The 182,887-nt window shown below is 65.3% G+C and carries 157 protein-coding genes and 5 tRNA genes (1 of these 162 only partly in view); 103 read left to right on the top strand and 59 right to left on the bottom strand.

Translation table 11 applies throughout. The features are described 5' to 3' along the window. The first annotated feature begins 17 nt into the window (after positions 1-17). A complete protein-coding gene (locus tag ACIGKL_RS21930) occupies positions 18-3,599 on the top strand; it encodes a beta strand repeat-containing protein (RefSeq protein ID WP_397488538.1) in 3,582 nt (1,193 codons plus the stop codon). A 69-nt stretch (positions 3,600-3,668) separates the two neighbouring features. Continuing rightward, entirely contained in the window at positions 3,669-4,010 is a 342-nt protein-coding gene (locus ACIGKL_RS21925; RefSeq protein WP_084341476.1) for a tryptophan synthase subunit beta, read from the top strand. A 114-nt stretch (positions 4,011-4,124) separates the two neighbouring features. On the opposite strand, the gene lapD is transcribed toward ACIGKL_RS21925, so the two are convergent. The 4 genes from lapD to ACIGKL_RS21905 form a co-directional block, all read right to left on the bottom strand. After that, positions 4,125-6,074 (bottom strand): cyclic di-GMP receptor LapD, encoded by a 1,950-nt coding sequence (gene lapD, locus ACIGKL_RS21920; RefSeq protein WP_397488537.1) that lies wholly within the window; start codon positions 6,072-6,074, stop codon positions 4,125-4,127. 12 nt (positions 6,075-6,086) lie between these two features. Next, a complete protein-coding gene (gene lapG, locus ACIGKL_RS21915; RefSeq protein WP_397488536.1) occupies positions 6,087-6,770 on the bottom strand; it encodes a cysteine protease LapG in 684 nt (227 codons plus the stop codon). 163 nt (positions 6,771-6,933) lie between these two features. Beyond that, a complete protein-coding gene (locus ACIGKL_RS21910; protein ID WP_397488535.1) occupies positions 6,934-7,332 on the bottom strand; it encodes a YbaN family protein in 399 nt (132 codons plus the stop codon). Between the two features lie 51 nt (positions 7,333-7,383). Further along, positions 7,384-7,971, bottom strand: a complete 588-nt coding sequence (locus tag ACIGKL_RS21905; protein ID WP_021442245.1) for a YecA family protein — start codon at positions 7,969-7,971, stop codon at positions 7,384-7,386. A gap of 166 nt (positions 7,972-8,137) precedes the next feature. Between ACIGKL_RS21905 and recQ the strand changes: the two genes are divergently transcribed. The 4 genes from recQ to ACIGKL_RS21885 all read left to right on the top strand — a co-directional run bounded on the left by recQ (position 8,138) and on the right by ACIGKL_RS21885 (position 14,422). Beyond that, positions 8,138-10,267 carry a DNA helicase RecQ gene (gene recQ / locus ACIGKL_RS21900; RefSeq protein ID WP_397488534.1) on the top strand — a complete coding sequence of 710 codons (2,130 nt, stop codon included), beginning with the start codon at positions 8,138-8,140 and terminating at the stop codon, positions 10,265-10,267. A 79-nt stretch (positions 10,268-10,346) separates the two neighbouring features. Continuing rightward, a complete protein-coding gene (locus tag ACIGKL_RS21895; protein WP_397488533.1) occupies positions 10,347-11,507 on the top strand; it encodes a diguanylate cyclase domain-containing protein in 1,161 nt (386 codons plus the stop codon). Positions 11,508-11,643: 136 nt separating this feature from the next. Next, a complete protein-coding gene (locus tag ACIGKL_RS21890) occupies positions 11,644-12,075 on the top strand; it encodes a MarR family transcriptional regulator (RefSeq protein WP_021442248.1) in 432 nt (143 codons plus the stop codon). A 277-nt stretch (positions 12,076-12,352) separates the two neighbouring features. Further along, positions 12,353-14,422: a FimV/HubP family polar landmark protein gene (locus ACIGKL_RS21885; RefSeq protein ID WP_397488532.1), complete on the top strand. Its 2,070-nt coding sequence runs from the start codon at positions 12,353-12,355 to the stop codon at positions 14,420-14,422. 187 nt (positions 14,423-14,609) lie between these two features. On the opposite strand, the gene ACIGKL_RS21880 is transcribed toward ACIGKL_RS21885, so the two are convergent. Beyond that, the gene (locus tag ACIGKL_RS21880; RefSeq protein ID WP_397488531.1) at positions 14,610-16,796 is read right to left on the bottom strand and encodes a patatin-like phospholipase family protein; all 2,187 of its coding nucleotides are present in this window, start codon (positions 16,794-16,796) and stop codon (positions 14,610-14,612) included. A 72-nt stretch (positions 16,797-16,868) separates the two neighbouring features. Between ACIGKL_RS21880 and ACIGKL_RS21875 the strand changes: the two genes are divergently transcribed. Continuing rightward, complete coding sequence (locus ACIGKL_RS21875; RefSeq protein ID WP_397488530.1) at positions 16,869-17,150, top strand: SelT/SelW/SelH family protein; 282 nt, start codon at positions 16,869-16,871, stop codon at positions 17,148-17,150. Between the two features lie 64 nt (positions 17,151-17,214). Here ACIGKL_RS21875 and ACIGKL_RS21870 read toward each other — a convergent pair whose 3' ends face one another. From ACIGKL_RS21870 to ACIGKL_RS21860, 3 genes are all read right to left on the bottom strand, one after another. Continuing rightward, complete coding sequence (locus tag ACIGKL_RS21870; RefSeq protein ID WP_397488529.1) at positions 17,215-18,066, bottom strand: DMT family transporter; 852 nt, start codon at positions 18,064-18,066, stop codon at positions 17,215-17,217. Continuing rightward, a complete protein-coding gene (locus tag ACIGKL_RS21865) occupies positions 18,063-18,398 on the bottom strand; it encodes a tRNA-binding protein (RefSeq protein ID WP_397488528.1) in 336 nt (111 codons plus the stop codon). The genes ACIGKL_RS21870 and ACIGKL_RS21865 overlap by 4 nt, the downstream gene beginning before the upstream one ends. A gap of 427 nt (positions 18,399-18,825) precedes the next feature. Further along, positions 18,826-19,572 carry an AraC family transcriptional regulator gene (locus ACIGKL_RS21860; protein WP_397488527.1) on the bottom strand — a complete coding sequence of 249 codons (747 nt, stop codon included), beginning with the start codon at positions 19,570-19,572 and terminating at the stop codon, positions 18,826-18,828. 134 nt (positions 19,573-19,706) lie between these two features. Here ACIGKL_RS21860 and ACIGKL_RS21855 point away from each other — a divergent pair, with 134 nt between their 5' ends. Both ACIGKL_RS21855 and ACIGKL_RS21850 read left to right on the top strand, forming a co-directional pair. Then, complete coding sequence (locus ACIGKL_RS21855; RefSeq protein WP_397488526.1) at positions 19,707-20,528, top strand: UDP-2,3-diacylglucosamine diphosphatase; 822 nt, start codon at positions 19,707-19,709, stop codon at positions 20,526-20,528. Continuing rightward, a complete protein-coding gene (locus tag ACIGKL_RS21850; protein ID WP_397488525.1) occupies positions 20,525-21,565 on the top strand; it encodes a glycosyltransferase family 4 protein in 1,041 nt (346 codons plus the stop codon). The genes ACIGKL_RS21855 and ACIGKL_RS21850 overlap by 4 nt, the downstream gene beginning before the upstream one ends. A gap of 84 nt (positions 21,566-21,649) precedes the next feature. Here the strand turns inward: ACIGKL_RS21850 and ACIGKL_RS21845 are convergent, their stop codons facing one another. From ACIGKL_RS21845 to ACIGKL_RS21835, 3 genes are all read right to left on the bottom strand, one after another. Next, positions 21,650-23,038 carry an adenylate/guanylate cyclase domain-containing protein gene (locus ACIGKL_RS21845; RefSeq protein ID WP_397488524.1) on the bottom strand — a complete coding sequence of 463 codons (1,389 nt, stop codon included), beginning with the start codon at positions 23,036-23,038 and terminating at the stop codon, positions 21,650-21,652. A 159-nt stretch (positions 23,039-23,197) separates the two neighbouring features. Next, on the bottom strand, positions 23,198-23,785 hold the full coding sequence (locus tag ACIGKL_RS21840; protein ID WP_397488523.1) for an HD domain-containing protein: 588 nt from the start codon (positions 23,783-23,785) through the stop codon (positions 23,198-23,200). A gap of 184 nt (positions 23,786-23,969) precedes the next feature. Continuing rightward, on the bottom strand, positions 23,970-24,287 hold the full coding sequence (locus ACIGKL_RS21835; protein ID WP_397488522.1) for an Mpo1-like protein: 318 nt from the start codon (positions 24,285-24,287) through the stop codon (positions 23,970-23,972). Positions 24,288-24,424: 137 nt separating this feature from the next. On the opposite strand from ACIGKL_RS21835, the gene ACIGKL_RS21830 reads away from it, so the two are divergent. Then, positions 24,425-25,426: an AraC family transcriptional regulator gene (locus ACIGKL_RS21830; RefSeq protein WP_397488521.1), complete on the top strand. Its 1,002-nt coding sequence runs from the start codon at positions 24,425-24,427 to the stop codon at positions 25,424-25,426. A gap of 136 nt (positions 25,427-25,562) precedes the next feature. Here the strand turns inward: ACIGKL_RS21830 and ACIGKL_RS21825 are convergent, their stop codons facing one another. Together ACIGKL_RS21825 and ACIGKL_RS21820 are read right to left on the bottom strand one after the other, a co-directional pair. Continuing rightward, on the bottom strand, positions 25,563-27,017 hold the full coding sequence (locus ACIGKL_RS21825; RefSeq protein WP_397488520.1) for a TrkH family potassium uptake protein: 1,455 nt from the start codon (positions 27,015-27,017) through the stop codon (positions 25,563-25,565). A gap of 4 nt (positions 27,018-27,021) precedes the next feature. Continuing rightward, positions 27,022-28,476 carry a TrkH family potassium uptake protein gene (locus ACIGKL_RS21820; RefSeq protein ID WP_397488519.1) on the bottom strand — a complete coding sequence of 485 codons (1,455 nt, stop codon included), beginning with the start codon at positions 28,474-28,476 and terminating at the stop codon, positions 27,022-27,024. Between the two features lie 148 nt (positions 28,477-28,624). Here ACIGKL_RS21820 and ACIGKL_RS21815 point away from each other — a divergent pair, with 148 nt between their 5' ends. Together ACIGKL_RS21815 and ACIGKL_RS21810 are read left to right on the top strand one after the other, a co-directional pair. Beyond that, entirely contained in the window at positions 28,625-28,996 is a 372-nt protein-coding gene (locus tag ACIGKL_RS21815; protein ID WP_397488518.1) for a YkgJ family cysteine cluster protein, read from the top strand. A gap of 146 nt (positions 28,997-29,142) precedes the next feature. Further along, the gene (locus ACIGKL_RS21810; protein WP_397488517.1) at positions 29,143-29,703 is read left to right on the top strand and encodes a nitroreductase; all 561 of its coding nucleotides are present in this window, start codon (positions 29,143-29,145) and stop codon (positions 29,701-29,703) included. A 14-nt stretch (positions 29,704-29,717) separates the two neighbouring features. On the opposite strand, the gene ACIGKL_RS21805 is transcribed toward ACIGKL_RS21810, so the two are convergent. From ACIGKL_RS21805 to ACIGKL_RS21785, 5 genes are all read right to left on the bottom strand, one after another. Continuing rightward, positions 29,718-31,049: a sensor histidine kinase gene (locus tag ACIGKL_RS21805; protein ID WP_397488516.1), complete on the bottom strand. Its 1,332-nt coding sequence runs from the start codon at positions 31,047-31,049 to the stop codon at positions 29,718-29,720. 62 nt (positions 31,050-31,111) lie between these two features. Next, positions 31,112-31,525, bottom strand: coding sequence for a Spy/CpxP family protein refolding chaperone (locus tag ACIGKL_RS21800; RefSeq protein WP_397488515.1), 414 nt, complete (start codon positions 31,523-31,525; stop codon positions 31,112-31,114). A 209-nt stretch (positions 31,526-31,734) separates the two neighbouring features. Then, a complete protein-coding gene (locus ACIGKL_RS21795; RefSeq protein ID WP_397488514.1) occupies positions 31,735-32,412 on the bottom strand; it encodes a response regulator transcription factor in 678 nt (225 codons plus the stop codon). A 5-nt stretch (positions 32,413-32,417) separates the two neighbouring features. Beyond that, positions 32,418-32,798 (bottom strand): translation initiation factor 2 (IF-2, GTPase), encoded by a 381-nt coding sequence (locus ACIGKL_RS21790; RefSeq protein WP_397488513.1) that lies wholly within the window; start codon positions 32,796-32,798, stop codon positions 32,418-32,420. Positions 32,799-32,834: 36 nt separating this feature from the next. After that, the gene (locus tag ACIGKL_RS21785) at positions 32,835-33,134 is read right to left on the bottom strand and encodes a YciI family protein (protein ID WP_397488512.1); all 300 of its coding nucleotides are present in this window, start codon (positions 33,132-33,134) and stop codon (positions 32,835-32,837) included. Between the two features lie 119 nt (positions 33,135-33,253). Between ACIGKL_RS21785 and ACIGKL_RS21780 the strand changes: the two genes are divergently transcribed. Further along, positions 33,254-34,120 carry a PHP domain-containing protein gene (locus ACIGKL_RS21780; RefSeq protein ID WP_397488511.1) on the top strand — a complete coding sequence of 289 codons (867 nt, stop codon included), beginning with the start codon at positions 33,254-33,256 and terminating at the stop codon, positions 34,118-34,120. A gap of 13 nt (positions 34,121-34,133) precedes the next feature. Beyond that, on the top strand, positions 34,134-34,760 hold the full coding sequence (locus ACIGKL_RS21775) for an L-threonylcarbamoyladenylate synthase (protein ID WP_397488510.1): 627 nt from the start codon (positions 34,134-34,136) through the stop codon (positions 34,758-34,760). 194 nt (positions 34,761-34,954) lie between these two features. Here ACIGKL_RS21775 and ACIGKL_RS21770 read toward each other — a convergent pair whose 3' ends face one another. Then, a complete protein-coding gene (locus tag ACIGKL_RS21770; protein WP_397488509.1) occupies positions 34,955-35,308 on the bottom strand; it encodes a PA2779 family protein in 354 nt (117 codons plus the stop codon). Positions 35,309-35,471: 163 nt separating this feature from the next. On the opposite strand from ACIGKL_RS21770, the gene ACIGKL_RS21765 reads away from it, so the two are divergent. The 5 genes from ACIGKL_RS21765 (at position 35,472) to rluB (ending at position 39,821) form a co-directional block, all read left to right on the top strand. Continuing rightward, a complete protein-coding gene (locus tag ACIGKL_RS21765) occupies positions 35,472-36,686 on the top strand; it encodes a tryptophan--tRNA ligase (protein WP_397488508.1) in 1,215 nt (404 codons plus the stop codon). Positions 36,687-36,814: 128 nt separating this feature from the next. Further along, positions 36,815-37,513, top strand: coding sequence for a segregation and condensation protein A (locus ACIGKL_RS21760; RefSeq protein WP_397488546.1), 699 nt, complete (start codon positions 36,815-36,817; stop codon positions 37,511-37,513). Beyond that, on the top strand, positions 37,510-38,301 hold the full coding sequence (gene scpB, locus ACIGKL_RS21755; RefSeq protein ID WP_397488507.1) for an SMC-Scp complex subunit ScpB: 792 nt from the start codon (positions 37,510-37,512) through the stop codon (positions 38,299-38,301). Before ACIGKL_RS21760 ends, scpB begins: the two co-directional genes overlap by 4 nt. A 97-nt stretch (positions 38,302-38,398) precedes the next feature. After that, positions 38,399-38,581, top strand: a complete 183-nt coding sequence (locus tag ACIGKL_RS21750; RefSeq protein ID WP_397488506.1) for a DUF1289 domain-containing protein — start codon at positions 38,399-38,401, stop codon at positions 38,579-38,581. A gap of 82 nt (positions 38,582-38,663) precedes the next feature. Beyond that, positions 38,664-39,821 carry a 23S rRNA pseudouridine(2605) synthase RluB gene (gene rluB, locus ACIGKL_RS21745; protein ID WP_397488505.1) on the top strand — a complete coding sequence of 386 codons (1,158 nt, stop codon included), beginning with the start codon at positions 38,664-38,666 and terminating at the stop codon, positions 39,819-39,821. A 103-nt stretch (positions 39,822-39,924) separates the two neighbouring features. Here rluB and ACIGKL_RS21740 read toward each other — a convergent pair whose 3' ends face one another. The 5 genes from ACIGKL_RS21740 to ACIGKL_RS21720 all read right to left on the bottom strand — a co-directional run bounded on the left by ACIGKL_RS21740 (position 39,925) and on the right by ACIGKL_RS21720 (position 44,737). After that, positions 39,925-40,851: a GGDEF domain-containing protein gene (locus tag ACIGKL_RS21740; protein ID WP_397488504.1), complete on the bottom strand. Its 927-nt coding sequence runs from the start codon at positions 40,849-40,851 to the stop codon at positions 39,925-39,927. A 242-nt stretch (positions 40,852-41,093) separates the two neighbouring features. Beyond that, a complete protein-coding gene (locus tag ACIGKL_RS21735; RefSeq protein WP_397488503.1) occupies positions 41,094-41,834 on the bottom strand; it encodes a YciK family oxidoreductase in 741 nt (246 codons plus the stop codon). Positions 41,835-41,888: 54 nt separating this feature from the next. Beyond that, entirely contained in the window at positions 41,889-42,560 is a 672-nt protein-coding gene (mupP, locus tag ACIGKL_RS21730) for an N-acetylmuramic acid 6-phosphate phosphatase MupP (RefSeq protein ID WP_122108513.1), read from the bottom strand. After that, a complete protein-coding gene (gene ubiG, locus ACIGKL_RS21725) occupies positions 42,560-43,258 on the bottom strand; it encodes a bifunctional 2-polyprenyl-6-hydroxyphenol methylase/3-demethylubiquinol 3-O-methyltransferase UbiG (protein WP_122108512.1) in 699 nt (232 codons plus the stop codon). Before ubiG ends, mupP begins: the two co-directional genes overlap by 1 nt. A 159-nt stretch (positions 43,259-43,417) precedes the next feature. Beyond that, positions 43,418-44,737 carry a TRZ/ATZ family hydrolase gene (locus ACIGKL_RS21720; protein ID WP_397488502.1) on the bottom strand — a complete coding sequence of 440 codons (1,320 nt, stop codon included), beginning with the start codon at positions 44,735-44,737 and terminating at the stop codon, positions 43,418-43,420. A 169-nt stretch (positions 44,738-44,906) separates the two neighbouring features. Between ACIGKL_RS21720 and mtnA the strand changes: the two genes are divergently transcribed. From mtnA to ACIGKL_RS21580, 28 genes are all read left to right on the top strand, one after another. Further along, complete coding sequence (mtnA, locus tag ACIGKL_RS21715) at positions 44,907-45,983, top strand: S-methyl-5-thioribose-1-phosphate isomerase (RefSeq protein ID WP_397488501.1); 1,077 nt, start codon at positions 44,907-44,909, stop codon at positions 45,981-45,983. 224 nt (positions 45,984-46,207) lie between these two features. Continuing rightward, positions 46,208-48,976, top strand: a complete 2,769-nt coding sequence (gyrA, locus tag ACIGKL_RS21710; RefSeq protein ID WP_397488500.1) for a DNA gyrase subunit A — start codon at positions 46,208-46,210, stop codon at positions 48,974-48,976. 128 nt (positions 48,977-49,104) lie between these two features. Further along, positions 49,105-50,190: a 3-phosphoserine/phosphohydroxythreonine transaminase gene (serC, locus tag ACIGKL_RS21705; protein WP_397488499.1), complete on the top strand. Its 1,086-nt coding sequence runs from the start codon at positions 49,105-49,107 to the stop codon at positions 50,188-50,190. After that, complete coding sequence (pheA, locus tag ACIGKL_RS21700) at positions 50,190-51,296, top strand: prephenate dehydratase (RefSeq protein ID WP_397488498.1); 1,107 nt, start codon at positions 50,190-50,192, stop codon at positions 51,294-51,296. The genes serC and pheA overlap by 1 nt, the downstream gene beginning before the upstream one ends. 86 nt (positions 51,297-51,382) lie before the next feature. After that, positions 51,383-52,492 carry a histidinol-phosphate transaminase gene (gene hisC, locus ACIGKL_RS21695; RefSeq protein WP_397488497.1) on the top strand — a complete coding sequence of 370 codons (1,110 nt, stop codon included), beginning with the start codon at positions 51,383-51,385 and terminating at the stop codon, positions 52,490-52,492. After that, positions 52,489-54,729: a bifunctional prephenate dehydrogenase/3-phosphoshikimate 1-carboxyvinyltransferase gene (locus ACIGKL_RS21690; protein WP_397488496.1), complete on the top strand. Its 2,241-nt coding sequence runs from the start codon at positions 52,489-52,491 to the stop codon at positions 54,727-54,729. The genes hisC and ACIGKL_RS21690 overlap by 4 nt, the downstream gene beginning before the upstream one ends. Further along, complete coding sequence (gene cmk / locus ACIGKL_RS21685) at positions 54,726-55,391, top strand: (d)CMP kinase (RefSeq protein ID WP_397488495.1); 666 nt, start codon at positions 54,726-54,728, stop codon at positions 55,389-55,391. Before ACIGKL_RS21690 ends, cmk begins: the two co-directional genes overlap by 4 nt. A gap of 292 nt (positions 55,392-55,683) precedes the next feature. Beyond that, a complete protein-coding gene (gene rpsA, locus ACIGKL_RS21680; RefSeq protein WP_108232817.1) occupies positions 55,684-57,366 on the top strand; it encodes a 30S ribosomal protein S1 in 1,683 nt (560 codons plus the stop codon). 254 nt (positions 57,367-57,620) lie between these two features. After that, complete coding sequence (ihfB, locus tag ACIGKL_RS21675; protein WP_003243558.1) at positions 57,621-57,905, top strand: integration host factor subunit beta; 285 nt, start codon at positions 57,621-57,623, stop codon at positions 57,903-57,905. Positions 57,906-58,242: 337 nt separating this feature from the next. Then, positions 58,243-59,529, top strand: coding sequence for a Wzz/FepE/Etk N-terminal domain-containing protein (locus tag ACIGKL_RS21670; protein ID WP_397488494.1), 1,287 nt, complete (start codon positions 58,243-58,245; stop codon positions 59,527-59,529). A 488-nt stretch (positions 59,530-60,017) separates the two neighbouring features. Further along, complete coding sequence (locus ACIGKL_RS21665) at positions 60,018-61,298, top strand: Wzz/FepE/Etk N-terminal domain-containing protein (protein WP_397488493.1); 1,281 nt, start codon at positions 60,018-60,020, stop codon at positions 61,296-61,298. Positions 61,299-61,488: 190 nt separating this feature from the next. After that, a complete protein-coding gene (locus ACIGKL_RS21660; protein WP_397488492.1) occupies positions 61,489-63,063 on the top strand; it encodes an MBL fold metallo-hydrolase RNA specificity domain-containing protein in 1,575 nt (524 codons plus the stop codon). A 486-nt stretch (positions 63,064-63,549) separates the two neighbouring features. Then, the gene (gene galE / locus ACIGKL_RS21655; protein ID WP_397488545.1) at positions 63,550-64,563 is read left to right on the top strand and encodes a UDP-glucose 4-epimerase GalE; all 1,014 of its coding nucleotides are present in this window, start codon (positions 63,550-63,552) and stop codon (positions 64,561-64,563) included. A gap of 197 nt (positions 64,564-64,760) precedes the next feature. After that, entirely contained in the window at positions 64,761-65,891 is a 1,131-nt protein-coding gene (locus ACIGKL_RS21650) for a hypothetical protein (RefSeq protein WP_397488491.1), read from the top strand. Beyond that, the gene (locus ACIGKL_RS21645) at positions 65,869-66,984 is read left to right on the top strand and encodes a hypothetical protein (RefSeq protein ID WP_397488490.1); all 1,116 of its coding nucleotides are present in this window, start codon (positions 65,869-65,871) and stop codon (positions 66,982-66,984) included. The genes ACIGKL_RS21650 and ACIGKL_RS21645 overlap by 23 nt, the downstream gene beginning before the upstream one ends. Next, on the top strand, positions 66,974-68,170 hold the full coding sequence (locus tag ACIGKL_RS21640; protein ID WP_397488488.1) for a polysaccharide pyruvyl transferase family protein: 1,197 nt from the start codon (positions 66,974-66,976) through the stop codon (positions 68,168-68,170). The genes ACIGKL_RS21645 and ACIGKL_RS21640 overlap by 11 nt, the downstream gene beginning before the upstream one ends. Before the next feature lie 9 nt (positions 68,171-68,179). Beyond that, positions 68,180-69,643, top strand: coding sequence for a hypothetical protein (locus ACIGKL_RS21635; RefSeq protein WP_397488487.1), 1,464 nt, complete (start codon positions 68,180-68,182; stop codon positions 69,641-69,643). 2 nt (positions 69,644-69,645) lie between these two features. After that, a complete protein-coding gene (locus ACIGKL_RS21630; protein WP_397488486.1) occupies positions 69,646-70,704 on the top strand; it encodes a glycosyltransferase family 4 protein in 1,059 nt (352 codons plus the stop codon). After that, positions 70,701-71,822 carry a GDP-mannose 4,6-dehydratase gene (gmd, locus tag ACIGKL_RS21625; RefSeq protein ID WP_397488485.1) on the top strand — a complete coding sequence of 374 codons (1,122 nt, stop codon included), beginning with the start codon at positions 70,701-70,703 and terminating at the stop codon, positions 71,820-71,822. The genes ACIGKL_RS21630 and gmd overlap by 4 nt, the downstream gene beginning before the upstream one ends. A 2-nt stretch (positions 71,823-71,824) precedes the next feature. After that, a complete protein-coding gene (locus ACIGKL_RS21620; protein WP_397488483.1) occupies positions 71,825-72,805 on the top strand; it encodes a GDP-L-fucose synthase family protein in 981 nt (326 codons plus the stop codon). Continuing rightward, positions 72,805-73,290 carry a GDP-mannose mannosyl hydrolase gene (locus ACIGKL_RS21615; RefSeq protein ID WP_397488482.1) on the top strand — a complete coding sequence of 162 codons (486 nt, stop codon included), beginning with the start codon at positions 72,805-72,807 and terminating at the stop codon, positions 73,288-73,290. The genes ACIGKL_RS21620 and ACIGKL_RS21615 overlap by 1 nt, the downstream gene beginning before the upstream one ends. Positions 73,291-73,295: 5 nt before the next feature. Continuing rightward, positions 73,296-74,702: a mannose-1-phosphate guanylyltransferase/mannose-6-phosphate isomerase gene (locus ACIGKL_RS21610; protein WP_397488544.1), complete on the top strand. Its 1,407-nt coding sequence runs from the start codon at positions 73,296-73,298 to the stop codon at positions 74,700-74,702. A gap of 28 nt (positions 74,703-74,730) precedes the next feature. Beyond that, entirely contained in the window at positions 74,731-75,480 is a 750-nt protein-coding gene (locus ACIGKL_RS21605) for a glycosyltransferase family 2 protein (RefSeq protein WP_397488481.1), read from the top strand. Positions 75,481-75,486: 6 nt separating this feature from the next. After that, positions 75,487-76,446, top strand: coding sequence for a UDP-glucose 4-epimerase family protein (locus ACIGKL_RS21600; RefSeq protein WP_397488480.1), 960 nt, complete (start codon positions 75,487-75,489; stop codon positions 76,444-76,446). Next, positions 76,443-77,459 carry a glycosyltransferase family 4 protein gene (locus ACIGKL_RS21595; RefSeq protein ID WP_397488478.1) on the top strand — a complete coding sequence of 339 codons (1,017 nt, stop codon included), beginning with the start codon at positions 76,443-76,445 and terminating at the stop codon, positions 77,457-77,459. The genes ACIGKL_RS21600 and ACIGKL_RS21595 overlap by 4 nt, the downstream gene beginning before the upstream one ends. After that, a complete protein-coding gene (locus ACIGKL_RS21590; RefSeq protein WP_397488477.1) occupies positions 77,456-78,043 on the top strand; it encodes an acetyltransferase in 588 nt (195 codons plus the stop codon). The genes ACIGKL_RS21595 and ACIGKL_RS21590 overlap by 4 nt, the downstream gene beginning before the upstream one ends. Positions 78,044-78,052: 9 nt before the next feature. After that, complete coding sequence (locus ACIGKL_RS21585; RefSeq protein WP_397488476.1) at positions 78,053-80,056, top strand: polysaccharide biosynthesis protein; 2,004 nt, start codon at positions 78,053-78,055, stop codon at positions 80,054-80,056. 93 nt (positions 80,057-80,149) lie between these two features. Continuing rightward, entirely contained in the window at positions 80,150-80,473 is a 324-nt protein-coding gene (locus ACIGKL_RS21580; RefSeq protein WP_397488474.1) for a ComEA family DNA-binding protein, read from the top strand. 485 nt (positions 80,474-80,958) lie between these two features. Here ACIGKL_RS21580 and ACIGKL_RS21575 read toward each other — a convergent pair. Together ACIGKL_RS21575 and ACIGKL_RS21570 are read right to left on the bottom strand one after the other, a co-directional pair. Continuing rightward, positions 80,959-81,034 (bottom strand) — tRNA-Asn (locus tag ACIGKL_RS21575). 158 nt (positions 81,035-81,192) lie between these two features. Then, positions 81,193-82,389, bottom strand: coding sequence for an amino acid aminotransferase (locus ACIGKL_RS21570; protein WP_397488473.1), 1,197 nt, complete (start codon positions 82,387-82,389; stop codon positions 81,193-81,195). Positions 82,390-82,625: 236 nt separating this feature from the next. On the opposite strand from ACIGKL_RS21570, the gene uvrB reads away from it, so the two are divergent. Then, positions 82,626-84,641, top strand: coding sequence for an excinuclease ABC subunit UvrB (uvrB, locus tag ACIGKL_RS21565; protein ID WP_397488472.1), 2,016 nt, complete (start codon positions 82,626-82,628; stop codon positions 84,639-84,641). Between the two features lie 89 nt (positions 84,642-84,730). Here the strand turns inward: uvrB and ACIGKL_RS21560 are convergent, their stop codons facing one another. Genes ACIGKL_RS21560 through ACIGKL_RS21550 form a run of 3 tightly spaced genes read right to left on the bottom strand, consistent with a single transcriptional unit; the run spans position 84,731 to position 88,176 of the window. Next, positions 84,731-85,543, bottom strand: coding sequence for an EamA family transporter (locus tag ACIGKL_RS21560; RefSeq protein ID WP_397488471.1), 813 nt, complete (start codon positions 85,541-85,543; stop codon positions 84,731-84,733). Between the two features lie 43 nt (positions 85,544-85,586). Beyond that, a complete protein-coding gene (locus ACIGKL_RS21555) occupies positions 85,587-87,077 on the bottom strand; it encodes an MDR family MFS transporter (RefSeq protein WP_397488543.1) in 1,491 nt (496 codons plus the stop codon). Positions 87,078-87,126: 49 nt separating this feature from the next. Further along, positions 87,127-88,176: an HlyD family secretion protein gene (locus ACIGKL_RS21550; RefSeq protein ID WP_397488470.1), complete on the bottom strand. Its 1,050-nt coding sequence runs from the start codon at positions 88,174-88,176 to the stop codon at positions 87,127-87,129. A gap of 104 nt (positions 88,177-88,280) precedes the next feature. Between ACIGKL_RS21550 and ACIGKL_RS21545 the strand changes: the two genes are divergently transcribed. From ACIGKL_RS21545 to ACIGKL_RS21510, 8 genes are all read left to right on the top strand, one after another. Further along, complete coding sequence (locus ACIGKL_RS21545; protein WP_122108485.1) at positions 88,281-89,201, top strand: LysR family transcriptional regulator; 921 nt, start codon at positions 88,281-88,283, stop codon at positions 89,199-89,201. Positions 89,202-89,234: 33 nt separating this feature from the next. Beyond that, entirely contained in the window at positions 89,235-90,716 is a 1,482-nt protein-coding gene (gene gltX, locus ACIGKL_RS21540) for a glutamate--tRNA ligase (RefSeq protein WP_397488469.1), read from the top strand. Between the two features lie 196 nt (positions 90,717-90,912). Further along, positions 90,913-90,988, top strand: a tRNA-Ala gene (locus tag ACIGKL_RS21535). 61 nt (positions 90,989-91,049) lie between these two features. Continuing rightward, positions 91,050-91,125: transfer RNA gene (locus ACIGKL_RS21530), tRNA-Glu, on the top strand. Between the two features lie 49 nt (positions 91,126-91,174). Beyond that, positions 91,175-91,250 (top strand) — tRNA-Ala (locus ACIGKL_RS21525). A 48-nt stretch (positions 91,251-91,298) separates the two neighbouring features. Next, positions 91,299-91,374, top strand: a tRNA-Glu gene (locus tag ACIGKL_RS21520). A gap of 231 nt (positions 91,375-91,605) precedes the next feature. Further along, on the top strand, positions 91,606-92,145 hold the full coding sequence (locus ACIGKL_RS21515; protein WP_397488467.1) for a TetR/AcrR family transcriptional regulator: 540 nt from the start codon (positions 91,606-91,608) through the stop codon (positions 92,143-92,145). Between the two features lie 11 nt (positions 92,146-92,156). Beyond that, on the top strand, positions 92,157-92,996 hold the full coding sequence (locus ACIGKL_RS21510; protein WP_397488465.1) for an alpha/beta hydrolase family protein: 840 nt from the start codon (positions 92,157-92,159) through the stop codon (positions 92,994-92,996). Here the strand turns inward: ACIGKL_RS21510 and ACIGKL_RS21505 are convergent. Beyond that, positions 92,966-94,882 (bottom strand): diguanylate cyclase, encoded by a 1,917-nt coding sequence (locus ACIGKL_RS21505; RefSeq protein WP_397488464.1) that lies wholly within the window; start codon positions 94,880-94,882, stop codon positions 92,966-92,968. The two genes, ACIGKL_RS21510 and ACIGKL_RS21505, sit on opposite strands and share 31 nt — an antisense overlap. A gap of 203 nt (positions 94,883-95,085) precedes the next feature. On the opposite strand from ACIGKL_RS21505, the gene ACIGKL_RS21500 reads away from it, so the two are divergent. Further along, positions 95,086-95,535 (top strand): acyl-CoA thioesterase, encoded by a 450-nt coding sequence (locus ACIGKL_RS21500; protein WP_397488463.1) that lies wholly within the window; start codon positions 95,086-95,088, stop codon positions 95,533-95,535. Between the two features lie 7 nt (positions 95,536-95,542). On the opposite strand, the gene ACIGKL_RS21495 is transcribed toward ACIGKL_RS21500, so the two are convergent. Beyond that, the gene (locus ACIGKL_RS21495; protein ID WP_397488462.1) at positions 95,543-95,938 is read right to left on the bottom strand and encodes a hypothetical protein; all 396 of its coding nucleotides are present in this window, start codon (positions 95,936-95,938) and stop codon (positions 95,543-95,545) included. A gap of 93 nt (positions 95,939-96,031) precedes the next feature. On the opposite strand from ACIGKL_RS21495, the gene ACIGKL_RS21490 reads away from it, so the two are divergent. Next, the gene (locus tag ACIGKL_RS21490; RefSeq protein WP_397488461.1) at positions 96,032-96,988 is read left to right on the top strand and encodes a tRNA dihydrouridine synthase; all 957 of its coding nucleotides are present in this window, start codon (positions 96,032-96,034) and stop codon (positions 96,986-96,988) included. A gap of 198 nt (positions 96,989-97,186) precedes the next feature. Further along, the gene (locus tag ACIGKL_RS21485) at positions 97,187-97,636 is read left to right on the top strand and encodes an Hsp20 family protein (RefSeq protein ID WP_397488459.1); all 450 of its coding nucleotides are present in this window, start codon (positions 97,187-97,189) and stop codon (positions 97,634-97,636) included. An 84-nt stretch (positions 97,637-97,720) separates the two neighbouring features. Here ACIGKL_RS21485 and ACIGKL_RS21480 read toward each other — a convergent pair whose 3' ends face one another. After that, a complete protein-coding gene (locus ACIGKL_RS21480; RefSeq protein WP_397488457.1) occupies positions 97,721-101,017 on the bottom strand; it encodes a PAS domain S-box protein in 3,297 nt (1,098 codons plus the stop codon). A 103-nt stretch (positions 101,018-101,120) separates the two neighbouring features. Then, positions 101,121-102,008 carry a LysR family transcriptional regulator gene (locus ACIGKL_RS21475; RefSeq protein WP_021445399.1) on the bottom strand — a complete coding sequence of 296 codons (888 nt, stop codon included), beginning with the start codon at positions 102,006-102,008 and terminating at the stop codon, positions 101,121-101,123. A 438-nt stretch (positions 102,009-102,446) separates the two neighbouring features. Between ACIGKL_RS21475 and leuC the strand changes: the two genes are divergently transcribed. The 17 genes from leuC (at position 102,447) to ACIGKL_RS21390 (ending at position 125,500) form a co-directional block, all read left to right on the top strand. Beyond that, positions 102,447-103,874, top strand: a complete 1,428-nt coding sequence (gene leuC, locus ACIGKL_RS21470) for a 3-isopropylmalate dehydratase large subunit (protein ID WP_397488456.1) — start codon at positions 102,447-102,449, stop codon at positions 103,872-103,874. Positions 103,875-103,885: 11 nt separating this feature from the next. Further along, complete coding sequence (leuD, locus tag ACIGKL_RS21465; protein WP_397488455.1) at positions 103,886-104,533, top strand: 3-isopropylmalate dehydratase small subunit; 648 nt, start codon at positions 103,886-103,888, stop codon at positions 104,531-104,533. Positions 104,534-104,630: 97 nt separating this feature from the next. Beyond that, the gene (leuB, locus tag ACIGKL_RS21460) at positions 104,631-105,710 is read left to right on the top strand and encodes a 3-isopropylmalate dehydrogenase (protein WP_397488454.1); all 1,080 of its coding nucleotides are present in this window, start codon (positions 104,631-104,633) and stop codon (positions 105,708-105,710) included. 55 nt (positions 105,711-105,765) lie between these two features. Next, entirely contained in the window at positions 105,766-106,878 is a 1,113-nt protein-coding gene (asd, locus tag ACIGKL_RS21455; protein ID WP_397488453.1) for an aspartate-semialdehyde dehydrogenase, read from the top strand. Positions 106,879-107,059: 181 nt separating this feature from the next. Beyond that, the gene (locus tag ACIGKL_RS21450; RefSeq protein ID WP_397488452.1) at positions 107,060-108,070 is read left to right on the top strand and encodes an aspartate-semialdehyde dehydrogenase; all 1,011 of its coding nucleotides are present in this window, start codon (positions 107,060-107,062) and stop codon (positions 108,068-108,070) included. Positions 108,071-108,225: 155 nt separating this feature from the next. Then, positions 108,226-111,075, top strand: coding sequence for a FimV/HubP family polar landmark protein (locus ACIGKL_RS21445; protein ID WP_397488451.1), 2,850 nt, complete (start codon positions 108,226-108,228; stop codon positions 111,073-111,075). Positions 111,076-111,083: 8 nt separating this feature from the next. Continuing rightward, positions 111,084-111,947, top strand: coding sequence for a tRNA pseudouridine(38-40) synthase TruA (gene truA, locus ACIGKL_RS21440; protein ID WP_397488450.1), 864 nt, complete (start codon positions 111,084-111,086; stop codon positions 111,945-111,947). Between the two features lie 43 nt (positions 111,948-111,990). Beyond that, positions 111,991-112,626 (top strand): phosphoribosylanthranilate isomerase, encoded by a 636-nt coding sequence (locus tag ACIGKL_RS21435; RefSeq protein ID WP_397488449.1) that lies wholly within the window; start codon positions 111,991-111,993, stop codon positions 112,624-112,626. A gap of 117 nt (positions 112,627-112,743) precedes the next feature. Further along, complete coding sequence (gene accD, locus ACIGKL_RS21430) at positions 112,744-113,628, top strand: acetyl-CoA carboxylase, carboxyltransferase subunit beta (RefSeq protein WP_397488448.1); 885 nt, start codon at positions 112,744-112,746, stop codon at positions 113,626-113,628. Next, a complete protein-coding gene (gene folC / locus ACIGKL_RS21425) occupies positions 113,625-114,902 on the top strand; it encodes a bifunctional tetrahydrofolate synthase/dihydrofolate synthase (protein ID WP_397488447.1) in 1,278 nt (425 codons plus the stop codon). The genes accD and folC overlap by 4 nt, the downstream gene beginning before the upstream one ends. Before the next feature lie 15 nt (positions 114,903-114,917). After that, entirely contained in the window at positions 114,918-115,541 is a 624-nt protein-coding gene (locus ACIGKL_RS21420) for an SPOR domain-containing protein (protein ID WP_397488446.1), read from the top strand. Between the two features lie 82 nt (positions 115,542-115,623). After that, positions 115,624-116,136 (top strand): CvpA family protein, encoded by a 513-nt coding sequence (locus ACIGKL_RS21415; RefSeq protein ID WP_021444698.1) that lies wholly within the window; start codon positions 115,624-115,626, stop codon positions 116,134-116,136. Between the two features lie 87 nt (positions 116,137-116,223). After that, entirely contained in the window at positions 116,224-117,732 is a 1,509-nt protein-coding gene (gene purF / locus ACIGKL_RS21410; protein WP_397488445.1) for an amidophosphoribosyltransferase, read from the top strand. Between the two features lie 138 nt (positions 117,733-117,870). Further along, entirely contained in the window at positions 117,871-119,082 is a 1,212-nt protein-coding gene (locus tag ACIGKL_RS21405) for an O-succinylhomoserine sulfhydrylase (RefSeq protein WP_397488444.1), read from the top strand. A gap of 2 nt (positions 119,083-119,084) precedes the next feature. Further along, positions 119,085-119,861, top strand: coding sequence for an SDR family oxidoreductase (locus ACIGKL_RS21400; RefSeq protein ID WP_397488443.1), 777 nt, complete (start codon positions 119,085-119,087; stop codon positions 119,859-119,861). 141 nt (positions 119,862-120,002) lie between these two features. After that, positions 120,003-122,606, top strand: a complete 2,604-nt coding sequence (locus ACIGKL_RS21395) for a LuxR C-terminal-related transcriptional regulator (RefSeq protein ID WP_397488442.1) — start codon at positions 120,003-120,005, stop codon at positions 122,604-122,606. A 149-nt stretch (positions 122,607-122,755) separates the two neighbouring features. Beyond that, positions 122,756-125,500: a peroxidase family protein gene (locus ACIGKL_RS21390; protein WP_397488441.1), complete on the top strand. Its 2,745-nt coding sequence runs from the start codon at positions 122,756-122,758 to the stop codon at positions 125,498-125,500. 60 nt (positions 125,501-125,560) lie between these two features. On the opposite strand, the gene ACIGKL_RS21385 is transcribed toward ACIGKL_RS21390, so the two are convergent. Continuing rightward, positions 125,561-127,225, bottom strand: a complete 1,665-nt coding sequence (locus ACIGKL_RS21385) for an electron transfer flavoprotein-ubiquinone oxidoreductase (RefSeq protein ID WP_397488440.1) — start codon at positions 127,223-127,225, stop codon at positions 125,561-125,563. 324 nt (positions 127,226-127,549) lie between these two features. Between ACIGKL_RS21385 and ACIGKL_RS21380 the strand changes: the two genes are divergently transcribed. Together ACIGKL_RS21380 and ACIGKL_RS21375 are read left to right on the top strand one after the other, a co-directional pair. Further along, on the top strand, positions 127,550-128,299 hold the full coding sequence (locus tag ACIGKL_RS21380; RefSeq protein ID WP_397488439.1) for an electron transfer flavoprotein subunit beta/FixA family protein: 750 nt from the start codon (positions 127,550-127,552) through the stop codon (positions 128,297-128,299). Next, positions 128,300-129,229 carry an electron transfer flavoprotein subunit alpha/FixB family protein gene (locus tag ACIGKL_RS21375; RefSeq protein WP_397488438.1) on the top strand — a complete coding sequence of 310 codons (930 nt, stop codon included), beginning with the start codon at positions 128,300-128,302 and terminating at the stop codon, positions 129,227-129,229. A gap of 116 nt (positions 129,230-129,345) precedes the next feature. Here ACIGKL_RS21375 and ACIGKL_RS21370 read toward each other — a convergent pair whose 3' ends face one another. After that, complete coding sequence (locus ACIGKL_RS21370; RefSeq protein WP_397488437.1) at positions 129,346-130,278, bottom strand: alpha/beta fold hydrolase; 933 nt, start codon at positions 130,276-130,278, stop codon at positions 129,346-129,348. Positions 130,279-130,394: 116 nt separating this feature from the next. On the opposite strand from ACIGKL_RS21370, the gene ACIGKL_RS21365 reads away from it, so the two are divergent. From ACIGKL_RS21365 to ACIGKL_RS21330, 8 genes are all read left to right on the top strand, one after another. Further along, the gene (locus tag ACIGKL_RS21365) at positions 130,395-131,228 is read left to right on the top strand and encodes a substrate-binding periplasmic protein (protein WP_397488436.1); all 834 of its coding nucleotides are present in this window, start codon (positions 130,395-130,397) and stop codon (positions 131,226-131,228) included. Between the two features lie 9 nt (positions 131,229-131,237). Then, the gene (locus ACIGKL_RS21360; protein ID WP_397488435.1) at positions 131,238-131,591 is read left to right on the top strand and encodes a DUF4398 domain-containing protein; all 354 of its coding nucleotides are present in this window, start codon (positions 131,238-131,240) and stop codon (positions 131,589-131,591) included. Next, on the top strand, positions 131,591-132,403 hold the full coding sequence (locus ACIGKL_RS21355) for an OmpA family protein (RefSeq protein WP_397488434.1): 813 nt from the start codon (positions 131,591-131,593) through the stop codon (positions 132,401-132,403). Before ACIGKL_RS21360 ends, ACIGKL_RS21355 begins: the two co-directional genes overlap by 1 nt. 194 nt (positions 132,404-132,597) lie before the next feature. Beyond that, complete coding sequence (locus tag ACIGKL_RS21350; RefSeq protein WP_397488433.1) at positions 132,598-134,067, top strand: PLP-dependent aminotransferase family protein; 1,470 nt, start codon at positions 132,598-132,600, stop codon at positions 134,065-134,067. Between the two features lie 66 nt (positions 134,068-134,133). After that, positions 134,134-135,852 carry a von Willebrand factor type A domain-containing protein gene (locus tag ACIGKL_RS21345; RefSeq protein ID WP_397488432.1) on the top strand — a complete coding sequence of 573 codons (1,719 nt, stop codon included), beginning with the start codon at positions 134,134-134,136 and terminating at the stop codon, positions 135,850-135,852. Continuing rightward, the gene (locus ACIGKL_RS21340; RefSeq protein WP_397488431.1) at positions 135,849-136,421 is read left to right on the top strand and encodes an RNA polymerase sigma factor; all 573 of its coding nucleotides are present in this window, start codon (positions 135,849-135,851) and stop codon (positions 136,419-136,421) included. Before ACIGKL_RS21345 ends, ACIGKL_RS21340 begins: the two co-directional genes overlap by 4 nt. Further along, complete coding sequence (locus ACIGKL_RS21335) at positions 136,418-137,095, top strand: hypothetical protein (RefSeq protein WP_397488430.1); 678 nt, start codon at positions 136,418-136,420, stop codon at positions 137,093-137,095. Before ACIGKL_RS21340 ends, ACIGKL_RS21335 begins: the two co-directional genes overlap by 4 nt. 93 nt (positions 137,096-137,188) lie before the next feature. Further along, complete coding sequence (locus tag ACIGKL_RS21330; protein WP_397488429.1) at positions 137,189-137,683, top strand: hypothetical protein; 495 nt, start codon at positions 137,189-137,191, stop codon at positions 137,681-137,683. A 43-nt stretch (positions 137,684-137,726) separates the two neighbouring features. Here ACIGKL_RS21330 and ACIGKL_RS21325 read toward each other — a convergent pair whose 3' ends face one another. The 8 genes from ACIGKL_RS21325 to ACIGKL_RS21290 all read right to left on the bottom strand — a co-directional run bounded on the left by ACIGKL_RS21325 (position 137,727) and on the right by ACIGKL_RS21290 (position 149,619). After that, on the bottom strand, positions 137,727-139,553 hold the full coding sequence (locus tag ACIGKL_RS21325) for a long-chain-acyl-CoA synthetase (RefSeq protein ID WP_397488428.1): 1,827 nt from the start codon (positions 139,551-139,553) through the stop codon (positions 137,727-137,729). Between the two features lie 341 nt (positions 139,554-139,894). Then, the gene (locus ACIGKL_RS21320; RefSeq protein ID WP_397488427.1) at positions 139,895-140,719 is read right to left on the bottom strand and encodes an SDR family oxidoreductase; all 825 of its coding nucleotides are present in this window, start codon (positions 140,717-140,719) and stop codon (positions 139,895-139,897) included. Between the two features lie 87 nt (positions 140,720-140,806). Beyond that, a complete protein-coding gene (atuF, locus tag ACIGKL_RS21315; RefSeq protein ID WP_397488426.1) occupies positions 140,807-142,795 on the bottom strand; it encodes a geranyl-CoA carboxylase subunit apha in 1,989 nt (662 codons plus the stop codon). Positions 142,796-142,927: 132 nt separating this feature from the next. Next, positions 142,928-143,728, bottom strand: coding sequence for an isohexenylglutaconyl-CoA hydratase (gene atuE, locus ACIGKL_RS21310; protein ID WP_397488425.1), 801 nt, complete (start codon positions 143,726-143,728; stop codon positions 142,928-142,930). A gap of 196 nt (positions 143,729-143,924) precedes the next feature. Continuing rightward, positions 143,925-145,082 (bottom strand): citronellyl-CoA dehydrogenase, encoded by a 1,158-nt coding sequence (gene atuD, locus ACIGKL_RS21305; protein WP_397488424.1) that lies wholly within the window; start codon positions 145,080-145,082, stop codon positions 143,925-143,927. A gap of 186 nt (positions 145,083-145,268) precedes the next feature. After that, on the bottom strand, positions 145,269-146,885 hold the full coding sequence (atuC, locus tag ACIGKL_RS21300; protein WP_397488423.1) for a geranyl-CoA carboxylase subunit beta: 1,617 nt from the start codon (positions 146,883-146,885) through the stop codon (positions 145,269-145,271). Positions 146,886-146,889: 4 nt separating this feature from the next. After that, on the bottom strand, positions 146,890-147,759 hold the full coding sequence (locus tag ACIGKL_RS21295; RefSeq protein WP_397488421.1) for an SDR family oxidoreductase: 870 nt from the start codon (positions 147,757-147,759) through the stop codon (positions 146,890-146,892). 42 nt (positions 147,760-147,801) lie between these two features. After that, positions 147,802-149,619 (bottom strand): acyclic terpene utilization AtuA family protein, encoded by a 1,818-nt coding sequence (locus ACIGKL_RS21290; protein ID WP_397488420.1) that lies wholly within the window; start codon positions 149,617-149,619, stop codon positions 147,802-147,804. A gap of 240 nt (positions 149,620-149,859) precedes the next feature. On the opposite strand from ACIGKL_RS21290, the gene ACIGKL_RS21285 reads away from it, so the two are divergent. The 3 genes from ACIGKL_RS21285 to ACIGKL_RS21275 all read left to right on the top strand — a co-directional run bounded on the left by ACIGKL_RS21285 (position 149,860) and on the right by ACIGKL_RS21275 (position 152,260). Next, positions 149,860-150,483 carry a TetR/AcrR family transcriptional regulator gene (locus tag ACIGKL_RS21285; RefSeq protein WP_397488418.1) on the top strand — a complete coding sequence of 208 codons (624 nt, stop codon included), beginning with the start codon at positions 149,860-149,862 and terminating at the stop codon, positions 150,481-150,483. Positions 150,484-150,583: 100 nt separating this feature from the next. Continuing rightward, positions 150,584-151,366 carry a substrate-binding periplasmic protein gene (locus ACIGKL_RS21280; protein ID WP_397488416.1) on the top strand — a complete coding sequence of 261 codons (783 nt, stop codon included), beginning with the start codon at positions 150,584-150,586 and terminating at the stop codon, positions 151,364-151,366. 102 nt (positions 151,367-151,468) lie between these two features. Further along, on the top strand, positions 151,469-152,260 hold the full coding sequence (locus ACIGKL_RS21275; RefSeq protein ID WP_397488542.1) for a substrate-binding periplasmic protein: 792 nt from the start codon (positions 151,469-151,471) through the stop codon (positions 152,258-152,260). On the opposite strand, the gene ACIGKL_RS21270 is transcribed toward ACIGKL_RS21275, so the two are convergent. From ACIGKL_RS21270 to ACIGKL_RS21250, 5 genes are read right to left on the bottom strand one after another with little or no spacing between them, the layout of a single operon-like run. Further along, positions 152,211-152,969, bottom strand: a complete 759-nt coding sequence (locus ACIGKL_RS21270) for a lysostaphin resistance A-like protein (RefSeq protein ID WP_397488415.1) — start codon at positions 152,967-152,969, stop codon at positions 152,211-152,213. The two genes, ACIGKL_RS21275 and ACIGKL_RS21270, sit on opposite strands and share 50 nt — an antisense overlap. A gap of 28 nt (positions 152,970-152,997) precedes the next feature. Next, positions 152,998-154,380 (bottom strand): hypothetical protein, encoded by a 1,383-nt coding sequence (locus ACIGKL_RS21265; RefSeq protein ID WP_397488414.1) that lies wholly within the window; start codon positions 154,378-154,380, stop codon positions 152,998-153,000. Beyond that, complete coding sequence (locus ACIGKL_RS21260; protein WP_397488413.1) at positions 154,364-154,531, bottom strand: DUF2897 family protein; 168 nt, start codon at positions 154,529-154,531, stop codon at positions 154,364-154,366. Before ACIGKL_RS21260 ends, ACIGKL_RS21265 begins: the two co-directional genes overlap by 17 nt. Before the next feature lie 55 nt (positions 154,532-154,586). Beyond that, a complete protein-coding gene (gene eutC / locus ACIGKL_RS21255; RefSeq protein WP_397488412.1) occupies positions 154,587-155,348 on the bottom strand; it encodes an ethanolamine ammonia-lyase subunit EutC in 762 nt (253 codons plus the stop codon). Continuing rightward, positions 155,348-156,742 (bottom strand): ethanolamine ammonia-lyase subunit EutB, encoded by a 1,395-nt coding sequence (locus ACIGKL_RS21250; RefSeq protein WP_397488411.1) that lies wholly within the window; start codon positions 156,740-156,742, stop codon positions 155,348-155,350. Before ACIGKL_RS21250 ends, eutC begins: the two co-directional genes overlap by 1 nt. Before the next feature lie 233 nt (positions 156,743-156,975). Between ACIGKL_RS21250 and ACIGKL_RS21245 the strand changes: the two genes are divergently transcribed. The 5 genes from ACIGKL_RS21245 (at position 156,976) to ACIGKL_RS21225 (ending at position 161,987) form a co-directional block, all read left to right on the top strand. Then, positions 156,976-158,277 (top strand): sensor histidine kinase, encoded by a 1,302-nt coding sequence (locus ACIGKL_RS21245; protein WP_397488410.1) that lies wholly within the window; start codon positions 156,976-156,978, stop codon positions 158,275-158,277. Position 158,278: 1 nt separating this feature from the next. Next, positions 158,279-159,193 (top strand): response regulator, encoded by a 915-nt coding sequence (locus ACIGKL_RS21240; RefSeq protein WP_397488409.1) that lies wholly within the window; start codon positions 158,279-158,281, stop codon positions 159,191-159,193. A 159-nt stretch (positions 159,194-159,352) separates the two neighbouring features. Continuing rightward, positions 159,353-160,054, top strand: coding sequence for an orotidine-5'-phosphate decarboxylase (gene pyrF / locus ACIGKL_RS21235; RefSeq protein ID WP_397488407.1), 702 nt, complete (start codon positions 159,353-159,355; stop codon positions 160,052-160,054). Between the two features lie 151 nt (positions 160,055-160,205). Further along, on the top strand, positions 160,206-160,967 hold the full coding sequence (locus ACIGKL_RS21230) for an SDR family oxidoreductase (protein WP_397488406.1): 762 nt from the start codon (positions 160,206-160,208) through the stop codon (positions 160,965-160,967). Between the two features lie 117 nt (positions 160,968-161,084). Continuing rightward, a complete protein-coding gene (locus ACIGKL_RS21225) occupies positions 161,085-161,987 on the top strand; it encodes a bile acid:sodium symporter family protein (protein WP_397488405.1) in 903 nt (300 codons plus the stop codon). Between the two features lie 79 nt (positions 161,988-162,066). Here ACIGKL_RS21225 and ACIGKL_RS21220 read toward each other — a convergent pair whose 3' ends face one another. Then, a complete protein-coding gene (locus tag ACIGKL_RS21220) occupies positions 162,067-163,257 on the bottom strand; it encodes a benzoate/H(+) symporter BenE family transporter (RefSeq protein ID WP_397488404.1) in 1,191 nt (396 codons plus the stop codon). Then, on the bottom strand, positions 163,257-163,868 hold the full coding sequence (locus ACIGKL_RS21215) for a LysE family translocator (RefSeq protein WP_397488403.1): 612 nt from the start codon (positions 163,866-163,868) through the stop codon (positions 163,257-163,259). The genes ACIGKL_RS21220 and ACIGKL_RS21215 overlap by 1 nt, the downstream gene beginning before the upstream one ends. Before the next feature lie 145 nt (positions 163,869-164,013). Between ACIGKL_RS21215 and ACIGKL_RS21210 the strand changes: the two genes are divergently transcribed. After that, positions 164,014-164,664, top strand: coding sequence for a hypothetical protein (locus ACIGKL_RS21210; RefSeq protein ID WP_397488402.1), 651 nt, complete (start codon positions 164,014-164,016; stop codon positions 164,662-164,664). A gap of 5 nt (positions 164,665-164,669) precedes the next feature. On the opposite strand, the gene ACIGKL_RS21205 is transcribed toward ACIGKL_RS21210, so the two are convergent. Beyond that, on the bottom strand, positions 164,670-165,809 hold the full coding sequence (locus ACIGKL_RS21205) for an alkane 1-monooxygenase (protein ID WP_397488401.1): 1,140 nt from the start codon (positions 165,807-165,809) through the stop codon (positions 164,670-164,672). A gap of 233 nt (positions 165,810-166,042) precedes the next feature. On the opposite strand from ACIGKL_RS21205, the gene ACIGKL_RS21200 reads away from it, so the two are divergent. From ACIGKL_RS21200 to ligA, 4 genes are all read left to right on the top strand, one after another. Next, positions 166,043-166,702, top strand: a complete 660-nt coding sequence (locus ACIGKL_RS21200) for a GntR family transcriptional regulator (RefSeq protein ID WP_397488400.1) — start codon at positions 166,043-166,045, stop codon at positions 166,700-166,702. A gap of 6 nt (positions 166,703-166,708) precedes the next feature. Then, positions 166,709-170,197, top strand: coding sequence for a chromosome segregation protein SMC (smc, locus tag ACIGKL_RS21195; protein ID WP_397488398.1), 3,489 nt, complete (start codon positions 166,709-166,711; stop codon positions 170,195-170,197). Positions 170,198-170,401: 204 nt separating this feature from the next. Continuing rightward, on the top strand, positions 170,402-171,229 hold the full coding sequence (gene zipA, locus ACIGKL_RS21190) for a cell division protein ZipA (RefSeq protein WP_397488397.1): 828 nt from the start codon (positions 170,402-170,404) through the stop codon (positions 171,227-171,229). 103 nt (positions 171,230-171,332) lie between these two features. Further along, entirely contained in the window at positions 171,333-173,774 is a 2,442-nt protein-coding gene (ligA, locus tag ACIGKL_RS21185; RefSeq protein WP_397488396.1) for an NAD-dependent DNA ligase LigA, read from the top strand. Between the two features lie 301 nt (positions 173,775-174,075). Here ligA and ACIGKL_RS21180 read toward each other — a convergent pair whose 3' ends face one another. The 5 genes from ACIGKL_RS21180 to ACIGKL_RS21160 form a co-directional block, all read right to left on the bottom strand. Next, entirely contained in the window at positions 174,076-174,444 is a 369-nt protein-coding gene (locus ACIGKL_RS21180) for a glutathione S-transferase N-terminal domain-containing protein (RefSeq protein WP_397488395.1), read from the bottom strand. 69 nt (positions 174,445-174,513) lie between these two features. Then, complete coding sequence (gene folE, locus ACIGKL_RS21175) at positions 174,514-175,059, bottom strand: GTP cyclohydrolase I FolE (protein WP_397488394.1); 546 nt, start codon at positions 175,057-175,059, stop codon at positions 174,514-174,516. A 92-nt stretch (positions 175,060-175,151) separates the two neighbouring features. Beyond that, positions 175,152-175,709 (bottom strand): Smr/MutS family protein, encoded by a 558-nt coding sequence (locus ACIGKL_RS21170; protein WP_397488393.1) that lies wholly within the window; start codon positions 175,707-175,709, stop codon positions 175,152-175,154. 156 nt (positions 175,710-175,865) lie between these two features. After that, complete coding sequence (locus tag ACIGKL_RS21165; RefSeq protein ID WP_397488392.1) at positions 175,866-176,186, bottom strand: hypothetical protein; 321 nt, start codon at positions 176,184-176,186, stop codon at positions 175,866-175,868. A gap of 81 nt (positions 176,187-176,267) precedes the next feature. Next, complete coding sequence (locus ACIGKL_RS21160; RefSeq protein ID WP_122107092.1) at positions 176,268-176,864, bottom strand: cysteine hydrolase family protein; 597 nt, start codon at positions 176,862-176,864, stop codon at positions 176,268-176,270. 155 nt (positions 176,865-177,019) lie between these two features. On the opposite strand from ACIGKL_RS21160, the gene ACIGKL_RS21155 reads away from it, so the two are divergent. Then, a complete protein-coding gene (locus tag ACIGKL_RS21155; protein WP_397488391.1) occupies positions 177,020-177,154 on the top strand; it encodes a hypothetical protein in 135 nt (44 codons plus the stop codon). A 103-nt stretch (positions 177,155-177,257) separates the two neighbouring features. On the opposite strand, the gene nhaD is transcribed toward ACIGKL_RS21155, so the two are convergent. After that, a complete protein-coding gene (gene nhaD, locus ACIGKL_RS21150) occupies positions 177,258-178,490 on the bottom strand; it encodes a sodium:proton antiporter NhaD (protein WP_397488541.1) in 1,233 nt (410 codons plus the stop codon). A 232-nt stretch (positions 178,491-178,722) separates the two neighbouring features. On the opposite strand from nhaD, the gene prmB reads away from it, so the two are divergent. Next, entirely contained in the window at positions 178,723-179,643 is a 921-nt protein-coding gene (gene prmB, locus ACIGKL_RS21145) for a 50S ribosomal protein L3 N(5)-glutamine methyltransferase (RefSeq protein WP_397488390.1), read from the top strand. A 48-nt stretch (positions 179,644-179,691) separates the two neighbouring features. On the opposite strand, the gene ACIGKL_RS21140 is transcribed toward prmB, so the two are convergent. Both ACIGKL_RS21140 and ACIGKL_RS21135 read right to left on the bottom strand, forming a co-directional pair. Beyond that, complete coding sequence (locus ACIGKL_RS21140) at positions 179,692-180,495, bottom strand: hypothetical protein (protein ID WP_397488389.1); 804 nt, start codon at positions 180,493-180,495, stop codon at positions 179,692-179,694. Between the two features lie 41 nt (positions 180,496-180,536). Continuing rightward, the gene (locus ACIGKL_RS21135; RefSeq protein WP_397488388.1) at positions 180,537-181,529 is read right to left on the bottom strand and encodes an alpha/beta hydrolase; all 993 of its coding nucleotides are present in this window, start codon (positions 181,527-181,529) and stop codon (positions 180,537-180,539) included. A gap of 123 nt (positions 181,530-181,652) precedes the next feature. Here ACIGKL_RS21135 and aroC point away from each other — a divergent pair, with 123 nt between their 5' ends. Together aroC and ACIGKL_RS21125 are read left to right on the top strand one after the other, a co-directional pair. Then, positions 181,653-182,744 carry a chorismate synthase gene (aroC, locus tag ACIGKL_RS21130; protein WP_397488387.1) on the top strand — a complete coding sequence of 364 codons (1,092 nt, stop codon included), beginning with the start codon at positions 181,653-181,655 and terminating at the stop codon, positions 182,742-182,744. Between the two features lie 73 nt (positions 182,745-182,817). After that, positions 182,818-182,887: the 5' portion of an MFS transporter gene (locus ACIGKL_RS21125; RefSeq protein WP_397488386.1), read on the top strand. Its footprint extends 1,094 nt past the window's final position; the window shows 70 of its 1,164 coding nt (coding positions 1-70); its start codon is at positions 182,818-182,820; the stop codon falls past the right edge of the window.

Here is a 182,887-nt window from a genome sequence, read left to right as displayed (position 1 = left end):
CCGGCAAGATCGAAGCGGTGCTGAAGGTCACCGATGGCGACAACGACGTGGCCACCTCCAAGGTGGGCATCGGCGGGCAGATCGTCTTCGAGGACGATGGCCCCAGCGTCACGCCGCCGGACTGCGCTGAAATCGAGGAGGTCGATGGGTTCAGCACCCAGGGCGTGATCCAGGCCGACTATGGCAGCGACGGCGGTGGCTTCGATCTCTCCGCCAATGCCGGCCTGACCGCCGACGGGCTGTTCTACACCGTGGTCAAACAGGGCGGGGTATCCACGCTGACCGCTACGGTGGGCGATGCCAGTGGCGAGGTGTTCTTCGTCCTCACCGTCTATGACGACCCCAACGCGCTTGGCAATGGCAACAACTACGAGCTGACCATCGTCAATGCGCGCCCGGTGACCATCGCGGACTTCGATCTGCAGGCCATCGAGGCCGGTCAGCCGCAGGTCTCGTTCTTGGTGCAGAGCGGCGAGGGCTTGTCGGTCACGCTAACCGGCAACGGCCTGGTCAATCCCTCCAATCAGGGCGTCGGCGTCGGCGGCAACAACCTGATCGACGTGGGCGAACAGCTGCACATGGCCTTCAGTGCCACGGTCTACTCGGCCGTGGTGGATGTGCAGAAGTTGTCGTCCGGCGATCAGTTGTACTGGCAGGCCTACGACGGCAGCAACAACCTGGTGGCCGCCGGTACCTACAACGGCCAGGGCTCGGAGAGTTCGCAGTTCGGCTTCAATCTGGCCGATTCGGCGTTCACCACCGGCACTGCGGCCTCGCTGTCCGGCGGTTTCATCAAGCTGACCTTCGGCTCCAACGCTGGCGACTATCGCATCCAGGAAATCACGCTGGAACAGCAGTTCCTGCCGCCTGATCTGGATCTTTCGTTCCAGGTCGATGTCGTCGACGGCGACAACGATGTGGTCAGTACCCAACTGGACGTCTGCTTTGTCGATGACGTGCCCTCCGGCGGCTATGTCTTCGACCTGGTCGACGAAGAAGGCCTGGCCGGCGGGATCATCGGCGGCGTCGAGGACGACGACGGCGCCGCGACAACGGCCAGCGGCAGCCTCGGCTACGACTACGGCAACGATGGTTTCGGCAGCTTCACCTGGCTGACCGACGGGCTGCCCACTATCACCTCCGGCGGCCAGGCCGTCGAATACCAGGTCAGCCCCAATGGTCAGGTGCTGACCGCGCAGATCGTCGGTGGCGGGCAACCGGTCTTTACCGTCACGCTCACCAATCCGGCCACCGGGGCCTTCCAGTTCCAGCTGTTCAAGCCGCTGGATCATGCCGCACCCGTTTCCGGAAGCGTGGAGAACAACCTGAACTTCCAGTTCGACTACGAGATGGTCGATGGCAATGGTTCGACGGCGCAGGGCGTCTTGGAAATTTCCGTGGACGACGATTCGCCACTGGCGCAGGACCTCAGTCAGAGCCGCGAGGCATCGGGCGACGTCAACACCAACCTGCTGATCGTGCTGGATGTGTCCGGCAGCATGAACGACCCGGCTGACTTTGGCGGGCTGTCGCGCCTGGAGGCCTCGAAGTTGGCGGTGCTCGAGCTGCTTGAGCAGTACGAGGCAATGGGCGAGGTGAAGGTACGGCTGGTGACGTTCGCCAATTCCGCCTCCGCGTTCGGCACCCTGTGGCTGACGGTGGATCAGGCCAAGGCGGCGGTGATCGGTTTCCCGGAATCGCCCGACAGCGCTACGACCAACTACGATGCGGCGCTGAGCACTGCGATTTCCGCTTGGGGCTCGGCAGGCAAACTGACGTTACTCAGTAATCCGGGCGAGCCGTTGCAGAACGTCTCGTACTTCCTCTCCGACGGTATCCCCAATCAGCCGAGCGGCAGTGCGGGTATCAATGCCAGCGAGGAGGCCACCTGGGTCAACTTCCTGAATGCCAACAAGGTCAAGTCCTATGCCCTGGGCATGGGGCCGGCGGCAGAGGTCAATGACAACCTGCCCGGCAATTTCAGCAACAACGACCAGCTCGACCCGATTGCCTACGACGGCACCACCGCCAGCAACGCCAATGCCATTGCCGTGAACGATTTCGCCGATCTGGAGAGCGTGCTGGTTCAGACCGCCCAGTCGACACCGATCAGCGGTAGCCTCACCGATGGCGTCAATGGCTTCGGCGCCGATGGCGGGCGGGTCAAGTCGGTGGTGGTCAATGGCGTGACCTACACCTTCAATGTTGGCCCCAACCCCACCATTACCGGGTCGGACGGCAGTACGGTCAATGGCATGATGCTGAGCCTGGCGCTGGCTGCCGGTGCCATGCTGACGGTCAACATGGCCAGCGGCGAATACACCTACGTCTCCGCGGCGAATGTCGGCAGTGGCATGAGCCAGCAGGTCGGCTTCGTGCTGGTCGACAACGACGGCGACCTCAGCAACCTGGCGACCTTGACCATTACGGTCGATCCGGCCGATGGCCCGATGGTGGCGCGCGATGACTTCGTGGTTTCGCGCAGCAACAGTTTCGATATCCCGGACTGGGCCTTGCTGGCTAACGACAGCGGCCCCAACAGCTCGATCCAGGCCATCACCAGCATCGTTTCGGCGGCAGGCCTGACGGCAACGCGAGCCAGTGCCTCGACCTCGATTGCGGGGGCTAACGACGGCGAGTCCTTCGTCTACCAAAGCCAGGCCGGCGGCCAGAGTGCCAATGCCAAGGTTACGGTCGTCGATGTGGACGGCAGCGGTTCGCTGAATGGGAGCTTCCTCGACGAGATACTCATCGACGGCAACAGCGGCACCACCCTCAATGGCAACAGCGGCGACGATATCCTCATCGGCAATGGCGGCGATGACACGCTCAATGGCGGCGAGGGTAACGACATCCTGGTCGGCGGTGCCGGCGGTGACGAGCTGAATGGCGGGAGCGGCAACGACACCGCCAGCTACATCGATGCATCCAGCGGGGTCAGCGTCACGCTCAACAACTCGGGCAATGCCAGTGGCGGCAGTAACGTCGGCGGGGGCGCCGCGGGAGATGTGCTGAGCAGCATCGAGAACCTCATCGGTTCCCAGCATGGCGACATGCTGGCTGGAGGTGGGCAGAACAACGTCCTCAGCGGGTTGCTGGGCAATGACGGCCTTTATGGTGGCGGTGGCAACGATGTGCTGATCGGCGGCCGCGGCAATGACACCATGAGCGGCGGCTCGGCAAGCAACAGCGATGGCAAGGACACCTTCCTCTGGCTCAACGGCGATGCCGATGGTGGCACCGATACCCTGCTCAACTTCACCCGCAACTTCAACGGTGCGAGCAATGGCGACCGGCTGGATCTTTCCGACCTGCTGATCGGGGAGCGCGGCACTGTCGGCGATATCGGCAACCTGTTGAACTATCTGGAGATCACTTCCAGTGCCCTTGGCGGGGTCGGTGGCGCTGCTCTGGATACCACGGTCAAGGTCAGCACCAGCGGGACCGGCGACTTCGCCAATCCGGATCAGACCATCGTGCTGCAGGACGTCAATCTGCTCGGCGGTAGCGGCGTCGGCGGCTACGGTGCCGGCGGCGACACGAGTAGCGTGATCCTGGCCATGCTCAACGACGGCACGTTGAATGTAGATACCGTCTGACCTTCGCTTATATGATCGACCCGCTACCTTTGCCGGTAGCGGGTTTTTTTTGGCCAGGAGAGAGCAGGCATGGTTTATGTACAGCGCGACGCCGCGGGACGGTTGCTGCGGGTCGAATACGAGCCCTTCGAGGGAATGACGGAAAACCTGGCGGTCGAGAGCGACGAGTTGCAGACCTGGTTGGCGGCCAAGGAAGAGGTCAAGGCGCGTCTGGACAGCCTCAAGCAGTCCGACCTGGAGCTGGTGCGCGTACTCGAAGACGTGGTCAGCGTGCTGGTCGAGCGCGGCGTGATCCGCTACACCGACCTGCCCGAAGCGGCGCGGCAGAAGCTCGACCAGCGCGCCATCGCGCGGGCCGAGATCGAAGGCCTGAGCGGCCTGCTCGGCGACGACGAACACAATCTGGTGTGAGACTCACTCGCGACGAGCCACAGGTTTGTAGGAGCCGCGCCCCGCGGCGAATGATGGCGACGCCGCGATAATGGACAACCGAAAAAGCTTCGCCCCGGGGCGGGGCCCCTACGGTCATCCGTCGTTCCAGGGCGCCGGCGCACCGATCAGACGGCCCATGGCGCCATGCACGCCGAGCTCCTCGAGCACGCGCAATTCCCCCTCGGTTTCCACCATCTCGGCGATCAGCGGCAAATCGATGCTGTTGGTGGCGCGGAAGATCGCCTCGATAAACAGGCGCTTGTCGCTTTCCTGGTCGATGGCGCGGATATAGGTGCCGTCGATCTTCAGGTAGGCCAGGCCGAGGTGAGTGAGGTTGCCGATCAGGCTGAAGCGCCCGCCGAAGTGCTGCAGGCCCAGGCTGAAGCCGGCCTCGCGCACGCTTTGGCTCAGCGCTTCCAGCTCCGCCGGCGGCGGCAGGTGGCGTTCGTCCACCTCCAGGGTCATCAGCTGCGCCGCCTCGGGGTGGCTCTTGAGCATGGCCAGCAGCTTGGCCTTGCTCGGGCCGTCGCGCAGGGTTGTGGCGGACAGGCTCAGCGCCAGCGGCTCGGGGTGCTGCGCCAGGTGGGCGAAGCTGTGTTCGAGCATCGCCAGGTCGAAGCGCGCGGCCCAGCCCAGGCGCTCGATCCAGGGCAGGAAGCGCCCGGCGGCGATGGCCTCGCCCTGCGGGTCGAGCAGGCGCGCCAGCACCTTGCGTTGCAGCAGGCGCTCGCGCGCGGCGCACTCGACCACCGGCTGGAAGTACAGCTGCAGCTTGCCCTTGTTCAGCGCATCGTCGATCCAGCTGCGCCAGTCGTGCAGGCCCTGGCCGCCCTGCGCGGTGAAGTCGTCGAGGCGTTCCCAGCATTTGTCCGCATTGCTCTGCGCCTGGGCCAGTGCCTGGTCGGCGCGGCCGATCACCGTGCCGGGTTCCTCGCCCGGGCGAAACGCGGCGACGCCGATATGGGCGACCGGATCGCAGTCGCTGGCACCGGTCTGGCGCAGGTTGTCCAGACTCTGGCCGAGTTCGATGGCCAGCTGGTCGGCGTCTTCGCCGCTCAGACCCGGGGCGAGCAGGGTGAATTCGCCGCCCCGGCTGCGCGCGGCCAGCCACTCGCTGCGCCCCGGAGCCTCCAGCAGGCGCTTGAGCAGCTCGCCGAGGGCGCCGATCAGGGCGTCGGTGCGCTGGCCGCCGAGACGCTGGTTGAGGCCGCCGAGGTCGTTGACCCGCAGCAGCAGCAGGTAGCCGTCGGCATTCTGCTCGCTGAGCGCCAGCTGATTGCTCAGGCGGATATCGAACTGGCGGCGATTGGCCAGGCCGGTGAGGCTGTCCTGGTAGGCCTCCTCGCGCAGCTTCTCGCTGCGCGCGGCTTCTTCGGCGAACAGCGTCTTGAGCTTGTCGACCATCTGGTTCATCGCCAGCACCACGCGCTTGAGCTCGGGGGTGCGCGGCACGCGGGGCAGGGTGAGGAATTCGCGGCGGGTGATGGCCTGGGCCTGCTGCACCATCTTGTCCAGCGGGCGCAGCTGGGTGCGCAGCAGCCAGCCGCCGAGCACCGCGCTGACCAGGCCGCACAGCAGCAGCCAGAGCAGGCTGCCCAGCGCGCTGTCCCACAGCTTGGTCAGGGCGAACTGCGGATGGCTGAGCACCTCGACCCGCGCGGCCTGTTCCCAGCCGCGCATGATCAGCGCGTCGCCGCCCTGCGGGCGCAGGTCGACCAGCTCGACGAACCAGCGCGGCACGTTCTCCGGGGTGACGGTGGTGCGCCGTTCCACCACCAGGCTGTCGTCGGCGATGCGCACCACGCGGATGCTGGCGAAGTAGCCGCTGTCGAAGATCGAGCTGACCATCAGCTCGATCATCGCCGGGTCGTCCACGTGCGGCGTCATCGACAGGCCCAGCGCCGTGGCGGCGTCCTGGGCATGCGAGCGCAGCTGGCCGATCAGCTGTTCGCGCGAGCTCTCCACCCCGGCGACGAAACTGCCGGTGAAGGCCACCACCAGGAACAGGCAGATGGCGAGAAACAGCTGCTTGAGTAGGGACATGGGTCTTTCCTCCTAGCCATCGCCGATGGCGAAGCCCTCCGCACGCATTTTTTTCAGGATGTCCTGCCAGCGCGAGAGCTTCTTGGTGTCGCTCTTGCGGGTGTTGGAACCGGCGAGATAGAGGCCTTCGGCGTTGAAGGCGTAGACCGGCAGCAGGTCCTTGCGCTGCGAGGCAGGGCGGATGTCGTTGATCAGGTTGTCCAGCACCAGCGGCTCGGCGGTGGGGCTGGCGTAGTAGGTCAGCACCATGTGCGCCTGGTTGTAGTTCAGTGCCTTGACGTAGGTGATGCGCAGCTTCTCGCTGGGAATGCCGAGGCGGCGCAGGGTGAAGTACTTGGCGATGGAGTAGTCCTCGCAATCGCCGGCGCCCTTGACCAGCATTTCGACGGGCGTGGCCCAGTAGTCGTTCTGCTGCCACAGGCGGATGTCGTCGGTGAAGCGGATGGTGCGGTTGAAGAAACGGTTGACCTCACCGAGCTTGTCCGCCTCGGGCAGCGCGGCGCTGCTCGTGATCAGCGCGTCCCAGTCGAGGATGCGCTGCTTAGCGGCGCCGAGGCTGCCGTAGCGGCTCTCGGCGTTGCGCAGGATCAGGGCGAAGTCCCAGTTGGCCAGGGCCAGACCGGCCAGCAGCCCGCCGCCGACCCAGAGGATCAGCAGACGCCGTTGCCATCCCTGAATGCGCTGCCGTGGCCGCATGGGGCTGCATCTCCGCTTCGATCGGCTGAAGTCTAGGCGACGCGCTGGCGATCTGCCCCGTGGCCGGGATGAAATTCAGACTGTAGCCCGGATGCAATCCGGGGGGCCTCCCGGATTGCATCCGGGCTACGCCGGGGCACCGGGGCGTGAGAACAGCCTGGCGTCAGGGGTTGGGCAGGGTCTTCTGCTTGAGGATATACAGGCTGACCAGCACCGCGCTGGTGAGCATGAAGGCGCGCGCCCAGGGCAGGGGCACCAGGTAGCAGGAGAAGGCGATGCTCGCCCACATCAGCACCAGCGCGTAGACCTTGCCCTTGAGCGGGATGCCCTGGCCGTCCAGGTAGTCGCGAATCCACGGCCCCAGGCGCGGGTGGGTGACCAGCCAGATGTAGAACCGCCGCGAGCTGCGCACGAAGCAGGCGGCGGCCAGCAGCAGGAAGGGAGTGGTCGGCAGCACCGGCAGGAAGATGCCGATCACCCCCAGCGCCACACTCAGCCAGCCCAGCGCCAGCAGTAGGTAGCGGACGCCGCGGTGACGGCTTTCCTGGATTTCGTGCGGCATCTTCGGGCCTGGACGGACGCCGGCCGGGGCGCCAGGCCCCGACCCGCGGGATCAGTGCTGGCGGGGTTTGAGCAGCGCAGGTTTTTCCTCCGGCGCCTGGCACAGCAGGAAGAGTGCGGTGAGCAGTTCGGGAATCTGGTCGATCATGCTGTCCACCAGGTCGCGGTCGCGGGCGATCTCGGCGAACTCCGCTTGCTCGTCGAACAGACCGGAGCCGACCATGATCGGCAGCAGCAGCTCGCTGACCTCGTCTTCGGCGTCCTCGAACCACACCGCCTCGCGCAGGAACACGCCTTCCATGAAGCCGATGCACCAGCCGCGCAGGTCGGAATCGTCCGGGTCCTCGCCCAGATCCAGCTCGCAAGGCAGCTCTGGCTCTTCCTCGCCGGCCAGTTGGCGAGCGATATGCGCCTTGAGGTGGATCAGGGTGTTCTCGATCTCCTCGCGCTCGGCCTCGCTGCGGTAGTGCGGCGGTTCGGCGAACAGGGCGTCGATCCACTCGCGCTCGGGCACCTGGTCCGGGCAGATCGCCAGGGCGGTCAGGTAGCCATGGGCGGCCACGTAGTCCAACGCCTCTTCGTGCAGCTCATCGGCATCGAGAAAGGCTTGCAGGCGGGACAGTTGCTCGGCGAAGGACATCGTGGGGCTACCTTGAAGGAGTAAACGAGGCTGGATTCTAGTCCACCGCCGCCCCAGCGGCCATAGCGGCGGGGCCTGGCGAGGGCAAAAGCCCGGCTTCGGACAGGCTGGCGTCCTGTTGCCGGCAATCCTGCGGCATAATGCGCGGCTCGATTCGGAGGCCTTCATGCTCGACCACGCCCAGCGCATCCTCAAAGACGTATTCGGTTACGACGCCTTCCGCGGCAATCAGGCCGCGATCATCGAGCGCGTGGCCGGCGGCGGCGATGCCCTGGTGCTGATGCCCACCGGCGGCGGCAAGTCGCTGTGCTACCAGGTACCGGGGCTATTGCGCGACGGCCTGGCGGTGATCGTCTCGCCGCTGATCGCGCTGATGGACGATCAGGTCGCCACCCTCGATGAGCTGGGCGTGGCCGCGGTGGCGCTGAACTCCACCCTGAGCACCGATGAGCAGCGCGAGATCGCCGAGCGCATCCGCCGCGGCGAGATCAAGATGCTCTACCTGGCCCCCGAGCGCCTGGTGCAGCCGCGCATGCTGAGCTTCCTGCAGGGCCTCGACATTGCCCTGTTCGCCATCGACGAGGCGCACTGCGTGTCGCAGTGGGGTCACGATTTCCGCCCCGAGTACCTGCAGCTCGGCCAGCTCGCCGAGCTGTTCCCGCAGGTGCCGCGCATCGCCCTGACCGCCACCGCGGACAAGCGCACCCGCGAGGAAATCGTCCAGCGCCTGCACCTGCAGAACGCCGAGCGCTTTCTGTCGAGCTTCGACCGGCCGAACATCTTCTACCGCATCCTGCCCAAGGATCAGCCGCGCAAGCAGCTGCTCGGCTTTCTCGCCGCGCGTAAGGGCGATGCCGGCATCGTCTACTGCCTGTCGCGCAAGAAGGTCGAGGAGGTCGCCGACTTTCTCAGCGGCCAGGGTTTTCCGGCGCTGCCCTATCACGCCGGCCTGCCCAACGAGTTGCGCGCCTATCACCAGAAGCGCTTCCTCAACGAGGAAGGCTTGATCATGGTGGCGACCATCGCCTTCGGCATGGGCATCGACAAGCCCAACGTGCGCTTCGTCTGCCACCTCGACCTGCCCAAGTCGCTGGAGGCCTACTACCAGGAAACCGGCCGCGCCGGGCGCGACGGCCTGCCCGCCGATGCCTGGATGGCCTACGGCCTGCAGGACGTGATCTTCCTCAAGCAGATGCTCGCCAACTCCGAGGGCGACGAGCGCCACAAGCGCATCGAGCAGCACAAGCTCGACGCCATGCTCGCCCTGTGCGAGGAAACCCGCTGCCGCCGCCAGGTGCTGCTGGGCTATTTCGACGAGGAACTGGCGCAGCCCTGCGGCCATTGCGACAACTGCATCGACGGCGTCGAGACCTGGGACGCCACCGAGCCGGCGCGCCAGGCCCTGTCGGCGATCTACCGCAGCGGTCAGCGCTACGGCGTCGGTCATCTGGTGGACATCCTGCTCGGCCGCGACAACGACAAGATCCGCGCCGTCGGCCACCAGCACCTGACGGTATTCGGCGTCGGCAAGGCGCTCTCCGAGGTCGAGTGGCGCACCCTGTTCCGCCAGTTGGTCGCTCGCGGCCTGGCCGACGTCGACCTGGAGGGCTTCGGCGGCCTGCGTCTGAGCGAGGCCTGCAGGCCGCTGCTGCGCGGCGAGGTCGGCTTGCAGCTGCGCCGCGAACCCAAGCCGGCGCAGACCGCCAAGGCCTCCAGCAGCGCCGCCAGCCAGCTGGTGCGCAGTCACGAACGGGAGATGTGGGAGGCGCTGCGCAGCCTGCGGCGCAAGCTGGCCGAGGAGCACAGCGTGCCGCCCTACGTGATCTTCCCCGACGCCACCTTGCTGGAAATGCTGCGCAGCCAGCCCGGCTCGCTGAGCGAGATGGCCCAGGTCAGCGGCGTCGGCGCACGCAAGCTGGAGCGCTATGGCCAGGCCTTCCTCGAAGTGCTGGGCGGCGCCGTGCAGGAAGCGCCGGCGCCGGTCGCCGACCTGCGTCACGAGTTGGTCAGCCTGGCCCGCGCCGGCATGACCCCGACGCAGATCGCCGGCCAACTCGGCTGCAGCGAGAAGAACGTCTACAGCCTGCTGGCCGAGGCCATCGGCCAGCAGCAGCTGTCGCTGGAGCAGGCGCTGGATCTGCCGGAGGAGCTGCTCGGCGAGATCCAGGAGGCCTTTCTCGATGGCGAGGGCGAGCTGCCGGCGGTGAGCGAGATCGCCCCGCTGTTCGCCGGGCGGGTCGAGGAGGCGGTGCTCTACTGCGTACGGGCCGCGCTGCAGGCCGAGTTCGAGGTCTGACACACGATTGTCGTGATTCTGGCGGCAACTCGATGACACGGCTAAGGTGTGGGGCAAGCCGCCAACAGACGAGGTAACGGTGCCCAGCTATCACGCCTGGCTCGACGACGTCCGCCCCAGCCCCTATGCCGACCAGCTCAGTCTGGGCTTTCGCTGGCTGCGCTTTTCCCCCGTGTTGGAGCGCGAATATCGCGCCTATCTGCTGGACGACAGCTTCGAGCTCAAGCGCATTGCCCTGAGCGTGGCCATGCTGCTCTGGCTGGCGTTCGCCGGGCTCGATCTGCTGATGGTGCAGACGCCGCACCTGTGGTGGATTCTCGCCGTGCGCCTGCTGGTGCTGGCGATCCTGTTGGTCTGCGCCGGCCTGATCCTGCAGCGCCGACACACCCGGTTGCTGCTGCCGCTGAGCATGCTGTGCATCCTCGCCCTCGGCGCGGGCGCGGCGGCGATCGTCGGCATCGCCCACCTCGCCGACCCCAACTATCCCTACGAAGGCCTGTTGCTGGTGAGCATGGCCGCCTATTTCCTGGTCGGCCTGCGCCTGAGCGAGGCGCTCGCCTGTGCCCTGGCGGTGCTGCTGCTGTACGTCGGTGCCGAGTGGCTGGCCGGCTTGCCCTGGCCGCGGCTGATCAACAACATGCTGTTCCTGCTGTTCGGCAACCTGATGGGGGCGGTCGGCTGCTACCTGCTGGAGTACAAGTCGCGCGAGCATTTTCTGGTCAGCCGGCTGATGCGCCTGCTGGCCGACCGCGACAGCCTTACCGGGCTGCACAACCGGCGCAGTTTCAATCGCCAGTTCGAGCGCCTGTGGCGCCAGGCGCAGCGCGACGGCCAGTCGCTGGCGTTGCTGCTGTGCGATATCGACCACTTCAAGGCCTACAACGACCACTACGGCCACCAGGCCGGCGACACCGCGCTGCAGCGCGTCGGCGCCCTGATCGAGCAGGCCGCGCGGCGTCCGCTGGACATGGGCGTGCGCCTGGGCGGCGAGGAGTTCGCCCTGCTGCTGTTCGATATCGGCACCGAGGAAGCCAGGCGTCGTGCCGAGGCGCTGCGCCTGGCGCTGGTGGAGCTGAACATCGCCCATCAGGGGTCGGACAGCGCCAGCATGCTGAGCATGTCCATCGGCGTCGCCTGCCTCAGTCCCAGCGTCGGCGGCGAGCTGAACCAGCTCTACGAGCATGCCGACCGCGCGCTCTACGAGGCCAAGGCCTTCGGCCGCAATCAGGTGGTGGCCTGATCCGCGGCCGAGACTCGTGGCCGCATTCCGGTCGCATCCTGAAACGCTCGGCCACAATCCGGGCTTGCCCTGCGCTCGCGGTTATGGCTAGCTAGCTAATAATTAGTTTTTGACCTTTGTACGAGCCCGCTCCCCCATGTCTTACCCCGATCAACACCGTTTCGCCATGCAAGTTGCCCAATTGTCCCGCGCCTGGCGCTCCGAACTCGACCGCCGTCTGGTCGGCCTCGGCCTGTCCCAGGCGCGCTGGCTGGTGCTGCTGCACCTGGCCCGTTTCACCGAGATGCCGACCCAGCGCGAGCTGGCGCAGAGCGTCGGCGTGGAAGGGCCGACCCTGGCGCGCCTGCTCGACAGCCTGGAGGCCCAGGGGCTGGTGACCCGCGTCGCGGTGCCCGAGGATCGCCGGGCCAAGAAGATCGCCCTGCAGCCCAAGGCGCAGCCGCTGATCGAGAAGATCGAGGCGATTTCCACCCAGCTGCGCCAGGAGGTCTTCGCCGGCATCGACGAAGAGGACCTGCGCCGCTGCCAGCAGGTGCATGCCCGGGTGCTGGGCAACCTGCTGAAGTAGTTCCCCGGTACCGTCAATTTATCGGCCGCCTCGCGGCCGATTGCCTTTATGTGCCCAACTTTTGACTGATCCAGCTTGATGGCAATGTGCTTTCGTCGGCAAACTGGCGGCCAAGCCGCTACTTTGTGAATTAGTAGCCATACTGCAATACGAGCCGGGTTCGACAGGGACAATGTCGTTCGGCCCACTGTTCAGGGCGCCAGCCTCCCGGCCATCGGGACGCTCATACAGGAAGTGGAGGAGGCGGCGTTCGAGCCTGCATAACCCTGGAGGTCATATGGCTCGGGTTCGTCAGTTGATGTTGGGTTTGGCGTCGGGTTCCGCCCTCTATTCGGGCATGGCGCCGGCGCTGGGACTGGGCGAGATCACCCTGCACTCGGCGCTCAATCAGCCGCTGGAGGCGGAGATCGAGCTGCTGGCGGTGGGCGATCTCGGCGCCGAGGATCTACGCGTCGCCCTGGCGCCGGCCGAGGCGTTCAGCCGCTCGGGCGTCGAGCGTTTCTACTTTCTCAACGACCTGCGCTTCACCCCGCTGTTGCGCGGCTCGCGCAGCGTGATCCGGGTGGTGTCGAGCCGGCCGGTGCGCGAACCCTATCTGAATTTCATCGTCGAGGTGGCCCGTCCCGGCGGGCAGCTGCTGCGCGAGTACACCGTGCTGCTCGATCCGCCGGGCTCTGCCGCCTACACCGCGCAGGCCGCCCCCAGCCCAGCCGCCGCCGCGCCAGCACTTAGTGCGCAGCCGCCGGCCGCTCCGGCGCGGCGCAGCGCAGCGCCCAGCGCCGCCTTGGGCCATCGCCAGCCGGTGGTGCGCGGCGACAGCCTGTGGTCGATCGCCGCGCGTCTGCGCGAGCAGGGCAGCCCGCTGTCGCAGCAGGCGCTGATGGACGGCATCCATGCGCTCAACCCGAGCGCCTTTGCCGGCGGCGATGCCAACCGGCTGCTGGCCGGCGTCGAACTGCTGCTGCCCGATGCCGCGCGCCCGGGCACGACCGCCGCAGCGCCGGTCGAGGCGCCGGCAATGCCCGTCGAGGCTGCCGCCGCTGCGCCGCTGAGCGCCGCGCCGCCCGCCGCCGAGCAGGCCGAAAGCCTGCAGCAAGTGCTGGAGAAGCAGCGTCAGGTCGACCAGGAGCTGGCCAGCCAGGCCGCGGAGAACCTGCAGTTGCAACAGGGCCTGGCGCAACTGCAGCTGCAGTTGCAGCAGTTGCAGGAGCAGTTGGCGCTCAAGGATGCGCAACTGGCCGAGTTGATCGACCAGGGCGCTGCCGTCGCGCCCGCTGCAGAGCCGGCCGCCGTGGTCGCCAGCGCACCCCCACCGGCGGCGCAGGAGCCGCCGCTGGCCGCCGAACGTGGCTGGTTCGCCACCCTGCTGGCCGGCGGCGTGGTGCTGCTGTTGCTGCTCGGCGCCCTGGTCTGGGCCGCGCGGCGCCGCGAAAAGGCCGCGCCGGTGGTGCAGGTCGAGCCGCCGGCACAGCGCCCTGTGGCGCCGCTGCAGCCGGCGCTGGTCGCAGTCGCCAAGCCGGCCGTGGCGCCTATTCCGGCGCCGACTCCGCAGCAGCGCCCGGCGGCGCCGGTCGACGCGCTGGAGGCGGCCAACGTCTATATCGCCTACGGCCGGTTCAGCGAGGCCCGCGGCGAGCTGAGCAAGGCCCTGGCGCAGGCGCCGCAACGCAGCGACCTGCGTTTGCGCCTGCTGGAGGTGCTGGCCGAGCTGGGCGACGGCGCCGCCTTCGAACGCGAGGAAGCGGTGCTGCGTGCCGAGGGCTTCGATGCGGCGCGGCTGGATGCGCTCAAGGCCCGCTACCCGGCTCTGCAGCAGGCGCCGCAGCCTGCCCGTGGCGTGCCCCCGGTAACGCCGCCGGCCGCCGAAGCCTCGGCCGAGCCCGACTTCCAGCTCAACCTCGACGACCTGCCGCTGGATGCCGACTGGGAGTCGGTCAGCCCCTTCGAGGCCGCCCGCGGCAAGACCAAGGCGGCCGCCGCGGCGGAGTTCGATGCCGGGTTCTCCAGCAATCTGCAGGAACTGCCGGAGGTGTTCGAACTGGACGAGGCGGGGGAGAGCGCCAGCGCCTTCGGCGAGATGGAAATGGTGGTGGGTGGCGAGGACGAGTTGCTCGACGAGCATTTCCTCGATGCCTTCGCCGGCGAGGCCGATGCCACCGCGGCGCTGCAGGGGGATATCGAGCAACTGGCCGGCAACCCCGAGCACATGGCCAAGCTCAACCAGGCGCTGGCCTATATCGAGCAGGGCAACCTGAGCACCGCCTGCGACATCCTCAACGAGGTGATCGACCAGGGCGACGACCGGCAGAAGCAGGCCGCGCGCCAGTTGCTGGCGGAAATCGCCTGACCCGCCTTGCTCGCCGTCGCCGATAGGGCCGCGCTTACTGCGCGGCCCTGTCTTTTATGGGGTTGGCCTTCGTAGCCCGGATTACCCTGGGCGAGGTGGGGCAGCTTGTAGGAGCCTGGGGACGCCTAGTCCTTGCCGGCGATCCTGGCCTCCGGGACGCCGGGGTGCAGCAAGCGGGCGCCTGTCGTCAGAAGCTCTTGCCCAGGTTCAGGTACAGCGCCTTTTCCCGCTCGTCGTTGAAACCGTAACTGAAGTTCACCGGGCCCAGCGGCGTATCCAGGCCGAGGAAGATGCTGGCGGCGTTGATATAGCCGCTGTCGAAGGTGTTGTCGTTGTTCCAGGCGCGGCCGCGCTCCAGCGACATGCCCAGGTACAGGGGCAGGTCCAGCGGCAGCAGCGAGCGCTGGGTCAGGCGGCGGTAGTAGAGCAGCCGCGCCAGCGCCACGTTCTGCCCGCTCAGGGCGTCCTGGCGGAAGCCGGACAGCTCCTGGGCGCCGCCGAGGATAAAGCCGGAGGTGACCACGTCGGCCTCCTCCAGGGTGCGCCCGTAGCGCCCGCCGAGCACCCAGGTATTGGCCTCGACGCTGAATACCTTGTTCAGCTCCAGCTGCCACTGACGGTACTCCTCGTCCGAGCCCAGGCCGCTGTCGTACTGACGCAGCAGCAGGCCGATGTCTTCGCCGGCGGTCGGGAAGTCGACGTTGTCCAGGGTGTCGAAGGAGTACAGCAGTTCGTAGTAGCCCTCGCTGAAGCTGAAGCTGGGCAGGTCGCGCTCGCCGACGCGCACGTCCGCCTCGCCCCAGGCCTGGCCGAGGCCGAAGCGGATCTCGCCGTTGTTGGCGATCTGCCGGCCGAGGTTGAGGCCGTAGCCGTAGCGCTCCAGGCGGTATTCGGCGATGGGGTCGTTGTCCAGGATCGCCTCGATATTGCGCGCCTCGCCGAACAGGTAGGGAGCGACGAAGTAGCGCGAGCCGGCGTCCAGCGGCTGGTAGAACTCGCTGTACAGTTCCTGGCGGTCGCCCAGTTGCACGCGGGTCAGCCATTCGGCGCCCAGCTGGTTGATGCCGTTGACGCGGTAGCTGGCGCCGATGTTGAAGGCGCTGTCGCCGCGCATGTCGTCGGACAGGTTCAGGCCCAGGCGCAGGTAGTCGGTGCCGCTGCGCTTGCCGCGCGCATCGATCACCAGCGCGCTGCCGCGTTCGTCCAGCGGCGTCACGCGGTACTGCACGCGCTCGAAGTAGTCCAGGCCGTACAGGGTGCCCATGTCCTTCTGCAGGCGGTCCATGTCCAGCGGCTCGCCCAGCGGTTGGCGAATATGCCGGCGGATCACCGCGTCGCCGACCTTGGAATCGTTCTCCACGCGGATCTCGCGGATCAGCGGGGTGCGCTGCTCGCGCGAGCGCGCCATGGCCAGCGCCGGGTTGCCGCCGCCGCTCTGCTGCAGGCGGGCCAGGCGCTCGGCCTGGATCTGCGTGGCGCGGTAGCCGGCGTCGATCATCTGCTCGGCGCGGGCGAAGTCGGTGACGCCGAAGCCGGCCAACGGCGGCTGGATCAGCACGTCGTCGGCCGCCAGGGTGGCCAGCTGCGCCTCGGAGTTCTTGCGCGTCATCAGGGTGATCGACTGGTTCATCACGTCGACCACGGTGCTCAGCTGCTCCACGGGTTTGAGCGGGGTGCCGAGGTCGACCACTATCACCCGCTCGACGCCCATCTGCCGCGCCACGTCCACCGGGATGTTGTTGACCATGCCGCCGTCCACCAGCAGGCGGCCGTCCAGCTCCACCGGGGCGAACACCGCCGGGATCGACATGCTGGCGCGCATCGCCTGGGGCAGGTGGCCGCGGCGCAGGATCACCTGTTCGCCGTTGGCGATATCGGTGGCCACGGCATGGAAGGGGATCGGCAGGCGGTCGAAGTCGCGGGTGTCGCTGCGGTGCACCAGCAGACTCTCCAGCAGCAGCGCCAGGTTCTGCCCCTGGATCACCCCCAGCGGCAGGCCCAGGCTGCCGTCGTCGCGGAAACTGAGTTTCTGCTTGATCAGGAAATCGCGATCGTCCTGCTTGCGCCGGAAGGGCACGTCCTCGCGCGGCGGCGAGTCGGACAGCGCCTGCTGCCAGTCCAGCTCCAGCGCCAGGCGCTGCAGTTCCTCCACCGAGTAGCCGGCGGCGTACAGCCCGCCGACTATGGCACCCATGCTGGTGCCGGCGATGGCGTCGACGCGGATATGCTGCTCCTCCAGCGCCTTGAGCACGCCGATATGCGCCAGGCCGCGGGCGGCGCCGCCGGACAGCACCAGGCCGACGCGCTCGGCGGCGAGAGCGGGCAGGCTGGACAGGGCGAGCAGGCAGAGCAGCGAACGGAGCAGGCGGCGCATGGCGGTTTCCGGCGAGGGCGGGGCGAAAGGCCGCTATTATAGGCGGCAAATTCCCCGTCCCAGAGCCTCGCCATGTCCGATCGCAAGCCGGAAATCGTCATCACCTATTGCACCCAGTGCCAGTGGCTGCTGCGCGCCGCCTGGCTGGCCCAGGAGCTGCTCAGCACCTTCGCCGACGAGCTGGGCAAGGTCAGCCTGGAGCCAGGCAGCGGCGGGGTGTTTCGCATCAGCTGCGACGGCGTGCAGATCTGGGAGCGCAAGGCCGACGGCGGCTTCCCCGAGGCCAAGGTGCTCAAGCAGCGGGTGCGCGACCAGATCGACCCGGGCCGCGACCTGGGGCATAACGACCGGTAACCCTAGGCTGCGCCGTGCCCACCATGGCTCCTGGGGCGCGTAGGTCGGGAGGCGCCCGTCACCCTCAACGCGCCATACGCGCCGATACGAAGATGGCGCTGACGATCAGCGCGCCGCCGGCCAGCATGCGCAGGGTCGGCTGCTCGCTGAACAGCCACCAGGCGAAGAGGATGCCGTAGACCGGCTCCAGGGCGAAGATCACCGCCGTGGTGCGCGCCTTGAGCACGCGCAGGCTGGCGACGAACAGGCTGTGCGCCAGGCCGGTGCAGAAGATGCCGAGCATCGCCAGCCACAGCCAGTCCATCGGCCGCACGCTGGGCAGCAGCGGCCAGGCCAGCGGCATGAAGCAGACGAACACCGTGATGTTCTGGTACAGCGCCGCCTGCACCGGGTCGAGGCCGCGGGTGCTGGCGCGGTTGAGCAGCGACAGCAGGGCGAACAGGAAACCGGACAGCACCGCCCACAGCAGACCGCCGGTGGCGCTGCTGGCCAGGCTGAATTCCGGGGTCACCAGGATCAGTCCGAGGCAGACCACGGCGACCATGGCGAACTCGATGGGGCGGGTGCGTTCGCGAAACAGCAGCCCCTCCAGCAGCACGGTGAAGGCCGGGAAGCTGGCGAAGCCGAGCGTGGCGATGGCCACCCCGGAGACCTTCACCGCCTCGAAGAAGGTCACCCAGTGTCCGCCCAGCAGTAGGCCGCCGAGGCCCAGCAGGGCGAACTGGCGCAGGCTCGGGCGTACCGCGTTGCGGCTGCGCCAGAGCAGGGCGGCCAGGCCCAGGGCGAGGATGGCGAAGATCGCCCGGCCGCCGGCGATCATGTTCGGCGTGGTCGCCGCCAGTTTGCCGAAGATGCCCGACAGGCCGAACAGCAGGGCGCCGAGGTGAATCGCCAGCAGGGCGTTGCGTTCCTTCATGCCAGGCGCGCGCCGTTGGGCAGCGGCTTGTCGAAGCCGGCCAGGACCACGCGGTTGTCGCTGTCGTAGACCCCGGTCACCAGCACCTCGGAGCGCACCCCGGCGATGCGCTTGGGGGCGAAATTGCACACGCACAGCACCTGGCGGCCGAGCAGTTCGTCGCAGCCGTAGTGGGCGGTGAGCTGGGCACTGGACGTCTTGATGCCCAGTTCGCCGAGGTCCACCTCCAGCACGTAGGCGGGTTTCACGGCTTTGTCGTTGGGGCGCGCCGAGCGGATGGTGCCGACGCGCAGCTCCACCTTGTCGAAATCCTGCCAGTCGATATGTTGCATGGGCTACTCCTGGTTACTGCCGCGCAGTCTAGGCGCTGCGCGCAGGGCTGTCTGTCGCAGGAGTTGCGGGTTTTGTCGTCGGACTCTCGTAGGTTGGCGCTGAGCGCAACGAAGCCCAACAGGGAGCGCCTGGCGCTCCGCCCGGCGCCCGGATGGCGCTCCGGCTCGGCGCTCGCATGGCGTTCTGCTCGGCGATCGCCGTTGGGCTTCGGCGCTACGCGCCTCAACCCAACCTACGCGCTGTCGTCGAACTCGCGAGTTTTGTCGTCGGACTCTCGTAGGTTGGCGCTGAGCGCAGCGAAGCCCAACAGGGAGCGCATGGCGCTCCGCCCGGCGCTCGCATGGCACTCGGATGGCGCTTGGCGCACGTATGATGTTCTGCTCGGCGATCGCCGTTGGGCTTCGGCGCTGCGCGCCTCAACCCAACCTACGCGTTGCGGCGCAATTGCCGCGGGGTCATGCCCAGGTGGCGGGAGAGGGCGGCGGTAAAGGCGCTCTGCGAGGCGTAGCCGACCCGTGCGGCCACCTCGCCGACGGCCAGGTCGCTGCCGCGCAGCAGGCGTTCGGCCAGTTGCAGGCGCTTGTCGCGGATGTGCTCCATCGGCGTGCGCCCGGTCTCGGCGAGGAAACGGGCGTGGAAACGCGCCACCGACAGCCCCGCCAGGCGCGCCAGGTCGGCCACCTGCAGCGGGTGCGCGGCGTGTTGCTCGATATGCCGGTCCAGCGCCGCCAGCGGCAGGCCGCCGGGTCGCGCGTGGGGATCGGCGCAGGCCAGGCTGCCGAGCAGCAGCGCGGCGCCCTGGTTGGCGATCACCGCGTCGTTGATCGGGCTGGCGGCGAGCCAGCCGAGCAACTGGCTCTGAACCGGATCGAGCTGCAGCGCTCGCGGACTGTCCAGCAGGCGCTGGATGTTGCCGGCGTGATGGCCGAGCTGACGTTCGAGCCAGTCGTTGGCCGGCAGGTCCAGTACCAGGCACTGGCTGCCCAGCGGGCTGCCGCAGGCGTGACGGGCGCCGGCCGGCACCACCGCCAGTTGATGGCGCCGCACCTGGGTGCCCTGGCCATCGACCTCGAACTGCAGTTCGCCGGCCAGGCCGAAAACCAGCTGGGCATGCTCATGGCTGTGGCACAGCAGTTCATGGCTGTAGTGACGCAGGGACAGGATCGGGGGCATGGCGGCTTCCTCGGCAACGTCGGCAGTGTACCGCCTGTCCGGGCCTGGCGCCTCGTCATCGAACGGTCTTTTGCCTGTCACAAGCCTTTCACCGCCAGCGCTCAAGCTCGTCGAAACCCAGCCGGAGCCCGCCCATGACCAGTGCCCAGCTCGCCAAGCCCAGCCGCAAGCAACGTGTCCGCACCCTGTGGATCTCCGACGTGCACCTAGGCACCCGCGACTGCCAGGCCGAGCACCTGGCGGCCTTCCTCAAGCGTTATTCGGCCGACCGCATCTACCTGGTCGGCGACATCATCGACGGCTGGAAACTGCGCGGCGGCATCTACTGGCCGCAGGCGCACACCAACGTGATCCGCCGCCTGCTGACCATGAGCAAGCGCGGCACCGAGGTGATCTACGTCACCGGCAACCACGACGAATTTCTGCGCCGCTATTCCAGCCTGATGCTGGGCAATATCCAGCTGGTCGACGAGGCCGAACACGTCACCGTCGATGGCCGCCGCCTGCTGGTGATTCACGGCGACCAGTTCGATGTGATTACCCGCTACCACCGCTGGCTGGCCTTTCTCGGCGACTCGGCCTACGAATTCACCCTGACCCTCAATCGCTGGCTCAACCACTGGCGCAGCCGCTGGGGCTACGGCTACTGGTCGCTGTCGGCCTACCTCAAGCACAAGGTCAAGAGCGCGGTAAACTTCATCAGCGACTTCGAGGAGGCCATCGCCCACGAGTGCGTCAAGCGCGGCCTGCAGGGCGTGGTCTGCGGCCATATCCACCACGCCGAGATCCGCCAGGTCGGCGGCGTGGAGTACATGAACTGCGGCGACTGGGTGGAGTCCTGCACCGCGCTGATCGAGCACTGGGACGGGCAGATCGAGCTGTACCGCCTGGCCGAGGCGCAGGCGCGCCTGGCCGAGGAGGAGCAGGCCGCCGCCGCGCTCGAGAGCGGCGCATGAGGATACTGATCGTCTCCGACGCCTGGGTGCCGCAGGTCAACGGTGTGGTCACCAGCCTGCAGGCCCTGGTGCGCGAGCTGCGCGGCCTGGGCCATCAGGTCAAGCTGCTGTCGCCGGCGGACTTTCGCGCCGTGCCCTGTCCGAGCTACCCGGAGATTCCGCTGGTATGGAACCTGTGGCGGGTCGGCGCGGCGATCCGCGACTTCCGTCCCGACTGCGTCCACCTGGCCACCGAGGGGCCGCTGGGCTGGGCGGCGCGGCGCTGGCTGGTCAAGCGCGGCCTGGTCTTTTCCACGGCCATCCACACCCGTTTTCCCGAATACGTCAGCACGCGCTGGCCGTGGATTGCGCCGCGTTGGGGTTATGCCTTCCTGCGCGCCTTCCACCGCCCCAGCCAGGCGGTGCTGGTGACCACCGAGCGCCTGCGCGACGAGTTCGCCGGCTGGCGTCTACGGCGTCTGCAGCTGTGGCGCAAGGGCGTGGACACCCAGCTGTTTCGCCCGGATGCGACGCGCCCGCGGCCGCCGCGACCGATCTTTCTCTACGTCGGGCGCATCGCCCCGGAGAAGAACCTCGAGGCCTTTCTCGATCTGCAGCTACCCGGCGAGCAGCGCGTGGTCGGCGACGGCCCGCAGCGCGAGGCGTTGCAGGCGCGCTATCCCCAGGTGCGCTTTCTCGGCTATCGCCATGGCCGGCAACTGGCCGAGGCCTACCAGGATGCGGCGGTGCTGGTGTTCCCGTCGCGCACCGATACCTACGGTCTGGTGATGCTGGAGGCGCTGGCCTGCGGCACGCCGGTGGCCGCCTACCCGGTGCCCGGGCCGCTGGACGTGCTGCAGCAGGGCATCAGCGGGGCGATGGACGAGGACCTCGGCGCGGCCTGCCTGGCGGCGCTGGAGCTGGATCGGGGACGTTGCGCGGAGCTGGCTGCGGCGCAGTCCTGGCGCGCCTCGGCGCTGGAGTTTCTGGCCTTGCAGCCGCTGGTCGACGGCGAGCCGGTGGGGTTGGATCAGGCGTTGCCGGATACCGCGTTGTAGGTGGCTTTTATCGCGGCTGAAGCCGCTCCCACAAGGGCGGGTCGTAAGCGGCTTCAGCCGCGAATCGACCCTCAGTGGTTTGCTTCAGAGTATGACCTTGTCGCGCAGCTTCTCGGCGGCCTGGTTGAGCGCCTGGATCACCCGCTCCTTGTCGAAGTTCTGGATGCCGTTGGTGTCCAGGTACATGGAGAAGCCCGGCAGTTCGTGCTCGACGTAGCTGGAGGTGGCGCCGAGGTCGCGGCGGAAGTCCACCACCTGGTAGATCTGCACCGGGCGGGTGAAGCCCTTGACCGCAATCTGGCCCTTGTCGCGGCACATGATCACGTCTTTGACCAGCGAATAGGTCTCGTGGGAGATGAGGATCTCGCCGGATTCGGCGGCACTTTCCAGGCGGCTGGCGAGGTTCACGTCGCGGCCGATGATGGTGTAGTCCATGCGCGTGTCGGCGCCGAAGTTGCCCACCGTGCAGTAGCCGGTGTTGAGCCCCATGCGGATTTCCAGCGGCTTGGTGATGCCCTGGGCGCGCCACTGCTGGCGCAGCACCTTCATGTGCTTGCGCATGGCGATGGCCATGGACACCGCCGCCACCGCGTCCTTCTTGGCGCCCTGGCTGCTGGGGTCGCCGAAGAACACCATGACGCAGTCGCCGATGAACTTGTCGATGGTGCCGCCGTATTTCAGGCTGATCTTCGACATTTCGTTGAGGTAGGTGTTGAGCAGGTCGGTCAGTGCTTCGGCCTCCAGCTCTTCCGACAGCTCGGTGAAGCCCTTGATATCGGAGAAGAACACCGTGAGCTTCTTGCGCTGGGTCTCCAGGCGCACGCTCTTCTTGCCGGTGAAGATCGACTCCCACACCTGCGGCGACAGGTATTTGGCCAGGTTGCGCGCCAGCCGCGCGGCCTTTTCCTGCTCGCGCTTGATCTCGCTGCGCACCTGGGCCAGGCGCAGGCCCTGCTGGTTGACGAAGTAGGCGGTGATGCAGATGTACAGGGTGGCGAAGAGGATGCTGACCAGCGCCACCAGGGTCGGCGTCTCGGTGTTGGTTCTGACCTCGAACAGGGCGGCGCACAGCACCAGGCTGCTGCCGGCCACCAGCAGGGCCAGGCCCAGGTAGCGCAGGCCGCCGATGACCAGGGCGCTGAAGCTCAGGGTGAGCAGGAACATCAGGCTGGGCACGCTGGAGAACCCCAGCAGCACCGCGGCCGCGCCGGCGTGCAGGGCGTCGACGAACAGCAGGGCGAGGTCGGTCTGCCCGGGGTGGTCGCGCTTGAAGCGGCGGCTGAGGTTGTGCGCCAGGTGCGGGTAGAGCAGGGCGTAGGGCACCATCCACAGGATGTCGTAGGCGAAGTGGCCGACGACGGTGCCGGCGGCGATGCTGGCGGCCGTGGCGATATAGGCCAGTACGCGCGAATAGTATTCGCGCAACGGCGGCGTCGGCAGCCCGTTGGCACGGCTGGGGGTGACTGACTTCATCTGCTGAAAGGATCCCTGCTGAATTTCTGGCGCCTCTACTGGGCGCCTGGTGCGGTCTGCAAGACCCGAGCCAGGAGCTCGATGGGCGGGGATCATAACCAAGGGGGCGGCGGCCAGCCAAGCACCACCGCCGAACGGCGCCGCGCCGGCGGCCGACGGTCAGGCGTCGGCGGTTTCCATGGCGGCCTGGTAGAGGGAGTGCTTCGGTCGGGCGAAGACCCGCTGCAGCATGGGCTCGAAGAAGCTCAGCGGCAGGCTGTCGTAGGCCGGATCGAAGGCCGCGGCGTCGTACTTGGCGCAGAACTCGATGGTCGCCTGGTACTGCGGGTGGTCCTTGAACTGCTCGCGCAGGTGGCGATCCATGCCCAGGTGGTGGAAGAAGTAGTAGCCCTGGAAGATGCCGTGTTTCTCCACCATCCAGTGGTTCTCGGCGCTGACGAAGGGCTTGAGGATGGCCGCGGCGATATCCGGGTGGTTGTAGCTGCCGAGGGTGTCGCCGATGTCGTGGAGCAGGGCGCAGACCACGTACTCCTCGTCGCGGCCGTCGCGATGGGCGCGGCTGGCGGTCTGCAGCGAGTGAGTCAGGCGGTCGACCGGAAAACCGCCGAAGTCGCCGTCGAGCAGGCGCAGGTGGGCGAGGATGCGCCCCGGCAACTGGCTGGCGTAGGCGGCGAAGTCCTTGGCGATGATCGCCCAGTCCTCGGCGTTGCCGTCCTGCATATGGGTGAAGCGGGCTTGGCTATTCATGGCTTTTCTCGTTCTTGTTGTTCTGTAGAAAGGCGTAAAAACTGCCTGAGAGACTTTGGGGAGACGATAAAACACCGTCATTCCCGCGTAGGCGGGAGCCCAGAAACGCTACACCGCCTGGGTTCCCGCCTGCGCGGAAGTGACGTTAACGGGGGCGCTAGTTGGCAGGGATGCATCCGTTGCGTCAGAAGCGGATACGGCCGGTAAAGGCGTCCTTGAGCATCACCCAGTCGCCCATCAGGCTGTACAGCGGGTATTGGAAGGTGGCCGGGCGGTTCTTCTCGAAGACGAAGTGGCCGACCCAGGCGAAGCCGTAGCCGGCCAGCGGCATGGCCAGCAGCCACAGCCACTGCTGGCTGAGCAGGGCGTAGGCGAGGATTGCCAGCACCAGCAGGCTGCCGACGTAGTGCAGGCGGCGGCAGGTGGGGTGGCTGTGCTCCTGCAGGTAGTAGGGGTAGAACTCGGCGAAGCTCTGGTAGCGTTCGGTGGTCTGGGCGGTCATGGCGCACCTCCTGTCATTGTCGGCGTCAGTCTAGTTTGGCTGTCTCCCTGGGCCACTGACATAAGGTGCCAGTTTAGTATCCTTGCGCCGCCAAGCCGGGCCTTGGCGGCCTGATCGAACCTAATAAGAACAAGAGCATGAGCGAGAGAACCACATCCTCCAACTGGGCCCTGGCCATCGTGCAGGCGCTGGAGCTGGGCGGCGTCGACTGCGCCAGGCTGTTTGCCGAGCTGGGCCTGGATTACGCGGCGTTGAGCGACCCCGACGCGCGCTTTGCGCAGGACGCCATGACCCGCCTGTGGCAGCGCGCGGTGGCGCTGTCCGGCAACCCGGCGATCGGCCTGAACATGGCGCAGGTGGTGCGTCCGGCTTCCTTCCACGTGGTCGGCTACGCGCTGATGTCCAGCCGTAACCTGCGCGACGGCTTCACCCGCCTGGTGCGCTACCAGCGCATCATCGGCGAGGGCGCCGACCTGAGCTTCCTGCCCCAGCCCGACGGCTATGCGCTGACCCTGGCGATCCACGGCGACCGCCTGCCGCCGGCGCGGCAGAGCGCCGAGGCGTCGCTGGCCTACTGCCTGGCGTTCTGCCGCTGGATGACCGGCAAGCCGATCCGTCCGCGCGAGATTCGCCTGCAGGGGCCGCCGCCCGCCGATCTGGCGCCCTACCAGCAGGTATTCCAGGCGCCGCTACGCTTCCATGCCGAGCGCTACGGGCTGATCTTCGAGCGCGGCGACCTGGAGGCGCCGCTGCCCAGCGCCAACGAGGCGCTGGCGCAGTTGCACGACCGCTTCGCCGGCGACTACCTGGCGCGCTTCTGCGGCAGCCGCGTCACCCACCAGGCGCGCCAGGTGCTGTGCCGCCTGCTGCCGCAGGGCGAGCCGCGCCGCGAGGTGGTGGCGCAGGTCCTGCACCTGTCGCAGCGCACCCTGCAGCGGCGCCTGCAGGAGGAGGGCACCAGCTACCAGCAACTGCTCGACGACACCCGCCGCGAGCTGGCCGAGCAGTACCTGGCGCAGCCCAACCTGACCTTGCTGGAGGTCGCCTACCTGCTCGGCTTCGCCGACCCGAGCAATTTCTTCCGCGCCTTCCGCCGCTGGTTCGAGGAAACCCCCGGCGAGTACCGCGCGCGGCTGTGAAGGGACCGTAGCCCGGATGCCATCCGGGGTTGCACCCCTTGCGAATACGGGTTCGGGGGATTTCAGCTCGGCCAGGCAATCCGTTGCCTGCGCGCCTCGGCCCTGGGCGGGCGTCGCCGATCCGAGCGGCTTGTTCTCAGTGGCGCCAGAAGGCGGGCAGCAGCAGCACCAGCACGGTGAGGATCTCCAGGCGGCCCAGCAGCATGCCCAGGGTCAGCAACCACTTGGCCAGATCCGGCAGGCTGGCGTAGTTGCCGGCCGGGCCGACCACTTCGCCCATCCCCGGGCCGACTCCGGAGACCATGGCCGCGGCGCCGGTCAGGGCGGTGATCCAGTCCACCCCGCACATGGCCACCGCCAGCGCCAGGCCGGCGATGGTGATGGTGTAGAAGAAGGCGAAGGCGAGGATCGAGCGGACGATGTCCTCGTCCAGGCGGTGGCGGTTGTACTGCTGCTTGATCACCGCGCGTGGGTGGATCAACTGCTTGAGGTTGGCCTTGAGCAGGATGTAGGCGACCTGGAAGCGGAAGATCTTCAGGCCGCCGGCGGTGGAACCGGAGCAGCCGCCGACGAAGCCCAGGTAGAAGAACATCATGCTGGCGAAGGGGCCCCACAGGTGATAGTCGCCGACGGCGAAGCCGGTGGTGGTCATGATCGAGGTGATGTTCACCGCCACGTGGCGCAGCGCGTCGAGCCAGTGCAGGTCGGTGGAGAGCCATTTCCAGCCGGTCAGCACCAGCCAGCTGCCCAGCAGCAGCACGAGAAAGCCGCGCACCTGCGCGTCGCGCGTCAGGGCCCGGTAGTCGCCGCGCAGGGTGGCGACATAGAGCACGAAGGGCAGGCTGCCGAGCACCATCACCAGCACCGCGACCCAGTGCACCGCCGGCTGCTGCCATTTACCCAGCGAGGCGTCGGAGGTGGAGAAGCCGCCGGTGGCGATGGCCGACATGGCATGGTTGATGGCGTCGAACAGGTTCATGCCGGCCAGCCAGAAGGCCAGCGCGGCGAAGCTGCTGAGGCCGACATAGGCCAGCACCATGTACTTGGCGACCATGTGCGAGCGCGGCATGACCTTGTCCGAACGGTCCGAGGACTCGGTCTGGAACAGGCGCATGCCGCCGATGCGCAGCATCGGCAGGATCGCCACGGCCATGGCGATAAAGCCGATGCCGCCCAGCCAGTGCAGCAGCGAGCGCCAGATCAGGGTGCCCGGCGACATGTCGTCCAGGCCGCTGAACACCGTGGCGCCGGTGGCGGTGATGCCGGACATGCTCTCGAAGTAGGCGTCGGTGATGCTGGCGCGTTCGGCGAAGAGGAACGGCAGGGCGGCGAAGATCGACACCATCACCCAGCTCGACACCGTCAGCATGTACATGTCGCGCGGGCGCAGCTGGGTCTGCTGCGGGCGCCCCTGGGCGACCATGGCCACGCCGACCAGCGCGGTGATCAGGCTGGACCAGAGGAAGGCATTGATGCCCTGCGGCTGCTCGAACGCCAGCAGGGTGCCGATCGGTACCAGCATGCTGACCGCCAGGGTGATCAGGAAGATGCCGTTGATGAAGGCGAGGATACGCAGGCTGGACAGGGACATCGGCTCAGTGCTTCCAGAAACTGCGGGTGACCAGCACCAGCACGGTGAGGATTTCCAGGCGGCCCAGCAGCATGCCGACGGTCAACAGCCACTTGGCCGAGTCCGGCAGGCTGGCGAAGTTGCCGGCCGGGCCGATGGTCGGGCCGAGGCCGGGGCCGACGTTGCACACCGCGGTGGCGGCGCCGGTCAGCGCGGTGACCCAGTCCAGGCCGACCAGGGTCAGGGCCAGGGCCAGCACGCCGATGGTGATGGTGAAGAAGAAGGAGAAGGTGATCAGCGAGCGGACGATCTCCTCGTCCAGGTTGTGGTTGTTGTACTGCTGCTTGATCACCGCGCGTGGGTGCACCAGCTGCATCAGGTTGGCCTTGAGCAGCACGTAGGCGACCTGGAAGCGGAAGATCTTCAGCCCGCCGGAGGTGGAGCCCGAGCAGCCGCCGACGAAGGTCAGGTAGAAGAACAGCAGCACGGCGAAGCCGCCCCAGGTGCTGTAGTCGCCGAGGGCGTAGCCGGTGGTGGTGACCACCGAGGTGACGTTGACCGCGACGATGCGCACGGCGTCCAGCCAGCTGTGCTCGGAGTGCAGCCACAGCCAGGTGCCGAATACCAGCCAGGTCAGCAGCAGAAAACCGATGAAGCCGCGGACCTGATGATCCTTGAACAGCGCCTGGCGGTTGCCGCGCACGAAGGCGACGTAGAGCATGAAGGGCAGGCCGCCGAGGATCATCAGCAGCACGGAGGTCCAGTGCACCGCCGGCTGCTGCCAGTTGGCCAGGGACGAATCGGAGGTGGAATAGCCGCCGGTGGAGATCGAGGTCATCGCATGGTTGATCGCCTCGAAGGGGGCCATGCCGGCGGCCCAGTAGGCCAGGAAGCCGAACCCGGTGAGGGCCAGGTAAATCAGCAGCAGGTACTTGGCGGCCATGTGCGAGCGCGGCATCACCTTCTCGCCCCAGTCCGAGGACTCGGTCTGGAACAGGCGCATGCCGCCGACCCGCAGCAGCGGCAGGATGGCCACGGCCATGCCGATGAAGCCGATGCCGCCCAGCCACTGCAGCATCGAACGCCAGATCAGGATGCCCGGCGACATGTCGTCCAGGCCGACCAGCACGGTGGAGCCGGTGGTGGTGACGCCGCTCATGGTCTCGAAGAAGGCGTCGGTGTAGCTGATATGGGCGATGAGCATCATCGGCAGGGCGGCGAAGCAGCACACCACGCTCCAGCTGCCGGTGGTCAGCAGGTACATGTCGCGCGGGCGCAGCTGGGCGTTCTGCGGGCGCCCGGGAATCACCAGGGCCAGGCCGACGATCAGGGTGATCAGGCTCGACCAGAGGAAGGCGTTGAGGTCTTCGGGCTGCTCGAAGATCGCCAGGGTCAGCATGGGGATGACCATGCTCACCGCCAGAGTAATGAGAAAGATGCCGATGATGAAACCGATGATGCGCAGCGTCGGCAAGGCCATGGAGTGGGCTCTGGCAGGTTGCAAAAGGCGCCATTCTACCCGCGGACGGGCGGCTGTAAACCGCCGCGGGCGGGGCTTTACAAGCGCATGGCGGAGAATAGAATAGCCGCCAGTTGCCGGCGTCCGCCGGTTTCCGAGTCCTCCTCAAATGTCCGACGCTAATCCCTGCCTCACGTGCGGCGCCTGCTGCGCGTTTTTTCGTGTGTCCTTCTTCTGGGGCGAGTGCCAATCGGCCGGCGGTAGCGTGCCGGACGAGCAGGTCGTCCAGATCAGCCCGCATTACGTCGCCATGCGCGGCACCGAAAGCAAACCGGCACGCTGCACCCAGCTGCTCGGCGAGGTCGGCTGCGGCGTGCGCTGCACCCTGTACGAACAGCGTTCGAGCAGTTGCCGCGAGTTCGACGCGTCCTGGGAGAACGGCGTGCACAACCCGCGCTGCGACGAGGCGCGCCAGGCCCACGGCCTGCCGCCGCTGACGCCGCCGATCCAGCCGGTGGTGTCGCCCGATCGGGTGGCCTGAGAGCAGCCATAAGCTGCAAGCCACAAGCTCCAAGTAACAGCAGGAAAAGCCTGACGGCGTTTCGGTGTCGGCCGCCGCCCTGATTCGCTTGCAGCTTGCAGCTTGCAGCTTGAAAATGCCGCCTCTTTGATTCTCGGAGGTGGCCGATGGAGGCTCTCGACGCTCTGCTCAACCGTGTTTCCGTTCCCCGTCTGGTCGACCCGGCGCCGAGCGCGGCGCAGCGCGAGCTGCTGTTTCGCGCCGCCCTGCGCGCGCCGGATCATGGCCAGCTGCGGCCCTGGCGCTTTCTCACCGTCGAAGGCGAGGCCCGCGGGCGCATGGGCGAGCTGTTCGCCGAGGCGCTGCTGGCCGGCGACGCGCAGGCGCCCGCCGAGGCGCTGAGCAAGGCGCGCGGCATGCCGTTGCGGGCGCCGCTGCTGGTGGTGGTGATCGCCCGGTTGCAGGTGCATGCCAAGGTACCGGCGCAGGAGCAGCTGATCGCCGCCGGCTGCGCCGCCCACGGCATATTGCTCGCCGCCCATGCCCAGGGCATCGGCGCGGTCTGGCGCACCGGCGAGATGGCCTACAACGCCCAGGTGGCCAAGGGGCTGGGACTGGGCGCGGACGAGCAGGTAGTCGCCTATCTCTACCTCGGCACCCCGGAGCGCGAGCTGCGTCGGCCGCCGGAGCTGGCGGTCGAGGATTTCGTCAGCACCTGGAACGGCTGAGCGCTCCGCCCGGGCTAGGGGCGATCCTGGGGGTGTAGCGGCAGGCTGAGCGTGGCGACGAAACCGCCATCCGGGTGGTTGGCCAGCAGCAGTTCGCCGCCATGGCGCTGCGCGGCGCGACGGGCGATGGCCAGGCCCAGGCCATGGCCGGCGCCGTGCTGCCCCGGCGCGCGAAAGAACGGCTCGCCCAGACGCTGCAGATGTTCGCTCGGCACCCCGGGCCCGTGGTCGCGCACGCCTATCAGCAGGCGCTCGTCCTGGCGCTGGACATCGATCTCGATGGGTTGCCCGCTCGGATTGAAACGCAGGGCGTTGCGCAGCAGGTTGTCCAGCGCCCGTTCCAGCAGATCCGGCCAGCCGTGCAGTGCAGCGCTGTGCTCGAGGTGGATCTGCAGGTGCTGCTCGGGCGCGGTCAGGCGTGCGTCCTCTTCCAGCTTGCCGAGCATTGTGGCGAGGTCAACGGGTTGTGCGGCGCCGAGATCGGCATCCAGACGGGCGAGGGCGAGAATCTCGCTGATCAGCGCCTCCAGACGGTCACACTCCTGGCTCAGGCGCGGCCACAGCTTGTCGCGTTCGGCCGCCTCGGCACGTTCGGCCAGAGCCAGAGCGATGCGCAGGCGCGCCAGCGGCGAACGCAGTTCGTGGGAGACGTCGCGCAGCAGCTGGCGCTGGCTGCCGATCAGCCCCTGCAGGCGCTCGCCCATGCGGTTGAAGTCCTTGGCCAGCAGGCCCAGTTCGTCGCGGCGGGTGGCCAGGCGCGCCAGGCTGTTCTGCTGGTAGGCGGTCTGCCCGAGGTCGTGCACGGCGCCGCGCAGACGATCCAGCGGGCGGGTGATCGACAGCGTCAGCAGCAGGCTGAACAGGGTCAGCACCACCAGGGCGATGCCCAGCGCGCTGAGCGGCCAGAACAGGCTGCCGCGGTGCCAGGCCGCCAGTTCCGGGTGGGGGATGCGGTAGATGAACAGGTAGCTTTCGCCGCTCTCCGGGCTGCTGTACTCGGCGGTCAGGCGACGCCAGGGCAGACGGCGGGCTTCGCCGTGGCGGGCCTCGAAGGCGGCGGCGCGGGGCGGGAAGGTGCCCTTGACCAGCGGCTGGCCGCTCTCGCCGAGCACCTGGGTGTCGATGCGGTACTTGCGCTTGCGCTGTTCGAGGAACTGCTGGGCGGCGTGCGCCCCCTGCTGCTCGTAGCGTTTCACCCACTTGCGATCGAGGTCGTCGAGGCCCGGATGCAGGCTGAGAACCCAGGCGTCCTGGTTCAGCGCGCGGCCGAGCAGCATGGACAGCCCGGCGACCAGGGCGATGGCCAGCCAGAAACTGGCGAGGATGCGCCAGAACAGTGAACGCACGGTGATTCCTCAGGCGAAAGCCCGCCGCTTCGGCGAAGCGGCGGGCCGTGGGTTGGGGCGGTTCAGTTGCCCTGGCCTTCCTTCTCGGCCTTCCAGGCCTTGAACTCTTCCATCTCGGCGCGGCGCGCCTCCATCTTCTTCTGGTGCTCGTCGAAGGCCTTCTGCTGCTCGGGGTTGAGCAGGTCGCGCAGGGCCTTGTGCTGGTCGGCGCGAGCCTTCTCCAGCTCCTTGTGCATGGCCTGCTTCTCGGCTTCCGGCAGCTTGTCCAGGTAGCGCTGGGTGATCTCGTGCTTGCTCTTCATCTGCTCGCCCATCAGCTTGCGGAATTCCTGGCGCTGCTCCTTGCTCAGGTTCAGCTCCTTGAACATGCCATGGCCGCGGTCATGATGGCGCGGGCCGCCTTCGTGCATGGGCATGGCCAGGGCCAGGGTCGGCAGAGTGGCGGCGAGCAGCAGGGCGGTGAGGGTCTTGCGCATGGTGGTTCTCCTTGTCTCGAAACCGGTCGTTACCGGATGGGCTCAGTATGCGGCGGTCAAGGTCAAGGGCGGTCAGGCCTGGGTAAAGCTTGGGTAAAGGCATGGTTGCGTGGGCTTTAACCGGGGCGTGGCGGTATCGAGTGGCGCTGCAGGTGCCGGGCGGAGCCGCGGGCGGCTCCCTGTTGGGCTTCGCTGCGCTCAGCGCCAACCTACGGCGCGTAGTAGTAGCCACGGCTGCGCAGCGCGAGGATACGCGGGCGGCCGTCCGGGTGCGGGCCGAGCTTCTTGCGCAGGTTGCTGACGTGCATGTCCAGGCTGCGGTCGTAGAGGGTCAGCTTGCGGCCCAGCGCCAGCTGCGCCAGCGCCTGCTTGTCCAGCGGCTCGCCGGGCTGGCGCAGCAGGGCTTCGAGCAGGCGGCTCTCGGAGACGGTCAGCGGCACGTCGTGCGCGCCGATGCTGACCACGCCGCGACTGGGGCTGAAGCTCAGGTCGCCCAGCTCCAGCTGGCTGCTGGTCGGCGCCGGTGCGCTACGGCGTAGCACCGCGCGCAGGCGGGCGGTCAGCTCGCGTGGGTCGCAGGGCTTGGCCAGGTAGTCGTCGGCGCCCAGCTCCAGGCCGAGGATGCGGTCGAGCGGCTCGCCGCGGGCCGAGAGCATCAGCACCGGCAGTTCCGGATGTTCACCGCGCAGCTGCTTGAGCAGTTCCAGGCCGCTGCCGTCGGGCAGCATCACGTCCAGCACCACGGCGTCCGGGGCCTGCTCGACGAGGGCCTGGCGGGCGCTGCCGGCCTCATGGCAGGCGGTGACCTGAAAGCCTTCCTGGGTCAGCCAGCTGGCCAGCAGCTCGCACAGCTCCTGGTCGTCGTCGATCAGCAGTAGGCGGCTCATGGCGCTCAGTTGATCCACTCGCGGCGGGTCTTGCGGCGGCCGCGCAGCAGGGCTCCGACCAGCACGGAAAGCAGGCTGAGCCCGGCGCCGAGGGCGAACCAGGTCTGTTCCTCGCTGAGCAGGCCGGGCTGCTGTCGGGCCTGGCTTTCCTTGAGTTGCAGGCGCAGACGCTGGTTTTCCTGGCGCAGGCGTTGCAACTGCGCGGCGCTGTTGGCCTGCTGTTCGCTACGCAGCTGTTCGCTCTGCGCCAGGCGCTGTTCCAGGGCGTCGGCCTGCGCCTCCACCGAGGTGGCCGCGGCGAGCGGCTGGGGAGACGTTTCCTCGGCTTGCGCCAGGGCGCAGCTCAGCAGCAGGGTGGCCAGCACGGACAGCGGGATCGGGCGCATCGCGATTCCTTGTAAGCGAAAGCAGCGGGGGAAGGATCAGGGCAGCACTTTCTTGAACGGCTTGACCACCACGCTGGCGTACACGCCGGCGGCGCGGTAGGGGTCGGCGTCGGCCCAGCTCTGCGCGGCGACGAGGGAGTCGAATTCGGCGACGATCAGGCTGCCGCTGAAACCGGCCGGGCCCGGGTCGTTGCTGTCGATCGCCGGGTGCGGGCCGGCCAGCAGCAGGCGGCCTTCCTGCTTGAGCGCCTCGAGGCGGGCGAGGTGGGCGGGGCGAGCGGCCAGACGGTTGTTCAGGGAGTTTTCGACGTCGGTGGCGATGATGGCGTAGAGCATCTCAGTCCTTAGATGGGGTCGATCAGGGAGCGGGGGGCAGGCTTTTTACTGCGCGGCGGCAGCCAGAAGTCGCATGTGCCGGCATAATAACAAACATCAATCTCAACGAAAGCGCCGCCATGACTGTCGATCTGCACTGCCACAGCACCGCCTCCGACGGCGTCCTGGCCCCCGCCATGCTGGTGAGCCGGGCCTTCGAGCGCGGCGTGCGGCTGCTGGCGCTGACCGATCACGACACCCTGGAGGGACTGGACGAGGCGCGCCGCGCCGCCGAGGCCCTGGACATGCAACTGGTCAACGGCATCGAGCTGTCCTGCACCTGGGGCGGCGCCACCATCCACGTGCTGGGCTACGCCTTCGCCAGCGACGCCCCGGCTTTGCGTGCGGCCATCGAGGCGTTGCACCACGGGCGCTGGCAGCGCGCCGAGGAAATCGACCGACGCCTGGCGGCCAAGGGCATGCCCGGGGCGTTGCAGGGCGCGCGGGCGGTGCAGCAGGAGTTGGGCGACAGTGGCAATGCGCCGGCGCGCCCGCACTTCGCCGAATTCCTGGTGCGCGCCGGGCATGTGCGCGACCGCGCCGAGGCCTTTCGCAAGTGGCTCGGCTCGGGCAAGTTGGGCGACGTCAAGCAGCACTGGCCGGCGCTGGAGGAGGCGGTCGGCACGCTGCGCGCGGCCAACGCCTGGATCAGCCTGGCGCATCCGTGGCAATACGACTTTACTCGCAGTAAGCGTCGGCGTTTGGTCGCCGACTTCGTTGCGGCGGGCGGGCATGCCCTGGAAGTGGTCAATGGCATGCAGCCGGCCGAGCAGGTCGGCGGCTTGGCGATTCTGGCGCGCGAATTCGGCTTGATGGCCAGCGTCGGCAGCGACTTCCATGCGCCGGGCGACTGGTCCGAACTGGGCATGTACCGCCCGTTGCCCGACGACCTGACGGCGCTCTGGAAGCGCTTCGAACATGCACAGCCACCCGCTGTCACTTCATGAGCAGGGAGCAAACGTGAGTCAGTTTTTCCAGGTTCACCCGGAGAATCCCCAGGCGCGCCTGATCAAACAGGCGGTGGAGATCATCCGCGGTGGCGGCGTGGTGGTCTATCCGACCGATTCGTCCTACGCGCTGGGTTGCGCCATCGGCGACAAGAACGCGGTGGAGCGCATCCGCCGCCTGCGCCAGCTCGACGACAAGCACAACTTCACCCTGGTGTGCCGCGACCTGTCGCAGATAGGCCTGTTCGCCAAGGTCGATACTGCCGCCTTCCGCCTGCTGAAGAACCACACCCCGGGGCCCTACACCTTTATCCTCAACGCCACCCGCGAAGTGCCGCGCATGCTGCTGCACCCCAAGCGCCGCACCATCGGCCTGCGCGTGCCCGGCCACCCCATCGCCCTGGCGCTGCTGGAGCAGCTCGGCGAACCGCTGATGAGCGTCAGCCTGATCCTGCCGGGCGACGACCTGCCGCTGTCCGATCCCTACGAGATGCGCCAGATCCTCGAGCACCAGGTCGAGCTGATCATCGACGGCGGCTTCGGCGGCCTGGAGGCCTCCACCGTGGTCAACCTGGCCGACGACGAGCCGGAAATCGTCCGCGTCGGCTGTGGCGATCCCTCGCCTTTTCTCGAGCCCTAGAGCATCGGCGCGTAGGGTGGGTTAGCCGTCTGTTGCGTTTTTCGACCGATCCGCTGTATCTGGGGCGGCGTAACCCACCATCGGTGCAGCGCCGTCCCTCGTTTGGCGGGTTGCGCGGCGCACCGCCTTCATCTGCGCCTGCAAGACTGGTATTCGGCGTCGCCAACCCAGCCTGCGGGAGCTGACGCGGCACGCTAGAGAATCAGCGCCACCAGTATCGCCACCAGCAAGATGATGATGAAGTCGGTGCCGCTCAGCGCACCGGCCACCGGCAGGCTGTCGAGGCGTTGCGACAGGCTGGCGATTTCCGCCGGGGTCATGGCATCGACCCGTTCGCGGGCCAGCTCCGGCGCCACGTCCATGGTCTGCAGGGCTTGCTGTACGTCGCTGCGGGCGAGCAGGGCGTCGACTTTGGCGCGTTCGGCTGCGAGGGTCTGTTCGCCGAGGACCTCCTCGGTACCGATCATCTGCGCCTGGGCCGGCAGGGCCAAGGCGAACAGGCAGGCGAACAGCAGGCTGGCGCAGAGGGAGAGGGCGTTGTTGTTCATGGTGTGCTCCCGATGGGTGGTCGTGGGCCCCGGCGCGGCGAGCCGGCGCCGGCATCAATGTTTGGACTGGGCGCGGCGGACGGCGTTCCCGTCGGGGTTTTCCCGTTCGACGCCCGGCTGCCCTATACTTCGCCGCCTTGTCTGTTCGTTTAGGTAAACCGGTTTGAGCCTTATCGACTCCGAGCGGCGCGTGCTGTCGGGCATGCGCCCCAGCGGCCGTCTACACCTCGGGCACTACCATGGCGTGCTGAAAAACTGGGTCAAGCTGCAGCACGAGTACGACTGCTTCTTCTGCATCGTCGACTGGCATGCGCTGACCACCGACTATGCCGAGGTCGGCCAGCTGTCGCAGCACGTCATGGACATGGCGGTGGACTGGCTGGCAGCGGGCGTCAGCCCCAGCTCGGCGACCCTGTTCATCCAGTCGCAGGTGCCCGAGCACGCCGAGCTGCATCTGCTGCTGTCGATGATCTGCCCGCTGAGCTGGCTGGAACGGGTGCCGTCCTACAAGGAGCAGCAGGAGCGCCAGGCCGGCAAGGACCTGTCCACCTACGGCTTTCTCGGTTACCCGCTGCTGCAGGCGGCGGACATCCTGCTGTACCGCGCCGGCCTGGTGCCGGTGGGCGCCGATCAGCTGCCGCATATCGAGTTCGCCCGCGAAGTGGCGCGGCGCTTCAACCACCTGTACGGCAGCGAGCCGGATTTCGAACTCAAGGCCGAGGCCGCCATCGGCAAGCTCGGCAAGAAGGCCGGCAAGCTCTACAGCAGCCTGCGCAAGGCCTACCAGGAGCAGGGCGACGGCGAGGCGCTGGAGACCGCGCGGGCGCTGCTCAAGGAGCAGAGCAACATCACCCTGGGCGATCAGGAACGTCTGTTCGGCTACCTGGAAGGCAGCGCCAAGGTGATCCTCGCCGAACCCCAACCGCTACTCGCCGAGCTTGCGCGCATCCCCGGACTGGACGGGCAGAAGATGGCCAAGTCCAGCGGCAACGCGATCTTCCTGCGCGACGGCGACGCCGAGATCGAGGAAAAACTGCGGCGCATGCCCACCGACCCGGCACGGGTGCACCGCGACGATCCGGGCGAGCCGCAGCGCTGCCCGGTGTGGCCGCTGCACCAGCTGTATTCCAGCGACGAGCAGCTGCATTGGGTGGTCAATGGCTGCCGCAGCGCCGCCATCGGCTGCCTGGACTGCAAGGGCGCGCTGTGCACGGCGCTGCAGGGCGAGCTGGCGCCGCTGCAGCAGCGCGCCATCGATTACGAGGACAGCCCCGACCTGGTGCGCAGCATTCTCGCCGAGGGTGCCGAGCGCGCCCGCGACGAGGCCCGCGACACCCTGGCCGAGGTGCGCCTGGCCATGGGCCTGAAGTACCGATGAACGAGCCGCAGCCGATGAGCGAATCCCTCGACAGTCAGGCCGGCGCGCAGCAGGAACTGCCCTTCGCCCTGGTCTACGGCGAGGCGGTCACCGAGCTGCCGCTGGACCTGTACATCCCGCCGGACGCCCTGGAGGTGTTTCTCGAAGCCTTCGAGGGGCCGCTGGACCTGCTGCTGTACCTGATCCGCAAGCAGAACATCGACATTCTCGACATCCCGGTGGCGGAAATCACCCGCCAGTACATGGGCTACGTCGAGCTGATGCACAGCGTGCGCCTGGAGCTGGCCGCCGAGTACCTGGTGATGGCCGCCATGCTCGCCGAGATCAAGTCGCGCATGCTGCTGCCGCGCTCGAGCGAGGCCGAGGAGGAAGAGGACGATCCGCGCGCCGAGCTGATCCGCCGGCTGCAGGAGTACGAGCGCTTCAAGGCCGCCGCCGAGGGCCTCGACGAGCTGCCGCGGGTCGGCCGCGACGTCGTCGTGCCGCGCCTGGACGCCCCCGAGGCGCGCGCGCGCAAGCTGCTGCCGGAGGTCAGCCTGGAAGAGCTGCTGCTATCGATGGCCGAGGTGCTGCACCGCGCCGACATGTTCGAGAGTCACCAGATCACCCGCGAGGCGCTGTCCACCCGCGAGCGCATGAGCGAGGTGCTCGAACGCCTCAAGGGCGGCGCTTTCGTGCCCTTCGTCGAGCTGTTCGCCGCCGAGGAAGGGCGCCTGGGGGTGGTGGTGACCTTTATGGCGGTGCTCGAATTGATCAAGGAATCCCTGGTCGAGCTGGTGCAGAATGAGCCCTTCGCCGCCATCCACGTCCGAGCCCGAGCCGAATGAACCTGACCGACCCTCGCGAACTGGCCCAGTTGCTCGAAGCCTTTCTGCTGGCTTCCGGCAAGCCGCAGTCCCTGGAGCGCCTGTACGAGCTGTTCGAGGAGGGCGAGCGACCGGAGCCGGCGCAGTTCAAGGCGGCGCTGGAGCTGTTGCGCGATTCCTGCGAGGGGCGCGCCTTCGAGCTCAAGGAGGTGGCCTCGGGCTACCGCCTGCAGGTGCGCGAGCGTTTCGCCCCCTGGGTCGGCCGGCTGTGGGAGGAGCGCCCGCAACGCTACTCGCGCGCGCTGCTGGAAACCCTGGCGCTGATCGCCTACCGCCAGCCCATCACCCGCGGCGAGATCGAGGACGTGCGCGGCGTGGCGGTCAACAGCAACATCACCAAGACCCTGCTCGAGCGCGAGTGGATTCGCGTGGTCGGCTACCGCGACGTGCCCGGGCGCCCGGCGATGTTCGCCACCACCAAGGGCTTTCTCGACCACTTCAACCTGAAAAGCCTCGACGAGCTGCCACCGCTGGCCGCCCTGCGCGAGCTGGAGCCGGAGCCCGAGCTGGCCTTGGACGACGACGCCGAGGTGCCGGCAGGGCTGCAGGCGCGCGCCGACCTGGCGCTGCAGGAAGGCGGCGAGCCCGTCGAGCCGCGCGAGGAAACCAGCTTCCGCAGCTTGCTGGCCGAGCTGGACACCATGGAGCAGGGGCTGAAGACCGATTTCGACGACCTGCGCCTGGCCGAAGACGACGAGCAGGGCGACGAGCGTATGGCCGACCTGGATGCCGACGAGTCGTTGCATTGACTCCGTTTAAGGGCGGCATGCAATTCTTCAATCCCGCCTAGGCGCCGGCTGTCCTTATCCTTGCCCGCATTCGATCAATGCCCGCAAGGTGGCCGTCATGAGCAAGAGTCCCTGCATCAAGGTTTGCGAATTCGAGCAGGATATCTGCCTGGGCTGCGGTCGCAGCCGCCAGGAAATCAAGGGCTGGAAGCGCCTGGACAAGGCCGAACGGCGGGCACTGTTGGCCGAAGCCGACATGCGCCTGTTGGCGCTGCAGGCGACCGGCCGGCGCAAGTGCTAACTCTCGGCTACCCTAAGAGTCCTGCCGCGCGTATGATTCGCGCCCCTTCGATCATCCGCTACTACACCGGGAGGTGCCCAAGATGACAGAGCACGAACAACCGCGTCCTGCAGGCGAGAAACTGCAGAAAGTCCTGGCCCGTCTGGGCCTGGCCTCGCGTCGCGAGATCGAGACCTGGATCGGCGAAGGCCGGGTCAAGGTCAATGGCGCCACCGCCAGCCTCGGCCAGCGCGTTGACAGCCATGACGCCATTGCCCTCGACGGCCGCCTGCTCAAGCGCGAAGAGATCGCCGGCTCGGTGCGCCGCGTGCTGATCTACAACAAGCCGGACGGCGAAATCTGTACCCGCGACGACCCGGAAGGCCGGCCCACCGTGTTCGACCGTCTGCCGCGGCCGAAGGAGGGGCGCTGGATCAATATCGGCCGCCTCGACATAAACACCACCGGCCTGCTGCTGTTCACCACCGATGGCGAGCTGGCCAACCGCCTGATGCACCCCTCCTACCAGATGGACCGCGAGTACGCCGTGCGCGTGCGCGGCGAAGTCACCGAGGAGATGCTGGAGAACCTCAAGCGCGGCGTCATGCTTGAGGATGGCCCGGCCAAGTTCACCGACATCAAGGAAGCGCCCGGCGGCGAGGGCTTCAACCACTGGTACCACTGCGTGGTGATGGAAGGCCGTAACCGCGAGGTACGCCGTCTGTGGGAGTCCCAGGGGCTGGTGGTCAGTCGCCTGAAGCGGGTGCGCTTCGGTCCGGTGTTCCTCACCTCCGAGCTGACCATGGGCCGCTGGCGCGAGATGGAGCAGCGCGAGGTGGACATCCTCAGCGCCGAGGTCGGCCTGACCCCGCAGGCGCTGCCGGCGATGAAGGAGAAGATGCGCGACAAGCTCGACCGTCTGCAGCGCAAGTCGGTCAAGCCGGTGGAACCGCGGGCCAAGCGCGTGCTGCGTCCGGCGGCGGACGAGGCGACCGGCGAGGGCGCTCGTCCGGCCCGTGCGCCGCGCTCGCAGGGTGGCGAGCAACGTCCGCCGCGCGCGCCACGTAAGGACGGCGGCGAGCGTCGCGAGGGCGGGCGCGGTACGCCGGTGGCCGAGCGACCGAGCGACGTGAAGAAGCGCCAGCCGCGCCCGGCGGTGGAGCTGGCCGAGCGTCCCGCGCGCAAACCGCGCCCGGCCGCGCCGAGCAAGCGTCCGCCGGCCGGCGACGGCCAGCGCCCGGGCTTCGGCCGCAAGCGCTAAGCGCCATCCCGAAAAAAGGGGCCTCCGTATGGGGCCCCTTTTTTTGTCCTGCCATCCGTGGTTGTCACCCTTGGGGCTACGAACCTGCAGCTTGCCGCGGCCTTTATCCCGCCATGGTCAGGCGATTGCGTCCCTCGCGCTTGGCGATATACAGGGCGCCGTCGGCGCGGCGCAGCAGGCTCTCGCTGGACTCGCCCGGCAGCAGGCTGGCGCAGCCGAGGCTGATCGACACCTCGATCGGCCGGCCGCCGTCCAGGCACTGCAGCGCCAGCACGGCGTAGCGCAGGCGCTCGCCGACCAGCGCCGCGGCCTCGCGGCAGGTGTTGGAGAGCACCACGAGAAACTCCTCGCCGCCGTAGCGGAACACCATGTCGATATTGCGCAGCTGGTTCTTCAGGGTCTGCGCCACGGCCTTGAGTACCTCGTCGCCGAGAGCGTGGCCGTGGCTGTCGTTGATCTGCTTGAAGTGGTCGATGTCCAGCATCAGCAGCGACAGCGGCTGCAGGTTGCGCCGGGCCAGGTCCACCTCGCGCTGCAGGACCTGATCCATGGCGATGCGGTTGCCGGTGTCGGTCAGCGGGTCGCGCAGCGCGCTCTGCAGCGCGGTGCGGTAGAGCAGGGCGTTGCGCAGCGGAAACAGCAGACAGGCCAGCAGCGATTCCAGCTGCGCCAGTTCGTCGTCGGCGAAGCGCAGCTTGCGGCGGAAGATCAGCTCGCCCAGGTATTCGCCCTCGTGGCTCAGACGGTAGCCGGCCGAGTGCGGCGCCCGATCGCCCAGCTCCAGGCGCAGGTCATGCGAGGGATGCTGAAAGGCCAGGGCATCGAGCGGCACCAGGCGCTGCACTTCGCGGAAGAACAGGTTGACGATGCGCTCGGCGTCCAGGCTGGTCTGCAGCTGCAGGCCCAGCTGCTGGCGCAGCTCGGCCAGGCTGGCGGGTTTGAGTGGCAGGTTGCGGCTGCCGGTGAAGCCCAAACGCTGCAGCTTGGCGGCGTCGAAATCGATGGTGTTGGTTTGGCTGGGGGGAACCATTGAGCTGAACCTCTGGCGCTATAGAGCGACGACGAGAGGGTTAGAGCGAATTTCATGCCAGCTGGTTCAAACTCAGTGAAAGCTCTGTGAATTCAGTCACTTATATCTCTAAGAAGGTGGCCAATGGCCGGCTTTTGCCGGTTGTCCGGCGGGGAGGTGGCAATCTGATGCCGCTTGCGCCGGCGGGCGGCGGATTTCTGTCGCGGCGTAACCCGGCGGCGGGCGCCGGGTCTGCCTTGGCTTTACTGGGCGTCGAAGGCCTGGCCGTTGACGCCGCTGCTGTCCGGGCCCATCAGGTAGAGGTAGACCGGCATGATCTCCTCCGGCAGCGGACGGCTGGCCGGGTTCTCGCCCGGATAGGCCTGTGCGCGCATGGCGGTGCGGGTGGCGCCGGGGTTGACGCTGTTGGCGCGCACGTTGCCGATGCCGTCCAGTTCGTCGGCCATCACCTGCATCAGGCCCTCGGTGGCGAACTTGGATACCGCGTAGGCGCCCCAGTAGGCGCGGCCCTTGCGCCCGACGCTACTGGAGGTGAACAGCACCGAGGCGTCGTCCGACAGCTTGAGCAGCGGCAGCAGGGTGCTGCTGAGCATGAACATGGCGTTGACGTTGACGTGCATCACGCGCATGAAGTTGTCGCCGGAGAGCTGCTCCAGCGGCGTGCGCGGGCCGAGGATCGAGGCGTTGTGCAGCAGGCCGTCGAGGCGGCCGAATTCGTTCTCGATCATCACCGCCAGTTCGTCGTACTGGTGCGGCAGGGCGGTTTCCAGGTTGAAGGGAATCACCACCGGCTGCGGATGACCGGCGGCCTCGATCTCGTCGTAGACCTGGCTGAGGTTGGCTTCGGTCTTGCCCAGCAGCAGCACGGTGGCGCCATGGGCGGCGAAGCTCTTGGCCGCCGCCGCGCCGATGCCGCGACCGGCGCCGGTGACCAGGATCACCCGGTCCTTGAGCAGGTTGGGGCGGGCTTGATAGTCGAGCATGGATCGAATCTCGTGATGGCGTAGGTTGGGTTGAGCGCAGCGCAGCCCAACGAGTCAGCAGCTGCAGAGCGCGCGGTCGAGCACGGCGCGCAGCTCCAGTGGGTGGTCGACGACCACGTCGGCGCCCCAGTGGCGCGGGTTGTCGTCGGGGTGGATATAGCCGTAGGTGACCGCCGCGGTCTTGCAGCCGGCGGCGCGGCCGGACTCGATGTCGCGCGCGTCGTCGCCGATGAACAGCACTTCGCCGGGCTGCACGCCGAGCTGTTCGCAGGCCAGCAGCAGCATGTCCGGCGCCGGCTTGCTCTGTTCGACGTGATCCGGGCAGACCAGCACGGCCGAGCGCTGGGCCAGGCCCAGGCGCTGCATGATCGGCTCGGCGTAGCGCAGCGGCTTGTTGGTGGCCACGCCCCACAGCAGGCGCGCCTGCTCGATGTCGCCGAGCAGGGCGTCGATGCCGTCGAACGGGCGGGTCAGCACCGCGCAGTGCTCCTGGTAGCGTTCGAGGAATTCCTGGCGCAGGGCCTCGAAGGCGGCCGAGTCCGGGTCGTCGGCGAAGGCGCAGGCGACCATGGCGCGGGCGCCGCCGGAGACCTGGTCGCGAATCGCCTTGTCCGCCAGCGGCGGCAGGCCGCGGGCGGCGCGCATGGCTTGGGTGATGGCGATGAAGTCCGGCGCCGAGTCGAGCAGGGTGCCGTCCATGTCGAAGAGAACCGCGCGCAGGCGCATCAGGCCTCCTTCAGGGTCTGGATCATGTAGTTGACGTCGACGTCGGCTTCCAGCTTGTAGTGCTTGGTCAGCGGGTTGTAGGTCAGGCCGACGATATCCTTGACCTCCAGGCCGGCGGCGCGGCTCCAGGCGCCCAGCTCGGAGGGGCGGATGAATTTCTTGAAATCGTGGGTGCCGCGCGGCAGCAGGCGCAGCAGGTACTCGGCACCGATCACCGCGAACAGGTAGGCCTTGGGGTTGCGGTTGATGGTGGAGAAGAACACCTGGCCGCCGGGCTTGACCAGCTTGTGGCAGGCGCGGATCACCGAGGACGGGTCGGGCACGTGTTCGAGCATCTCCAGGCAGGTGACCACGTCGAACTGGCCGGGCAGTTCCTCGGCCAGGGCTTCGGCGGTGCTCTGCCGGTACTCCACCTCGACGCCGGACTCCAGCTGGTGCAGCTGGGCCACCGACAGTGGCGCCTCGCCCATGTCGATGCCCATCACCGTGGCGCCGCGCTGGGCCATGGCCTCGCTGAGAATGCCGCCGCCGCAGCCGACGTCGAGCACGCGCTTGCCGGCCAGGCCGACGCGTTCGTCGATCCAGTTGACCCGCAGCGGGTTGATGTCGTGCAGGGGTTTGAACTCGCTCTGAAGGTCCCACCAGCGATGGGCCAGGGCCTCGAATTTGGCGATTTCGGCGCGGTCGACGTTGCTCATAAGCATCTCTATTCAAAGCATGGAAAGCGTATCGCCGTCATGTTGCCAGTTTCGGCTCCGGCATGGGACGGCTCGGGGTCGTTCAATGTATGTCAGTTTGTCGCAGTCGTATCGGCGTTGTGGCCTGGGCGGATCGCTATTTCCCGGATTTCATCCGGGCTACCGCTTGGCGATCCGCTCGCCCCAGGCACTGGCCCGGGCGATCAGCTCGTCTTCGTCCATGCGCGTCAGGCGGCCATCGTCCAGCAGCTGCTTGCCGCCGACCCAGAGGTGCTTGGCGCAGTCGCGGCCGCTGGCGTAGATCAGTTGCGACACGGGGTCGTAGATCGGCTGTTGGGCCAGGCCCGAGAGATCGAAGGCGACCAGGTCGGCGAGCTTGCCGACTTCCAGTGAGCCGATCTGGGTGTCCAGGCCGAGCGCGCGGGCGCCGTTCAGGGTGGCCATGCGCAGCGCGGCATGGGCGTTCAAGGCGGTGGCCGAGCCGGCCACGGCCTTGGCCAGCAGCGCGGCGGTGCGGGTCTCGCCGAGCAGGTCGAGGTCGTTGTTGCTCGCCGCGCCGTCGGTGCCGATGGCGACGTTGACACCGGCCTGCCACAGGCGCTCGACCGGGCAGAAGCCGCTGGCCAGCTTGAGGTTGGATTCCGGGCAGTGGATCACGCTGCAGTTGTGCTCCACCAGCAGCGCCAGGTCGGCGTCGTCGATCTGGGTCATGTGCACGGCCTGGAAGCGCGGGCCGAGCAGGCCGAGGCGGGCCAGGCGCGCCAGCGGCCGTTCGCCGCGCTGGGCCAGGGCCTCGGTCACTTCCTGGGCGGTCTCGTGCACGTGCATATGGATGCCGGCGTCCAGCTCGTCGGCCAGCACGCGGATCTGCTCGAGCTTGTCGTCGCTCACCGTGTAGGGCGCGTGCGGGCCGAAGGCGATGCGGATGCGCGGGTGCTGCTTGAGGTCGTCGAACAGCTGCAGGCCCTTGCGCAGCGCCTCGGCGGCATTCAGGGCGCCGGGAATCGGGAAGTCCAGCACGGGAATGGTGATCTGCGCGCGCATGCCGGCCGCGTGCACGCGCTCGGCGGCGACCTGCGGGTAGAAGTACATGTCGGAGAAACAGCTGATGCCGCTCTTGAGCTGCTCGGCAATGGCCAGGTCGGTGCCGTCGCGGACGAAGGCCTCGTCGACCCACTTGGCCTCGGCCGGCCAGATGTGTTCGTGCAGCCAGGTCATCAGCGGCAGGTCGTCGGCGATACCGCGCAGCAGGCTCATGGCGGCGTGGCCGTGGGCGTTGACCAGGCCGGGGGCGAGCAGGCAGCCCGGCAGTTCGCGCACCTCGCGGGCGGGCTGGCGCAGGGCCTCGGCGTGCGGCGCGAGCAGGGCGATGCGGCCGTCGCGGATGCCCAGGGCATGCTCGCGCAGCACCACGCCGGCCGGCTCCACGGGCACCAGCCAGGTGGGCAGGAGCAGCAGGTCGAGAGGGGCGTCGGGCATGGTCGGCGGTCCGCTTGGCGTGAAGGTTGCGTGTGAAGGCCGCCAGTGTATAGAGGAACATCCGGCGCTTGAAGTCGAAGGCCGGCGCGGCCCGGCTGGATTCTTCGGTCGGCAGCTGCTTGTCTGCGTATAATCCGCGATTTTTTGGCGGCGAAGGGCGAGGTGTGCGATGCGCGAGCAATTGCTGGCGGCGGAGAAGGTTCAGGCAATCGACTGGCGCGACGGCGCCCTGTACCTGCTCGATCAGCGTCGCTTGCCGCAGCGCCAGACCTGGCTGCGCTTCGATTCGGCGGCGGCGGTGGCCGAGGCGATCGGCGGCATGGTGGTGCGCGGTGCGCCGGCCATCGGCATCGCCGCCGCCTATGGCCTGGTGCTGGCGGCGCGCGCGCGGCTGCAGGCCGGCGGCGACTGGCGCGCGGCGCTGGAGGCCGACTTCGCCCGGCTTGGCGAGTCGCGGCCGACCGCGGTCAACCTGTCCTGGGCGCTGCAGCGCATGCGCGAGCGGCTGCAGCGGATTCGCAACGACGAGGACGCGCTGGGCCAGCTCGAGGCCGAAGCCGTCGCCATCCACGCCAGCGACCGCGAAGCCAACCTGACCATGGCCCAGCTGGGCATGGAGCTGATTCGCAAGCACCAAGGCAATCCGCAGGTGCTGCTGACCCACTGCAACGCCGGCGCCCTGGCCACCGGCGGTTTCGGCACCGCACTGGGAGTGATCCGCGCGGCCCACCTGGAGGGCCTGGTCGAGCACGTGCATGTCGACGAGACTCGGCCCTGGCTGCAGGGCGCGCGCCTGACCGCCTGGGAGCTGGCCGGCGACGGCGTGCCGGTGAGCCTGAACGCCGACGCCGCGGCGGCGCACCTGATGAAGACCAAGGGCATCAGTTGGGTGATAGTCGGTGCCGACCGCATCACCGCCAACGGCGACGTGGCCAACAAGATCGGCACCTACCAGCTGGCGGTCAACGCCATGCATCATGGCGTGCGCTTCATGGTGGTGGCGCCCAGCTCGACCATCGACATGGCGCTGGAAAGCGGCGAGGACATCGTTCTGGAGGAGCGTGGCGGTGCCGAACTGCTGGAGGTCGCCGGGCAGCGGGTGGCGGCTGATGTGCCGGTGGTCAATCCGGTGTTCGACGTGACGCCGGCCGATCTGATCGACTACATCGTGACCGAGAAAGGCGTGGTCGAGCGCCCGGACAGCGCCAAGATGGCCCAGTTGATGTGTCGCAAGCGCCTGCACTGACGGCGGGCTGGCGCGCCGGTCGCGGGGTAGGTGCGCGGCACGCTTTGTGGTAATCTCCGGCAGTTTTCAAGGGGGCTGGCTACAGCCGCCTTCACTGCATCGAATCGTGGCATAACTCGTTGATTTGTCGTGAGTCGCTGATGGCCTGAGGCCATGGCGACGTACTCCATGGCGTTCAGGAAGAATGACGCGGAGTTTCACCAGAAAAAGGAACCAGGCTTCTCATGGGCGAACTGGCCAAAGAAATTCTCCCGGTCAATATCGAAGACGAGCTGAAACAGTCCTACCTCGACTACGCGATGAGCGTGATCGTCGGGCGTGCGCTGCCGGACGCGCGCGACGGCTTGAAGCCGGTGCATCGTCGCGTGCTGTTCGCCATGAGCGAGCTGGGCAACGACTGGAACAAGCCGTACAAGAAGTCCGCCCGTGTGGTCGGTGACGTGATCGGTAAGTACCACCCGCACGGCGACACCGCCGTGTACGACACCATCGTGCGCATGGCCCAGGACTTCTCCCTGCGCTACATGCTGGTGGACGGCCAGGGCAACTTCGGTTCGGTGGACGGCGACAACGCCGCGGCCATGCGTTACACCGAGGTGCGCATGGCCAAGCTGGCGCACGAGCTGCTGGCCGACCTGGACAAGGAAACCGTCGACTGGGTGCCCAACTACGACGGCACCGAACAGATTCCGGCGGTGATGCCGACCAAGGTGCCGAACCTGCTGGTCAATGGCTCGAGCGGTATCGCCGTGGGCATGGCCACCAACATCCCGCCGCACAACCTCGGCGAAGTGATCGACGGCTGCCTGGCGCTGATCGACAACGCCGAGCTGACCGTCGACGACCTGATGCAGTACATCCCCGGTCCCGACTTTCCCACCGCCGGCATCATCAATGGCCGCGCCGGTATCATCGAGGCCTATCGCACCGGCCGCGGGCGCATCTATATCCGTGCCCGCGTCGAGGTCGAGGACATCGACAAGGTCGGCGGTCGCCAGCAGCTGGTCATCACCGAGCTGCCGTACCAGCTGAACAAGGCGCGGCTGATCGAGAAGATCGCCGAGCTGGTCAAAGAGAAGAAGATCGAAGGCATCACCGAGCTGCGCGACGAGTCCGACAAGGACGGCATGCGCGTGGTGATCGAGCTGCGTCGTGGCGAAGTGCCGGACGTGGTGCTGAACAACCTGTACGCCCAGACCCAGATGCAGAGCGTGTTCGGCATCAACGTCGTGGCCCTGGTCGACGGCCAGCCGAAGACGCTGAACCTCAAGGACATGCTCGAGGTGTTCGTCCGTCATCGCCGCGAAGTGGTGACCCGGCGTACCGTCTACGAGCTGCGCAAGGCGCGCGAGCGCGGTCATATCCTCGAAGGTCAGGCGGTCGCCCTGTCCAACATCGACCCGGTGATCGAGCTGATCAAGGCCTCGCCGACCCCGGCCGAGGCCAAGGAACGCCTGATCGCCACCGCCTGGGAATCGTCCGCGGTGGAGGCCATGGTCGAGCGCGCCGGCGCCGACTCCTGCCGCCCGGAAGGCCTGGATGCGCAATACGGCCTGCGCGACGGCAAGTACTACCTGTCGCCGGAGCAGGCCCAGGCCATCCTCGAGCTGCGCCTGCACCGCCTGACCGGTCTGGAACACGAGAAGCTGCTGGCCGAGTACCAGGAAATCCTCGCCCTGATCGGCGAGCTGATCCACATCCTGACCAGCCCCGAGCGCCTGATGGAAGTGATCCGCGAGGAGCTGGAGAAGGTCAAGGCCGAGTTCGGCGACGCCCGCCGTACCGAGATCGTCGCCTCGCGCATGGACCTGACCATCGCCGACCTGATCACCGAGGAAGAGCGCGTGGTCACCATCTCCCACGGCGGCTACGCCAAGAGCCAGCCGCTGGCCGCCTACGAGGCGCAGCGCCGCGGCGGCAAGGGCAAGTCGGCCACCGGGGTGAAGGACGAGGACTACGTCGAACACCTGCTGGTCGCCAACAGCCACGCCACCCTGCTGCTGTTCTCCAGCAAGGGCAAGGTCTACTGGCTGCGCACCTTCGAGATTCCCGAGGCGTCGCGCACCGCGCGCGGTCGTCCGCTGGTCAACCTGTTGCCGCTGGACGAAGGCGAGCGCATCACCGCGATGCTGCAGATCGACCTGGAAGCCCTGCAGCAGAGCGCCGGCGCCGACGAAGACCTGGACGACGAAGGCGTGCTGATCGAAGGCGAAGTGGTCGAGGCCGAAGCGCCTGCCGCCGAGCCGGCCGAAGACGGCGAGACCGAACTGGCCAACGACGAGCCGACCGGCGCCTACATCTTTATGGCCACCGCCTTCGGTACCGTGAAGAAGACCCCGCTGGTGCAGTTCAGCCGTCCGCGCAGCGCCGGCCTGATCGCGCTGAAGCTGGAGGAGGGCGACACCCTGATCGCCGCGGCCATCACCGACGGCGCCAAGGAAGTCATGCTGTTCTCCGACGGCGGCAAGGTCATCCGCTTCCAGGAAAAACACGTGCGCATCATGGGCCGTATCTCCCGTGGCGTGCGCGGCATGCGCCTGCCGGAAGGCCAGCGCCTGATCTCCATGCTGATCCCTGAGGCCGGCGCGCAGATCCTCACCGCCTCCGAGCGCGGCTACGGCAAGCGTACCCACCTGGGCGACTTCCCCCGTCGCGGTCGCGGCGGCCAGGGCGTGATCGCCATGGTCAGCAACGAGCGTAACGGCAAACTGGTCGGCGCCATCCAGGTGCAGGACGGCGAGGAAATCATGCTGATCTCCGACCAGGGCACCCTGGTGCGTACCCGCGTCGACGAGGTCTCCAGCTCCGGCCGCAACACCCAGGGCGTGACCCTGATCAAGCTGGCCAAGGACGAGACCCTGGTCGGCCTGGAGCGGGTGCAGGAACCGACCGTGGTCGAGGACGAGGAGCTGGTCGAAGGCGAAGAGGGCGCCGAAGTCGCTGAATCCGCCGAGGCGCCGGTCGCCGACGCCGAGGACGGCAGCGAGGAGTGAAGTCGGGCTCCGTGGGAGGGGCTTTAGCCGCGAGTGTCGCCGCTAAAGCGCCTCCCACAAGCACGACATGACAGTTTGGACATGCCATCGCCTGGTGGTGGCGTTCTGTGAATCTGAGAGAGACAGACGTGAGCAAGCGAGCTTTTAACTTCTGCGCCGGCCCGGCCGCGCTGCCGACCGCCGTACTGCAACGCGCCCAGGCCGAGATGCTCGACTGGCAGGGCAAGGGCCTGTCGGTGATGGAGATGAGCCACCGCAGCGACGAGTACGTGGCCATCGCCAGCCAGGCCGAACAGGACCTGCGCGACCTGCTCGCCGTGCCCAACGACTACAAGGTGCTGTTCCTCCAGGGCGGCGCCAGCCAGCAGTTCGCCGAGATTCCGCTCAACCTGCTGCCGGAAGACGGCGTGGCCGATTACGTCGAGACCGGCATCTGGTCGAAGAAGGCCATCGAGGAAGCCAAACGCTACGGGCGCATCAACGTCGCCGCCAGCGCCAAGGCGCACGACTACTTCGCCATCCCCGGGCAGAACGACTGGCAGCTGTCCAAGGGCGCGGCCTACCTGCACTACTGCAGCAACGAGACCATCGGCGGCCTGCAGTTCGACTGGGTGCCGCAGACCGGCGACACCCCGCTGGTGGCGGACATGTCCTCGGACATCCTCTCGCGCCCGCTCGACGTCTCGCAGTTCGGTCTGATCTACGCCGGCGCGCAGAAGAACATCGGCCCCAGCGGCCTGGTGGTGGTGATAGTGCGCGAGGACCTGCTCGGCCGCGCCCGCTCCAGCTGCCCGACCATGCTCGACTACAAGGTTTCGGCCGACAACGGCTCGATGTACAACACCCCGGCCACCTATTCCTGGTACCTGTCCGGCCTGGTGTTCCAGTGGCTCAAGGAGCAGGGCGGCGTCGAGGCCATGGAGCGCATCAACCGCGCCAAGAAGGACCTGCTGTACAAGGCCATCGACGGCAGCGATTTCTACAGCAACCCCATCGCCCACAACGCCCGTTCCTGGATGAACGTGCCGTTCCGCCTGGCCGACGAGAAGCTGGACAAGGTCTTTCTCGCCGGCGCCGACGCGCGCGGCCTGCTCAATCTCAAGGGCCACCGCTCGGTAGGCGGCATGCGTGCCTCCATCTACAACGCGGTCGGCATGGATGCGGTCGAGGCGCTGGTGGCCTACATGGCCGAGTTCGAGAAGGAGCATGGCTAATGACGGATGTAATCTCGGAACAAGAGCTGCAGGCCCTGCGCCTGCGCATCGACAACCTCGACGAACGCATCCTCGAGCTGATCAGCGACCGAGCGCGCTGCGCCGAAGAAGTGGCGCGGGTGAAGATGAAGGAGCTCAAGGAAGGCGAGTCGCCGGTGTTCTACCGCCCCGAGCGCGAGGCCCAGGTGCTCAAGCGCATCATGGAGCGCAACCAGGGCCCGCTGGGTAACGAGGAAATGGCGCGGCTGTTCCGCGAGATCATGTCCTCCTGCCTGGCCCTGGAGAACCCGCTGAAAGTCGCCTATCTCGGTCCCGAAGGCACCTTCAGCCAGGCCGCGGCGATGAAGCACTTCGGTCACGCGGTGATCAGCGTGCCGATGGCGGCCATCGACGAGGTGTTCCGCGAAGTGGCCGCCGGCGCGGTGAACTTCGGCGTGGTGCCGGTGGAGAACTCCACCGAGGGTGCGATCAACCACACCCTCGACAGCTTCCTCGAGCACGACATGGTGATCTGCGGCGAAGTCGAGCTGCGCATCCACCATCACCTGCTGGTCGGTGAAACCACCAAGACCGACAAGATCACCCGTATCTATTCCCACGCCCAGTCCCTGGCACAGTGCCGCAAGTGGCTGGATGCGCACTACCCGAACGTCGAGCGCGTGGCGGTCTCCAGCAACGCCGACGCCGCCAAACGGGTCAAGAGCGAGTGGAATTCTGCTGCGATTGCTGGCGATATGGCGGCCAACCTCTATGGCCTGACCAAACTGGCCGAGAAGATCGAGGACCGCCCGGACAACTCCACGCGCTTTCTCATCATCGGTAGCCAGGAAGTGCCGCCGACCGGCGACGACAAGACCTCGATCATCGTCTCCATGCGCAACAAGCCGGGCGCGCTGCACGAGTTGCTGGTGCCGTTCCACAACAACGGCATCGACCTGACCCGCATCGAGACCCGGCCGTCGCGCAGCGGCAAGTGGACCTACGTGTTCTTCATCGACTTCGTCGGCCACCACCGCGACCCGCTGATCAAGGACGTGCTGGAGAAGATCGGCCAGGAGGCCGTGGCGCTCAAGGTGCTGGGTTCCTATCCGAAGGCGGTACTCTAAACAGCAGCCGCAAGCTGCAAGCCACAAGCTGCAGGCGATCGACGCGCAGCTTCTGACTTGTGGCTTGCAGCTTGAGGCTTGTAGCTATGACTTGTGATTTCCTAGCCCTGGCCCAGCCGGGCGTGCAGAAGCTGTCCCCCTATGTGCCGGGCAAGCCGGTCGACGAGCTGGCTCGCGAGCTGGGTCTGGATCCGGCCGGTATCGTCAAGCTGGCCAGCAACGAGAACCCGCTCGGCCCCAGCGCCAAGGTGCTGGCGGCGATCCGTGCCGAACTGGACGAGCTGACCCGTTACCCCGATGGCAATGGTTTCACCCTCAAGACCGCGCTGGCCGCCCGCTACGGCGTGGACGCGGCGCAGGTCACCCTGGGCAACGGCTCCAACGACATCCTCGAGCTGGTCGCCCGCGCCTACCTGGCGCCGGGGCTTAACGCGGTGTTCAGCGACTACGCCTTCGCCGTCTACCCCATCGCCACCCAGGCGGTCGGCGCGCAGGGCAAGGTGGTGCCGGCCAGGGACTACGGCCACGACCTGGACGCCATGCTCGCGGCCATCGACGCCAATACCCGCGTGGTGTTCATCGCCAACCCCAACAACCCGACCGGCACCTGGTTCGGCCCGGCGGCGCTGGAGGCCTTCCTGGCCAAGGTGCCGGAGTCGGTGCTGGTGGTGCTGGACGAGGCCTATATCGAATACGCCGAAGGCGATGAGCTGCCGGATGGCCTCGATTACCTGGCCCGCTACCCGAATTTGCTGGTTTCGCGCACCTTCTCCAAGGCCTATGGCCTGGCGGCGTTGCGCGTGGGTTATGCGATCAGCTCGCCGGCCATCGCCGATGTGCTCAACCGCGTGCGCCAGCCGTTCAACGTCAACAGCCTGGCCCTGGCCGCCGCCTGCGCTGCGTTGAGTGACGCCGACTACCTGGCCGAGAGCCGTCGCCTCAACGACGCCGGCATGCAGCAACTGCAGGACGGCCTGCGCGCGCTGGGTCTGAGCTGGATTGCCTCGAAGGGCAACTTTATCGCCGTCGACTTCGGTCGCGACACCGCGGCGATCAACCAGGCGCTGCTGCGCGAGGGCGTGATCGTAAGGCCGATGGCCGGCTACCGCATGCCCCACTTCCTGCGCGTATCCATCGGCCTGCCGCAGGAGAACGCGCGCTTCCTCGAGGCCCTGGCCAAGGTGTTGTCGGCGTGACTGTCACCGCAGTGCAATCGAGCGCCCCTAAGATCGGCCGCCTGGTGGTGGTCGGCCTCGGCCTGATTGGCGGCTCCTTCGCCAAGGGCCTGCGCGAGCGCGGCCTGTGCCGCGAGGTGGTGGGCGTCGATCTGGATGCCGAGTCGCGGCGCCTGGCGGTGCAGCTGGGTGTGGTCGATCGCTGCGAGACCGATCTGGCCGCCGCCTGTCAGGGTGCCGATGTCATCCAGCTGGCGGTGCCTATCCTGGCCATGGAGAAGCTGCTGGCCGAGCTGGCCAAGCTCGATCTTGGCGATGCGGTGCTGACCGACGTCGGCAGCGCCAAGGGCAATGTGCTGCGCGCCGCGCGTCTGGCCTTCGCCGGCAGGAAGGTGCGGCTGGTGCCGGGTCACCCCATCGCCGGTTCCGAGCAGAGCGGGGTGGAGGCGGCCAAGGCGACGCTGTTCCGCCGCCACAAGGTCATCCTGACGCCTTGCGAGCACAGCGACGAAGCGGCCCTGGCGCTGGTGGAAGGCCTGTGGCGCGAGCTGGGTGCGGATGTCGAGTCGATGGAGGTGGAGCACCATGACCAGGTGCTCGCCGCCACCAGCCACCTGCCGCACCTGCTGGCCTTCACCCTGGTCGACTCGCTGGCCAAGCGCAGCGAGAACCTGGAGATTTTCCGTTACGCCGCCGGCGGCTTTCGCGACTTCACGCGGATCGCCGGCAGCGATCCGGTGATGTGGCACGATATCTTCCTCGCCAACCGCGAGGCCGTGCTGCGCACCCTGGACACCTTTCGCGACGACCTCGACGCCCTGCGCGACGCGGTCGACGCCGGGGATGGGCATCAACTGCTGGGCGTGTTCACCCGCGCCCGCGTGGCCCGCGAACATTTCAGCAAAATTCTGGCCCGCAGGGCCTATGTGGACGCTATGCACTCGACCGATCTGATTTTCCTGGCAAAACCTGGTAGCTCGCTGGCTGGACGTATCCGCGTACCCGGCGACAAGTCCATCTCGCACCGCTCGATCATGCTCGGCTCGCTGGCCGAAGGCACCACCGAGGTCGAAGGCTTCCTCGAAGGCGAAGACGCCCTGGCCACCCTGCAGGCCTTCCGCGACATGGGCGTGGTGATCGAAGGCCCGCACCACGGTCGCGTGACCATTCATGGTGTCGGTCTGGGTGGCCTGAAGGCACCGGCCGGCCCGCTGTACATGGGCAACTCCGGCACCTCCATGCGTCTGCTCTCCGGCCTGCTCGCCGCGCAGCCGTTCGACACCACCCTGACCGGCGACGCCTCGCTGTCCAAGCGCCCGATGAACCGCGTGGCCAAGCCGCTGCGCGAGATGGGCGCGGTGATCGAGACCGGCCCGGAAGGGCGTCCGCCGCTGACCATCAAGGGCGGTCAGCGCCTGACCGGCATGGACTACGAGATGCCGATGGCCAGCGCCCAGGTCAAATCCTGCCTGCTGCTGGCCGGCCTGTACGCCGCCGGCAAGACCTCGGTGACCGAGCCGGCGCCGACCCGCGACCACACCGAGCGCATGCTGCGTGGCTTCGGCTACCCGGTCAGCGTGGAGGGCAGCACCGCCACTGTCGAGTCCGGGCACAAGCTCAGTGCTACCCGTATCGAAGTGCCGGCCGATATTTCCTCGGCGGCCTTCTTCCTGGTGGCGGCGAGCATTGCCGAAGGCTCCGAGCTGGTGCTGGAGCACGTCGGCATCAACCCGACCCGCACCGGGGTGATCGACATCCTCAAGCTGATGGGCGGCGATATCAGCCTGGAGAACCAGCGCGAGGTGGGCGGCGAGCCGGTGGCCGACATCCGCGTGCGTGCGGCCAAGCTCAAGGGCATCGATATTCCCGAAGACCTGGTGCCGCTGGCCATCGACGAATTCCCGGTACTGTTCGTCGCCGCGGCCTGCGCAGAAGGCCGCACCGTGCTGCGTGGCGCCGAGGAGCTGCGGGTGAAGGAGTCCGACCGCATTCAGGTGATGGCCGACGGCCTGGTCGCCCTGGGCGTGAAGGCCGAGCCGACCCCGGACGGCATCGTCATCGAAGGCGGCGCCATCGGCGGCGGCGAAGTCTGGGCGCACGGCGACCACCGTATCGCCATGTCCTTCAGCGTCGCCTCGCTGCGCGCCAGCGCGCCGATCCGCATTCACGACTGTGCCAACGTCGCCACCTCCTTCCCCAACTTCCTCGCCCTGGCGGCCGAAGTCGGCATCCAGGTGGCCGAAGAGGGCAAGGCATGAGCGCCCCGGTGATCACAGTCGACGGGCCGAGCGGGTCGGGTAAGGGCACCCTCTGCGCGCTGCTGGCCAAGCAGCTGGGCTGGAACCTGCTCGACTCCGGCGCGCTGTATCGCCTGCTGGCCTTCGCCGCCGGCAATCACGGCATCGACCTGACCAACGAGGAGGCGCTCAAGCAACTGGCCGCCCACCTTGACGTGCAGTTCACCGGCAAACGCATCGTCCTCGAAGGCGAGGAGGTGACCGACGCCATCCGCAACGAGCAGATCGGCGCCGGCGCGTCCATGGTCGCCTCGCTGCCGGCGGTGCGCGAGGCGCTGCTGCAGCGCCAGCGCGCCTTCCAGGAGGCGCCGGGGCTGGTGGCCGATGGCCGCGACATGGGCACCGTGGTGTTTCCCGATGCGCCGCTGAAGGTGTTCCTCACCGCCAGCGCCGAGGAGCGTGCGCGTCGCCGCTACTTGCAGTTGAAGGCCAAGGGCGATGATGTTAATCTCGCGAGTCTTCTCGACGAGATTCGGGCGCGCGACGAGCGCGATACCCAGCGCGCGGTGGCGCCGCTCAAGCCGGCTGCCGACGCAATCCTGCTGGATTCCACCGAGCTGTCCATCGAGCAAGTGTTAGAGCGCATTCTGCGCGAGGTCGCCGATCGCGATCTCGCCGGGTAAAGAACCTGCTCAAAGGTTCGCGAGCTAGAGCCATGCAAGGCGAAAATAGGCGAGGAAGCGCAGTGTGCTGTAGCACATGAGCATTCCGAGCCTGTTTTCAACGCAGCAGGGCCGACGCGCAGCAAGCTTTGAGTAGGTTCGTAAGAGTCGCAGCTGCTATAAGCTGATGGACTCGCAAGGAGGCATGCGGGAGACCAGTCCTAGTCCCGCAGGCCTCTTTTTACATGAACGAACCCACATTGTCTGGAGTGTGGTTTGGGCGAATCCCCGCCCTTGATCAACAGGAATCAACATGAGCGAAAGCTTTGCAGAACTTTTTGAAGAAAGCCTGAAATCCCTCGACATGCAGCCGGGCGCCATCATCACCGGCATCGTGGTCGACATCGACGGTGACTGGGTCACCGTCCATGCCGGTCTGAAGTCCGAGGGCGTCATCCCGCTCGACCAGTTCTTCAACGAACAAGGCGAGCTGACCATCAAGGTCGGTGACGAAGTCCACGTTGCGCTGGACGCGGTTGAAGATGGCTTCGGTGAAACCAAGCTGTCCCGCGAGAAAGCCAAGCGCGCTGAGTCCTGGCTGGTTCTGGAAGCTGCGTTCAACGCTGAAGAAGTGGTCAAGGGCGTTATCAACGGTAAGGTCAAAGGCGGCTTCACCGTTGACGTCAACGGCATCCGCGCGTTCCTGCCGGGTTCCCTGGTCGACGTCCGTCCGGTGCGTGATACCACTCACCTGGAAGGCAAAGAGCTGGAATTCAAGGTCATCAAGCTGGACCAGAAGCGCAACAACGTTGTCGTTTCCCGTCGCAGCGTGCTGGAAGCCGAGAACAGCGCCGAGCGCGAAGCTCTGCTGGAATCCCTGCAGGAAGGCCAGCAAGTCAAGGGTATCGTCAAGAACCTCACCGACTACGGTGCGTTCGTTGACCTGGGCGGCGTAGATGGTCTGCTGCACATCACCGACATGGCTTGGAAGCGCATCAAGCACCCGTCCGAGATCGTCAACGTTGGCGACGAGATCGACGTCAAGGTTCTGAAGTACGACCGCGAGCGCAACCGCGTCTCCCTGGGTCTGAAGCAGCTGGGCGAAGATCCGTGGGTTGCCATCAAGGCGCGTTACCCGGAAAACACCCGCGTCGTGGCTCGCGTCACCAACCTCACCGACTACGGCTGCTTCGCCGAGCTGGAAGAGGGCGTGGAAGGCCTGGTACACGTTTCCGAAATGGACTGGACCAACAAGAACATCCACCCGTCGAAAGTCGTCAACGTCGGCGACGAAGTGGAAGTCATGGTTCTGGACATCGACGAAGAGCGTCGTCGTATCTCCCTGGGTATCAAGCAGTGCAAGACCAACCCGTGGGAAGACTTCTCCGGCCAGTTCAACAAGGGTGACAAGATCTCCGGCACCATCAAGTCGATCACCGATTTCGGTATCTTCATTGGTCTGGACGGCGGCATCGACGGCCTGGTTCACCTGTCCGACATCTCCTGGAACGAAGCCGGCGAAGAAGCCGTGCGTCGCTTCAAGAAGGGCGACGAGCTGGAAACCGTCATCCTGTCGGTCGACCCGGAGCGCGAGCGCATCTCCCTGGGCATCAAGCAGCTGGAAGACGATCCGTTCAGCAACTACGTCTCGATCAACGACAAGGGCACCATCGTCCGCGGCGTCGTGAAAGAAGTAGACGCCAAGGGCGCCATCATCGACCTGGGCAACGAGATCGAAGCTACCCTGAAAGCCTCCGAAATCAGCCGTGACCGCGTTGAAGACGCGCGCAACGTGCTGAAGGAAGGCGACGAAGTCGAAGCCAAGATCATCAGCGTCGACCGCAAGTCCCGCGTTATCAGCCTGTCCATCAAGTCGAAAGACGTCGAGGACGAGAAGGACGCGATGAAGGAACTGCGTAACAAGCAAGACGTTGAAAGCACCGGCCCGACCACCATCGGTGATCTGATCCGTGCGCAGATGGAAAACCAGAACTAAGTTCGGGTAACTCCATCAAGAAAAGGGCGGCCCTCGGGTCGCCCTTTTTCATGCCTACGATTCTGTAGGAGCCGCGCCTCGCGGCGAATTGTTGCCCGGGCCGCACAGGCGAGCCGACGTTCGCGTTCAAGATGATCCTGCGATTCGCTTCGTGAAGTCGCTAACACCTTGTTTTTTAGGCTGTTCAAATGCTGATCAGCATGCTAAAACCACTCTATCGAGTGATCTAGCCGCTTGAAAAAGAAGGGAAAACCATGACCAAGTCGGAGTTGATCGAAAGAATTGTCACCCATCAAGGTCAGCTGTCCTCCAAGGATGTCGAGCTGGCCATCAAGACCATGCTGGAACAAATGTCCCAGGCATTGGCCACTGGCGACCGCATCGAAATTCGCGGCTTCGGCAGTTTCTCCCTCCACTACCGCGCCCCGCGCGTGGGCCGCAACCCGAAAACCGGCCAGTCCGTCCGCTTGGACGGCAAGTTCGTGCCGCATTTCAAGCCAGGCAAAGAGCTGCGCGATCGGGTTAACGAGGACGAATAAGCATCGCTACTTGGCGCTGTGGGATGCCTGAGGGCAGGCTGCTTTGGCGTTGTGTCTGGTGCTGCGTCTGATCTGTAGGTAAGACGATGCCTGGCTCAGGCGATCCTTGAGGCGCCAGGGTCTCTGCACGGGCCCCTTCGCCGGTATGCAGTTCGATGCATTTGATTTCTATGGTTTTTTCCATCCGTCCCGATTGTGCGGAGTAAATCACTGTAATCGGGGAACATTTCGAAGGAAAAACTGCCATATTCTCCCTGAGCACATTTGGATGCGCGCTCTGCCGATCCTGAAGTCGGGCAGGTGGAGGTTTATGGATGAGCGTTGACGAATTGCTCGTATGGAGTTTTCCCGCGATATGCAAGACCAATCTCCGCGGACCCACCGTGATGATGAGATCGACCTGGTCGAACTGCTTCAATCTCTGTTTCGGCAAAAAAATCTGATTTTATCCGTTGCTTGCATGGTCGTTTTGGCAGCTGTGGCATATGCTTTTCTGGCGACGCCGTACTATCAAGTACAAAGCATCCTTCGTCCTGTTGAGCGGGGGAGTCTCGATGAACTCAACGGTACCGGTGTCTATGAGTTGACCCCGGAGGAGGCTCTGGGGCGCGTTGCCTCAAGCCTCTCTTCCTACGAAAGCCGCCTTAGATTTTTCCGTGATCGCCAAGAGCTATTCGCGGGGCTGATCCAGCCCGGTCGCTCGCTGGAGCAGGCGTTCGAGGAATTCAATCGCACCGCGTTCAGTATGCTGCAGCCCGACCCCAAGAAAACCAACAACCTGAGTGCATTTGCAGGTATCTCTTTGACCTACCCTGAGGGGGTCGACGGAGTTGAAGTGGTCAACGCGCTGGTCGCCGATGTGCTGAAGGAGGAGCGCGAGCGTATCGCGAGTGATTTAGAGGTGCTGATTGCCAATCGGCTGCTTTCGCTCGAGAAAAAGATCGAAGCGGCGCGCGCGAGCTACGAGGCTGGCAAGGAGGCGGAAATAGCCAGTCTGCTGGAACAAGACACTTTGCGCCGCGCCGAACTGCAAGATGAGCTGCAAGCCTTGCGCGGTGAGTTGAAGGCTCGCCGCGAGAGCCGTATTAAATTGCTCGACGAAGCTATCCAGATAGCCGAGTCGTTGGGTATTGGCAAGCCTACTACGCCTTCTGCCATGGCGGACGCCCAGCGCCAGGGCCAGGTGGTGCGCACCGAAGTGAACAGTCGCGAAATTCCGCTTTATTTTATGGGGAGCGAAGCCTTGCGGGCCGAGCGGCAGGCGCTGAGCGAGCGTCGTTCGGACGACTTCAGCGAGCCTCGAATAGCCGAGATAGAGAAGGAGTTGGCCCTGTTGAGCCACAATCGGCAGGTGGAGGTCCTCAAACAGCGCAAGAATGAAGACCTTTACCTCAAAGGCCTGGCGGAATGGCGGCAAGAGGCGGCGCAACTTAGAGGAATCAAGTTCGATACCAGTACCTTGCAGCTGGTCCGGCTGGATCAACTGGCGCTCGAACCGCTCGCAGCGGTCAAGCCGAAGAAGACTTTGATCATTGGTCTTGGCGCTGTCGCTGGTCTGGTGCTGGGTGTCGTGGTGGCGTTGCTGCGTAACTTGCTGCATCCCCGCACGCGCGAAGCCCCCTAGCGGTAAAGGTTTGCAATCGTAAGCGCCGTGCTCTCGCTCCGGGCGCTTTCGGCGCAGATGGGCCTCTATCGATGAAGTTGTTCGGCCGATATTGCGGTAACTGGCGCTTGGAATCGCATCAGTGGTTTGCCTCTTTACAGGCAACAGCTGGCCAGCATGCTCGAGTCTACCGATGTCGAGCGGCTTGCTGGCGTTCGCTTGAGCTTGCTTGCCGGATGGCGCACCAATAATGAGGTGCGAAGACCATGATGCATGTCACAGAGTTCCCGTCCGTCAGTCATTGACTGCAAGGTGGTTGTCAAGACTTGTAATGTTGTGTGGCGCAGGCAAAATGCCGCCACGTCCTTACTGGTGGGGGCGTAAGCCCTCTATGTCGCACTCCAAAGTGAGCGGCGCGCGGCAGAAAAGGGCGACGGCGTGCTTTCAAGGATCGCTGCCGCCCCGCCGATGCATGAGCGACGCACTTTTTGGAAGATGGATCTTAAGCCGTGAATGCAATCTCTCCCGCCGTACAGCAAGCCCCCAGCGACGAAATTGATCTGGCTGCATTAATTCATTCGCTCTGGGAGCAGAAGTGGTTGGTCGCCCTGGTCACCCTGCTGGTTGGTTTGGCCGCCGCCACCTATGCCTTTCTGGCTACTCCGGAATATCAGGTGCAAAGTGTGCTGCGCCCTGCAGCCATTAAAGATCTCGATGCCCTGAACGGTACCGGCATTTATGAGCTCGAGCCGGCTCAAGCCATGCGCCGCGTTGGAGCCGCTTTGGAGTCTTATGACAGTCGCCTGGAGTTTTTCCGGGCCAACCAAGGCTTATTCGAGGCCCTGCGCCAGCCCAATCGTAGCCTCGAGCAAACCTTCGAGAGCTTCAATCGGGAGGCTTTCAAGATGCTTCAGCCCGATCCGAAGAAAACCGATAACCTCAGCGCTTATGTTGGTATCCAGCTGACCTATCCGGCGGATGTCGATGGCGTTGCCCTGGTCAACGGCTTGGTCGAGCACGCCATCCAGTTGGAGCGCGGGCGGATCGTCGCGGATCTGCAGGCAGTAATCCAGAACAGCCTGAATCGACTCGAGCTGAAGATTGCCGCAGCTCGTGCCAGCTACGAGGCCAGCAAGGAAGCCAGGATCGCCAAGCTGCTTGAGGCCGATAGCCTCAAGCGTGCGCAGCTACAAGATGAACTCAAGGCCCTGCGCCAGCAGCTCAAGGCCCGCCGCGACAACCGCATCACCCAACTCGATGAGGCGATCCGCATCGCCAAGGCGCTGGGGATCGGCAAACCTACAACGCCTTCCGCGCTAGGCGAAGGCGAGCGTGTAGCGCAAGGCAGTGTGATCCGTACCGAGGTCAATAACCAGCAGATACCGCTCTATTTCATGGGCAGCGAAGCGTTGGAAGCCGAGCGTAACGCCTTGCTGCAGCGTCGCTCCGACGACTTTACCGAGCCGCGCATCGCGCAGATCGGCAAAGAACTCAAACTGTTGGAAAGCAACCGTCAGGTCGAAGTGCTCAAGCAGCGCGAGAACGAAGACCTGTTCCTCAAGGATCTGGCCATCTGGCGCGAAGAGGCTGCTCGCCTGCGTAACCTGCAGTTCGAGGTTGCCGATCTCAAGCTGGTAGCGATCGATCAGGTCGCCGTAGAGCCTCAGAAACCGATCAAACCCAAGAAGGCGCTGATTCTGGCAGCAGGCCTGGTGCTTGGTGGCATGCTAGGCCTGTTTATCGCCCTATTGCGCAATATGCTGCGCCGCAAGCCCGATGCTTTGGCCTAGGTAACGCTGCACGAGAATCGGTGCATAGGCTGTAGGGGCTAGGGGCGCCCACTCCTTGCCGCAGCTCGCATTCCGGCGATCCATTAGTAGGGTGCGCTGTGCGCACCAAGTCTACAAAGACCAGCAATGGATCGCAGCCGGCAAAGCTTCAGCCGCCGGCATCGTTAACTGACTAACAGGGACTGAGTACATGGATTACCCCGACATCCTGCACCACGGCGCCAAGGATGGCGTGACCGGCTCTTGCCACCAACTGCTGATGGATGCCGAGCACAGCCTGCTGATCGATTGCGGCCTGTTCCAGGGGGCGGAGACTTCGCCCGAAGGAAAATCCGGCGTCGGCCAACTGGCCATTGAGTTTCCCCTGGACAGGATCAAGGCCCTGGTCGCCACCCACGTGCATATCGATCACGTCGGGCGTATCCCCTACCTGCTGGCTGCCGGCTTCAAGGGGCCGATTCTCTGTAGCGAACCCTCTGCCAAACTGTTGCCCATCGTGCTGGAGGATGCCTTCAAGCTCGGCTTCAGTCGCGAGCAGAAGCAGGTCGAGCGCTATATCAAGCTGATCGAACAGCGCATCATCGCCTTACCCTACAAAACCTGGTTCATCCTGCACGATACAGAGAACCTGATCTGCCGCATTCGCCTGCAGCGCGCCGGGCATATCCTCGGCTCGGCCTATGTAGAAATCGATTTACGTTACCCTCGGTCCGGTGAGAAGAAACGCATCGTTTTCTCCGGCGACCTGGGTGCGCCACATGCGCCTCTGTTGCCGGCCCCCAAGTCGCCGTACCGCGCGGACATCCTGGTGATCGAAAGCACCTACGGCGACCGCCTGCACGAAGACCGCCGTACTCGTCGCCAGCGCCTGGAAAGCGTCATCGAGCACGCCCTGGCCGATAACGGCACGGTACTGATCCCCGCTTTCAGCATCGGCCGCACCCAGGAACTGCTCTACGAACTGGAAGACATCATCCACCGCAAGCTCAATGCCGATGGAAAAGGGCGGGGGAGCAGAGCCGCTCTTAGTCCCCCTCTCCCTCCGGGAGACGACTGCATGGATGCAGGAGGTAGGGCGACGCAGGATGCCAAAGCCGAGGGGCTAGGGGTGAGGGAAAGCGGGGTGAGGGAAAAAACAGGCAGCGACAGCAAGGCCAACATCAACTGGCCCCAACTCCCGATCATTCTCGACTCGCCCCTGGCCAGCCGTTTCACCCAGGTCTACCGCGACCTCAAGCCCTTCTGGGATAACGAAGCGCTGCAGCGAGTGAAACAGGGTCGCAACCCACTGGAGTTCGCGCAGCTGCTCACCGTTGACAGCCGCCAGGCGCATCTGGCCATGGTCCGCCACCTGACGGAAACCGCTCGTCCGGCCATCGTCATTGCAGGGAACGGAATGTGCAGCAGCGGTCGAATTGTCAATTATCTGAAATCCATGCTGCACGACCCGCGGCACAACGTCCTCTTCGTCGGCTACCAGGCCCAAGGCACCCCGGGCCGGGCCATCCAGATCTATGGCCCGCGTGGCGGCTATGCAGATCTGGATGGGCAACGCTATGACATTCGAGCTCAAATTCATACCATAGGCGGCTATTCGGCCCATGCGGACCAGAAGGGATTAGTAAATTTTGTTACGCGGATGCGGGAGTGGCCGTCAGAGGTGAGAATTGTGCACGGGGAGTCGGTAGCCAAGCAGGCGCTGACAGAGGCACTGCGACAGGGCTACAACCAGAAAAGTCGCGCCGCGGAGGTTGTAATACCCTAAGAGTCCCTGCTAGTTACGGGGCGTAGCGGTACAGTAAATTATCCACGAGTTTCGCGGGCTGGAAAACCAGATGGAATTCCTCAATCGCGTGGACGTAAAACCGAACACCGATACACCTTGGACAGCAGCGTCGAAGTGTCGTTGGCCCCGATGAAGGTGAAAAAGACGCGTGTCCTGGCGGTTGGATTGGTGCCGGGAGACGGAGCTATTTGTAGCATTAGGAAGAACGATGCTATTTAGAGGTCCCAGAACGTTTTTGAAGGAAGATTTGTAAGATTGGAACGAGTTTTTATACCACTGTTATATTGATTGATAAAAAATAAAACATTCGTAAACCCTGATACATCATAGAGGCCCGTAGAAGTGGTTGATATATTGATTGTATAGTCCATTGGGGGGTTAAATTCGTGGTCTGATTTCTTCTGGGGAAGAGTTAGAGTGATTAGGCACAGTTATATTTTATAAGAGGGTGATACCGTGAAAGAGATGATCTTGGTAACGGGAGGTGCAGGCTATATCGGTTCACACGCGGTGCTGGCACTTCTTGAAAATGGTTATGATGTGCTGGTTGTTGATAATTTAAGTAATGGCTCGGTAATATCTCTAGAAAGGTTAAGTAATATTTGTGGAAGATCCCCAGGTTTTATTCTTGGGGATGTTCGTGATAGTCAGTTTCTTGGAGAGATTTTTGCTAATTATAAAATCTATGCAGTTATGCATTTTGCCGGATTGAAAGCCGTTGGGGAAAGTGTCAGGAAACCACTGGAGTATTATGAGAATAATGTTTCAGGAAGTTTGGCTCTCTGTCAGGCAATGAGTAAGGCAGGGGTCTATCGTTTGGTTTTTAGCTCGTCGGCTACTGTCTACGGAACACCTAGCCATATGCCAATCTCTGAGAGCTTTCCTACGGGTAAATTAGCAAGCCCGTATGGTCGTAGCAAGCTAATAGTTGAAGAGTTGCTAGAGGATCTAACACAATCAGACTCGCGCTGGAAAATTGCGGTGCTACGTTATTTTAATCCAATAGGAGCACACCCGAGTGGGGTTATAGGTGAGGATCCTTGCGGTATTCCTAATAATTTGCTGCCATACCTTAGCCAAGTCGCAATCGGAAAATTAGATTTTTTATCTGTTTTTGGAGGTGATTATCCAACATCGGATGGCACAGGAGTGCGTGACTATATTCATGTTCTTGATTTAGTGAAAGGGCATCTAAAAGCATTACAGTATATGGACTCTCGCCCCGGTATGAATATCTGGAATCTAGGCACAGGGATCGGATATAGCGTACTAGAGGTTATTGATGCGTTTGAGCAGGCATGCGGACGCTCAATACCCTATCAAATTGTAGGTCGACGTCCAGGGGACGTTGCAATGTGTTGGGCTGACCCAACGCTGGCGGAGCTTGAATTGGGGTGGAAAGCACAGTATGGGTTGTCTGAAATGATGAAAGATACTTGGCGCTGGCAGTTGAATAACCCCCAAGGGTACTTGCGGTAGAGGGGGGGGTAGATCTGTAAGTTGATTGTTATCTTGAAGTTTGTTTATGTATCTATAGGGTAGGTCTGAGCTTTGATGTGGTCGCCTCGTCAGTCTTCATTGTGTTTCGGGTAAATGATGTGTGTTTAAAGAAATTACTAGTATCTGCTTTTCCTTTTTTCTTAGGTCCGGGAGTTAATCTTCTCTTTAGTATCTTGGTGGCCCGCAAGGAGAGTCCAGAGACTTTTGGCGCCTATGCCGTAACAATAGCACTTTATTCCTTTGTCGTCGGTATTTCTGATGCTGGATTTAAGAACTTTCTATTGTCTAGGCCGGGTGTGGTGGCGGGTAGCGGGGATCTGTACGCTGTAACCTCCTCATTGTCAATTTTATTTATTTCCGCGTTCTTTTTATTATTGACTCTTGGAGGCTACTCCAATGTTACAGTGCATTTGTGGATGGCCATTACGCTGGAGGTACTAGCTTTAAGTGTTCTACATAAGGGGGTTATGTTTGAATATCAGCTTAGCGATAAGCTTTCTGTGTTCTCTATTTTTGATATCTGGGGGAGGCTTGTGTATGGAGGAATAAAGATACTTTCATACTTGTTTTGGGGGGATGTATTGCTCTCTATTTTTGTTTCTGCCTCAATTTTATTTTTATTTTATATGGCCTTAATATATCGCACCTTTGGTCAGAAAGGTTTGCGGGCGTTAAGTGCATCAAGATATTTAGAATCTATGCGGTTGTTTTTCAGAGAGTGGCGAGGGTGGATGCCGTTTGCGCTAGCATTTTTAGCGTTCTATTTACATTTTACATCGAATAGATTGATCGTGTCTTTTTTGTTGGGAGAGGAGGCGCTAGCCGTATTTGCTGCGGCATATTTATTAATTTCCTTGGGGGAGATACCAGTTAGTGTCATATGGGCTTTGTATTTGCCTAAAGTGAGCAGTGGTGGGTATGAAAAAAATATTCATTTATACTTGTTGCTAATGTCAGTGTTTTCAGTGTTTTTAGTGATATGCTATGGGTTTTTTTCTCTGTATATATTCGATAGTGTTTTTCCTGAGTCCTATTCAGGGGCATCTAGTTTTATGTTGGGTATGTCGATATATTTTTTATTCCGCTATCCTAATCTGGTGTTTGAGATCTTTTTTGCGGCAGAAAAGAAATACCTTTTCTTTACAAAGTTTAGGCTCTTTTCTGCCGTTCTCGGTGTGCTTGTAAATGCATTGTTGATACCTATTTATGGAATATGGGTCGCTGTGACATGTGTTGTCCTCTGTGAGGCTTTAATAACTGCTTTTTGCATAGTGAGTAAGTTTAATGCCAAGATTGATAATTGTTGATCCGATACTCCGTGGTAGTAGGCTGCATTATACGCAGCTAGCGGCTAGGGGGTTGGCTGCGGATTATGATGTAATAGTACTTGGTAGGCGCGGCGGGGTGTTTGAGAGGAGCGCAAAGTACTGTGGTATATTTGTTCTGTCTGATGATTTTTGGTACGGCCGCGTCGGTTTCTTTAATTTTCTAAGGCTTGCTAAGTTTTTGATGTCTTTGAGGCGTGCTGAAGGGGATAGATTATATTTTTCAGGGTTAAATGAGTGGATGCCTTGGTTTTCTATCATTTCTCTTATTTTGGCTATCAAAAAAATAAAAACAGTGGCGATTGATTACGAAGGAAAGTATTGGACTGATGGCAAAGATAGTGGTCAGCGACAAATACTAGGAAGGCTTTCGCGTAAAGTGCTCACTTGGATAAAGGAATTGAAGGTAGGCGTATTAGATGAGCGGCTTTCACTTCATTCTTATTGCAGGACTTTTTTTATTCCGGATCCACCAGTATTCAACAAGAGATACGTGGCGGATAAAGTTAAGGATGTTGGATCTGAAGGGGTAAGGTTTCTTACCTTTGGTGTGCAAAGTGAAAGAAAAGGTATTCGTCTGCTAGAGGAGTTGGTCTCAAAGCATGCAGGTATTCTGATAAAGAATAATATATTTATTAGATGTGTTGGAGCGCTTGGGGATGATGCTTTTGATCTTGAGCCTTCTCTCAGGCTTGCTTCAGGTAATGGGTGTTTCGAGTGGATACCTGAATATATATCTGAAGAGCGTTTGGAGGAGGAGGTTAGTAAGGTTGATTTTATTTTGTTACCCTATCATCCAATGTTTGAAGGTTCCAGTGGAGTTCTTGCTCATGCTTGTTTATGGGGGCGGCCAGTTTTGGCCTCACAGCATGGAGTGGTTGGCTATAGGGTCAAGAAATTCTTTATAGGGGATGTTTTTAATTATGAAATCTCTGGGTTTATTGAAAAGATAGCGGGGATGAATAAAGAATTTGTAAGTTCAGACCGTTATATGCATGGAAGGTCTGAGTTTTTAGGTGAATTCTCTGAGGAAAGGCATTTAAATATTCTTGGTAAGGAGTTAAGTGAGTGGTGAAAAAATGATAGTGGTAACTAACGTCTTCGGGCCTTTAAATAAAGGGGACTGGGAGCTTTTTTCGCGGTTGGTACAGGCTCTTCAAGAGAGACTCCCAGCATATACTCTTGGAGCTATTGCTCGTGATAAAGAGCTTACAGAGAGTTACTTTCCTGACGTACAGATTGGTGAGCAGATAGGGAAAGTGACTAACGCTGGAGCTTTAGGGCGCCTCCAAATAATGTTTTACATTGTTATATCTTTACTTTCGGTAAGGCTTCGCATTTTTGAGTTTTTGCTTCCTGTTCAGCAGCGAAAGTCTTTAGATATGCTTAGGCGGGCGAGTTTAGTTGTAGCATGTCCTGGAGGTTTTCTTGAGGACTCTTCAAAAAGCTATCTTACACATCTTGTTCAACTAATAATTTCTATATGGTTGGGGAAGAAATTAGTATTAGCTCCGATGTCAGTGGGGCCAATTAGTGGCTTTTTTTCAAGGTCGGTACTGAAGTACGTACTGTCTCGCTGTGATAAAATTTATGTTAGGGAGTTGTATAGTAAGGACTTTGTTGAAGGCTTGGGGCTGCAGTGTGTTATTTCTGATGATATTGCTTTTATGCTAATTAATGAAGTCGATACTGACTTGATCGTCGAGAAAAAGTGGATTGCTTGCACAGTAATTGAATGGTCATTCCCTCTTAGTGATGAGAAAGCTTTAGTTAGAGCTAGATATATAGGTGCAATGATTGATTCTCTGAATTACTTACAGGAAAAGTTTGGTTTGGACGTTTACTTTATTCGTCAAGTTCATTCCGATATGCCTGCTATTTTGGAGGTGGCTAAGGGGGTGAAGGGAGGGTATCGCATTGGAGATGAATCCCAAGATCCATTAGGCGTTGTTAGTGTTCTTCGCTCAAGTTGTGTTGTTGTTGCTAGTCGGTTTCATAGCTATATATTCTCGATGGCCGCGAGATGCCCAGGTGTTGCAATTAGTTATTTGCCAAAAACAACTGGCATGTTGAAAATGTATGATTTAGATGATTATTGTTTAGATATTTACACGCTGAACTCTCGCCAGATAATAGCGGCGGTTGAGGCGGTTTATTTAAATGCTGATATCTACAGGGCGAAAATTGATGAGGTAGGGGCTAGGGTGAAGGTCTCTTCATCTGACTTTATTAATTCGTTATCCGCTCTGCTGGAAGGCTAGGGGTGGATAATGGCCACGTCTCAGTCTAGTCAGGATTTCTCACTGATTATCAAGTTTTTGATTTATTGCGCTTCATTTTTTGTACTGACAGCTTTTGTTCCAGTTTGGAATAAATTTGCATTATTGGGCTATTTTTTCTGTCTTCTCATATTGGCTGTTGGAAGCCCTCTTGCTGGTTTTTTGGCTGTTTCTTTTTTCTCTTTATGGATTGGCTTTGTTCGCTGGGAGGATTCAGCGAATTTAATACCTTCAGTCTTTGATAGTCTCTCTGTGATCATTCTTTTGGCTGGGGTGACGTTGTCTTTTATCTTGAAAGGAAAGTCAGTGCCTCGTGGTCTTAAATTCTTTAGAGGTGGCTGGAGTGTATTGGGTTGTCTCTTTTGTATCGCTTTATTAAATGTTCTTCTGGTTGTAGATGTTTTTTTACGCAGTAATAGTTGGCTTGAGCTATTTCTGAAGTGTAGAGAGTACCTAATACCCGCATTGATATTTTTTCCTGCAGTCTATGCATTTAGATTAGGCGGGCGATCTGCAGACTTGTATATTAAAATTATCACGCTGTCTGGCGGAGTGATAGCACTTATTAATCTTTTTCACTATTTTGTCGGGCTGCCAATTTTCATTCCCCGCTTTGTGCCTGTCCACGGTGTTGAGGATGCATACGTGGCTAGAGAGCTTTTGGGATTCTCGTTTTTTCGTATGCATCATATTTTTGGACTTTCTACCCAGGGAGGTGGTGGGGCTATTTATATTGGTATTGCCTTGATCTCATTGGTGCTCTTAATTACAGAAAATAAAAATAAGTTTGTGTGGGGCGCCTCTGCTCTTTTGTCGCTTTTATGTGCAGTTTTGATCGTGTCATTTTCTGCTTTGTTGGTTGTCTGCTTGTTTGTTGTTAGTGCTGCCTCTTTTATTTCTATGCGCCACCCTGTTGCAATGCTTGTTTTATTCCCTACTGTTCTGGTCTTTATTTGGTTGGCTGGTTGGGGGGAATTTATAAGTGCCCAAGGTGAGTTATCATTGTATCAATACATATACTCCTTTACCGATGAACGAATTTTGAAAGACTTGAGTGCATTTTTCTCGTCTGGCTCTGCGATTTTAGGTGATGGATTAGGTTTGAAATCTGGAGGCGGTGTGGGGTTGGCTGATCTACCGAATAGTGATCGCCATGATCAGCTATTTGATCAATGGATTTTTGTGGTTCTTTATCAATTAGGCGTTGTGGCTTTTCTGTGCGTGTTAGTAAGTTACTGCTTTGTTTTTTCTTATTTTTTTAGAGTGCTAGGTGTGAGGCGGGTGGAGTGGCGTACTCCATGTTGCTTTTATATCTTGCTTTTGGTTTGTGTTGCGTTTGTTCATGGTGCGGCGCCGATTGAGAGACTGTTCTCGCCAATGTTTTATACTGTTTTAGCATACTGTTTTTCTGTTTCGACTATGCAAGGTAGTCACAATGTGGTTCGTGAGGAATAATGATGAAGGTTCTGCTCGTAGGCCCGGTACCGAGGGTGGTCACTGGTCAATCTAAGGCATTTATGGCAGTTGTGCGAGGTCTTCCTAGTGGGAGGTTATTGGACTTTGGTACTGGCCTGAGATCGCTCTCTTTCTTTTTTAGAGCTCTGGTTGAATTTGTTTTATATCGCCCGGATGTGGTTTATTTTACAACTAGTAGAACTCTTCTGGGTTTTGCGCGGGATCTATGGATCGTTCTGTTGGCTGGTTTCTTTGGGCGAGGGCGATTGGTGAATCATCTTCATGGGGCTGATTTTTTAAGTTTCAGGGAAAGGATGCCTACCCCCTTGCAGTGGTTAATAGATAAAATTTACTCGCGTATCAATTGCTCTATTGTTCTGGCTCATGAAATGAAAGAGCAGTATAGTCGGTATGCTGATATGGATGTTAGAGTTGTGCCTAATTTTTTTGAGCCTGCTGAAGTTTATTCTGGGGTGGGGGCGAAGCGTAAGGAAATTGGTCGGTGCCTAAATGTTTTATACTTGTCTAATATTATGTGTTCGAAAGGTATCTTGGATTTGATTCAGGCGTGTGAGCTGTATTTTGCAGCTGGACGTTCTGTTAGGTTGAAAATAGCTGGCTTTCCAATTGGGGATCACCTGATGTCGGGCGGTCAGATTGATAGGGAAGTTAACTCCCGGCTAAATGACTTTATTTCTCGTGAGGGCGTTGTCAGCGGTAGGCAGAAGGCTGAGCTTCTTGATTGGGCGCATGTATTGTGTTTGCCAACATACTACCCTACAGAGGCCCAGCCTATTTCGCTGATTGAGGGGTTGGCTGCGGGTTGTTACTTGGTGTCTACTCGGCAGGGCTTTATTGAAAGTATCTATGATGAGCAGGCGGGAAGTTTTGTTGATGCAATGTCTCCAGAGTCTATTTGCTCTGCTCTGATTGAAGTGGCTAATTTAGGCGCCGGCTTCGGGGAGATTTCTATTAAGAATTCAGTTTTGGCGAGAGATAAATTTTCTTTAGAAAGTTATATCGAGTCAATTAAGAAGTGTATTGTGCAGGAGGTGTTATGAATAAGAGAGCTCTTATAACTGGTGTGACAGGGCAGGATGGTTCTTATCTTGCTGAATTTTTGCTAGAAAAAGGCTACGAGGTTCACGGTATAAAACGTCGTGCATCGTCATTTAACACTCAGCGTGTAGATCATATCTATCAGGATCCGCATGTTGATAACCGCAATTTCGTTTTGCATTATGGTGACTTGAGTGATTCTTCCAATCTCACTCGAATCATCCAGGAGATACAACCGGACGAAGTATACAATCTCGGTGCTCAGTCCCATGTGGCCGTAAGCTTCGAGTCGCCGGAATATACGGCGGATGTGGACGCGATGGGTACGCTGCGTATTCTCGAAGCCATTCGCTTGCTCGGTCTGGAAAAGAAGACCCGCTTCTATCAGGCCTCTACTTCTGAGCTTTACGGCTTGGTGCAGGAAATTCCTCAGAGGGAGTCCACGCCCTTCTATCCGCGTTCACCCTATGCGGTTGCCAAGCTCTACGCTTACTGGATCACGGTTAACTACCGCGAAGCCTACGGTATGTATGCCTGTAATGGCATTCTGTTCAACCACGAATCCCCACGTCGTGGTGAAACCTTCGTGACCCGTAAGATTACGCGTGGTCTGGCAAATATCGCGCAAGGTTTAGAGAAGTGCCTGTTCTTGGGTAATATGGATGCCTTGCGTGATTGGGGGCATGCCAAGGACTACGTGCGCATGCAATGGATGATGTTGCAGCAAGAGCAGCCGGAGGACTTCGTTATCGCTACCGGTGTGCAATATTCGGTACGTGAGTTCGTTCGCTGGTCCGCCGCCGAACTGGGCATCGGCCTGCGTTTCGAGGGGGAGGGCGTTGATGAGAAAGCCATCGTCGAGAGTATCAATGGCGATAGCGCACCAGCGCTTAAAGTGGGCGATGTGATCGTTTCCGTCGATCCCCGTTACTTTCGTCCGGCCGAAGTGGAAACTTTGCTCGGCGATCCGTCCAAGGCCAAGAACAAACTGGGTTGGGTTCCGGAGATCACCGTTCAGGAAATGTGCGCGGAGATGGTGCGTGAAGACCTTAAGGTTGCGCAGCGCCATGCCTTGCTCAAGCAACATGGGCATGAAATTCCCGTGGCGGTGGAGAACTGATTGTGGCGAGTGAACTGAACCAGCCTGTTTTCGTTGCGGGCCATCGGGGGATGGTCGGCTCCGCCATCGTTCGTCGCCTTCGCGCTTTGGGCTACGCCAATATCCTCACGGCTGGTCGTGACGAACTTGACCTGCTGGATCAGCGAGCGGTGCGGGCTTTCTTCGAGGTGAATCAGATCGCCCAGGTGTATCTGGCTGCGGCCAAGGTCGGGGGGATTCATGCCAACAACACCTACCCGGCTGATTTCATTTACGAGAATCTGATGATCGAGGCCAATATCATCCATGCCGCACATCAGAGCGGAGTACAGAGGCTGCTGTTTCTTGGCTCCTCGTGTATCTACCCCAAGCACGCGGAGCAGCCGATGAAGGAGGAGTCACTCCTCACCGGTACGCTGGAGCCGACCAATGAGCCTTACGCGATCGCCAAGATCGCGGGGATCAAGCTGTGCGAAAGCTACAATCGGCAGCATGGTCGCGATTATCGCAGTGTGATGCCTACTAATCTCTATGGCCCCCATGACAACTTCCACCCGGAAAACAGCCATGTGATTCCTGCGTTGCTGCGTCGCTTCCATGAGGCGGTACAGCGTAGGGATGAAGAGGTGGTGATTTGGGGGAGCGGTACGCCCATGCGTGAGTTTCTGCATGTCGATGATATGGCGGCTGCCAGTATCCACGTTATGCAGCTCGATGAGGTGACCTATCAGACCCACACCCAGCCTATGCTCTCGCATATCAATGTAGGCACGGGGAAGGATTGCACTATCCGGGAGTTGGCGGAAACCGTGGCCAGGGTCACAGGTTTCAAGGGTAACCTGAGCTTCGATAGCAGCAAGCCCGACGGCACCCCGCGTAAGTTGATGGATGTGTCCCGGTTGAAAGCATTGGGTTGGGAAGCGTCAATTATCCTGGAAGAGGGGCTGAGTGACGCTTATCAGTGGTTCCTTGACCATCAAGAGCATTTTCGGGGGCAGGCCTAGTGTTTCTTGACCAAGCGACTTTCCGCACGGTGGTTGCGGCAACTCCACTGGTCTCCATCGATCTGATGGTGCAAAACGCTGAAGGAAAAATCCTGCTCGGTCAGCGTCTGAATCGGCCTGCCCAGGGCTTTTGGTTCGTACCGGGCGGTCGGATTCTTAAAAATGAGACCCTGGATCTAGCCTTTGAGCGGTTGACTCGGGTGGAGCTTGGCAACTGTTTTTCACGTAGCGAAGCCACTTTTATGGGGGTGTATGAGCACCTTTATGTCGACAGCGTATTTGGAGCGAACCCCGACACTCACTATGTGGTATTGGGCTACTGTTTGCTGTTGCCAGCTGATGCGCAGCTTCGGTTGCCTCAAACCCAGCATGGGCACTTCCGTTGGTGGTCACTAGATGAAATACGCTCGAGTGAAGAAGTGCATGAAAACACTCGTACCTATTTGCCAGCTCTGCCGCAAGCGGATGGTTTGAGTAAGAGGTAATGACGATGCTGCTTCCTGTGATTATGGCCGGCGGGGCCGGCTCCCGCTTATGGCCCCTGTCCCGGCAATTGAACCCCAAGCAGTTCTTGGCGCTGGCTGATAACGTCACCATGCTTCAGGCCACGATTGCACGTCTTGAAGGTGTGGTTCATGCTATGCCTTGCTTGATTTGTAACGAACAACATCGTTTTCTGGCGGCTGAACAACTACGCCAGATGGGGCTCGAGGAGGCGCAGATTCTGCTGGAGCCCGAAGGACGTAATACCGCACCAGCGATTGCCTTGGCGGCCCTGAACGCTACGGCGCAAGGTGATGACCCGATTCTGCTGGTACTTGCGGCGGATCATCTGATCCGCGATGTGCCAGCTTTTCATGCCGCAGTCCAGGCTGCCCTTCCGCTTGCAGAAGCAGGCAAACTGGTTACGTTTGGTATTGTACCGATACATCCGGAAACCGGCTATGGATATATCCAGCGTGGGGCCAGTCTGGATACGCACAGTTATACTGTTGCCCGCTTTGTCGAAAAACCGGATTTTGAAACTGCCAAGGAGTATGTCGACAGTGGCGAGTATTTCTGGAATAGCGGCATGTTTATGTTCCGCGCCAGCCGCTACCTGGATGAACTCAAGCATTTTCAGCCCGTTATGTTCGAGGCGTGCCGCGAGGCTTTGGTCAGGGGGGAGCAAGATATGCATTTTGTTCGTGTTGACCGTGAAGCCTTTGCTGCATGCCCGCAAGACTCCATCGACTACGCCGTGATTGAACAAACCGAAAGTGCAGCCATGGTTGTGCTCGATGCTGGCTGGAGCGATATAGGATCCTGGTCGGCTCTGTGGGATGTAAGTGACAAGGACGGATATGGAAATGTGTTGAGGGGTGATGTGCTCTTTGAGAGAACTCAGAACTCTCTGGTGTTTGCCGAGAATCGTCTTGTGGCCACGGTTGGCGTAGATAATTTGATTGTAGTTGAAACCAAGGATGCGGTGCTAGTAGCCCACAAGGATGCGGTGCAAGACGTCAAGAAGATTGTTGAGCAAATCAAGATGCAAGGACGTAATGAGCACTTCAACCACCGTGAAGTGTATCGCCCTTGGGGTGTCTATGACTCCATCGATAATGGCGGCCGCTATCAGGTCAAGCGAATTACCGTAAGGCCAGGGGCTAAGTTGTCCGTGCAGATGCACCACCACCGTGCGGAACATTGGATCGTGGTGAGTGGTACTGCAAAAGTAACCAATGGTGAAAAGACGTATCTCGTAACGGAAAACCAATCGACATTTATCCCAATTGGCCAAGTGCACGCTTTGGAAAATCCTGGCGTGATTCCGCTAGAGTTGATCGAGGTACAGTCTGGCTCGTATCTGGGTGAAGACGACATTGTGCGATTTGAAGATCGCTACGGACGCACGTAGTGTTGATCGCTTTGGATGAGAGATAATTTTGAAGATTTCTATTGTCACTGTTTGCTATAACAGTGAGGCCACTATTCGTGAAACTATCGAGTCGGTTCTCTCGCAGAGCTATTCGAATATCGAATATATCGTCGTAGATGGCGCCTCAAAAGACGGCACCATGACGATTGTAAATGAGTATAAGGATCGTATCGCCAAGATTGTCAGTGAGCCAGATAAGGGTATCTATGACGCCATGAATAAAGGTGTCGGGCTGGCGAGCGGGGATTTTGTAGGAATTCTTAACTCAGACGATATTTTTGCCAGTGCGAATGCGATAACTGATTTGACTGAGTTTCTTTCGCTGAACCCGCAGTTTGATGGTGCGTACGCTGATTTGGTTTTTGTCCAGCGTGAGCATACTGGCAATGTTACGCGTACTTATTCGTCGAGAAATTTTTCTCCTTGGAAGATTCGTTTCGGTTTTATGTGTCCGCACCCTACGTTTTATGTGAAACGTAGATTTTTTGATGAGTTGGGCTTCTACAGGCTCGGCTACCGTGTTTCGGCCGATTTTGAATTGATGACCCGGTTCATGCGAAGTGGTGTAAAGCTCGGTAGAAACCCGCATGTGATGGTGAAGATGCGAGAGGGGGGGATTAGTACAACTGGATTTTGGTGGCGTATTCATCAAAATATGGAGATTGTACGGGCCTGTAAGGAAAATGGGATATACACCAATATTTTTATGGTGGCCCTGAAGGTTCCTTTTAAATTGATTGGCTATCTCAAAAGGTAAATGGATATGCAGACCTTGCTGCTGACAGGAGGGACTGGGTTTATTGGGCAGGCATTGATAAAGCGCTTGCTGAGAGATGGCTGCTATCAACCTGTCGCGGCTGTACGTCGGCCTCCTGCTGATGTCCCTTCTGGGGCGCATAGTGTCCAGGTTGATGAGCTTTCTGAAAATACCGACTGGGCTGCGGCGCTTGTTGGCGCTAAGGTCGTTATTCATGCGGCTGCTCGAGCTCATGTGCTGAATGAAACTGCTGATGACCCGCTTGCTGAGTTTCGCGCTGTGAATGTTAGTGGGACATTGGCGCTGGCTCAGCAAGCCGCACAGGCAGGTGTTAAACGATTTATTTTTATTAGCTCAATCGGCGTGAATGGTAATCAGAGTTCACATCCGTTTACTGTGGATGATCTACCAAACCCCACAGAGCCTTATGCGGTCTCCAAATACGAGGCTGAACTGGGTTTAAGCCAATTGTCGGCGAAGACCGGTATGGAGGTGGTGATTATTCGACCTCCATTGGTTTACGGTCCCAATGCTCCAGGCAATTTTGGTCGATTGATAAAAGCTGTTAGTAAGGGACTGCCGCTGCCCTTGGGGGCCATTCGTAACCAGCGCAGCCTGGTGGCCTTGGACAATCTGGTCGACCTGATCGTGACCTGCATCGATCATCCTGCCGCGGCGAATCAGACCTTTCTGGTCAGCGATGGCGAGGACCTTTCGACCACCGAGTTGTTGCGTAGGATGGCCGCAGCCTTGGGCAAACCGGCGCGCTTGTTGCCGGTGCCGAGTTGGCTGCTGGAAACGGCGGCGACGATGCTGGGCAAGCAGGCGCTTTCCCAACGGCTGTGCGGCTCGCTGCAGGTCGATATCGGCAAGACCCGTGAATTATTGGACTGGACACCGCCGGTCAGCGTCGACGAGGCGCTGCGTAAGACGGCCAAGCATTTTCTGGAACAGCAGAGCAAATGACTATCTGGTGGTTGCTGCCGGCCGTGGCCGGCGTTTCGCTTGTTATGACCGGCGCATTGCGCCGTTACGCCTTGAGCCGCAGCCTGATGGACATCCCCAACGCGCGCAGTTCGCATTCGGTGCCGACGCCGCGTGGCGGCGGGGTGGCTATTGTGTTGGCCTTCCTGGCAGCTTTACCGATTTTGGCCTTGGCCGATCTGTTGCATTGGACCGTGATGTGGGCGCTGTTAGGGGCCGGGGCTGGGGTGGCTGTGATCGGTTTTCTCGATGACCACGGTCATATCGCTGCGCGTTGGCGGTTATTGGGGCATTTCGTCGGGGCCATTTGGGCCTTGTTCTGGCTGGGCGGGCTGCCGCCGCTGAGCCTGTTCGGCATAAGCTTCGATCTGGGTTGGCTGGGGCATGCCTTGGCCGCGCTCTACCTGGTTTGGTTACTCAATCTCTACAACTTTATGGACGGTATCGACGGTATCGCCAGTTTAGAGGCCATCTGCGTATGTATCGGCGGCGCTTTGCTCTTCGTCTTATCCGGGCATGCGGGCGAAGCGGCCTTGCCGTTGCTGATGGCGGCGGCTGTAGCTGGCTTTCTGTTCTGGAACTTTCCACCCGCACGCATTTTCATGGGGGATGCCGGTAGTGGCTTTCTGGGCGTTTCCCTGGGCATTTTGTCGCTTCAAGCGGCTTGGGTGGCGCCCCAGTTGTTGTGGAGTTGGCTGATTTTGCTCGGCGTGTTCGTGGTGGATGCGACCTTCACCCTGTTGCGGCGTTTATTGCGCGGCGACAAGGTTTATGAGGCGCATCGCAGTCATGCTTATCAATATGCCTCACGCCGGTTTGGTCGACATTTGCCCGTAACCCTGGCCGTCGGTGCGATCAATCTGCTGTGGTTGCTACCCATTGCCCTGTGGGTTGGCGCGGGAGGGCTTGATGGGGGGCTGGGCGTAGTACTGGCCTATACACCCCTATTGGCCTTGGCCGTCAGGTTTCGGGCTGGCGAACTGGAGCGTAAATGAACTCGGAGCGTACTTTACTGGTGCTGGGGGCTGGCGGTCATGGTCAGGCGGTTGCCGAGGCGGCATTGCTATCCGGTGATTGGCAGCGTGTGTTGTTCGTGGATGATCGCTGGCCGCAATTGACGGAGTCGTCTGGCATTGCGGTAGTCGGCAATCTGCAGTCTGTGGCCGCCTTCTCATGCGAGGTCGATGCCGGGATCGCGGCCGTGGGCAACAATGCGCTGCGCCAGCGCTGGCAGGAGGCGCTCACTGCTGCACAGATCCCGCTGGGGCGTGTGGTGCACCCGCGAGCTTGGATTAGCCCTAGGGCTGAAGTTGGGGCTGGTTGTGCCGTTATGGCCATGGCCGTGGTCGGCACCAATGCGCATCTCGGAGACGGTGTTATCGTGAACGCTGGTGCTATTGTCGATCACGATGCGGTGGTGGCGGATTTCGCGCATCTGGGCGTCGGCGTCAGTTTGGCTGGCGGAGTGCGGGTAGGGGCTGCGGCTTGGTTACAGGCCGGCTGCAATGCAGGTTACGGGGTTGTGGTTGAGCGTGGTGTCGTTGTTCTTCCCGGCACTGCCCTGACTTCCATGGAGTAAGGAACGGATATGGTTTGGCATCGGGTTGATCAATTTCGTCAGCAGCTGTTGCGCTTGCCCCGGCGGAAAAAGCGCGTGCTGCAGGTGGTTGTCGATGTAGTTTTGGTCTGGATCGCCCTGTGGCTTGCCTTTGTTGTGCGCTTGGGCGACTTCGGTGCCGTGCATCCCTTTGCCGGGCATGGCTGGTTGTTCATCAGTGCACCGCTGATTGCACTGCCTTTGTTCATTCGCTTTGGCATGTACCGGGCCGTGATGCGCTATCTGGGTAACGATGCGCTGGTTGCTATTGCCAAGGCTGTTTCGCTTTCGGCCCTTATATTGGCCTTGGTGGTGTACTGGTACCGGGAAAGCCCTATAGCGATACCGCGCTCGATGGTCTTCAACTACTGGTGGTTGAGCCTCGTCCTGCTGGGTGGCCTGCGTCTGATGATGCGGCAGTTCTTTATGGGCGACTGGTTCGATCCCAATGTGAGAACGAATGTTGCCCGCGGTGATGGTCGTGTGCGCGTGGCTATCTATGGCGCTGGCGCGGCAGGTAATCAGTTGGTCGCCGCTCTGCGGATGGGGCGCTCCATGTTGCCGGTAGCTTTTATCGACGATGATTCTTCGATTGCCGGCCGGATCATCGCCGGTCTGCGAGTGTACAAGCCCAAGCATATCCAGCAGATGATCGACGAAACCGGGGCCGAAGAGGTGTTGCTGGCTATCCCTTCGGCCTCGCGTGGTCGCCGCCGGGAGATGTTGGGCATGCTGGAAGCTTACCCGTTGCACGTCCGTTCGGTGCCGGGATTCATGGATTTGGCCAGTGGCAAGGTCAAGGTCGATGATCTGCAAGAGGTGGATATCGCCGACTTGCTCGGCCGTGATGCAGTACCGCCACAGCAGGAGTTGTTCGAGCGCTGCATCAAGGGGCAATCGGTACTGGTGACTGGCGCGGGCGGTTCGATCGGTTCGGAACTGTGCCGGCAGATTCTGTCCTCTGGCGCCCGGGTTCTGATCCTATTCGAGCACTCCGAGTTCAACCTCTACAACATTCATCGCGAGTTGGAGCGGCGCATCGTGCGTGAGTCGCTGAGCATTCAGCTGGTGCCGATACTCGGCTCGATTCGCAACCCGGTGCGACTGCAGGATGTATTGCGCACCTGGCAGGTCAATACCGTTTATCACGCCGCTGCCTATAAGCATGTGCCGATGGTCGAGCACAATATCGCCGAAGGGGTGCTGAACAACCTGTTGGGTACGTTGTATACCGCACAGGCGGCAATCAAGGCTGGTGTGGCGAATTTTGTCCTGATCTCAACGGACAAAGCGGTGCGTCCGACCAATGTGATGGGGAGCACCAAGCGACTGGCGGAGATGGTCTTGCAGGCCCTGAGTCGCGAGGCCGCGCCTGCGCTGTTCGGCGACGCAGGTGTGCATCAGGTCAACAAGACTCGTTTCACCATGGTGCGCTTTGGTAATGTCCTGGGATCATCGGGCTCTGTGATCCCCTTGTTTCGTGAGCAGATCAAACGCGGCGGCCCGGTCACGGTGACCCACCCGAACATCACCCGCTACTTCATGACTATCCCCGAGGCTGCGCAGTTGGTGATTCAGGCAGGCTCGATGGGGAAGGGCGGCGATGTCTTTGTGCTCGACATGGGGTCACCGGTCAAGATCGTCGATCTGGCGGAGAAGATGATCAGGCTGTCCGGTCTCAGCGTGTGCTCTGAGTCCAATCCGCATGGGGACATTGCCATCGAGTTCTCCGGTTTGCGTCCTGGTGAAAAGCTCTACGAGGAGTTGCTGATCGGCGATAACGTGCAACCGACCGAGCATCCCATGATTATGCGGGCTAATGAGGAATACCTTGCTTGGGACGTGTTCAAGGAGCGTCTTGCTTCCTTGCTTACTGCGGTTGAAGCAGATGATTTTGTGCGAGTTCGGCAGTTGCTGCGCGAAACCGTGAGCGGGTATGTGCCGGACGGTGAAATTGTCGATCACATTTACATCCAGCGTCGAACCGATGCATGAGAGGTAGTTTGACAATCTGAGAGTAGCGTCTAATTTTTCTTTCGTGGAGCTTGGAAGTCCCACTGGATAAACTCACGACAAGGAAAGCACATCATGCTGAAAGCCCGTCTTTCTTCCCTGCTGTTTGCTGTTCTCGCTTCTCTCTCCCTGGCTGCCGTGGCCGCCGAAACGCCGCAAACCGAAAGCGCCAAGCCGGTCGCCGTGCAGGTGGCGCAGGTGGCCGTGGTCAACCTGAATACCGCCGATGCGGATACCCTGCAGCGCGAGCTGGCGGGTATCGGCGAGACCAAGGCCAAGGCGATCGTGGCGTACCGCGAGGAGCACGGTAACTTCGCCTCGGTCGACGAGTTGCTGGAGGTCAAGGGTATTGGCCAGGCGACGCTGGAGAAGAATCGCGACAAGTTGAGTGTGAACTGACGCCTGGCGGCGTTGCCATTTGGGCCGGTCTTTGACCGGCCTTTTTGCTTTTATGGGGGCTAGCTTGTCGGCGCGGGGCCTGGGGGGCTTGAGCGCTGCTGGTGCGCACGGCGCACCCTACGTAGGGTGTCCACAGGCAATAAAATGGTATGTCCCAATTGCGTGTTGCGCAGCGATAAACCGTAGGTTGGGTTGAGGAGCGCAGCACCGAAGCCCAACGAGACATGCCAATGCCTGTTGGGCTTCGCTGCGCTCAGCTCCAACCTACCCATTCATGCAACACCTAACGGGTACATAGCCATAAAAAACCCAGCGGTTAGGCTGGGTTCTCGAATTTGGCTCCGCAACCTGGACTCGACGGCGCCAGCCGAACGCGCTTCAACGCGGCCCCGAAGGGGTGAGCGCAGCGAATAACCTGGGACGCAGTCCCTGGTGAGAGTCCGCAGGCAATAAAAAACCCAGCGGTTAGGCTGGGTTCTTGAATTTGGCTCCGCGACCTGGACTCGAACCAGGGACCCAATGATTAACAGTCATTTGCTCTACCGACTGAGCTATCGCGGAACAACGGCGCGTATGTTACTGATTAAAAAAGAGAAGTCAACACTCTGCGGGGACTTCTGTATGGCTGCGAGACGGGCTGTGCAGATGTGCTGATGCCGTGGGAGGGGCTTTAGCCGCGACGGCTGTAACAGATCGCGGCTAAAGCCCCTCCCACAGAGTTACAGCACGGCATGAATCGCGCGGGTGACGCTGTCCAGGTTGCCTTTGTTCAGCGCGGCGACGCAGATGCGACCGGTGCCGACGGCATAGATGCCGAACTCGTTCTTCAGTCGCTCGACCTGCTCCACGGTGAGGCCGGAGTAGGAGAACATGCCGCGTTGCTCGGCGACGAAGCCGAAGTCGCGCTTGGCGCCCAGGGCGGCCAGTTGCTCGACCATGGCCAGGCGCATGCCGCGGATGCGCTCGCGCATTTCGCCCAGCTCGGCCTCCCACATGGCGCGCAGCTCGGGGCTGTTGAGCACGCTGGCGACCACGGTGGCGCCGTGGGTCGGCGGGTTGGAGTAGTTGGTGCGGATCACCCGCTTGAGCTGCGACAGCACGCGGCCGGCTTCTTCCTGGCTGCTGGTGACGATGGACAGCGCGCCGACGCGCTCGCCGTACAGCGAGAAGGACTTGGAGAAGGAGCTGGAAACGAAGAACTCCAGGCCGGATTCGGCGAACAGGCGCACCGCTTCGGCGTCCTGCTCGATACCGTCGCCGAAGCCCTGGTAGGCGATGTCGAGGAAGGGCACGTGCTCGCGCTCGCGCAGCACGTCCAGCACGGCTTTCCAGTCGTCCAGCTGCAGGTCGACGCCGGTCGGGTTGTGGCAGCAGGCGTGCAGCACGACGATGGAGCGCGCCGGCAGGTTGCGCAGGTCCTCGAGCAGGCCGCCGCGGTTGACGCCGTTGCTGAAGGCGTCGTAGTAGCGGTAGTTCTGCACCGGAAAACCGGCGGATTCGAACAGCGCTCGGTGGTTCTCCCAGCTCGGGTCGCTGATGGCCACGGTGGCGTCAGGCAGCAGGCGCTTGAGGAAGTCGGCGCCGATCTTCAGTGCGCCGGTGCCGCCGAGGGCCTGGGTGGTGATCACGCGGCCGCCTTCGAGCAGGGCGGAATTGGCGCCGAACAACAGTTTCTGCACCGCCTGGTCGTAGGCGGCGATGCCTTCGATCGGCAGGTAGCCGCGCGGTGCGTGGGCCTCGATGCGCGCCTTCTCGGCCGCGGCTACGGCGCGAAGCAGCGGAATTCGCCCCTCCTCGTTGTAGTAGACGCCCACACCGAGGTTGACCTTGGTGGTGCGGGGGTCAGCGTTGAATGCTTCGTTGAGGCCCAGGATGGGATCGCGCGGAGCCATTTCGACGGCGGAGAAGAGACTCATGATGGATGCGGCAGCTCGAAGGTGAGGGTGGGAGGCCAGGCGACCCCGGAAACTCGCGCTAGGGGGTCGCGTAAACGGGGCGCTAGTATAGCGACCCTGAGTCTGGGGGGCGACAGCGCAAACGCCTGAATTAAGGGCTTTCGCCAGGTAATTCGAGCGGGTTTGTCCATCGCCCGCAGTTAGCAGCTTTGACGTAGTCTGTCGGGGCGCGTCACAGCCGTTTGTCGAGGTCAGTCATGACGGAATTTCAACTGGTAACCCGTTTCAAGCCGGCCGGCGATCAGCCGGAGGCGATCCGGCAGATGGTCGAGGGCCTGGAGGCGGGCCTGTCGCACCAGACCCTGCTCGGCGTGACCGGTTCGGGCAAGACCTTCTCCATTGCCAACGTGATCGCCCAGGTGCAGCGCCCGACCCTGGTGCTGGCGCCGAACAAGACCCTGGCCGCGCAGCTTTACGGCGAGTTCAAGGCGTTCTTCCCGCACAATGCGGTGGAGTATTTCGTCTCCTACTACGACTACTACCAGCCGGAAGCCTATGTGCCGTCGTCCGACACCTTCATCGAGAAGGATGCCTCGATCAACGACCATATCGAGCAGATGCGCCTGTCGGCGACCAAGGCGCTGATCGAGCGGCCGGACGTGATAGTGGTCTGCACCGTCTCCTCGATCTACGGTCTGGGCAGCCCCGAGGAGTACCTGAAGATGGTGCTGCACCTCGACCGCGGCGACAAAATGGATCAGCGCGACCTGCTGCGCCGCCTGGCCGAGCTGCAGTACACGCGCAACGACCTGGATTTCGCCCGCGCCAGCTTCCGCGTGCGCGGCGACGTGATCGACGTGTTCCCCGCCGAATCCGAGCTGGAGGCGATCCGCGTCGAGCTGTTCGACGACGAGGTGGAAAGCATCAGCGCCTTCGACCCGCTGACCGGCGAGGTGATCAAGAAGCTGCCGCGCTTCACCTTCTACCCCAAGAGCCACTACGTCACCCCGCGCGAGACGCTGCTCGGCGCGGTGGAGAACATCAAGGTCGAGCTCAAGCAGCGCCTCGACTACCTGCGCGGCGCGGGCAGGCTGGTGGAGGCGCAGCGCCTGGAGCAGCGCACCCGTTTCGATCTGGAGATGATCCTCGAGCTGGGCTACTGCAACGGCATCGAGAACTACTCGCGCTACCTCTCCGGGCGCGGTCCCGGCGAGCCGCCGCCGACCCTGTACGACTACCTGCCGGACCAGGCGCTGCTGGTGATCGACGAGTCCCACGTCTCGGTGCCGCAGGTCGGCGCCATGTACAAGGGCGACCGTTCGCGCAAGGAAACCCTGGTGGAGTACGGTTTCCGCCTGCCGTCGGCGCTGGACAACCGGCCGATGCGCTTCGAGGAGTGGGAGGCGGCCAGCCCGCAGACCATCTTCGTTTCGGCCACGCCCGGGCCCTACGAGGCCGAGCATGCCGGGCGGGTGGTCGAGCAGGTGGTGCGCCCCACCGGTCTGGTCGACCCCGAGGTGGAGGTGCGCCCGGCGCGCACCCAGGTCGACGACCTGCTCTCGGAGATCCGCCTGCGCGTGGCGGCCGAGGAGCGGGTGCTGGTCACCACCCTGACCAAGCGCATGGCCGAGGACCTCACCGACTACCTGGGCGACCACGACGTCAAGGTGCGCTACCTGCACTCGGACATCGACACCGTGGAGCGGGTGGAGATCATCCGCGACCTGCGTCTCGGCGCCTTCGACGTGCTGGTCGGCATCAACCTGCTGCGCGAGGGCTTGGACATGCCCGAGGTGGCGCTGGTGGCGATTCTCGATGCGGACAAGGAGGGCTTCCTGCGCAGCGAGCGCTCGCTGATCCAGACCATCGGCCGCGCCGCGCGCAACCTCAACGGCAAGGCGATCCTCTATGCCGACCGCATCACCGGCTCGATGGAGCGCGCCATCGGCGAGACCGAGCGGCGCCGCGACAAGCAGATCGCCTTCAACGCCGCCCACGGCATCGTGCCCAAGGGGGTGAGGAAGGACGTCCAGGACATTCTCGAAGGCGCCACCGTGCCCGGCGCGCGCAGCAACAAGCGCAAGGGCATGGCCAAGGCGGCGGAGGAGAGCGCCCGTTACGAGAGCGAACTGCGTTCGCCGAGCGAGATCGCCAAGCGCATCCGCCAGCTGGAAGAGAAGATGTACCAGCTGGCCCGCGACCTGGAATTCGAGGCCGCGGCGCAGCTGCGCGACGAGATCCACAAGCTGCGCGAGCGCCTGCTGCAGGTGTAGGGGGGGGGGCTGCCGTGGGAGGGGCTTTAGCCGCGAAAATGCATCGCCCCGATCGCGGCTAAAGCCCCTCCCACCTGCTCGGTGCTTGCCTAGCGCCGGCCGAAGATGATCAGCATTACCCCGCCCAGGGTGACCGCGCAGGCCAGTGCCGCCAGCAGGCTCAGCTGCTCGCCCAGCAGCAGATAGCCCAGCAGCAGCGCCACCACCGGATTGACGAAGGCGAAGGTGGCCACCAGGCTCGGGCGCACCTCGCGCAGCAGCCAGAAGTAGGCCGGGTACACGCCCAGGCTCACCGGCAGCACCAGGTAGGCCAGCCATAGCCAGGCCTGGCCGGAGGTGGCGGCCAGTTGCAGGTCTTGCCAGTCGCCGTGCCAGAGGCCGAACAGGCCGAGCAGCAGGGCGCCGATCAGCATCTGCAGGCTCAGCCCCAGCCAACTGGAGCGAAACGCCGGGCGGCCGCGCAGCAGCCACACGCCGCAGGCCCAGATCAGCGTCGCCGCCACCACCAGGGCGCCGGCCAGCCATTGTTCGGCGCTGGCCGCGCTGCCCAGGGCGTTGTTCATCAGCAGCACGATGCCGCCGCAGGCCAGCGCCAGGCCGGCCAGCACCCAGAGCGGCGGGCGTTCGCCGAGCAGCCATTCCAGCGCCACGCTCCACAGCGGCAGCGTGGTATAGAGCATCGCCAGCATGCCGGTGGGCAGGTACTGGTTGGCGTAGATCAGCGCGCCCTGGCCGACCGCGATCAGCGACAGGCCGCCGGCCAGGGCGAAGCGCAGGCAGCCGATGACGAAGGGCGGCAGCTCGCGCAGGAGGAAATGGTTGGCCAGGTAGGTGGTGCCCCAGCCGATGTAGATGGTGGCGAAGGCGCCGATCAGCAGCAGGGCGCGAGAGGTTCTGAGCATGCAATAGCGCAACGAAAAAACGCGCCGCAGCGGGCGCGTGGGGTCAGTGGGCGGCGCCGCCTGTGGCGCAGGCCGGCAGGCGGCGGGTCAGCAGCATGGCCAGCATGCTCAGGCCCAGGGCGATGCCGATGAAATGAAAGGCGTCATTGTAGGCCATGATCGCTGCCTGCTGGTGGGCGGTCTCGCTGAGCTTGGCCAGCGCCGCCTGCTCGCTGCCGAGCGTCTGCTTCAGCAGCTGCAGGCGTTCGTCCAGCTGCGCATTGGTCGGCACCAGGGCTTCGCGCAGGTAGTCGAAATAGACCTTGGCGCGGGCATCCAGCAGGGTCGCGAGCAGGGCGATGCCGATGGCGCCGCCAAGATTGCGCAGGATGTTGAACAGGCTCGAGGCCGAGCCGGCGTCCTGCGGCAGCACGTAGGCGGTGGCGATCAGCGACAGGGTCACCATCACCAGCGGCTGGCCGAGGGCGCGGATGATCTGGATATGCTGGAACTGTTCGCCGGCGAAGTTCGGCTCGAGCCCCCCCGAGGCGAAACTGGCCGCGCCGAACAGGCCAAAGCCCAGGGCGCACAGCCACTTCGGCGAAACGACTTTCATCAGCTTGGGCACCAGCGGAATCAGCGCCAGCTGCGGCAGGCCCATCCACATGATCACCTCGCCGATCTGCAGCGCGTTGTAACCCTGGATCTGCGCCAGGTACAGCGGCAGCACGTAGATCGAACCGTACAGGCCCACGCCCAGGCCGAGGCTGGCGATGCCGGCCAGGGCGAAGTTGCGCTCGCGCAGCACGCCCAGATTGATCAGCGGGTTGGCTTTCGACAGCTGCAGGATGACGAACAGGATCAGGCTGATCAGCGCCACGCTGCCCAGGCCGACTATCAGTTGTGATTCCAGCCAGTCCTTACGATGCCCCTCCTCGAGAAACACCTGCAGGCAGCCCAGGCCCAGGCCGAGGGTGAGAATCCCGGCATAGTCGGTGGTGCGCAGCAGCGGCCAGTGCGGCGCCTTCTTCTCCAGGCCGTAGAGCAGCCCGGCGATCATCAGCAGGCCCGGCGGCACGTTGATATAGAAGATGTACTGCCAGCCCCAGTTCTCGGTCAGCCAGCCGCCCAGTGTCGGGCCGATGGAGGGGGCGAAGGTGGCGGTGATGGCGAACAGCGCCATGCCCTTGGCGCGGTGGTGCTCCGGCAGCTTGATCAGGGTCAGGGTGAAGGCCAGCGGGATCAGCGCGCCGCCGGTGAAGCCCTGCAGGGCGCGGAAGACGATCATGCTCTCCAGGTTCCAGGCCATCGAGCACAGCAGCGAGGAGGCGAGAAAACCCAGCGACACCCACAGCGCCAGGCGCCGCGCCGAGAGCAGCTGCACCAGCCAGGCGGTCAGCGGAATCATGATGATCTCGGCGACCAGGTAGGAGGTGGAGATCCACGAGCCTTCCTCGAGGGTGGCGGCCAGCGCGCCCTGGATGTCCTTGAGTGAGGAGTTGGTGATCTGGATATCCAGCACCGCCATGAAGGCGCCGAGCATGGCGCTCATCACCGCGATCCAGTCGCGCCGGCTGGGCTCCGCCGTGGGGCGCAGCAGGGCATCAGCCGCCATGCTGGGCGTCGTCGCGGATGTCGACATGCACCTCGACCGACATGCCGGGGCGGATCAGCCCCTGCAGCGGGTGGTCGGCGGCGAAGGTCAGCTTGACCGGGATGCGCTGCACCACCTTGGTGAAGTTGCCGGTGGCGTTGTCCGGCGGCAGCAGGCTGAACTGCGCGCCGGAGGCGGCGAACAGGCTGTCGATGCGGCCCTCGATGGGCGTGTCCGGATAGCTGTCGAACACCAGCTCGGCGCGCTGGCCGGGACGCATGCGGCCGATCTGGGTTTCCTTGAAGTTGGCCTGTACCCAGATGTCGCGATCCGGCACCAGCGACAGCAGGTAGCTGCCGCTCTGCACCACCTGGCCTTCGCGCGCCGCACGCTGGCCGACGAAGCCGCCGATGGGCGCGTGGATCCGGGTGCGGGCGAGATCCAGTTCGGCCTGCTCGAGGTCGGCGCCGGCGGCGAGGATCAGCGCGTCGAGGCGTTTCACCTCGGCCTCCAGCGCCGCGGTCTGCTGGCGCTGCGCCTGCAGGTCGGCGGCGGCCTTGGCCCGTTGCGAGCGCGCCACGCGCTGGTCGGCGGCCAGGGTGGTGACCCGCTCCTCGGACACGTAGCCGGGCTTGCGCAGGGCCTGGGCGCGGCCGAGATCGAGCTGGGCACGCTCCAGGGTGGCCTGGCTGGCGGCCACTTCGGCCTGACTGGCGGCGATCAGGCTGCTCTGCTGCGCCAGCTTGCTGCGCGCCTGGTCGAGTTGCGCCTGGTAGTTGGCCAGGGCGGCGCGGGCGCGCTGGCGGGCCAGGCGGAAATCGCTGTCCTCCAGCACCGCCAGCAGCGCGCCAGCCTCGACGTGCTGGTTGTCGCGCACCAGCACCCGCTCGATGCGCGCGTTGAGCTGGCTCGATACCCGGGTGATCTCGCCCTGCACGTAGGCGTTGTCGGTGCTCTGCAGGTGGCGGCCGACCAGCAGCCAGTGGCCGAACAGGGCGGCGGCCAGTAGGCCGAGCAGGGTGGCGAAGAGCAGGAGGCGGCGTTGCAGGGGAGCGGGCATGCGAGGCTCGGCTTGGATGAAAAAGTGTAAGCAAATTTAACGGTGTTCCCTTTTCGCTAGTAGCCGGTAGACTTGGCAAACTTTGTTGCTTGTGGGGAACAATCATGGGGCTGGACGACGCGCTGATCTTCACCCGCGTGGTGGAGTGCCACAGCTTCACCCAGGCGGCCAGCAGCCTGGGCATGCAGAAATCCACGGTGAGCCGGCGCATCGCCCTGCTCGAGGAGCGCCTCGGCGTACGCCTGCTCAATCGCACCACGCGCAAGCTGCGCCTGACCGAGGTGGGGCAGGCCTACTACGAGCGCTGTCGGCAGATCATGCTCGACTTCGCCGAAGCCGAGCAGGCGGTGATGCAGCTGCAGCGCGAGCCCTCGGGTCTGCTGCGGATCAGCGCGCCGATCGAGTTCGGCCAGCTGTTTCTCGGCCGCGTGCTCGGCGAATTCATGCGCCAGTACCCGCAGATCAGCGCCGAGGTGGAGCTCAGCTCGCGCCTGGTCGACCCGCTGGAGGAGGGCGTGGACATCGCCATCCAGGTCGGCCAGCCGCAGGACTCCACGCTGATCGCGCGCAAGCTGTTCGAGAGCGGCCGGCGCCTGTGCGCCAGCCCGGCCTACCTGGCGGCGCACGGCACGCCGCGCAGCGTCGCCGAGCTGGAGGGGCATCGCGCCATCCTCCTGCAACACGACGCGCCGCGTTACTGGCCGCTGCTCGGCGAGAGCGTGCCGTGCCAGCGGGTGCTGACCTGCAACAACATCACCTTCGCCCGCGAGGCGGCGCTGGCCGGCGCCGGCATCGCCGGCCTGCCGCTGATGATCAGCGACGAGGCCGTGCGCGCCGGTCGTCTGGTCGAGCTGCTGAGCCAGGCGCGCCTGCCGCTGGGCGAGGTCTACGCGGTCTATCCTTCGCGGCGCTTCCAGGCGATGAAGGTCAAGGCCTTCCTCGATTTCCTCATGGCCAGCCTGCCGCTGAGCGGCGGCGGTCTGCTGGAGCCCGGCGCCCCCGGCCTGTTAACATCGCCGGCTTGATTGAACCCACGCTTCGACTGTCCGAGAGCCTTCATGACCACCGTTCGTACCCGTATCGCGCCATCGCCGACCGGCGATCCCCACGTCGGCACCGCCTATATCGCGCTGTTCAACCTGTGCTTCGCCCGTCAGCACGGCGGCCAGTTCATCCTGCGCATCGAGGACACCGACCAGCTGCGCTCGACCCGCGAGTCCGAACAGCAGATCTTCGACGCCCTGCGCTGGCTGGGCATCGAGTGGGACGAGGGCCCGGACGTCGGTGGCCCGCACGGCCCGTACCGGCAGAGCGAGCGCGGCGCGATCTACAAGCAGTATTCGGACGAGCTGGTCGGCAAAGGCCATGCCTTCCCCTGCTTCTGCAGCGCCGAGCGCCTCGACGAGGTGCGCGCGCAGCAGATGGCCAACAAGGAAACCCCGCGCTACGACGGTCACTGCATGCACCTGGAGCCGGCCGAGGCGCAGCGCCGCATCGCCGCAGGCGAGTCGCACGTGGTGCGGATGAAGGTGCCGAGCGAAGGCGTCTGCGTGGTGCCGGACATGCTGCGTGGCGATGTCGAGATCCCCTGGGACCGCATGGACATGCAGGTGCTGATGAAGGCCGACGGCCTGCCCACCTACTTCCTGGCCAACGTGGTCGACGATCATCTGATGGGCATCACCCACGTGCTGCGCGGTGAGGAATGGCTGCCGTCGGCGCCCAAGCTGATCAAGCTCTACGAATACTTCGGTTGGGAGCAGCCGGCACTGTGCTATATGCCGCTGCTCAGAAATCCCGACAAGAGCAAGCTGTCCAAGCGCAAGAACCCCACCAGCATCACCTTCTACGAGCGCATGGGTTACCTGCCGCAGGCCATGCTCAACTACCTGGGACGCATGGGCTGGTCGATGCCGGACGAGCGCGAGAAGTTCTCGCTGGCCGAGATGATCGAGCACTTCGACATCAACCGCGTGTCGCTGGGCGGACCGATCTTCGACCTGGAGAAGCTGTCCTGGCTCAACGGCCAGTGGCTGCGCGAGCTGCCGGTGGAGACCTTCGCCGCCGAGGTGCAGAAGTGGGCGCTGAACCCCGAGTACCTGATGCAGATCGCGCCACACGTGCAGGGCAGGGTGGAGACCTTCAGCCAGATCGCACCGCTGGCCGGCTTCTTCTTCTCCGGCGGGCTGAACCTGGACGTCAAGCTGTTCGAGCACAAGAAACTCTCGGCCGATCAGGTGCGCCAGCTGATGCAGCTGATCCTGTGGAAGCTCGAAGCCCTGCGTCAGTGGCAGAAGGAGCGTATCACCGGCTGCATCCAGGCGGTGGTCGAGCATCTGGAGCTGAAGCTGCGCGACGCCATGCCGCTGATGTTCGCCGCCATCACCGGCCAGGCCAGCTCGGTGTCGGTGCTAGATGCCATGGAAATCCTCGGTCCGGACCTGACCCGCTTCCGCCTGCGCCAGGCGCTGGAGCTGCTCGGCGGCACCTCGAAGAAGGAAGCCAAGGAGTGGGAGAAGCTGCTGGCGGCCATCAACTGATTTGAGGCTCGTATGCGTGGGAGGGGCTTTAGCCGCGATGAGCTGGGTCTGTCGCCGCTAAAGCGCCTCCCACGCTCAGGGTTTTTGCTCTGCGGGCTCTAAGTAATTGTTCTAGTGGCAAAAACTTTGGGCTGGCAGGAAAAATGTTGTTGACAGGCAATCGGGGCGCTCTTAACATGCGCCCCGTCCTCGAGATGGGGCTATAGCTCAGCTGGGAGAGCGCTTGCATGGCATGCAAGAGGTCAACGGTTCGATCCCGTTTAGCTCCACCAATCTCGACTCCTCCGGGAGTGCCAGAATCGGTTTAGGCCGATTTCACGATCAGGGTCTTGCGTCCCCTTCGTCTAGTGGCCTAGGACACCGCCCTTTCACGGCGGTAACAGGGGTTCGAGTCCCCTAGGGGACGCCACTTATTCCAGCCGCAACGCTCAGGTGTTGCGAGCCGACCGCAAGGTTTCGGGGCTATAGCTCAGCTGGGAGAGCGCTTGCATGGCATGCAAGAGGTCAACGGTTCGATCCCGTTTAGCTCCACCAATCACACGCAAGGCCAGCCAGGTGCTGGCCTTGTCGTTCGAAGGTTACGTCCCCTTCGTCTAGTGGCCTAGGACACCGCCCTTTCACGGCGGTAACAGGGGTTCGAGTCCCCTAGGGGACGCCATTTTCCTTTCCGCATTTGCGGGCTTCGAGGGTTGCTTCTTAGGAAGCAGCCCTTTTTTGTGCCCGTCATCTCTGGCAGCCACCCTGGGGGCCGCGCTTTCGGCGCTGGAACTCCGGGGCTTTTCCCGTTCTTGAGCTTTCGCGCACGCTTTGCCGACCAATGGCCTATCCCTAGGCTTGCGTTTGAATATGATGGTCGTAATATTGTGTCCATCATATCAAGGAGGCCGTCATGAGCGAGCGCAAGAGCAGAACCCGTGAACGCATTCTCGCCGCCGCCGGGCGCGTGCTGGCCGAGCGCGGCCCGGGCGATCCCGCGGTGGCCGAAGTGATGGCCGCGGCGGGGCTGACGGTGGGCGGTTTCTATGCCCATTTCGCCAGCAAGGAGGCGCTGATGCTGGAGGCTTTCCGTCAGTTGCTCGGGCGGCGCCGGGCGCGCCTCGCCGAGATCGACGCCAGCCTCGGCGGGCGCGAGCGGCGCGTGCTGTTGGCGGCCTTCTACTTGTCGCGCAAGCACCGCGATGCGCAGGACGAGCGTTGCCCCTTGCCCAGTTCGCTGGGCGAGATCGAGCGCTTGCCCGAGGGCTTTCGCCAGGCGTTGGCCGAGCATGTTGAGCTGATGACGGCCTTGATGAGCGAGACGCCGGAGGAGGCCGACGCAGCGTTAGCCGACCTGGCGCTGATGGTGGGCGGTCTGGCCGTGGCGCGGGCATTGGGCCCGGGCGAGTTGTCCGACCGGGTGTTGCGGGCCGCCAAGGCGGCGGTGAACTGAGGAGAAGCCGGATGAAACAGATGACCTGGGTGCGCGGCGTCAATGCGACGCTGGGATGGGTGGCTCCGCAATTGCTGGCGAGCCGCCTGCGCGAACGCTTCATGACCCCGCGCAACCTGCCGCCGCGCGACTGGGAGTTGCCGCTGCTGGCCAGCGCCGAGCGCATCACCCTGCGTTTCGGCCTGTCGGCGTTGCGCTGGGGCAGCGGGCCGGCGGTGCTGCTGATGCACGGCTGGGAAGGGCGGCCAACCCAGTTCGCCGTGCTGATCCGCGGTCTGGTCGACGCCGGCTATGCCGTGGTGGCGCTGGATGGCCCGGCCCATGGCCGTTCGCCGGGGCAGGAGGCCAACGTGGTGCTGTTCGCCCGCGCGCTGCTCGAGGCGGCCAGCGAACTGCCGCCGCTGCACGCGGTGATCGGTCATTCCATGGGCGGTGCCAGCGCCCTGCTGGCGACGCAGATGGGCCTGCGCAGCGCGGCGCTGGTCAGCATCGCCGCGCCGAGCCGGATTCTCACCGTGCTGCGCGGTTTCGCCCGGCACATGGGGCTGCCGCCGGTGGCGCGCTCGCGCTTTATCCGTCTGGTGGAGGAGAAGGCCGGCATGCCGGCGGCGCATCTCGACGTGCAGCGCTATCAACTGGAGCTGCCGGGGCTGATCGTGCATGCCGAGGACGATCCGCTGGTGCCGGTGAGCGAGGCCGAGCTGATCCACCAGGCCTGGTTCGACAGTCAGCTGTTGCGCCTGCCGGCGGGCGGTCATCAGCGACTGCTCGGCGACCCGCGGCTGCTGCAGGCGGTGCTCGCGCTGCTGAGCGAGGTGCGTCAGGCGCCGTCGAGGGCGCTGGCCTGGTAGCCGACCACGCGGTTGCGCCCGCCGGCCTTGGCCCGGTACAGCGCACGGTCGGCCAGGTCCAGCCAGCGTTCGCCGCAGCCGGCGTCGTCGGGGATGCCGGCGTGCAGGCCGATGCTCAGGCTCAGGGCGATGGATTGGTCCTGGTACGGGCAGGGCTGGCGGGCCAGGTCGTCGCGCAGTTGCTCGGCCAGGTCGAGGGCGCCGGCCAGGTCGGTGTTGTCGAGCAGGGCGACGAACTCCTCGCCGCCGAAGCGCGCCAGCAGGTCGCTGCTGCGCAGGCGCTGCTGGATGCGCTGGGCGGCATGGCGCAGGCAGGCGTCGCCGGCGAGGTGGCCATGGCGGTCGTTGACCTGCTTGAAGTGATCCAGGTCGAGCATGAGGATGGCCAGCGGCTGCCGGCTGCGTTCGGCGCGGGCGCAGGCGCGTTCCAGTTCCTCGCTCAGGGTCTGGCGGTTGAACAGCCCGGTCAGGCCGTCGCGGCGATTCAGTTCGGCCAGGCGCAGGTTGGCGTTGGACAGCTGTTGCAGGGTCTCCTGCAGCTCTGCAGTGCGCTCCTGCACGCGCTGCTCCAGGCCGTCGCTGATCTGCGTCTGCAGCTGCAGGCGAGTGGCCTGTTCGTGACGCAGCTGGCGCTCCTGGGCGATCAGCCGGGCCTGGGCCTGGCGCTCGGCGTCCTGCGCCTGGCGGATGCGCGCGGCCAGGGCCACGGAGAACACCGTCATCTCGATCAGGCCGCCGATCTGCTGGGCGTGCAGGGTCAGCAGCGAGTAGGGCAGCAGGCCGGTGCCGGTGAGAATGCTGGCCAGGCTGGCGGCGATCAGCACGCACCAGCCGAGGGCGAACAGGCGGGCGGCGGCGTAGCCGGCGCGCCAGCGCAGCAGGGTGATGACGAAGGCGATCAGAGCGCAGGCCACCACCAGGGCGAAGCTGCCGATCAGCGCGACCTGGTAGGGGCCGACCAGAGCCAGGCCGATCACCGCCAGGCAGCAGGCCAGCAGCGCGGCGACCAGCCGGCGGTACAGCGGCGAGCCGTTGTTCAGCTCGAGCACGCTGTAGGTGAAGAAGATGCCGAACAGGGTGGCCAGCGCCGAGCTGAGCGGGAAGCTCAGCTGGTGCCAGGCCAGGGCCTCGGGCCACAGCCACTGCAGGGCGAAGCCGAGCTGGATGAACTGGTAGAGGCTGAAGCTGGCGACGAACAGGCTGTACCAGAGGTAGCTGCGGTCGCGGGTGATGCAGAAGATCGACAGGTTGTAGATCAGCATCGCCGCCAGGGCGCCGAAGAACAGCCCCTGCAGCAGCAGGCTGCGTTGCTCCAGGTGGTCGAAGGCTTCGCGGGTCATCAGGCTGGCGCTGAGGTTGGCCGAGCCGTCGGTCTGCATGCGCAGCCACAGCCGGCGCGTTTCGCCGGGCGCCAGATCCAGTGGCAGGGCCAGCTGGCGGTGCTCGATCCAGCGCCAGGCGAAGGGGCGCTGGTCGCCGGCGCGGTACACCCGCTCTTCATCCAGGCCGTAGGCGTCCAGTTGGTCCAGCAGCGGGTTGCCCACCAGCAGTATCCAGCCGAGCGAGCGCGCATGCGGGTTGTGCAGATCCAGACGCAGCCAGTAGGCGCTGCCGCCGTAGCCGAAGCTGGCGTCGCGGCGGCCGACCGCCTGCCACGCCGAGTCGGGCAGGGCGCGCACCTGGGTGAAGTCGGCCAGGCCCTGCGGGTCTTGCCAGACCTGCATGTACGGGCCGGGCAGCACGCGGGCCTGGCCGCTCGGCAGCGGCAGGCTGTCCGCCCAGCCCAGGGCGGGTAGCAGGAGCAGCATCAGCAGGCGCAGGACGGCAGTCAATTGCTCGATTCTCGGGCTCGCGGGCGAGGTTGACGCATTATGGCGTGCTGGCATGACGCTATGAAAGCGCGGCGCTGCAGCGAATGGGTAGGCGGCGTATGATTCGGGGCTTGGATGGCGTGACGGCGGGTGGCGATGCCGCTGCCCAGCGCGACAGGATTCGGGAGAGCAACGATGAAACTGTGGATGGACGAGATGCCGTGTCTGGCCGCTGCCGGCGGCCCCTGCGGCCCGATCGGCGGCGCGGAGGTGCGAGCATGAACTGGGACCTGCCCACCCCCTTCGTCATCGACCTGCAGGTGGCGGCCGAGGACATCGACGGCCTCGGTCATGCCAACAATGCGGTCTACGTCAGCTGGCTGGAGCGCTGCGCCTGGCGTCATTCGCAGTTCCTCGGCCTGGACCTGGCCGAGTATCGCCGGCTGGATCGCGCCATGGCGGTGCTGCGTCACGAGATCGACTACCTGGCCAGCGCCTACGAAGGCCAGCAGCTGCAGATGGCCACCTGGATCGTCGAGTCCGACCAGCGCCTGAAGATGGATCGGCGTTTCCAGCTGCTGCGCCCTGAGGACGGCGTGACCCTGCTGCGGGCCAAGACCACCTTCGTCTGCATCGAACTGTCCAGCGGGCGGCCCAAGCGCATGCCGGCGGAGTTCGTCGAGGGCTACGGCCAGGCGCTGCTGGAGCGCTACCCGCTGGAGCTGTAGCACCGCCCTAGTTGAGCAGCGGGGCGAGGAATGCCTGGCCCGGCTCGACTATCACGGCGAACTGGCGGGTCTCGCCCGAGCCGAGCAGCACCGACTGCGCCGGCCCCGGTCCGCGTCCGGCGCAGTAGCCGGCCGGGGAAATGGCCACGGCGAGGCTCAGCTCGCCGCTGGGCAGGTCGAGGCTGGTGCGCTCGCCCGGGCCCAGTTTCGCCACCACCTGCTGGTTGACGTAGAGCTCCACGTCGCAGGCATTCGGCGCGTTGTTGTCGCGGCTGAAGATCAGCCGCCCCGGGCCGTCGGGCGCCGGGTTCGGCGGTACCACCTGCACGCCCCGCGGCAGGGCGTCGGCAGCCTGGGCAAGGCTGCCGGCCAGGCACAGGGCGAGTAGCGAGTGACGCAGCATGCTGGATCTCCTTGGCGTTTCCTGCAGTGTGGACCATCTTGCGCCGCGCGCGCGGCGCCTTAAACTGTGCGCCCGTTTTCTCCGGACACTCCCATGCAAATCGCCCTGGCACCCATGGAGGGGCTGGTCGACGAGATCCTGCGCGACGTGCTGACCCGTATCGGCGGCATCGACTGGTGCGTCACCGAGTTCATTCGCGTCAGCGAGCGCCTGCTGCCGGCTGCCACCTACCGCAAGCTCGCCCCCGAACTGTTCGCCGGCGCCCGCACCCGCGCCGGCACGCCGATGCGCGTGCAGTTTCTCGGCTCCGACCCGCAGTGCCTGGCCGATAACGCGGCCTTCGCCTGCACCCTCGGTGCGCCGGTGATCGACCTCAATTTCGGCTGCCCGGCCAAGACGGTAAACAAGTCGCGCGGCGGCGCGGTATTGCTCAAGGAGCCGGAGCTGCTCCACGCCATCGTCCGCGAGGTGCGGCGCACGGTGCCGGCGGCCATCCCGGTGACGGCGAAGATGCGCCTGGGCTTCACCGACAAGGAGGGCGCCCTGGACTGTGCGCGCGCCCTGGCCGAGGGCGGCGCCAGCCAGATCGTGGTGCACGCGCGGACCAAGGTCGAAGGCTACAAGCCGCCGGCGCACTGGGAGTGGGTGGCGCGGGTGCAGGAGGCGGTGGCGGTGCCGGTATTCGCCAACGGTGAGGTGTGGACGCTGGACGACTGGCGGCGCTGCCGCGAGATCAGCGGGGTGGACGACATCATGTTGGGGCGCGGGCTGGTGTCGCGCCCCGGCCTGGCCCGGCAGATCGCCGCGGTACGGGCCGGCGAGCAGCCGCAGGAGATGAGCTGGGACGAGCTGCAGCCGCTGCTGCTGGACTTCTGGCAGCAGGCCCGGCGCAAGCTGGCGCCGCGCTATGCGCCTGGGCGCCTGAAGCAGTGGCTGGCCATGCTCACGCGCAGTTACCCGGAGGCGGTGGCGCTGTTCGCCGAGGTACGCCGCGAGCAGGATTGCGCGCGCATCGATCGGTTGCTCGGAGCGGCGACGGAGCCGGTCTAGGGGCGCCTGGGTGGCGAGCAATTTACGCGAAGCTCGCTGCGCACGGCGCACCCTACGGGGCCGCCGCGGCCCCTCGATCTGTAAACGAATTTTTCAGGCGCTTGAAAATTCTCCGGGCGACCTCAGTTAAGGGCTTGCGGGATGCCGAAGTCGGGTTCCGCACTGTGATCCCTTGCTGAATCATTCAGGAGAATTGTCATGAGCAACGTTCTGTCCCTGGCCCCCCTATTCCGCCAGTCCATCGGTTTCGACCGGTTCAACGATCTGTTCGAGTCCGCCCTGCGCAGCAACGACGGCGGCAGCTCCTACCCGCCCTACAACGTCGAGAAGCATGGCGAGGACCACTACCGTATCGTGGTCGCGGCCGCCGGTTTCCAGGACGAGGACCTCGAGCTGCAGGTCGAGCGCGGCGTATTGACCGTCAGTGGCGGCAAGCGCGAGCGCGGCGCGGAGAACGTCAGTTACCTGTATCAGGGCATCGCCCAGCGCGCGTTCAAGCTGTCCTTCCGCCTGGCCGACCACATCGAGGTCAAGGGCGCCAACCTGGTCAACGGCCTGCTCAACATCGAGCTGGAGCGCATCGTGCCGGAAGAGGCCAAGGCCAAGCGCATCCCCATCGGCAATCAGCGTCCGGTGCTGGAAAGCTGAGTCGCGGCCGAGCCCCGCTGAAGAAGGCGCCCACCCGGGCGCCTTCTGCGTTTCTGCGCCATGTCGGTCGCGAGCGCTGCCGGGCTAAGGCTGTCGGGCCGGCCCTCGGCCGAGCAGGGCACGGAAGGCTTCCTGCGGCAGCGGCTTGCTGAACAGGTAGCCCTGGTACAGGTGGCAACCCTGGCGCTGCAGGAAATCCAGTTGTTCCTGCTGCTCGACGCCCTCGGCGATCAGCGCCAGGCCCAGGCTGCGGGCCATGGCGACGATGGCGCGGACGATCTCGGCGTCGTTGGGGTCGAAGGTGGCGTCGCGGACGAACGACTGGTCGATCTTCAGCATGTCCACCGGCAGGCGCTTGAGGTAGGTCAGCGAGCTGTAGCCGGTGCCGAAGTCGTCCATGGCGAAGCTGACGCCGTGCTTCTTCAGGCGCAGCATCTTGCCCACGGTGTCGTCGATGTTCTGGATGACGATGCCTTCGGTGATCTCCAGCTTGAGCATGGCGTTGGGCAACTGGCTGTCGCGCAGGCAGCCGGCCACGCGCTCGACGAAGTCGTGCTGGCGGAACTGCCGCGGGCTGATGTTGACGCACAGGCTGAAGCGCTCGGCATCGATCAGGCCATCGGCCAGCAGGCGGGCGCAGAGGTGGCAGGCCTCGGCCAGCACCCAGCCGCCGACTTCGAGGATCAGCCCGCTTTCCTCCAGCACCTGGATGAACTGCGCCGGCGACTGCGCGCCGAGCTGCGGGTGCTGCCAGCGCAGCAGGGCTTCGGCGCCGACCACCTGGCCGTCGCGGGCATCGACCTGCGGCTGGAAGTGCAGCTCGAACTCGCCGCGGGCCAGGGCCAGGCGCAGATCGTTTTCCAGGCGCAGGCGGGCGCTGGCGGCCTCCTGCATGGTGCTGCGAAACAGCTGGATGGTGTTGCGACCGGAGTCCTTGGCGCGGTACAGGGCGATGTCGGCGCGCTTGAGCAGGTCGGCCGGGGTGTCGCCGTGATCGGGAATCAGGGCGACGCCGATGCTCGGCGTGACCTGCAGCTGGTGGCCGTCCAGCAGCATCGGCTCGGCCAGCAGGCGGCGCAGCTTGTCCGCCACCTGGCGCACCTGGCGGGTGACTTCCGAGCGCTTGCCCTCCAGGCCGGAGAGCAGCACCACGAACTCGTCGCCGCCCAGGCGCGCGACGGTGTCTTCCAGGCGCACGCTGGCTTCCAGGCGCGCGGTGACCAGGCGCAGCACGGCATCGCCGACCGGGTGGCCGAGCGAGTCGTTGATGTGCTTGAAGTGGTCGAGGTCGATGAACAGCAGCGCGCCGCGCAGTTCGTGGCGCTTGAGCAGGGCGATCTGCTGGGTCAGGCGGTCCATCAGCAGGGCGCGATTGGGCAGGTTGGTCAGGGCGTCGTGGTAGGCCAGGTGCTGCACCTGCGCCTGCGCCAGCTTCAGTTCGCTGATGTCGCGTGCGGTCAGCAGCAGGCAGGCGACGCCGTTGAGTTCGATGGGTTGCACCGAGACCTCGACCAGGCGCACGCCGCCGTCGCGGTGCTGGCCGTGCATCTCCATGTGCAGCACCTGGCCGTTCTGCGCCAGGTGTTCGAGCATCTGCAGGCGTTCCTCGGGGAAGGCCCAGACGCTCAGCTCGAAGGCGGTGCGGCCGACCACCTCGTCCGGGGTGTAGCCGGTGAGGCGGGTGAAGCCCTCGTTGACCTCGATGTAGCGCGCGGTGTCGCGCTCGGTAATGGTGATGGCGTCCGGGCTGGAGTGGAAGGCCTTGGCGAATTTCTCCTCGGAGGCGCGCAGGCGCTGCTCGCGCAGCACCCGCTCGCTGATGTCGACCAGGGTGCCGACCATGCGCAGCGGCTGGCCGTCGGCGTCGCGGTGCAGTTTGGCGGTGCTTTCCAGGTAGTGCAGTGCGCCGCTGGGGTGGCGCACCCGGTAGGTCACCTGATAGTTGGCGCTGCGCCCCTCGCGCAGGGCAACGTAGGCCAGGCGCATGGCCTGGCGGTCTTCCAGCGGCACGCAGCGGAAGAACTCGCGAAAGTCGCCGTCGAAGGGGCAGGCGTCGAGGCCGTGCAGGGCGGCGGCGCGGGCGCTGCCGAACAGGCGGTTGCTGGGGATGTGCCAGTCCCAGGTGCCCAGGTCGGCCGACTCCAGCGCCAGCTTGAGGCGCTCCTGGCTTTCCTGCAGGGCCAGCTCCTGGGCGCGCTGGGCGGTGATGTTGCGCACCGTCAGCACCAGGCAGTGCTGGCCGTCCAGTTCGATCTCGCCGCCGAACAGCAGGTTGATGCTGGCGCTGCCGTCGCGGCTGAACAGACGCACTTCGAGGTTGTTCAGGCGCCCGGCCTGCAGGGCGTCGAGCATGCGCTGGCGGTCGCCGGGGTCGGCCCAGATGCCCAGCTCCAGCGAGGTGCGGCCGAGCGCCTCGGCGCTGCTCCAGCCGAACTGCTGCTCGAAGCTGGGGTTGACCTCGATAAAGCGGCCGGTCGCCCGATCGGTAATCGCCACGGCGTCGGGGGTGTGCATGAAGGCCTTGGCGAACTTTTCCTCGCTGTTGCGCAGGGCGGTTTCGGCGCGCATGCGTTCGCTGGTGTCGAGAAAGGTGCAGAGCAGCAGGCGTTCGCCCTGCAGCTCGATGTACTGGCTCGACAGCACGCCGTCGAGGATGCGCCCGGCGCGGGTGCGCAGCTGCACTTCCTGGATCAGCGGCTCGCGGCTCAGCGGCGCCTGCCGGCGCAGCTGGTCGCGCTGCTCGGCATGCACCCAGAGGTCGAGGTCGAGGGTGCTGCGGCCGAGAATCTCCGCGGCGGGCCAGCCGAAGGCGTGGGTGAAGTGCTGGTTGGTCTCGAGGATCTCGCTGTTGTCGTAGCGCACCAGCAGCATGATGTCCGGGCTCAAGCGGAACAGGCTGGCGAAGCGTTCTTCCGAGGCACGCAGGGCCTCGGCGCGCGCCTGCTGCGAGCTGATGTCGCGGATCACGCCGAACATGCGCCGGCGGCCGTCGGCATCGCGCGACAGGCTGCCGCTGATCTCCAGCCAGTGCAGGCTGCCGTCCGGCCAGCGGATGCGGTGGCGCAGGGCGCGGCCCTCGTCGTTGCCGGCGAGGATGGCGTGAAATTGCTGCAGCACCGCGCCGCGTTCTTCCTCGGGAATCAGCTCGATATAGTCGACGCTGCGGGTCAGCGGGCGGGCGGGGTCGAGGCCGAACAGCGCCTGGGCGCCGCGCGACCAGTTGACCCGGCCGCTGTCGATATCCCAGAACCAGGCGCCCAGCTGCGCGCCGTTCAGCGCCGCCAGCAGGCGTGGGGCGTCCTGCCAGGTCTGTTCGAATTCGGCGGGGTCCATCGCCGGGATATGCGGGAGGGGCGGGGTCTGGTCAGTGGATCTGGCCATGGCCGGGCCATCCTCCAGTGGGCGCGAGGCGCGTGACGGACGTTCGGGTCATGCGTGGGCCTTTCTTATCGTTATGCCGCCACGTTAGCCGCAGCTTGGCCGGCTATGCAAGGCTGTGGCTGTCGCGCTGGGCGTCGAGCAGGGCCATGAAGGCTTTCGCGGCGTTCGACAGGGTGCGCTCGGTGTGCAGGATGTAGCCGAGCTGGCGCGACAGCTGGATGCCCGGCAGGGCCAGCGGCACCACCTGGTCGTCGAGCATGGTGCGCGGCAGCACGCTCCAGGCCAGGCCGATGGAGACCATCATCTTGATGGTCTCCAGGTAGTTGGTGCTCATGGCGATGTTCGGCGTCAGGCCCTGGGCCTCGAACAGGCGCTGCACGATATGGTGGGTGAAGGTGTTGCCGCCGGGGAACACCGCCGGGTGCCGCGCCACGTCGGGCAGGCCGATGGCGGCGCTGCGCGCCAGCGGGTGTTCGGGGGCGGCGACGAAATCCAGCGGATCGTTCCACACCGGCACCGCGCGCACCGGTTCGCGGGTTTCCGGGGCCAGGGTGATCACCGCCAGTTCGGCGCGGCCGTGGAGGATTTCCTCGTAGGCCACTTCGGAGTCGAGGAACTGGATATCCAGCGCCACCTGCGGATGGGCGCGGGTGAAGGCGCGCAGCAGGGCGGGGAGGCGGTGCAGGCCGATATGGTGGCTGGTGGCCAGGGTCAGGCGGCCGCTGACCTCGCCGGCCAGGTTGGTCAGCGCGCGGCGGGTGTCGTCCAGCACGTTGAGGATCTGGTAGGCGCGCGGCAGCAGGGCGCGTCCGGCCTCGGTCAGGCCGATCTCGCGGCCGAGGCGGTCGAACAGGCGCACGCCAAGCTGTTGCTCGAGGCCGGCAATGCGTTTGCTCACCGCCGGCTGGGTCAGGTGCAGGCGCTCGCCGGCTTCGGAAAAACTGCCGGTTTCGGCGATGGCGAGAAAGGCGTTGAGGTTGGCCAGATCCATAGAAGCAGCTCCAAGCGACGAGCCACAAGCTGCAAGCGTGGCCGCGGTGCTTTTACTTGCGGCTTGTCGCTTGAAGCTTGTGGCTTAAGGTGGATTCCTTTGTGGAATCCTTGGGATAAAAAATATGAATTTGAGTTATTCGTCCCGGGATCATAGCATTCTCCCCATAAGCCGCAGGGCCATTTGCCCGGGCATAGAAAGGGCACCTCCAAAAACGTAGGCGAGGCAGTCAGCGCAAGGCGCAACGACCACCGGGAGTAACAGCCGCAGGCTGGCCCGAAGGGTGAGCGCAAGCGAATCAAACAGGCGAAGAAGCGGAGTTTACGAGCTGTAAATGAGCATTCTGATCGGACTCGCGCACGAGCCTGTTTTTAACACGGCGATGACAACGCAGGTAGTTTTTGGAGGTGCCCGCAAGACGCTGATGAGGGATAGCTGATGGCCGGCAAAACGCTCTACGACAAGCTCTGGGAAATGCACGAGGTCAAGCGCCGCGACGACGGCTCTTCCTTGATCTACATCGACCGTCATATTCTCCACGAAGTGACCTCGCCACAGGCCTTCGAGGGCCTGCGCCTGGCCGGGCGCAAGCCGTGGCGCATCGACGCCAACATCGCCACCCCGGATCACAACGTGCCGACCACCCAGGCCGAGCGCCAGGGCGGCCTCGAAGCCATCGCCGACGAAGTCTCGCGCATCCAGGTGCAGACCCTGGACGAGAACTGCGACGACTTCGGCATCCTCGAGTTCAAGATGAACGACGTGCGTCAGGGCATCGTCCACGTGGTCGGCCCGGAGCAGGGCGCCACATTGCCCGGCATGACCGTGGTCTGCGGCGACTCGCACACCTCCACCCACGGCGCTTTCGGCGCGCTGGCCCACGGCATCGGCACCTCCGAGGTCGAGCACGTGCTCGCCACCCAGTGCCTGGTGGCCAAGAAGATGAAGAACATGCAGGTGCGCGTCGAAGGCAAGCTGCCGTTCGGCGTCACCGCCAAGGACATCGTCCTCGCCGTGATCGGCAAGATCGGCACCGCCGGCGGCAACGGCCATGCCCTGGAGTTCGCCGGCAGCGCGATCCGCGACCTGTCCCTGGAAGGGCGCATGACCATCTGCAACATGTCCATCGAAGCCGGTGCCCGCGTCGGCCTGGTGGCGGTGGACGAGAAGACCATCGCCTACGTCGAGGGTCGCCCGTTCGCACCCAAGGGTGCCGACTGGGACAAGGCGGTGGCGCAGTGGCGAACCCTGGTCTCCGACGCCGACGCGGTGTTCGATACCCTGGTCGAGCTGCGCGCGGAAGAGATCAAGCCGCAGGTATCCTGGGGCACTTCGCCGGAAATGGTCCTGGCCGTGGATCAGAAGGTGCCGGACCCGGCCGTCGAGGCCGATCCGGTGAAGAAGGACTCGATCACCCGCGCCCTGAAATATATGGGCCTGACTGCCAACCAGGCGATCACCGATATCCAGCTCGATCGCGTATTCATCGGCTCCTGCACCAACTCGCGCATCGAAGACCTGCGTGCCGCCGCCGAGGTGGCCAAGGGCCGCAAGGTCGCCGCCACCGTCAAGCAGGCGCTGGTGGTGCCGGGCTCCGGCCTGGTCAAGGCACAGGCCGAGGCCGAGGGGCTGGACAAGATCTTTATCGAGGCCGGTTTCGAATGGCGCGAGCCGGGCTGCTCCATGTGCCTGGCGATGAATCCGGACAAGCTGGGCAGCGGCGAGCATTGCGCCTCCACCTCCAACCGCAACTTCGAGGGCCGCCAGGGCGCCGGTGGGCGTACCCACTTGGTCAGCCCGGCCATGGCCGCCGCCGCCGCGGTGACCGGCCGCTTCATCGACGTGCGCGAATTGATCCAGGCCTAAGGACTCAGACCATGAAAGCTTTTACCCAACACACCGGCCTGGTCGCTCCTTTGGATCGTGCCAACGTCGACACCGATCAGATCATCCCCAAGCAGTTCTTGAAGTCGATCAAGCGCACCGGCTTCGGCCCCAACCTGTTCGACGAGTGGCGCTACCTGGATGTCGGCCAGCCGAACCAGGATTGCTCCCAGCGTCCGATCAACCAGGACTTCGTGCTGAATTTTCCGCGCTACCAGGGTGCCAGCGTGCTGCTGGCCCGCGAGAACTTCGGCTGCGGTTCCTCCCGCGAGCATGCGCCCTGGGCGCTGGACGAGTACGGCTTCCGCACCGTGATCGCGCCGAGCTTCGCCGATATCTTCTTCAACAACAGCTTCAAGAACGGCCTGCTGCCGATCATCCTCAAGGATGAAGAGGTCGATGCGCTGTTCCAGCAGTGCGAAGCCAGCGAGGGCTACCAGCTGACCGTCGATCTGGCTGCGCAGACCGTGACCCGCCCCGATGGCGTGCAGTACGCCTTCGAGGTCGATGCCTTTCGCAAGCACTGCCTGCTCAACGGTCTCGACGACATCGGCCTGACCCTGCAGGATCAGGAGGCGATCAAGGCGTTCGAGGTCGGTTATCAGCAGAGCAGCCCCTGGCTGTTCGGCGCGATCAAATGACAGGAGCTGCAAGCCGCAAGCTTCAAGCTGCAAGTTAAAGCGGCTTTTGCTTGTGGCTTGCAGCTTGAAGCTTGTAGCTATTTCCGAAGGAAATTTTATGAAACAGATTCTGGTTCTCCCTGGCGACGGCATTGGCCCGGAAATCATGGCCGAGGCGGTCAAGGTGCTGAACCTGGCCAACGACAAGTACGCCCTCGGCTTCGAGCTGAGCTTCGATGATCTGGGCGGCGCCGCCATCGACCGTTACGGCGTGCCGCTGGCCGACGAGACCCTGGCGCGTGCCCGCGCCGCCGATGCCGTGCTGCTCGGCGCCGTCGGCGGGCCGAAGTGGGACGCCATCGACCCGGCCATCCGCCCCGAGCGCGGCCTGCTGAAGATCCGTTCGCAACTGGGCCTGTTCGGCAATCTGCGTCCGGCCATCCTCTATCCGCAACTGGCCGAGGCTTCCAGCCTTAAGCCTGAGGTTGTGGCGGGGTTGGATATCCTTATCGTCCGTGAGCTGACCGGCGGCATCTACTTCGGCCAGCCGCGCGAGAGCAAGGTGCTGGAAAACGGCGAGCGCATGGCTTACGACACCCTGCCGTACAGCGAGAGCGAGATCCGTCGCATCGCCAAGGTCGGCTTCGACATGGCCATGGTGCGTAACAAGAAGCTCTGCTCGGTGGACAAGGCCAACGTGCTGGCCTCCAGCCAGCTGTGGCGCGCGGTGGTCGAGGAAGTGGCCAAGGATTATCCGCAGGTCGAGCTGAGCCACATGTACGTGGACAACGCCGCCATGCAGTTGGTGCGTGCGCCCAAGCAGTTCGACGTGATGGTCACCGACAACATGTTTGGTGACATTTTGTCCGATGAGGCTTCGATGCTCACCGGCTCCATCGGCATGCTGCCGTCGGCCTCCCTGGATTCCAACAACAAGGGCATGTACGAGCCGTGCCACGGCTCCGCGCCGGACATCGCCGGCAAGGGCATCGCCAACCCGCTGGCGACCATTCTCTCGGTCTCGATGATGCTGCGTTACAGCTTCGGCCAGGTCGCTGCCGCCGATGCCATCGAGAAAGCCGTGAGCCTGGTGCTGGATCAGGGCCTGCGTACCGGCGATATCTGGTCCGAAGGCACAACCCGCGTCGGTACCTCGGCCATGGGTGATGCGGTAGTCGAAGCGTTGCGTAGTCTGTAATCTTCCAGTCCCGCCGGGGTGGTTCCGGCGGGCTGCTTATATAGGTGTAGTCGTTATGAAACGTGTAGGTCTGATCGGTTGGCGTGGCATGGTCGGTTCCGTGCTCATGCAGCGCATGCTGGAAGAGCGGGACTTCGACCTGATCGAGCCGGTGTTCTTCACCACCTCCAATGTCGGCGGCCAGGGCCCGGCCATTGGCAAGGACATTGCCCCGCTGAAGGACGCCTACAGCATCGACGACCTGAAGGGCCTGGACGTGATCCTGACCTGCCAGGGCGGCGACTACACCAACGAAGTCTTCCCCAAGCTGCGCGAAGCCGGCTGGCAGGGCTACTGGATCGACGCGGCTTCCAGCCTGCGCATGGACGACAGCGCGGTGATCGTGCTCGATCCGGTCAACCGCAAGGTGATCGACCAGGCGCTGGACGCCGGCAGCAAGAACTATATCGGCGGCAACTGCACCGTCAGCCTGATGCTGATGGCCCTGGGCGGCCTGTATGAGGCCGGCCTGGTCGAGTGGATGAGCGCCATGACCTACCAGGCGGCGAGCGGAGCAGGGGCGCAGAACATGCGCGAGCTGATCAAGCAGATGGGCGCGATCAACGGCGCCGTCGCCGATGAACTGGCCGACCCGGCCAGCGCCATCCTCGACATCGACCGCAAGGTGGCCGAGGCCATGCGCGGCGACGCCTTCCCGGTGGACAACTTCGGCGTGCCGCTGGCCGGCAGCCTGATCCCCTATATCGACAAGGAACTGCCCAACGGCCAGAGCCGCGAAGAGTGGAAGGCCCAGGCCGAAACCAACAAGATTCTCGGCCGCTTCAAGAACCCGATCCCGGTCGACGGCATCTGCGTGCGCATCGGCGCCATGCGCTGCCACAGCCAGGCGCTGACCATCAAGCTGAACAAAGATGTGCCGATGGGCGACATCGAAGGCCTGATCAGCCAGCACAACCCCTGGGTCAAGCTGGTACCGAACAGCCGCGAAGCCAGCATTCGCGACCTCGGCCCGACCGCGGTCACCGGTACCCTGAGCGTGCCGGTCGGTCGTCTGCGCAAGCTCAACATGGGCTCGCAGTACCTCGGCGCCTTCACCGTCGGCGACCAGCTGTTGTGGGGCGCGGCCGAGCCGCTGCGGCGCATGCTGCGCATCCTGCTGGAGCGCTAAAGCCGCGCCGGCTGCACGCTGCAAAACAGCCTGAAAAGCCCCGCTGCCTCGGCAGCGGGGCTTTTTGCTTTTGGCGCACTTGCTCTGCGGCGCATGTCTGCGGGCCGGCGGGGTGCGGCCGATTGCCTGGGCGAGAGGGCGCGGTTACAGTGCGGCTCCTCCCGTGTCGCAGGTCCATCCCATGAGCCAGTCCTTCAATATCGCCCTGGTCGGCGCCACCGGTAGCATCGGCGAGGCGTTGGTCGAACTGCTCGAAGAGCGCGATTTTCCGGTCAAGGATCTGCACCTGCTGGCCAGCAGCGAGTCGGCCGGGCAGAGCCTGTCCTTTCGCGGACGCCAGGTGCGGGTCAGGTCGCTCGATGCCTTCGATTTCGCCCAGGTGCAGCTGGCCTTCTTCGCCGCCGGCGCCGATGTCACGCGTGCCCAGCACGAGCGGGTGTTGGCCGCGGGCTGCTCGCTGATCGACCTGAGCGCCGCCTTGCCGCTGAGTCAGGCGCCTTGCGTGCTACCCGAAGCCGGCCTGGACGGCTTGCCGGCGCGGCAGACACCCTGGTTGCTCAGTTCGCCGACGCCGTGCGCGGTGGCGACCGCGCTGGTGCTGACGGCGCTACGCCCGTTGCTGCAACCGCGCCAGGTGCAGTTGACCGCCATGCTGTCAGTGTCCACTCTCGGTCGCGGCGGGGTGCAGGAGTTGGCGCGGCAGACCGCCGAGTTGCTCAATGGCCGCCCGCTGGAACCCAAGGGCCTGGATCGACAGGTCGCGTTCAACCTGCTGGCGCAGGTCGGTGCGCTGGACGAGCAGGGCCATGCCGAACTGGAGAAGCGCCTGGCGAGCGAGCTGCAGCAGTTGCTCGGCGTGCCGGATCTGCCGGTATCGGCGACCTGCGTCCTGGCGCCGGTATTCTTCGGCGACAGCCTGACGCTCGGCGTGCAGGTCGATGGCGCGGTGGATGCGGCCGCCGTGTCGCGCTTGCTGGAAGCGGCGCCGGGGATCGAACTGGTGGCGGCGGGCGATTATCCGACGGCGGTGGGCGATGCGGTTGGCCAGGATCGGGTCTATGTCGGGCGCGTGCGCAGCGGCGTCAGCGATCCGCGGCAACTCAATTTGTGGATTGCGTCTGATAACGTGAGAAAAGGCGCCGCCCTGAATGCTGTGCAAATAGCCGAGTTATTGATAAAACACTATCTGTAAAAGATACTTACCTAGAAATTTGAAGAATCTTTCTAGCTTGGCAATACTGGCTGAGTTGATTGCTGAATGGGGAGCCGCTCCTGGGGCGGATGCAGGCAGCAGTTATCAAGACCCTCTCGCATGCCGAGAAAAAAGATAAAACAAGGGATAACGCTATGGTTCGGGTTCGCAAACTAGTGCTGGCAATTGCAGCGGCTTCGGCCCTGTCTTCCGGTATGGCGCATGCGCTGGGGTTGGGTGAAGTTACCCTGCAGTCCTCGCTGAATCAGCCGCTGGTAGCGGAAATTGAATTGCTGGAGGTGCGCGACCTGGCCTCCAACGAGGTGATTCCCAACCTGGCGTCCCCCGAAGAGTTCGTCAAGGCCGGTGTCGATCGCCAGTACTTTCTCACCGACCTGAAGTTCACCCCGGTACTCAAGCCCAATGGCAAGAGTGTGATTCGCGTCACTTCGAGCAAGGCGGTGCGCGAACCTTATCTGAACTTCCTGGTGGAAGTGCTCTGGCCGAATGGTCGGTTGCTGCGCGAATACACCCTGCTGCTCGACCCGCCGCTGTACTCCCCGCAAACCGCGGTGGCTGCCGCGCCGCAACTGCCGATCGCCGCGCCTGCCCCGGCGCCGCGTCCCGCCGTTGCGCCGGCGCCCGTCAGTGCCGCGCCGGCACCGGCTCCGCGTCCGGCTGCGCCGGCGCCGGCCTCGCGGGCCATTTCCGGCAACGAATACAAGACCACCGCCAACGACACCCTGTGGGAAATCGCCCAGCGCGTGGGCGGCGGCTCGGTCAATCAGACCATGCTGGCCATCCAGGACCTCAATCCGGACGCCTTTATCGGCGGCAATATCAACCGCATGAAGAGCGGCCAGGTACTGCGTCTGCCCGATCAGCAGCAGATCCGCAGCCGCAGCAGTGCCGAGGCCGTGGCTCAGGTCGCCGAACAGAACGCCGCCTGGCGCGAAGGGCGCGCCGTCGCCTCGCGTCAGCTGGATGCCACCCGCCGCACCACTGCCGGCGCAGCGCCGGCGACCGCACAAAGCGGCGATAGCCTGAAACTGGTGGCGGCCGAGGCCGGCAAGGCCACCAGCGGCAGCGACAGCGGTTCGGCCGACAGCAAGGCGCTGACCGACAAGCTGGCCGTGACCCAGGAGAGCCTCGACTCGACCCGGCGCGAGAACGCCGAACTGCAAGGCCGCGTCGGCGATCTGCAGAGCCAGCTGGACAAGCTGCAGCGTCTGATCGAACTCAAAGACAGCCAGTTGGCCAAGTTGCAGGCCGATATGGCGGCAGGTGCCGCCGCGCCGGCAGCGCCGGTCGCAACGGAGGAGGCGGCCAAACCGGCTGCCGAACCGGCGCCGCCGACCACGGAGGCGGCGACCCCGCCTGTTTCGCCGCCCGAGGGGGCGGCCCCCGACTACAACTACAACGAGGAGCCGGCAGCGCCTGTCGAAGACAGCGCCGCCGCGGCACCCGAACAGCCGGCCAGTGAGCCGGCTGCTGTCGTTGCACCGGCTGCCCCGGCCAAGGCGGTCGAACCGGCTAAGCCGGCCAAGCCGGAAGCGGCCAAACCAGCCAAGCCTGCCGCTCCTGCGCCGACTCCGGCGCCGGCCCCGCAAAGCTTTATCGACGACCTACTGGCCAACCCCATGACCCTGGGCCTGGCCGGTGGCGGCGCATTGCTGCTGCTGTTGGTCGGTCTGATGGCGCTGTCGCGGCGCAACGCGATGAAGGAAGCCGAACTGCACGAAGAGCTGGCCGACGAAATGGCGCAGGACGACAGCTTCGCCGTCGACCTCGACATGCCGGAAGATAACTTCGCCGGTCTCGGCGACGAGGCCAAGCCGGCTGCGCCGGCCGCAGCCGGCGAAGAACGGGTGACCGCGCAAACCGGCGATGCCCTGGGCGAAGCCGATATCTATATCGCCTACGGCCGCTTCAACCAGGCCGCCGAGTTGCTGCAGAACGCCATCAACGACGAGCCGCAGCGCAGCGACCTGCGTCTGAAGCTGATGGAGGTCTATGCCGAGCTGGGCGACCGCGAAGGTTTCGCCCGTCAGGACAACGAACTGCGCGAGATCGGCGGCGTCAATGCCGAGGCCGAACAGCTGAAGGCCAAGTACCCGGCCATGGCCGCCTTCGTCGGCGCCGGCAGCGTTGCCGCGGCGAGCGCCGCCGACGACCTGGGCGACTTCAGTCTCGACGACCTGAGCCTCGACGAGCCGAGCAGCGAGGCGCCGGCTGCCGCCGGCGGCGATCTGGACGACGCCTTCGATCTGAGCCTGGACGAACTGGAGGCGGACTTGGATCGCGACATGCAGGCCGCGCAGGGCGAGGCCGACAGCCTGTCGCTGGATGACGATCTGGACTTCGGTCTGGTCGACGAGCCGGCGACGGCAGCGGCCAGCGACGATCTGGACTTCGATCTGGCCCTGGACGACGACAAGGTCGAGCTGTCCCAGCCTGGCGACGACCTCGGCGAGTTCAGTCTGGAACTGGACGAGTCCGTTCCTGCTGCTGCCGACGAGGCCGACGATTTCCTCCTCAGTCTCGACGAAGACAGCGCGCCGGCAGCTGCCCAGCCCGCCGACGAGCTGGCCGATCTGAGCCTGGATCTGCCGGAAGACAGCGCGGCCGCCGATCTCGAACTGCCGGCGGATTTCGATCTGTCCCTCGGCGAGGAGCCGCAGGCGCAGCCCGAGGTCGAGGCCGACAGCTTCGCCGCGCAACTGGATGAGGTGACCGCCGAACTGGATCAGTTGGCCGGTAGCCTGGAACAGCCGGAGCAGGAGCTGCTGCAGCCGGTCGACAACCTGGCCGGCGAGCTGGATGGCGACGATGACTTCGACTTCCTCTCCGGCACCGACGAAACCGCGACCAAGCTGGATCTGGCGCGCGCCTATATCGACATGGGCGACACCGAAGGCGCTCGCGACATTCTCGACGAAGTGGTCGCCGAGGGCAGCGAGACCCAGCAACAGGAAGCCCGTGAGATGATTGCCAAGCTGGTTTGATGGATTCCATGTCTGATGCAGTACCTGTCGCGGCCGCCGAAATGGCGGCCGCTGGCTTTTCCAGAATCGCCCTCGGTCTCGAGTACAAGGGTGCGCGTTATCGCGGTTTCCAGCGCCAGGGCGGTAACGTGCCGTCGATCCAGGGTAGCTTGGAGACCGCACTGTCCAAGGTCGCAGGCGGTGCTGAAGTGAGCATCCTGTGCGCCGGGCGTACCGACGCTTCGGTGCACGCCAGCGGTCAGGTGGTGCACTTCGATACGCGTGTCGAACGTTCGCTGCATGCCTGGATCATGGGCGCCAACATGAATCTGCCCAGTGACATCAGCGTGACCTGGGCCAGGGTGATGCCGGCGCACTTCCATGCGCGCTTCTCGGCCATGGCGCGGCGCTATCGCTATGTGATCTACAACGATCCGATTCGTCCGGCGCACCTGGCCGAAGAGGTCACCTGGAATCACCGTCCGCTGGATGTTCGGCGCATGCAGGAGGCCGCGCTCGCCCTGGTCGGCACTCATGACTTCAGTGCCTTCCGCGCCGGCCGCTGCCAGGCCAAATCGCCGATCAAGACGGTGCATCACCTGCAGGTCATCGAGCATGGCCGCTTTATCGTGCTGGATATCCGCGCCAACGCCTTCCTGCATCACATGGTGCGCAATATTGCCGGCGTGCTGATGGCCATCGGCGCCGGCGAGCGCCCGGTGGACTGGACGCGCGAGGTGCTGGAGCGCGGCGAGCGCCGCACTGGCGGGGTGACCGCGCACCCCTACGGCCTGTACCTGGTGCAGGTGGAGTATCCGGACGAGTTCGAGTTGCCGCAGCGCTACCTCGGCCCGCATTTCCTGTCCGCGCTGGCGGACGTGCGGCAGGTCTAGGCCTTTGCTACCATCCAGCGCTTTGCAGCAGGGGAGTACGCCCGTGTCAGTCGTGCGCAGCAAGATCTGCGGCATCACCCGCATCGAGGACGCCCTGGCGGCGGTGGCGGCAGGGGCCGATGCCATCGGCCTGGTGTTCTATGCGAAAAGCCCGCGGGCGGTCAGCGTCGAGCAGGCGGCTGCGATCCTGCAGACGCTGCCGCCTTTCGTGACCAGCGTCGGCCTGTTCGTCGATATGCCGCGCGCCGAATTGCAGACGTTGTTGCAGCGCCTGCCGCTGGATCTGCTGCAGTTTCACGGCGACGAGTCTCCGGTCGACTGCGAGGGGCATGGTCGTCCCTACATCAAGGCCCTGCGCGTGCGCCCCGGCGAGGACGTGGCGGCGGCGATGGCGCCCTATGCCGGTGCGCGCGGCATCCTGCTGGACACCTTCGTCGAGGGCGTGCCCGGCGGCACCGGTGCCACCTTCGACTGGGCACTGGTACCGCGCCAGGCCGCCAAGTCGATCATCCTCGCCGGCGGCCTTGAGGCGGATAACGTGGCGGCGGCGATCCGCCAGGTGCGACCCTATGCGGTGGACGTCAGCGGCGGCGTCGAGGCGAGCAAAGGCATAAAGGATGCAGGCAAGATTCGCGCGTTCGTGCAGGCAGTGCGCGACGCCGGATGTGACGACGCCTGAGGCGCGGCCGTCCATTAGCCTGTCACGCCGCCAACGGCGGTGGAAACGAATTGCTGGCGGTGGGCGCCCACAGGTGAGCCGCCCCACCCGAACCAACGGTTATGGAGAAATGACAGCATGAGCAACTGGTTGGTAGACAAACTCATCCCCTCGATCATGCGTTCCGAGGTGAAAAAGAGCTCGGTGCCCGAGGGGCTGTGGCACAAATGTCCGTCCTGCGAAGCCGTGCTCTATCGTCCCGAACTGGAAAAGACTCTCGACGTCTGCCCCAAGTGCAACCACCACATGCGCATCGGCGCGCGCGCCCGTCTCGACCTGTTCCTCGATGCCGACGGCCGCGAGGAAATCGGCGCCGAGCTGGAGCCGGTGGACCGCCTGAAGTTCCGCGACAGCAAGAAGTACAAGGATCGCCTGGCTGCGGCGCAGAAGCAGACCGGCGAGAAGGACGCGCTGATCGCCATGCGCGGCACCCTCGAAGGCATGCCGATCGCCGTCTGCGCCTTCGAGTTCTCCTTCATGGGCGGCTCCATGGGCGCCATCGTCGGCGAGCGTTTCGTCCAGGCCGCCAACGTCGCCCTGGAGCAGCGCTGCCCGCTGGTGTGCTTCTCCGCTTCCGGCGGTGCGCGTATGCAGGAGGCGCTGATCTCGCTGATGCAGATGGCCAAGACCTCGGCCGCCCTGGCACGCCTGCGCGAAGAGGGTCTGCCGTTCGTCTCCGTGCTGACCGACCCGGTCTACGGCGGTGTCTCCGCCAGCCTGGCCATGCTTGGCGACGTGATCGTGGCCGAGCCCAAGGCGCTGATCGGCTTCGCCGGCCCGCGGGTGATCGAGCAGACCGTGCGCGAGAAGCTGCCGGAAGGCTTCCAGCGCAGCGAGTTCCTCATCGAGCACGGCGCCATCGACATGATCATTTCGCGTAACGAGCTGCGTCCGCGTCTGGCGCGCCTGCTCGCGCAACTGATGAATCGCCCCTCTCCGGTTGCCCTGCCGGCCACGGCATGACCGAGCGCAGCCTGGGCGACTGGCTCGCCTACCTCGAGCAGCTGCATCCCTCGGCCATCGACATGGGCCTGGAGCGCTCGCGCGGGGTGGCACAGCGCCTCGGCCTGGGCAAGCCGGCGCCGCTGGTGATCACGGTGACCGGCACCAACGGCAAGGGCTCGACCTGCGCCTTTGTCGCCAGCCTGCTGCGCGCGCAGGGGCGCCGGGTCGGCGTCTACAGCTCGCCGCATCTGCTGCGTTATAACGAGCGGGTGGTCATCGATGGCCGCGAGGCCAGCGATGCCGAGCTGTGCCAGGCCTTCGCCGCGGTCGAGGCGGCGCGCGGCGAGACCTCCCTGACCTATTTCGAAATGGGCACCCTGGCGGCCTTCTGGCTGTTCGAGCGCGCGGCGCTGGATGCCGTGGTGCTGGAGGTGGGGCTGGGCGGCCGGCTGGATGCGGTGAACCTGGTCGACGCCGACCTGGCGCTGGTCACCAGCATCGGCCTGGATCATGCCGACTGGCTGGGCGACACGCGCGAGTCGGTGGCCTTCGAGAAGGCCGGCATCCTGCGCGCCGGCAAGCCCGCGCTGTGCGGCGATCTCGATCCGCCGCAGCCGCTGCTCGATCAGGTGGCGCGGCTGGATGCGCCGCTGTTTCTGCGCGGCCGCGATTACGACCTGAGTATCGGCGCGCAGGCCTGGTCCTGGTACGGCCTCGATGCGCGTGGGCAGGTGCTGCGCCTGGAGCAACTGCCGCTGCTCGATCTGCCGATGGAAAATGCCGCCCTGGCGCTGCAGGCCTATGCCTTGCTGGAACTGCCCTGGGACGCCGCGCAGATCGCCCAGGCGCTGGCGGCGACGCGGGTTGCCGGGCGTCTGGACCGGCGCACGCTGGATTGGCGAGGCAAGTCACTCACACTGTTGCTCGATGTTGGGCATAATCCCCATGCCGCCGAGTACCTGGCGCAGCGTCTGCAAGCCCGGCCGCCGAGTGGGCGCCGTTGGGCGGTGTTCGGTCTGTTGGCCGACAAGGACCTGCCCGGGGTGGTGGCGCCGCTGCTCGATCAGGTTGCCGGCTGGGCCGTGGCACCGCTGGCTACGCCGCGTTCGCGCCCGGCCGCCGAGCTGGCCGCGCAGTTGCAGGCCCGCGGGGCGGCGGTGACGCTGCACGCGGACGTGCGCGCCGCGCTGGAGGCCCAGTGCGAGCAGGCGGCGCCCGGCGACGAGATTCTGCTGTTCGGATCGTTTTTCTGCGTGGCCGAGGCCCTGGACTGGCTGGCCCGCCCAGCTTGAAAGGGGAGTAGGGGGATGGCATTGCTGGACAAGGGACTCAAGCAGCGTATGGTCGGCGCGCTGGTGCTGGTGGCGCTGGCGGTGATTTTCCTGCCGATGCTGCTGTCGCGCGAGGACGAGATGCGCCGCGTGGTGGTGGATGCGCCGGCGATGCCGCAGGCGCCGGCGATGGCGGAAATCGTCGTGCAGCCGGCCGAGGTGGTCGAACCCGAAGCCCTGCCGCAGGAGCCGATTCCGCCCGAGGAGGCGCCGTCGCAACCGCTGGAGACGCCGGCGCAGCCCGAGGTGCAGCCGGCACCAGCAGCACCAGCCCCGGCGCCGAGCCAGCCCGAAGCGGCCAAGGCCGAGACGCTCGCCAGCGCGCCGACCAAGCCCGCCAGTCGCCTGGACGCCAACAGTCTGCCGATCAGCTGGTCGGTGCAGCTGGCCAGCCTGTCCAGCCGCAGCGGCGCGGAAAACCTGCAGAAGACCCTGCGCAGCCAGGGCTACAACGCCTATATCCGCACCTTCGACGGCATGAACCGGGTGTTCGTCGGCCCGCTGATCGAGCGCGCCGAGGCCGAGCGTCTGCGCGACCAGCTCAATCGCCAGCACAAGCTCAGCGGTTTCGTCGTGCGTTTCCAGCCCGAGGCCGGTTGAGAACAGGACTTTGCAACGCCCGGTTACCCGATGCGCCGGGCTCTGCTAAAATGCTCCGCCTTTTCCGCTGGTAGGCCGCGCCGTGGTATTCACCTGGGTCGATTGGGCGATCATCGCCGTCATCGCCGTCTCGAGTTTGATCAGCCTCAAGCGTGGCTTCGTCAAGGAAGCCCTGTCGCTGCTGACCTGGATCATCGCGGGCATAGTCGCCTGGATGTTCGGCGGCGCGCTGGCCCAGCACCTCGTCGAGTTCATCGAAACCCCGTCCGCGCGGGTGATCGCCGCCTGTGCCATTCTGTTCGTCGCCACCTTGCTGGTCGGCGCTCTGGTCAATTTCCTCATCGGCGAGCTGATCCGCGTGACCGGCTTGTCCGGCACCGACCGTTTCCTCGGCATGGTGTTCGGCGCCGCCCGCGGCGGTCTGTTGGTGGTGCTGCTGGTCGGGCTGATCAGCCTGGCGCCGGTGGAGCAGGATACGTGGTGGCAGCAGTCGCAACTGGTGCCGCATTTTCTGATGGTCGCCGACTGGTCGAAGAACCTCATTCTGGGGTGGTCCGGTCAGTGGTTTTCCGGTGGCATCGGCTCACCCAGCTGATCCGCCTTAAAAGAGCGCCTGCCCTGGCCCAAACCGCCGTGGCAGGCGCTGAAGTTAGCCTGAACTATCTAGCAGGGGTCGTGGCACATGTGTGGCATCGTCGGTATCGTCGGCAAGTCGAACGTCAATCAGGCGCTGTATGACGCGCTCACCGTCCTTCAGCATCGCGGCCAGGACGCTGCCGGCATCGTCACCAGCCATGATGGCCGGCTGTTCCTGCGCAAGGACAACGGCCTGGTGCGCGACGTGTTCCAGCAGCGCCACATGCAGCGCCTGGTCGGCCACATGGGCATCGGCCACGTGCGCTACCCCACCGCCGGCAGCTCCAGTTCGGCCGAGGCGCAGCCGTTCTACGTCAACTCGCCCTACGGCATCACCCTGGCGCACAACGGCAACCTGACCAACGTCGAGCAGTTGGCCAAGGAAATCTACGAGTCCGACCTGCGCCACGTGAACACCAACTCCGACTCGGAAGTGCTGCTCAACGTGTTCGCCCACGAGCTGGCCCAGCGCGGCAAGCTGCAGCCGACCGAGGAAGACGTGTTCGCCGCGGTCAGTCACGTGCACGAGCGCTGCCTGGGCGGCTATGCGGTGGTGGCGATGATCACCGGTTACGGCATCGTCGGTTTCCGCGACCCCAACGGCATTCGTCCGATCGTCTTCGGTCAGCGTCACACCGACGAAGGCGTCGAATACATGATCGCTTCCGAGAGCGTGTCGCTGGACGTGCTTGGCTTCACCCTGATCCGCGACCTGGCGCCGGGCGAGGCGGTGTACATCACCGAGGAAGGCAAGCTGTTCACCCGGCAGTGCGCGCAGAGCCCGAAATACGCGCCGTGCATCTTCGAGCACGTCTACCTGGCGCGCCCGGATTCGATCATGGATGGCATCTCGGTGTACAAGGCGCGCCTGCGCATGGGCGAGAAGCTGGCCGACAAGATCCTCCGCGAGCGTCCGCAGCACGACATCGACGTGGTCATCCCGATTCCCGACACCAGCCGCACCGCCGCCCTGGAACTGGCCAACCGCCTGGGCGTGAAGTTCCGCGAAGGCTTCGTCAAGAACCGCTACATCGGTCGTACCTTCATCATGCCCGGCCAGGCGGCGCGCAAGAAATCCGTGCGGCAGAAGCTCAACGCCATCGAGCTGGAGTTCCGCGGCAAGAACGTGATGCTGGTGGACGACTCCATCGTCCGTGGCACCACCTGCAAGCAGATCATCCAGATGGCCCGTGAAGCCGGGGCGAAGAACGTCTATTTCTGCTCGGCGGCGCCGGCGGTGCGTTATCCGAACGTGTACGGCATCGATATGCCCAGCGCCCACGAGCTGATCGCCCACGGCCGCAGCACCGAGGAGGTCTGCGAGCTGATCGGTGCCGACTGGCTGGTCTATCAGGACCTGCCGGACCTGATCGAGGCGGTCAGCGGCAGCAAGAAGATCAAGATCGACAACTTCGACTGCGCGGTGTTCGACGGCAAGTACGTCACCGGCGACGTCGACGAGGCCTACCTGGACAAGATCGAGCAGGCGCGCAACGACGCCAGCAAGGTCAAGTCGCAGGCGGTCAGCGCCATCATCGATCTGTATAACAATTGACTCGGGCGGGCAGGGCAGGTCCCTGTCCGTTTTGATGGGGCGCATGGCGCACCCCGGCCCGTAGCCCGGATGCAATCCGGGGGATATCACAGAGGATTTCCCGGATTGCATCCGGGCTACATTGCGTGAGGTAGCGATATGACACTGGAATGGGAAGCCGGCAGGCTCGATAGCGATCTCGACGGCGTAGGCTTCGACACCCTGGCGGTGCGCGCCGGCCAGCGCCGCTCGCCCGAGGGCGAGCACGGCGAGGCGCTGTTCCTCACCTCCAGCTACGTGTTCCGCACCGCCGCCGATGCCGCCGCCCGCTTTGCCGGCGAGGTGCCGGGCAACGTCTACTCGCGCTACACCAACCCCACCGTGCGCACCTTCGAGGAGCGCATCGCCGCCCTGGAAGGCGCCGAACAGGCGGTGGCCACCGCGTCGGGCATGTCGGCGATCCTCGCCATCGTCATGAGCCTGTGCAGCGGCGGCGACCATGTGCTGGTCTCGCGCAGCGTGTTCGGTTCCACCATCAGTCTGTTCGAGAAGTACCTCAAGCGCTTCGGCGTCGAGGTCGACTACGTGCCGCTGGCCGACCTGGATGCCTGGCAGGCGGCGTTCAAGGCCAACACCAAGCTGCTGTTCGTCGAGTCGCCCTCCAACCCGCTGGCCGAGCTGGTGGATATCGCCGCCCTGGCCGAGATCGCCCACGCCCGTGGCGCGCTGCTGGCGGTGGACAACTGCTTCTGCACCCCGGCGCTGCAGCAGCCGCTGGCGCTGGGCGCCGATATCGTCATGCACTCGGCGACCAAGTACATCGACGGCCAGGGCCGTGGCCTCGGTGGCGTGGTGGCCGGCCGCGCCGAGCAGATGAAGGAAGTGGTGGGCTTTCTGCGTACCGCCGGCCCGACCTTGAGTCCGTTCAATGCCTGGTTGTTCCTCAAGGGCCTGGAAACCCTGCGCATCCGCATGCAGGCGCAGAGCGACAGCGCCCTGCAGCTGGCCCTGTGGCTGGAGCAGCAACCGCAGGTCGAGCGGGTCTACTACGCCGGTCTGCCCAGCCATCCGCAGCACGAGCTGGCGAAAAAGCAGCAGAGCGCCTTCGGTGCGGTGCTCAGCTTCGAGGTGGCGGGCGGTCGCGACGCCGCCTGGAAGGTGATCGACGCCACTCGGGTGATCTCCATCACCACCAACCTGGGCGACACCAAGACCACCATCGCCCACCCGGCGACCACTTCGCACGGCCGCCTGACCCCGCAGGAGCGGGCCAATGCCGGCATTCGCGACAGCCTGATCCGCGTCGCCGTGGGCCTGGAAGACCTGGCCGACCTCAAGGCCGATCTGGCGCGCGGCCTGGCCGCGCTCTGAGCATGCTGGAGTGGGGCAGCGGCACCGCGCCGAGTAATGGCCGGGTCGCGCTGGTCAGCGGCGCGGCCCGCGGCATCGGCCTGGGCATCGCAGCCTGGCTGATCACCGAGGGCTGGCAGGTGGTGCTGGCCGACGTCGACCGCGAGCGTGGCGCGAAGGTGGCACGCGCCCTGGGCGACAACGCCTGGTTCGTCGCCATGGACGTGGCCAAGGAGGATCAGGTCAGCGTCGGCGTGGCCGAGGTGCTCGGCCAGTTCGGCCGCCTCGACGCGCTGGTGTGTAACGCCGCCATCGCCGACCCGCACAACCCGCCGCTGGAGGCGCTCGACCTCAGGCGCTGGAATCGCCTGCTGGCGGTCAACCTGACCGGCGCCATGCTCCTGGCCAAGCATTGCGCGCCTTACCTGCGCGGGCATCGCGGCGCCATCGTCAATATCGCCTCGACCCGCGCCAGCCAGTCCGAGGCCAACTGCGAGGCCTATGCGGCGAGCAAGGGCGGCCTGCTCGCGCTGACCCACGCGCTGGCCGTCAGCCTCGGCCCGGAGGTGCGGGTCAATTGCGTCAGCCCCGGCTGGATCGATGCCCGCGACCCCTCGCAGCAGCGCCGCGAGCCGCTGTCGGTGTTCGATCACGCACAGCACCCGGTCGGTCGGGTCGGCACGGTGGAGGATGTCGCCGCCCAGGTCGCCTGGCTGCTGTCCGATGCCGCCGGCTTCGTCACCGGCCAGGAATTCGTGGTCGACGGCGGCATGAGCCGCAAGATGATCTACCAGAACTGACACCCCTATCCTTCGGTGGGTTGCGCCGAAGCTCCCGATCCCTTCGCTTTTTCGCCGCGGCGCCTTGGCTATCATCCAGGCCCGGCTGCGCCGCGGTGCGTGCGCCGAACAACAATAACGACAAGCCTGAGGTGTTCGCCCATGGCCAGCCGCGAAGGGCCCGTCGCGTCCGTCGAGGGCGTGGTGCGCCACGACCTGCTGCAGCGTCTCGAGCGTTGCCGGCAACTGCCCCTGACCCTGTTGCTGGCGCCCGCCGGCGCCGGTAAGTCGACCCTGCTCGAGCACTGGCGCCGTTTGTGCGGGCCCAGCTGTCTGGCGCATATCGGCCTGCAGGCGCGCGACAACCAGCCGCAGCGCTTCTTCCGTCGCCTGATCGAAGCCTTGCGCGCCTGTCAGCCGGCCTTCGACACGTCCTGGTTCGACCCGCTGGAGCTGCCCATGCAGCAGGCGCCCGATTGCGTCGGCGAGGCCCTGGGCGAGGCGCTGGCGCGTGTGCCGGAGGAGCTGTTCATCCTCCTCGACGACTTCCAGTACATCGATTCGCCGGCCATAGTCGCGGTGCTCCAGGCGCTGCTGGAGCGCCCGCCGGGCAACGTCCACTGGCTGATCGCCAGCCGCAACCAACCCGCCTTCGGCCTGGCCCAGCTCAAGCTGGGCGGGCGCCTGCATTGCCTCGACCAGCACGACCTGCGCCTGGATGCGGCGCAGGTGCGCCAGCTCAATGCCTACCTGGGCGGCGGCGAGCTGAGCGACGATTACGTCGCCAGCCTGCTGGCGATGACCGAGGGCTGGCTGGGCGGCATCAAGGTGGCCCTGCTGGCCTACGCCCGCTACGGCGTGCGCGCGTTGGAGCGTTTCGACGGCGGCCAGCCGGACATCGTCGACTACTTCGGTCACGTGGTGCTGCGCCAGCTGTCGCCGGAGCTGCGCGACTTCTTCCTCTGCAGCGCGATCTTCGAGCGTTTCGACGGCGAGGCCTGCGACCGCGTCCTGCAGCGCAGCGGTTCGGCGTTGCTGCTGGAGCAGTTGGCGGCGCGCCAGCTGTTCATGCTGCCGGTGGCGCCGGGGTGGTTCCGCTACCACGCGCTGCTGCACGATTTCCTCGCCCGCCGCCTGCAGGTCGAGCGGCCGCTGCTGATCGGCGAGCTGCATCGGCGCGCCTGCCGGCATTTCCTGGCGCTGGGCGAGTACGAGCAGGGCGCCCAGCATGCCCTGCGTAGCGGCGACCGGGCGCTGCTGCGGGCGACCCTGCAGCAGGCCTGCGCCAGCTGGCTGGCGGCCGGTCAGTTCGGCGAGATGCTCAAGTGGCTGGAGCTTTTGCAGGAGGCCGAGCTGCAGGCCGAGCCGGGCCTGGGCAAGCTGTTGATCGCGGCGCTGACCCTGTCGCGGCGTTTCCACCAGGCGCGCTACCACCTCGAACAGACGCCGCTGGACGAGCTGAGCCGGGAGTTTCTCGAGCAGCAGTTGCTGCTGTTCCAGGAAGAGCGCCTGGACGGCGCCGACGCGCTCTGGCAGCGCCTGAGCGCCGCGCAGACGCCGCTCGAGGCGCGCGCCATGGCGCTGTGCATGCTGGCCTATCGTGACCTGCTCGGCGGTCAGCTGCGCCAGGCCCTGCGCCAGGCCGGCCAGGCCAAGGCGCTGCTGGCGCAGGGTGGCCAGGGTTTTCTGGAGAGCTACGCCGACCTGATCATCGCCCTGGGCGAGCGCCATGCCGGGCGCGCCACCAGCGCGCGCAAGGTGGTCTGCGCCGACTACCAGCGCACCGAGCGCCAGGCACCGGCCTGGGTCAATCGCGCCACGGCGATGGTGGTGGCGCTGTACGAGCAGAACCAGCTGGGCCAGGCGCAGCAGCTCAGCGAAGACCTGATCGCCAGCCTCAACGCCTCGTCCGCTACCGAGGCCATCGCCACGGTGCACATCATCCTCGCCCGCCTGCTGCACCGGCGCGGCCAGACGGCCGGCGCCAATCGCCTGCTGGAGCGCCTCGGCGGCATTCTCAGCCTGGGTCGCTATGCGCGCTTCGACGGCCAGCTGGCCCAGGAGGCGATGCGCCAGGCCTATGTCGACGGCCGCCAGGCGAGGCTGGAGAACCTGGCGCAGCGCTATCGCCTGGGCGAGCGCCTGGAGCGCGGCGACTGGGCGCAGGTGCGTGACTACGACGAGGCCTGGGAGCGCCTGGGCCTGGCCTGCGTCTACTGGCTGTGCGGGCGCGGCGCCCAGGGCCGGGCGCTGCGCCTGTTGCGTGTGCTGGTGCAGGCGCTGCGGCGCAGCGAGATGCGCGCCCGGGCGCTGGTCGCCGAAGCCCTGCTGCTGGCCCTAGGCGCCGCCGAGCAGCCGCGCCGCCTGCAACTGGCGGCGCTGCGGCAACTGGTGGAGGACTACGGCATCGTCAACATCGGCCGCTCGGTGTTCGACGAGGCGCCGGGCTTCGCCAGCCAGGTACTGGGCCTGGTGCGCGCCGGCCAACTGGCCATCCCCGAGCGCTACCGCGACTCCTACGGCGAGTTCTTTCCGCGCGATCGGCAGTTGTCCAGCGAGGTCGAGGCGCTGCCGGAGCGGCTGACCGACAAGGAGGTGGAGATCGTCGAATGCCTGGTGGCGGGGCTGTCCAACCAGCAGATCAGCGACCGCACCGGCATCGCCCTGTCCACCACCAAATGGCACCTGAAGAATATCTACGCCAAGCTCGACGTCAGCAGCCGCACCCAGGCGATCCTCAAGGTGCGGCCGCTGGCCGGGGATTGAGGCCGTTCGGCCCGGCGCCGGCCATTTTCCGAGGCTCCCCCCTCCCGGGGAAGGGGGGGAGGGCGAGGCGACTCCCGTTAGGCTCCGCGATGCCGCACTGCAGCGGCCTGCGCTCGGCGCGGACAACAACAAGAATGGGAGATATCGCTATGTCGGTATGGGTCACCTGGCCAGCCTTGACCAAGCTGGGAACACTGGGCGTCGTCTCGGGCCTGCTGGTGCTGGCGGTCGAACGCCAGGCACTGTTCGAGAACAACCTCTTCGACGTCGAGGACTACAGTCGCTACAACCCGCAGATCGTCTGCGACGCCCGCAGCCTGACGGCGCGCACCGAGGACGGCACCTGCAACATCCTCGACAACCCGGCCGAGGGCTCGGTGTACCGGCGTTTCGGGCGCAACGTCGACCCGGCGGTGACCCACGGCGAGACCGCCACGCTGCTGACGCCCAACCCGCGCGACGTGAGCAACAGCCTGATGGCGCGCGAGGAGTTCAAGCCGGCGCCGAGCCTGAACTTCATCGCCGCCGCCTGGATTCAGTTCATGGTCCACGACTGGTTCGATCACGGCCCCAACGCCGAGGCCGATCCCATCCAGTTCCCTTTGCCTGCCGGCGACGTGCTCGGCAGCGGCAGCATGTCGGTGCGTCGTACCCAGCCCGATCCGAGCCGCAGCGCCGGTGAGTCGGCCAAGCCGCAGACCTATCGCAACCACAACACCCACTGGTGGGACGGCTCGCAGCTGTACGGCAGCAGCACCGCGGTCAACGACAAGGTGCGCGCCTTCGAGGGCGGCCGGCTCAAGGTCAACCCGGACGGCAGCCTGCCCAGCGAACTGCTCAGCGGCAAGCCGGTCACCGGCTTCAACGAAAACTGGTGGCTGGGCCTGAGCATGCTGCACCAACTGTTCACCCTCGAGCACAACGCCATCGCCCGGCGCCTGCAGCAGGCCTACCCGAACCAGAGCGACCAGTGGCTGTACGATCGCGCGCGGCTGATCAACTCGGCGCTGATGGCCAAGATCCACACCGTCGAATGGACCCCGGCGGTGATCGCCAACCCGATCACCGAGCGCGCGATGTACGCCAACTGGTGGGGGCTGCTCGGCCAGGGCGGCCCGCGCGACGACTACCAGGCCGAGGTGCGTCAGTTGCAGCAGGACCTGGCGCGCTCCGACTCCTTCGTCAAGCGCATCCTCGGCTTCGACCCCAATGTCGCCCCGGGCGTCGGTAACTCGGCGCTCGACCACGCCCTCGGCGGCATCGTCGGCACCACCGCGCCGAACAACTACGGCGTGCCCTTCACCCTCACCGAGGAATTCGTCGCGGTGTACCGCATGCACCCGCTGATGCGCGACGACGTGCAGGTCTACGACATCGGTTCGAACCTGGTGTCGCGGCGCATTCCGATCCAGCACACCCGCGACCGCGACGCCGAGCAGCTGCTCGCCAGCGAGCGCGCCGACCGCCTGTGGTACTCCTTCGGCATCACCAACCCGGGCTCGCTGACCCTCCACAACTACCCGAACTTCCTGCGCAACCTGTCGATGCCGCTGGTGGGCAATATCGACCTGGCCGCCATCGACGTGCTGCGCGACCGCGAGCGCGGCGTGCCGCGCTACAACGAGTTCCGCCGGCAGATCGGCCTCAACCCGATCACCAAGTTCGAGGATCTGACCAAGGACGCCGCCACCCTGGCGCAGCTCAAGCGCCTGTATGGCAACGATATCGAGCAGATCGACACCCTGGTCGGCCAACTGGCCGAGACCGTGCGCCCCGACGGCTTCGCCTTCGGCGAGACGGCGTTCCAGATCTTCATCATGAACGCCTCGCGGCGGCTGATGGCCGACCGCTTCTTCACCAAGGACTACCGCCCCGAGGTCTACACCCAGGAAGGCATCGACTGGGTCGAGCACACCAGCATGGTCGACGTGCTGCGGCGGCATAACCCGCAGTTGCTGAGCAGCCTGGTCGGCGTGGAAAACGCCTTCAAGCCCTGGGGCCTGAACATCCCCGAGGATTACGAGAACTGGCCGGCGGCCAACAAGCTGGAGAACCTCTGGGTCAACGGCGCGTTGCGCAGTCAGTATCCCGCGGGCCAACTGCCGGCGTTGCAGCCGGTGGACGTCGGCGGACTGATCGGCTCGATCCTGTGGAAGAAGGTGCGCGAACGCAGCGACGTGGCGCCGCCCGGCTACCAGAAACCCATCCATGCCCATGGCGCAATGGCCAAGGTGCGTTTCGTGCCGGTGCCGAACAACGGCTACAGCGGCCTGTTCCAGGGTGCCGACAGCGGCCTGTTGCGCCTGTCGCTGACCGGTGCGCCGGAGGATCGCGGCTTCGCCCCGGGGCTGGCGTGGAAGGCCTTCGTCGACGGCCAGCCGTCGCAGAACGTCTCGGCGCTCTACACCCTGAGCGGGCAGGGCGGCAATCACGACTTCTTCGCCAACGAGCTGTCGCAGTACGTGCTGCCGGAAGCCAACGACACCCTGGGCACTACCATTCTGTTTGCCAGCGTCAGCGCCAAGCCGACCCTGCTGCGCCTGGAGGACATGGCCGAGGTCGCCCAGGACGGCACGGCGGTGAGCCAGGCCAAGGCGCCGACGCAGATCTACTTCGTGCCGCGCGCCGAGGTGAAGAACCGCTTCGCCGCCACCCCGCACGATTTTCGCGAGGATCTGCTGAGCCTGGCGGAGGGCACCAAGCTGTACGACGTCTACGCCACCTCGATGGAGATCAAGACCTCGATCCTGCCGTCGATCAGCCGCAACTACGCCAACCAGCGCCGTGCCAGCGCGCGCAAGATCGGCGAACTGCAGCTGACCTCGGCCTTCGTCGCCTCGGCCTTCGGCGACAATGGCGTGTTCTTCAAGCACCAGCGTCACGAAGACCGCTGATACCAACTGGTAGATAAACAAAAGGGCTCCCGCGGGAGCCCTTTTGCATGGACAGACGAACTACATGTTGGGGTAGTTCGGCCCGCCTGTGCCTTCCGGCGCGACCCAGGTGATGTTCTGCGCCGGGTCCTTGATATCGCAGGTCTTGCAGTGCACGCAGTTCTGCGCGTTGATCTGGAAGCGCTTCTCGCCGTCTTCCTGGGTCACCACCTCGTACACGCCGGCCGGGCAGTAGCGCTGCGCCGGTTCGTCGTACAGCGGCAGGTTCTTCGCCAGCGGGATGCTCGGGTCGCTGAGCTTGAGGTGGCAGGGCTGCTCTTCTTCGTGGTTGGTGTTGGAGAGGAACACCGAACTCAGTTTGTCGAAGCTCAGTTTGCCGTCCGGTTTCGGGTAGGCGATCTTCGCGCACGCGGCGGCCGGCTTCAGGCAGGCGTAGTCCGGCTTGTTATCGTGCAGGGTGAAGGGCGCCTTGCCGCCGAAGACGTTCTGGTCCAGCCAGTTGATGCCGCCGCCGACGATGGCGCCGTACTTGTGGATGGCCGCGCCGAAGTTGCGGCTGCGGAACAGTTCGTCGTATAGCCAGCTGGCCTTGAAGCCTTCGACATAGCCGTTCAGCTCGTCGCCGCCTGCGCCGCCGCCGAGCAGGGCCTGGGCCACGGCGTCCGCCGCGAGCATGCCGGACTTCATCGCAGTGTGGCTGCCCTTGATCTTGGCGAAGTTCAGGGTGCCGAGGTCGCAGCCGATCAGCGCGCCGCCGGGGAAGACCATCTTCGGCAGCGAATTGAGGCCGCCCTTGCAGATGGCGCGAGCGCCGTAGGCCACGCGCTTGCCGCCTTCCAGGTACTGGGCGATTACCGGATGGTGCTTGTAGCGCTGGAATTCGTCGAACGGCGACAGGTGCGGGTTGGCGTAGGACAGGTCGATGATCAGACCGACCACCACCTGGTTGTTCTCCAGGTGATAGAGGAAGGAGCCACCGGTGTTCTCGGTGCCCATGATGTCCATCGGCCAGCCGGCGGTGTGCACCACCAGGCCCTGCTCGTGCTTGGCCGGGTCGATGTCCCAGATTTCCTTGATGCCGATGCCGTAGTGCTGGGCGTCGGCTTCGCTGTCGAGCTTGTACTTGTTGATCAGCTGCTTGCCGATATGGCCACGGCAGCCTTCGGCGAACAGGGTGTACTTGCCGCGCAGTTCCATGCCCGGGGTGTAGTAGCCTTCCTTGGGGTTGCCTTCGCGGTCGACGCCCAGGTCGCCGGTGACGATGCCGCGCACCACGCCATTGTCGTCGATCAGCGCTTCCTGGGCGGCGAAGCCGGGATAGACCTCCACGCCGAGGTTTTCCGCCTGCTGGGCCAGCCAGCGGCACAGGTTGCCCAGGGAAATGATGTAGTTGCCTTCGTTGTGCATGGTTTTCGGCACAAAGAAGTCGGGAATTCGGGTAGCCTTGTCGGCGTCGCGCAGCAGGTAGATGTCGTCGCGCTTGACCGGGGTATTGAGCGGGGCGCCGAGCTCTTTCCAGTCGGGGAAGAGTTCGTTCAGGGCGCGCGGCTCGAACACCGCACCAGAGAGGATATGAGCGCCGACTTCGGAGCCTTTCTCGACCACGCAGACGCTGATCTCCTGGCCCGCTTCGGCGGCTTTCTGCTTCAGTCGGCAGGCGGCGGACAGGCCGGACGGGCCGGCGCCGACGATGACGACGTCGAACTCCATAAATTCGCGTTCCACAGGCTATCTCCTACTCAAGGCTCTTCGATATTTTATGTTGGAGGGCGCGGCTCGGTCCCTAAGCGATGCGGGCGCATTATATCTACACCCTCCCAACGGGCCAATACAAACGTTTGTTTGAATTTTCTGTAGGCCTGTTAGAATCCTACTACATCGCGGATGACCGGCCGGTTCGCTGTATTGACCGAGCCAGGCCGCGGGGTCAAGATACGGGCGGTTTTGCGCTCGCCGTCTGGGCTGAAAGGTCGGTTCCGGCCGATTTTGCATCACCGGCCAGGCTCGCCTTGGCGACATTCTTATTCACCGGAGAGTAACGAGGAATCCATGAAGGTTCTTGTAGCTGTCAAACGAGTGGTTGACTACAACGTCAAGGTTCGCGTCAAGGCGGACAACAGCGGCGTCGACCTCGCCAACGTCAAGATGTCGATGAACCCCTTCTGCGAGATCGCCGTGGAAGAAGCCGTACGCCTGAAGGAAAAGGGCGTGGCGAGCGAGATCGTCGTCGTCTCCATCGGCCCGGCCACCGCTCAGGAGCAGCTGCGCACCGCGCTGGCCCTCGGTGCCGACCGCGCCATCCTGGTCGAGTCCAACGACGAGCTGAACTCCCTGGCCGTGGCCAAGCTGCTCAAGGCAGTGGTCGACCAGGAGCAGCCGCAGCTGGTGATCATGGGCAAGCAGGCCATCGACAGCGACAACAACCAGACCGGCCAGATGCTCGGCGCGCTGACCGGTTTCGGCCAGGGCACCTTCGCCTCCAAGGTCGAGGTGGCTGGCGACAAGGTCAACGTTACCCGTGAGATCGATGGCGGTCTGCAGACCGTTGCGCTGAACCTGCCGGCGATCGTCACCACCGACCTGCGCCTGAACGAGCCGCGCTATGCGTCGCTGCCGAACATCATGAAGGCCAAGAAGAAGCCGCTGGAAACCGTTACCCCGGACGCTCTGGGCGTTTCCACCGCCTCCACCGTCAAGACCCTGAAAGTCGAAGCGCCGGCTGCTCGCAGCGCTGGCATCAAGGTCAAGTCCGTGGCTGAACTGGTCGAGAAACTGAAGAACGAGGCGAAGGTAATCTAAATGACTATCCTGGTTATCGCTGAACACACCAATGCCGCCCTGGCTGCCGCGACCCTGAACACCGTTGCCGCTGCCGCCAAGATCGGTGGCGACATCCACGTACTGGTTGCCGGTAGCGCCTGTGGCGCTGCTGCCGAAGCCGCTGCCAAGATCGCCGGCGTAGCCAAGGTGCTGGTGGCCGACAACGCCGCCTATGCCCATCAGCTGCCGGAAAACGTTGCGCCGCTGGTAGCCGAGCTGGGCAAAAGCTACAGCCACGTCCTGGCTGCCGCCACCAGCAACGGCAAGAACATCCTGCCGCGCGTCGCCGCCGCCCTGGACGTCGACCAGATCTCCGAGATCATCGCCGTCGAGAGCGCCGACACCTTCAAGCGTCCGATCTACGCCGGCAACGCCATCGCCACCGTGCAGTCCTCGGCTGCCGTCAAGGTGATCACCGTGCGCAGCACCGGTTTCGACGCCGTTGCCGCCGAAGGCGGCAGCGCCGCCGTTGAAGCGGTTTCCGGCCCGGCTGACGCCGGCAAGTCCGCCTTCGTTGGCGAAGAACTGGCCAAGTCCGACCGTCCGGAACTGACCGCTGCCAAGATCGTCGTTTCCGGCGGCCGTGGCATGGGCAATGGCGACAACTTCAAGCACCTCTACGCGCTGGCCGACAAGCTCGGCGCCGCCGTCGGCGCCTCGCGCGCCGCGGTCGACGCCGGCTTCGTGCCGAACGACATGCAGGTCGGTCAGACCGGCAAGATCGTCGCGCCGCAGCTGTACATCGCCGTCGGTATCTCCGGCGCAATCCAGCACCTGGCGGGTATGAAGGACTCCAAGGTGATCGTCGCGATCAACAAGGACGAAGAGGCGCCGATCTTCCAGGTGGCCGACTACGGCCTGGTCGCCGACCTGTTCGAAGCCGTGCCGGAGCTGGAAAAGCTGGTCTAAGCCGCTTTCTCCGCTGCGAAAAAACCCGCTCCTTGGAGCGGGTTTTTTATTGGCGATCGGTCAAGTGCGAGGGGCCTCGTAGGGTGTGCCGCGCGCACCATTGCGGGTTGAATGACTCACGGCGACGTCAGCCCCTCGAGAAAACGCCGGTAGAGTAGGGCGCTTTCCTGCGGCCGCTCCAGCATCGGCGCATGGCCGACGCCCGGCATCACCACTACGCTGGGCTGGCGCAGCAGCGGCCGCATCACCTCGATGCTGGATACATGCAGCACGCGATCCTGCTCGCCCCACAGCAGCAGCGTCGGCGCCTGGATCTTTGGCAGTTCCGGCTCCAACGGGATATAGCGCTCGTACAATTGCTGGAATACCCGCTCATGGTGCTCGCGGTTGGCCATCGAGCGTTCGGCCAGGTGGCGCTTGAGCGACCCGGGCAGGTAGGGTGGTTCGACGAAGACGAACTGCAGCAGGCGCTGGAAGTCTTGCGGCTGCCGCACCACCAGCGGGTTGGGCGCGCCGCGTTCGAGCAGTTCGAAGAGTTCGCTCTTGCTCGGTGCCTCGACCCCGGCATTGTCCAGCAGCGCCAGCGAGCGCACCCGCTGCGGGTAGCGCGCGGCAAAGAGGGCGGCGATATGCCCGCCCATGGAGTTGCCCAGCAGATGGGCGCGGTCGATGCCCAGCGCGTCGAGGATGCTCGCCAGGCGTTCGGCCTGGGTGCCGACGTCGTAGCTGCCGACGGGGCGGTCGCTGTCGCCGAAGCCGGGCAGGTCGAGGGCGATCACCCGGTAGCGATCCGTGAGGTGGCGGGAAAAGCGCAGCCAGTTATCCTTGTCCGCGGCGAAGCCGTGGATCAGCACCAGGGTTTCGCCCTTTGCCGGCCCTCCCTGGTAGTAATGGATGTTAAGATCGCCGGCACGCAGCTGTTCGTGGCTTAGCCCGGCACGCTGCTGCTCGATCAGGCGCAGGCTGGCCAGCTGGGTCGCCGGAAAGAAGTAGAGCGTCGCGGCAGCAGCGGCGAGCAGCAGCATCAGGCCGAACAGCAGTTTTTTCATGGCGCGTCCTTATCGCGAATTATTATGGCGGCGCCATTAAGCTAGCATGAACACGGACGGTTTCCGGGGCTTGCCCGCCATCCTTAGTCGATCACCGCATGAACCGAGAGTAGCCAATGCCCAAGCGTTGTCTGTTTAAGTCCCTGCTGCTGTGGCTCGCCCTGGCGCTGATGCCGGCAGCCGCCCTGGCGGTGGGCAAGTGCGAGCGCCTGGTGGCGACCGGCAACCCCGAGTATCCGCCCTACCTGTGGCGCGATCCGCAGAATCCGCAGCAGCTGATCGGCGCCAATGCCGACCTGCTCAAGCACCTGGCCAAGGAGCTCGGTCTGGTGGTGGACGTGATCCACACCGGCCCCTGGTCGCGGGCGCAGGACGAGGTGCGCACCGGGCGGGTCGACCTGATCGCCGGCGCCTTCCTCACCCTGCCGCGTCTGGAACACATGGACTACGTGCACCCGGCGTTCTTTTTCACGCCCAGCGTGGTCTGGGTGCGCAAGGGCGAAGGTTTCCCCTACGGCAGCTGGATCGATCTGCAGGGTCGTACCGGCGACACCCTGGTGGGCAACAGCTTCGGCCAGCAGTTCGATACCTACGCCAAGCAGCACCTGACCCTGGAAGGCGTGTCCAGCCTGACCCAAGCGTTCCAGAAGCTGCTGCTCGGGCGCACCGACTACGTGCTCTACGAGCGCTACCCGGGCCTGGCGCTGGCCGAAACCCTGGGCATGGACGACGATTTGGAGGTGCTGGAACCGCCGATCTCCAGCGAAGGTCTGTTCCTCACCCTGTCGCATAACTCGGCGTGCAACGAGCCCTGGCTGCGCGGACAGCTGGCGCGGAAAATGACAGAATTAGTCGCCGCCGGCCTGCCCGAGCAGCTGCTGCAGCGCAACCTGGAGCTGTGGAAGGCCCAGCAGATGCAGCCCGACCCGGTCGGCGACGTCAATCAGTAGGAAACTCTCGTGATCAATCGACCCCTTTGCGCGCTGTTGCTGGCGCTGGGCCTGATGGCCTGTGCCAGCGATCCGGCGCCCACCGAACAACTGCGTCTGACCGAACAGGCACTGGCCCAGGCCAAGGCCCTGGGCGTGGCCCGCGAGCAATCGGCGCCGTTGAGCCTGGCCGAAGACAAGCTGGCCCAGGCTCAGGCCGCGTTGCTGGACGGTCGCCACAAGCAGGCCCGGCTGCTGGCCGAGCAGGCCGAACTGGACGCCCGCCTGGCCGAGGCCGAGCACCTCAATGGCAAAGGGCGCGAGCAATTGGCCGAGCTGAACCAGCGCATCGGCCGTCTGCGCCAGCAACTGGGGGCCATGTGATGAATCGCTCGATGCCTATCGCCGCCCTGTTGCTGGCGGCCAGCCTGCTGGGCGGTTGCGCGGCTCAGCAGCCGGCCAGCGACCAGGCCCTGGAGACGGCGCGCGCCAGCTTCCAGACGGTCAAGGAAGATCCCAACGTGCTGCGTGCGGCGCCCAAGGACGTGATTCGCGCGGGCGAATCGCTGGCCCGTGCCGAGCGGTTGTCCAGCTATTGGGGCAGCGGCGCCGACGTGCGTCACTATGCCTACCTCAGCCAGCGTTACGCCGAGATCGCCCGCCAGCACAGCGAGATCGCCCTCAACCAGGAGCGCGTGGCCAAGCTCGAGTTGGAGCGTCAGCGCCTGCAGCTGACCCTGCGCGAGGCCAAGCTGCTCAGCGTGCAGCAGCATAACGGCTGGCTGGAGGAGCAGATGGTCAGCCTCGCCGCCAGCGAGACCGAGCGCGGCCTGGTGATGACCCTGGGCGACATGCTGTTCGACGCTGGGCGCGCCGAACTGCAGCCGGCGGCCAACCGCACTGTGCTCAAGCTGGTGCAGTTCCTGCAGATCAACCCGCAGCGCCGGGTGCGCATCGAGGGCTATACCGACAACACCGGCAGCGCCGAGGAGAACCTCGAACTGTCGCGCGCGCGGGCGCAGAGCGTGGCCGATCTGCTGGTGGACCTGGGCATCGACGCCAAGCGTATTCAGGTGGTCGGCTACGGCGTCGACTTCCCGGTGGCGGAGAACGCCTCGGCGCGCGGCCGGGCGCAGAATCGTCGGGTGGAGATCGTCTTCTCCGACCAGCGCGGCCAGCTCGGCGCCGAACGCTAGATCCGCCCGGCTGCACACGAACCCCGGCTTGGCCGGGGTTTTTCGTTTCTGCACCTGTTTGGCCACGATCACCTGGACATAGGGCATACAGATGAAGCACGGATACTGTATCGCCGACACTGTTCTAAACTGTGCCAGTACACTTGTGCATAAATCGGCTACTGTTATGGTCCAGTGACCCGAAGGAGACGGCCATGACCAATCTGTTGCTCTACCAGCGCATCGCCCAGCAGTTGGCCGAGGACATTCGTCGGGGCGTCTACCAGCCGGGCGAGCGGGTGCCGTCGGTGCGCAAGATGAGCGCGCAGCTCAACGTCAGCCACGCCACCGTGCTGCAGGCCTACGCCAATCTGGAAGACCAGGGGCTGATCCGCGCGCGGCCGCAGTCCGGCTTCTACGTGCACCAGACGCCGGCGCTGACCGCGCCGACCCCGGATATCGCGCGGGTCGAGCGCCCCGGCCTGGTCACCCGCAGCAGCATCATCAACCAGGTGCTCACCGAGTCGCGCCGCGAGGGGGTGTTCCCGCTGGGCGCCGCGGTGCCGCACGTCGACTACCTGCCGGTGCGCGCGCTGCACCAGCAACTGGCCAAGGTCACCCGTTTTCACAGCCCGCGCGCCTTCAGCTACATGTTCAGCCCCGGCTTCGAGCCGCTGCGCCGGCAGGTGGCGATCCGCATGCGCGACGCCGGGGTGGTGGTCGATCCGTCCGAGGTGGTGATCACCCACGGCTGCGTCGACGCCCTGCAGATGAGCCTACGCGTGCTGACCAAGCCGGGCGATCTGATCGCGGTGGAGTCGCCGACCTATTACGGCTTGCTGCAACTGGCCGATCTGCTGGGACTCAAGGTGATCGAGATTCCCTGCGACCCCACCACCGGTATCAGCCTCGAAGCCCTGCAACTGGCGGCCAACCAGTGGCCGATCAAGGCACTGGTGCTCACCGCGCGGCTGTCCAATCCGCTGGGCGGCACCATTCCCGAGGAGCGCCAGCGTCAGTTGCTGCGCCTGGCCGGCGATTACGATTTCCAGATCGTCGAGGACGATATCTACGGCGAGCTGATGTTCGAACAGGGGCCGACCAAGGCGCTCAAGTCGCACGATCGCGACAGCCGGGTGATCTACTGCTCGAGCTTCTCCAAGACCCTCTCGCCCGGCGTGCGCATCGGCTGGATAGTCGCCGGCAAGTATCAGGACGAGATCCAGCGCCTGCAGACCTTCTCCACCCATTCGGCGTGCAGCGTGACCCAGATGGCCGTGGCGGCCTACCTGGAAAATGGTGGTTATGACCGCCACCTGCGGCATATCCGCCAGGAGTACCGCAAGAACCTCAGCGCCTTCCAGCTGGCGGTGCAGCAGTACTTTCCGGTCGGTACGCAGATGACCCGGCCCAAGGGCGGCTTCATTCTTTGGGTCAGCCTGCCGGCACGGGTCAACACCAAGGACCTGCATGTGCGCGCGCTGCAGCAGGGCATCTCCATCGCACCGGGGCTGATCTTCAGCAACACCGAGCAGTTCAACCATTGCGTGCGGCTGAACTGCGGCATCCCGTGGAACCGCGAGGCCGAACGCGCGCTGATGACCCTGGGCATGCTGGCCAGCCAGTTGTGCCAGGAGGCGAGCGGCGGCTTGTCGCTGGAGCGGGCGGACGGCATAGCGGTTTAACCCGAATCGAGCGGAGGCTGCGTCTACCTGAGCGAAGGTTCCATGCCATTGCCCAGGAGCTGCACCATGTCCGCTTATTCCCTACTGCTCGTTCGTCCGCTCGCCGCCGGTTCCGCCGCCGGTGTGTTGCTCGCCCTGGCCGCCTGCAGCGCCTCGGGTCCCGAGCCCGAGGCGCAGGGCAAGCCCGCCGCCCCGGCCGCCGCGCTGCACGACAGCCTGGCGGCGCCGGTCGCCGCGGAGGCGCGCGCCGAGCTGACGCGCAAGCGCGAGAGCCTGCTGCCCAATCAGGTCGCCCATGTCCCCAGTCCCATGCTCGATACCTTGCCGCCGGGCTACCGCGACATACCGCGCGAGCAGTACCAGGCCTACGCGGACAACCCGGTATTCGCCGTGGCCGAGACGCCGGTGTCCACCTTCAGCATCGACGTGGACACCGGTAGCTACGCCAACGTGCGGCGTTTCCTCAACGGCGGGCAGCTGCCGCCGAAGGATGCGGTGCGCCTGGAAGAGCTGGTCAACTACTTCCCCTACACCTATCCGCAGCCGACCGGCGATGCGCCCTTCGGCGTCAGTACCGAACTGGCGGTGACCCCCTGGAATCCGCAAACCCGTTTGCTGCGGATCGCCATCAAGGCCTCGGATCGCAGCGTCGAGGAACTGCCACCGGCCAACCTGGTATTTCTGGTCGACGTCTCCGGCTCGATGCAGCGCCGCGAAGGCCTGCCGCTGGTGCAGGGCACCCTGAAATTGCTGGTCGAGCAGCTGCGCCCGCAGGATCGTGTGTCACTGGTCACCTATGCCGGTGACAGCCAGGTGGTGCTCGATTCCACGCCCGGCAGCGACAAGGCGAAGATCCGTGCGGCCATCGATCAACTCAGCGCCGGTGGCTCGACGGCAGGGGAGTCGGGCATCCAGCTGGCCTACCAGCAGGCGGGCAAGCACCTGATCGATGGCGGCATCAATCGCATCCTGCTGGCCACTGATGGCGACTTCAACGTCGGCATCAGCGACTTCGACAGCCTCAAGCAATTGGCCGCCGACAAGCGCAAGACAGGTGTCTCGCTGACCACCCTGGGTTTCGGCGTGGACAACTACAACGAGCGCCTGATGGAGCAGCTGGCCGACGCTGGTAACGGCAACTACGCCTACATCGACAACCTGCGCGAGGCACGCAAGGTGCTGGTGGATCAGCTCGGCTCGACCCTGGCCACCGTGGCGAGCGACGTGAAACTGCAACTGGAATTCAACCCGAGCGAGGTCAGCGAGTACCGCCTGCTGGGCTACGAAAACCGTGCGCTCAAGCGCGAGGACTTCAGTAACGACAAGGTCGATGCCGGTGATATTGGCGCCGGTCACACTGTCACCGCGCTGTACGAGATCGTTCCGGCGGGCGGTAAAGGCTGGCTGGAGCCACTGCGTTATCAGGCCAATGCCCAGCCCGCGAGCAAGAGTGGCGAGCTGGCCTGGTTGCGGATTCGCTACAAGGCCCCAGGCGAGGCGGCCAGCCGCCTGCTGGAGCGACCTATCGCACGTGCCGAGGCCAAGCCGATGAACGCCGCCAGCGAGGATCTGCGCTTCGCCGCCGCCGTCGCCGCCTTCGCCCAGCAGCTCAAGGACGGGCGCTACACCGGCGATTTCGGCCTGGCGCAGAGCATCGAGCTGGCCCGCTCGGCCAAGGGCGAGGATCGCTTCGGCCTGCGTGGCGAATTTATCCAACTGGCCGAAATCGCCCAGAGCCTGCACACTGCCGGCTCCACTTCCAGCCCTGTACGAGCGCCGCAGTGAACGCACCTCTCACGGATGACGACGCCGCTTTGTTGCGGCGTTACCGCCGCGGCGATGCCGCGGCCTTCAACGCGCTCTACCAGCGCCATCGGCTGGGTCTGTTTCGCTTTCTGCTCGGCCTGTGCGGCGATCACGCCCTGGCCGAAGAAGTGTTCCAGGAAACCTGGATGAGCCTGATCCGCAGCCAGAGCGAGCAGCGCGAGGCGGTGCTGTTCAAGACCTGGCTGTACCAGATCGCGCGCAACCGCCTGATCGACCACTGGCGCAAGACGGGCCGCCATCAGGCCGGGCATGACGAATACGATGAAGGCCTGCATGCCCAGGCCGACCCGCAGCCGGGGCCGGAGCAGCAGCTCGGCCTGAGCCGCGACAGCCAGCGCCTGCAGGCCGCGATGGCGGACCTGCCGGCCGACCAGCGCGAGGTGTTCCTGCTGCGCGCCCATGGCGACCTGGAGCTGAGCGAGATCGCCGAGCTGACCCGCACGCCGGCCGAGACGGTCAAGAGCCGCCTGCGCTACGCCCTGCAGAAACTACGCCGGCTGCTGGCCACCGAGGAGTTGTCCGCATGATCCACGATCGAGAAACACTGGAGCACGAACAGGCGCTGCTGGCGCATTTTCGTGCCCATGGCGAAGGCGAACCCTCGGCCGAGTTGGACGCACGCATCCTGGCGGCGGCAAGCGCCGCCGCGCGCGAAGCGAGCCAACCCGATACGGCCGCGGCCAGCACTGGTTGGGCGCAGCGCTTGCATCAATGGCTGTTCGGCAGTGGCCGGCAGCGCTGGTCGGTGGCGGTGGCCGGGCTGGCCTGTGTCGGGATTGGTGTCAGCCTGACCTGGCGCACCCTGGAGCAGGCCCCGGAGGCCTTCGATGCCGTGCCGCCCAGCGTGGCCATGAGCCCGGCAGCGCCGGCGCCGATGGCGGCCAAGCGTGCCGCCGAGAGCGACTCGATGGCGCGCATGGCCGTACCTCAGGAACGGATGAAAGCCGAGGTCATGGCACGCTCGGCGCCACCGGCCGCGATGGCCGACGCGCCGCTGGCCAGCACCGCGGCCATAGCGCCCATGGCCGAGTTGGTGAGCCAGAGCGAGCCGCGCGAGGCCTTGCTGCGCCTACTGGAGCTGCGGCGTACGGGCAAGCAGGCCGAGGCAAAGCGTGTGCTGGAGCAGTTGCAGGCCGATTATCCGCAACTGGATATCGAAGCCGAGCTGAGCCATCTGGCTGCCGAGCCGCCGCATGAATGACGGGCGAGGTAAAAGTCGTGTAAGCCGGCTTGCCAGCCAGGCACGGGCAGGGGAGCATGAGCGCATCGTCGACCGAGTTACCCTTGTCCCATGATGCGTAAGTCCCTTCCGTTGCTGCTGTGCCTGGCTTGGCTGAGCGCCTGCGAGCGTACAGCGGAGCCAGTGGCGCAGCAGCCCGAGCCTGTTCCGGCGCCACTTGCCGCGCCGGTCGAGGCGCCTGCAGCCGAGGTTGCCAAGCCTGAGCCCGTCGAGTTGGCGCCGCCGACCAAAGCCGCCGAAGCCAAACCCGTGGCGCCCGCCACGGCTCAGGTCGCCGCCAAGCCCACGCCGGCCGCCGCGCCACAGCGCGAGCCCGAAGCCGAGCTGAAACCGGCGCTGGATCTGAGCGTGCCGCAGGAGCTGTTCGAGCAAGCGCTGGAGAGCGAAACCCAGGAGGAGCTCTCGCCACTGCTGCCGCCCTTGTTCGGCGAAAAGCCCGAGGCCGTCAGCCCCTTCCAGCTCAGCGGTCGGCTGATCAGCAACGAGCGGGTGGACGACTACTGGGAGTCCATCGAAGGCGCCGAGTTGCAGTTTGAGTTCAAGCAGTAGCGTGCTGGTGCGCGGCGCACTCTAGGGATCGCCGCGTCCGGATTCAGAAACGATAGGTCTGCCGCGCGATGGCCGCATGCAGCTCGTCATCCAGCGGCTGGAAGCTCGCCGCGCCGGGCAAGCGCACGTAGAGCGGCCCGTCGACCTGGCTGGGGTCGTAGCCGGCCTGCTTGAGGTCGGTCTTCTTGTACTTGAAGGTGCCGGTGGTCTCCACCTCGCCGAGCAGGCGCACGAACAGCGGCGCGGCGTAGGCCGGCAGCTCGCGATCCAGGTGCGCGGCCAGCGCCGCACCATCCAGCGCATAACCGGACGCCAGGCGCAGCGCGGCCATGCCGCAGCGGCCATTGGTGTCGGGGATTTCCACGCCATAGACCACCGCATCTTCCACCCCGGCGAAGGCGCCGAGCACGTTTTCCACCTCGGTGGTGGAGACGTTCTCGCCCTTCCAGCGGAAGGTGTCGCCAAGGCGGTCGACGAATTGCGCGTGCTTGCAGCCGATATCGCGCATCAGGTCGCCGGTGTTGAACCAGGCATCGCCCTGCTTGAACACGTCGCGCAGGATCGCCGCCTCGCTCTTGGCCGGGTCGGTGTAGCCGTCGAACGGCCACTTGGCGCTGATCTCGCTGATCAGCAGACCCGCTTCGCCTTTGTCGGCCTTCTGCAGAAAGCCCTTCTTGCCGCGTAGCGGCCGATCGTTCTCCAGGTCGTAACGGACGATGGCGTAGGTGGCCGGGGTGTAGCCGACGGTATTGTCGAAGTTGAACACGTTAGTGAAGCCAATATTGCCCTCGCTGGAGGCATAGAACTCGGTGATCTGCTCGACGCCGAAGCGCTGCTTGAACTCGGCCCAGATCGACGGGCGCAGGCCATTGCCGATCATGCAGCGCAGGCTGTTGTTGTTCTCCTCGGCGCACTCGGGTTGATTAAGCAGGTAGCGGCACAGCTCGCCGATATAGCCGAAGCAGGTGGCCTGATAGCGCGCCACGTCGCTCCAGAAGGCGCTGGCGGAGAACTTGCGGCGCAGGGCGATGGCCGCGCCGCCGGCCAGCGCCGCGCTCCAGCACACGGTCACGGCGTTGTTGTGGTAGCAGGGCAGGGTCAGGTAGAGCACGTCGCGCTCGCTCAGCGTCAGGCCGGAGTGGCCGAAGCCGCCGTAGGCCTTGATCCACTTGCCGTGGCTCATGATCGAGGCCTTGGGCAGGCCGGTGGTGCCGGAGGTGTAGATCAGAAAGCAGGGGTCCTTCATCCGCACCAGGGCGCTGTCCGGCGGGTTGTCTTCGGCCTGGCCGCGTGCCAGCTGCATCGGATTGCGCCAGCCAGCCGGCGCCTGCCCGGCATCCGCCAGGCAATCCTGGTCGGCGATCCAGTAGTGGCGGGCCTGCTGGTCATGCAGCTGGTCGACGATTTCGTCGAAGGCGCCGAGCAGTTCGTCGCCGATTACCAGGAAGCTGGGTTTGACCAGATTGAAGCTATGCGCCAGCACCTTGCCGCGCTGGGTGGTGTTGACCAGCGCGCCGACCGCGCCGAGCTTGCTCAGCGCGGCGAGTATGGCCAGCAGCTCCAGGCGGTTCTCCAGCATCACCGCGACCACGCTGCCGTGACAGACGCCCTCGGCCTTGAACGCCCAGGCCAGGCGATTGGCCCAGGCGTTGAACTGGCGATAGCTGAGCCGGCGTTGCTCGTCCAGCAGCGCCGGGCGATCGGGATGCAGCTGCGCGGCGCGCTGCAGCGCCCAGGCCAACGACAGCTGCTTCTCGCGATTGCGAATACCGGCGTAGTAGAGCCCGCGCAGCATGCGCGGCACACGCGGCAGGTGCTGCGGCAAATGAGTGAGGAAGCGAATGGGGGAGATCAGATCGGCTTGGCTCATGGGACTCGCACTTGGGACGTTATTAGTTGGAGGCGAGTCCTGACTCTAGTCAACGCTGAATCCGCCAGCCATGGCTCTGGTGCGCGCCTCGGTGGGCAGATCGGCAAATACCTTCCGCCCTCGTAGGGTGCGCCATGCGCACCGCGACAACCTGCGGGTTTGTGCCGTCCGCGGTGCGCGCGGCGCACCCTACGGATGGGCGCACAGTCCGTAGCCCGGATGAAATCCGGGGCACCGTGCAGATTCTTTCCCGATTGCATCCGGGCTATGAAATTGCAAGGCCTTCCCTCTCCCCCCAGCCCCTCTCCCAAATGGGAGAGGGGAGCAGAGAGCCAGCACGTTCAATCGACAAACAGATCGGGTACCAGGTTGCCGCCGGCGGGATCGTAGCGGTAGTGCTCGAAATCGCTGACGCCCTGTTCGCGCAGGATGTCCTCGTCGATCAGCAGGCGGCCGCTGATGCTGCGGCCCTGGCTGGCCAGGATCGCGTGGGCTGCGTCGGCCATGATCGCCGGGGTGCGCGCGCGCTTGAAGGCGTCGCGGCTGCCCAGTTCGAACTCGATGGCCGCGGTGGCGATCATGGTCTTCGGCCACAGCGAGTTGACGCTGATGCCGTACTTCTTGAACTCCTCGCTCATGCCCAGGGTGAGCATGCTCATGCCGTACTTGCTGACGGTGTAGGGGCCGTGCTGGGCGAACCACTTGGCGTCCAGATTGAGCGGCGGCGACAGATTGAGGATATGGCCGCCGGCACTCTGTTTCAGGTACGGCAGCGCCGCCTGGCTGCAGACCATCACCGCGCGGGTGTTGATCTGGTACATCAGGTCGAAGCGCTTGGGTTCGAGCTTTTCCACGCCCACCAGCTTGATCGCCCCGGCGTTGTTGACCAGCGCGTCGATACCGCCGAAATGCTCGGCGGCGCGCGCCATGGCGGCGGCCACGGCCTGTTCGTCGCGCACGTCCAGTTGCAGGGCCAGGGCTTGGCCGCCGGCGCCCTCGACCTCGGCGGCGACGCTATGGATGGTGCCTTCCAGCTTCGGATGCGGCTCGGCGCTCTTGGCCGCGATGACGATATTGGCACCGTCGGCGGCGGCCTTGAGGGCGATCTCGCGGCCGATGCCGCGGCTGGCGCCGGTGATAAACAGGGTCTTGCCGGAAAGTGACATGGGCGTGCTCCGTGTTGTTGTTATGGGGCTGGTGGGAGGGGCTTTAGCCGCGACCGACACTGCTCGCGGCTAAAGCCCCTCCCACGGTCATGCGTCAGCCGCTTCGATCTCCACCAGCAACTGGCGATTCTTGACCTGGTCGCCCTGGCTCACGCCGATCCGGCGGATCACGCCGTCAACGCCGGCCTTGAGCGGGTGTTCCATCTTCATCGCCTCCAGCACCACCAGCAGCTGGCCTTTGGCGACAGTCGTACCTTCCTCGACCAGCACCTCGACGATGGCGCCATCCATCGGTGCCTTGACGCTGCCGGATGCCGCGGCGCTGCTGCCGGTGGCGGGGGCGTGGGTGATGTCCTGCAGCTCCAGGTTGCCGTTGTGGCCGTAGAGCCATATGCCGTCGCCTTGCAGATGATAGGCCAGGCGCTGGCGCACACCGTCCAGTTCGACGTGGGCCCAGCGACCATCGGCGGCGAGCAGGGTCAGTTCCACCGCCTGTTCGCCGAGCTTGGCCAGCAGACGCGGCTGGGTGCCGTCGCCGAGTACCTGCAGCTCCACCTCGATGCGCTGTTCCGCCTGTTTCAGCACGAAGCGCCAGGGGGCACTGCCGGCGCTGCGCCAGCCGGCCAGCTCGCCCTGGTGGGCGTGCGCACTCGCCGAACGCTGGTAGAGCAGGGCGGCGGCCAGGGCCAGTTCTTCGCTGCGCGGCGGTTGCGGGGCAAGGCTGGGATCATCGGCGAAATGTTCGGCGATAAAGGCGGTGGTGGCGTTGCCAGCGGCGAATTCCGGGTGCTTGAGCAGGTTGGCGAGGAAGCGCTGGTTGCCGTTGACGCCGAGCAGCACGCACTGCTCGACGGCGCGCAGCAGCTTGCGCCGGGCTTCGTCGCGGGTTTCGCCGTAGGCGATGACCTTGGCCAGCATCGGATCGTAGAAGGGGGTGACGGCCTGGCCCTCGACCAGACCGTGGTCGATGCGCACGCCGGCCAGCAATTCGGGCTCCCAGCGCAGTACCTGGCCGGTTTGCGGCAGGAAGCCCGCCGCCGAATCCTCGGCGTACAGGCGCACTTCCATGGCGTGGCCGGTGAGGCGGATTTCGTCCTGCCGAAGTGGCAGGGGCTGGCCGGAGGCCGTGCGAATCTGCCAGGCCACCAGATCCTGGCCGGTGATCAGCTCGGTAACCGGGTGTTCCACCTGCAGGCGGGTGTTCATTTCCAGGAAGTAGAACTCGCCGCTGGCGTCGAGCAGGAACTCCACGGTGCCGGCGCCGACATAGTTGACCCGCGCGGCGGCCTTGACCGCCGCCTCGCCCATGGCGCGACGCAGTTCCGCGGTCATCACCGGGCAGGGCGCTTCCTCGACCACCTTCTGGTGGCGGCGCTGCACCGAGCAGTCGCGCTCGCCCAGATACACGATATTGCCGTGCTGGTCGCCGAACACCTGGATCTCCACATGGCGCGGGCGGATCACCGCGCGTTCGAGAATCAGCTCGCCGGAGCCGAAGGCGTTCTGCGCCTCCGAGCGGGCGGTGCGGATCTGCCCCAGCAGTTCGCTGGATTCCTGTACCAGGCGCATGCCGCGACCGCCGCCACCGGCGCTGGCCTTGATCATCAGCGGGTAGCCGATGCGCTCGGCTTCGCGGGCCAGGGTCTCGTCGTCCTGGGCGGCGCCTTCGTAGCCGGGAATGCAGGGCACGCCGGCCTCCAGCATGGCGATCTTCGACAGGCGCTTGCTGCCCATCAGGTGGATGGCTTCCACGGTCGGGCCGATAAAGACGATGCCGGCGGCTTCACAAGCGCGGGCGAAATCGGCGTTCTCGGAGAGGAAGCCATAGCCGGGATGGATGGCGTCGGCGCCGGTCCTGCGCGCGGCCTCGATGATGGCATCGATGCGCAGATAGGACTGGTTGACCTGAGCCGGGCCGATGCACACGGCTTCGTCGGCGATCTGCACGTGGCGCGCGTCGGCATCGGCCTCGGAGTACACCGCCACGGTGCGGTAGCCGAGTTCGATGGCGGTGCGCATCACCCGGCAGGCGATCTCGCCACGGTTGGCGATCAGGATCTTGTTGAAGGCGGGCATCTGCGTGCTCCTGTCAGGTGTTCCCGGATTGCATCCGGGCTACGGTGTTCTTGCGTGCGTGGGAGGGGCTTTAGCCGCGACGGGGCTACAGCCGCGGCTAAAGCGGAGCGCCGCCCGGCCCCTCCCACAGGGTTAGTCGGCAGCCCACTTCGGGCTGCGCTTCTGCACAAAGGCCAGGGTGCCTTCGATGCCCTCGGCGCCGGTCACGGCGGCGGCGAACTGCTCGGCGGCGCGGTCGAGCAACGGGCCGAGGGCTTCGCCTTCGCTGGCCAGCAGCAGAGCCTTGGTCTGGGCGTTGGCCTGGGGCGCGCACTGGCGAATCTGCGCCAGGGTCTCGGCCAGGCGCTGCTGCAGGGCGGCGTCATCGGCCTCGCAGTAGTGCACCAGGCCCAGGCGCAGGGCCTCGGCACCGTCGAAACGGGCGGCGGTCAGGGCCAGGCGCCGCGCCTGGGTCAGGCCGATACGCCGCACCACGAAGGGGGCGATCTGCGCCGGCAGGATGCCCAGGGTGGTTTCCGGCAGGCCGAACTTGGCGCCGCTGGCGGCGATGGCCAGGTCGGACACGCAGGCCAGGCCGAAACCGCCGCCCAGTACGGCACCTTCCAACACTGCAACCAGTACCTGCGGCGCGGCCTGGGCCTCCTCCAGCAGGCTGCCGAAGGCGCGGTTCAGCTCGCGGTAGGCGTCGCCACCCGCGGCCCGCGCACCGGCCATATCCTTGATATCGCCGCCGGCGCAGAAGTGGCCAGCGGCGCCGCGCAGGACGAGGGCGCGCACGTTCGCATCATGACGCACGGCCTCCAGGGTGGCGCGCAGTTCGCCGACCATGGCCAGGCTCATGGCGTTGCGGCTGTCCGGGCGGTTAAGGGTGACGTGCAGCACGCCACCGTCGAGGCTTAGCAGCAGGGTTTGGCAGTGGGGCAGCTTGCTCATGGAGACACCTATGCTTTCGGCGGTTCGCGGCTGAAGCCGCTCCTACGGTGCGTAGGGTGGACGTCGCCTTTTACGTCCACCGTCATGGTGGATCGATAAAGCGTGATCCACCCTACGATCAACCTTTCTTAGGGCCTGCCGTCCCTGGCGGCCACCCTGCGGGCCGTCGCTACGCGACGTTAAAAATCGTTCCCAACTATTTTTTCTTCCCCGGCAGGATGCCCATCAGCTTGCAGATGATGCCGAGCATGATTTCGTCGGCACCGCCGCCGATGCTGACCAGGCGCACGTCGCGGTAGGCGCGCGACACCGGGTTGTCCCACATGAAGCCCATGCCGCCCCAGTACTGCAGGCAGGCGTCGGACACCTCGCGGCCCAGGCGGCCGGCCTTGAGCTTGGCCATCGAGGCCAGGCGGGTCACGTCGCGGCCCTTCACGTACTGCTCGGTGGCCTGGTAGACCAGCGCGCGCAGGCACTCGACCTCGGTCTGCAGTTCGGCCAGGCGGAAGTGAATGACCTGGTTGTCGATCAAGGGTGCGCCGAAGGTGTGGCGCTGCTTGCAATAGTCGATGGTGGCGTCGATGCAGTGCTCCAGGCCCTTGATCATGTTGGCCGCGCCGAACAGGCGTTCCTCCTGGAACTGCAGCATCTGCATCATGAAGCCGGCGCCTTCGGCCCCAATGCGATAGCGCTGCGGCACGCGCACGTTGTCGAAGAACACCTGGGCAGTCTCCGAGCTGCGCATGCCCAGCTTGTCCAGGTGCGGGCTGACGCTGATGCCGGGGCTGTTCATCGGCACCATGATCAGCGACTTGTTGACGTGCGGCTTGCCGTCGCTGGTGTTGGCCAAGAGGCAGATAAAGTCGGCCGACGGCGAGTTGGTGATCCACATCTTGCTGCCGTTGATCAGGTAGTCGTCGCCGTCCTTGCGCGCCGTGGTCTTCAGGCCCGCCACGTCGGAGCCGGCACCGACTTCGGAGACGCCGATGCAGCCGACCATCTCGCCGGCGATGGCCGGGCGCAGGAACTCCTCGCGCAGCTCGTCGGAGCCGAAGCGCGCCAGGGCCGGGGTGCACATGTCGGTCTGCACGCCGATGGACATGGGGATGCCGCCGCAATGGATGGTGCCGAACTCTTCGGCGGCGACGATCGAGTAGCTGTAGTCCAGGCCCATGCCGCCGAATTTCTCCGGCTTGGAGATGCCCAGCAGGCCCAGCTCGCCGGCCTTCTTGAAGATGTCATGGATGGGGAAGCGGCCTTCCTTTTCCCAGGCGTCGACGTGCGGATTGATTTCCTTGTCGACGAAGTTGCGCACGGTACGGCGGAGTTCTTCGTGTTCCTGGGTGAAGATCATTGTTGTTCTCCTTGTAGGGTGCGCGGTGCGCACCGTGATCTTGGCGGGTGCGCGTGGCGCTCCCAGGGGTTGGTTGCGTAGGTTGGGCTGAGCCTGCGAAGCCCTACGCGTTGTTTGCTTCAGTTACGGCGGTGGGATGAGCACCGCTCGTTAGGTTTCGTCGCAAGCTCCTCAACCCAACCTACGTCAGAATCGCGCCACGCCGAAGCTGCTTTGCTTCAACGGACGCAGGTTGGCTTCGGCACAGATGTCCAGCAAAAAACCCAGCAGCTTGCGCGTGTCGCGCGGGTCGATCAGGCCGTCGTCCCACAGGCTGGCGGTGCCGTAGAGGGCGGTGGACTGTCTGTCGAGCTTTTGCGCGGTAACGGTTTCCAGCATGTCGAGCATTTTCGGATCGGCTTCCTTGCCCTCCTTGGCGTGCTTGTCCTCGGTGACGATGCGCAGCACTTTGCCGGCCTGGGCGCCGCCCATCACGGCGGTCTTGCTGTTGGGCCAGGCGAAGATAAAGCGTGGGTCGAGGCCGCGGCCGCACATGGCGTAGTTGCCGGCCCCATACGAGCCGCCGACCACTATGGTGAGCTTGGGCACGGTGGCGTTGGCCACGGCCTGGATCATCTTCGAGCCGTGCTTGATCACGCCGCTGCGCTCGGACTCGGTGCCGACCATAAAACCGGTGGTGTTGTGGAAGAACAGGATCGGCGTGTTGCTCTGTTCGCACAGCTGGATGAACTGCGCCGCCTTGGCCGCACCCTGCGGGGTGATCGGGCCGTTGTTGCCAATGAAGCCGCAGGCCTGGCCTTCGATCTGCAGGTGGCCGCAGACGGTCTGGCTGTCGAACTCGTTCTTGAAGTCGAGAAACGCCGAGCCGTCGGCGATACGCGCCACGATTTCCCTGACGTCGTAGGGCTTCTTGGCATCGGCCGGCACCAGGCCGAGCAGTTCCTCGGCCGGGTACAGCGGCTCGCGCCAGGCTTTCGCCGGGCGCGCCGGCAACTGCTGGTTCCACGGCAGCATGCCGACTATCTCGCGCGCCAGGCGTACGCCGTCGGCGTCGTTCTCGGCCAGGTACTCGGCGGTGCCGGCGACCTGGGCGTGCATCTCGGCACCGCCGAGCTCTTCGTCGGTGGCGATCTCGCCGGTGGCGGCCTTGAGCAGGGGCGGGCCGGCGAGGAACATCTTGGCCTTGCCGCGCACCACCACCACGTAGTCCGACAGGCCGGGCTGGTAGGCCCCACCGGCGGTGCTGGAGCCGTGCACCACGGTGATCTGCGGCAGGCCCATGGCGGACATGCGCGCCTGGTTGGCGAAGCCGCGCGCGCCCTCGACGAAGATGTCGGCGGCGTAGTTGAGGTTGGCGCCGCCGCTCTCGGCCAGGGTCACCACCGGCAGCTTGTTCTCGAAGGCGATCTGCTGCAGGCGCAGGGATTTCTTCAGGCCGGTGGGGGAAATGGTGCCGCCCTTGATCGCGCTGTTGTTGGCGATCACCAGGCAACGCACACCGGCGATGTAGCCGATGCCGGCGATCAGGCCGCCGCCGGCCTGGCTGCCGTCCTTGTCGTCGTGCAGCTTGTAGCCGGCCAGCGAGGCCAGCTCGAGGAAGGGCGCGCCGGCATCGAGCAGCAGGTTGAGGCGTTCACGCGGCAGCAACTGGCCGCGCTTGTCGAACTTGGCCTTGGCTTCCTGCGCCTTGTCCAGCACCTTCTGCTCGACGTCGCGGAAGGCCGCAACGGCCGCCAGCATGGCCGCGCGGTTCTGCGCGAAGGCGTCGCCATGCACGTCGATTTCCGATTGGATCACGGGCATCGCCTTACTCCTGATCTTTCAGTACATCGGGCAGGTAGGCCCGGTGGAAACCGTTATAGGGCTCGCTGTTTCTCGCCTTGCCCAGCGTCCAGGCACGGGTGCCCTGGCTGGCCGCGCCATCGATGCGGATGCAGTTGCCGCTGATAAAGTTGGCTCCCGGCGTCAGTAGAAAGACGATGGCCGCGGCCACCTCGGACTCGCTGCCGATGCGCTGCAGCGGCACGTGATCCTTGAGGTTGCGGATCATGTTCTTCATCGACTCGGGGTAGGTGTCCATGCCGCTGGAGGCGATCCAGCCCGGCGCCACGGCGTTGACCCGCACGCCGGCGTGGCCCCACTCGTAGGCGGCGGTCTTGGTGAAGTTCTCCATTCCCGCCCGCGCCGCCCCCGAATGGCCCATGCCGGGCATGCCGCCCCACATGTCGGCGAGCATGTTGACGATGGCGCCGCCGTGCTTGCTCATGCTTTGCAGGAAGACTTCCTTGGCCACCAGAAAGCCGCCCACCAGGTTGGTGCGCACCACGGTCTCGAAGCCTTTCTGGTTGATGCCGATCAACGGCGCGGGGAACTGGCCGCCGGCGTTGTTGACTAGCTGGTGGATGCGTCCGCGCTGCGCGAGCACCGCGCCGACCATGGCCTTCACCGCGTCTTCGTCGCGGATGTCGCAGACCTGGAAGCTGGCGCTGCCGCCGTCTTCGATGATCTCGGCGCAGGTTTTCTCCAGTTTTTCCTGCTTGCGCCCGACCAGCACCACGTGGGCGCCGAGATGGGCCAGCTCGTGGGCCACGCAGCGACCGATACCGCTGCCACCGCCGGTAACCAGGATGGTCTGGCCTGCGAACAGGCCAGGTTTGAATACGGAGTCATATGGCATTTTTATTGTTGTCCTGACTGATGCCGGTGCGCGCAGCGCACCCTACGAGGTGTAGGGTGCGCCGTGCGCACCATTCAAGGTTTGCGCCAGCGCCTTGGGCACCGGCACCGGGAATTCCAGCAATTGCTGGGCAAAGGCCTTGCCCTGCGGGTCGATGCGCAGGCTGGCGACGCCGCCACCGCCCAGGGCGTTTTCCAGCAGGAAGTTGAGGCTGTGGCTGCCCGGCAGGTACCAGCGGCTGACGCGGCCCTGTTCGGCGTCCAGGGTATGCGCCATCCACTTGGCCACGGCTTCGGGGGTCAGCGCAGCGGCGATCCACGCCAGGTATTCGGGCCTTCTCGCCATCACGCCGATATTGCTGTGGTTGCCCTTGTCGCCGGAGCGGGCCACGGCCAGGCGGATCAGCGGCACGGCCGCGTCGGCTTCGCCCGTCGGTACGGGCAAGGCGGCCGGTGCGTGCAGTTGCTCGGGGTCGAAGGCATCGACCTGGGGCAGGGCGACCGGCTGGCGCTCGCCGCCCATCTCGACGCTCAGGGCGCAGGCGCTCTTGTCCACCAGGAAGCTGAACAGGCGGATCACCGGATAGACGGTGGGGCGGCCGCCGACTATGCCGGTCAGACCCGGCGCCATGCCGGTGGCGGCCTGGGCGATCTCGCGGGAGAACAGCACCAGCGCCTCCTTCTTGGCATGACGCACGGCGATCTTCACCACCAGCTCGCGGCTGTCCTGGCGCCGAGCGTGGGCACCATAGGTGGCCTCGCTACCCAGTAGCTCGACGCTGACCTCCTGGTAACGGCCCCAGCCACGTTCGGCGAACATCTCTTCGGTCTTGTTGATGATCGCCTGGCTGACCCGCTCGGCCTTGGCCACCGCATCGATGCCAGCCAGCAGGAAGCTGGCGGTGCAGCGGTAACCGTCCGGGTGGGTGGCGCTGACCTTGTACTGGTCGGTGGGCGGCAGGCCGCGTGCGCCCTGGAGCTGCACGCGGTTGTCACCGACCTGGCTCAGCTCGACCTGGGTGAAGTCGCAGATCACATCCGGCAGCAGATAGGCGCGCGGATCGCCGATCTCGTAGAGCAGCTGCTCGCCAACGGTAAAAGGCGTGACCAGGCCGCCGGAACCCTGCGGCTTGGTCACGACGAAACGGCCATCGGCCTCGACCTCGACGATGGGGAAACCGATATGTTCGTAGTCCGGCACATCGCGCCAGTCGGTGAAGTTGCCGCCGGTGCACTGCGCGCCGCACTCGATGATATGCCCGGCCAGCGCGGCCTGGGCCAGCTTGTCGTAGTCGCTCCAGGCCCAGCCGAATTCGTGCACCAGGGCGGCGCTGACCACCGCGCTGTCGACCACCCGGCCGGTGATGACGATGTCGGCGCCCTGTTCCAGCGCGGCGACTATGCCCGGCGCGCCCAGGTAGGCATTGACCGACACGCAGAAGGGCGGCAGCGGCGCGCCGCTGAACATCTCGCGGGTACCGGCCTTGACCAGTTCGCCGAGCTTGGGCTGCAGGTTGTCGCCGTGCAGCACGGCGATCTTCAACTGCACGCCGGCCTGTTCGCAGGCCGCGCTAAGGGCGGCGGCGCAGGCCATCGGGTTGACCCCGCCGGCGTTGCTGATCACGCGGATGTTCTTCTGCGCGATCTCGCCCAGCAGCGGCGCCAGCACCTCGACGAAGTCGCGGGCGTAGCCCTCGTCCGGCTTCTTCATGCGCGCGCCGGCCATGATCGACATGGTGATCTCGGCCAGGTAGTCGAACACCAGGTAATCCAGCTCGGCTCCCCGCACCAGTTGGGCGGCGGCGGTGCAGGTGTCGCCCCAGAAGGCGGAGGCGCAGCCGATGCGTAGGGTTTTGCTCATGGCGATGGTCCGTCGCTGGTTGGGAAGCTGAAACCAACACTACCAAGCAAGCGCTTGGTTGAAAAGCCGGAAAAGAGGGCTTTCCCGCCAAAAGTGCGGCCAAGCGCTTGCTTGGTCGGGCGCCGGGGCATAAATTTGTTGCATTGATTTCATCAAGTAAGACAAGCACTTGCCGGCGGCTTGCAGAATCCGTGAAAGAAACGGGCGGCCGCGGCGTAGCCAATACCAGGAGAAGTCAGCGTGGACGAACACAAGGCTCAGGCGGTGATGCAGGAGCTGGTCGAAGGCGGTCGCGTCACCGACCCGGACAGCGCCCGGGGCAAGCTGCTGCAGATGGCCGCCCACCTGTTTCGCAGCAAGGGCTTCGAACGCACCACGGTGCGCGACCTAGCCGGCGCGGTGGGCATCCAGTCGGGCAGCATCTTTCATCACTTCAAGAGCAAGGACGAGATCCTCAAGGCGGTGATGGAGGAAACCATCCTCTACAACACCGCCTTGATGCGCGCCGCGCTGGCCGAGGCGCAGGGCACCCGCGAGCGGCTGCTGGCGCTGATCCGCTGCGAGCTGCAGTCGATCATGGGCGGCACCGGCGAGGCCATGGCGGTGCTGGTGTACGAGTGGCGCTCGCTGTCGGACGAGGGCCAGGCGCAGGTGCTGGCGCTGCGCGACACCTACGAGCAGATCTGGCTGCAGGTGCTGGGCGAGGCCCGCGAAGCCGGTTACTTCCAGGGCGATCCCTTTATCCAGCGGCGTTTCCTCACCGGTGCGCTGAGCTGGACCACCACCTGGTTCCGCCCGCAGGGGCCGATGAGCCTCGATCAACTGGCCGAGGAAGCCTTGTCGCTGGTGTGCAAGGACGCTTGAGCAAATTGGTCTAGGCTCTAGTGCAACTGCCGCTGCGTCGGCTTCGAACACGGGACGTTCGTCTGATTTCCGCTCTGTGTTCCGTGACGAGAGGTCGAGTTTGCGCGCGTTAGTCGTTTGCCTGTTTGCCTGCCTGTTGTTGCACGCCTTCGCGGCCGATGCCGCGCAGGCCGTGCGCGTCGGCGGCTATCACTTCCCGCCCTATCTGTTCAAACCCGAGGCGCCGCAGCCGCGCGGCCTGGTGCCGGAGCTGCTGCAGGCGCTGAACCACCTGCAGGACGAGTACCGCTTCGTGCTGGTGGCGACCTCGGCCACGCGGCGTTACCGCGACCTGCAGAGCGGGCGCTACGACCTGATCCTGTTCGAGTCCAGCCAGTGGGGCTGGCAGGACACGCCCCATCTCGGCCTGCCGCTGGATATCGAGGATGCCGAGGTCTACGTCGCCGCCGCCGTGCCGGGACGCGGCCAGGAGTACTTCGCCGATTTCGCCGGCAAGCGCATGGCCCTGTACAGCGGCTATCACTATGGCTTCGCCGGCTACAACGCCGACCAGGGCTACCTCGGGCGCACCTTCAAAGCGGTGCTGACCTATTCCCACGACAGCAACCTGCGCCTGCTGCAACGGCAGCGTGCCGATGTCGCGGTGATCACCCGTTCCTATCTGCAGCTGTACCTGGAACGCTATCCGCAGGCGGCGGCCGGCTTGCTGGTGTCCGAGCGCCTCGATCAGGTCTACCGGCACGAGGTGCTGCTGCGCCCGGACGGTCCGCTGACGCCGCAACAGATGGCGCAGTTGCTGGCAAGATTACAGGCCGATGGCGAATTGACGAGGCTATTGCGTCGTTATCACCTGACCCTCGGCGATAAAACCGCGCCTGACTGAAAAACCATCTGGTCGCTCGTGGGACGACTGGAGTAGGCTGCCACTAACTAGAAGAAGGATTTTGGGGGAGTCGATATGCGGCGCTTGCGGCAGTGGATTGGCATGGGCTTGGCTGCGACCGGTCTGCTGCTCGCCGGCGCGCTGGCCGCCGCCGAAGTGGTGCACGTCGGCGGCGCGCATTTCCCGCCTTACGTGGTCAAGTCCAACCTGCAGGAGTCCAGCGGGCTGCTGCCGCAGTTGCTGGAGGCGCTCAACCGCGAGCAGAGCGACTACCACTTCGTCATGCTGCCGACCGCCATCGTCCGCCGCTTCAGCGACCTGCAGCGCGGGCGCATCGACATGGCCATCTTCGAGAATCCCGCTTGGGGCTGGCAGGGCATCGACTTCGAGGCGGTGGACATGGGCCTGGAAGACGCCGAGCTGTTCGTCGCCCGCGACGAGGAGCTGCGCGGCCAGGACTACTTCGACCAACTGCAGGGCAAGCGCCTGGCGCTGTACCGCGGTTATCACTACGGCTTCGCCGACTTCAACAGCGACCCGGAATTTCTCACCAGGACCTTCAACGCCAACCTCGGCCATTCCCACGACAGCAACCTGCTGATGGTGCTGCGCGGCCGCGCCGATATCGCCCTGGTGACCCGCTCCAACCTCTACGACTTCATCAAGCGCAACCGCGAGCACGCGCGGCAGTTGCTGATTTCCGAACGCATCGACCAGGTCTACCGCCACCATGCGCTGATCCGCCCCGGTGCGCCGCTGAGTGCCGCGCGCTTCGCCGAGTTGCTCGAGACCCTGCGCGTCAAGGGCGAGCTGGCGCGGATCTTCTCGCCCTACCGCATCGCCGTCATGCCAGCCGCAGCGGATAGCTCAACAGCAGGATATGCAGCAGATTGACCGCGCCGTGCAGGGCGATGGCCAGGCTCAGGCGTCCGCTGTAGTGCAAGGCCAGGCCGTAGCCGAGGCCGGCGATGCCCGCCAGCAGGGCGAACAGCGGGCTGAACGGCAGGTGCGCGGCGCCAAATAGCGCGGCCGTCAGCAGCAGCCCCGGCCAGACGCCCAGACGCCTAATCAGCGCGCGCTGCAGCAGGCCGCGAAACAGCAGTTCCTCGGCTAGCACCGCCACCCCCAGGTTCACCGCCAGCCACAGCAGCAGGCCGTCCGGCCATTTCGGCTGCCAGCCCACCAGCCCCAGCGCCAGGGCCAGCATCGGCACCGCCAGCAGGGTGGCGAGACAGGCCCAGCCGGCGCGCGACCGGGAGAGCGTCGGCGCGCGGCGCTGGCCCAGCCACCAGGCCAGCAAAGTGACGCCCAGCAGCAGCTTGTCCCAGGACAGGCGCAGGGCGTAGGGCGCGGCGTCCGCACTGATCCGCCGCGGCTGCCACAAGGGCCAGGGGCTGAAGCCCGGCAGCAGATGGGCGGCCAGGGCGATGCCGCAGGCCAGCACCGCGCTCAGCCACAACCAGCCGGGCAGCAGGCGCTCGCCGCCGAGGACGAGACAGACGAACAGTGCGCCGATGAGCAGGCCGAGCGGTTGAATGAAGCCGAGAGCCAGACCCGTGGCCAGAACGAACAAGGGCAACAGCAGACGCAGATGCAGGGGCATGGCACCTCCTTGTGGCGGGAGGCGCAGTCTATTCGGCCGCGGTTGTGGCGGTAAATCCGAAGTACTGCTGCAACAGGTCGGGATCGTCGAAGTGGGCGCGGCCGATAAAGGCCGTGGCGTGGCGCCCCCATTGGCGCATGGCACCCGCCGAGCGCACCCCGGACGGCCACAGCAGCCAGCGCTCCAGGCGCTCGCTGCCGGGCACCAGGCCCTGGCGGTCGTAGAGGCTGCGCCGGCCCTGCGGGTGCGGCAGGCTGCGCAGCGTGTCCAGTTCGGCGAAGGCGTAGGTCAGCGCCGGCCGTGCGGGGCGGCGACCGTCGACCCACAGCACGCGGTGATCGCCACCGCGCAGCCACAGGCTCGGCGTCGTGTCGCCGGCGATCTCCAGGCGCAGCGCCGTGCGCGCCTCGGCCTGCGGCGGCTGGCGCAAGCGCAGCGGCGAGTCCGCCGGCAGGAAGAAGGCATGCCAGCAGCCGCAGGGGTGGATGCTGTCGTAGAGCAGGGCACCGCCACGCGCGTCGAGGGTGACGCGCCAGAGCAGGCCGTCCAGTTCGCCGGCGTAGAGATCCAGGGCATGCGCCGCGGGGCGCCGGGCGAACCAGAACTGGTAGATCAGCTGCAGGTGCCAGCGGCCGTTGAGTCGGCTCCAGCCGAGCTGGCGATAGAGCCGCGGCTCGATGTCGGCGAAACGGCGTCGGCCGTCGCCGGCGAATCCTGGGCTGCCGATGCGGTCGGCGCGGCTGCGCTGCTCGATCAGCAGCTGCGGCGCATGGCGGGCGAGCAGTGCCTGGCGCTGCGCGGCATCGGGCTGCGGCAGGCCGAGGGCATCGTGCGCCAGCGCTGCGACTGGCGGCGCGGTTGTGGCCGGCGGCTGGTAGCTCAGCCACTGGGGGCCGTCGGCGGGGGCGCGCGCGGCGGCGCTTTCGGCCTGCCAGGCGGCGATGGCGCGACGGTAGACGGGCGCCGCCAGCGGATAGAGGCCGAGCCATCTGGCCCAGGGACGATAGTCGTCCTCGACGCGGGCGGCCCGGCGCAGGCGCTCGAAGGCGGCGGCGTCGGTCAGCAGGCGGGCCTGCTGGCGCTGGCGACAGGTCTCCAGTGCCGCGCTTGGTGCGCGGCCCAGCGTCGCCTGTTCCACGGCCTGGGCGTCGCGGTCGTTGCCGGCCAGCTGCGCCAGCCACAGGCGGCGCTGTGCGGCGCTGTGCGCCTGCTCGCCCAATGCGGCGGCGAGGCGGTCGCTGCGCAGGCCGGGAAAACCGGCAACCGGGCGGTAGCGGCTGTCGCGCGCGGTGGCGCTGGCGCCCTGCCAGGCGGCGAAGGCCTGGGAGCAGCCGTCGTCGGTCGTCGGCGGCGCCTGCCCGGCGCAGCCGGCGAGCAGGGCCAGCAGCGCCAGGCTAGCGCTCGCGCGCATCCTTGGCATCCTGCTCGGCGCTGCGCTCGCGGATGCGTTTGAGTTGCTCCTCGCTCAGCGGCAGCTTCTTCGCCGTGTCGCGCAACAGCAGCAGGCTGCCGAGGATGGAGCCCAAGGCCAGGGCCAGGATAAGCCAGGCGTACCAGGGCATGGTGAGTTCCTCTGAAGTGGCGGGAACTCCACCTTAACCTGCCGCCGGCGCCTTGTCAGGCGGGCGGCAGCGCCTGCAGCGTGCTGTCGTCCTTCAGTTGCACGCCGCTCAGGTGCAGGCGCAGGGCCTGGCGCGTCAGGTAGTCGAGCTTGTGCGCCGCCAGCGCGTAGGGCAGACCTTCGGGGCGCACGTTGGAGATGCAGTTGCGCGCACTGTCCGGGCAGCCGATGCGCGGCGCGTGGGTCAGGTACAGGCCGAGGCTGTCCGGCGAGCTCAGCCCCGGGCGTTCGCCGATCATGACAATCACCAGGCGCGCGCGCAGCGCCTCGCCGATGCCGTCGCCGATGGCCACGCGGCCCTGTTCGGCGAGCACCATCGGGGTGTTGGCCCAGTCGGTCTGGAACCTCTCACGAAAGGCCTGCAGCAGCGGCAGGGCGTGGCGCTGCACGGCGATGGCCGACAGGCCGTCGGCCAGGACGATGGCCAGCTCCGGCGCCGGTAGCTCGTGCTGCAGCTGCACGCGGCAGTCGTCGTGCAGGTGGCGGCCGTGATCCGGGCGCAGCAGGTAGCTCTGGCGGTCCTCGGCGTTGCTGCGCACCTTCAGCGTACGAAACCCGGCGCCGTGCAGCTGCTGCTTGAGCGCGGCGAAGTCCAGCGGGCGGTGCACGGCGTCGCGCGCCTGGGCGTGGGCCAGGCCGAATCTGAGCACCTCGGCGGTGGGCAGGCTGCAGCCGACGCGGCCGAGGGCGATACGCGCCGAGGTGTGGGCGCGCAGCTCGTCCCAGGGATTGTGCTGGATCAGATCGGACTCGTTCATCAGGCGGCTCCGGAAAGCTGCGGCAGTTGCCGGAGCAGGTGATGGCCGCGGCCGATCTCGCGCAGGCGGCCGCCGGGTTCGGCGATGGCCATGCGCGCCAGCCAGGCGTCGAACTCGGGGGCGCGTTTCAGGCCCAGCACCTGGCGCAGATAGAGGGCGTCGTGGAACGAGGTGCTCTGGTAGTTGAGCATGATGTCGTCGGCGCCGGGGATGCCCATGACGAAGTTGACCCCGGCCGCGCCGAGCAGGGTCAGCAGGTTGTCCATATCGTCCTGGTCGGCCTCGGCATGGTTGGTGTAGCACACGTCGCAGCCCATCGGCAGGCCCAGCAGCTTGGCGCAGAAGTGATCCTCCAGGCCGGCGCGGACGATCTGCTTGCCATCGTAGAGGTATTCCGGGCCGATGAAGCCGACCACGCTGTTGACCAGCAGCGGGCGGAATTCGCGGGCCACCGCATAGGCGCGGGCCTCGCAGGTCTGCTGGTCGACGCCATGGTGAGCGCCGGCCGACAGCGCGCTGCCCTGGCCGGTCTCGAAGTACATGCAGTGGTCGCCGAGCGTGCCGCGCCCCAGCGACAACGCCGCCTCGTGCGCCTCGCGCAGAATCGCCAGGGACACGCCGAAGCCGGCGTTGGCCGCCTCGCTGCCGGCGATGGACTGGAACACCAGGTCCACCGGCGCGCCGGCCTTGATGGCCTGGATCTGCGTGGTGACGTGGGTCAGCACGCAGCTCTGCATGGGGATGTCGAAGTGCTGGCGCACCTCGTCGAGCATCTGCCACAGGCGCATCAGGGTCGGCAGCGAATCGCTCGCCGGGTTGATGCCCACGCAGGCGTCGCCGGCGCCGTAGAGCAGTCCGTCGAGCAGGCTGGCGGCGATGCCGCGCATGTCGTCGGTGGGGTGGTTGGGTTGCAGGCGCACGGCCAGATGACCGGGCAGGCCCAGGGTGTTGCGAAAACGGCTGACCACCTGGCATTTGCTGGCCACCAGGATCAGGTCCTGATTGCGCATCAGCTTGCTCACCGCGGCGACCATCTCCGGCGTCAGCCCCGGCGCCACGGCGGCCAGGCGCGCGCTATCGGTGCGCTCCAGCAGCAGCCAATCGCGCAACTCGCCGACGCTCAGGTGGCCGATCGGGGCGAAGGCGGCCGCGTCGTGGCGGTCGAGGATCAGCCGGGTGACCTCGTCCTGCTCATAAGGAATCAGCGCCTCGTTCAGAAAAGCGCTCAGCGGCACCTCGGCCAGGGCCAGCTTGGCCGCCATGCGCTCCTCGTAGGTGGCGGCGGCGAGGCCGGCCAGGTAATCGCCGGAGCGCGCCGGGCTGGCCTTGGCCAGCAGGGTCTTGAGGTCGGCGAAGCGGTAGACCAGGTGGCCGACGGTGGTCTGGTAGGGCATGGCTGCAACCCGTGCGGAGAACGACGGGGTTGCCGTGCAGTGCCCATGCCAGGCGCGACGGGGCCAGGTTTGCCGCGGCCTGCAGCCAGGGCGGCGGTCGCCGGGCCGATGCATGTCGGTGCGCTGGGGCGGGCACTGCACCGGGCCAGGGCGCGCAGCTGTGAGGCCTGTCACATGATGGCAACTTGACGCTGTTTGAATGGCGGCTTTCCGAGCACAGGGGGAGTCCGTTCATGAGTGCCAGCGCTCTGCAATCGCTACTGCGGCCGGTGGCGCCGCTCGCCGCGGCGATGAGCATCAGCGAGGTCGCCGACCGCCTGCTGACCGCCGAGCACCGCGCCTTCCTCTCCCTGCCGGTGGTCGACGCCGATGGCCGGCCGCTGGGCCTGGTCAGCCGTTCCAAGCTGCAGGACATCTTCATGCAGCGTTTCGGTCGCGACCTGCGCGGGCGCCATCCGGTGGGCGAGGTGATGAACCCCGCGCCGCTGATCGTCAGCCTCGCCACCAGTCTGGAGGAGGCGGCCAAGCAGGTCACCGGGCAGCTGCAGTACCCCATCACCGAGGATTTCATCCTGGTCGACGACCAGGGCCGGTACAGCGGCCTGGGCACCGTGCTCGACCTGCTCAAGGCCATGGAGGCGCGCGTGGCCCAGCGCAACCGGGTGCTGCGCCAGGCCCTGGTCGACCTCAAGGAGTCCCAGGCGCAGCTGCTGCAGTCGGAGAAGATGGCCTCGCTGGGGCAGATGGTGGCGGGCGTCGCCCACGAGCTGAACACGCCGCTGGGCTACGTGAAGAACAACGTGCAGCTGCTGGGCGAACTGAGCGCGCCGCTGTTCGAGCTGGCCGCGGCGCAGGCCCGGCTGGGCCAGTGCCTGAACGATCCGGCCTGCGCCGAAGCGGACCTCGCCGATGCCCTGGCCGCCGCCGAGCAGGCGCGCCAGGCGGCGGCGCCGGAGCTGCTGGCGGACGACCTGAATCAGCTGCTGAACGACACCCGCTACGGCCTGGAACAGATCGCCGAGCTGGTGCTGGGGCTCAAGGACTTCGCCCGCCTGGACCGCGCGCTGAGCGAGGAGGTCGACCTCAACGACTGCATCCGCAGCGCGCTGCTGATCGCCCGCCACCAGATCAAGGACAAGGCCGAGGTGGTCCAGCGGCTCGGCGAGCTGCCGCGCATCGCCTGCGCGCCGTCGCAGATCAACCAGGTGCTGCTCAACCTGCTGACCAATGCCGCCCAGGCCATCGAGGGCCGCGGGCGCATCCAGATCGGCAGCTGGGCCGACGCCCGTGGCCTGCACATCTCGCTGCAGGACAACGGCCGCGGCATGCCGCCGGCGGTGCTGGCGAAGATCTTCGATCCCTTCTTCACCACCAAACCGGTCGGCCAGGGCACCGGCCTGGGCCTGTCGATCAGCTACAAGATCGTCCAGGACCACGGCGGGCAAATCCGCGTCGCCTCCGAACCCGGGCGCGGCACGCGCTTTCTCATCAGCCTGCCGCTGCCGCCCGCCGTCGCCATGCCAAGGAGCGCCTGACATGACCGCCCCCATCCGCATCCTCTTCGTCGACGACGAGGAGCGCATCCTGCGCAGCCTGGCGCTGCAGTTCCGCCGCCAGTACCAGGTGCTCACCGAGAGCGATCCGCGGCGCGCCCTCGAGCGCCTGCGCGAGGAGTCGGTGCAGATCCTGGTCAGCGACCAGCGCATGCCGCAGATGAGCGGCGCAGAACTCTTGGCCCAGGCCCGCGAGGTCGCCCCGGATTGCCTGCGCATCCTGCTTACCGGCTACTCCGACCTGGACGCCGCGGTGGAGGCGCTCAACAGCGGCGGCATCTTCCGCTATCTGACCAAGCCCTGGGACCCGCAGGAGATGGCCTTCACCCTGCGCCAGGCCGCCGAGATCGCCGCGCGCCAGGCGCAGGCGCCCAGCGTGCCGGCGATCAGCGCCCAGGCCGCGCCGCTGACCCTGTTGCTGCTCGACGACGAGGCCGAGACCCTGGCGGCGGTCGGCGAGTTCTGCGTGGCCGGCGGCCACCGCCTGCTGCGCGCGCGCAACCTGGCCGAGGCCATGCTGCAGCTGAACAACGAGGCGGTGGACATCCTGGTCAGCGACCTCAAGCTGGCCGGCGAGGACTGTGCGCCGCTGCTCAAGGGCCTGGCCCAGGCCCATCCGCGCCTGCTCAGCCTGGTGATCACGCCGTTTCGCGACACCCAGGCACTGCTCAAGCTGATCAACGAGGCGCAGATTTTCCGCTACCTGCCCAAGCCGATCCGCCGCGGCCTGTTCGACAAGGGCCTCAAGGCCGCCGCCGAGCAGGCGCTGATCTGGCGCGCGCAGCCGGCGCAACTGGTCACCCGCCTGGCCGAGGCGCCGCGCGACGAGCGCGAGCGGGAGAAGGTCGGCAGCCTGCTGGGCATGCTCGGCCGCCTGCGCGAGCGGCTTAGCGCCTGAGGGCGGTTGGCGCGGCTCATGTGGGAGGGGCTTTAGCCGCGACCGTGCCGGTGCAGGATCTCTCGCCGCTAGAGCCCCGCCTGCGGTTGCCCGGCTCATCCCAGCGTCGTGCGTCTTTGCGTTACAATGCGCGGCGTTTTTGACTTGCCGAGACCCGCCATGCCTGCCTGCCAGACCCCGATCATCGTCGCCCTCGACTTCCCCAGCCGTGACGCCGCCCTGGCCCTGGCCGAGCGCCTCGACCCCGCGCTGTGCCGGGTCAAGGTAGGCAAGGAGCTGTTCACCCGCTGCGGCCCGCAGGTGGTCGAGGCGCTGCAGGCCAAGGGCTTCGAGCTGTTCCTCGACCTGAAATTCCACGACATCCCCAATACCACGGCGATGGCGGTCAGGGCCGCGGCCGAGCTGGGCGTGTGGATGGTCAATGTGCACTGCGCAGGCGGCCTGCGCATGATGGCCGCCTGCCGCGAGGAGCTGGACAAGCTGTCCGGCAACAAGCCGCTGCTGATCGGTGTGACCGTGCTGACCAGCATGGAGCAGCAGGACCTGGCCGGCATCGGCCTGGACGTGCCGCCGCAGGAGCAGGTGCTGCGCCTGGCCGGCCTGGCCGCCGCAGCCGGCCTCGACGGCCTGGTCTGCTCGGCGCAGGAGGCCCGCGCGCTGAAGGTCGCGCAACCGCGCCTGCAGCTGGTTACCCCGGGTATCCGCCCGGCCGGCAGCGCCGCCGACGACCAGAAACGCATTCTCACCCCGCGCCAGGCGCTGGACGCCGGCGCCGACTACCTGGTGATCGGCCGGCCGATCAGCCAGGCCGCCGATCCGGCGCAGGCGCTGGTTGCGGTGGTGGCCGAGCTCGGCGCCTGATTTGGGCGCTGCATCCATCCGACTGATAAAGGCCCGCGGGCCTTTATCAGTTCCCTGCATGGTCCTGCACTCCAAAGCCTGATAGTGCTGCTCGCCGCCCGGCGCGCTAGCTAGACTCGTCGCGACTTTCAATCGCTGCGAGGAAGCAGATATGAGCATGACCTTCTCCGGCCAGGTCGCCCTGGTCACCGGCGGCGCCGCCGGCATCGGCCGCGCCACCGCCCTGGCATTCGCCGCCGAGGGCCTCAAGGTGGTGGTTTCCGACGTCGACGCCGCGGGCGGCGAGGGCACCGTCGAGCTGATCCGCGCGGCTGGCGGCGAGGCGCGTTTCGTGCGCTGCGACGTGACCCGTGACGCCGAGGTCAAGGCGCTGATGGAGGCGGTGATCGCCGCCCATGGCCGCCTCGACTACGCCTTCAACAACGCCGGTATCGAGATCGAGCAGGGCAAGCTGGCCGAGGGCAACGAGGCCGAGTTCGACGCCATCATGGGCGTCAACGTCAAGGGCGTGTGGCTGTGCATGAAGCACCAGATTCCGCTGCTGCTGGCCCAGGGCGGCGGCGCCATCGTCAACACCGCCTCGGTGGCCGGCCTCGGCGCGGCGCCGAAGATGAGCATCTACGCCGCCTCCAAGCATGCGGTGATCGGCCTGACCAAGTCGGCGGCGGTGGAGTACGCGAAGAAGAAAATCCGCGTCAATGCCGTGTGCCCGGCGGTGATCGACACCGACATGTTCCGCCGCGCCTACCAGGCCGACCCGAAGAAGGGCGAATTCGCCGCCGCCATGCACCCAGTCGGGCGCATCGGCAAGGTGGAGGAGATCGCCACCGCGGTGCTCTATCTGTGCTGCGACAACGCGGCCTTCACCACCGGCCATGCGTTGGCGGTGGATGGCGGCGCTACCGCGATCTGAGCCTCTAGCTCGGCGTTTTGGCGACGCCCCTGGGCTATCGTTGGCTCGCAGGGCCACTGCTTTGAGTGGCCCTGACTGCGCAAAATCCTGCCAGGTTCAACCGGAGCGATAACCCTAATGACCGCCGATCCCCTGCTGACGCTGTTTCTCCCCGCCGCCCTGGGCATCATCATGCTCGGGCTCGGCCTGTCGCTGAGCCTGGCGGACTTCGCCCGGGTGGCGAAATTCCCCAAACCCGTGCTGATCGGCCTGGCTTGCCAGCTGCTGCTGTTGCCGCTGGCCTGCTTCTTCCTGGCCAAGGCCTTCGGCCTGGCGCCGGCGCTGGCGGTCGGGCTGATGCTGCTGGCGGCCTCGCCGGGCGGCACCACGGCCAATCTCTACAGCCACCTGGCGCATGGCGACGTGGCGCTGAACATCAGCCTGACCGCGGTCAACTCGGTGGTGGCGATCCTCACCATGCCGCTGATCGTCAACCTGTCGCTGGCCTATTTCATGACCGCCGAGCAGGCCATCCCGCTGCAGTTCGCCAAGGTGGTGCAGGTGTTCGCCATCGTCCTCGGTCCGGTGGCCATCGGCATGTGGCTGCGCAGCCGCTTCCCCGGTTTCGCCGAGCGCATGCAGAAGCCGGTGAAGATCGTCTCGGCGCTGTTCCTGCTGCTGATCGTCCTGCTGGCGGTGGCCAAGGACTGGCGCACCTTCGTCGACTACGCCCCGGCGGTGGGCGGCGCGGCGCTGGCCTTCAACCTGCTGAGCATGGCGGTGGGCTACTGCGTGCCGCGCCTGCTCAAGCTCAACCTGCGCCAGGCGATCGCCATCGCCATGGAGATCGGCATCCACAACGGCACCCTGGCCATCGCCCTGGCGCTCAGCCCGGCGCTGCTGAACAACCCGACCATGGCCATTCCGGCGGCCATCTACAGCCTGATCATGTTTATCACCGCGGCGCTGTTCGGCTTGTGGGTCAACCGTGTGCACGGCGCCGAGCTGACAGGGCCGGCGGCGCTGGGGGAGCGGGCGTAGCAGCGATAAGCGCTGGCCACCGTGGGAGGCGCTTTAGCGGCGAGGGTCGCGGCTCAAGCCCCTCCCACAAGGCGCAACCTCAACGCTTGCCGGCGTTGAGAATCGCCAGGGTCAGCAGGCCGGCGACTATGCCCCAGAACGCCGAGCCGACGCCGAGCAAGCTCATGCCCGAGGCGGTGACCAGGAAGGTGATCAGCGCCGCCTCGCGCTCGTTGGGCTCGCTCATGGCCTGGGTCAGGCCGCCGATGATCGAGGCGAACAGCGCCAGCGCGGCGATGGACAGGATCAGCGCCGCCGGCAGCGCGGCGAACAGCGCCGCCAGGGTGGCGCCGAAGATCCCGGCGATGCCGTAGAACACCCCGCACCAGACCGCCGCGGTGTAGCGCTTGCGCGGGTCTTCGTGGGCTTCCGGGCCGGCGCAGATCGCCGCGCTGATCGCCGCCATATGGATGCCGTGGCTGCCGAACGGCGCCATCAGGATCGAGATCAGGCCGGTACTGGTGATCAATGGCGAGGCCGGCACCTGGTAGCCGTTGGCGCGCAGCACGGCCATGCCCGGCAGGTTCTGCGAGGCCATGGCGACGATGAACAGCGGAATGCCGATGCTGATCGCCGCGGCCAGGGAGAAGCTCGGCGTGGTCCACTCGGGCGTGGCCAACTGCAGACGGAAATCGCTGAAATCCAGCAGGCCGAACACGCCCGCCAGCAGGCTGCCGACCAGCAGCGCGGCGAGCACCGCGTAGCGCGGCCACAGGCGCTTGCCGAGCAGATAGGCGAGCAGCATGGCGACCACCAGCACGGGCTGCTGCTCGGCGGCCACGCAGATCTCCAGGCCGATCTTGAACAGCACGCCGGCCAGCAGGGCGGCGGCGATGGAGGCGGGGATACGCCGCATCAGGCGGTCGAAGCTGCCGGTCAGGCCGATCAGCACGATCAAGCCCGAGGCGAGGATATAGGCGCCGATGGCCTCGCCGTAGGACACCTGCGGCAGGCTGGTGATCAGCAGCGCCGCGCCGGGGGTGGACCAGGCGATCATCACCGGCGCGCGGTAGCGCAGCGACAGGCCGATGGAGCCGACGGCCATGCCGATCGACAGCGCCCAGATCCACGAGGAAATCTGCCCGCTGGAAAGGCCGGCGGCCTGGCCGGCCTGGAACATCAGCACCAGGGAGCTGGTGTAGCCGGTGAGCATGGCGATAAAGCCGGCGACTACGGCCGAGGTGGAGGTATCGGCCAGCGGGCGCAGGCGGGCGGGGGCGGCGTCTTGCATCAGAACAGTCCGGTGTCGACGAGGATGGGATAGAGCGAGGCGACCAAGAGTAGCGCCATGCCGATATTGAAGGCGCGCAGCGCGCGCGGATCGTCCAGCCAGCTGCGCAGCAGGCTGCCGGCCACCGTCCACAGGCCGACGCTGGGGCAGTTGACCAGGGCGAACAGTGCGGCGATCAGCAGCACGTTGCTGACGAAACCGTCCTGCGGCGTGTAGGTGGTGATGGCGCCGATGGCCATGATCCAGGCCTTGGGGTTGACCCACTGGAAGGCCGCCGCCTGGAGAAAGGTGAAGGGCTTGGCCGCCGGCCGGGCGCTGCCCTGCGGCGCGCCGGCCTGGGCGATTTTCCAGGCCAGGTAGAGCAGGTAGGCGGCGCCGACGTAGCGCAGCACCTGGTGCAGCACCGGCACGCGCTCGAACAGCTGGCCGAGGCCCAGCCCCACCGACGCCACCAGCAGCATGAAGCCCAGGCTGATGCCGAGCATGTGCGGGATGCTGCGGCGCACGCCGAAATTCACCCCGGAGGCGAGCAGCATCATGTTGTTGGGCCCAGGCGTGACCGAGGTGACGAAGGCGAAGGCGACGAAGGCGAGCAGGAGTTCGGCGGTCATGGGGATTCTCCGGTGACAGGCCATCAGCCTATGGCGCCGCCGGGTCGGCGTCGCGGTACAGCCACCTGCGGGTTGAACCGTACAGTCTGGTCAAGCGCCGCGCGCCTGGTTAGCCTCGGGGTTTTCCCGGATCAGGACAGGCCCGATGCAACCGGACAACCCCTATAGCGCGCCGCAGGCGGAGCTGCTCGACGCGACACGCGCCCCCCGCCTGCAGGGCTGGAGCGCGCGCCAGCTGCAGGTGCTCGGCTGGCTGGCGCTGGTCTCGGTGCTGGCCAATGCGCTGATGCTGGGCTTGCTGGTGGCCAGCGGCCTGCTGGAGGAGGGCGAGGCGCAGCTGCTGCTGGCCTACACCGACTGGCTGAACCTGGCGCTGGTGCTGCTCGGCTGCTACCTGCTGCTGCGCTTCAAGGCCTTCGCCGAGGCGCGTTTCGCCGCCAGGGGGCTGGGCGTGCCGATCTGGGCGCTGGTGGCGGTGACCCTGCTGCTGGAGGCGCTCGATGGCCTGTTCGGCGAGCGGCTGTTCGCCGCCCTGGATTGGCCGACCGCGAGCTATATCGGCGTGCTCTGCCTGATGGGCGCCTGCACCGCCTGGCTCGGCGTGCGCCTGCTCAAGATCGACTACCCCTATCCGGCGCTGCGGGTAATGGCCTGGCTCGACCTGGTCGGCGGCCTGATGCTGGTCAGCGTGCTGCTGATGCTGGTGGCGGTGCTGCCGCTGCTCGGCGCCGGCGTGGCGTTGATGCTGGTGTTCTTCAAGGGCGCCGCCGAGCTGCAGCAGTCGGCGGCGCACTAGCAGGCTCAGGGCTGGGCCAGTTGCGAGCGGCTCAGCTGGTGCTCCTCGCCGGCGTAGTAGGCGCGCACCCTGGGGTCCATCACCGCGCGCCACAACGGTGGAATCAGCGCCAGGACGATCATCCCGGCATAGCCGTTGGGCAACTGCGGGCTGTCGTCGAAGTGGCGCAGCACCTGATAGCGACGCTTGGCGTAGGCGTGGTGGTCGGAATGGCGCTGCAGGTGGAAGAGGAACAGGTTGGTCAGCAGGAAGTTGCTGTTCCACGAGTGATGCGGGTTGGTGCGCTCGTAGCGGCCGTTGTCCAGTTTGCGCCGGTGCAGGCCGTAGTGCTCGACGTAGTTGACTATCTCCAGCAGGGTGAAGGCCATGACCGCCTGGCCGAGGAAGAACAGCGCGCCGAGCCAGCCCAGGGTCAGGGCGAAGCCGAGCAGCAACAGGGCGCTGATGGCGTACCACCAGATCAGCTCGTTGCGCCAGTGCAGTGCCGGCAGGCCGCGACGTTTGAGGCGCTCGGCCTCCAGCTTCCAGGCGTTGAGGAAGTTGTGCTTGTAGGCGTGCGGCAGGAAGGCGTACAGGCTCTGGCCGAAGCGCGAGGAGGAGGCGTCTTCCGGCGTCGACACGTGCACATGATGGCCGCGTACGTGCTCCACCTTGAAGCCGGCGTAGCACACCGCGGCCAGCAGCAGGCCGCCGGCGCGCTGTTCCAGCTGCGGATCCTTGTGGATCAGTTCGTGCGCCACGGTGATGCCGATGGCGCCCATCACCGTGCCCACCGACAGCACCCAGCCGAGCCGGCCGAGCCAGCTCCAGGCCTGATAGTCGACGAACACCCAGCCGCTCCAGACCAGCATGGCCAGCAGCAGCGGCACGGTGGCCAAACTCAGCAGGCGGTAGTAGCCCTGGGCTTCCAGGGCCGGGACCTCGCTGCTTTCCTCCGGGTTGGCCGGGTCGCGGCCGACCACGAAATCCAGCAGCGGGATCACCCCGAACACCACCGTGATCACCAGCCAGGCCCAGGCGTCGGCGTGGGCGCTGCCTAAGGACCAGTAGTAGCTGAGCGGAATGCCGAGCACCGGCACCAGCCAGATCCAGTAGCCGACCTTCTTCAGGGCGATCATCCAGGGGGAGGGCAGGCGTTCGAACATGGGCGGCTCCGGCTTGTTATTGTGCTGGGATATTGATGTCGGATTGTAGGACAATCTGTTTTCGAGACCAGCCGTCCGGGGCCCACCTTTAGATCAGAAAGCCGCCCGCCGGGGCGCTTGGCCCGGTAACACCCTGTGTTACACTCGCCGCTCGATTTTTCGCCGCCGCCCAGCAATGGCGGGGCTCTCAGACTCGACCGCCTGCCCCTGGATCGACGCAAATAAGGAATGTCATGACGTTCAAGGCCCCGGACAGCCTCGCCGAGCAAATTGCCCATTACCTGGCCGAACGCATCGTTCGCGGCGAGCTCAAGGAGCGCGAACGCATCCAGGAGCAGAAGGTCACCCAGGCGCTCAACGTCAGTCGCGGATCGGTGCGCGAGGCGCTGCTGATTCTCGAACGTCGCCACCTGATCGTGATCCTGCCGCGCCGCGGCGCCCAGGTCACCGAACTGACCCCGCACAAGGTGCAGAGCCTCTACGGCCTGGTGATCGAGCTGTATATCCTGCTGGCCCGCGCGGTGATCGAGCGCTGGCAGGCGGAAAGCGACCTGGCGCCGTTTCTCGATATCCAGCAGCGCCTGCAGGACAGCCTGCAGCGCGGCGATATCGGCGCCTTCGTCGAGAACAGCTTCGACGTGATGCGCGCCGCCTTTCCCTTCGCCGACAACCCCTATCTGCAGGAAACCCTGGAGAACCTGCTGCCGGCCATCAGCCGCACCTATCACCTGGCGCTGGAGCGGCGCAAAGGCGAGATGGGCCAGTTCATGAACACCTTCGCCAGCCTGCTGCAGGCGATCATCGCCCGCGATCAGGGCCGCGCCCGCGAGGTGCTGCTGGCCTATGGCGAGCACAACTGCCAGCTGGTGCTGGCGACCCTGGCCGAGCGCTAAGCCCCGATGCGCCTGAAGAGCATCAAGCTGGCCGGCTTCAAGTCCTTCGTCGATCCGACCACGGTGAGCTTTCCCAGCAACATGGCGGCGGTGGTCGGGCCCAACGGCTGCGGCAAGTCCAACATCATCGACGCCGTACGCTGGGTGATGGGCGAGAGTTCGGCGAAGAACCTCCGTGGCGAGTCGATGACCGACGTCATCTTCAATGGCTCCAACACGCGCAAGCCGGTGACCCAGGCCTCCATCGAGCTGATCTTCGACAACAGCGACAATTCGCTGGTGGGCGAGTACGCCGCCTTCGCCGAGATCTCCATCCGCCGCCGGGTGACCCGCGACGGGCAGAACACCTATTTCCTCAACGGCACCAAGTGCCGCCGCCGCGATATCACCGATATCTTCCTCGGCACCGGCCTCGGGCCGCGCAGCTACTCGATCATCGAGCAGGGCATGATCAGCAAGCTGATCGAGGCCAAGCCCGAGGAGCTGCGCAACTTCATCGAGGAAGCCGCCGGCATCTCCAAGTACAAGGAGCGTCGCCGCGAGACCGAGAATCGCATCCGCCGCACCCAGGAAAACCTGGCGCGCCTGACCGACCTGCGCGAAGAGCTGGAACGCCAGCTCGAACGCCTGCACCGCCAGGCCCAGGCGGCGGAGAAATACCAGGAATACAAGGCCGAGGAGCGTCAGCTCAAGGCGCAACTGCTGGCCCTGCGCTGGCAAACCCTGAACCAGCAGGTCGGCAGCCGCGAGCAGGTGATCGGCGACCAGGAGGTGGCCTTCGAGGCGCTGGTGGCCGAGCAGCGCAGCGCCGATGCCGCTATCGAGCGCCTGCGCGACGGCCACCACGAATTGAGCGAGCGCTTCAACCTGGTGCAGGGCCGCTTCTACTCGGTGGGCGGCGATATCGCCCGCGTCGAGCAGAGCATCCAGCATGGCCAGCAGCGCCTGCGCCAGTTGCAGGACGATTTGCGCGAGGCGGAAAAGGCGCGCCTGGAAACCGAATCCCACCTCGGCCACGACCGCACCCTGCTGGCCACCCTCGGCGAAGAGCTGGAGATGCTCCTGCCCGAGCAGGAGCTGACCGCCGCCGCGGCCGAGGAATCCGCCGCCGGCCTGGAAGAGGCCGAGGCCGCCATGCACGGCTGGCAGGAGCAGTGGGACGGCTTCAACCAGCGCAGCGCCGAGCCGCGCCGCCAGGCCGAGGTGCAGCAGTCGCGCATCGCCCAGCTGGAGCAGAGCCTGGAGCGCCTGGCCGAACGCCAGCGCCGACTTAACGAAGAGCTGCAGCAACTGGCGGCCGACCCCGAAGACGCCGCGATCCTGGAACTGAACGAACAGCTGGCGGCTGGCGAATTGGAGCAGGAGTCGCTGCAGGCAGCCGAAGAGCAGCAGGCCGAGCGCCTGCAGCAACTGCGCGAGGAGCTGCAGCAGGCCGGTCAGGCCCAGCAGCAGGCGCAGGGCGAACTGCAACGCCTGAACGGTCGCCTGGCTTCGCTGGAGGCGCTGCAACAGGCCGCGCTCGATCCGGGGCAGGGCGCCGGCGACTGGCTGCGCGAGCAGAATCTGCAGCAGTGTCCGCGCCTGGCCGAAGGCCTGCGGGTGGAAGCCGGCTGGGAGCTGGCGGTGGAAACCGTGCTCGGCGCCGACCTGCAGGCGGTGCTGCTGGATGATTTCGCCGGGCTGGATTTCACTGCGCTGGAGCAAGGCGAGTTGCGCCTGGCCAGCCCAGCTTCGGGCGGCGCGCGCCGTGCCGGCAGCCTGCTGGACAAGATCGAATCCAGTCACGACCTTTCGCCCTGGCTGGCCAATGTTCTCCCGGTCGAGTCCCTGGAGCAGGCCCTCGCAGGCCGCTCGCAGTTGGCCGAGGGCGAAAGCCTGATCAGCCGCGACGGCTACTGGGTTGGCCGGCACTTCTTGCGCGTGCGTCGCGCCGCCGAGGCGGACAGCGGCGTGCTGGCGCGCGGCCAGGAGCTGGAACGCCTGATACTTGCGTGCGAGGAGCGTGAAGCGGCGCTGGCGCAACTGGATGAACGCCTGCTGGCGCTGCGCGACGAGCAACGTCTTCAGGAAGAACAGCGTGAGCAGCAACGCCGTCAGGGCCAGGAACTGGCGCGCCAGCTGAGCGAGCTAAAGGCAAAGCTGTCCGCCAGCCAGGCCAAGGCCGAGCAACTGGGCCTGCGTCGCCGCCGTCTGCAGGACGAACTGCAGGAAGCGGCCGAGCAGCGCGAGATCGAGCAGGAGCAACTGGGCGAATCGCGCCTGCAGTTGCAGGATGCGCTGGATGCCATGGCCCTGGATAACGAGCAGCGCGAAAGCCTGCTGGCCAGCCGCGACAGTCTGCGCGAGCGCCTCGACCGTGTGCGTCAGGACGCGCGTCAGCACAAGGACCATGCCCATCAGCTGGCGGTGCGGGTCGGCTCGCTCAGGGCGCAGCACGACTCCACCCGTCAGGCCCTGGAGCGCCTGCAACTGCAGGCCGAACGCCTGCACGAGCGGCGCGAGCAGCTGTCGCTGAATCTGGAAGAAGGCGAGGCGCCGCTGGAAGAGCTGCGCATCAAGCTCGAGGAACTGCTCGAGCGGCGCATGGCGGTGGACGATGAACTGCGCCAGGCGCGCCTGGCCCTGGAAGACGCCGACCGCGAACTGCGCGACGCCGAGAAGCGCCGCAGCCAGGCCGAGCAGCAGGCGCAACTGCTGCGTGGCCAACTGGAGCAGCAGCGCATGGACTGGCAGTCGCTCAACGTGCGGCGCAAGGCCCTGGCCGATCAGCTCGCCGAGGACCACTACGATCTGCACGGGGTGATCGCCACCCTGCCGGTCGAGGCCAGCGAGAGCGCCTGGGAAGAAGAGCTGGAGCGTATGGCCGCGCGCATCGCCCGGCTCGGGCCGATCAACCTGGCGGCCATCGACGAGTATCAGCAGCAGTCCGAGCGCAAGCGCTACCTGGATGCGCAGGACGCCGACCTGGTCGAGGCGCTGGAAACCCTGGAGAACGTCATCCGCAAGATCGACAAGGAAACACGCAATCGTTTCAAGGACACCTTCGATCAGATCAATGGCGGTCTGCAGGCGCTCTTTCCAAAAGTTTTCGGCGGCGGCAACGCTTATTTGGAACTCACCGGCGAAGATCTACTCGATACCGGTGTGACCATCATGGCGCGGCCCCCGGGCAAGAAGAACAGCACCATTCATTTGCTCTCCGGCGGAGAGAAGGCGTTGACCGCCTTGGCACTGGTGTTTTCCATCTTCCAGCTCAATCCGGCGCCGTTCTGCATGCTGGACGAAGTGGATGCGCCGCTGGACGATGCCAACGTCGGGCGCTACGCGCGCCTGGTCAAGGAGATGTCGGCGACGGTGCAGTTCATCTATATCACCCATAACAAGATCGCCATGGAAATGGCCGATCAGCTGATGGGGGTCACCATGCACGAGCCGGGCTGCTCGCGCCTGGTGGCGGTGGACGTGGAGGAGGCGCTGGCCATGGTGGAGGCATGATGCTCTCGGGCTGGCTGAACACAGGCAAAACTCCATGTGGGTGCCGGTGTAAAGTTGCCTTTCGTCGTGCTAGCTTATTGCCCACTTTTGTTACACGCGGAAAACGTCAGATAGAACATGGAGTTGGCGCCGCGTTTATAGTCGAGTTGTGATCCGGTTGATTGGATCTTTTTTTCACCAGAATTTTTAAGGGTCAGGTATTTCATGGAATTCGGTCTGCGCGAGTGGCTGATCGTTATTGGCATCATCGTTATCGCTGGCATTCTTTTCGACGGCTGGCGCCGTATGCGCGGTGGCAAGGGCAAGCTCAAGTTCAAGCTGGACCGTAGCTTCGCCAACATGCCGGACGACGACAGTGATCCAGATCTGCTCAGTACACCGCGTGTGGTGCAGCGCGACCACGAACCGCAGCTGGATGAAGACGATCTGCCGTCGATGAGCGCCAAGGACCTGCCGCGCCGCTCGCGTAACGAGCCGCAGCAGGGCGACCTCAACCTGGCGGTCGACGAGCCGGTGCCGACCCTGCTCAACCCGGTCGACGACGAAGTCGCGCCCAAGGACGCGAAGAAAGCCGCCAAGCCGGCCGCCGAGGCCGCGCCGGTGGAGGAAGTGCTGGTGATCAACGTGGTCGCCCGCGACGACATCGGTTTCAAGGGCCCGGCGCTGCTGCAGAACATCCTCGAAAGCGGTCTGCGTTTCGGCGAGATGGACATCTTCCACCGCCACGAGAGCATGGCCGGCAACGGCGAGGTGCTGTTCTCCATGGCCAATGCGCTCAAGCCCGGCACCTTCGACCTGGATGACATCGAAGGCTTCAGCACCCGCGCAGTGAGCTTCTTCCTCAGCCTGCCCGGCCCGCGTCACCCGAAACAGGCCTTCGACGTGATGGTCGCCGCGGCGCGCAAGCTGGCCCACGAGCTGGGCGGCGAGCTGAAGGACGACCAGCGCAGCGTGATGACCGCGCAGACCATCGAGCACTATCGCCAGCGCATCGTCGAGTTCGAGCGCCGGCAGCTGACCCAGAAACGCTAAACAGCAGCGGCAAGCTGCAAGCCTCAAGCTGCAAGCCGAGCGCTTGGCTTGGGGCTTTTTCATTCTTGCCGCTTGAAGCTTGTAGCTTGAGGCTTTATTTGCAATGACCGACGCCGCCCAACGGAATGCCGCCCAACGTATCGCCGAACTGCGCAACGAACTGGATGCGCACAACTACCGCTACTACGTGCTGGATGAGCCGAGCATTCCCGACGCCGAGTACGACCGCCTGTTTCGCGAACTGCAGGCGCTGGAGGCCGAGCACCCCGAGCTGGTGACCGCCGAGTCGCCGACCCAGCGCGTCGGCGGCGCGGCGCTCGACGCTTTCGGCGAGGTGCGCCACGAGATCCCCATGCTCAGCCTGGGCAACGCCTTCGAGGAGGACGATCTGCGTGCCTTCGACCGCAGCGTGCGCGGCGGCCTAGGGCTTGCCGGCGGCGACCTGTTCGGCGGCGGCGCCGAGGTGGAGTACAGCTGCGAGCCCAAGCTCGACGGCCTGGCCGTCAGCCTGCGCTACGAACACGGCCAACTGGTGCGCGGCGCCACCCGCGGCGACGGCAGCACCGGCGAGGACATCAGCGCCAACGTGCGCACCATCCGCAACGTGCCGCTGCGTCTGCAGGGCGAGGGCTGGCCGCAGGTGCTGGAGGTGCGCGGCGAGGTGTTCATGCCCAAGGCCGGTTTCGACGAACTCAACGTGCGTCAGGCTGAGGCCGGCGCCAAGACCTTCGCCAACCCGCGCAACGCCGCGGCCGGCAGCCTGCGTCAGCTCGACCCGAAGATCACCGCCAGCCGCCCGCTGGAGTTCTGCTGCTACGGCGTCGGCCAGGTCAGCGGCGAGCTGCCGGCCACCCAGGTCGGCATGCTCGAGCAGCTCAAGGCCTGGGGCATTCCCATCAGCCGCGAGCTGAAGCTGGCCAGGGGCGTGGACGCCTGCCTGGACTACTACCGCGATATCGGCCAGCGGCGCATGGAGCTGCCCTATGACATCGACGGCGTGGTGTTCAAGGTCAACCAGATCGAGGACCAGCAGCAGCTGGGCTTTCGTGCGCGCACGCCGCACTGGGCCATCGCCCACAAGTTCCCCGCGCAGGAGGAGCTGACCGAGCTGCTCGACGTCGAGTTCCAGGTCGGCCGCACCGGCGCCGTCACCCCGGTGGCGCGGCTCAAGCCGGTCAAGGTGGCCGGCGTCACCGTGGCCAATGCCACTCTGCACAATATGGACGAGGTGGCGCGCCTGGGGCTGATGATCGGCGATACCGTGATCATCCGCCGCGCCGGCGACGTGATCCCCCAGGTGATGGCCGTGGTGCCCGAGCGCCGTCCCGATAACGCGTGCCCGGTACAGATTCCCGAGCAGTGCCCGGTATGCGGCTCGGCGGTGGAGCGCACCCAGCTGGTCAAGCGCAGCAAGGGCAAGGAGTCGGTCAGCGAGGGCTCGGTGTACCGCTGCATCGGCCGCCTGAGCTGCCAGGCGCAGCTCAAGCAGGCGATCATCCACTTCGTCTCGCGCCGCGCCATGGACATCGAGGGCCTCGGCGAGAAGAGCGTCGAGCAACTGGTGGACGAGGGCCTGGTCAGCTCGCCGGCCGATCTCTACAGCCTGAGTTTCGAGCAGATCGTCGGCCTGGAAGGTTTCGCCGAGCTGTCCAGCAACAACCTGCTGGCGGCCATCGCCGATAGCCGCACGCCGACGCTGGCGCGCTTTATTTACGCCCTGGGCATTCCCGATGTCGGCGAGGAAACCGCCAAGCTGTTGGCCCGCGCCCTGGGCTCGCTGGCGCGCATCCGGCAGGCGCTGCCCGAGGTGCTGACCTGGCTGCCGGACGTGGGCCTGGAAGTGGCGCACGAGATCCACAGTTTCTTCGCCGACGCGCACAACCAGGCCGTGCTGGAGAAACTAGTCTATGACCACGACGCGCCACTCGGCGTCTTGCGTGAGGATGCCGGGCTGAGTGCGGAGTTCACCGCCTGCGCCAGCCTGGCCGAGTTGCTGGGCAAGCTGAATATCGCCTCGGTCGCCGCGACCGGCGCCCAGAAACTGGTCGATGAAGCGATCAGGCGTCTTGCCGCCACCGGCGCGAGCAAGGCGGAGCAGGCCGTGCGCCTGCAGCATGTCGTCGAACTCAGTCAGGACTGGCTAGACCTGTCGGTGCTCAAGGGGCTCAACGAAAAGGCCAAGCAGGCCGTGCGCGAGTTCTTCGCCGACCCGGCCAAGGTGGCCATGGCCCGCGCCATCGAGCAGCAGTTGCTGGATTTCGGCATGCACTGGGGCTGCGAGAAGAAGGTCGCCGCAGGCCTGCCCCTGGCCGGGCAGACCTGGGTGCTGACCGGCACCCTGGAGCTGATGAGCCGCGATGTGGCCAAGGGCAAGCTGGAAGGCCTGGGCGCCAAGGTGGCCGGCTCGGTGTCGGCCAAGACCCATTGCGTGGTGGCCGGCCCGGGCGCCGGCTCGAAACTGGCCAAGGCCAGCGAGCTGGGAGTCAAGGTGCTGGACGAAGCGCAGTTTCTCGAACAGCTCAAGGCCTTCGGCGTCGAGCCGTAGGCCTTGAGGAAGAGTCGGTGCGCGCGGCGCACCCCAAGGGAATCGTCGTAGCCCGGATGCAATCCGGGGCAGCGCGCATGATCGTTCCCGGATTGCATCCAGGCTACGAGCGTAGGTCAGCATGTAGGGTGGATGACGCTTTACCCATCCACCGTGGGCAATCGCTGGTGGATGAAAAAGGCGTCATCCACCCTAGGCAGAATCGCTGTGCGGCGAACCCGCGGGATCACCGTAGCCCGGATGCAATCCGGGGCAGCGCCGCACGATCGCTCCCGGATTGCACCCGGGCTGCGAGCGCAGGTCAGCCGGCGAAGCGCTGCTCCAGATAGGCGATGATCGCCTTGGACTCGTACAGCCAGGTGCTCTGGCCGTTTTCCTCGATGCGCAGGCAGGGCACCTTGATGCGGCCGCCTTGCTGTTCCAGGGCCTGGCGATGTTCGGCGTCGTGCTTGGCGTCGCGCAGTTGTACCGGCAGGTTCAGCCGGTGCAGGCTGCGCCTGACCTTGACGCAGAACGGGCAGGCGTGGAACTGGTACAGCGCCAGGTCGGCCGTGGCGCGCTCCACCTCGGCCTGTGCCGCGGCGCTGCGCTGCAGTTTCCGCGGGCGGCTGATCCAGTCGACGAACACGACGATCTGGCCGAGGCCAATGCGAAGGGCCTTGAGCAACATGCTTTCTACTCCTGAAATGCCGACGGCCGTTCAGCGTCGTGAACGGCCGTCGTGGTGGGGGGCTGCGCCTCAGCCGATTAGGCTGAGGAGTTCGCTGCGGGTCGCCGGGTTTTCGCGGAATTCGCCGAGCATCACCGAGGTGACCATGGACGAGTTCTGCTTCTCCACGCCGCGCATCATCATGCACATGTGCTGGGCCTCGATGACCACCGCCACGCCGAGGGCGCCGGTAACCTGTTCGATGGCCTCGGCGATCTGCCGGCTGAGGTTTTCCTGGATCTGCAGGCGGCGGGCGTACATGTCGACGATGCGCGCCACCTTGGACAGGCCGAGCACCTTACCGTTGGGGATATAGGCGACGTGGGCCTTGCCGATGAACGGCAGCAGGTGGTGCTCGCACAGCGAGTACAGCTCGATATTCTTGACCAGCACCATCTCGCTGTTGTCGGAGCTGAACAGCGCGCCGTTGGTCACTTCCTCCAGCGTCTGCTGGTAGCCGCGGCAGAGGTACTGCATGGCCTTGGCCGCGCGCTTGGGGGTGTCCAGCAGGCCTTCGCGAGAGGCGTCCTCGCCGAGCTGGCCGAGGATCGCGGTGTAGTGTTGTTCCAGGGACATGGAAAATCCTGTTGGGTATCGAAGGGCGCAGGGTAGGGCGCCGATGGGCGCCTGGCAAGAGCGCCGGGCGCCAGAATCATGGGCCGGGCGGGTCAGTCGTCGCGGCCGTCCATCATGGTGCGCTTGAGGATGATATACACCGCGCCGGTGCCGCCGTGCTTGGCCAGGCAGGAGCTGAAACCCAGCACCTGCGGGTGCTGGCGCAGCCAGGTGTTGACGTGGCTCTTGATCATCGGCCGGCGGCCGTCCATGCGCACCGCCTTGCCGTGGGTGACGCGCACGCAGCGCACCTCCAGCTTGGCGGCTTCGGCGAGAAACTCCCACAGCGTGTCGCGGGCCTTCTCCACGCTCATGCCGTGCAGGTCGAGGCTGCCGTCGAAGGGGATCTGGCCGAGCTTGAGCTTGCGCATCTGGCCGTCCTGCACGCCGTTGCCGGCCCAGTACAGCGGGTCTTCGGCGCCGACATCGATGACGAACTGGTCGGACAGCCCGTCCACCTTGATCTCGCCCTGGCTGATGGTCGCAGCCTGGCGCAGGGTGTTGAACTGCTTGCGATCAGCTTTGGGTTTGCCGGTGTCGGCGCGGTCGTGCTTGATCGGCTTGACGCCGCGCAGCTCGGCCTGGAACAGGGAAAAGTCGTCGTCTTGCATCGGTGGCTCCGCGAAACAGGCGGGCATTTTATGGCCTGCCATCCCTGACGGCCACCCTTCGGGCCGTCGCTGCGCGACGTTAAAAATGGCTCCCGGCCATTTTTAATCGCCTACCGCCCCTGGCGGCCAGTCTGCGGGCCATCGTGGCGCGACGTTTCAGTCGCGCTTTTTCAGCAGGTGCGGCGACAGGGCGAGGTCGCGCGGCCGGCGCAGGCGCCGGCGGCAGCGGCGCCAGAAGGCGATGCCGGCCCACAGCAGCAGCAGGCCGAGCAGCAGCAGGACGCCGGCTTCGCCGGTGGAGTCGTTGAGCGTGCCCAGCACCGGGGCGCTCCCGGCCAGCGAGGCGACGCCGGCCAGCGCCAGGAGGATGCCGAAGGTGGCCAGCAGCGCGCCCAGCGCCGCACCGATGCGCAGGCGCCAGTGTTTCGGCTGGCGCGGGCGCAGGCGGCGGGCATCGAAATCGTCGGACAGCTTCATGCCGATTTCCTTTGGGGTGTCGGCGCTATGACCGGTCATTCGCGCCGGGGTTCCGCCGTGCTGGCGGCACTGTGACGGCGGTCAGATCAGTGCCTTGGCCTGCGGCACCAGGGTGGCGAAGTTGTCGGCCAGGGCGATCATCTCGATGCGGTGCACCTGGGCGGCGGCGATCACGCTGCCATCGGGGGCCGGCAGGTCGCGGGTGGCGCAGGCGGCGTCGACCAGGGTGCAGCGATAACCATAGTCCTTGGCCGCGCGCACCGTGGTGCTGACGCTGGAATGGGTCATGAAGCCGCAGACGATCAGGTCGAGATGGCCGAGGGCCTGCAGGCGGTCGTGCAGTTCGGTGCCGGCGAAGGCGTTGGGCAGGCGTTTCTCCACCACGATCTCGCCGGCCAGCGGGGCGGCTTCGGGCAGGTGGCGGCCACGCGGGCCGCTGGGATCGAGCAGGCCGCCGGGAATGCCGAGGTGCTTGACGTGGACGATGGCGCTGCCGGCGGCGCGGGCGGCGGCCAGCAGGCTGGCGATCTCGGCCAGGGCGGCGTCCAGGCCGGGCAGGGCGAGCACGCCGCTGCGGTATTCTTCCTGGGCATCGATGATCAGCAGGGTCGCATTGCCCAGACTGGCCGGAGCGTGGCCACGACCGGTGAGCTGGAACATGGTTTGCGGATGGGACATCTCGGGCTCCTGGCTGATGGTGATGATCTGCCATTGTCCGCTTGCCAGAGCGCGCTGTGAACCTCTCGTGCGCCATTACTTGCTCAGCCGCGGAGCGCGGAGCAGAATCGGAACCGTCCCGAAGGACTCGGGGTCGCATGCAAAAGGAGTTGCCCATGTCGCTGTTTTCGCAATTGTCCCCGCATTTCTGGCTGCTGTTTGCCATCGCCGTGGCCATCGCCGTGCTGCGCGAATTGCGCCGGCCACCGGATGGCCCCGGCTGGTCGCACAAGAAGCGCGAGCGTCCCTGATCGCCGACGCTGCCGACAATGCGGCGGGCAAGCCTGCGGCATGTCCGCCCTACAAACGAAAACGCCCCGCAACTGGCGGGGCGTTTGCTATTGCGCGAGGGCCTCAGCCGCCCAGGCCGAGCCACTGGAACTGCAGGTACCAGATGCCCAGCGAGCCGAGGAAGTTGACCAGGATCGCCGGCAGGAACTTCAGGTGCACGCCGAAGCTGTAGCTCTTGTCCAGGCTCATGGCCATCACCCCGGCGGCCGAGCCGACCACCGTCAGCGAACCGCCGATGCCCACCATCAGCGCGTTCAGCGCCCACTGGTCGAGGCCCAGCTGCGGGTTGGACATCAGCGCCGCGGCTTCCACCGGCACGTTGTCCATCACCCCGGAGGCGATGCCCAGCACCACGTTGACCAGGGTCGGATCGAGGATCTCGAACAGCCGCGAGATATAGGACAGCCAGCCGACGTGGTTGAGGCAGGCCACCGAGGTGATGATGCCGATGAAGAACAGCAGGGCGTTCCACTCCACCTTCTGCAGCTGCTCGTGCCAGCGCGTCTCGATGCCCATACGGGTCAGCAGCCAGCTGTACAGCGCCACCAGGCCGAGGCCGATTCCGATGGCGAACTCGATGCCGACCTTGAGCAGGATGTTGCACAGCACCGCGCCGATCACCGCGATGAAACCCACCAGCGCCAGGCCGGCGCCGCCCGGCTTGAGCCGGCTCTCGCTGGCGTCGACCTTGCGGATCAGCTGCTGGCCGTCCAGCTGGCGCAGGTAGAACAGGTGCAGGGTGGCGGCGCACAGCAGCCAGCCGATCAGCGCCGAGGGGATCAGCAGCAGCAGACCGGCGATGCTGATCTTGCCGGCCAGCACCACCATCAGGCTGGTGGAGGTGCCGAGGAACCAGACCCCGGAGTTGGACGCCACCACGATGTTGCACAGCGCCACGTGGGTGTAGCGCTGGTGGCTGGAGATGCTGGTGATGGTCTTGCCGAAGATCATCGCCGTGGTGAAGTTGTTGAGAAAGGGCGACAGGGTCGCCGACAGCGCGCCGGTGGCCCAGAACATGCCGCGCGCACCGAGGCCCTTGCGCAGCAGGTAGCCGTTCAGCGCGGTGAACACGTTCCGCTCGTTGAGCAACTCGACCACCATCCACATGAAGGCCATGAAGGCGATCAGGCCGAACAATTCCTCCTTGGTCTCGCTCTGGGCGTGGAGGAAATACTGGAAGCCGTTGGGGTCGGTGAGGGCGTAGTGGACGCCGATGACGATCAGGCCGGACATCATGAACATGGCCGGCTTGAACTTATCCATCTCCAGTTGTGCTTCAAAAACTATCAGCGTCATGCCAATAAGGAATATCGCCAGCACGAGCAAGCCCGTGAGCGAGAAGGGGTCGATGACCATTGGGGGTTCTCATTAGGAAGGGATGGGAAGGGTTAAGAAATCGTTGCAAATTATAACGATGTGACCCCTCGCCTGGCAGCAGTCGAACTACGACTTAACGGCATTTATTTATGGCCATGCGCCCCGTGCCTGCCCTGGGCTAAACTGCACCGTTTTCATCCGGAGATCGCCCGTGACCGTCCCCGCTACCCGTTTACGCACCCTGCGCGACTACATCCGCTGGGCCGTCAGCCGTTTCCAGGCCGAGCAGCTGTTCTTCGGCCATGGCACCGACAATGCCTGGGACGAGGCGCGCCAACTGGTGCTCGGTGCCTTGCACCTGCCCTGGGAAATGGCCGATGCCTACCTCGACTGCCGCCTGGAGGACGACGAGCACGCCCATCTGCAGGCGCTGCTCAAGCGCCGCATCGAGGCGCGCGTGCCCACCGCCTACCTGCTCGGCGAGGCCTGGTTCTGCGGGCTGCCCTTCGTCGTTGACGAGCGCGTGCTGGTGCCGCGCTCGCCGATTGCCGAACTGATCGAGGCGCACTTCGCCCCCTGGCTGCCGGCGACGCCTGCGCGGGTGCTCGACCTGTGCAGCGGCTCGGGCTGCATCGGCATCGCCTGCGCCTACGCGTTTCCCGAGGCCGAGGTGGTGCTGGCCGATCTGTCGTTCGAGGCGCTGGAGGTGGCCAACCAGAATATCGAGCGCCATGGCCTGGAAGAGCGCGTCTACTGCGTGCAGGGCGACGGCTTCGCCGGGCTGCCGGGGCAGCGTTTCGACCTGATCGTCTCCAATCCGCCCTACGTCGATGCCGAGGATTTCGCCGACATGCCGGCCGAGTACCAGCACGAACCGGCCATGGGCCTGGCCTGCGGCGACGACGGCCTGGACCTGGTGCGGCGCATGCTGGCCGAGGCCGCCGACCACCTGACCGAGCGCGGCCTGCTGATCGTCGAGGTGGGCAATAGTCAGGTGCATGTCGAGGCGCTGTACCCGGAGGTGGACTTCACCTGGCTGGAGTTCGCGCGCGGCGGCCACGGCGTGTTCCTGCTGGCGGCCCAGCAGTGCCGCGAGCACCAGGCGCTGTTCCGCTCGCGGGTCGAAGCGTGAATCGGTGCGCACGACGCACCGTAGGGTGCGCCGTGCGCACCAATCATCTCAGCGCGTGGCGATCCAGATCAGCAATCCGGCCTGGAACAGGCAGAAGGCCACCAGGCAGCTGACGGTGAAGCGCAGGCCGCTGTCCTCGCGCTTGAGGCGCTCCACCTTCTCCTCCAGCTTGCGCAGCTGCACGTCCTGCTCGCGCAGGCTCTGATCGGCCTGCTGGAGCATGGCGGCGGCGTCCAGCAGCTCGATGATCTGCACCTTCTCGGCCTGCCAGTCGCCGTGCAGCGAACTGACCCGCGCCGCGCTGTAGAACGGCTTGAGCTGCAGCGGGTCGCTGTATTCGATGACGAAACCCTGGGCCTTCAGCGCATGGTCGCGGCGGGCGCGCGCCGCTTCGTTGAAGTTGTCGCGGGTCGGCAGGGCGCCGCCCTCGACCTGGTAATGGGCGTACTGCTTGCGCGCCCAGGCGATGCCCTGGGCCAGCAGGAAGCGCCCCAGGCCGCGGTTGGCCGGCTCCACGCTCAGGCCCTTATCCGGGCCGAAGCGCACCTCCTTGCGTTGATGATCGGCCCAGACCTCCAGCAGGTTCTGCTCGCGGTGCAGGCGCTGCCCCGGCAGCTGCAGGCTCAGGCGCAGCAGGCTGAGGTCCTTGGCGTGGCGCTCGACCCGGCCGAGCTGGACGAAGCGCAGCGGCCGCGGGCCGGTGTCGCGGTCCACCGGCAGCGGTGCCAGGCGCAGCAGGCTGAACTGCTCGGCCGGCAGGTCGGCCCAGGGATGGGGGGCGGCCGGCGCTTCGCCGCTCTGTTCGGCGTCGACCGGCGCGGTTGCGGGGGGTGAAACGGGTTGTTCGCTCATGGGGGCCTGTGCGCTAACGCTGAAACTGCTATGTAGGCAGGTTATCGACCGTTTTGCCTCGCACTGGAGCGAATAAAGGCGACGATGCGTTCGCCCAGGGCGCGGGCCAAGGGTAGCTGCGGATCGTCGTAGGAGGCCAGCTGTTCGTGCCAGGGCAGCGGAGTGATGCGCAGCACGTGGTTCATGCCGGGGATAAGCGCCAGTTCGGCGTCCGGCTTGGCCTGCTGCAAGGCCACGGCGTTGTCGACGCCGACCTGGGCGTCGTGGCTGCCCTGCACGATCAGCGCCGGCATCCGTAGCGCGGCGAAGGCCTCGGCCGGGCGCTGGCGCAGCAGGCTGATCAGGTAGGGCTGCACGCTGGGGCGCAGCAGCACCTGCAATGCCTTGGGTACCTCGGCTTGCTCCTGACCGCGGATCAGGCTGGCCAGGATCTGCCGGCTCTCGGCCAGCAGCGGCGGCGGCAGGCGCATGGCCAGTTGCGCGTCGAGCACCTGGCCGATGGGGTAGGCCGGGCCGGCGATGGACACCAGCGCCTCGGCGCCGCTGCCGGCGGCGGCCAGGCTGGCGATCAGCGCGCCTTCGCTGTGGCCGATCAGGATCAGCCGGTCGAAGCGCGGATCGCCCTTGAGCAGTCGTCCCCAGGCCTCGGCATCGGCGACGTAGCGTTCGATGCGCAGATCGCGTTCGTCGGGCGTGGCGGTACGGCTGGCAGCCACGCCGCGCTTGTCGTAACGCAGGCTGGCGATGCCGTGGCGCGCCAGCAGCTGGGCCAGCTTCTTCAGCGCGTCGTTATGGCCGCCCTCGGGGTTGTTGCCGTCGCGGTCGGTGGGGCCGGAGCCGGCGATCAGCAGCGCCACCGGCACCGGCTCGTCGCTTTGCGGCAGCAGCAGGCTGCCGTACAGGGTGCCCTGGTCGGTATCGAGGCTGATGGGCAGTTGTCGGGTGGTGTTGGCCTGGGCCAGGCCGGTTATCAGGGCAAGGGACAAAAGCAGGGCTCGCAGCATGATCGGGGCAGGGTGGTGGCAGACCGGCATTGGACGCCGGTCGCCGGCCAAGGTTCGGGGTGAACTGCAAGGTCGCCGCGGGTATACTCGCCCACCTCGTTAAACGGCCTGCGCAGCGGCAGGTCGGAGCTGAATTTCGCGGAGCGTCTTCCCATGTCCGGCAATACCTACGGCAAGCTGTTCACCGTCACCACCGCCGGCGAAAGCCATGGCCCGGCCCTGGTCGCCATAGTCGATGGTTGCCCGCCGGGCCTGGAGCTGTCGCTGGACGACATGCAGCGCGATCTCGACCGACGCAAGCCGGGCACCAGCCGCCACACCACCCAGCGCCAGGAAGACGACGTGGTGGAGATCCTCTCCGGGGTGTTCGAGGGCAAGACCACCGGTTGCGCCATCGGCCTGCTGATCCGCAACACCGACCAGAAGTCCAAGGACTACTCGGCGATCAAGGACCTGTTCCGCCCGGCCCACGCCGACTACAGCTACCACCACAAGTACGGCATCCGCGACTACCGCGGCGGCGGTCGCAGTTCGGCGCGCGAGACCGCCATGCGCGTGGCCGCCGGCGCCATCGCCAAGAAGTACCTGGCCACGCAAGGGATCCAGGTGCGCGGCTATATGAGCCAGCTCGGCCCCATCGAGATTCCGTTCAAGACCTGGGACAGCGTCGAGCAGAACGCCTTCTTCAGCCCCGACCCGGACAAGGTGGCGGAGTTGGAGGCCTACATGGACCAGCTGCGCCGCGACCAGGATTCGGTCGGCGCCAAGATCACCGTGGTCGCCGAAGGGGTGATGCCGGGCCTCGGCGAGCCGATCTTCGACCGCCTCGACGCCGAACTGGCCCATGCGCTGATGAGCATCAACGCGGTCAAGGGCGTGGAGATCGGCGCCGGCTTCGCCTCGGTGGCCCAGCGCGGCACCGAGCACCGCGACGAGCTGACCCCCGAGGGCTTCCTGTCCAACAACGCCGGCGGCATCCTCGGCGGCATTTCCAGCGGCCAGCCGATCATCGCCCACCTGGCGCTCAAACCGACTTCCAGCATCACCACGCCGGGGCGCTCCATTGATGTCGACGGCAACCCGGTGGAGGTGATCACCAAGGGCCGCCACGACCCCTGCGTCGGCATCCGCGCCACGCCCATCGCCGAGGCGATGATGGCCATCGTGCTGATGGATCACCTGCTGCGCCACCGCGCGCAGAACGCCGAAGTGCGCGTCGCCACGCCGGTGCTGGGTCAGCTTTGAGCGGCAAGCCACAAGCTACAAGCCGCGAGAGGGTGTGCCGACGCCTCTGCTTGCCGCTTGAAGCTTGCAGCTTATGACTGCTTCTCTGCCCTACTGGCGCCTGTCCGGCTTCTACTTCTTCTATTTCGCCCTGCTCGGCGCCA

The organism is Pseudomonas sp. NPDC077186, from assembly GCF_044543505.1.
Classification (GTDB): domain Bacteria; phylum Pseudomonadota; class Gammaproteobacteria; order Pseudomonadales; family Pseudomonadaceae; genus Aquipseudomonas.
This window is presented reverse-complemented; position numbering and strand designations above follow the sequence as displayed.

What these genes read in the sequence shown, in the direction of transcription:
- ACIGKL_RS21925 (WP_084341476.1), top strand. Translation starts at nt 3,669, where the DNA reads ATGGTTTATGTACAGCGCGACGCCGCGGGACGGTTGCTGCGGGTCGAA.
- lapD (WP_397488537.1), bottom strand. Translation starts at nt 6,074, where the DNA reads ATGTCCCTACTCAAGCAGCTGTTTCTCGCCATCTGCCTGTTCCTGGTG.
- lapG (WP_397488536.1), bottom strand. Translation starts at nt 6,770, where the DNA reads ATGCGGCCACGGCAGCGCATTCAGGGATGGCAACGGCGTCTGCTGATC.
- ACIGKL_RS21910 (WP_397488535.1), bottom strand. Translation starts at nt 7,332, where the DNA reads ATGCCGCACGAAATCCAGGAAAGCCGTCACCGCGGCGTCCGCTACCTA.
- ACIGKL_RS21905 (WP_021442245.1), bottom strand. Translation starts at nt 7,971, where the DNA reads ATGTCCTTCGCCGAGCAACTGTCCCGCCTGCAAGCCTTTCTCGATGCC.
- recQ (WP_397488534.1), top strand. Translation starts at nt 8,138, where the DNA reads ATGCTCGACCACGCCCAGCGCATCCTCAAAGACGTATTCGGTTACGAC.
- ACIGKL_RS21890 (WP_021442248.1), top strand. Translation starts at nt 11,644, where the DNA reads ATGTCTTACCCCGATCAACACCGTTTCGCCATGCAAGTTGCCCAATTG.
- ACIGKL_RS21885 (WP_397488532.1), top strand. Translation starts at nt 12,353, where the DNA reads ATGGCTCGGGTTCGTCAGTTGATGTTGGGTTTGGCGTCGGGTTCCGCC.
- ACIGKL_RS21880 (WP_397488531.1), bottom strand. Translation starts at nt 16,796, where the DNA reads ATGCGCCGCCTGCTCCGTTCGCTGCTCTGCCTGCTCGCCCTGTCCAGC.
- ACIGKL_RS21875 (WP_397488530.1), top strand. Translation starts at nt 16,869, where the DNA reads ATGTCCGATCGCAAGCCGGAAATCGTCATCACCTATTGCACCCAGTGC.
- ACIGKL_RS21870 (WP_397488529.1), bottom strand. Translation starts at nt 18,066, where the DNA reads ATGAAGGAACGCAACGCCCTGCTGGCGATTCACCTCGGCGCCCTGCTG.
- ACIGKL_RS21865 (WP_397488528.1), bottom strand. Translation starts at nt 18,398, where the DNA reads ATGCAACATATCGACTGGCAGGATTTCGACAAGGTGGAGCTGCGCGTC.
- ACIGKL_RS21860 (WP_397488527.1), bottom strand. Translation starts at nt 19,572, where the DNA reads ATGCCCCCGATCCTGTCCCTGCGTCACTACAGCCATGAACTGCTGTGC.
- ACIGKL_RS21855 (WP_397488526.1), top strand. Translation starts at nt 19,707, where the DNA reads ATGACCAGTGCCCAGCTCGCCAAGCCCAGCCGCAAGCAACGTGTCCGC.
- ACIGKL_RS21850 (WP_397488525.1), top strand. Translation starts at nt 20,525, where the DNA reads ATGAGGATACTGATCGTCTCCGACGCCTGGGTGCCGCAGGTCAACGGT.
- ACIGKL_RS21845 (WP_397488524.1), bottom strand. Translation starts at nt 23,038, where the DNA reads ATGAAGTCAGTCACCCCCAGCCGTGCCAACGGGCTGCCGACGCCGCCG.
- ACIGKL_RS21840 (WP_397488523.1), bottom strand. Translation starts at nt 23,785, where the DNA reads ATGAATAGCCAAGCCCGCTTCACCCATATGCAGGACGGCAACGCCGAG.
- ACIGKL_RS21835 (WP_397488522.1), bottom strand. Translation starts at nt 24,287, where the DNA reads ATGACCGCCCAGACCACCGAACGCTACCAGAGCTTCGCCGAGTTCTAC.
- ACIGKL_RS21830 (WP_397488521.1), top strand. Translation starts at nt 24,425, where the DNA reads ATGAGCGAGAGAACCACATCCTCCAACTGGGCCCTGGCCATCGTGCAG.
- ACIGKL_RS21825 (WP_397488520.1), bottom strand. Translation starts at nt 27,017, where the DNA reads ATGTCCCTGTCCAGCCTGCGTATCCTCGCCTTCATCAACGGCATCTTC.
- ACIGKL_RS21820 (WP_397488519.1), bottom strand. Translation starts at nt 28,476, where the DNA reads ATGGCCTTGCCGACGCTGCGCATCATCGGTTTCATCATCGGCATCTTT.
- ACIGKL_RS21815 (WP_397488518.1), top strand. Translation starts at nt 28,625, where the DNA reads ATGTCCGACGCTAATCCCTGCCTCACGTGCGGCGCCTGCTGCGCGTTT.
- ACIGKL_RS21810 (WP_397488517.1), top strand. Translation starts at nt 29,143, where the DNA reads ATGGAGGCTCTCGACGCTCTGCTCAACCGTGTTTCCGTTCCCCGTCTG.
- ACIGKL_RS21800 (WP_397488515.1), bottom strand. Translation starts at nt 31,525, where the DNA reads ATGCGCAAGACCCTCACCGCCCTGCTGCTCGCCGCCACTCTGCCGACC.
- ACIGKL_RS21795 (WP_397488514.1), bottom strand. Translation starts at nt 32,412, where the DNA reads ATGAGCCGCCTACTGCTGATCGACGACGACCAGGAGCTGTGCGAGCTG.
- ACIGKL_RS21790 (WP_397488513.1), bottom strand. Translation starts at nt 32,798, where the DNA reads ATGCGCCCGATCCCGCTGTCCGTGCTGGCCACCCTGCTGCTGAGCTGC.
- ACIGKL_RS21785 (WP_397488512.1), bottom strand. Translation starts at nt 33,134, where the DNA reads ATGCTCTACGCCATCATCGCCACCGACGTCGAAAACTCCCTGAACAAC.
- ACIGKL_RS21780 (WP_397488511.1), top strand. Translation starts at nt 33,254, where the DNA reads ATGACTGTCGATCTGCACTGCCACAGCACCGCCTCCGACGGCGTCCTG.
- ACIGKL_RS21770 (WP_397488509.1), bottom strand. Translation starts at nt 35,308, where the DNA reads ATGAACAACAACGCCCTCTCCCTCTGCGCCAGCCTGCTGTTCGCCTGC.
- scpB (WP_397488507.1), top strand. Translation starts at nt 37,510, where the DNA reads ATGAACCTGACCGACCCTCGCGAACTGGCCCAGTTGCTCGAAGCCTTT.
- ACIGKL_RS21750 (WP_397488506.1), top strand. Translation starts at nt 38,399, where the DNA reads ATGAGCAAGAGTCCCTGCATCAAGGTTTGCGAATTCGAGCAGGATATC.
- rluB (WP_397488505.1), top strand. Translation starts at nt 38,664, where the DNA reads ATGACAGAGCACGAACAACCGCGTCCTGCAGGCGAGAAACTGCAGAAA.
- ACIGKL_RS21740 (WP_397488504.1), bottom strand. Translation starts at nt 40,851, where the DNA reads ATGGTTCCCCCCAGCCAAACCAACACCATCGATTTCGACGCCGCCAAG.
- ACIGKL_RS21735 (WP_397488503.1), bottom strand. Translation starts at nt 41,834, where the DNA reads ATGCTCGACTATCAAGCCCGCCCCAACCTGCTCAAGGACCGGGTGATC.
- mupP (WP_122108513.1), bottom strand. Translation starts at nt 42,560, where the DNA reads ATGCGCCTGCGCGCGGTTCTCTTCGACATGGACGGCACCCTGCTCGAC.
- ubiG (WP_122108512.1), bottom strand. Translation starts at nt 43,258, where the DNA reads ATGAGCAACGTCGACCGCGCCGAAATCGCCAAATTCGAGGCCCTGGCC.
- ACIGKL_RS21720 (WP_397488502.1), bottom strand. Translation starts at nt 44,737, where the DNA reads ATGCCCGACGCCCCTCTCGACCTGCTGCTCCTGCCCACCTGGCTGGTG.
- mtnA (WP_397488501.1), top strand. Translation starts at nt 44,907, where the DNA reads ATGCGCGAGCAATTGCTGGCGGCGGAGAAGGTTCAGGCAATCGACTGG.
- gyrA (WP_397488500.1), top strand. Translation starts at nt 46,208, where the DNA reads ATGGGCGAACTGGCCAAAGAAATTCTCCCGGTCAATATCGAAGACGAG.
- pheA (WP_397488498.1), top strand. Translation starts at nt 50,190, where the DNA reads ATGACGGATGTAATCTCGGAACAAGAGCTGCAGGCCCTGCGCCTGCGC.
- hisC (WP_397488497.1), top strand. Translation starts at nt 51,383, where the DNA reads ATGACTTGTGATTTCCTAGCCCTGGCCCAGCCGGGCGTGCAGAAGCTG.
- cmk (WP_397488495.1), top strand. Translation starts at nt 54,726, where the DNA reads ATGAGCGCCCCGGTGATCACAGTCGACGGGCCGAGCGGGTCGGGTAAG.
- rpsA (WP_108232817.1), top strand. Translation starts at nt 55,684, where the DNA reads ATGAGCGAAAGCTTTGCAGAACTTTTTGAAGAAAGCCTGAAATCCCTC.
- ihfB (WP_003243558.1), top strand. Translation starts at nt 57,621, where the DNA reads ATGACCAAGTCGGAGTTGATCGAAAGAATTGTCACCCATCAAGGTCAG.
- ACIGKL_RS21670 (WP_397488494.1), top strand. Translation starts at nt 58,243, where the DNA reads ATGGAGTTTTCCCGCGATATGCAAGACCAATCTCCGCGGACCCACCGT.
- ACIGKL_RS21660 (WP_397488492.1), top strand. Translation starts at nt 61,489, where the DNA reads ATGGATTACCCCGACATCCTGCACCACGGCGCCAAGGATGGCGTGACC.
- galE (WP_397488545.1), top strand. Translation starts at nt 63,550, where the DNA reads ATGATCTTGGTAACGGGAGGTGCAGGCTATATCGGTTCACACGCGGTG.
- ACIGKL_RS21645 (WP_397488490.1), top strand. Translation starts at nt 65,869, where the DNA reads ATGCCAAGATTGATAATTGTTGATCCGATACTCCGTGGTAGTAGGCTG.
- ACIGKL_RS21635 (WP_397488487.1), top strand. Translation starts at nt 68,180, where the DNA reads ATGGCCACGTCTCAGTCTAGTCAGGATTTCTCACTGATTATCAAGTTT.
- ACIGKL_RS21630 (WP_397488486.1), top strand. Translation starts at nt 69,646, where the DNA reads ATGAAGGTTCTGCTCGTAGGCCCGGTACCGAGGGTGGTCACTGGTCAA.
- gmd (WP_397488485.1), top strand. Translation starts at nt 70,701, where the DNA reads ATGAATAAGAGAGCTCTTATAACTGGTGTGACAGGGCAGGATGGTTCT.
- ACIGKL_RS21610 (WP_397488544.1), top strand. Translation starts at nt 73,296, where the DNA reads ATGCTGCTTCCTGTGATTATGGCCGGCGGGGCCGGCTCCCGCTTATGG.
- ACIGKL_RS21600 (WP_397488480.1), top strand. Translation starts at nt 75,487, where the DNA reads ATGCAGACCTTGCTGCTGACAGGAGGGACTGGGTTTATTGGGCAGGCA.
- ACIGKL_RS21595 (WP_397488478.1), top strand. Translation starts at nt 76,443, where the DNA reads ATGACTATCTGGTGGTTGCTGCCGGCCGTGGCCGGCGTTTCGCTTGTT.
- ACIGKL_RS21590 (WP_397488477.1), top strand. Translation starts at nt 77,456, where the DNA reads ATGAACTCGGAGCGTACTTTACTGGTGCTGGGGGCTGGCGGTCATGGT.
- ACIGKL_RS21585 (WP_397488476.1), top strand. Translation starts at nt 78,053, where the DNA reads ATGGTTTGGCATCGGGTTGATCAATTTCGTCAGCAGCTGTTGCGCTTG.
- ACIGKL_RS21580 (WP_397488474.1), top strand. Translation starts at nt 80,150, where the DNA reads ATGCTGAAAGCCCGTCTTTCTTCCCTGCTGTTTGCTGTTCTCGCTTCT.
- ACIGKL_RS21570 (WP_397488473.1), bottom strand. Translation starts at nt 82,389, where the DNA reads ATGAGTCTCTTCTCCGCCGTCGAAATGGCTCCGCGCGATCCCATCCTG.
- uvrB (WP_397488472.1), top strand. Translation starts at nt 82,626, where the DNA reads ATGACGGAATTTCAACTGGTAACCCGTTTCAAGCCGGCCGGCGATCAG.
- ACIGKL_RS21560 (WP_397488471.1), bottom strand. Translation starts at nt 85,543, where the DNA reads ATGCTCAGAACCTCTCGCGCCCTGCTGCTGATCGGCGCCTTCGCCACC.
- ACIGKL_RS21550 (WP_397488470.1), bottom strand. Translation starts at nt 88,176, where the DNA reads ATGCCCGCTCCCCTGCAACGCCGCCTCCTGCTCTTCGCCACCCTGCTC.
- ACIGKL_RS21545 (WP_122108485.1), top strand. Translation starts at nt 88,281, where the DNA reads ATGGGGCTGGACGACGCGCTGATCTTCACCCGCGTGGTGGAGTGCCAC.
- gltX (WP_397488469.1), top strand. Translation starts at nt 89,235, where the DNA reads ATGACCACCGTTCGTACCCGTATCGCGCCATCGCCGACCGGCGATCCC.
- ACIGKL_RS21515 (WP_397488467.1), top strand. Translation starts at nt 91,606, where the DNA reads ATGAGCGAGCGCAAGAGCAGAACCCGTGAACGCATTCTCGCCGCCGCC.
- ACIGKL_RS21510 (WP_397488465.1), top strand. Translation starts at nt 92,157, where the DNA reads ATGAAACAGATGACCTGGGTGCGCGGCGTCAATGCGACGCTGGGATGG.
- ACIGKL_RS21505 (WP_397488464.1), bottom strand. Translation starts at nt 94,882, where the DNA reads ATGCCAGCACGCCATAATGCGTCAACCTCGCCCGCGAGCCCGAGAATC.
- ACIGKL_RS21500 (WP_397488463.1), top strand. Translation starts at nt 95,086, where the DNA reads ATGAACTGGGACCTGCCCACCCCCTTCGTCATCGACCTGCAGGTGGCG.
- ACIGKL_RS21495 (WP_397488462.1), bottom strand. Translation starts at nt 95,938, where the DNA reads ATGCTGCGTCACTCGCTACTCGCCCTGTGCCTGGCCGGCAGCCTTGCC.
- ACIGKL_RS21490 (WP_397488461.1), top strand. Translation starts at nt 96,032, where the DNA reads ATGCAAATCGCCCTGGCACCCATGGAGGGGCTGGTCGACGAGATCCTG.
- ACIGKL_RS21485 (WP_397488459.1), top strand. Translation starts at nt 97,187, where the DNA reads ATGAGCAACGTTCTGTCCCTGGCCCCCCTATTCCGCCAGTCCATCGGT.
- ACIGKL_RS21480 (WP_397488457.1), bottom strand. Translation starts at nt 101,017, where the DNA reads ATGGCCAGATCCACTGACCAGACCCCGCCCCTCCCGCATATCCCGGCG.
- ACIGKL_RS21475 (WP_021445399.1), bottom strand. Translation starts at nt 102,008, where the DNA reads ATGGATCTGGCCAACCTCAACGCCTTTCTCGCCATCGCCGAAACCGGC.
- leuC (WP_397488456.1), top strand. Translation starts at nt 102,447, where the DNA reads ATGGCCGGCAAAACGCTCTACGACAAGCTCTGGGAAATGCACGAGGTC.
- leuD (WP_397488455.1), top strand. Translation starts at nt 103,886, where the DNA reads ATGAAAGCTTTTACCCAACACACCGGCCTGGTCGCTCCTTTGGATCGT.
- leuB (WP_397488454.1), top strand. Translation starts at nt 104,631, where the DNA reads ATGAAACAGATTCTGGTTCTCCCTGGCGACGGCATTGGCCCGGAAATC.
- asd (WP_397488453.1), top strand. Translation starts at nt 105,766, where the DNA reads ATGAAACGTGTAGGTCTGATCGGTTGGCGTGGCATGGTCGGTTCCGTG.
- ACIGKL_RS21450 (WP_397488452.1), top strand. Translation starts at nt 107,060, where the DNA reads ATGAGCCAGTCCTTCAATATCGCCCTGGTCGGCGCCACCGGTAGCATC.
- ACIGKL_RS21445 (WP_397488451.1), top strand. Translation starts at nt 108,226, where the DNA reads ATGGTTCGGGTTCGCAAACTAGTGCTGGCAATTGCAGCGGCTTCGGCC.
- truA (WP_397488450.1), top strand. Translation starts at nt 111,084, where the DNA reads ATGTCTGATGCAGTACCTGTCGCGGCCGCCGAAATGGCGGCCGCTGGC.
- accD (WP_397488448.1), top strand. Translation starts at nt 112,744, where the DNA reads ATGAGCAACTGGTTGGTAGACAAACTCATCCCCTCGATCATGCGTTCC.
- folC (WP_397488447.1), top strand. Translation starts at nt 113,625, where the DNA reads ATGACCGAGCGCAGCCTGGGCGACTGGCTCGCCTACCTCGAGCAGCTG.
- ACIGKL_RS21420 (WP_397488446.1), top strand. Translation starts at nt 114,918, where the DNA reads ATGGCATTGCTGGACAAGGGACTCAAGCAGCGTATGGTCGGCGCGCTG.
- purF (WP_397488445.1), top strand. Translation starts at nt 116,224, where the DNA reads ATGTGTGGCATCGTCGGTATCGTCGGCAAGTCGAACGTCAATCAGGCG.
- ACIGKL_RS21405 (WP_397488444.1), top strand. Translation starts at nt 117,871, where the DNA reads ATGACACTGGAATGGGAAGCCGGCAGGCTCGATAGCGATCTCGACGGC.
- ACIGKL_RS21400 (WP_397488443.1), top strand. Translation starts at nt 119,085, where the DNA reads ATGCTGGAGTGGGGCAGCGGCACCGCGCCGAGTAATGGCCGGGTCGCG.
- ACIGKL_RS21395 (WP_397488442.1), top strand. Translation starts at nt 120,003, where the DNA reads ATGGCCAGCCGCGAAGGGCCCGTCGCGTCCGTCGAGGGCGTGGTGCGC.
- ACIGKL_RS21390 (WP_397488441.1), top strand. Translation starts at nt 122,756, where the DNA reads ATGTCGGTATGGGTCACCTGGCCAGCCTTGACCAAGCTGGGAACACTG.
- ACIGKL_RS21380 (WP_397488439.1), top strand. Translation starts at nt 127,550, where the DNA reads ATGAAGGTTCTTGTAGCTGTCAAACGAGTGGTTGACTACAACGTCAAG.
- ACIGKL_RS21375 (WP_397488438.1), top strand. Translation starts at nt 128,300, where the DNA reads ATGACTATCCTGGTTATCGCTGAACACACCAATGCCGCCCTGGCTGCC.
- ACIGKL_RS21370 (WP_397488437.1), bottom strand. Translation starts at nt 130,278, where the DNA reads ATGAAAAAACTGCTGTTCGGCCTGATGCTGCTGCTCGCCGCTGCTGCC.
- ACIGKL_RS21365 (WP_397488436.1), top strand. Translation starts at nt 130,395, where the DNA reads ATGCCCAAGCGTTGTCTGTTTAAGTCCCTGCTGCTGTGGCTCGCCCTG.
- ACIGKL_RS21355 (WP_397488434.1), top strand. Translation starts at nt 131,591, where the DNA reads ATGAATCGCTCGATGCCTATCGCCGCCCTGTTGCTGGCGGCCAGCCTG.
- ACIGKL_RS21350 (WP_397488433.1), top strand. Translation starts at nt 132,598, where the DNA reads ATGACCAATCTGTTGCTCTACCAGCGCATCGCCCAGCAGTTGGCCGAG.
- ACIGKL_RS21345 (WP_397488432.1), top strand. Translation starts at nt 134,134, where the DNA reads ATGTCCGCTTATTCCCTACTGCTCGTTCGTCCGCTCGCCGCCGGTTCC.
- ACIGKL_RS21335 (WP_397488430.1), top strand. Translation starts at nt 136,418, where the DNA reads ATGATCCACGATCGAGAAACACTGGAGCACGAACAGGCGCTGCTGGCG.
- ACIGKL_RS21330 (WP_397488429.1), top strand. Translation starts at nt 137,189, where the DNA reads ATGCGTAAGTCCCTTCCGTTGCTGCTGTGCCTGGCTTGGCTGAGCGCC.
- ACIGKL_RS21325 (WP_397488428.1), bottom strand. Translation starts at nt 139,553, where the DNA reads ATGAGCCAAGCCGATCTGATCTCCCCCATTCGCTTCCTCACTCATTTG.
- ACIGKL_RS21320 (WP_397488427.1), bottom strand. Translation starts at nt 140,719, where the DNA reads ATGTCACTTTCCGGCAAGACCCTGTTTATCACCGGCGCCAGCCGCGGC.
- atuF (WP_397488426.1), bottom strand. Translation starts at nt 142,795, where the DNA reads ATGCCCGCCTTCAACAAGATCCTGATCGCCAACCGTGGCGAGATCGCC.
- atuE (WP_397488425.1), bottom strand. Translation starts at nt 143,728, where the DNA reads ATGAGCAAGCTGCCCCACTGCCAAACCCTGCTGCTAAGCCTCGACGGT.
- atuD (WP_397488424.1), bottom strand. Translation starts at nt 145,082, where the DNA reads ATGATCTTCACCCAGGAACACGAAGAACTCCGCCGTACCGTGCGCAAC.
- atuC (WP_397488423.1), bottom strand. Translation starts at nt 146,885, where the DNA reads ATGCCCGTGATCCAATCGGAAATCGACGTGCATGGCGACGCCTTCGCG.
- ACIGKL_RS21295 (WP_397488421.1), bottom strand. Translation starts at nt 147,759, where the DNA reads ATGCCATATGACTCCGTATTCAAACCTGGCCTGTTCGCAGGCCAGACC.
- ACIGKL_RS21290 (WP_397488420.1), bottom strand. Translation starts at nt 149,619, where the DNA reads ATGAGCAAAACCCTACGCATCGGCTGCGCCTCCGCCTTCTGGGGCGAC.
- ACIGKL_RS21275 (WP_397488542.1), top strand. Translation starts at nt 151,469, where the DNA reads ATGGGCTTGGCTGCGACCGGTCTGCTGCTCGCCGGCGCGCTGGCCGCC.
- ACIGKL_RS21270 (WP_397488415.1), bottom strand. Translation starts at nt 152,969, where the DNA reads ATGCCCCTGCATCTGCGTCTGCTGTTGCCCTTGTTCGTTCTGGCCACG.
- ACIGKL_RS21265 (WP_397488414.1), bottom strand. Translation starts at nt 154,380, where the DNA reads ATGCGCGCGAGCGCTAGCCTGGCGCTGCTGGCCCTGCTCGCCGGCTGC.
- ACIGKL_RS21260 (WP_397488413.1), bottom strand. Translation starts at nt 154,531, where the DNA reads ATGCCCTGGTACGCCTGGCTTATCCTGGCCCTGGCCTTGGGCTCCATC.
- eutC (WP_397488412.1), bottom strand. Translation starts at nt 155,348, where the DNA reads ATGAACGAGTCCGATCTGATCCAGCACAATCCCTGGGACGAGCTGCGC.
- ACIGKL_RS21250 (WP_397488411.1), bottom strand. Translation starts at nt 156,742, where the DNA reads ATGCCCTACCAGACCACCGTCGGCCACCTGGTCTACCGCTTCGCCGAC.
- ACIGKL_RS21245 (WP_397488410.1), top strand. Translation starts at nt 156,976, where the DNA reads ATGAGTGCCAGCGCTCTGCAATCGCTACTGCGGCCGGTGGCGCCGCTC.
- ACIGKL_RS21240 (WP_397488409.1), top strand. Translation starts at nt 158,279, where the DNA reads ATGACCGCCCCCATCCGCATCCTCTTCGTCGACGACGAGGAGCGCATC.
- pyrF (WP_397488407.1), top strand. Translation starts at nt 159,353, where the DNA reads ATGCCTGCCTGCCAGACCCCGATCATCGTCGCCCTCGACTTCCCCAGC.
- ACIGKL_RS21230 (WP_397488406.1), top strand. Translation starts at nt 160,206, where the DNA reads ATGAGCATGACCTTCTCCGGCCAGGTCGCCCTGGTCACCGGCGGCGCC.
- ACIGKL_RS21225 (WP_397488405.1), top strand. Translation starts at nt 161,085, where the DNA reads ATGACCGCCGATCCCCTGCTGACGCTGTTTCTCCCCGCCGCCCTGGGC.
- ACIGKL_RS21220 (WP_397488404.1), bottom strand. Translation starts at nt 163,257, where the DNA reads ATGCAAGACGCCGCCCCCGCCCGCCTGCGCCCGCTGGCCGATACCTCC.
- ACIGKL_RS21215 (WP_397488403.1), bottom strand. Translation starts at nt 163,868, where the DNA reads ATGACCGCCGAACTCCTGCTCGCCTTCGTCGCCTTCGCCTTCGTCACC.
- ACIGKL_RS21210 (WP_397488402.1), top strand. Translation starts at nt 164,014, where the DNA reads ATGCAACCGGACAACCCCTATAGCGCGCCGCAGGCGGAGCTGCTCGAC.
- ACIGKL_RS21205 (WP_397488401.1), bottom strand. Translation starts at nt 165,809, where the DNA reads ATGTTCGAACGCCTGCCCTCCCCCTGGATGATCGCCCTGAAGAAGGTC.
- ACIGKL_RS21200 (WP_397488400.1), top strand. Translation starts at nt 166,043, where the DNA reads ATGACGTTCAAGGCCCCGGACAGCCTCGCCGAGCAAATTGCCCATTAC.
- smc (WP_397488398.1), top strand. Translation starts at nt 166,709, where the DNA reads ATGCGCCTGAAGAGCATCAAGCTGGCCGGCTTCAAGTCCTTCGTCGAT.
- zipA (WP_397488397.1), top strand. Translation starts at nt 170,402, where the DNA reads ATGGAATTCGGTCTGCGCGAGTGGCTGATCGTTATTGGCATCATCGTT.
- ligA (WP_397488396.1), top strand. Translation starts at nt 171,333, where the DNA reads ATGACCGACGCCGCCCAACGGAATGCCGCCCAACGTATCGCCGAACTG.
- ACIGKL_RS21180 (WP_397488395.1), bottom strand. Translation starts at nt 174,444, where the DNA reads ATGTTGCTCAAGGCCCTTCGCATTGGCCTCGGCCAGATCGTCGTGTTC.
- folE (WP_397488394.1), bottom strand. Translation starts at nt 175,059, where the DNA reads ATGTCCCTGGAACAACACTACACCGCGATCCTCGGCCAGCTCGGCGAG.
- ACIGKL_RS21170 (WP_397488393.1), bottom strand. Translation starts at nt 175,709, where the DNA reads ATGCAAGACGACGACTTTTCCCTGTTCCAGGCCGAGCTGCGCGGCGTC.
- ACIGKL_RS21165 (WP_397488392.1), bottom strand. Translation starts at nt 176,186, where the DNA reads ATGAAGCTGTCCGACGATTTCGATGCCCGCCGCCTGCGCCCGCGCCAG.
- ACIGKL_RS21160 (WP_122107092.1), bottom strand. Translation starts at nt 176,864, where the DNA reads ATGTCCCATCCGCAAACCATGTTCCAGCTCACCGGTCGTGGCCACGCT.
- ACIGKL_RS21155 (WP_397488391.1), top strand. Translation starts at nt 177,020, where the DNA reads ATGTCGCTGTTTTCGCAATTGTCCCCGCATTTCTGGCTGCTGTTTGCC.
- nhaD (WP_397488541.1), bottom strand. Translation starts at nt 178,490, where the DNA reads ATGACGCTGATAGTTTTTGAAGCACAACTGGAGATGGATAAGTTCAAG.
- ACIGKL_RS21140 (WP_397488389.1), bottom strand. Translation starts at nt 180,495, where the DNA reads ATGAGCGAACAACCCGTTTCACCCCCCGCAACCGCGCCGGTCGACGCC.
- ACIGKL_RS21135 (WP_397488388.1), bottom strand. Translation starts at nt 181,529, where the DNA reads ATGCCGGTCTGCCACCACCCTGCCCCGATCATGCTGCGAGCCCTGCTT.
- aroC (WP_397488387.1), top strand. Translation starts at nt 181,653, where the DNA reads ATGTCCGGCAATACCTACGGCAAGCTGTTCACCGTCACCACCGCCGGC.